At 60.0% G+C, this 230686-nt stretch carries 203 protein-coding genes, 2 tRNA genes and 1 pseudogene (2 of these 206 only partly in view); 77 read left to right on the forward strand and 129 right to left on the reverse strand.

What is annotated here, in order from left to right; translation table 11 throughout:
* Both ACV8MC_RS00800 and ACV8MC_RS00805 read right to left on the reverse strand, forming a co-directional pair.
* Positions 1-174: the start of an OmpA family protein gene (locus ACV8MC_RS00800; RefSeq protein ID WP_056783354.1), read on the reverse strand. Its footprint begins 549 nt before the window's first position; 174 of the gene's 723 nt are visible here — the first part of the coding sequence; its start codon is at positions 172-174; the stop codon falls past the left edge of the window.
* 90 nt (positions 175-264) lie between these two features.
* Positions 265-960 carry an OmpA family protein gene (locus tag ACV8MC_RS00805; RefSeq protein WP_041478049.1) on the reverse strand — a complete coding sequence of 232 codons (696 nt, stop codon included), beginning with the start codon at positions 958-960 and terminating at the stop codon, positions 265-267.
* Between the two features lie 199 nt (positions 961-1159).
* Here ACV8MC_RS00805 and ACV8MC_RS00810 point away from each other — a divergent pair, with 199 nt between their 5' ends.
* From ACV8MC_RS00810 to ACV8MC_RS00825, 4 genes are all read left to right on the forward strand, one after another.
* Complete coding sequence (locus ACV8MC_RS00810) at positions 1160-1657, forward strand: DUF6231 family protein (protein WP_056783350.1); 498 nt, start codon at positions 1160-1162, stop codon at positions 1655-1657.
* Between the two features lie 4 nt (positions 1658-1661).
* Positions 1662-2138 carry a YchJ family protein gene (locus ACV8MC_RS00815; RefSeq protein WP_457264163.1) on the forward strand — a complete coding sequence of 159 codons (477 nt, stop codon included), beginning with the start codon at positions 1662-1664 and terminating at the stop codon, positions 2136-2138.
* 103 nt (positions 2139-2241) lie between these two features.
* Positions 2242-2727, forward strand: a complete 486-nt coding sequence (locus ACV8MC_RS00820; protein WP_252883290.1) for an LEA type 2 family protein — start codon at positions 2242-2244, stop codon at positions 2725-2727.
* Between the two features lie 5 nt (positions 2728-2732).
* The gene (locus ACV8MC_RS00825) at positions 2733-2936 is read left to right on the forward strand and encodes an SEC-C metal-binding domain-containing protein (protein WP_003198420.1); all 204 of its coding nucleotides are present in this window, start codon (positions 2733-2735) and stop codon (positions 2934-2936) included.
* 200 nt (positions 2937-3136) lie between these two features.
* Here the strand turns inward: ACV8MC_RS00825 and ACV8MC_RS00830 are convergent, their stop codons facing one another.
* Positions 3137-3694 carry a cysteine hydrolase family protein gene (locus tag ACV8MC_RS00830; protein ID WP_457264166.1) on the reverse strand — a complete coding sequence of 186 codons (558 nt, stop codon included), beginning with the start codon at positions 3692-3694 and terminating at the stop codon, positions 3137-3139.
* Positions 3695-3895: 201 nt separating this feature from the next.
* On the opposite strand from ACV8MC_RS00830, the gene ACV8MC_RS00835 reads away from it, so the two are divergent.
* The 10 genes from ACV8MC_RS00835 (at position 3896) to pdeM (ending at position 17494) form a co-directional block, all read left to right on the forward strand.
* Positions 3896-6346: a penicillin acylase family protein gene (locus tag ACV8MC_RS00835; RefSeq protein WP_457264168.1), complete on the forward strand. Its 2451-nt coding sequence runs from the start codon at positions 3896-3898 to the stop codon at positions 6344-6346.
* 523 nt (positions 6347-6869) lie between these two features.
* Positions 6870-7904 carry a ligase-associated DNA damage response exonuclease gene (locus ACV8MC_RS00840; RefSeq protein ID WP_041478061.1) on the forward strand — a complete coding sequence of 345 codons (1035 nt, stop codon included), beginning with the start codon at positions 6870-6872 and terminating at the stop codon, positions 7902-7904.
* Complete coding sequence (locus tag ACV8MC_RS00845) at positions 7901-9589, forward strand: ATP-dependent DNA ligase (RefSeq protein WP_252877599.1); 1689 nt, start codon at positions 7901-7903, stop codon at positions 9587-9589. Before ACV8MC_RS00840 ends, ACV8MC_RS00845 begins: the two co-directional genes overlap by 4 nt.
* Positions 9590-9963: 374 nt before the next feature.
* A complete protein-coding gene (locus ACV8MC_RS00850; protein WP_041478063.1) occupies positions 9964-10746 on the forward strand; it encodes a transporter substrate-binding domain-containing protein in 783 nt (260 codons plus the stop codon).
* Between the two features lie 56 nt (positions 10747-10802).
* Entirely contained in the window at positions 10803-11531 is a 729-nt protein-coding gene (locus tag ACV8MC_RS00855) for an ABC transporter permease (RefSeq protein ID WP_016771383.1), read from the forward strand.
* Positions 11528-12238, forward strand: a complete 711-nt coding sequence (locus ACV8MC_RS00860) for an ABC transporter permease (RefSeq protein ID WP_130912856.1) — start codon at positions 11528-11530, stop codon at positions 12236-12238. The genes ACV8MC_RS00855 and ACV8MC_RS00860 overlap by 4 nt, the downstream gene beginning before the upstream one ends.
* A 27-nt stretch (positions 12239-12265) precedes the next feature.
* Entirely contained in the window at positions 12266-13384 is a 1119-nt protein-coding gene (locus ACV8MC_RS00865; RefSeq protein WP_457264172.1) for a succinylglutamate desuccinylase/aspartoacylase family protein, read from the forward strand.
* Between the two features lie 12 nt (positions 13385-13396).
* Positions 13397-14161: an ABC transporter ATP-binding protein gene (locus tag ACV8MC_RS00870; protein ID WP_056783337.1), complete on the forward strand. Its 765-nt coding sequence runs from the start codon at positions 13397-13399 to the stop codon at positions 14159-14161.
* A 193-nt stretch (positions 14162-14354) separates the two neighbouring features.
* Positions 14355-16844, forward strand: a complete 2490-nt coding sequence (locus tag ACV8MC_RS00875; protein WP_236168031.1) for a ligase-associated DNA damage response DEXH box helicase — start codon at positions 14355-14357, stop codon at positions 16842-16844.
* On the forward strand, positions 16841-17494 hold the full coding sequence (pdeM, locus tag ACV8MC_RS00880; protein ID WP_016771388.1) for a ligase-associated DNA damage response endonuclease PdeM: 654 nt from the start codon (positions 16841-16843) through the stop codon (positions 17492-17494). The genes ACV8MC_RS00875 and pdeM overlap by 4 nt, the downstream gene beginning before the upstream one ends.
* A gap of 44 nt (positions 17495-17538) precedes the next feature.
* Here the strand turns inward: pdeM and ACV8MC_RS00885 are convergent, their stop codons facing one another.
* Both ACV8MC_RS00885 and dcd read right to left on the reverse strand, forming a co-directional pair.
* Positions 17539-17748 (reverse strand): hypothetical protein, encoded by a 210-nt coding sequence (locus ACV8MC_RS00885; RefSeq protein ID WP_016771389.1) that lies wholly within the window; start codon positions 17746-17748, stop codon positions 17539-17541.
* 107 nt (positions 17749-17855) lie between these two features.
* The gene (gene dcd / locus ACV8MC_RS00890; protein ID WP_007940589.1) at positions 17856-18422 is read right to left on the reverse strand and encodes a dCTP deaminase; all 567 of its coding nucleotides are present in this window, start codon (positions 18420-18422) and stop codon (positions 17856-17858) included.
* Between the two features lie 355 nt (positions 18423-18777).
* On the opposite strand from dcd, the gene ACV8MC_RS00895 reads away from it, so the two are divergent.
* A complete protein-coding gene (locus ACV8MC_RS00895) occupies positions 18778-18987 on the forward strand; it encodes a cold-shock protein (protein WP_002554837.1) in 210 nt (69 codons plus the stop codon).
* Positions 18988-19106: 119 nt separating this feature from the next.
* Here the strand turns inward: ACV8MC_RS00895 and ACV8MC_RS00900 are convergent, their stop codons facing one another.
* Positions 19107-20114, reverse strand: coding sequence for a DUF481 domain-containing protein (locus ACV8MC_RS00900; protein ID WP_041478069.1), 1008 nt, complete (start codon positions 20112-20114; stop codon positions 19107-19109).
* A 165-nt stretch (positions 20115-20279) separates the two neighbouring features.
* On the opposite strand from ACV8MC_RS00900, the gene ACV8MC_RS00905 reads away from it, so the two are divergent.
* The 4 genes from ACV8MC_RS00905 to ACV8MC_RS00920 all read left to right on the forward strand — a co-directional run bounded on the left by ACV8MC_RS00905 (position 20280) and on the right by ACV8MC_RS00920 (position 25052).
* Positions 20280-20633 (forward strand): MGMT family protein, encoded by a 354-nt coding sequence (locus ACV8MC_RS00905; protein WP_095180530.1) that lies wholly within the window; start codon positions 20280-20282, stop codon positions 20631-20633.
* A gap of 43 nt (positions 20634-20676) precedes the next feature.
* Complete coding sequence (locus ACV8MC_RS00910; protein WP_076566230.1) at positions 20677-22236, forward strand: AmpG family muropeptide MFS transporter; 1560 nt, start codon at positions 20677-20679, stop codon at positions 22234-22236.
* A 129-nt stretch (positions 22237-22365) separates the two neighbouring features.
* Positions 22366-24081, forward strand: coding sequence for a proline--tRNA ligase (locus tag ACV8MC_RS00915; protein WP_041478071.1), 1716 nt, complete (start codon positions 22366-22368; stop codon positions 24079-24081).
* Between the two features lie 17 nt (positions 24082-24098).
* Positions 24099-25052, forward strand: a complete 954-nt coding sequence (locus tag ACV8MC_RS00920; RefSeq protein WP_056783330.1) for a hypothetical protein — start codon at positions 24099-24101, stop codon at positions 25050-25052.
* A gap of 126 nt (positions 25053-25178) precedes the next feature.
* Here the strand turns inward: ACV8MC_RS00920 and dinB are convergent, their stop codons facing one another.
* Entirely contained in the window at positions 25179-26240 is a 1062-nt protein-coding gene (gene dinB, locus ACV8MC_RS00925; protein ID WP_252877596.1) for a DNA polymerase IV, read from the reverse strand.
* A 279-nt stretch (positions 26241-26519) separates the two neighbouring features.
* Here dinB and ACV8MC_RS00930 point away from each other — a divergent pair.
* The 5 genes from ACV8MC_RS00930 (at position 26520) to ACV8MC_RS00950 (ending at position 32137) form a co-directional block, all read left to right on the forward strand.
* Positions 26520-26596 (forward strand) — tRNA-Met (locus tag ACV8MC_RS00930).
* A gap of 217 nt (positions 26597-26813) precedes the next feature.
* Positions 26814-26890: transfer RNA gene (locus ACV8MC_RS00935), tRNA-Met, on the forward strand.
* 279 nt (positions 26891-27169) lie between these two features.
* Positions 27170-29809, forward strand: a complete 2640-nt coding sequence (gene mprF, locus ACV8MC_RS00940) for a bifunctional lysylphosphatidylglycerol flippase/synthetase MprF (RefSeq protein WP_236168035.1) — start codon at positions 27170-27172, stop codon at positions 29807-29809.
* Positions 29809-31104 (forward strand): virulence factor family protein, encoded by a 1296-nt coding sequence (locus ACV8MC_RS00945; protein ID WP_353188725.1) that lies wholly within the window; start codon positions 29809-29811, stop codon positions 31102-31104. Before mprF ends, ACV8MC_RS00945 begins: the two co-directional genes overlap by 1 nt.
* Before the next feature lie 718 nt (positions 31105-31822).
* A complete protein-coding gene (locus tag ACV8MC_RS00950; protein ID WP_252877593.1) occupies positions 31823-32137 on the forward strand; it encodes a DUF3077 domain-containing protein in 315 nt (104 codons plus the stop codon).
* 198 nt (positions 32138-32335) lie between these two features.
* Here ACV8MC_RS00950 and ACV8MC_RS00955 read toward each other — a convergent pair whose 3' ends face one another.
* Positions 32336-34177, reverse strand: a complete 1842-nt coding sequence (locus tag ACV8MC_RS00955) for a potassium transporter Kup (RefSeq protein WP_370695135.1) — start codon at positions 34175-34177, stop codon at positions 32336-32338.
* 349 nt (positions 34178-34526) lie between these two features.
* Between ACV8MC_RS00955 and rimO the strand changes: the two genes are divergently transcribed.
* The 6 genes from rimO (at position 34527) to tsaA (ending at position 39995) form a co-directional block, all read left to right on the forward strand.
* Positions 34527-35864 (forward strand): 30S ribosomal protein S12 methylthiotransferase RimO, encoded by a 1338-nt coding sequence (gene rimO, locus ACV8MC_RS00960; RefSeq protein ID WP_024011887.1) that lies wholly within the window; start codon positions 34527-34529, stop codon positions 35862-35864.
* 435 nt (positions 35865-36299) lie between these two features.
* Positions 36300-36773 (forward strand): GNAT family N-acetyltransferase, encoded by a 474-nt coding sequence (locus tag ACV8MC_RS00965; RefSeq protein WP_095180524.1) that lies wholly within the window; start codon positions 36300-36302, stop codon positions 36771-36773.
* A 189-nt stretch (positions 36774-36962) separates the two neighbouring features.
* Complete coding sequence (locus ACV8MC_RS00970) at positions 36963-37673, forward strand: rRNA pseudouridine synthase (protein ID WP_056783317.1); 711 nt, start codon at positions 36963-36965, stop codon at positions 37671-37673.
* 70 nt (positions 37674-37743) lie between these two features.
* Positions 37744-38214 carry a YehS family protein gene (locus ACV8MC_RS00975; RefSeq protein ID WP_056783315.1) on the forward strand — a complete coding sequence of 157 codons (471 nt, stop codon included), beginning with the start codon at positions 37744-37746 and terminating at the stop codon, positions 38212-38214.
* Positions 38215-38343: 129 nt separating this feature from the next.
* Entirely contained in the window at positions 38344-39114 is a 771-nt protein-coding gene (locus ACV8MC_RS00980; RefSeq protein ID WP_457264180.1) for an SDR family oxidoreductase, read from the forward strand.
* Positions 39115-39296: 182 nt separating this feature from the next.
* Positions 39297-39995, forward strand: a complete 699-nt coding sequence (tsaA, locus tag ACV8MC_RS00985; protein WP_252877591.1) for a tRNA (N6-threonylcarbamoyladenosine(37)-N6)-methyltransferase TrmO — start codon at positions 39297-39299, stop codon at positions 39993-39995.
* 173 nt (positions 39996-40168) lie between these two features.
* Here the strand turns inward: tsaA and fpr are convergent, their stop codons facing one another.
* Positions 40169-40948 (reverse strand): ferredoxin-NADP reductase, encoded by a 780-nt coding sequence (gene fpr / locus ACV8MC_RS00990; RefSeq protein ID WP_007908723.1) that lies wholly within the window; start codon positions 40946-40948, stop codon positions 40169-40171.
* Positions 40949-41080: 132 nt separating this feature from the next.
* On the opposite strand from fpr, the gene ACV8MC_RS00995 reads away from it, so the two are divergent.
* Positions 41081-42007 carry a LysR family transcriptional regulator gene (locus ACV8MC_RS00995; RefSeq protein WP_024011881.1) on the forward strand — a complete coding sequence of 309 codons (927 nt, stop codon included), beginning with the start codon at positions 41081-41083 and terminating at the stop codon, positions 42005-42007.
* Here the strand turns inward: ACV8MC_RS00995 and ACV8MC_RS01000 are convergent.
* The 3 genes from ACV8MC_RS01000 to ACV8MC_RS01010 all read right to left on the reverse strand — a co-directional run bounded on the left by ACV8MC_RS01000 (position 42004) and on the right by ACV8MC_RS01010 (position 44061).
* Positions 42004-42366: a diacylglycerol kinase gene (locus tag ACV8MC_RS01000; RefSeq protein WP_003222276.1), complete on the reverse strand. Its 363-nt coding sequence runs from the start codon at positions 42364-42366 to the stop codon at positions 42004-42006. The two genes, ACV8MC_RS00995 and ACV8MC_RS01000, sit on opposite strands and share 4 nt — an antisense overlap.
* 74 nt (positions 42367-42440) lie before the next feature.
* A complete protein-coding gene (erdR, locus tag ACV8MC_RS01005; RefSeq protein WP_016771412.1) occupies positions 42441-43091 on the reverse strand; it encodes a response regulator transcription factor ErdR in 651 nt (216 codons plus the stop codon).
* Between the two features lie 223 nt (positions 43092-43314).
* A complete protein-coding gene (locus tag ACV8MC_RS01010) occupies positions 43315-44061 on the reverse strand; it encodes a tRNA-uridine aminocarboxypropyltransferase (RefSeq protein WP_024011879.1) in 747 nt (248 codons plus the stop codon).
* 189 nt (positions 44062-44250) lie between these two features.
* On the opposite strand from ACV8MC_RS01010, the gene ACV8MC_RS01015 reads away from it, so the two are divergent.
* Positions 44251-44676 (forward strand): PA3611 family quorum-sensing-regulated virulence factor, encoded by a 426-nt coding sequence (locus ACV8MC_RS01015; RefSeq protein ID WP_007908738.1) that lies wholly within the window; start codon positions 44251-44253, stop codon positions 44674-44676.
* On the opposite strand, the gene ACV8MC_RS01020 is transcribed toward ACV8MC_RS01015, so the two are convergent.
* A complete protein-coding gene (locus tag ACV8MC_RS01020) occupies positions 44677-44874 on the reverse strand; it encodes a hypothetical protein (protein WP_016770569.1) in 198 nt (65 codons plus the stop codon). It abuts the gene before it with no gap.
* Between the two features lie 341 nt (positions 44875-45215).
* Between ACV8MC_RS01020 and ACV8MC_RS01025 the strand changes: the two genes are divergently transcribed.
* On the forward strand, positions 45216-46331 hold the full coding sequence (locus ACV8MC_RS01025; RefSeq protein WP_457264185.1) for an LOG family protein: 1116 nt from the start codon (positions 45216-45218) through the stop codon (positions 46329-46331).
* 59 nt (positions 46332-46390) lie between these two features.
* Here the strand turns inward: ACV8MC_RS01025 and recX are convergent, their stop codons facing one another.
* From recX to ACV8MC_RS01150, 25 genes and pseudogenes are all read right to left on the reverse strand, one after another.
* The gene (gene recX / locus ACV8MC_RS01030) at positions 46391-46861 is read right to left on the reverse strand and encodes a recombination regulator RecX (protein ID WP_041478085.1); all 471 of its coding nucleotides are present in this window, start codon (positions 46859-46861) and stop codon (positions 46391-46393) included.
* Positions 46862-46869: 8 nt separating this feature from the next.
* Positions 46870-47928, reverse strand: a complete 1059-nt coding sequence (gene recA / locus ACV8MC_RS01035; RefSeq protein ID WP_024011876.1) for a recombinase RecA — start codon at positions 47926-47928, stop codon at positions 46870-46872.
* A gap of 83 nt (positions 47929-48011) precedes the next feature.
* Entirely contained in the window at positions 48012-48512 is a 501-nt protein-coding gene (locus ACV8MC_RS01040) for a CinA family protein (protein WP_041478216.1), read from the reverse strand.
* Positions 48513-48579: 67 nt separating this feature from the next.
* Positions 48580-49098 (reverse strand): lysis system i-spanin subunit Rz, encoded by a 519-nt coding sequence (locus ACV8MC_RS01045; RefSeq protein WP_457264188.1) that lies wholly within the window; start codon positions 49096-49098, stop codon positions 48580-48582.
* Complete coding sequence (locus ACV8MC_RS01050; protein WP_310214538.1) at positions 49077-49643, reverse strand: glycoside hydrolase family 19 protein; 567 nt, start codon at positions 49641-49643, stop codon at positions 49077-49079. The genes ACV8MC_RS01045 and ACV8MC_RS01050 overlap by 22 nt, the downstream gene beginning before the upstream one ends.
* Before the next feature lie 36 nt (positions 49644-49679).
* A complete protein-coding gene (locus ACV8MC_RS01055) occupies positions 49680-49898 on the reverse strand; it encodes a hypothetical protein (RefSeq protein WP_095180517.1) in 219 nt (72 codons plus the stop codon).
* A gap of 11 nt (positions 49899-49909) precedes the next feature.
* Positions 49910-51112 (reverse strand): carbohydrate-binding protein CenC, encoded by a 1203-nt coding sequence (locus tag ACV8MC_RS01060; RefSeq protein WP_457264190.1) that lies wholly within the window; start codon positions 51110-51112, stop codon positions 49910-49912.
* 17 nt (positions 51113-51129) lie between these two features.
* Positions 51130-51576: a phage tail assembly chaperone gene (locus ACV8MC_RS01065; RefSeq protein ID WP_095180515.1), complete on the reverse strand. Its 447-nt coding sequence runs from the start codon at positions 51574-51576 to the stop codon at positions 51130-51132.
* Positions 51577-52470 (reverse strand): gp53-like domain-containing protein, encoded by an 894-nt coding sequence (locus ACV8MC_RS01070; protein ID WP_095180514.1) that lies wholly within the window; start codon positions 52468-52470, stop codon positions 51577-51579.
* Between the two features lie 124 nt (positions 52471-52594).
* Positions 52595-53110: a phage tail protein gene (locus ACV8MC_RS01075; RefSeq protein ID WP_095180513.1), complete on the reverse strand. Its 516-nt coding sequence runs from the start codon at positions 53108-53110 to the stop codon at positions 52595-52597.
* Positions 53107-54258 carry a phage tail protein gene (locus ACV8MC_RS01080; RefSeq protein ID WP_406228387.1) on the reverse strand — a complete coding sequence of 384 codons (1152 nt, stop codon included), beginning with the start codon at positions 54256-54258 and terminating at the stop codon, positions 53107-53109. Before ACV8MC_RS01080 ends, ACV8MC_RS01075 begins: the two co-directional genes overlap by 4 nt.
* Positions 54259-54272: 14 nt before the next feature.
* Positions 54273-54872 carry a YmfQ family protein gene (locus ACV8MC_RS01085; RefSeq protein ID WP_457264194.1) on the reverse strand — a complete coding sequence of 200 codons (600 nt, stop codon included), beginning with the start codon at positions 54870-54872 and terminating at the stop codon, positions 54273-54275.
* Positions 54860-55906, reverse strand: coding sequence for a baseplate J/gp47 family protein (locus ACV8MC_RS01090; RefSeq protein WP_323167455.1), 1047 nt, complete (start codon positions 55904-55906; stop codon positions 54860-54862). Before ACV8MC_RS01090 ends, ACV8MC_RS01085 begins: the two co-directional genes overlap by 13 nt.
* Positions 55896-56294, reverse strand: coding sequence for a phage GP46 family protein (locus tag ACV8MC_RS01095; RefSeq protein WP_016771422.1), 399 nt, complete (start codon positions 56292-56294; stop codon positions 55896-55898). Before ACV8MC_RS01095 ends, ACV8MC_RS01090 begins: the two co-directional genes overlap by 11 nt.
* Entirely contained in the window at positions 56294-56803 is a 510-nt protein-coding gene (locus tag ACV8MC_RS01100; protein WP_056783277.1) for a phage baseplate assembly protein V, read from the reverse strand. The genes ACV8MC_RS01095 and ACV8MC_RS01100 overlap by 1 nt, the downstream gene beginning before the upstream one ends.
* A 151-nt stretch (positions 56804-56954) precedes the next feature.
* Positions 56955-58004: a phage baseplate assembly protein gene (locus ACV8MC_RS01105; protein ID WP_457264197.1), complete on the reverse strand. Its 1050-nt coding sequence runs from the start codon at positions 58002-58004 to the stop codon at positions 56955-56957.
* 3 nt (positions 58005-58007) lie between these two features.
* Positions 58008-59246: a DNA circularization N-terminal domain-containing protein gene (locus ACV8MC_RS01110; protein WP_122603271.1), complete on the reverse strand. Its 1239-nt coding sequence runs from the start codon at positions 59244-59246 to the stop codon at positions 58008-58010.
* Positions 59233-61132: pseudogene (locus ACV8MC_RS01115) on the reverse strand (phage tail protein). Before ACV8MC_RS01115 ends, ACV8MC_RS01110 begins: the two are co-directional and overlap by 14 nt.
* A 130-nt stretch (positions 61133-61262) precedes the next feature.
* Positions 61263-61559 carry a phage tail assembly protein gene (locus tag ACV8MC_RS01120; protein WP_024011858.1) on the reverse strand — a complete coding sequence of 99 codons (297 nt, stop codon included), beginning with the start codon at positions 61557-61559 and terminating at the stop codon, positions 61263-61265.
* On the reverse strand, positions 61556-61903 hold the full coding sequence (locus ACV8MC_RS01125) for a phage tail tube protein (RefSeq protein ID WP_007908779.1): 348 nt from the start codon (positions 61901-61903) through the stop codon (positions 61556-61558). The genes ACV8MC_RS01120 and ACV8MC_RS01125 overlap by 4 nt, the downstream gene beginning before the upstream one ends.
* Positions 61904-61970: 67 nt before the next feature.
* Positions 61971-63467: a phage tail sheath subtilisin-like domain-containing protein gene (locus ACV8MC_RS01130; protein WP_076566152.1), complete on the reverse strand. Its 1497-nt coding sequence runs from the start codon at positions 63465-63467 to the stop codon at positions 61971-61973.
* Positions 63467-63649: a DUF2635 domain-containing protein gene (locus ACV8MC_RS01135; protein WP_016771429.1), complete on the reverse strand. Its 183-nt coding sequence runs from the start codon at positions 63647-63649 to the stop codon at positions 63467-63469. Before ACV8MC_RS01135 ends, ACV8MC_RS01130 begins: the two co-directional genes overlap by 1 nt.
* Positions 63646-64230 (reverse strand): phage tail terminator protein, encoded by a 585-nt coding sequence (locus ACV8MC_RS01140; protein WP_457264200.1) that lies wholly within the window; start codon positions 64228-64230, stop codon positions 63646-63648. The genes ACV8MC_RS01135 and ACV8MC_RS01140 overlap by 4 nt, the downstream gene beginning before the upstream one ends.
* A gap of 152 nt (positions 64231-64382) precedes the next feature.
* On the reverse strand, positions 64383-64721 hold the full coding sequence (locus tag ACV8MC_RS01145; RefSeq protein WP_457264202.1) for a phage holin family protein: 339 nt from the start codon (positions 64719-64721) through the stop codon (positions 64383-64385).
* Positions 64722-65247: 526 nt separating this feature from the next.
* Positions 65248-65991 (reverse strand): LexA family transcriptional regulator, encoded by a 744-nt coding sequence (locus ACV8MC_RS01150; RefSeq protein WP_457265514.1) that lies wholly within the window; start codon positions 65989-65991, stop codon positions 65248-65250.
* A gap of 202 nt (positions 65992-66193) precedes the next feature.
* On the opposite strand from ACV8MC_RS01150, the gene mutS reads away from it, so the two are divergent.
* The gene (gene mutS / locus ACV8MC_RS01155; RefSeq protein WP_056783236.1) at positions 66194-68776 is read left to right on the forward strand and encodes a DNA mismatch repair protein MutS; all 2583 of its coding nucleotides are present in this window, start codon (positions 66194-66196) and stop codon (positions 68774-68776) included.
* A 163-nt stretch (positions 68777-68939) separates the two neighbouring features.
* Positions 68940-69263: a ferredoxin FdxA gene (gene fdxA / locus ACV8MC_RS01160; protein ID WP_056783233.1), complete on the forward strand. Its 324-nt coding sequence runs from the start codon at positions 68940-68942 to the stop codon at positions 69261-69263.
* 528 nt (positions 69264-69791) lie between these two features.
* On the opposite strand, the gene rpoS is transcribed toward fdxA, so the two are convergent.
* The 8 genes from rpoS to ACV8MC_RS01200 all read right to left on the reverse strand — a co-directional run bounded on the left by rpoS (position 69792) and on the right by ACV8MC_RS01200 (position 77016).
* A complete protein-coding gene (gene rpoS, locus ACV8MC_RS01165; RefSeq protein ID WP_016771451.1) occupies positions 69792-70799 on the reverse strand; it encodes an RNA polymerase sigma factor RpoS in 1008 nt (335 codons plus the stop codon).
* 106 nt (positions 70800-70905) lie between these two features.
* The gene (locus ACV8MC_RS01170) at positions 70906-71775 is read right to left on the reverse strand and encodes a peptidoglycan DD-metalloendopeptidase family protein (protein ID WP_041478115.1); all 870 of its coding nucleotides are present in this window, start codon (positions 71773-71775) and stop codon (positions 70906-70908) included.
* Positions 71776-71986: 211 nt separating this feature from the next.
* The gene (locus ACV8MC_RS01175; RefSeq protein WP_160768345.1) at positions 71987-72622 is read right to left on the reverse strand and encodes a protein-L-isoaspartate(D-aspartate) O-methyltransferase; all 636 of its coding nucleotides are present in this window, start codon (positions 72620-72622) and stop codon (positions 71987-71989) included.
* A gap of 38 nt (positions 72623-72660) precedes the next feature.
* Positions 72661-73410 (reverse strand): 5'/3'-nucleotidase SurE, encoded by a 750-nt coding sequence (gene surE, locus ACV8MC_RS01180; RefSeq protein WP_024011837.1) that lies wholly within the window; start codon positions 73408-73410, stop codon positions 72661-72663.
* A complete protein-coding gene (gene truD, locus ACV8MC_RS01185; protein WP_236168060.1) occupies positions 73398-74456 on the reverse strand; it encodes a tRNA pseudouridine(13) synthase TruD in 1059 nt (352 codons plus the stop codon). The genes surE and truD overlap by 13 nt, the downstream gene beginning before the upstream one ends.
* A complete protein-coding gene (gene ispF / locus ACV8MC_RS01190; protein WP_016771456.1) occupies positions 74453-74926 on the reverse strand; it encodes a 2-C-methyl-D-erythritol 2,4-cyclodiphosphate synthase in 474 nt (157 codons plus the stop codon). Before ispF ends, truD begins: the two co-directional genes overlap by 4 nt.
* Before the next feature lie 43 nt (positions 74927-74969).
* Entirely contained in the window at positions 74970-75815 is an 846-nt protein-coding gene (gene fghA / locus ACV8MC_RS01195; RefSeq protein WP_056783229.1) for an S-formylglutathione hydrolase, read from the reverse strand.
* 88 nt (positions 75816-75903) lie between these two features.
* Positions 75904-77016, reverse strand: a complete 1113-nt coding sequence (locus ACV8MC_RS01200) for an S-(hydroxymethyl)glutathione dehydrogenase/class III alcohol dehydrogenase (RefSeq protein WP_007908835.1) — start codon at positions 77014-77016, stop codon at positions 75904-75906.
* Between the two features lie 116 nt (positions 77017-77132).
* Here ACV8MC_RS01200 and ACV8MC_RS01205 point away from each other — a divergent pair, with 116 nt between their 5' ends.
* Complete coding sequence (locus ACV8MC_RS01205) at positions 77133-78029, forward strand: LysR substrate-binding domain-containing protein (RefSeq protein WP_056783227.1); 897 nt, start codon at positions 77133-77135, stop codon at positions 78027-78029.
* A gap of 132 nt (positions 78030-78161) precedes the next feature.
* On the opposite strand, the gene ispD is transcribed toward ACV8MC_RS01205, so the two are convergent.
* The 23 genes from ispD to rpsB all read right to left on the reverse strand — a co-directional run bounded on the left by ispD (position 78162) and on the right by rpsB (position 104279).
* Positions 78162-78869, reverse strand: coding sequence for a 2-C-methyl-D-erythritol 4-phosphate cytidylyltransferase (gene ispD / locus ACV8MC_RS01210; RefSeq protein ID WP_150636327.1), 708 nt, complete (start codon positions 78867-78869; stop codon positions 78162-78164).
* Positions 78866-79144, reverse strand: coding sequence for a cell division protein FtsB (gene ftsB / locus ACV8MC_RS01215; protein ID WP_016771460.1), 279 nt, complete (start codon positions 79142-79144; stop codon positions 78866-78868). Before ftsB ends, ispD begins: the two co-directional genes overlap by 4 nt.
* 169 nt (positions 79145-79313) lie before the next feature.
* Entirely contained in the window at positions 79314-80603 is a 1290-nt protein-coding gene (gene eno, locus ACV8MC_RS01220) for a phosphopyruvate hydratase (RefSeq protein ID WP_041478121.1), read from the reverse strand.
* Between the two features lie 155 nt (positions 80604-80758).
* Entirely contained in the window at positions 80759-81604 is an 846-nt protein-coding gene (kdsA, locus tag ACV8MC_RS01225) for a 3-deoxy-8-phosphooctulonate synthase (RefSeq protein ID WP_007954807.1), read from the reverse strand.
* A gap of 4 nt (positions 81605-81608) precedes the next feature.
* Positions 81609-83240 carry a CTP synthase gene (locus ACV8MC_RS01230; protein WP_016771462.1) on the reverse strand — a complete coding sequence of 544 codons (1632 nt, stop codon included), beginning with the start codon at positions 83238-83240 and terminating at the stop codon, positions 81609-81611.
* A 274-nt stretch (positions 83241-83514) separates the two neighbouring features.
* A complete protein-coding gene (tilS, locus tag ACV8MC_RS01235) occupies positions 83515-84843 on the reverse strand; it encodes a tRNA lysidine(34) synthetase TilS (protein ID WP_457264208.1) in 1329 nt (442 codons plus the stop codon).
* Between the two features lie 132 nt (positions 84844-84975).
* A complete protein-coding gene (locus ACV8MC_RS01240) occupies positions 84976-85923 on the reverse strand; it encodes an acetyl-CoA carboxylase carboxyltransferase subunit alpha (RefSeq protein ID WP_016771465.1) in 948 nt (315 codons plus the stop codon).
* Positions 85924-86062: 139 nt separating this feature from the next.
* Positions 86063-89584, reverse strand: coding sequence for a DNA polymerase III subunit alpha (gene dnaE / locus ACV8MC_RS01245; protein ID WP_122747625.1), 3522 nt, complete (start codon positions 89582-89584; stop codon positions 86063-86065).
* 76 nt (positions 89585-89660) lie between these two features.
* Entirely contained in the window at positions 89661-90287 is a 627-nt protein-coding gene (gene rnhB, locus ACV8MC_RS01250) for a ribonuclease HII (RefSeq protein WP_016771466.1), read from the reverse strand.
* A gap of 11 nt (positions 90288-90298) precedes the next feature.
* On the reverse strand, positions 90299-91429 hold the full coding sequence (gene lpxB, locus ACV8MC_RS01255; protein WP_457264210.1) for a lipid-A-disaccharide synthase: 1131 nt from the start codon (positions 91427-91429) through the stop codon (positions 90299-90301).
* Between the two features lie 2 nt (positions 91430-91431).
* The gene (gene lpxA / locus ACV8MC_RS01260; protein WP_457264212.1) at positions 91432-92208 is read right to left on the reverse strand and encodes an acyl-ACP--UDP-N-acetylglucosamine O-acyltransferase; all 777 of its coding nucleotides are present in this window, start codon (positions 92206-92208) and stop codon (positions 91432-91434) included.
* Positions 92205-92645 carry a 3-hydroxyacyl-ACP dehydratase FabZ gene (gene fabZ / locus ACV8MC_RS01265; RefSeq protein ID WP_016771469.1) on the reverse strand — a complete coding sequence of 147 codons (441 nt, stop codon included), beginning with the start codon at positions 92643-92645 and terminating at the stop codon, positions 92205-92207. Before fabZ ends, lpxA begins: the two co-directional genes overlap by 4 nt.
* A gap of 106 nt (positions 92646-92751) precedes the next feature.
* Positions 92752-93807, reverse strand: a complete 1056-nt coding sequence (gene lpxD, locus ACV8MC_RS01270) for a UDP-3-O-(3-hydroxymyristoyl)glucosamine N-acyltransferase (protein WP_457264214.1) — start codon at positions 93805-93807, stop codon at positions 92752-92754.
* A 3-nt stretch (positions 93808-93810) separates the two neighbouring features.
* Positions 93811-94314 (reverse strand): OmpH family outer membrane protein, encoded by a 504-nt coding sequence (locus tag ACV8MC_RS01275; RefSeq protein ID WP_003222140.1) that lies wholly within the window; start codon positions 94312-94314, stop codon positions 93811-93813.
* Positions 94315-94359: 45 nt separating this feature from the next.
* The gene (bamA, locus tag ACV8MC_RS01280; RefSeq protein ID WP_041478127.1) at positions 94360-96735 is read right to left on the reverse strand and encodes an outer membrane protein assembly factor BamA; all 2376 of its coding nucleotides are present in this window, start codon (positions 96733-96735) and stop codon (positions 94360-94362) included.
* A gap of 74 nt (positions 96736-96809) precedes the next feature.
* Positions 96810-98162 carry a sigma E protease regulator RseP gene (gene rseP / locus ACV8MC_RS01285; protein ID WP_457264216.1) on the reverse strand — a complete coding sequence of 451 codons (1353 nt, stop codon included), beginning with the start codon at positions 98160-98162 and terminating at the stop codon, positions 96810-96812.
* A gap of 54 nt (positions 98163-98216) precedes the next feature.
* The gene (gene ispC / locus ACV8MC_RS01290) at positions 98217-99407 is read right to left on the reverse strand and encodes a 1-deoxy-D-xylulose-5-phosphate reductoisomerase (RefSeq protein ID WP_217852627.1); all 1191 of its coding nucleotides are present in this window, start codon (positions 99405-99407) and stop codon (positions 98217-98219) included.
* Positions 99404-100210 carry a phosphatidate cytidylyltransferase gene (locus tag ACV8MC_RS01295; RefSeq protein WP_016771474.1) on the reverse strand — a complete coding sequence of 269 codons (807 nt, stop codon included), beginning with the start codon at positions 100208-100210 and terminating at the stop codon, positions 99404-99406. Before ACV8MC_RS01295 ends, ispC begins: the two co-directional genes overlap by 4 nt.
* Positions 100210-100965, reverse strand: coding sequence for a polyprenyl diphosphate synthase (gene uppS, locus ACV8MC_RS01300; protein WP_016771475.1), 756 nt, complete (start codon positions 100963-100965; stop codon positions 100210-100212). Before uppS ends, ACV8MC_RS01295 begins: the two co-directional genes overlap by 1 nt.
* Positions 100966-100979: 14 nt before the next feature.
* A complete protein-coding gene (gene frr, locus ACV8MC_RS01305) occupies positions 100980-101537 on the reverse strand; it encodes a ribosome recycling factor (protein WP_007954771.1) in 558 nt (185 codons plus the stop codon).
* On the reverse strand, positions 101534-102277 hold the full coding sequence (gene pyrH, locus ACV8MC_RS01310; protein ID WP_003222124.1) for a UMP kinase: 744 nt from the start codon (positions 102275-102277) through the stop codon (positions 101534-101536). The genes frr and pyrH overlap by 4 nt, the downstream gene beginning before the upstream one ends.
* A gap of 209 nt (positions 102278-102486) precedes the next feature.
* Positions 102487-103350, reverse strand: coding sequence for a translation elongation factor Ts (gene tsf, locus ACV8MC_RS01315; protein ID WP_041478130.1), 864 nt, complete (start codon positions 103348-103350; stop codon positions 102487-102489).
* A gap of 191 nt (positions 103351-103541) precedes the next feature.
* Positions 103542-104279, reverse strand: a complete 738-nt coding sequence (rpsB, locus tag ACV8MC_RS01320; RefSeq protein ID WP_003222119.1) for a 30S ribosomal protein S2 — start codon at positions 104277-104279, stop codon at positions 103542-103544.
* 373 nt (positions 104280-104652) lie between these two features.
* On the opposite strand from rpsB, the gene map reads away from it, so the two are divergent.
* The 3 genes from map (at position 104653) to dapC (ending at position 109599) form a co-directional block, all read left to right on the forward strand.
* Complete coding sequence (gene map / locus ACV8MC_RS01325; RefSeq protein ID WP_056783207.1) at positions 104653-105435, forward strand: type I methionyl aminopeptidase; 783 nt, start codon at positions 104653-104655, stop codon at positions 105433-105435.
* Positions 105436-105475: 40 nt separating this feature from the next.
* On the forward strand, positions 105476-108178 hold the full coding sequence (locus ACV8MC_RS01330) for a [protein-PII] uridylyltransferase (protein ID WP_056783205.1): 2703 nt from the start codon (positions 105476-105478) through the stop codon (positions 108176-108178).
* A 221-nt stretch (positions 108179-108399) separates the two neighbouring features.
* Positions 108400-109599, forward strand: coding sequence for a succinyldiaminopimelate transaminase (gene dapC, locus ACV8MC_RS01335; RefSeq protein WP_457264221.1), 1200 nt, complete (start codon positions 108400-108402; stop codon positions 109597-109599).
* Positions 109600-109644: 45 nt separating this feature from the next.
* Here the strand turns inward: dapC and ACV8MC_RS01340 are convergent, their stop codons facing one another.
* Complete coding sequence (locus ACV8MC_RS01340; protein WP_236168064.1) at positions 109645-111276, reverse strand: Na+/H+ antiporter; 1632 nt, start codon at positions 111274-111276, stop codon at positions 109645-109647.
* A 346-nt stretch (positions 111277-111622) separates the two neighbouring features.
* Between ACV8MC_RS01340 and ACV8MC_RS01345 the strand changes: the two genes are divergently transcribed.
* The 4 genes from ACV8MC_RS01345 (at position 111623) to ACV8MC_RS01360 (ending at position 114735) form a co-directional block, all read left to right on the forward strand.
* Positions 111623-111931 carry an arsenate reductase gene (locus ACV8MC_RS01345; protein ID WP_050977860.1) on the forward strand — a complete coding sequence of 103 codons (309 nt, stop codon included), beginning with the start codon at positions 111623-111625 and terminating at the stop codon, positions 111929-111931.
* 31 nt (positions 111932-111962) lie between these two features.
* Positions 111963-112997 (forward strand): 2,3,4,5-tetrahydropyridine-2,6-dicarboxylate N-succinyltransferase, encoded by a 1035-nt coding sequence (dapD, locus tag ACV8MC_RS01350; protein WP_003222105.1) that lies wholly within the window; start codon positions 111963-111965, stop codon positions 112995-112997.
* Between the two features lie 131 nt (positions 112998-113128).
* The gene (locus ACV8MC_RS01355; protein ID WP_252883251.1) at positions 113129-114334 is read left to right on the forward strand and encodes an aminotransferase class V-fold PLP-dependent enzyme; all 1206 of its coding nucleotides are present in this window, start codon (positions 113129-113131) and stop codon (positions 114332-114334) included.
* A complete protein-coding gene (locus tag ACV8MC_RS01360; protein ID WP_457264223.1) occupies positions 114331-114735 on the forward strand; it encodes a SufE family protein in 405 nt (134 codons plus the stop codon). Before ACV8MC_RS01355 ends, ACV8MC_RS01360 begins: the two co-directional genes overlap by 4 nt.
* A 116-nt stretch (positions 114736-114851) precedes the next feature.
* Here the strand turns inward: ACV8MC_RS01360 and tcdA are convergent, their stop codons facing one another.
* A complete protein-coding gene (tcdA, locus tag ACV8MC_RS01365) occupies positions 114852-115670 on the reverse strand; it encodes a tRNA cyclic N6-threonylcarbamoyladenosine(37) synthase TcdA (protein WP_457264225.1) in 819 nt (272 codons plus the stop codon).
* 214 nt (positions 115671-115884) lie between these two features.
* On the opposite strand from tcdA, the gene ACV8MC_RS01370 reads away from it, so the two are divergent.
* The 4 genes from ACV8MC_RS01370 to ACV8MC_RS01385 all read left to right on the forward strand — a co-directional run bounded on the left by ACV8MC_RS01370 (position 115885) and on the right by ACV8MC_RS01385 (position 121132).
* Positions 115885-118476, forward strand: coding sequence for a glycosyltransferase (locus tag ACV8MC_RS01370; RefSeq protein WP_457264226.1), 2592 nt, complete (start codon positions 115885-115887; stop codon positions 118474-118476).
* A 242-nt stretch (positions 118477-118718) separates the two neighbouring features.
* Positions 118719-119870, forward strand: a complete 1152-nt coding sequence (gene dapE, locus ACV8MC_RS01375; protein ID WP_076566099.1) for a succinyl-diaminopimelate desuccinylase — start codon at positions 118719-118721, stop codon at positions 119868-119870.
* On the forward strand, positions 119870-120679 hold the full coding sequence (locus tag ACV8MC_RS01380; protein ID WP_305382298.1) for a putative RNA methyltransferase: 810 nt from the start codon (positions 119870-119872) through the stop codon (positions 120677-120679). Before dapE ends, ACV8MC_RS01380 begins: the two co-directional genes overlap by 1 nt.
* Before the next feature lie 75 nt (positions 120680-120754).
* Positions 120755-121132, forward strand: coding sequence for a hypothetical protein (locus ACV8MC_RS01385; RefSeq protein WP_056783189.1), 378 nt, complete (start codon positions 120755-120757; stop codon positions 121130-121132).
* A 137-nt stretch (positions 121133-121269) separates the two neighbouring features.
* Here the strand turns inward: ACV8MC_RS01385 and ACV8MC_RS01390 are convergent, their stop codons facing one another.
* Positions 121270-121479 (reverse strand): cold-shock protein, encoded by a 210-nt coding sequence (locus tag ACV8MC_RS01390; protein WP_016771489.1) that lies wholly within the window; start codon positions 121477-121479, stop codon positions 121270-121272.
* A gap of 236 nt (positions 121480-121715) precedes the next feature.
* On the opposite strand from ACV8MC_RS01390, the gene plsB reads away from it, so the two are divergent.
* The 3 genes from plsB to ACV8MC_RS01405 all read left to right on the forward strand — a co-directional run bounded on the left by plsB (position 121716) and on the right by ACV8MC_RS01405 (position 125448).
* Positions 121716-124217, forward strand: a complete 2502-nt coding sequence (plsB, locus tag ACV8MC_RS01395) for a glycerol-3-phosphate 1-O-acyltransferase PlsB (protein ID WP_457264229.1) — start codon at positions 121716-121718, stop codon at positions 124215-124217.
* Positions 124218-124336: 119 nt separating this feature from the next.
* Positions 124337-124735 (forward strand): YbaY family lipoprotein, encoded by a 399-nt coding sequence (locus tag ACV8MC_RS01400; RefSeq protein ID WP_095180479.1) that lies wholly within the window; start codon positions 124337-124339, stop codon positions 124733-124735.
* 23 nt (positions 124736-124758) lie between these two features.
* Positions 124759-125448 (forward strand): DUF4197 domain-containing protein, encoded by a 690-nt coding sequence (locus tag ACV8MC_RS01405; RefSeq protein WP_236168071.1) that lies wholly within the window; start codon positions 124759-124761, stop codon positions 125446-125448.
* Here the strand turns inward: ACV8MC_RS01405 and ACV8MC_RS01410 are convergent.
* The 3 genes from ACV8MC_RS01410 to ACV8MC_RS01420 all read right to left on the reverse strand — a co-directional run bounded on the left by ACV8MC_RS01410 (position 125445) and on the right by ACV8MC_RS01420 (position 131562).
* Positions 125445-126836, reverse strand: coding sequence for a Fic family protein (locus ACV8MC_RS01410; protein ID WP_457264231.1), 1392 nt, complete (start codon positions 126834-126836; stop codon positions 125445-125447). The two genes, ACV8MC_RS01405 and ACV8MC_RS01410, sit on opposite strands and share 4 nt — an antisense overlap.
* Before the next feature lie 550 nt (positions 126837-127386).
* Complete coding sequence (locus ACV8MC_RS01415) at positions 127387-130455, reverse strand: efflux RND transporter permease subunit (RefSeq protein WP_041478146.1); 3069 nt, start codon at positions 130453-130455, stop codon at positions 127387-127389.
* Positions 130456-130461: 6 nt separating this feature from the next.
* Positions 130462-131562, reverse strand: coding sequence for an efflux RND transporter periplasmic adaptor subunit (locus ACV8MC_RS01420; RefSeq protein WP_457264234.1), 1101 nt, complete (start codon positions 131560-131562; stop codon positions 130462-130464).
* 94 nt (positions 131563-131656) lie between these two features.
* Here ACV8MC_RS01420 and ACV8MC_RS01425 point away from each other — a divergent pair, with 94 nt between their 5' ends.
* Positions 131657-132310: a TetR/AcrR family transcriptional regulator gene (locus tag ACV8MC_RS01425; RefSeq protein WP_252883247.1), complete on the forward strand. Its 654-nt coding sequence runs from the start codon at positions 131657-131659 to the stop codon at positions 132308-132310.
* Positions 132311-132387: 77 nt separating this feature from the next.
* On the opposite strand, the gene ACV8MC_RS01430 is transcribed toward ACV8MC_RS01425, so the two are convergent.
* Entirely contained in the window at positions 132388-133170 is a 783-nt protein-coding gene (locus ACV8MC_RS01430) for a class I SAM-dependent methyltransferase (protein WP_041478224.1), read from the reverse strand.
* 92 nt (positions 133171-133262) lie between these two features.
* On the opposite strand from ACV8MC_RS01430, the gene ACV8MC_RS01435 reads away from it, so the two are divergent.
* Complete coding sequence (locus ACV8MC_RS01435) at positions 133263-133883, forward strand: hypothetical protein (RefSeq protein ID WP_056783179.1); 621 nt, start codon at positions 133263-133265, stop codon at positions 133881-133883.
* A 3-nt stretch (positions 133884-133886) separates the two neighbouring features.
* Here ACV8MC_RS01435 and ACV8MC_RS01440 read toward each other — a convergent pair whose 3' ends face one another.
* The 7 genes from ACV8MC_RS01440 to ppc form a co-directional block, all read right to left on the reverse strand.
* On the reverse strand, positions 133887-134579 hold the full coding sequence (locus ACV8MC_RS01440) for an extensin-like domain-containing protein (protein ID WP_457264236.1): 693 nt from the start codon (positions 134577-134579) through the stop codon (positions 133887-133889).
* A 2-nt stretch (positions 134580-134581) separates the two neighbouring features.
* Positions 134582-135418: an isocitrate lyase/PEP mutase family protein gene (locus tag ACV8MC_RS01445; RefSeq protein ID WP_258707657.1), complete on the reverse strand. Its 837-nt coding sequence runs from the start codon at positions 135416-135418 to the stop codon at positions 134582-134584.
* A 30-nt stretch (positions 135419-135448) separates the two neighbouring features.
* Entirely contained in the window at positions 135449-136309 is an 861-nt protein-coding gene (locus tag ACV8MC_RS01450) for a DUF72 domain-containing protein (protein ID WP_041478155.1), read from the reverse strand.
* Positions 136309-136617, reverse strand: coding sequence for a hypothetical protein (locus ACV8MC_RS01455; RefSeq protein WP_024011752.1), 309 nt, complete (start codon positions 136615-136617; stop codon positions 136309-136311). Before ACV8MC_RS01455 ends, ACV8MC_RS01450 begins: the two co-directional genes overlap by 1 nt.
* 257 nt (positions 136618-136874) lie before the next feature.
* Positions 136875-137549 (reverse strand): tRNA (adenosine(37)-N6)-threonylcarbamoyltransferase complex dimerization subunit type 1 TsaB, encoded by a 675-nt coding sequence (gene tsaB, locus ACV8MC_RS01460; protein WP_256810825.1) that lies wholly within the window; start codon positions 137547-137549, stop codon positions 136875-136877.
* Between the two features lie 93 nt (positions 137550-137642).
* Positions 137643-138293, reverse strand: coding sequence for an adenylate kinase (gene adk / locus ACV8MC_RS01465; RefSeq protein WP_039762420.1), 651 nt, complete (start codon positions 138291-138293; stop codon positions 137643-137645).
* 300 nt (positions 138294-138593) lie between these two features.
* Positions 138594-141224, reverse strand: a complete 2631-nt coding sequence (gene ppc, locus ACV8MC_RS01470) for a phosphoenolpyruvate carboxylase (protein ID WP_315435754.1) — start codon at positions 141222-141224, stop codon at positions 138594-138596.
* Positions 141225-141437: 213 nt separating this feature from the next.
* On the opposite strand from ppc, the gene ACV8MC_RS01475 reads away from it, so the two are divergent.
* From ACV8MC_RS01475 to ACV8MC_RS01485, 3 genes are all read left to right on the forward strand, one after another.
* Complete coding sequence (locus ACV8MC_RS01475; protein ID WP_016771500.1) at positions 141438-141782, forward strand: hypothetical protein; 345 nt, start codon at positions 141438-141440, stop codon at positions 141780-141782.
* Between the two features lie 366 nt (positions 141783-142148).
* A complete protein-coding gene (locus tag ACV8MC_RS01480) occupies positions 142149-142553 on the forward strand; it encodes a DUF4398 domain-containing protein (RefSeq protein WP_024011747.1) in 405 nt (134 codons plus the stop codon).
* 55 nt (positions 142554-142608) lie between these two features.
* Entirely contained in the window at positions 142609-143397 is a 789-nt protein-coding gene (locus ACV8MC_RS01485) for an OmpA family protein (RefSeq protein WP_024011746.1), read from the forward strand.
* A gap of 235 nt (positions 143398-143632) precedes the next feature.
* Here the strand turns inward: ACV8MC_RS01485 and ACV8MC_RS01490 are convergent, their stop codons facing one another.
* The 13 genes from ACV8MC_RS01490 to ACV8MC_RS01550 all read right to left on the reverse strand — a co-directional run bounded on the left by ACV8MC_RS01490 (position 143633) and on the right by ACV8MC_RS01550 (position 158710).
* Complete coding sequence (locus ACV8MC_RS01490; RefSeq protein WP_122600872.1) at positions 143633-143962, reverse strand: hypothetical protein; 330 nt, start codon at positions 143960-143962, stop codon at positions 143633-143635.
* Positions 143959-144864 carry an alpha/beta hydrolase gene (locus ACV8MC_RS01495; protein ID WP_122699370.1) on the reverse strand — a complete coding sequence of 302 codons (906 nt, stop codon included), beginning with the start codon at positions 144862-144864 and terminating at the stop codon, positions 143959-143961. Before ACV8MC_RS01495 ends, ACV8MC_RS01490 begins: the two co-directional genes overlap by 4 nt.
* A gap of 163 nt (positions 144865-145027) precedes the next feature.
* A complete protein-coding gene (locus ACV8MC_RS01500) occupies positions 145028-146278 on the reverse strand; it encodes a flavohemoglobin expression-modulating QEGLA motif protein (RefSeq protein ID WP_166554750.1) in 1251 nt (416 codons plus the stop codon).
* Positions 146279-146473: 195 nt separating this feature from the next.
* Positions 146474-147187, reverse strand: a complete 714-nt coding sequence (locus ACV8MC_RS01505) for a TetR/AcrR family transcriptional regulator (RefSeq protein WP_056783159.1) — start codon at positions 147185-147187, stop codon at positions 146474-146476.
* Between the two features lie 105 nt (positions 147188-147292).
* Complete coding sequence (gene lysS / locus ACV8MC_RS01510; protein WP_076566067.1) at positions 147293-148795, reverse strand: lysine--tRNA ligase; 1503 nt, start codon at positions 148793-148795, stop codon at positions 147293-147295.
* Positions 148796-148874: 79 nt separating this feature from the next.
* A protein-coding gene (gene prfB / locus ACV8MC_RS01515) for a peptide chain release factor 2 (protein ID WP_099758102.1) occupies positions 148875-149970 on the reverse strand; the annotation gives its coding sequence in 2 pieces (ribosomal slippage) (positions 148875-149897 and positions 149899-149970; 1095 coding nt in all).
* A 306-nt stretch (positions 149971-150276) separates the two neighbouring features.
* Positions 150277-151278: a response regulator gene (locus ACV8MC_RS01520; protein ID WP_122699371.1), complete on the reverse strand. Its 1002-nt coding sequence runs from the start codon at positions 151276-151278 to the stop codon at positions 150277-150279.
* A gap of 48 nt (positions 151279-151326) precedes the next feature.
* The gene (gene cheB, locus ACV8MC_RS01525; protein WP_095180462.1) at positions 151327-152337 is read right to left on the reverse strand and encodes a chemotaxis response regulator protein-glutamate methylesterase; all 1011 of its coding nucleotides are present in this window, start codon (positions 152335-152337) and stop codon (positions 151327-151329) included.
* Complete coding sequence (locus ACV8MC_RS01530) at positions 152334-154604, reverse strand: response regulator (protein WP_457264244.1); 2271 nt, start codon at positions 154602-154604, stop codon at positions 152334-152336. Before ACV8MC_RS01530 ends, cheB begins: the two co-directional genes overlap by 4 nt.
* On the reverse strand, positions 154601-155284 hold the full coding sequence (locus ACV8MC_RS01535; RefSeq protein WP_457264246.1) for a chemotaxis protein CheW: 684 nt from the start codon (positions 155282-155284) through the stop codon (positions 154601-154603). Before ACV8MC_RS01535 ends, ACV8MC_RS01530 begins: the two co-directional genes overlap by 4 nt.
* The gene (locus ACV8MC_RS01540) at positions 155281-156555 is read right to left on the reverse strand and encodes a CheR family methyltransferase (RefSeq protein WP_457264248.1); all 1275 of its coding nucleotides are present in this window, start codon (positions 156553-156555) and stop codon (positions 155281-155283) included. Before ACV8MC_RS01540 ends, ACV8MC_RS01535 begins: the two co-directional genes overlap by 4 nt.
* Complete coding sequence (locus ACV8MC_RS01545; protein ID WP_457264250.1) at positions 156552-157088, reverse strand: chemotaxis protein CheW; 537 nt, start codon at positions 157086-157088, stop codon at positions 156552-156554. The genes ACV8MC_RS01540 and ACV8MC_RS01545 overlap by 4 nt, the downstream gene beginning before the upstream one ends.
* Positions 157088-158710 (reverse strand): methyl-accepting chemotaxis protein, encoded by a 1623-nt coding sequence (locus ACV8MC_RS01550; protein WP_071174505.1) that lies wholly within the window; start codon positions 158708-158710, stop codon positions 157088-157090. The genes ACV8MC_RS01545 and ACV8MC_RS01550 overlap by 1 nt, the downstream gene beginning before the upstream one ends.
* A 438-nt stretch (positions 158711-159148) precedes the next feature.
* On the opposite strand from ACV8MC_RS01550, the gene ACV8MC_RS01555 reads away from it, so the two are divergent.
* The 6 genes from ACV8MC_RS01555 to ACV8MC_RS01580 all read left to right on the forward strand — a co-directional run bounded on the left by ACV8MC_RS01555 (position 159149) and on the right by ACV8MC_RS01580 (position 168534).
* Positions 159149-159664 (forward strand): Hcp family type VI secretion system effector, encoded by a 516-nt coding sequence (locus ACV8MC_RS01555; protein WP_007949952.1) that lies wholly within the window; start codon positions 159149-159151, stop codon positions 159662-159664.
* Between the two features lie 134 nt (positions 159665-159798).
* Positions 159799-161841: a type VI secretion system tip protein TssI/VgrG gene (tssI, locus tag ACV8MC_RS01560; protein WP_457264253.1), complete on the forward strand. Its 2043-nt coding sequence runs from the start codon at positions 159799-159801 to the stop codon at positions 161839-161841.
* On the forward strand, positions 161831-162568 hold the full coding sequence (locus ACV8MC_RS01565; protein ID WP_056783139.1) for a DUF4123 domain-containing protein: 738 nt from the start codon (positions 161831-161833) through the stop codon (positions 162566-162568). The genes tssI and ACV8MC_RS01565 overlap by 11 nt, the downstream gene beginning before the upstream one ends.
* The gene (locus ACV8MC_RS01570) at positions 162568-167343 is read left to right on the forward strand and encodes an RHS repeat-associated core domain-containing protein (RefSeq protein WP_457264255.1); all 4776 of its coding nucleotides are present in this window, start codon (positions 162568-162570) and stop codon (positions 167341-167343) included. Before ACV8MC_RS01565 ends, ACV8MC_RS01570 begins: the two co-directional genes overlap by 1 nt.
* Positions 167340-167771 carry a HEAT repeat domain-containing protein gene (locus ACV8MC_RS01575; RefSeq protein ID WP_252887377.1) on the forward strand — a complete coding sequence of 144 codons (432 nt, stop codon included), beginning with the start codon at positions 167340-167342 and terminating at the stop codon, positions 167769-167771. Before ACV8MC_RS01570 ends, ACV8MC_RS01575 begins: the two co-directional genes overlap by 4 nt.
* Before the next feature lie 346 nt (positions 167772-168117).
* Entirely contained in the window at positions 168118-168534 is a 417-nt protein-coding gene (locus ACV8MC_RS01580) for a hypothetical protein (protein ID WP_457264258.1), read from the forward strand.
* A gap of 1413 nt (positions 168535-169947) precedes the next feature.
* On the opposite strand, the gene ACV8MC_RS01585 is transcribed toward ACV8MC_RS01580, so the two are convergent.
* On the reverse strand, positions 169948-170679 hold the full coding sequence (locus ACV8MC_RS01585; RefSeq protein WP_457264260.1) for a tellurite resistance TerB family protein: 732 nt from the start codon (positions 170677-170679) through the stop codon (positions 169948-169950).
* Between the two features lie 178 nt (positions 170680-170857).
* Entirely contained in the window at positions 170858-171043 is a 186-nt protein-coding gene (locus ACV8MC_RS01590) for a hypothetical protein (protein WP_041478186.1), read from the reverse strand.
* A gap of 403 nt (positions 171044-171446) precedes the next feature.
* Here ACV8MC_RS01590 and ACV8MC_RS01595 point away from each other — a divergent pair, with 403 nt between their 5' ends.
* Entirely contained in the window at positions 171447-173075 is a 1629-nt protein-coding gene (locus ACV8MC_RS01595; protein WP_457264262.1) for a glucan biosynthesis protein D, read from the forward strand.
* A gap of 178 nt (positions 173076-173253) precedes the next feature.
* Here the strand turns inward: ACV8MC_RS01595 and ACV8MC_RS01600 are convergent, their stop codons facing one another.
* The 3 genes from ACV8MC_RS01600 to ACV8MC_RS01610 form a co-directional block, all read right to left on the reverse strand.
* Positions 173254-174360 carry an NADH:flavin oxidoreductase/NADH oxidase gene (locus ACV8MC_RS01600; protein ID WP_039759093.1) on the reverse strand — a complete coding sequence of 369 codons (1107 nt, stop codon included), beginning with the start codon at positions 174358-174360 and terminating at the stop codon, positions 173254-173256.
* A 266-nt stretch (positions 174361-174626) separates the two neighbouring features.
* Positions 174627-176336 (reverse strand): single-stranded-DNA-specific exonuclease RecJ, encoded by a 1710-nt coding sequence (gene recJ / locus ACV8MC_RS01605; RefSeq protein ID WP_016771527.1) that lies wholly within the window; start codon positions 176334-176336, stop codon positions 174627-174629.
* Positions 176337-176390: 54 nt separating this feature from the next.
* Positions 176391-176933 (reverse strand): YaeQ family protein, encoded by a 543-nt coding sequence (locus ACV8MC_RS01610; RefSeq protein ID WP_007908961.1) that lies wholly within the window; start codon positions 176931-176933, stop codon positions 176391-176393.
* A gap of 146 nt (positions 176934-177079) precedes the next feature.
* Here ACV8MC_RS01610 and ACV8MC_RS01615 point away from each other — a divergent pair, with 146 nt between their 5' ends.
* Complete coding sequence (locus tag ACV8MC_RS01615; protein WP_041478190.1) at positions 177080-178279, forward strand: CaiB/BaiF CoA transferase family protein; 1200 nt, start codon at positions 177080-177082, stop codon at positions 178277-178279.
* Between the two features lie 220 nt (positions 178280-178499).
* On the opposite strand, the gene ACV8MC_RS01620 is transcribed toward ACV8MC_RS01615, so the two are convergent.
* The 7 genes from ACV8MC_RS01620 to xerD all read right to left on the reverse strand — a co-directional run bounded on the left by ACV8MC_RS01620 (position 178500) and on the right by xerD (position 185909).
* Positions 178500-178781, reverse strand: coding sequence for a DUF3509 domain-containing protein (locus ACV8MC_RS01620; protein ID WP_016771530.1), 282 nt, complete (start codon positions 178779-178781; stop codon positions 178500-178502).
* 162 nt (positions 178782-178943) lie between these two features.
* A complete protein-coding gene (locus tag ACV8MC_RS01625) occupies positions 178944-179351 on the reverse strand; it encodes a response regulator (RefSeq protein WP_041478191.1) in 408 nt (135 codons plus the stop codon).
* A gap of 117 nt (positions 179352-179468) precedes the next feature.
* Positions 179469-180842: a transporter substrate-binding domain-containing protein gene (locus tag ACV8MC_RS01630; RefSeq protein ID WP_056783127.1), complete on the reverse strand. Its 1374-nt coding sequence runs from the start codon at positions 180840-180842 to the stop codon at positions 179469-179471.
* A gap of 120 nt (positions 180843-180962) precedes the next feature.
* A complete protein-coding gene (thrC, locus tag ACV8MC_RS01635) occupies positions 180963-182372 on the reverse strand; it encodes a threonine synthase (protein ID WP_024011723.1) in 1410 nt (469 codons plus the stop codon).
* 106 nt (positions 182373-182478) lie between these two features.
* The gene (locus tag ACV8MC_RS01640; protein ID WP_024011722.1) at positions 182479-183783 is read right to left on the reverse strand and encodes a homoserine dehydrogenase; all 1305 of its coding nucleotides are present in this window, start codon (positions 183781-183783) and stop codon (positions 182479-182481) included.
* Positions 183784-183914: 131 nt separating this feature from the next.
* Positions 183915-184646: a bifunctional protein-disulfide isomerase/oxidoreductase DsbC gene (dsbC, locus tag ACV8MC_RS01645; RefSeq protein ID WP_016771534.1), complete on the reverse strand. Its 732-nt coding sequence runs from the start codon at positions 184644-184646 to the stop codon at positions 183915-183917.
* A 366-nt stretch (positions 184647-185012) separates the two neighbouring features.
* On the reverse strand, positions 185013-185909 hold the full coding sequence (xerD, locus tag ACV8MC_RS01650; RefSeq protein WP_150636241.1) for a site-specific tyrosine recombinase XerD: 897 nt from the start codon (positions 185907-185909) through the stop codon (positions 185013-185015).
* 108 nt (positions 185910-186017) lie between these two features.
* On the opposite strand from xerD, the gene ACV8MC_RS01655 reads away from it, so the two are divergent.
* Positions 186018-187826: a sodium:proton antiporter gene (locus ACV8MC_RS01655; protein ID WP_315435705.1), complete on the forward strand. Its 1809-nt coding sequence runs from the start codon at positions 186018-186020 to the stop codon at positions 187824-187826.
* A gap of 166 nt (positions 187827-187992) precedes the next feature.
* Here the strand turns inward: ACV8MC_RS01655 and rplS are convergent, their stop codons facing one another.
* The 5 genes from rplS to ffh form a co-directional block, all read right to left on the reverse strand.
* Positions 187993-188343, reverse strand: coding sequence for a 50S ribosomal protein L19 (rplS, locus tag ACV8MC_RS01660; protein WP_041478196.1), 351 nt, complete (start codon positions 188341-188343; stop codon positions 187993-187995).
* A gap of 45 nt (positions 188344-188388) precedes the next feature.
* Positions 188389-189099 carry a tRNA (guanosine(37)-N1)-methyltransferase TrmD gene (gene trmD, locus ACV8MC_RS01665; RefSeq protein ID WP_231507574.1) on the reverse strand — a complete coding sequence of 237 codons (711 nt, stop codon included), beginning with the start codon at positions 189097-189099 and terminating at the stop codon, positions 188389-188391.
* A gap of 44 nt (positions 189100-189143) precedes the next feature.
* Positions 189144-189680 (reverse strand): ribosome maturation factor RimM, encoded by a 537-nt coding sequence (gene rimM / locus ACV8MC_RS01670; protein ID WP_016771538.1) that lies wholly within the window; start codon positions 189678-189680, stop codon positions 189144-189146.
* A 5-nt stretch (positions 189681-189685) separates the two neighbouring features.
* Positions 189686-189937 (reverse strand): 30S ribosomal protein S16, encoded by a 252-nt coding sequence (gene rpsP / locus ACV8MC_RS01675; protein WP_003185073.1) that lies wholly within the window; start codon positions 189935-189937, stop codon positions 189686-189688.
* 261 nt (positions 189938-190198) lie between these two features.
* Positions 190199-191575 (reverse strand): signal recognition particle protein, encoded by a 1377-nt coding sequence (ffh, locus tag ACV8MC_RS01680; RefSeq protein ID WP_007967791.1) that lies wholly within the window; start codon positions 191573-191575, stop codon positions 190199-190201.
* Positions 191576-191785: 210 nt separating this feature from the next.
* Here ffh and ACV8MC_RS01685 point away from each other — a divergent pair, with 210 nt between their 5' ends.
* The 3 genes from ACV8MC_RS01685 to ACV8MC_RS01695 all read left to right on the forward strand — a co-directional run bounded on the left by ACV8MC_RS01685 (position 191786) and on the right by ACV8MC_RS01695 (position 195436).
* Positions 191786-192598 (forward strand): cytochrome C assembly family protein, encoded by an 813-nt coding sequence (locus tag ACV8MC_RS01685; RefSeq protein ID WP_016771539.1) that lies wholly within the window; start codon positions 191786-191788, stop codon positions 192596-192598.
* A 12-nt stretch (positions 192599-192610) separates the two neighbouring features.
* Positions 192611-193852 carry a CNNM domain-containing protein gene (locus tag ACV8MC_RS01690; RefSeq protein WP_457264268.1) on the forward strand — a complete coding sequence of 414 codons (1242 nt, stop codon included), beginning with the start codon at positions 192611-192613 and terminating at the stop codon, positions 193850-193852.
* 267 nt (positions 193853-194119) lie between these two features.
* A complete protein-coding gene (locus ACV8MC_RS01695) occupies positions 194120-195436 on the forward strand; it encodes an MFS transporter (RefSeq protein WP_041478199.1) in 1317 nt (438 codons plus the stop codon).
* Positions 195437-195534: 98 nt separating this feature from the next.
* On the opposite strand, the gene purT is transcribed toward ACV8MC_RS01695, so the two are convergent.
* The 5 genes from purT to ACV8MC_RS01720 all read right to left on the reverse strand — a co-directional run bounded on the left by purT (position 195535) and on the right by ACV8MC_RS01720 (position 198813).
* Positions 195535-196716 carry a formate-dependent phosphoribosylglycinamide formyltransferase gene (gene purT, locus ACV8MC_RS01700; protein WP_024011715.1) on the reverse strand — a complete coding sequence of 394 codons (1182 nt, stop codon included), beginning with the start codon at positions 196714-196716 and terminating at the stop codon, positions 195535-195537.
* A 100-nt stretch (positions 196717-196816) separates the two neighbouring features.
* Positions 196817-197284 carry a VUT family protein gene (locus ACV8MC_RS01705; RefSeq protein WP_016771544.1) on the reverse strand — a complete coding sequence of 156 codons (468 nt, stop codon included), beginning with the start codon at positions 197282-197284 and terminating at the stop codon, positions 196817-196819.
* A 154-nt stretch (positions 197285-197438) separates the two neighbouring features.
* Positions 197439-197654 (reverse strand): DUF1289 domain-containing protein, encoded by a 216-nt coding sequence (locus tag ACV8MC_RS01710; protein ID WP_039759143.1) that lies wholly within the window; start codon positions 197652-197654, stop codon positions 197439-197441.
* Positions 197651-198175, reverse strand: a complete 525-nt coding sequence (locus tag ACV8MC_RS01715; protein WP_016771546.1) for a gamma carbonic anhydrase family protein — start codon at positions 198173-198175, stop codon at positions 197651-197653. Before ACV8MC_RS01715 ends, ACV8MC_RS01710 begins: the two co-directional genes overlap by 4 nt.
* A 38-nt stretch (positions 198176-198213) precedes the next feature.
* The gene (locus ACV8MC_RS01720; RefSeq protein ID WP_016771547.1) at positions 198214-198813 is read right to left on the reverse strand and encodes a CoA pyrophosphatase; all 600 of its coding nucleotides are present in this window, start codon (positions 198811-198813) and stop codon (positions 198214-198216) included.
* Positions 198814-198960: 147 nt separating this feature from the next.
* On the opposite strand from ACV8MC_RS01720, the gene ACV8MC_RS01725 reads away from it, so the two are divergent.
* From ACV8MC_RS01725 to ACV8MC_RS01760, 8 genes are all read left to right on the forward strand, one after another.
* Positions 198961-199512, forward strand: coding sequence for an NUDIX hydrolase (locus ACV8MC_RS01725; protein ID WP_016771548.1), 552 nt, complete (start codon positions 198961-198963; stop codon positions 199510-199512).
* 76 nt (positions 199513-199588) lie between these two features.
* Complete coding sequence (locus ACV8MC_RS01730; RefSeq protein WP_016771549.1) at positions 199589-200104, forward strand: L,D-transpeptidase family protein; 516 nt, start codon at positions 199589-199591, stop codon at positions 200102-200104.
* 282 nt (positions 200105-200386) lie between these two features.
* Complete coding sequence (locus tag ACV8MC_RS01735) at positions 200387-201118, forward strand: GntR family transcriptional regulator (protein WP_056783114.1); 732 nt, start codon at positions 200387-200389, stop codon at positions 201116-201118.
* Between the two features lie 40 nt (positions 201119-201158).
* The gene (nagA, locus tag ACV8MC_RS01740; RefSeq protein ID WP_406228338.1) at positions 201159-202265 is read left to right on the forward strand and encodes an N-acetylglucosamine-6-phosphate deacetylase; all 1107 of its coding nucleotides are present in this window, start codon (positions 201159-201161) and stop codon (positions 202263-202265) included.
* Positions 202246-203268, forward strand: coding sequence for an SIS domain-containing protein (locus tag ACV8MC_RS01745; protein ID WP_150636229.1), 1023 nt, complete (start codon positions 202246-202248; stop codon positions 203266-203268). The genes nagA and ACV8MC_RS01745 overlap by 20 nt, the downstream gene beginning before the upstream one ends.
* A 152-nt stretch (positions 203269-203420) precedes the next feature.
* Positions 203421-205934: a phosphoenolpyruvate--protein phosphotransferase gene (ptsP, locus tag ACV8MC_RS01750; RefSeq protein WP_457264274.1), complete on the forward strand. Its 2514-nt coding sequence runs from the start codon at positions 203421-203423 to the stop codon at positions 205932-205934.
* Positions 205935-205957: 23 nt separating this feature from the next.
* Complete coding sequence (gene nagE / locus ACV8MC_RS01755) at positions 205958-207673, forward strand: N-acetylglucosamine-specific PTS transporter subunit IIBC (protein ID WP_457264275.1); 1716 nt, start codon at positions 205958-205960, stop codon at positions 207671-207673.
* Positions 207674-207802: 129 nt separating this feature from the next.
* Entirely contained in the window at positions 207803-213526 is a 5724-nt protein-coding gene (locus ACV8MC_RS01760; protein ID WP_457264277.1) for a membrane-targeted effector domain-containing toxin, read from the forward strand.
* A 57-nt stretch (positions 213527-213583) separates the two neighbouring features.
* On the opposite strand, the gene ACV8MC_RS01765 is transcribed toward ACV8MC_RS01760, so the two are convergent.
* The 3 genes from ACV8MC_RS01765 to purL form a co-directional block, all read right to left on the reverse strand.
* Positions 213584-213943 carry a DUF6124 family protein gene (locus ACV8MC_RS01765; protein WP_150636222.1) on the reverse strand — a complete coding sequence of 120 codons (360 nt, stop codon included), beginning with the start codon at positions 213941-213943 and terminating at the stop codon, positions 213584-213586.
* A gap of 935 nt (positions 213944-214878) precedes the next feature.
* The gene (locus tag ACV8MC_RS01770) at positions 214879-215190 is read right to left on the reverse strand and encodes a Nif3-like dinuclear metal center hexameric protein (protein WP_041479517.1); all 312 of its coding nucleotides are present in this window, start codon (positions 215188-215190) and stop codon (positions 214879-214881) included.
* A gap of 5 nt (positions 215191-215195) precedes the next feature.
* Positions 215196-219092 carry a phosphoribosylformylglycinamidine synthase gene (purL, locus tag ACV8MC_RS01775; RefSeq protein ID WP_457264279.1) on the reverse strand — a complete coding sequence of 1299 codons (3897 nt, stop codon included), beginning with the start codon at positions 219090-219092 and terminating at the stop codon, positions 215196-215198.
* Between the two features lie 285 nt (positions 219093-219377).
* Between purL and mltF the strand changes: the two genes are divergently transcribed.
* The gene (gene mltF / locus ACV8MC_RS01780) at positions 219378-220838 is read left to right on the forward strand and encodes a membrane-bound lytic murein transglycosylase MltF (RefSeq protein ID WP_081932530.1); all 1461 of its coding nucleotides are present in this window, start codon (positions 219378-219380) and stop codon (positions 220836-220838) included.
* 83 nt (positions 220839-220921) lie between these two features.
* Here the strand turns inward: mltF and pdxJ are convergent, their stop codons facing one another.
* The 8 genes from pdxJ to lptF all read right to left on the reverse strand — a co-directional run bounded on the left by pdxJ (position 220922) and on the right by lptF (position 229327).
* Positions 220922-221668, reverse strand: a complete 747-nt coding sequence (pdxJ, locus tag ACV8MC_RS01785; protein WP_095180437.1) for a pyridoxine 5'-phosphate synthase — start codon at positions 221666-221668, stop codon at positions 220922-220924.
* A 39-nt stretch (positions 221669-221707) separates the two neighbouring features.
* On the reverse strand, positions 221708-222397 hold the full coding sequence (gene recO, locus ACV8MC_RS01790; protein WP_016771561.1) for a DNA repair protein RecO: 690 nt from the start codon (positions 222395-222397) through the stop codon (positions 221708-221710).
* A 166-nt stretch (positions 222398-222563) separates the two neighbouring features.
* Entirely contained in the window at positions 222564-223466 is a 903-nt protein-coding gene (gene era / locus ACV8MC_RS01795) for a GTPase Era (RefSeq protein ID WP_016771562.1), read from the reverse strand.
* Positions 223459-224148 carry a ribonuclease III gene (gene rnc, locus ACV8MC_RS01800; protein WP_024011703.1) on the reverse strand — a complete coding sequence of 230 codons (690 nt, stop codon included), beginning with the start codon at positions 224146-224148 and terminating at the stop codon, positions 223459-223461. Before rnc ends, era begins: the two co-directional genes overlap by 8 nt.
* Before the next feature lie 169 nt (positions 224149-224317).
* Positions 224318-225172, reverse strand: coding sequence for a signal peptidase I (gene lepB, locus ACV8MC_RS01805; protein ID WP_056783094.1), 855 nt, complete (start codon positions 225170-225172; stop codon positions 224318-224320).
* A 9-nt stretch (positions 225173-225181) separates the two neighbouring features.
* Complete coding sequence (gene lepA / locus ACV8MC_RS01810) at positions 225182-226978, reverse strand: translation elongation factor 4 (protein ID WP_016771564.1); 1797 nt, start codon at positions 226976-226978, stop codon at positions 225182-225184.
* Between the two features lie 173 nt (positions 226979-227151).
* Positions 227152-228213, reverse strand: a complete 1062-nt coding sequence (gene lptG, locus ACV8MC_RS01815) for an LPS export ABC transporter permease LptG (RefSeq protein ID WP_073473630.1) — start codon at positions 228211-228213, stop codon at positions 227152-227154.
* Positions 228206-229327, reverse strand: a complete 1122-nt coding sequence (lptF, locus tag ACV8MC_RS01820) for an LPS export ABC transporter permease LptF (protein ID WP_016771566.1) — start codon at positions 229325-229327, stop codon at positions 228206-228208. Before lptF ends, lptG begins: the two co-directional genes overlap by 8 nt.
* A gap of 296 nt (positions 229328-229623) precedes the next feature.
* Between lptF and ACV8MC_RS01825 the strand changes: the two genes are divergently transcribed.
* Positions 229624-230686, forward strand: the 5' portion of a protein-coding gene (locus tag ACV8MC_RS01825) for a leucyl aminopeptidase (RefSeq protein WP_016771567.1). The gene runs 428 nt beyond the window's last position; the window shows 1063 of its 1491 coding nt (coding positions 1-1063); it begins with the start codon at positions 229624-229626; its stop codon lies beyond the right edge, outside the window.

Here is a 230686-nt window from a genome sequence, read left to right on the forward strand (position 1 = left end):
CCAGCCGGCGCTTTCAATGGCGCCAAGACCGCCGCCGACCAGACCGCCAAGCAGGCTGCAGATCGGCCACGTACGTTGATTGAGGGGGGCGGTGCCATCGCTGTGAGTGGCACAACCGGTGAGCAAGCTGCCAAGCAGCAGCACCGGCAAGACGGACCTTGAGAAAAGACGCATTTGTGAACGCTCCTGTGTACCGGCCCATACCGGTTACACAGGAGTAAAGACCCGCATCCGCGACTGCACAAGCCGCGGATGCGAGAGGGGCTAGCGGACGATTTTGATTTCGGTGCGACGGTTCTGTGCACGACCATCAGCCGACTTGTTGTCAGCCACAGGCTGGCTTTCACCAAGGCCCGACACCGAAACGAAGCTGGCACGTGGCACGCCCTGCTGGATCAGGTATTCCACCACCGAGTGCGCACGACGATCCGACAGTTTCTTGTTGTAGGCATCGCTGCCGACACTGTCGGTGTGACCGGTCACGGTCAGTTGCGCGGTAGAGGATTCCTGTTTCAGGCGATCGGCGACCTTGTCCAGCACTTGCTTGTCAGGGCCGGTCAGCGTGGCTTTGTCGAATTCGAAATGCACATCACGAATGACGATGGTTTCTTCCTTGACCACAACCGCTTCTTCGACCACTGGCGCAGGCGTCGGTGGCGGGCAACCGTCAGCATCGACCTGCACGCCTTTTGGCGTGCCCGGACACTTGTCGCGACTGTCCGGCACGCCATCACCGTCTTCATCGCCATCACCGTGCACCCAGCAATAGGCCGCCGCCATACCACCGACGATCAGTGCGCCGCCGCCCGCCCACGAGGCGCTCTCGGTCGCGCCGAGACCGGCACCGACGACACCACCGACCGCCGCACAGGTCGGCCAGTCGGTTTTCTGCAAACCTGCGCAACCAGTCAACACACTGGTTAGCAGAACCAAGGGTAATGCTGTCCGAACTATGCTCATCTAGTTTTCTCCTGAGGGATCGGCTTAAAACCGATTCAGGGAGTAAAGACCGGAGTTTTAATCTCCGCCAGCAATAGGCCACCGCTGTTTGCGACCGTGTTCACAGGGGTTTGCCACTTTCAGCGGAAACCGCCGCTACCGGGTGCTTTGCCGACGCAGTCTGGCAGGCTAGTCTTGGCGGTCTGACTGAGGAGCTTCGATGAACGTCGCCATTTCTTCGCGCACGCCACAACAGGCGTTGGCCGCTTTGCTGGATCGCTACGCCCCGGCCCGACTGCTGCTGATCGGCGCCAGCGAGTTTCCCGCCTTGAGCGCTTTCAAGGACGCGCATCCAGACACCGTGGTCGCCCATGCCGCGCCCGGCGCGTTGCCCGCCGAATTGGCTGCGCAACGCTTCGATCTGGCGCTGGTAGTCGATTGCCTGGAACATTTGCCCAAACGCGATGGCCTGAACCTGTTGGGCGGCATCCGCAATCTCAACGCCAGTCGCATCGCGGTGCTGGCGGATCTGGCCGCCAGTGGCTGGCAGGAAACCGATTTCTATTCGCTGGCACTGCAGGCCAGCGAGCGTTTTCAGCGCGACGCGCAGGTGCTGACCCTGTTCACCTACGATCTGCTTGACTACAAACAAGTCCCCGACTGGCTCAATTCACGCTTCTGGGCCAATCCGGAAAACTTCGGGAAATACTGGTGGTAATGCAATGAGTACACCCATTTGCCCTTGCGGCAGCGGCAATCTGCTGGATGCCTGCTGCGGCCCTTATCATGACGGCCACCCGGCGCCGTGTGCCGAAGCCTTGATGCGTTCGCGCTACAGCGCTTATGTGCTGGGGCTGATCGACTATCTGGTGGCGACCACCCTGCCCGCGCAACAGGCGGGGCTGAACCGACAATCGATCAGCGACTGGAGCGCGCAAAGCACCTGGCTTGGTCTTGAGGTGGAAAGCTCGGAAGTGTTCGGCGGCCAGCCGGAACACGCTTTTGTGACCTTCACCGCGCGCTGGCATGACAGCCAGGGCGAGCACAGCCATCGCGAGCGCTCATCCTTTGTACAAAACGCCGGGCGCTGGTACTTCATCGATCCCACGGTGCAGATGAAGCTGGGGCGCAATGACGGCTGCCCTTGCGGCAGCGGGCAGAAGTTCAAGAAGTGTTGTGCGGGTTATTTCGGCGCTTGAAAGCCAAGATCAAAAGATCGCAGCCTTCGGCAGCTCCTACACGGGATTAGCCGAAGACTGAAATCTTTTAAGGTCTAGACTGGGCACAAAGGGAGTCAATTTCATGCTCGGTCGTCGGCGCACATTACATTTCCTGCTGTTGATGCTGATCGTAAACCTCGGCGGCTGTGCCTCGTGGTTCAGCGATGACAGCGTCGAGCCTGCCGTGCATCTGGTGAAAGTCGAGGTGGTGCGGGCCAAACTGCTCGAACAGAAATTCATCCTGCACTTTCGCGTCGACAATCCCAACGACAGCGACCTGACCGTGCGCGGCCTTGAATACCGGATTCACCTGGCCGACATGCTGCTCACCGAAGGCGAGCATGAGCACTGGTTTACCGTGGGTCCCAAGCGCAGCGCTTACTTCAAAGTGCCGATCCGCACCAACCTGTGGCCGAAGATCAAACACGTGGTGAAACTGCTGAAAAATCCGAACCAGCAGATTCCCTATCAATTGCAGGGGGAAATGGAAACCGGTTTATTCATCGCCCACTACGTGCACCTTGAGCGCAATGGCGTGATAATCCCCGCCGATCTAACTCCGGAGTGACCTCGATGACCCAGCAACCCCATGTCCATGGCCCTGACTGCAACCACGATCATGACCACCATCATGATCACGACCATGGCCATGTCCACGGCCCGAACTGCGGCCACGCCCACCAGGAACCGGTGCGCAACGCCCTGAAAGACGTCGGCCGCAACGACCCTTGCCCATGCGGCAACGGCAAGAAATTCAAGAAGTGCCACGGCGCTTGATGTCACGGGCGAAGATCTTCTTCGCCTGACCTGCCGCCTTCGCGAGCAGGCTCGCTCCCACAGTTGATCTGCACTCAACACATTTTTGTGAACCTGCGCAGCCCTGTGGGAGCTGGCTTGCCAGCGATAGGGCGGCACATCCCTGCATTGATGTCGCCTGATTCACCGCAATCGCTGGCAAGCCAGCTCCCACAGGTCTATCAGTTGACTGTCAGAATCAGGGCAGCACTGACCACCGTCGCGTACTCCCCATGCAGATTGCCCAGCGACATCCCGTGCACCTCTTCAGCGGTACGCGGTTTGCCGAAATAATCGGCTTTGTCGAAGGTAAAGCACGCATCCTCTGCCACCCATGTGTCGAAACCCAGATTGCCCGCAGTGCGCGCCGTCGACTCAACAGAGTTATTGGTCGCCACACCAACGATGATCAGTTGCCCGATCCCGGCCTCACGCAACTGCGCCTCCAGCCCACTGGCACAAAACGCGTCCGGCACCTGTTTCTGGATCAGCCATTCCCCGCCCTGAGGGACAAAACGCTCTTGAAACTCGACTCCGTCCTGCTCCGGCCAGAACACCGAGTCAGGTGAGCGCGACAAATGCTGCACGTGAATCACCGGGCGCCCGCGCAGGCGCCACAGCGCCAATAACTCAAGCATTCGCTCTTCGGCCTGAGGATTATTCCGCCGCCCCAGACGCGGATGCAGAATGCCTTTCTGCTGGTCGATGATGATCAGCGCAGCGTTGCTTTGAAGCTCCATAGCGATCTTTCTCCTGACAGGTCTCGGGACTCATTCCGCAGTTCAACATCAGCGCTTTCCCACAAGCAACTGTCACAGCTTTGACCGATCAGCCGACAACAGCACAAATAACCGCTCGCCCCGCTTGCGCGGCCCTCGCGCCCTCACTAACGTAGCGGCTTTATTGCGCCCCCAGCCTTATACCTCCGCAGGAGCTTCGCCATGGCCTCGCCAGCCCTTACACATTTTCTTCCCCGGTTCGGCGTTGCCGCAGCAGTGGCCGGTGTTCTCGGCCTGTCCGGTTGCCAGACCTGGAACGCCCAGGACAGCCTGCCGCCGACCTCCGGCGTGCAACCACTCAAGGGCCTGGCGCAGAACGTGTCGGTGCGGCGCAATGCGATGGGCATGCCGTTGATCGAGAGCAACAGCTTCCATGACGCGCTGTTCAGCCTCGGCTATGTCCACGCCAGCGACCGCATCAACCAGATGGTCACCCTGCGCCTGTTGGCTCAGGGCCGGTTGGCGGAAATGTCCGGCGCGTCGATGCTCGATGCCGACCGCTACATGCGCGCGGTCAATCTGAAGAAGAGCGCCGGCGAGTTGTACAAGGCCTCGTCGCCACGGCTCAAGCGCTTCTTCGAAGTGTATGCACGGGGCGTCAACGCCTACCTGTTCCGCTACGCCGACAAGTTGCCGGGCGACCTCGCCGCCAGCGGTTACAAGCCCGAATACTGGAAACCGGAAGATTCGGCGCTGATTTTTACCCTGCTGAATTTCAGCCAGTCGGCCAACCTGCCGGAGGAAATCCAGTCACTGGTGCTCGCGCAAACCGTGACCACTGACAAACTCGCCTGGCTGAGCCCGTCGGCGCCTGATGAAAACCTGCCAGTGGCTGAAGCCGACAAGCTCCAAGGCCTCAAGCTCAATGGGCAGATTCCGGGGCTGACCGAACTGAGCAGCGCCAGCCAGCAACTGTCGTCGCTGAACCTGCTCGCCACACCGACTGCGAACAATTGGGCGATCGCCCCGCAACGCAGCCGCAGCGGCAAGAGCCTGCTGGCCAGCGATGCGCACGGGCCGCTGGCCGCACCGTCTCTGTGGAGTTTCGTGCAGATCCGCGCGCCGAAATATCAGGCCGCCGGCGTCACGGTTGCCGGTCTGCCGATGGTGCTCGGCGGCTTCAACGGCAAAGTGGCGTGGAGCATGACCAGCGTGCTCGGCGACAATCAGGACCTGTTCCTCGAGAAAATCCGCCGTCAGGGCAGCAGCCTCACTTATGAAGTCAACGGCAAATGGCAGCCGTTGGGCGTGCGCAACGAAACCTATTTCGTCAAAGGCCAGCGGCCGATTCGCGAAGCCGTGTACGAAACCCGCCACGGCGCGCTGCTCAACAGTGCCCAGGCAGCGGCGCAAGGCAACGGTTTCGGCCTCGCCTTGCAGACGCCAAGCTTCACTGACGACAAAACCCTGGATGCCTTCTTCGACCTGACCCGCGCGCAGAACGTCGAGCGCGCCTCAGACGCCAGCCGTGAAATCCGCGCCATTACCCTGAATCTGGTCTTTGCCGATGCAAGCAATATCGGCTGGCAAGTCACCGGGCGCTTCCCCAACCGTCGCGAAGGTGAAGGCCTGCTGCCCTCGCCGGGTTGGGACGGTCGCTACGACTGGGACGGTTACGCCGACCCGATGCTGCACCCCTACGATCAGGACCCGGCACAAGGCTGGCTCGGTACCGCCAACCAGCGTGTAATTCCCGACGGCTACGGCATGCAGTTGTCGAAATCCTGGGCGGCACCGGAGCGCGGCGAGCGCCTGGCGGAAATGGCCGGCAGCGGCAAGCACGACAGCCGCAGCGTGATCGCCATGCAGTACGACCAGACCACCACGTTCGCCGCCAAGCTGAAAAAAGTCTTCGAAGCACCGGGGATGAAGCAACCGCTGAAACAGGCGATCGACGCCCTGCCGGAAGCCGAACGCAGCAAGGCCCGCGAAGCCTTCACGCGCTTGATGGCGTTCGACGGCAAGCTCAGCCCGACCTCGGCGGATGCGGCGATTTATGAACTGTTTCTGCAGGAAAGCATGAAGCAGATCTTCCTCGATGAACTGGGTCCTGAGTCGAGCCCGGCGTGGAAGGCCTTTGTCGCCAATGGCGATCTGTCCTACGCGGCGCAGGCCGATCATCTCTTGGGGCGTGAGGACAGTCCGTTCTGGGATGACCTGCGCACGCCGCAGAAGGAAGACAAATCCGTGATTCTCGCCCGTAGCCTCGCTGCGGCGATTACTGCCGGTGACAGCCAGTTGGGCGGCGATCATCGCGCCTGGCAGTGGGGCAAATTGCACAGCTATGCGTGGAAAAACAGCAACGGCCAGACCGTGCGCGGACCACTGGCAGCCGGTGGCGATCACACCACGCTGAACAACTCGGCGTTTGCCTGGGGCCAGGACTTCGTTACCACGCGCGCGCCGTCGATGCGTTTTATCGTCGACTTCGGCCAGAGCGAGCCACTGATGGCGCAGAACGGTACGGGGCAGTCGGGCAATCCACTGAGTCCGAACTACCTGAACGGGATCGATGCATGGCTGAAAGGTCAGTACATCGGCCTGCCGATGCAGCCGCAGAACTTTGATCGGGTGTATGGCAAGGCCCGCTTGACCCTCACCCCCGGGAAATAGAGCAAGATCAACAGCCCCTCACCCTAGCCCTCTCCCTGAGGGAGAGGGGACTGATTGGGGGATGCTTGGGTCTTGCGCCGACCTGAAAGAGAGATGGTGAATCCAACATTGGATCAGGCTCAAGGCTGTGCCGGATCCATATTCAACTCGGCCCCCCAGGTCGATGTACCTCACCAGACACCTCGGTCGGCCCCTCTACAAAGCGAGGTGAATCCAACATTGGATCAGGTTCAAGGCTGTGCCGGATCCATATTCAACTCGGTCCCCCAGGTCGATGTACCTCACCAGACACCTCGGTCGGCCCCTCTACAAAGCGAGGTGAATCCAACATTGGATCAGGCTCAAGGCTGTGCCGGATCCATATTCAACTCGGTCCCCCAGGTCGATGTACCTCACCAGACACCTCGGTCGGCCCCCTCTCCCTCTGGGAGAGGGCTGGGGTGAGGGTAGCGCTTCAAAGCCGATCGAACTTCCAGCCTCACGCCCGCCTCATAGCTAACAAGCCCCCCATTCCGGTCACGACATGGATCTTGTTATTGCCCGACCTGAAGGTCTCTACTGCCCCGCCGGGGATTTCTATATCGATCCGTGGCGGCCGGTCGAGCGTTCGGTGATCACCCATGCCCATGGCGATCACGCGCGCACCGGTAATCAGCACTACCTGTCGAGCAGCGCCAGCGCCGGGATTCTGCGCGCGCGTCTGGGTCAGGATATCCAGTTGCAAACCCTTGATTACGGCCAACGCCTGACCCATCACGGCGTGACCCTGAGCTTTCACCCCGCCGGGCATGTCCTCGGTTCGGCGCAGGTGCGCCTGGAATACGGCGGCGAAGTCTGGGTCGCGTCGGGGGATTACAAGGTCGAGCCGGATGGCACGTGCGCCCCATTCGAACCGGTGCGCTGCCACACTTTCATCACCGAATCGACCTTCGGCCTGCCGATCTATCGGTGGCAGCCGCAGGCGCAGATCTTCGCCGAGATCAATCAGTGGTGGGCGGCCAATATCGCCGCCGGCAAGGCCAGCGTGCTGTTCTGCTACTCCTTCGGCAAGGCCCAACGCATCCTCCACGGCATCGACGAAACCCTCGGGCCGATCCTCAGCCACGGCGCGGTCGAACCGTTGAACCGTGTGTACCGCGATGCCGGTGTGTACCTGCCGCCGACGATCTATGCGGGCGACGTGAAAAAAAGCGATCCGATCATGCGCCAGGCTTTGGTCATTGCTCCGCCGTCGGCGGGCGGCAGCACGTGGATGCGCCGTTTTGGCGACTTCAGCGATGCCTTCGCCAGCGGCTGGATGCGCTTGCGCGGGACCCGGCGGCGGCGCGGCGTCGATCGCGGTTTCGTCCTCTCCGATCACGCCGACTGGCCCGGCCTGCTCTGGGCGATCAACCAGACCGGCGCGGAGCGGGTGATGGTCACTCATGGCTCGATCGGCGTGCTCGTACGTCATCTGCGCGAACAGGGTCTTGATGCACAAGGCTTCACCACTGAATACGGCGATGACGAAGACGACAACATCGCCACCGAACCCACCGTTGCCGAGACGTCCCCATGAAAGCGTTCGCCGAGTTATATGCCGAACTCGACGCCACCACGTCGAGCAACGCCAAGCTGGCGGCGATGCAGGTGTACTTCGCGCAGGCCGCGCCGGAAGATGCCGCATGGGCGGTGTATTTCCTCTCCGGTGGTCGGCCTCGTCAACTGGTCCCGGTGCGCATCCTCCGTGAGCTGGCGGTAGAAGTTTCAGGGTTGGAGCCGTGGCTGTTCGAAGAAAGCTATCAGGCCGTCGGCGATCTGGCCGAGACCATTTCTCTGGTGCTGCCGGAAAATTCCCACAGCTCCGAGGCCGGTCTAGCCGAATGGATCGAAGACAAGCTGCTGCCACTGCGCGGTGAAACCCCGGAATATCTGGCGCGCCAACTGCCGATGTTGTGGGCGCAACTGGATCGGCCGAGCCTGATGCTGTGCATCAAGCTGATCACCGGCAGTTTCCGCGTCGGCGTGTCGAAGTTGCTGGTCACCCGCGCCCTGGCGTCGATGGCCGGCCTCGACAGCAAACGCGTGGCCCAGCGCCTGGTCGGTTACACCGATCTGTCGAACCGGCCCAACGCCGCGAGTTACCTGAAACTGATCGCCCCGGAATCCGCCGACGAACATGCCCAGCGCGGCGGCCAGCCCTACCCGTTCTTTCTTGCCCACGCCTTGGCGCAACCGGTCGAGGAATTCGAAGCCCTGCTCGGCCCCGCCAGCGACTGGCAGGTGGAATGGAAGTGGGACGGTATCCGCGCGCAAGTAGTCAAGCGCGACGGCAAGCTGTGGGTGTGGTCGCGCGGCGAGGAATTGGTGACCGAGCGCTTCCCCGAGTTCGATGTGCTGGTCCACGGCTTGCCCGACGGGACGGTGATCGACGGCGAAATCGTCGTATGGAAGAGCACCCATCCGACCACCGAAGATGCCTTCGATCCGCAATCCGATGAGCCGCCGGCCGTGCAACCGTTCGCCCTGCTGCAACAACGCATCGGTCGCAAGACGCTCGACAAGAAAATTCTCGAAGAAGTGCCGGTGGTAGTGCTGGCCTACGACCTGCTGGAATGGCAGGGCGAGGACTGGCGCAACCAGCCGCAGGTCAAGCGACGGGCGCAACTCGAGGAAGTCATCGCGCGCTGCAACAGCCCGGTACTGCTGCCCTCCCCCGTATTGACCGGCGAAGACTGGCTCGACCTCGGCCGCCAGCGCGAAGCGTCACGCAAACTCGGCGTCGAAGGCATGATGCTCAAGGCGCGCGAATCGCTTTATGGCGTCGGCCGGACCAAGGACATGGGCGTGTGGTGGAAGTGGAAGGTCGACCCGTTCAGCGTCGACGCGGTACTGATTTATGCCCAGCGCGGACACGGTCGTCGCGCCAGTCTGTACAGCGATTACACCTTCGCGGTGTGGGACGGCCCGCCGGAATCCAGTCAACGCTCGCTGGTACCGTTCGCCAAGGCTTATTCGGGGCTGACCGATGAAGAGATGCGCCAGGTCGACAGCATCGTGCGCAAGACTACCGTGGAGAAATTCGGCCCGGTCAGCAGCGTCAAGCCGAGCCTGGTGTTCGAACTCGGCTTCGAAGGCATCGCCCTGTCGCGCCGGCACAAGAGCGGCATCGCCGTGCGTTTCCCGCGCATGCTCCGCTGGCGCAAGGACAAGACCGTCGAAGAAGCGGACAGCCTCGCTACCCTTCAAGATCTGTTGGCCTAACCCCTTTTCACTGATCGTTCCCACGCTCTGCGTGGGAACGCAGCCTGGGACGCTCTGCGTCCCCCTCAGAGCCGAACGCGGAGCGTCCGTTGATGCATTCCCACGCAGAAGCGTGGGAACGATCAGTCATCGGGGACAAACCCCTTGCCACAGTTTTTCCCTGCTCTGAGCTACGCGTTTGAACCGAAACAGTGCATGCAAACAGCAATGCCCGTTTCCGTGCATTCAACTACCCTTGCCTCTCTCCGCTCAACCTTTTAAAACACCTGTTCGGCACTCTGGTTCGGAAATTGCTACTTTCTATAGGTCGTAAGCGTTGCAGTAACAATAATTCTGCGCCACAAGCGCTCATATTGGTTCTTAGGGATTGAATAATGAAAAAAGCATTGCTGACCCTTTCTGCACTGGCGTTGTGCATGGCCGCCGGCTCCGCGCTGGCCAAGGAATACAAAGAGCTGCGCTTTGGCGTTGACCCTTCGTACGCACCGTTCGAGTCGAAAGCGGCCGATGGCAGCCTGGTCGGGTTCGATATCGATCTGGGCAACGCGATCTGCGCCGAACTGAAGGTCAAGTGCAAATGGGTCGAAAGCGATTTCGACGGCATGATTCCGGGCCTCAAGGCCAACAAGTTCGATGGCGTGATCTCGTCGATGACCGTGACTCCGGCGCGCGAGAAGGTCATCGACTTCTCCAGCGAACTGTTTTCCGGCCCGACCGCTTACGTGTTCAAGAAAGGCTCCGGCATCACCGCCGACGTCACTTCGCTCAAGGGCAAAACCGTCGGTTACGAGCAAGGCACTATTCAGGAAGCCTACGCCAAAGCCGTGCTGGACAAGGCTGGCGTGAAAACCCAGGCCTATCAGAACCAGGATCAGGTGTATTCCGACCTGACCTCCGGTCGTCTCGACGCCGGTATCCAGGACATGCTGCAAGCCGAACTGGGCTTTCTGAAGTCGCCAAAAGGCGCTGATTATGAAATCAGCCAGCCGGTCGACAGCGAATTGCTGCCAGCCAAAACCGCTGTCGGTATCAAGAAAGGTAACACTGAGCTGAAAGCACTTTTGGATAAAGGTATCAAAGCGTTACACGACGACGGCAAATACGCCGAGATTCAAAAGAAACACTTTGGTGACCTGAATCTGTACAGCGGCAAATAATGCCCCGGCGCCCATCCTCGATGGGCGCCTTTTCCATCCGCTCAGGTTGCTGATTTATGTTTGAAACCCTCCTGCAAAATCTGGGGCTGGCCTCGTTCAGTCTGCAGGGCTTCGGCCCGTTGCTGCTGCAAGGCACCTGGATGACCATCAAATTATCGGCGATGTCGCTGCTGGTGGCCGTGTTGCTCGGCCTGCTCGGCGCCAGTGCCAAACTGTCGAAAGTCAAACTGGTGCGCCTGCCCGCGCAGCTCTACACCACGCTGATTCGCGGCGTGCCGGATCTCGTGCTGATGCTGTTGATCTTCTACAGCCTGCAAACCTGGCTGACGTCGCTGACCGACTATATGGAATGGGAATATATTGAAATCGACCCGTTCAGCGCCGGCGTGCTGACGCTGGGCTTCATTTATGGCGCGTATTTCACCGAGACCTTCCGTGGCGCCATCCTCGCGGTGCCGCGTGGTCAGGTCGAAGCCGCCACCGCGTATGGCCTCAAACGTGGCCAGCGTTTTCGCTTCGTGGTGTTTCCGCAAATGATGCGCTTCGCGTTGCCGGGCATCGGTAACAACTGGATGGTCATGCTCAAGGCCACCGCGCTGGTGTCGATCATTGGCCTCGCCGATCTGGTCAAGGCAGCGCAGGACGCCGGTAAAAGCACTTATCAACTGTTCTACTTTCTGGTCCTTGCCGCATTGATCTATCTGCTGATCACCAGTGCTTCGAACTTCATCCTGCGCTGGCTCGAACGCCGCTACGCCGCCGGTGCCCGGGAGGCCGTACGATGATCGAACTTCTCCAGGAATATTGGCGCGCCTTCCTTTATACCGACGGCCAGAACATCACCGGGCTGGCGATGACGATGTGGCTGCTGACCGCGTCGATCTGCATCGGCTTCGTCGTCTCGATTCCGCTGTCGATTGCCCGCGTCTCGCCGCACTTCTACGTCCGTTGGCCGGTGCAGTTCTACACCTACCTGTTCCGGGGCACGCCGCTGTATATCCAGTTGCTGATCTGCTACACCGGCATCTACAGCCTCGCCGCCGTGCGCGAGCAGCCGATCCTCGACAGCTTCTTTCGCGACGCGATGAACTGCACGATCCTCGCCTTCGCTCTCAATACCTGCGCGTACACCACGGAGATTTTTGCCGGGGCGATTCGCAGCATGAACCATGGCGAAGTCGAAGCGGCCAAGGCTTATGGCCTGACCGGCTGGAAGCTGTATGCCTACGTGATCATGCCGTCGGCATTGCGCCGTTCGTTGCCCTACTACAGCAACGAAGTGATCCTGATGCTGCACTCGACCACCGTGGCGTTCACCGCGACCATTCCCGATATCCTGAAAGTCGCGCGGGATGCCAACTCGGCGACCTTCCTGACCTTCCAGTCATTCGGCATTGCCGCGCTGATCTACCTGACCATTACTTTTGCGCTGGTCGGTCTGTTCCGCCTCGCCGAACGCCGCTGGCTGGCCTTCCTCGGGCCGACTCACTAGCACCGGTTTGAAAATAAAGAGATAACAATGCGCCACCAGATCCATGACTTGCTGGCCCCGCTGCCGGGGACCGCACGGCAGATTCACAGCTTCCACTTCGGCCCACCGCAGGCCAAGGGCAAGGTTTACATCCAGGCGTCGCTGCACGCTGACGAACTGCCGGGCATGCTGGTCGCCTGGCACCTGAAACAGCGTCTGGCCGAACTGGAAGCTGCCGGCCGCCTGCGCAGCGAAATCGTCCTGGTGCCGGTGGCCAACCCGGTCGGCCTCGAACAAGTGCTGATGGACGTGCCGCTGGGCCGTTACGACCTGGAGAGCGGGCAGAACTTCAATCGCTGGTTCGTCGACCTCAGCGAAGAAATCGGCAACGCCATAGAAGGCCAACTCAACGACGACGCGCAGCACAACCTCGAACTGATCCGCGCCAGCCTGCGCAACGCCCTCGACCGTCAGAAGCCGACCACACAACTGCAATCCCAGCGTCTGACCCTGCAACGCCTGGCCTGCGATGCCGACATGGTGCTGGACTTGCACTGCGACTTCGAATCGGTGGTGCACCTGTACACCACGCCCGAAGCCTGGCCGCAGGTCGAGCCGCTGGCGCGCTATATCGAAGCCCAGGCCAGTCTGCTCGCTACCGATTCCGGCGGGCAATCGTTCGACGAGTGCTTCACCCTGCTCTGGTGGCAACTGCGCGAGCGCTTCGGTGAGCAGTTCGAGATTCCGCTGGGCAGCTTCTCGGTGACCGTCGAATTGCGCGGCCAGGGCGACGTCAATCACCCGCTGGCCAGCCGCGATTGTCAGGCGCTGATCGACTATCTGATCCAGTTCGATGCCATCGTCGGCGAGACCAAGCCGCAACCGCCACTGCCGTACCCTGCCACGCCGCTGGCCGGGGTCGAACCAGTGACCACACCAGTCGGCGGCCTGCTGGTGTACTGCGCCACGCCCGGCCAATACCTGGAAGCCGGCCAGCAGATCGCAGAAATCATCGACCCGGTCCACGACAAGGTCACCCCCATTCATTGCACCGCCGCCGGCCTGCTGTATGCGCGCTCGCTGCGGCGCATGGCCACTGCCGGCATGGTCATCGCCCACGTCGCGGGCGCCCAGGCCTATCGCAGCGGCTACCTACTTTCGCCTTGAGGATGCTCGTCCATGTACAAACTGACCGTTGAAGGCCTGCACAAAAGCTATGGCGATCATCAGGTGCTCAAAGGCGTTTCGCTCAAGGCCAAAACCGGCGACGTGATCAGCCTGATCGGCGCCAGCGGCTCGGGCAAAAGCACCTTTTTGCGCTGCATCAATTTCCTTGAACAACCCAATGACGGCGCCATGAGCCTTGATGGCCAGGCGATCCGCATGGTCACCGACCGCCACGGCATGCACGTTGCCGACGCCGATGAACTGCAACGCCTGCGCACGCGGCTGGCGATGGTGTTCCAGCATTTCAACCTGTGGAGCCACATGACCGTGCTGGAAAACATCACCATGGCCCCGCGCCGGGTGCTGGGTTGCAGCAAACAGGAAGCCGAGGATCGCGCCCGACGTTATCTGGACAAAGTCGGCTTGCCGGCGCGGGTCGCCGATCAATACCCGGCGTTTCTGTCCGGCGGCCAGCAACAACGCGTGGCGATCGCCCGGGCACTGGCGATGGAACCGGAAGTGATGCTGTTCGACGAACCGACCTCGGCACTCGACCCGGAACTGGTCGGCGAAGTGCTGAAAGTGATTCAGGGCCTGGCCGAGGAAGGCCGGACGATGATCATGGTCACCCACGAAATGAGTTTTGCGCGCAAGGTGTCGAATCAGGTGCTGTTTCTGCATCAGGGTCTGGTGGAAGAAGAAGGTGCGCCCGAAGAAGTGCTGGGCAACCCGAAAAGCGAACGCCTGAAGCAATTCCTGAGCGGCAATCTTAAATAAGGTTGGCACTCAACCCTTTGTGGGAGCGAGCCTGCTCGCGAAAGCGGTTTATCAGTCAACATCAATGTTGAAGGTGACATCGCATTCGCGAGCAGGCTCGCTCCCACGGGGGAATCCACCGACCGACAAAGTTAAACTTGTCCCCCCGCTTCGCTGTCTCTGAAACAACACCTCCAGAGCGCACGCAGCCGGCATGGCGAAATCCCCCGACTTTGCAAAAACCTGGTTCAGCGCCCGCGACTGGAAGCCGTTCGCCTTTCAGAAACAGGTGTGGGCGGCGGTGAAAAACGGCGAATCCGGGTTGCTCCACGCCAGCACCGGCGCCGGCAAAACTTATGCGGTATGGTTTGCTGCGCTCAACCGCTTCGCCCGCCTGCAACCGCCCGTGGCTACACCGCGCAAACGCAAAGCGCCGGCCGAACCGCTGACGGTGCTGTGGATCACGCCGATGCGCGCCCTCGCCGCCGATACCGCCCGCGCTTTACAAAGCCCGGTCGATGAATTGCAGATTCCGTGGAGCATCGGCCTGCGCACCGGCGATACCAGCAGCAGCGAACGCGCGCGTCAGGGCCGGCGTTTGCCAACGACGCTGATCACCACCCCGGAAAGCCTCACTCTGCTACTAGCCCGCGCCGATGCGCGCACCGCGTTGTCGAGCCTGCGCATGATCGTCGTGGATGAATGGCACGAATTGCTCGGCAACAAACGCGGCGTGCAATTGCAACTGGCCCTCGCCCGCCTGCGTCATTGGCAGCCGGAACTGATTGTCTGGGGGGTATCCGCCACCCTCGGTAATCAATCCCACGCCGAGCAAGTGCTGATCCCACAGGGCGGCGGCGTCAGTGTCCAAGGCAAAAGCGAAAAAACCCTGCAAGTCGACACCCTGCTGCCACCGGCCATCGAGCGTTTTCCCTGGGCCGGCCACATCGGTCTGAAGATGCTGCCGCAGGTGGTGGCCGAACTTGACGCCTGTGCCAGCAGCCTGGTGTTCACCAACACCCGTGCGCAATCGGAGATCTGGTATCAGGCGCTGCTGGAAGCGCGGCCGGACTGGGCCGGGTTGATCGCGCTGCACCACAGCTCACTGTCACGCGATACCCGCGACTGGGTCGAGCAGGCATTAAAGAATGGCCAGTTGAAAGCGGTGGTGTGCACCTCGAGCCTGGACTTGGGTGTGGATTTCCTCCCGGTCGAACGCGTACTGCAAATCGGCTCGGCGAAAGGCGTTGCGCGGTTGATGCAACGTGCCGGGCGCTCCGGCCACGCACCGGGGCGCACCTCGCGGGTGACGCTGGTGCCGACCCACAGCCTGGAACTGATCGAAGCGGTTGCCGCACGCGACGCCGTCGAACAGCGGCGCATCGAGCCGCGCCTGTCACCGCACAAGCCGCTGGATGTGCTGGTCCAGCATTTGGTCAGCATGGCCCTTGGCGGTGGCTTTATTCCTGAAGACTTGTACGAAGAAGTCCGTGGTGCCTGGGCCTATCGCGACCTGACAGCGGCAGACTGGGCCTGGGCGCTGGCGTTCGTACGCCATGGCGGGATGTCTCTTACAGCGTATCCGGATTACCGCCGGGTCGAGCCGGACGAACACGGCGTCTGGCGTGTGCCGGATGCGCGTCTGGCGCGGCGCCATCGCATGAGCATCGGCACCATCGTCAGCGACGCGAGCATCAACCTGAAATTCTGGAGCAAGGGCGGCGGCGGCAAACAGCTGGGCAGCGTCGAGGAAGGTTTTATCGCGCGCCTGAAACCAGGCGATGGTTTCCTCTTCGCCGGCCGCTTGCTGGAACTGGTGCGGGTGGAAAACATGACCGCCTACGTCAAACGCAGTACCGCGAAAAAGGCTGCCGTGCCGCGCTGGAATGGCGGACGCATGCCATTATCCAACGAACTGGCCGAAGCGGTGGTCACGCGCTTCAGCGCCGCTGCTCAAGGTCAATTCAACGGCCCGGAAATGCACGCGTTGCGGCCGCTGCTGGAGACGCAGATACGCTGGTCCGGCTTGCCCACCACGGAAAATCTGCTCGCCGAGGTGCTGAAATCCCGCGAAGGCTGGCATCTTTTTCTCTATCCGTTCGCCGGGCGACAAGTGCATCTGGGACTGGCGAGCCTGTTGGCATGGCGCGTCAGTCAGCGCCAGCCGGTGACCTTCTCGATTGCCGTGAATGATTACGGCCTGGAACTGCTCAGCGCCACGCCGGTGGATTGGGCCACGCATCTCGACGCTCACCTGTTCAACGCCGATGACTTGTTGCTGGACGTGCTCGCCAGTCTCAATGCCGGTGAACTGGCGTTGCGCCGCTTCCGCGAAATCGCGCGGATCGCCGGGCTGGTGTTCGCCGGGTATCCGGGCGCACCAAAAAGCACCCGCCAGGTGCAGGCGTCGAGTGGCTTGTTTTTCCAAGTGTTCAAACAATATGACGCCGACAACCTGCTGCTAGCCCAGGCTGGGGAAGAAGTCCTACGCGAAGAGCTGGATATTCGCCGTCTGGAACAGACACTGGAGCGCATCAATCAGATGAAACTGGACGTGCATCAGGTTAAACGTCCTACACCGTTGGGCTTTCCGCTGCTGGTGGAGCGGATGCGCGAGAGCATGAGTTCGGAAAAACTGGCTGACAGGATCAGAAGAATGGTTGGTGACCTGGAAAAAACCGCTGATAACGGGAAATCGTCGTGAGTGCGTACCCAGTGCGTTTGGCCGGTGAGGAGTTATGGCTGCTGCCGGAGAAAGCCCTGTACTGGCCAGCGCAGGAAGCATTGCTGATCGCCGATGTGCATTTCGGTAAAGCGGCGGCCTATCGCAGCCTCGGCCAGCCGGTGCCGCATGGCACGACAGCGAGCAACATCGAGGTAATCGACGCGTTGCTGGCGCGGTTGCCGTGTCGCCAGTTGATCTTCCTCGGGGATTTTCTGCATGGGCCTGGCTCACATGTCCCGACCACGCTGAATGCGCTGGCAGAGTGGCGCGCACGGCACGCTGACCTGCCGATGACGCTGATTCGCGGCAACCATGACAAACGCGCAGGCGACCCGCCGGCATCGTTGAATATCCGCGTGGTGCCAGAACCGCTGTTACTCGGGCCGTTTGCCTTGCAGCATGAGCCCGATGCGCATCCGGAACGGCACGTGCTCGCCGGCCACGTGCACCCGGTCTATCGGCTGCATGGCAAAGGTCGGCAGAGTCTGCGCCTGGCTTGTTTCAGACTCGGTGAGCGCATCAGCCTGATGCCGGCATTCGGTGCGTTTACCGGCGGCTATCAGGTCGAGCGCGACGACAGTTGCAAAGTCTTCGTGATCGGCGACAACGAAATATGGCCCGTCAGCTAGATCGCAAATCGATCAGACTGACGGGCCATATTCAGGACAGTGGGTCAGGCGACAGGCGCCGGAGGCGGCTCGTCCGGCAGCGTCGGTTCGCCTGGTTCGGTCGGTTGTTCGTTGGGAGTATCGGGATCGGGCTGGCCGGGCACGCCGCCGGACAGGCTCAAAGACGGATTCGCCAGTAACGACCAGGCCAGAACGCCTATCTGATTGGGCTCAAGCCTTGCCAGTTCAGCGCTGATTCGCGGGTCGATCTTCATAGGGCACTCCTCAGTGAAGGCCCGAATTTGTGTGTAACAAAAACGGGCAGTACACCCCATAGAGTGTCTGCCCGCCAAAGAATTCCCGACATCCGTCGGATGGTCGATCAGGTACGCGGCAAGGTTACGCCACGCTGGCCCTGATATTTGCCGCCACGATCCTTGTAGGAAACTTCACATTCTTCATCGGATTCGAGGAAGAGCATCTGCGCCACGCCTTCGTTGGCGTAGATTTTCGCCGGCAGGTTGGTGGTGTTGGAAAATTCCAGCGTCACATGACCTTCCCACTCAGGCTCGAGCGGAGTGACGTTGACGATGATGCCGCAGCGCGCGTAGGTGCTTTTACCCAGGCAGATGGTCAGCACGTTGCGCGGAATGCGGAAGTACTCGACGGTGCTGGCCAGGGCGAAGGAGTTCGGCGGAATGATGCAGACGTCGCTGTGGATGTCGACGAAGCTGCCGGCGTCGAAGTTCTTCGGGTCAACAATGGCCGAGTTGATGTTGGTGAACACCTTGAAGTGGTTGGTGCAACGTACGTCGTAGCCGTAGCTCGACACGCCGTAGGAAATAACCCGGCTGTCGTCGCTACCGCGCATCTGGCGCTCGACGAACGGTTCGATCATGCCGTGTTCCTGCGCCATGCGGCGAATCCACTTGTCCGATTTGATGCTCATGGCGGGTTTGTCCTGAATAGCGAGGTGGAAAAATTCTGTCCGGCATCTTACCGGGCGCGTCGTCTCGTTCAAAGTGCGCAACGCAATTCTCGGCGAACACCCCGTATTTACGCGATGTGGCGACGAACCGTCGCACCGCCGATCCCTAAAACACAGAATCCTTTGCAAGAAACATTGGCACGTTCCGGAAAAAGGGTTAAGGTGGCGTCACTGTGTTGCTTGTGTCACTGAGAATCTCTACACGATATGTTGAATTTCGATCCAACCATCTACAAGAATTTTTCCTGCTCTTTGCACTCAGTCTCGGCCAGGGTTCTTCCTGAGTCGCAGTTATCTTTGTTCAAGGAGTTACACCATGTCTAATCGCCAAACCGGTACCGTTAAGTGGTTCAACGATGAAAAAGGCTTCGGCTTCATCACTCCACAATCCGGTGACGACCTGTTCGTTCACTTCAAAGCTATCCAATCCGACGGCTTCAAAAGCCTGAAAGAAGGCCAACAGGTTTCTTTCATCGCTACCCGCGGTCAGAAAGGCATGCAAGCTGAAGAAGTACAAGTTATCTAACTTGTAGCTTCTTTAGAAAAGAGCCCCGCCCTTAAAAGCGGGGCTTTTTTGTGGGCGCCTGTTTTGCGCTGGCAAAAAAAATCGCGACCCTTGAGGTCGCGATTTTTTTGTTTCTGCCCTTACCAGGCGACGCCAAACCCTGCGGTATAACGGGTCTTGTTCAGATCCGCATCGTTGGTGCCACTGATGATGTCGCGCTCGGCCTTGAGGTTGAGGGAGGCCCAGTCGGTGACCTTGTAGCGCAGGCCCAGCTCGGCATCCAGTGCGTAATCGGCAACACCCGACAGCGGCTTGCCGACTTCGCCATTGGTGAAGAACTCGACCTTCTTGCCGATCAGGTAGCGGTTGTAGTCCCACTTCATCGCGACGGAGTAGAAGTTGTCCTTGCTGCCATCGCGGTATTCATAGTCGGTGCGGTTGAGCAACGAGCCCAGCGAGAACGCACCCAGCTCATCGTCCCAGAACTGGTAACCCGGACCGGTACCGACCACACGCTGACGCGCCAGCTCTTCGATGTGATCACGCTTGTAGTTGATGCGCCCTTGCCAGAACCACTGATCGGTAAGGAAGCGGTCGAGGGAATATTCGGCGCGCCAGTTGTTGGTGGTGGTTTCCGTATCCTGCACTTCGCGGTTGTACTCGCCCTCGCCGGTATGGCGCCAGCGACCATGGCGAGCCGAAGTCTTGAAGGCTACGTCGTAATCGTCGGTGTCCTTTTCGGCGCGCTGATAGTCCAGCGCCAGATCGACGTTACCCTTCCATACCAGGTCGGTGACGATCGGCTTGGGCTTGAGGATCTGCTGAATGCTCGCCAATTCGACAGTCTTCGGCGCCTCGCCGTTAGCCAGGGTGACCTTGCCATCGTCGGCCGCGGTGAGCGACTTCGACACTTCGCCGGCATAGGCGTCCTGCTTCACCAACAGGTGCTGATCGCTGTCGAGGGTCTTGACCTCTTTCCAGTCAATCGCCACTGCGCCGGCGTATTTGGTCTGGATCAACAGCTTGCCGCCGTCGAAAACCGTGATAGTGCCACTCAGCTTGTCGCCGTTTTTCAACCAGACGGTGTCGGCAAGCAGGGGCGTGGACGCGCTGAAAACAGCAAGGCACAACAGGGTTCTGGGGAACATAAGCAGATCGGGGGCTCAGAGTTGGCGAAAAGGGTCGGCATTATCCGTAGGATTTTGCCCATGACAAGGACTGACCGGACTATTTCAATTGAGTTCATTTCTCAACTGCGCCACGAGCGATTACCCTTGTCGCCATCATCACGCCAATGCTCAGGAGCCGCGTACGTGAAAGACCCGCTCGACAGCGTCGAAAACGATGCGCAAATCCGACGCACGGCACTCTACTCAACACTCGCGCAAGTGCCTGAAGGCAAAGTCGTCAGTTATGGCCAGTTGGCCGAACTTGCCGGGCTGGGCCGCGCCGCGCGCTGGGTTGGGCGGACTTTGAGCCAGTTGCCCGGCGACACCAGGCTGCCCTGGCACCGCGTAATCGGCGCCGGCGGGCGCATCAGCCTGCCGGTCGGCAGCCCCTCCGGTGATGAACAACGTGCGCGATTGCGCATGGAAGGCATCACCGTCCAGAACAATCGTGTGGATATTCGGCGCCATGGCTGGCGTCCGGTAGAGCACAGCGGTTAGAGTGCGCGCTTTGTTTTCGCAATTTTGAGGCAGACTTCAGCCCATGCCCCGTAAAACCTGGCGCGCCGCGCTCGCCGCCTATGCCAGTCCTTCGACGCTCGTGCTGTTGTTGCTCGGTTTTGCCGCCGGCCTGCCGTACATGCTGGTGTTCTCGACGCTCTCCGTATGGCTGCGTGAAGCAGGCGTGGCCCGTGAAACCATTGGCTATGCCAGCCTGATCGGCCTGGCGTACGCGTTCAAATGGGTCTGGTCGCCGCTGCTCGACCAATGGCGCCTGCCCTTGCTGGGCAAACTCGGCCGCCGCCGTTCCTGGCTGGTGCTCTCCCAGGCACTGGTGATTCTCGGGCTGATCGGCATGGGTTTCTGTGATCCGCAGAAGCATTTGTCCTGGCTGATCGCCATTGCTGTCGTGGTTGCCTTCGCCTCCGCCACGCAAGATATCGCGGTCGACGCCTATCGCCTGGAAATCGCCGATGACAGCCGCCAGGCCGCTCTCGCCGCCAGCTACATGTCCGGTTACCGCGTCGCCGCCCTGCTGGCCACCGCCGGCGCGCTGTTCTTCGCCGAAGGTTTCGGCTCCACCGGTTTCAACTATAAGCACGCAGCTTGGACCGGCACCTATGTGCTGTTCGGCGCATTGATGGTGCCCGCGCTGCTGACCACGCTGTTCATGCGTGAACCACCGGTGCCGCTGCGCACGCAGTTGCAGGCCGGGCGCTACACGTTCATGCATCAATTGATGTCGGTGTTCGTGCTGATCGTGCTGCTGGTTTCCGTACCGGCGATGTTCACCCAGCTATACAACACCGATTTCGCCGGCGTGCTGTTCGGTGACATGAGCCCGCTCGACCTGCTGCTTGAAGACCGCGCCTTTCTGCGCGCCATCCTCTACATATTGCTCACCGGTTTGTGTCTGTCGGCCATGGGCCGGCGCGGACTGGCTCCGGTACTGACGCCGATCAATGACTTCATCCTGCGTTATCGCTGGCAGGCGCTGTTGCTGCTGGGCCTGATCGCCACTTACCGGATGTCCGACACGGTAATGGGCGTGATGGCCAACGTGTTCTACATCGACCAGGGTTTCACCAAGGATCAGATCGCCAGTGTCAGCAAGATTTTCGGCCTGATCATGACCCTCGTCGGCGCCGGCATGGGTGGCCTGTTGATCGTGCGTTTCGGCATTCTGCCGATTCTGTTTATCGGTGGTGTGTCTTCGGCAGCGACCAACCTGCTGTTCGTCATGCTCGCGGACATGGGCCCGAACCTGCAGATGCTGGTGGTGACCATTTCCCTCGACAACTTCAGCTCGGGCCTGGCGACATCGGCGTTCGTTGCCTACCTGTCGAGCCTGACCAACCTGAAGTTTTCCGCTACGCAATATGCCCTGCTCAGCTCGATCATGTTGCTGCTGCCGCGCCTGATGGGCGGCTATTCCGGCGTGCTGGTCGAGAAGTTCGGTTATCACAGCTTCTTCCTCATTACCGCCCTGCTCGGCGTACCGACGCTGCTACTGATCGCGCTGCACTGGTTCCAGGAGCGCCGCCGCGAAGGACAAACACCGACGCCCGAGCCTGCACCGACGCCCGTCACCGAAGAATCGTAGGACGCTTCGCCAATGGCGGGAGGAATCCCGCCGCTGGCGCCTTCCGCCGGCCACACTTCTGTACGTCAGCAAAACTCGCCGGTACACTGCTCCGTCATTTCCAGTCATAGCAACCGACAACGGCCAACCATGCGCACCAGTCAATTTTTGCTCGCCACACAGAAAGAAACGCCTTCCGACGCGGTCGTGATCAGCCACCAGCTGATGCTGCGCGCCGGCATGATCCGCAAGCTTGCCTCGGGCCTGTACACCTGGCTGCCGATGGGCCTGCGAGTCATGCGCAAGGTCGAAGCCATCGTTCGCGAAGAGATGAACGCTGCCGGTTCTCTGGAAGTGTTGATGCCGAGCACCCAACCGGCCGAGCTGTGGCAGGAATCGGGGCGCTGGGAAGAATACGGCCCTGAGCTGCTGCGCATCAAAGACCGCCATGGTCGTGATTTCTGCGCGGGCCCGACCCACGAAGAAGTGATCACCGATCTGATGCGCAACGAGTTGAGCAGCTACAAACAGCTGCCAATCAACCTGTACCAGATCCAGACCAAATTCCGTGACGAAATCCGCCCACGCTTCGGTTTGATGCGCGGCCGCGAATTCATCATGAAGGACGCCTACTCCTTCCACGCTGATCAGGCGTCGCTGCAGGTCACCTACGACCGCATGCATGAAGCCTACTGCAACATCTTCACGCGTCTGGGCCTGAAATTCCGCCCGGTAGAAGCCGACAACGGTTCGATCGGTGGTGCCGGTTCCCACGAATTCCACGTGCTGGCCGAGTCCGGCGAAGACGATATCGTCTTCAGCAACGGCTCCGACTACGCGGCGAACATCGAAAAAGCCGAAGCGGTGCCACGGGAAACCTCGCGCCCTGCGCCAACCGAAGAGCTGCGTCTGGTCGACACACCGGACACGAAAACCATCGCCGCCCTGGTGGAAAAATTCAATCTGCCGATTGAAAAGACCATCAAGACCCTGATCGTCCATGCCGAAGAAGAAGGCAAGCTGATCGCGCTGGTGATTCGTGGCGACCACGAACTGAACGAAATCAAGGCTGCCAACCAGCCTGGCGTGGCCAGCCCGCTGGTGATGGCCTCCGATGCCGAACTGCGTGACGCGATTGGCGCCGGCGCCGGCTCGCTCGGCCCGCTGAACCTGCCGCTGCCGATCATCATCGACCGCTCGGTGGCGATGATGAGCGACTTCGGCATTGGCGCGAACATCGACGACAAGCACTATTTCGGCGTTAACTGGGAGCGTGATCTACCGGTTCCGACCGTTGCCGACCTGCGCAACGTCGTCGCCGGCGACCCAAGCCCGGACGGCAAAGGCACGCTGGAAATCAAGCGCGGCATCGAAGTCGGACACATCTTCCAGCTGGGCAACAAGTACAGCAAGGCGATGAAGTGCGAAGTGCTGGGCGAAAACGGCAAGCCGGTGACTCTGGAAATGGGTTGCTACGGCATTGGCGTTTCCCGCGTGGTCGCCGCTGCCATCGAGCAGAACAACGACGCCAACGGCATTATCTGGAGCGACACCCTGGCGCCATTCCAGATCGCGCTGGTACCGCTGCGCTATGAAACCGAACAGGTGCGCGAAGCCACCGACAAGCTCTATGCCGAACTGACGGCGGCCGGCTTCGAAGTGCTGCTGGACGATCGCGACAAGAAAACCAGCCCGGGCATCAAGTTCGCGGACATGGAGCTGATCGGCATTCCACACCGGATCGTGGTCAGCGACCGCGGCCTCGCCGAAGGCAACCTGGAATACAAGAGTCGTTCCGAAGCAGAGGCGCAAGCACTGCCGGTGGCCGATGTTGTGTCCTTCCTTCAGGCCCGTATCCGCCGCTGAAACCAGATAGAGACGTCATGTTCAAGCGAAACACCTTAGGCCTCGGTGGCGCCGCCCTGTGCGGCGCCCTGCTGGTCAGCGGCTGCGCCAATCACATGTCACAACGCAGCGAGCACGAAGAGCGGGTCGAGCGAAAGTTGCTCGATCACAGCCTGCAGATCGATGTCGGCGAGCCCAAGGTGCTCGAGCTGCCGCAGCGACGCGTGAAGATAAACGAGCAGAAGACTTTCGAAGTCACCGAGTTCGAGGTCACCCGTCGCTACGACCGCTACACGCCTTACCAACCCTGGCGCGAAGTCTACGAGATTCCGCTGGGCGCGGTGGCCGTGGTCGGTGGTGTCGGTGCCAACGTGGTCAACGTGTTTGCCCTCGGTAACCTGCCGGATAGCGTCACCCGGGATTGGCTGAGCTACGGTTTCGCCGGGCTCAACCCGTTCATGAACGTGCAGTCCAATGGTCGCGCGCAGCAAAACCTCGCGGGCATCGACGAAGTCCAGCGCGACAAGCGCACGGAGTATTCGAGCCTGCCGTGGAGCGAACGACCGGTGCAGGTCAAGGCCGGCAAGCAGACGTTCGACATGACCACTGATCGCAACGGTGTGCTGCGCTTGAATCTGCTCGATAGCCCTTTCGCCGAACATGACCTCAACCATGTCGGCCGCTTGCAGATCAGTGTCGAAGACGCCAAGGACGATGTGCATTCCGACTCGACCCTGATGCTCAGCGGCCACCTGCGCGGCAAGTTGATTGAGGCGCACGGGCTGATTTATGACGATCTGGAAGATGACGAGGTGAGCCAGTGGGTACACCGGGTCAAACGCCTGTCGGAGCTGGGTCTGGAAGAAGAAGCCAGTGAGCTGGAACAGAGCCTGATCGAACTGACGCGCAACGATCCGGAGTTGCAGGCTGAGTTTCTCAAGTCTTTGGCCAAGGATGCCGGGCGTTTAGTGGCTGATCCGGGACCGAATTAAAAGCTAAATGCATCGCGGGCAAGCCCGCTCCCACAGGGTTTATGGGTGTTCACACAATATGTGTTTCACCATCGATCAATGTGGGAGCGGGCTTGCCCGCGATGACTATCTGAATACGCCGCAAATCTACCGCTCAAACAACTCCATCTGCTCAAACCCGCCGCGCAAATCCTCCAGCCTCACTCCCACCCCCAACAGCCGCACCGGCTTGCCGCCGCGGTTGAACGCCTGCGTCAGCATCAACTGGTAACTGCCAAGGTCCCGCCCTGCCCCGGCCTGCTCCAGCGTGGTCTGGGTGAAATCATGAAATTTGACTTTGACGAACGGCTTGCCCGGTCGATAACTGCTGTCGATCCGCGCCATGCGGGTTTTCAGGGTATCGAGCAGCTCGGGCAATTTGTCCAGGCAGCTGCGCAAGTCCGGCAGATCAACGTCGTAGGTGTTTTCCACGCTGATCGACTGACGGCGGCTGTCGTTGTGCACCAGCCGGTCATCGATTCCACGGGCCAGATTCCACAAGCGCTCGCCGAAACTGCCGAATTCGCGCACCAGCGCCAGCCTGCCCCACTCGCGCAGATGCTGGCAGTCAACGATGCCGAGCTTGCCGAGCTTGTCGGCGGTGACCTTGCCGACGCCGTGCAGCTTGCTCACCGGCAGACCACTGACGAACTCCTCGACCTGATCCGGGGTGATCACGAACAAACCGTTGGGTTTTTTCCAGTCGCTGGCGATCTTCGCCAGAAATTTGTTTGGCGCAACGCCTGCGGAAACGGTGATGTGCAATTGGTTGGAGACCCGGCGGCGAATGTCTTGGGCGATGCGCGTGGCGCTGCCGCCGAAATGCGCGCTGTCGGACACATCCAGATAGGCCTCGTCCAGCGACAGCGGCTCGATCAGATCGGTGTAGTCGGCAAAGATCGTATGAATTTCTTTCGAAGCTTCGCGATAAGCGTCCATGCGCGGCTTGACGATGGTCAGGTCCGGACACAGCTTTAATGCATGCCCGGAAGCCATGGCCGAGCGCACACCATAGGCGCGCGCTTCATAGTTGCAGGTGGCGATCACCCCGCGTCGATCCGCTGAACCACCCACCGCCAGTGGCTTGCCGGCCAGACGCGGGTCATCGCGCATCTCGATGGCGGCATAGAAACAGTCACAGTCGACGTGGATGATTTTTCGCTGGGTCATGTCGGAAAAAGACAACGTGGCAAGCCGGAGCGGCAGTATCTCATTGGTACCTGTATATAGCACCAGTGGTTGAATGTTCTTTTCCGACCGTAGGAGATTTCCGATGAATTTATTTTTTCAATCAAAGATCCGCGCGCAATAGAGCTGAAAGCCTTGCGCCACTTGCCCTGCGCGCCGGCCTCCCGCCGCGAAAATACGCTAAGCGCTTGAACCTCAACAGATTTATCCGGATCTACGGTTGACACGCTCGCGAACCTCTGTAGAATGCCGCCACACAGACGCGGGATGGAGCAGTCTGGTAGCTCGTCGGGCTCATAACCCGAAGGTCGTCGGTTCAAATCCGGCTCCCGCAACCAAACATCAGAAAAGGCTACTCGAAAGAGTGGCCTTTTTTGTGCGCGTCTGTTTTGCAAACGCGCGCCCTGCTCAATCGCCAGCGAAACGGCAATTTGTTGCATTTCCGAAACTTACGCATTACCTGCGACCGTTCGCCGCGATTTCGCAGTTATTTGGCCCATTCCAGGATTAGCGGTTGACACCTCGTCGTTCGCCTGTAGAATGCCGCCACACAGACGCGGGATGGAGCAGTCTGGTAGCTCGTCGGGCTCATAACCCGAAGGTCGTCGGTTCAAATCCGGCTCCCGCAACCAAACATCAAAAAAGGCTACTCGAAAGAGTGGCCTTTTTTGTATCTGTTGAAAAAGTCCTTTCGCAACAATGATCTGTCACTGTGCAGTGAACCGCTGGGGATCATCAGAACCACTGACTTGCGACTATGCTTGAGTCGCAGACAGGGTTTCTGCAATCCAGGAACTGCCCTCGCCGATGCCCGACGAGAGGCGTAGTATTTTGTGATTATTTTTTTCTACAGGGATTGGTAACTTGGCTGGATACCTCCATCCTGTCGCGCACAATCCAAGAGGTGATTGATGCGCGCCAACTCGTCTGATCCACAAGACACCGTTACAGCAGAACAACCGATCAAACCCGAGCGTTTGCGCTGGCTGGATCGATTAAGCAAATACCGTCAGCCGATCGGTCTGGCCGTCACGTTGCTGCTGTTTGCCATTGCCCTGATTGCCTGCCGCCATCTGCTCGCCGAGCTCGATCTCTATGCGTTGCATGACTCGATTCTCGACGTGCCGAAACCGGCCCTGCTCGGCGCCATCGGTGCGACCGTGGTCGGTTTCATCATTCTGCTCGGCTATGAATGGTCGGCCAGCCGCTACGCTGGCGTGAAACTGCCGCCGCGCACGCTCGCGCTCGGCGGCTTCACCGCATTTGCGATTGGCAATGCGATCGGCCTGTCGCTGCTGTCCGGCGGCTCGGTTCGTTATCGTTTATATGCGCGACTGGGCGTCGGTGCGTCGGAAGTTGCGCACATGACGCTATTTGCCAGCCTCTCGCTGGGCTGCGCCTTGCCGCCACTGGCAGCGCTGGCCACCCTGAGCAACCTGCCCGCCGCCTCGCAAGCGCTGGGGCTGTCCGAAATCTTGCTGGGCTCGGTCGCCGCTGCCGTATTGATCCTTGGTACGGTGCTGGCGATCGGCATCTATCGTCGTCGCCTGCCGGAACAACCCTACCCCGACAATCTGCTGGTCCGTGCCGGGCGGCGCACCCTGCGCCTGCCGGGTCGGCGTCTGACCTTTCTGCAACTGGTGATCACCGCCCTCGATGTCGCGGCTGCCGCCACCGTTCTCTACTTGTTGCTGCCGGAAGCGCCGCCGTTTGCGCCGTTCCTGCTGGTGTATCTGCTGGCGCTGGCCGCCGGTGTACTCAGTCATGTACCGGGCGGTGTTGGCGTGTTCGAGGCGATTCTGCTCGCCGCGTTTGCCGACAAGCTCGGCGCCGCCCCGCTGGCAGCCGCACTGCTGCTGTATCGCCTGATCTACGTGGTGCTGCCGCTGCTGGTCGCCTGCGTATTACTGCTGATCAACGAAGGCCAGCGCCTGTTTCAATCCCAAACCATGCGCGCGGCGTCCGGTCTGGCCGCGCCGGTTCTGGCGGTGTTGGTGTTCCTGTCTGGCGTGGTGCTGCTGTTTTCCGGCGCGACCCCGGAAATCGACACGCGCCTGGAGCACATCGGTTTTCTGATCCCGCATCGCCTGGTCGACGCCTCGCACTTCGGCGCCAGCCTGATCGGCGTCCTCTGTCTGTTGCTCGCCCAAGGTCTGCGTCGACGCCTGTCGGCGGCGTGGATGCTGACCACCATTCTGCTGCTGGTTGGCGCCCTGCTCTCGCTGCTCAAAGGCTTCGACTGGGAAGAAGCCACGCTGATGACGTTGACGGCCGCGCTGCTCGGCGTGTTCCGCCGCTCCTTCTACCGTCCGAGCCGTTTGACCGAACTGCCGTTTTCGCCGCTGTATCTGGTCGCCAGCCTGTGCGTACTGGGCGCTTCGGCCTGGTTGCTGCTGTTTGCCTATCAGGACGTACCCTACAGCCATCAGCTGTGGTGGCAGTTCACCCTCGACGCTGACGCGCCGCGCGGTCTGCGCTCGCTGCTCGGTGCGGCGGTGTTGCTGGTGATCATCTCGCTGACCTGGCTGCTGCGCACGGCGCGCCCGGTGATTCATTTGCCGACGCCGGACGAACTGGATCGCGCGGCGAAAATCCTCATGGCCTCGTCGCAACCCGACGGCGGCCTCGCGCTGACCGGTGACAAGGCGTTGCTGTTTCACCCCAACGATGAGGCGTTCCTGATGTACGCCCGCCGTGGCCGCAGTCTGGTGGCGCTGTACGACCCGATCGGGCCGAGCCAGCAACGCGCGGAAATGATCTGGCAGTTCCGCGATCTCTGCGACATCCATCACACCCGCCCCGTGTTCTATCAGGTGCGCGCGGAGAATCTGCCGTACTACATGGACATCGGCCTGACAGCGATCAAGCTCGGCGAAGAAGCCAGGGTCGATCTGCAACGCTTCGACCTGGAAGCCAAGGGCAAGGAGATGAAGGATCTGCGCTACACCTGGAACCGTGGCACTCGCGATGGTCTGTCGCTGGAAATCCATGAGCCGGGCCAGGCGCCGATGGACGAGCTGAAAGTGATTTCCGATGCCTGGCTGACCGGCAAGAACGTGCGCGAGAAAGGCTTCTCCCTCGGCCGTTTCAGCGACGATTACCTGAAGCATTTCCGCATTGCGGTGATTCGCTTCGAAGGCCGCCCGGTGGCGTTCGCCAATCTGCTCGAGACCTACAGCCACGATCTGGCCAGTCTCGACCTGATGCGCGCGCACCCGGAAGCGCCGAAGCTGACCATGGAATTCATGATGGTCGGCCTGATTCAACACTATAAGAGTCACGGATACGCGCGCTTCAGCCTGGGCATGGTGCCGTTGTCGGGGCTGCAACCCCGGCGCGGCGCACCACTGACCCAGCGCCTGGGCTCGATGGTCTTCCGCCGTGGTGAGCAGCTGTACAACTTCCAAGGCTTGCGCCGTTTCAAAGACAAGTTCCAGCCTGACTGGGAACCCCGTTATATGGCCGTGCCCGCCGGACTCGATCCGCTCGTGGCACTGGCCGACACTGCCGCCCTGATCGCGGGCGGCTTGACTGGATTGGTGAAACGCTGATGATTCAACGCTCCCTGAAGTACATCCTGGCCGCCCTGCTGGTGCTGGCCGTGATTGCCGGCGGCGGTTACTGGTACCTCAAACGTCCGGCACCGGAACCGACCGTCGAACAACTGAAACCTGCCGATGGCACCGCCATGACCCGCGTGATCCCCGGCAACAAGCCGAAGGCTCAGGTGCTGGTGGCCGTCACCGACGACCAGAAGCTCTCCGAGAAACAACTGACCACCCTCAGCCGCAGCGCTTCGGCGCAGATCGTCCAGGTGATTCTGCCCAAGGACTGCCTGCTGCAAAGCCGCGCCCTGCAATCGGGCCTGCGTGAACTGAATGGCCCGGCCACTCTGGTCAGCGGCATCGGCCCAGGCGCTGTGCTGGCGTGGCGCTGGCTGGCGGAACAGAAAGACGACAAGGCCCAGGCCGTCTCCGTCGATCTGGCCCTGGAAAAACCCGGCTGCACTCACCTGCTGCCGAAATCCGCCGCCCACGGCCACTGGCTGGTGGCGTGGAACGACAACCCGGACGACGCCAGCGCGGGCTTCGTGCGCGATCAGCCGAACGCCGAAACCAGCATCAGCGACTACGACATCAACCTGCCGCAAGTGCTGAACAACGAACTGCGCAAAATCCTCGTCGGCGGCGACAAGGCCAACGGCGGCCTGGCGATCCCGGTCGTGGAAGTGCCGGCCGGTCAGGCCAACGACACCGTGACCCTGTTCCTCTCCGGCGACGGCGGCTGGCGCGACCTCGACCGCGACGTGGCGGGCGAAATGGCCAAGATCGGCTACCCGGTGGTCGGCATCGACACCCTGCGCTACTACTGGCAGCACAAGAGCCCGGAGCAAAGCGCACTCGACCTCACCGAACTGATGCAGCACTACCGGCAGAAATGGGGCACCAAACGCTTCATCCTCACCGGTTATTCGTTCGGCGCTGACGTCCTGCCGGCGATCTACAACCGCCTGCCAGAGAACGAACAGCAACGCGTCGACGCGATCATCCTGCTCGCCTTCGCCCGCACCGGCAGCTTCGAAATCGAAGTCGAAGGCTGGCTGGGCAACGCCGGCAAAGAAGCCGCGACCGGCCCGGAAATGGCCAAGCTGCCAGCGGCCAAGGTTGTGTGCATCTATGGCGAAGAAGAGACCGATGAAAGTGGCTGCACCGACAAGACTGCTGTCGGCGAAGCGGTGAAACTGCCCGGCGGGCATCACTTCGATGAGAACTATCCAGCGCTGGCCAAGCGTTTGGTGGACTTGATTCAGAAGCGCCAGAGCAAGGACTCGGTCGCCGAAGAGTGATCTGAAGCGCATCCACAAAAAGCCCCCGCAACTTCACGGTTGCGGGGGCTTTTTACATCCCAACAGCCACCAAAATCCCTGTGGGAGCGAGCCTGCTCGCGAAAGCGGTGGGTCAGTTTACAGATTCGGCGACTGACACTACGCCTTCGCGAGCAGGCTCGCTCCCACAGGGGAATTGCGCTGGATTCAGCGGTTTTGTGGCAAGGCTCGTAAATTTCTTGACTCTTCAGGAAACTAAAATCACCAAATGTCCACATTCCATAAAACGTGGACACCTGCTTAATTGGCATTATCGAATCGTCAACTCCACACTCATTCATCTACCGAACAAATACCCACAAAATCGCCAGCAACGTTTAGTTTCGTTTACTTCCGGTCTCGCAATATCAGATGACGCCCACAGACCTTGTAGGCAAACTCCGAAACTCTTGTTGGGCCGCTGTGCCGCTCTATTGCGCTGTTTTTCGACGGGATACTCTCCGGACGTCGCTGACCCATTCAGCGATCGGGCTTGGTAACCCGGTGGAATAAGGCGCAACAGCGCACCCGACACGACTCAGGCGAAATCCCGTCCGAGCCCCTGTGTTATGGCAGCTGTGTGTGGGACGCTTTCGAGCGTGCCGGTTTCCTTGGTTCCCCGGTTTACCAACCTGCGCACAGCTGCCACCCATTCGCTTGGTATCGGATGCGGCAGCTCTCGAAATCAAGGGAACTGACAATGAGCAATCCATCTGATCTTAAAACCATCGGCTTCACTCCTTTCCTCTACAACTCGGATCAAGCGTTCTTCAATGTCCGCTCCGGCGTCCCGATCATCAATGCCTTGTCCCAATCCTCCGACCTGCTGTCCCTTGCCAAATCCTTCGCAGAAGACGCCGCCTTCATCAGAGACACCGACCGCCATGCCTGGGCCGCGCATTACCTGACCGTGATGGGCAAAGCCTTGGTTGATGACGTGATCCAAGCGCTGATCCCACGACCTGCGCGGACGAAGACTGAATCTGAAGCTGATCTGTCTGAACGCACCTCTTGATTCAACCCAATACCCTGTGGGAGCGAGCCTGCTCGCGAATGCGGTGGTTCAGCCACCACATGCTTCGACTGACACTACGCCTTCGCGAGCAGGCTCGCTCCCACAGGGAATCAGCGGTGGTTTGAGGGATTGGGCACAGGCACAAAAAAGCCCCCGCCAACCACAAGGCTGACAGGGGCTTTTCAGTTGAGGTCAGGCTTACATCTCCACCTGCGTCCCCAACTCAATCACCCGGTTCAACGGCAAATTAAAGAACCGCAAATTGCCATTGGCATTCTTCAACATGAACGCAAACAACGCCTCACGCCAACGCGCCATGCCTTCCAGCTTCGAAGCAATCACCGTCTCGCGGCTGAGGAAGTAGGTGGTACGCATCGGACTGAAGTCCAGATCATCCAGATGACACAGCTTCAACGCCTGCGGCACGTCGGGCTCGTCGGTGAAGCCGAAGTGCAGGATCACCCGGAAGAAGCCTTCACCGTGCGCTTCCACTTCAAAACGCCGCGATGGCGGTACGCGCGGGATGTCTTCGTAGACCACCGTCAGCAACACCACTTGCTCATGCAACACCTGGTTATGCAGCAGGTTGTGCAACAAGGCATGGGGCACGGCGTCGGAGCGTGCGGTGAGGAACACCGCGGTGCCTTGCACCCGATGCGGCGGTTGCACGCGGATGCTGCTGATGAAGATCGGCAGCGGCAGCGCGCCTTCGTCGAGGCGTTCGACCAGCAGCTGTTTGCCGCGCTTCCAGGTGGTCATCAGCACGAACAGCGCGATACCGGCGATCACCGGGAAAGCGCCGCCCTGGACGATCTTCGGTACGTTGGCAGCGAAATACAGACCATCCACCAACAGGAAGCCGATCAACACCGGCACCGCAAGGATCGGTGGCCATTTCCACAGCAGCAGCATGACCGCCGACACCAGAATGGTGGTCATCAGCATAGTGCCGGTCACTGCGACGCCGTAGGCCGAGGCCAGTGCACCGGAGGATTCGAAGCCCAGCACCAACAGCACCACGCCGACCATCAGCGCCCAGTTCACCGCGCCGATGTAGATCTGGCCTTGTTCGTCGCTGGAGGTGTGCTGGATGTACATGCGCGGGATGTAACCGAGCTGGATCGCCTGACGGGTCAGGGAGAACGCGCCGGAAATCACCGCTTGCGAAGCGATCACCGTGGCCAGGGTCGACAGGCCGACCAGCGGAATCAGCGCCCAGCTCGGCGCCAGCAGATAGAACGGGTTGCGCGCGGCTTCCGGGTTTTCCAGCAGCAATGCGCCCTGGCCGAAGTAGTTGAGCACCAGGGCCGGCAGCACCAGCAGAAACCAGGCGCGGGCGATCGGCTTGCGACCGAAGTGGCCCATGTCGGCGTACAGCGCTTCCGCGCCGGTCAGCGCCAGCACTACCGCGCCGAGGATCGCTACGCCCATGCCTGGGTGCACGACGAAAAAATTCACCGCCCACATCGGGTTAAGCGCATGCAGCACTTCCGGCGTGTGGCTGATGCCGTACACACCGAGCGCGCCGAGGACGAGGAACCAGGTAACCATGATCGGCCCGAACAGAATACCGATCCGCGCGGTACCGTGGCGCTGGATCAGAAACAGCGCGACCAGCACCACCAGCGACAGCGGCACCACCCAGTGATCAATGCCGTCAAACGCCAGGCCAAGGCCTTCGATCGCCGACAGCACCGAAATGGCCGGGGTGATCATGCTGTCGCCATAGAACAGCGCTGCGCCGATCAGCCCGCACACCACCAACAGCGTGCGCAGGCGCTTGCGCCCCGCCGCTGCCCGCCGAGCCAGTGCGGTCAGGGCCATGATGCCGCCCTCGCCCTGGTTGTCGGCGCGCAGGACGAACATCATGTACTTGATCGAGACAACCCAGATCAGCGACCAGAAGATCAACGACAGAATGCCCAGCACACCGTCGTGATTGACCGGCACGCCGTAACCGCCGGAAAACACTTCCTTGAGGGTGTACAACGGGCTCGTGCCGATGTCGCCATAAACCACCCCGACCGCCGCGACCAGCATGCTCAGCGGTCTGCTTGCCGAACCCTCGGCGCCCGCCGCATGACTACTTGCCTGACCCATCCAACACTCCTGATCTCGATACCGGCTTCTTTGATGGAAGCACTATGCTTTGAGTTGCAGCATGCGCTGTTTTACCTGTTGTTACAGACCAATGATTGACTGCACGAAATCGGTAAAGCTCAACGGCGCGAAGCATAGCGCAGCACTCGTCGTATTTCCCCGTATAAAGCTGGTCAAGTGCGTTGCCCGCCGCTAGAATTGCGCACTTTTTGATCAGAGGCGCGCCCTAAGCGCCCATCCGTCGGCTTGCGCACCAAGCAAGCGACGTCACAAAACACCGAGGTTAGACATGTCCACCACTCCTGCGCCGGCCAATCCAAAGGTTGGCTTTGTATCTCTGGGTTGCCCGAAAGCACTGGTCGACTCCGAGCGCATCCTGACCCAGCTGCGCATGGAAGGCTATGACGTGGTGTCCACCTATCAGGACGCCGACGTCGTGGTGGTCAACACCTGCGGTTTCATCGATTCGGCCAAGGCCGAGTCGCTGGAAGTGATCGGCGAAGCGATCAAGGAAAACGGCAAGGTCATCGTTACCGGCTGCATGGGCGTGGAAGAAGGCAACATCCGCGACGTACACCCGAGCGTGCTGGCCGTGACCGGCCCGCAGCAGTACGAGCAAGTGGTCAACGCCGTGCACGAAGTGGTGCCGCCGCGTCAGGATCACAACCCGCTGATCGACCTGGTGCCGCCGCAAGGCATCAAACTGACCCCGCGCCACTACGCGTACCTGAAGATTTCCGAAGGCTGCAACCACAGCTGCTCGTTCTGCATCATCCCGTCGATGCGCGGCAAACTGGTCAGCCGTCCGGTCGGTGATGTGCTCGACGAGGCTCAGCGCCTGGTCAAATCCGGCGTCAAAGAGCTGCTGGTGATCTCGCAAGACACCAGCGCCTACGGCGTCGACGTGAAATACCGCACCGGCTTCTGGAACGGCGCGCCGGTGAAAACCCGCATGACCGAGCTTTGCGAAGCACTGAGCACGCTGGGCGTCTGGGTCCGCCTGCACTACGTTTACCCGTACCCGCACGTCGACGAGCTGATCCCGCTGATGGCCGCCGGCAAGATCCTGCCGTACCTGGATATCCCGTTCCAGCACGCCAGCCCGAAAGTACTGAAGTCGATGAAACGTCCGGCGTTCGAAGACAAGACCCTGGCGCGCATCAAGAACTGGCGCGAAATCTGCCCGGACCTGATCATCCGTTCGACCTTCATCGTCGGCTTCCCGGGCGAAACCGAAGAAGACTTCCAGTACCTGCTCAACTGGCTGACCGAAGCCCAGCTCGACCGCGTCGGCTGCTTCCAGTACTCGCCGGTGGATGGCGCACCGGCCAACGATCTGGATCTGGAAGTGGTCCCGGACGACGTCAAGCAAGACCGTTGGGAACGCTTCATGGCGCACCAGCAGGCGATCAGCTCGGCACGTCTGCAGATGCGCATTGGTCGTGAGATTGAAGTGCTGGTGGATGAGGTGGACGAGCAAGGCGCGGTCGGCCGTTGCTTCTTCGACGCCCCGGAAATCGATGGCAACGTGTTTATTGATAACGGCAGCAACCTGAAGCCGGGCGACAAGGTCTGGTGCAAGGTGACTGACGCTGACGAATATGATCTGTGGGCTGAGCAGATCTGATCTGAAGATCAAAAGCCCCTCACCCCAGCCCTCTCCCAGAGGGAGAGGGAGCTGACCGTGTTGTTCTTTCTAGGTACATCGACCTGAGCTATCCGGTCGAACTCAGGTTTGAAAAGCACGAAGTTCAGCTCCCTTCCCCCTCGCCCTCTCTGGGGGAGAAGGGACTGATCGAGGTGCTCTTCAGAATGACGGCGACTTGAAATATCGAGTCGAACTCAGGCTTTGAACAGCACGAAGATCAGCTCCCTTCCCCCTCGCCCCCTCTGGGGGAGAGGGTTGGGGTGAGGGGGAGAAATCTTGCTGGCGACAGAAATAGCCAGCCAGACACCGCAACAAATCCAAAAAGCCCCGCTCTTTTCCGAGATACGGGGCTTTTTTGCGGCTATCGTTTAGCGGGGGACGGACTCCCTTGAACCGCACAAGAGGCACACGCACATGCGTCAGCATTCGGTCATCCACACACCGAAAATCAGCGATTACGAAGAACTGACCCGGGTCTGGGAGGCCTCGGTCCGTGCAACTCATCGGTTCCTGCCGGACAGCTATATCGAGCTGCTGCGCAATCTGGTGCTCACCCGCTATCTCGACGCGGTAATGCTGATCTGCACCAAGGACCGCCAGCAGCGCATCACCGGGTTTGCCGGTGTCGCGGCGGGCAAGATTGAAATGCTGTTCATCGATCCCGACCATCGTGGTCAGGGACTGGGCAAGCAATTGCTCCGCTATGCGATCGAACGGCTCAATGCCGATGAACTCGACGTCAACGAACAGAATCCGCAAGCCTTGGGCTTTTACGAGAAACAGGGCTTCGAGGTGATCGGCCGCTCCGAGGTCGATGGCATGGGCCAGCCGTATCCGCTACTGCATATGCGCTTGCGGCAGTCCCAACAGCGCGCGAACCATGCCTGACACAACCTGGAACCCTGTGGGAGCTGGCTTGCCAGCGATGCAGACGCCGCGGTGTACGAGAAATACCGAGTTGATACCATCGCAGGCAAGCCAGCTCCCACAGGGAATACCAACACCCTGCAAATGGAACCGGGCTTAACCGCTTCCACACAGGTACAATGCCCACCCCTTTTTTGTTACGGCCCCGTCATGACTGACCCGATCCGCCTCTCCAAACGCCTCATCGAACTGGTCGGTTGCTCCCGCCGGGAGGCCGAGCTGTTCATCGAGGGCGGCTGGGTCACCGTGGACGGCGAAGTCATCGATGAGCCGCAATTCAAGGTCGGCGAGCAAAAGGTCGAGCTCGACAAGGACGCCAAGGCCACCGCGCCGGAGCCGGTGACCATCCTGCTTAACGCGCCCGCCGGCATGGATGTCGACAGCGCCATGCAATCGCTCAGCGCCGAAACCCTCAGCGAAGAGCATCGCTACGGCAAGCGTCCGTTGCGCGGGCATTTCCTGCGCCTGACCGCCAGCGCCGACCTGCAGCCCAAGGCCAGCGGCCTGCTGGTGTTCACCCAAGACTGGAAAATCCTGCGCAAACTCACCGCCGACGCGGCGAAGATCGAGCAGGAATACATCGTCGAAGTCGAAGGTGAGATGGCTGCCCACGGCCTCAACCGCCTGCAACATGGCCTGACGCACAAGGGCAAGGAGCTGCCGCCGGTCAAGGCCAGCTGGCAGAACGAAAACCGCCTGCGCTTCGCCATGAAAAACCCGCAGCCGGGAATCATCGCGCAGTTCTGCGAAGCGGTCGGCCTGAAGGTCATCGGCATCCGCCGCATCCGCATCGGCGGCGTGTCGATCGGCAAGGTCCCGGTTGGCCAATGGCGCTACCTGTCCGGCAAAGAGAAGTTCTAGAACTTCCACTGCCGCCACACATTCCGGCAGCGCCCGCGAGCGCTGCCCACAACGCATCAGGAATACCGACATGGTTCATAACGACGTACTGCGCAGCGTGCGCTACATGCTCGACATCAGCGACAAGAAAGTTGTCGAGATCATCAAACTGGGCGGCATGGACGTCACGCTCGCCGATGTCATCACCTGGCTCGACAAGAAAGAAGAAGACGAAGAAGGCTTCGTACGCTGCCCGGACGAAGTCATCGCGCACTTCCTCGACGGCCTGGTGATCTTCAAACGCGGCAAGGACGAAAGCCGTCCGCCGCAGCCGATCGAAGTGCCGGTGACCAACAACATCATCCTGAAAAAACTGCGTGTGGCCTTCGAACTGAAAGAAGACGACATGCACGCGATCCTCAAAGCCGCCGAGTTTCCGGTGTCCAAGCCCGAACTGAGCGCTCTGTTCCGCAAGGTCGGCCACACCAACTACCGTCCGTGCGGCGATCAGTTGCTGCGCAACTTCCTCAAGGGTCTGACCCTGCGCGTTCGCCCGGCCTGATGCCCTTCTGCGGTGGCGACTGATGGTCGCCACCGCAGCGCATGACCGTTCATTCCCTTCGAAAATAGTGGCTCCGTTTTTTGCGGCTGGCGACTAGGGTGTATTGACCCCTAGCCCTCAGGATTCGCCATGCACCCGTACTTTTCCCTGCAAGGCCGCACCGCTCTGGTGACCGGCGGCACCCGTGGTATCGGCAAAATGATCGCCAAGGCCTTTGTCGAGGCTGGCGCCCGAGTGTTCGTCTGCTCCCGCGACGCCGAAGCCTGTCATCAAACGGCGCAAGAACTCAGTGCCTTCGGCACTTGCCACGGCGTGGCGGCGAATCTGGCGACGGAAGAAGGAGTGCAGGAACTGGCCGCGCGCTTGGCCGAGCAGATCACGCATCTGGACATTCTGGTGAACAACGCCGGCACCACGTGGGGCGCGCCGCTGGAGAGTTATCCGGTCAAGGGCTGGGAAAAGGTCATGCAGCTCAACGTGACGTCGGTGTTCAGTTGCATCCAGCAGTTTCTGCCGTTGTTGCGCAAGGCTGGTTCGGCGGCGAATCCGGCGCGGATCATCAATATCGGTTCGGTGGCGGGGATTTCTTCGTTTGGCGAGCAGGCTTACGCCTATGGGCCGAGCAAGGCCGCTCTGCATCAGTTGTCGCGAATTCTGGCGCGAGAACTGGTGAGCCAGCACATCAACGTCAACGTGATTGCGCCGGGACGATTTCCGAGCAAGATGACCCAGCATATTGGTAATGATGAACATGCGTTGGCTGAGGATACGGCGCTGATTCCGATGAAGCGCTGGGGGCGTGAGGAAGAGATGGCGGCGCTGGCGATCAGCCTGGCGAGTACGGCGGGGGCTTATATGACCGGGAATATCATTCCTCTTGATGGTGGGTTCAGCCTCTGACATCGGCGGTGTGACTATCGCTGGCAAGCCAGCTCCCACAGGGTTCTTGGGTGTTTGAACAATCCGGGTTCACTCAAAAACCTGTGGGAGCTGGCTTGCCAGCGATGGCGTCCGCCCTGTCACCACCAGACTTGAAGCGAGCCGGGTTATCATGCCCGCCCTACCCGCTTCGATCCCAGACCATGACTTACAGCGTCTCCCCCATCGGCTTCGTGCGCTCCTGCTTCAAGGAGAAGTTCGCCATCCCCCGCCAGCCACAACTGGCCCCGGCCGCCCGTGGCGTGCTGGAACTGGTCGCGCCGTTCGACCAGGGTGACGCCGTGCAGGGGCTGGAGCAGGTCAGCCATGTGTGGCTGTTGTTTCTGTTCCACCAAGCCCTGGAAGACAAACCGCGACTGAAAGTGCGCCCGCCACGCCTGGGCGGCAACAAGTCGATGGGCGTGTTCGCCACCCGCGCCACGCACCGGCCGAACGGCATTGGCCAGTCGGTGGTGAAGCTGGACAGGGTCGAAGGTAATCGGCTGTTTATCTCCGGGATCGATCTTCTCGACGGCACACCGGTGCTGGATATCAAACCGTATGTGCCGTATGCCGACATCATCCCTGGGGCAACCAATGACATCGCCAGCGCGGCGCCGCAGTTGATCGACGTCCAGTGGGTGGAGTCAGCCTTGAAACAAGCGCACACCCACGCTCAGCGGCTTGAAGAGCCATTGGTTGAGTTGATCGAGCAGTGCCTGGCGCAGGATCCGCGTCCGGCGTATCAGACACCGGCGCCGGAACGTGAATATGGTGCGCAGTTCTGGGATCTGGACGTGCGCTGGCATTACCCGACGCCCGAACAGATCCGCGTGCTGGAAGTCATCCCGGCCAAGGCATAAAACCCGCAAACGAAAAAGCCCGCGCTGCCTTCTCAGGCAACGCGGGCTTTTACTGTCACACCCAAAAACCAACTGTGGGAGCGAGCCTGCTCGCGAAGGCGTCGTGTCAGTCAACATCAATCTTAATGACAGACTGCTTTCGCGAGCGGGCTCGCTCCCACAGGTATCGCAGGTTATTTTTCGACGAACGCACGCTCGATCAGGTAATCACCCGGCTCGCGCATCCGCGCCGAGATTTTCAGGCCGAAGCTGTCGAGCACTTCGCTGGTCTCGTCGAGCATGCTTGGGCTGCCGCAGATCATTGCGCGGTCGTCCTGCGGGTTGATGGGTGGCAGGCCGATATCGCTGAACAGCTTGCCGCTGCGCATCAGGTCGGTCAGGCGGCCCTGATTCTCGAACGGCTCGCGGGTCACGGTCGGGTAGTAGATCAACTTGTCACGCAGCGCCTCGCCGAAGAATTCGTTCTGTGGCAAATGCTCGGTGATAAATTCGCGGTAGGCGACTTCGTTGACGTAACGCACACCGTGAACCAGGATCACTTTCTCAAAGCGCTCGTAGGTTTCCGGGTCCTGAATGACGCTCATGAACGGCGCCAGACCGGTGCCGGTGCTCAGCAGGTACAGGTGCTTGCCCGGGTTCAGGTCATCAAGAACCAGCGTGCCGGTAGGCTTCTTCGAGATGATGATCTCGTCGCCTTCCTTCAAGTGCTGCAATTGGGAGGTCAGCGGACCGTCCTGCACCTTGATGCTGAAGAACTCGAGATGCTCTTCCCAGTTCGGGCTGGCGATCGAGTAAGCGCGCATAAGCGGGCGGCCATTGGGCTGTTGCAGGCCGATCATCACGAACTGACCGTTCTCGAAGCGCAGGCCCGGATCGCGGGTGCACTTGAAGCTGAACAGAGTGTCGTTCCAGTGATGAACACTGAGGACACGCTCGTGGTTCATGTTGCTCATGTACGTTTGACTCCTGGAGATTGGTCTGCGCGGCTCAATGAGGCTCAACGTGCGCAATTGCATCGCATTCTAATAGCGACGACAATATCTGTTAACTGGATTATTAAGATAAGGGTTATCGGTTATATCGATATGCGATTTACTCTCCGTCAACTGCAAGTCTTCGTCGCCGTCGCCCAGCAGGAAAGCGTATCCCGTGCTGCGGGTCTGCTCAACCTCTCGCAATCGGCGGCCAGCACTTCGATCACCGAGCTCGAGCGCCAGTCCAGCTGCCAGCTGTTCGACCGCGCCGGCAAACGCCTGAGCCTCAACGCCCTCGGCAAACAACTGTTGCCGCAAGCGGTGGCCCTGCTCGACCAGGCCAAGGAAATCGAAGACCTGCTTAATGGCAAATCCGGTTTCGGCTCGTTATCAGTGGGGGCGACGCTGACCATTGGCAACTATCTGGCCACCCTGCTGATCGGCAGCTTCATGCAGCGCCACCCGGAAAGTCAGGTCAAGCTGCACGTGCAGAACACTGCCAATATCGTGCAGCAGGTCGCCCACTACGAAATTGATCTGGGTCTAATCGAAGGCGATTGCAGCCACCCGGACATCGAAGTGCAGAGTTGGGTCGAGGATGAGCTGGTGGTGTTTTGCGCGCCGCAGCATCCGTTGGCCAAACGCGGCAGTGCGACAATGGAAGAGCTGACCCATGAGGCATGGATTCTGCGGGAACAGGGTTCCGGCACGCGGCTGACCTTCGACCAGGCCATGCGTCACCATCGCAGCGCGCTGAATATTCGTCTCGAGCTGGAACACACCGAAGCGATCAAACGTGCAGTGGAATCTGGCTTGGGGATTGGCTGCATTTCGCGGCTGGCGCTGCGCGATGCCTTCCGGCGCGGCAGTCTGGTGCCGGTGGAGACGCCGGATCTGGACCTGGCCCGGCAGTTCTATTTCATCTGGCACAAACAGAAGTACCAGACTTCAGCGATGCGCGAGTTTCTCGAGCTGTGCCGAGCATTCACCGCCGGGGTGCAGCGCAGCGACGAGATCGTTTTGCCGACGATTGCTTAAAGCAGAATCACTGCCCACACCAAAGCGATCATGCTCAGTGCGACAAATTGCGCGGCACTGCCCATGTCCTTGGCGTTTTTCGACAGCGGGTGCAATTCCAGCGAGATGCGGTCAATGGCCGCTTCCACCGCCGAATTCAGCAACTCGACAATCAGCGCCAGCAAACACACGGCAATCAACAGCGCCTGCTCGACCCGGCTGACATTGAGGAAGAATGTCAGCGGAATCAGCACCACGTTGAGCAGCACCAGTTGGCGGAATGCCGCTTCGCCAGTGAAGGCGGCGCGCAGGCCATCGAGCGAATAGCCGGACGCGTTGAGGATGCGTTTCAGGCCGGTCTGGCCCTTGAAAGGTGACATAAGAAAGAAACCAGCCAAAAAGGTGTGGGGAAGCTAGATCAACGAAAGTCAAAAAAGCGTGAAACCGCCAGCCATCACTGGCTCGGAATTGACTCAAGTTGTTGCAGCAGTAAAGCCGCTTGCGTGCGAGTGCGCACGTTCAATTTGCGAAAGATCGCCGTGACGTGGGCCTTGATGGTCGCTTCCGACACGCTCAGCTCATAAGCGATCTGCTTGTTCAGCAGACCTTCGCAGACCATGGTCAGCACGCGGAACTGTTGCGGCGTCAGGCTGGCGAGGCCATCACTGGCAGCTTTCGCCTCATCCGACACGCTGACTGCTTCGAACGCTTGCGGCGGCCAGAACACGTCGCCATCGAGCACCTTGCGCACCGCTTCCTGAATCACGCTCAGATCGCTGGATTTGGGAATGAAGCCACTGGCGCCGAACTCGCGGGATTTGACCATCACCGAAGCTTCTTCCTGGGCCGAGACCATCACCACCGGAATCTGCGGATACTGCCCGCGCAGCAGCACCAGCCCGGAAAAACCGTAGGCGCCGGGCATGTTCAGGTCCAGCAGGACCAGATCCCAGTCAGCCTTCTCGGTCAGGCGCGCTTCCAGTTCGGCAATGCTCGCCACCTCCACCAGTCGCACGTCCGGGCCAAGGCCCAGCGTGACCGCTTGGTGCAGGGCGCTGCGAAACAGGGGGTGATCATCGGCAATCAGGATGTCGTATGTGGCCATTTTTCAAATGATCCTGTTTTTGATGGCAGACGCGGTAGATTCCGGTCTGGCCAAAGCAACTCGAGACAACGCTTGGAAGCGATATCCACAGGGGCACGTTCGACGCCAATCAACAGCAAACACGGCGTCTCAAACCTTGGCCGCACCCTAATCGGCGCCAAGCATGCCCAGCGCAGCCGGGGTGGTCAAGCAAGATGGCCAGCGCTGTCGACAGTATGGGCCACTATCGGGCCAACTCCGGCTGCGGCTTTCGTATATAGGGCAGCAGCTCGGCATGGGCGGGCGTTGATTCATTCATGTCCAGTTGCTGCTTGGCACCGAGGTAATGCTGGCTGAACACATCGAAATAGGCGTCCAGCGCCGAGGCGGCATCGCTGTCACCGGCCAGCTCCAGGCACAACGCAGCGACTTCGGCGGTGCACAGGTGCTCGCTGCGGGTCGAACGGCGCAAGCGATAGCGCGAGAGTTTGTCGGGCAGCAGGCTGAGGATTGGCAAGCGGTCGAAATACGGACTCTTGCGAAAGATCTTGCGCGCCTCGGTCCAGGTCGCATCGAGCAAAATGAACAGCGGGCGCTTGCTGCTATCGACTGTCACCGTGTTGGTCACCCGCGACGGTTCGACATACTCACCCGGAAACACCAGGTACGGCTGCCATTGCGGATCGTTGAGCAGTGCAAGCATCTGCGGGTCGGGCTCGGTGCGTGACCAGATGAACGCATGGTTGTCGCGCACCACATCGGCAATCAGCCAACCGGTGTTGCTTGGCTTGAACACTTCCTTGCCGGTCATGATCAGGCACACGCCGGAACGGGTGTCGACGCTTGGCCGCCACGCGCACAGGCAATGACTGATGATGACCCGGCAATCGCGGCAACGCTCGGAGCGAAAGCCGCGCGCCTGAATCGGCTTGATGCCTTCGTCCTCGCGCTGATCGCGCAGGCGGGCCACGGCGTTGGGGGCATGGTTCATCGCAGGCAACACCGGCTGACAGGGAAACTCGACACGAAAAACACTCGGCAGGGCAATAAAGGCCGGCAGTTTACCAGAGCGTCGGCCACAAGCCTGTACCGTCCAGACCGGCTCCCCTATAATTCGCCGCCACTGAACGCACCGCCCCGTGACGGGTCGAACCACCAGTCACCGAATCAGGAGAGTTTCATGCTGCGCCTTATCGTTCCCACCGCTGCCATTCTGCTGGCGTCGTCCTTTACCGCTCAGGCTGCGTCCCTGAGTGAGCAGAATCTGAACCGAGAGCTGCGCAACGTCGCCGCCCAAAGCAGCGTCGGCACGCCACGGGCGATCAATGAAGACATTCTTGATCAAGGCTACACCGTCGAAGGCACGCAGCTGATCAACCATCTGAGCGTGCAAAAGAGCCACGCCGACAAGATGCGCGCCGATCCCAAGGCTGTGTATTTCCAGTTGGGCGCGTCGGTGTGCAACAACCCGTCGTACCGCAAGCTGATGGCCAAGGGCGCGATCATGCGTTACGACTTCACCGAAGTGAAAACCAACAAAGCGATCGGCTCGGCCAGTTACCAGGAATCCGATTGCCCGAAAGCCGCGCCAGCGAAGAAGAAGTAATCAGCGCGAAGCCTTGGCGCGCCGCTGCTCATCCTCGGCGCGCAATTCCGCCACTAGCGCCTGCAGATAGCGCGAGCGACGCTCGCCGCCGGCCAATCGTCGGCAGCACTCTTCTTCGAGACTCAATTGATGCGTCTCGGCCGACTCCTGCAACATTCGATACAACTGCGTATCGATCTCCAGAACCACTCTGACCATGCATCCCGCCTCCTTGCCACCCACGAATCCTTGAATTGCTTTGCCTTGCGCAAACGCAAGGTTGTCTTGCGACGTCTGTATTTGAGTAAATCAGAGTGATGGCCCTTTGCGATACGTTCAGACGAGCGGCGGGGCTTTGGCGCAAATCAGTAAGCGGTTGCCAGACAAAACGTTACAGCGCACTGTTCAAGTCAGCGCGAATGCGTGCGAGGGTCTAGATTGAGAGTATTCCCGATCATTCGTTAACGGCAGAAATGGAACTGCCGGCCCTGTGTGTTTTTGCAGTGCGACCCGGACGCTGGTTGTCCGGGCTACCCGCCCTGTACAGAAGGAGACGTTGAATGCCTTATCAACCGAACGACCTCTTGAGCCGTCATTTTCAGGAAAGCGGCGACCTCATCAGCCAGGTCGAAGCCCAACTCAGTCATATTTCCACCAACAGCCCGAACATCCCCATCTACCGTGACATGATCCTGACCGTGCTGCGCATGGCTCAGGAAGACCACAACCGCTGGAACGCCAAGATCACCCTGCAAGCCCTGCGTGAACTGGAGCAAGCATTTCGTGTACTCGAGCAATTCAAGGGGCGGCGCAAAGTTACCGTGTTCGGCTCGGCACGTACGCCAGTGGAGCATCCGCTGTATGCAATGGCCCGCGAACTCGGCGCAGCACTGACACGCGCAGAGATGATGGTCATCACCGGCGCCGGCGGCGGCATCATGGCCGCCGCCCACGAAGGAGCCGGTCGAGATCACAGCTTGGGTTTCAATATCACCCTGCCCTTCGAACAACATGCAAACCCTACTGTCGACGGCACCGACAATCTGTTGCCATTCCACTTTTTCTTCACCCGCAAACTGTTCTTCGTCAAAGAGGCCGATGCGCTGGTGCTGTGCCCGGGCGGGTTTGGCACCCTTGATGAAGCGCTGGAAGTGCTGACGCTGATTCAGACCGGCAAAAGCCCATTGGTGCCGGTGGTGTTGCTGGATGTTCCGGGCGGGACGTTCTGGCAAGGCGCGCTGGACTTCATCCGCAATCAGCTGGAAGAAAACCGCTACATCCTGCCGACCGATATGAAGCTGATGCGACTGGTCTACAGCGTTGAAGAAGCGGTGGAAGAGATCAATCAGTTCTACAGCAACTTCCACTCCAGCCGCTGGCTCAAGCGGCAATTTGTGATTCGCATGAACCACAAGCTCAGCGACCACGCACTGGCGCGGATGCAGGAGGAGTTTGCTGATCTGTGCCTGAGCGACCAGTTCCACCAACATGCCTACAGCGGCGAAGAACACGACGATGCGCAGTTCAGCCATCTGGCACGGCTGGCCTTTGCCTTCAATGGCCGTACCCATGGTCGTCTGAGGGAGTTGGTGGACTTTATCAATCTGCCGGAAAACTGGGCCGATTCAAAACCGCCCACTGCACAACGCTCACGCGAGCCTTTCAACGTAATTTGAAGGCAAAAAAAAGGCCCGCTATTTTCTAAAAAATAGCGGGCCTTTTTTGTTGAATCGGTCTAATCGTCCATCCCTCGACCGCTGAACAAGCGGTTGATCATCTCCATCGAGAACCCCCGATACGCCAGAAACCGGCCTTGCCTGGCCCGTTCTTTCGCATCAATCGGTAAATGTCCGGAGAACTTACGTTGCCACGTATCCTGAAGCTGCGCCTGCCAATTGATACCACTTTCGCGCAGGGCGATTTCGATATCGGTACGTTGCAAACCCCGCTGGCTGAGCTCCTCGCGAATTCGCAGGGGGCCATAGCCAGAACGGGCACGGTAGGAGACAAAACTTTCAAGGTAACGGGCTTCGGAAAGCAGACCCTCTTCCGTCAAACGGTCGAGGGCTGTTTCGATCAGCTCCGCCTCGGCGCCGCGCTGACGCAGCTTACGCGTCAACTCGACTCGACCATGCTCGCGACGTGCGAGCAGGTCCATGGCGGTTCGCCGCACCGCGACGAGGGTATCCAGTACGGCGGTGGTCATCGCTGGTATCAGAGATCAGCGTCGGCCAGGTCGTCTTCGGTCTCTTTGACCGCCGAGGCCTTGGAATCCGCGATCACCGCTGGCGACAGCAGCTTGTCACGCAGCTGCTTCTCGAGCTTCGCGGCGATTTCCGGGTTGTCCGCCAGGAACTTGGCCGAGTTGGCCTTGCCCTGACCGATCTTGGTGCCTTCGTAAGCGTACCAGGCGCCGGACTTCTCGACAAAACCGTGCAGCACACCCAGGTCGATCATCTCGCCGTTGAGGTAGATGCCTTTGCCGTAAAGAATCTGGAACTCGGCCTGACGGAACGGCGAAGCCACCTTGTTCTTCACAACCTTGACGCGGGTTTCGCTGCCGACCACTTCGTCGCCTTCCTTCACCGCACCGGTACGGCGGATGTCGAGACGAACCGAAGCGTAGAACTTCAACGCGTTACCACCGGTGGTGGTTTCCGGGCTGCCGAACATCACGCCGATTTTCATACGGATCTGGTTGATGAAAATGACCAGGCAGTTGGCGTTCTTGATGTTACCGGTGATTTTACGCAGCGCCTGAGACATCAGACGTGCTTGCAGGCCGACGTGCATGTCGCCCATTTCACCTTCGATTTCAGCCTTCGGTACCAGTGCCGCCACGGAGTCGACGATGATCACGTCAACGGCATTGGAGCGCACCAGCATGTCGGTGATTTCGAGGGCCTGTTCGCCGGTGTCCGGCTGGGAAACCAGCAGGTCGTCAACGTTGACGCCCAGCTTGCCGGCGTACTCTGGATCGAGGGCGTGCTCGGCGTCGACGAATGCGCAGGTCGCGCCGGCTTTTTGCGCCTGGGCGATCACGGACAAGGTCAGTGTGGTTTTACCGGAGGATTCAGGACCGTAGATTTCAACAATACGGCCTTTTGGCAGACCGCCGATGCCGAGTGCGATGTCCAGACCCAGAGAGCCAGTAGAGATGGCCGGGATCGCCTGACGGTCCTGATCGCCCATACGCATTACGGCACCCTTGCCGAATTGACGTTCGATCTGACCCAGGGCCGCAGCCAAGGCTTTCTTCTTGTTGTCGTCCATTAAAGTCCTCACGTAATCAATAAGGCCTGACGGCCAACACCTGTATAAGTAGCCAGTATTATTCCACAGCGTTCGAAGATCGCCTACCCCTGATTTTCGATTTCTCGTGCCGCTAGTCGCACAAGCCCCTCTAGCGCGGCCTTCACCGTTTGTCGGCGGACTTCATCACGACCGCCGGGGAAGTGCTGAACTTCAGTGTAAACCTCATCGCCCACACCCCAGGCCAGCCACACTGTGCCCACCGGTTTGTTCGGCGTGCCACCGTCGGGGCCGGCGACACCGCTGACCGCCACGGCAAAATGCGCCAGGCTGTGATGCTGCGCACCACGCACCATGGCCTCGACCACCTCGCGACTGACCGCCCCTACCGTCTCGAACAAATCGCCTGGCACATCCAGCTGCCGGGTTTTCTGCCGATTGGAGTACGTCACATAACCCGCTTCAAACCAGGCCGAACTGCCCGGAATCCGCGTAATCGCTTCGGCGATACCGCCACCGGTACAGGACTCGGCGGTAGTGACATGAGCATTGAGCACTTGCAGACGTCGGCCCAGTTCTGCGGCCAGTTGAGTGGTCTCTTTCACGGCGAGCTCCGAATCGTGTGGAATGCCTTCACCGTACACGAGCCGGCCATGCTTTCAATACACAAGATCATTCAAGATGTTCGGGCGCCAGCGCTCTGACATAGGCCTGACAGGCCTGCAACGCAATCAATCCACGGTCGCCGGTGTCGGTGATGGCGATAATTCGTTGAGCATGCGCCGGGTCAAGTCGGGCGCGTACGGTTGCAGGATCCACGCCGCCGGTGCCGGCGGCGGCTGGCACCGCACAGCCGTGGACAACGTCGCCGGCATCGAGAAGGACTGACAGCCGCACATCGGCAGTAGCAAGGCGATCGCGCAAGCGATCCTGATCACGTTGGGCATCGCTCAGCGCTCGATAATGGGTTTGCTCACTGGCCGCGAGCCGCTGCTCCAGTGCCAGGCGTCTATCCTGCTCGGCCTGTTGCGCGGTGGCGGCGGTCTGCGTCAGTTGATTGAGGGTTTCGGCGTTTAACCGCGCCTGCTCGGCCAATTGCCGCCCGTAGCGCCAGTCCTGAAACTGCCATGCCGCTGCAAACGCCCCGGTCACCAGCAGCAACAGACCCATCACGCGCCAGGAGCCGGACATAGCACCGCCCTCGCCCGTGCCCAGATCTCGAGTCGATCCTGCAAGCCATTCAACCCGCCGTTGATCCGGCGGGTGATGGTGTTGAACTGGTCCGCGTCGGCCAGTTCATTCAAGCCCTTCTGCCCCCAGAACCACGCCGCCGATTCGGCCGCCCATTGCGGTTGCTCGAGCAATTCGGGCAACGACAAAAGACGCTCATCGCCAAACAAGCCGAGACTGCACTGACGATAATTTGCCCGGCCGGTGATCTGAATCAGTCCACGCCCGCGATACTTTTGCCCGTCGCCGTCGGCTTCCGGAGTATTGCCCAGACGCAGCGCCAGCGTGCCGGTGTCGTATTTGCTCAGGTACTGGTTGTTGCCCAGTTCGCGCACGTAACGCAATTGGCCCGACTCGTGACCGACCTGTGCCAGAAAAGCCGCGATACGTTTTGGCGTATCGATGCGCTGCCTGGCCATCGCGGTGTTGAGTGGCGAAACAAAAACGCCCGCTTGGGAGCGGGCGTTGGGCATGATGTCGATAAGGTGTTTTTCAGTTAATTGCATGATGCTTGATCCTCCCTGGATGTTGCCCCGATTGAATCACGGCTGGCGGCTGATGCTTGCCAGCCATTTATTTGCCAGAGTTTTCAGGGTGCCGGTTGCACCAGTTTCAGCGAGTACCCCATCCGCCGGTAGCACCTGCCCGCCCGAGAGCTGCCACTGCTGGAACTCTAGCCAGTCGCGATTGTTGGAGTCCTGTGGAATAAATGCACAGTCAGCCAGGCGCAACACGCCGCAAGCGCTTAGTTGATAAGCCATGAGTGTCGCTCCTAGATTTCAGCGTCCGCTGTCCATTCCAGTTGTAAAGTCTGCCCCGGTGCGCTGCCGACTGGCGTGACAGTGGCAAAAGAAATACTACGATCCGTTACGCCTTGAAGTAGCGTGCCGGTGCAAGCTTTGCTGATCGTTTGATTCCAGACCTGATTACTGCTGTCTGCCGGGCTATAGGCAGTGACAGTCGGTTGAACCCTTTTCTGAACCAGAAAGCCGATCGTCATCCCGTATTGGCCGATATTTCCTGCCGGGACCTGAGTAAACGTCGAGATACACGTATTGGTGCCATTATTGGCTTTGACCGGCAACCCGGAAGCAAATGACTTTTCGTAATAGCGCTGACATAACGCCAGCTCCTGCGCTAAGGGATGAAGCTCAAAGGGAGTGGACACAGGCCCCTCCTCCAATTGGATCTGTGTCAGATCGACCGTTTGCAGAACGTTGAGAGGCAGATCGAACGCCAATGTCAGACAGTCGCCGCTGCCTTGCATTTTCCCCGCAATGGCGGGCACCTGAAACGTTGCGGTGTAGCGCGTCCACACTGTGTTCAGTTGAAACGTATCAATCAGTTTCCCAACGGCTGCCGATCCACCTACTCCGAATTGCTGCGCAATCGTTATTTGCAAAGGCCGCACGGCATCGGATCGAGCCCAAAACGTCAGCGTTGCCGTTTTTCCGGCGAGCGTTCTGACCGACTCTATATTCTGGGAGATTTTGTGAACGGTAGCTCCCGCCCCTGCGGACGTTTGCTGCCAGCGCAGGAAACAGGCCGGTTCATCAGAGACCTCGCCTTGCCCGAGCGCAAAATTTTGCCGCGTGATGCTCACTCCGGCGTTTCCGTTCCAGTCACAACGGAAACGATCAGCCACGTACCCGCCGACATTTGGCGCCTGATTGCTCGCACCACGCTGCCAGATTCTGAAATCGCCATTGATCAACAGATTCTTGCGATAGACCTGCACCGGAAACGCTTGCAGCGGATCAGGTCTGGACAACTCTCGAATGGCTTGAGCCAATTGATGGGTCTGATTTTCATCAGGTGTCAGGCCAGCAGCCGTGATTGCATTGAGTATTTCCTCGGTAACACTGTTCCCCCAACTCGCCGGGATCAGTGACCCCGGCGTCCCTGCAATCGGGTCTTCGTCGACAAACCTGCCGTTTTCCAGACCTGAGCCCGGAATGCTTTTCGGATAATCCATATCACGTCCCTAATGATTTAAAGCGCAGCAGGCAGCCAGCTCGGTGCCACCGGCCTATGCGCGCTGGACGGGAAGAATGAGCCTTGCGGCCACTCGCGCAACGCCCGTCGATAAGTTTGCAGTTCGGCATATTGTTCAGTGGTCAATGTTGTGCCGCCGCCGTCCTCCAGTTCATCACGGTCGCGTGCGACCAGGCCGTCAGTGGCGGCAAGCTGGGCGTTGCGCCAGGTGCGCTCGAAGCCTGCGGCCGCCTCTGCCGAAGGAGGCGGTGGATCGACCAGGACCGGATAACCGCTTTCAGCATGCACGCCAATAACTTTCGCGGTGACCGACAGTTGCTGCAGCAGCGAGATCCAATAGGCTTGGGGAATTTCGATGACATCGTCAGGAATGTCCGACGAATTGATACCCGGTACATACACGCCTCGCGTACCGGCGCTGAAAAGCACGTTGGTAGTATTCATTCAATAACCCTTGGCAAAATAAAACACGGTCCAGCCAGCGCCAGGCTGGTTGACCGCGTTGCGCACTTTCAAGCGAACGCCTTGCTTGGTGGCGGTGCCTCCGACAACAATCACGATGGCCGCTTCGCCACCGGCATGGTTGGCGACACATGAGAAAAAACCATTCGGGAAGGAAACCGGGAAATTGACCCACATTTCACCGTTGGCATCCGTAATGCCGGTCCCCCATTGATCTATGTTTCCACTGGCGTGCTTCTGATACCCGGGGTTAGCCGTCAACCCTGAAAACAGTGCGGCATATTTGAGACTCGCGGTGCCGTGGACTGCCCAGACTCCGTTTTCCCTGACGACGGTGGCGCTCTCACCACTGTTCATGACAATCGAGGTCAGTTCAGCTCCTTGCGGGCTTATTTTCGCAATGCCTGTACAGGCAATAGTGACCGGGGCGTTGCTACGGCAATGCAGCGTGAACGTTGCGCCATTGGGAACTGACTTGATGTCTGGCAAAGACACGGTATAGGCCGAGTTTCCGCCCAGGCCGATCGCCCATCCCACATCCGCAAGAGAAAGTTGCGCCGTGGCTGCGATGTCACGAGACCCTGCGTGATTGCCCAGTGCACGCTGCACGAACTCGGCCGTAGCCACTGAACGGCTGAAATCGAATTGCGCCGGGGTTTTGAAGAGCTGCGAGCTACGTAGCGCGTCGAGCATTTGTGTATTTGAAGTCTCGGTCGGTGTCATTCCAGCAGCCCGCACAACGCCGAGAATTTCCTGCGTCACGCCGTTGCCCCATCTCGCGGGAATCAACGAGCCGGGTGTGCCCGCGAGCGCGTCCTCATCAACAAACATGCCATTGACCAAGCCTGCGCTTGGCACACTGATTGGATAATCCATTGTCTTTTTCCTTAACGATGACTTCGATCCTTGCGGTCGCGCGGGGCGCCACAGGCCAAATGATGTACAAACTAAACAAGCCCATATCGCGTGGCGTCGGTGACGTAGAAGTGGACCTTGTTGCCTAGCTGGATATACCGTTGATCAGGGCACGAATCCCGATCAACGCATCGTCTGCGGCGCCACGCGCCAAATCGACCTTGCCCTTGCCCGCCTGTGCGCGAATCTGCGCCTTGGCCTTCAGGCGCAAAGTGCGCAGAGTGAGCAAATGGTCAGTCAACTGCTCCGCCTTACTCAGAATCTGCTCGGCGGCCTGTTTGGCGCTGCGGCCTTTGACAACCCACGCGGCGACCGACAGCGGCACTTCTTTTTTTGGGTAACCGGCGTCCTGATAAGCCTGCGCGTCGGCGGCGGCCTGGGCGTATTCCATGGCTTTGAGCGGGTCGCCGGCCAGCACCGAGCGGACGTTATCAGCAGCGGCGTCGATCATGCCGCAGAGGCGTTCGGCTTCCAGCAGTTCCAGTTCGGCGACCCTGCCCGTATTGAGCTGCCATGCTTCAGCGACCCACTCATGGGCAGGAGAAGGCTGTGCAGCACGCAAACCGTCCTCGAACTGATGCATTTCTTGAATGATGATCATCGGATCAACTCCCAGGAAAGATTGATATTCACCGCTGCTGTAAAGTTGATCGCAATACCGTTGGAGTAGTCGCTTGGAAGGATATTTTTAATACCCATGCTCAACAGCAATTCGTCACTTGTTCCGTTATCAGCACCGAAGGCGTGTTCGGCTTGATAGGTCTGCCACAGGGAACGCAACATGCTGTGGTCGAAGCTGGCGGTCAATGTCGAAACGGTTGTGTCATTCACCTCGTTGTTGGTAATAACCCGCACCGTCTCACCCGCATTGGCCCAGCCGTCCCAGTTGCTCGACGTGGCAACCTTCGGGTTGAGAAAACAGTAGTTGGCGCCCAGCCATCCGGGTGTAGCAAAATTCACAGCTGTGACTTGCGTCGGATGCGGCGTCGCGTTGCCCACCACCAGACGAGCGGCACGAGCATGCGGGTCAAGTGGCAGGTACACCACACCATTACCGCTGATTGTTTGCGTCCACGACAAGCGACTGCGGTTATAAATCGGCCGGACAATTGGTACCGAGCCGGGACCAGCCGTCACCACCCATGCCAGACAAAGATCCAGCGTCGTCGATTGGAAACCGCCTCCCGCCGCTCCATTGTTCGTGCCCTTCAAACCCTCCGGTGTAGCGTCATAAATCGTGCCGCGCTGCATGTAGAAGGTCAGCAGGCCCGCAACCACTTGCGCACGCAGAAAGTAACCAGAGTTGGGCAAAAGATCGGCACTGCTCCACGCTTGTGTCGTAAATGTGCGCGGACGACCCAACTGACCTGCCAGCACCTCTTGGCCCAGGCTGATCAGTACGCCGGGCAGAATAGATAACCGACCGCCACTGGTAGCAAACGCGGTCGGTGTGATTGGCAATCGCCCGTCCGCCGTAGCGACGGTGGCGGTTGGCAAGGCGCCAATCGGCAACGCCGAATCCAAATTCCAGCCCTTGGCCGAAACGCTCTGAATCGCCTGCAACAACTGATCGTATTTCTTCTCGTCAGGCGTCAGGTCCGCCGCCTTGATCACGTTGAGAATTTCCTGCGTAACTCCGTTACCCCAGTCCGCCGGGATCAACGATCCCGGCGTCCCCGTCATGGGGTTCTCATCCACAAATTTGCCATTCACCAGCCCGGCGCTGGGCACGCTATTCGGATAGTCCATCTGCTCATCCCTCCCTAGTCATAATTGATGTGCACCTTGGTATGCGCCGGCGCGCTGCGGTGGATCAGGCATTCCAGCGCCGAGCCCGGGTTGACGCCGAAGCGCTCGCCCCAGTAGCTCGCGCCGTAACGGCGGCCGAGCAGCAGGCGGCCGCCGGTGTTGAGCGTCCACATGAACTGCGCTTCCCAAGTGCCCCAATGCGCCGAACCAAACCGGGCGCGGCCCATGCGTGGGGCTTCGTGTTCGGTGATGCTGGCGTTGGGGTAACCCTGGCTTTTGGCGATGTCGAGGTAGTAGCCGACAGCCTGGCTGCCGACCGCGAGCAAGCGGCGGCGTACGGCGAGGCGGCGGTCGTCGAACAGTGGCGTGGCGCCCAGGCACGGGTCGGGCAGGTTCATCACCCGCTCCCAGTCCGGCACCAGTTCGCTGACGCCGGCCGGGTCCATTTCGTTGAGCAGATCGGCGGCGCGCGCATCCAGACGGGCCAGTTCGACGGCGACGCCTTGCAGCACTTCCTCAAGCTCGGGCACCCGCTCCGGATCCCATGCCGGGCCACTGGGCAGCAAGGCGCGCAACTGCGCCTGGTATTGCGCGTCGGTTCTTATGCCCCCCATACGCAGCCTCCGAAGGTGAGCAGTTCGCTCTGCCCGGCCGGCACGTCAGCGGCCGGAGCAGTGAGCGTGTGATCGTATTCGCCGCCGGCGCTGCTGATCGCTTCGCGGATATGGCTGATCAGCAGCGGCACACCGAGATCGGCCTCGCGGTTGTGCAGATCGCGCAACTGCGCTTCAACGGCGGCGCGCACGGCGGTGGTGTCCGGATTGACGCTCTTGAAGCGATACACCACCGGCACCTGAACCGGTCGCTGCACGTGCACTTCCGCGGTCACCGGACGCAGCGGTTCGATGTACTCCTGAACCTCCGCCAACTGCTCATCGTTCGGCACCGGTTGCGGGTCTTCATCACGCATGATGAACACCGTCACCGTGCCCGGCCCGAGCAGGCCGCCCCGGCACCACGCCCGCGTCACGCCCGGCACTTCCAGCGCCCAGGTTTCGTAGTCGCTGGCCGCGCCACCATGGGGAATCACGCGGTAGGAACGGATGACCCGCGAGCGCAGCGATTCGAGGCTTTCCCGCGCCACACCGCCGCTGAGGCCCGGCGCCAGCACCACGAAGCTGTTGCCGACAATCCCGGCAATCGGTTGCACCGGGGTCAGCGTCAAACCCGCATCAGCGTTGCCCAGACTGCCGGCCTCCAGCGCCGCAATCGTGGTGCTGTTGCTGCCATTGACCGTGGTGCGCGCGGTCGTGACTTTGTAGGTGCGGCCATCGTTCGCTTGCAGCAGAGTGTCGACGTCGAGCACCGCACCGGGAGTGGCGGTAAAACTGACGCTGCCGGTAGCCACCTGCGCGGCTTTGCGCGGCTGATTCAGGCGCAGCGCGGCGATGCGTTCCAGGGTTGACTCATCGGCTTTGTCGGGCAGGATCTGCTCGGCAATCCAGTCGAGATAACCGTACAAGCCATAAGCGGCGCCGCCGAGGGTGCGGGCGAGCACTTGCGCATCGGACTGGCGCAGCGAATCGCCGGCCAGGTCGCTTTGGGTGCGCTTGATCAGCACCGGCAGCGAAGGGGTTTCAAACGGCATAGATCACCTGCCAACTGTTATCGGGGTTGATGTCCAGACGTTCGCCGTCGGCCAGCGTGAGGACCGTGCGCAGGTTGAGGCGCTGGGCGTCGAGGCGTTCGCTGATGATGTCGATGGCGCTGCAGTGGCCGTCGTCGAGCAGCCATTGCAGGGCTTCGCGGGCATAAAATTCGGCGTCCATTTGCGTCTGCCGGGTCAGCTTGACCCGGCGCAGCAGCCACAGCCGCGAGCCGATGCGATCGTCGGCAACCGTGGGAAAACTGTCGCCCCACCAGCCGAAGCGTTCTTCATCATCGAGGGCGTCGTCATCAGCGGCGCGACGCCAGGTGAACAGACTGATGAGCACGGCGCGGGTCAGCGCGGCGTGGAGGTTCTGGCTGATGAACATCACTGGCCTCCTGCCGGCGCGCCGGTCTGACCGTTACCGGCCTGCACGCCAACATGCACGTGTTTGATCTGGCTGATGCCGCCAGCCAGTTGATCACCGGTGGAAACGATCTTGCCGGTCTGGTTTATCACCGGCGTGTCGAAGTTCACCGCGCTGCTGGCGCGGATGTTCAGCGTGGCGGTTTCGATGTCGATGATCCGCCCGCGCTTGAAATGAATTTTGTCGCCCTCGTCGGTGTAGATCGCCACTTCACCGGCAGCGAGCGCTTGCAGGCGATAGCGACGGTCGGCGATGACCAGGGCGATGGCGTGGGAACGGTCGCCGCCGATGAAGGTGACGACCCCTTCAGCGCCAGCCAACGGATGGCTGGTGAAACCGTAGGGTTCGAAGTGTTCGAGGTCGTCGTTGACTTCACCGGCGGTGAGGCGCATTTGCAGCGATTGCAGCTTGGTTGCCGAATTGGCGAGCACGACAGTGCCGCGCGCCAGCAGGCGTGTCAGTAGGCTCATGGGTTTCCTTAGACTTTGTCGACACAAACCCTGTGGGAGCGGGCTTGCCCGCGATGGCGGTGTGTCAGGGAAAAAATGTATTTGTTGTCACGACCGCTATCGCGGGCAAGCCCGCTCCCACAGGGGCCATTGTCGCCAGCAGGATCCTGCGTCAGGCCTGGGATTGCTTCGGGGGCGTCGGATCAGGATCAAAGGTATGCGGCGGCGCCACTTGCAAGGTGGTCACCGAACCCTGCGCCGACAACGAATAAGTGACCTTGGAAATCAGCATGTCGCCATCGAAATCCAGCACCGGGTCCTTGACCTTGACCAGCGTGTTATGGCGCCACAAATCGCCATTGCTCTGCCGCCAGCCCTGCACCTGATAGGTGGTGGTCTGCGCACGGCCCATGCGAGTCGCGCTTTCCCATTGGGCACGCTGCTGCGCCAACTCAAAGGTCAGTTGCGTGCCTTCATTGATCACCGTGGTGCGCCGCCGTTTGAAACTCAGATCGGCCGCGGTCGACTCGACTTCGCTGACCGCCGCGCCGCTTTTCGCATCCGAGCCTTTTTGCTGACCGATCACCCGGTACTCGGAGAACACCTGGCTGAAATCCATCGGCGCACTGGCCGACAGGACGTTCTTGCCCAGCTCCAGCGCATCGCTGGCGCGGCCGCCGCTGCCGGGTTTGGCCAGCACCAACTGGCCCAGCTCGTTGTCGGTGGAAAACACCCGCAGCAGCGAGAGCAATCGGTCGATCGACTGGAATGCCGTTTCACCCGGCACGATGGTGTGTTTGGTCAGGCGTGTGGTGTCGCTGATTTCATTGACGACCCACAGTCCATATTCGCTCGCCAGATCGCGGACGATAGTCAGCAAGGGTTGTTGCTGCCATTGGCTGGGCAGGTTACGGGCGGCGCAATCGACCAGATCCTGGGTTTTCGAACTGCCTTCGATGGTCAGGCTGATCTGCCGCCCGTCATAGCGGATCGGTGCCTTGAACACGTAACCGGTGAGCACCAGATCCTTGCCGATTTTCACCTCGCAGGGGTCGCCGGGTTTAATCGGTTTGCTCACCGCCTGCCCCGGCCATTGCCAGGTAATGTCGAGCTTGAAGGTGCGGAACTGACGCTCGAGATCGGCGGTGATTTCGACGCTTTTCCAGCCGCCGTATTCCATGCCGTTAACCGTCAGTGTGACGTGGTTATCCAACTCGTCCATGGTTCACTCCCTGGAGACTTTCACATCGCTTTGCGGGAGGTACAACGGATTGGTCACGCCGTTGCGCTGCACGACTTCGGTGACTCGCGTGGCGTCGCCAAACTGTTTGTACGCTATGACCAGTGCCGGAAGGCTTTCCTGAAAGGTTTTGCTGACCAGTCGCACGCCCGAGGACGCCACGGCTTTGAGGTGCGCAACCAAGGCATCCTGCACGTCACTGATGGCTTGATAGTGCTCAGGATCGGCCTTGTTTTTCGCCCCTTGCAGCGCCTCGACCAAATCCTTTTGCAGCGCCTGCAAATCATCCGTGGCCGGGACTTCCGGGCGGGTGACTTGCTGATGAGCCTGCTGAGCAACGGTGGGCGTCGACGGCAGTTGCAGCGCTCGGGTGGCCACTGGCATCGACGCGACCCACTGCGCCACTTTGACGATCAGCGTGTCCTGCACCAGATCGGCCATCGCTTGCGCTGCGGCATTGGTGTCCTTGCCGGTGGTGATCTTCGGCGCATCGGCCTTGCGAATCGCTTCGAGTTGCTGCGACACGTCGGCAATCACGCCACGGTAGCCTTCCTTGGCGAACGCTTTCAGTTCCTGGATATCGCCGAGCAAACCCTTGAATTCTGCCGCCACTTCCTTGGGCAGCTCCTTCACGGCCTTGACCAGTTCAGTGATCTGGCGGTACTGCTCGATCAAAGGTTTCAATTGCTCCTTGATCACTTCATAGACGCCGGTAAGGCTGTTGCGCAGGTTGGTGATGCCGATCCGCGCGGCCTTGATCAGCGTCATCGCTTGTTCGAAACGCGCCACCGCCGAACCCAGCAGCCCGTCGGCCTTGGCCAGCAGCACTTTCTGCGTGCTGACCGTAGCGGTCGGAAACGGCAGGGGTTGGTCGGGATAGAACTTCAATGCAAACGTCACCAGCCCACCGTCCTGGCGGGTGTGGGTCATGTCGCATTCGCCGACCTTGACTTGCAGGCGTCCAAGCCACGGATGCACCAGCTCGCCACGGCCCTGCTCCAGCGCCTTGAGCAGCTTGTCGCGTTGTTCCAGGCAATCAGGGCCGATGATGAACGCCGTCAGATCGTGGGTCTTGGCCTGCTGGCCGAGGTCCTCGAAAAACGGCAGATCGCGCTGCGGGTATTCATGCAACTGCCCTTTGCGACCGACCGGGGTTTTCGCCTGGTCGATCCAGAAACCGACACCGCGAAAGGATGCCGGCAATAAACGGTCACGCCAGTTCATTGGGAACCTCCCATCGACAGCGAGCGATAGCCGATGCGTGAAGACACGGCCAGGCCAGGTTGATTGGTTTGCGGTTGTTCGGTGCGCAGGCCGGCCGGCGCATTTTCGAAGCGCACGGTCAGACCGCCTTCGAGTTGCGTACGGTTGTTGGCGGCGCTTTGCTGGATCAGCGCGCTGGAGGTTTGTGGCAACGAACCGCTTTGCAGGGCGCCGTTGCCAGCAGGCGCCGGACTGGCAGCGAAGAACGCCGGTGCCAGTTCGCCTTTGCCTTCGGCATTGGTCTGGCGTTGTGCTTCAGTGAGAGTTTCAACTTTGCCGGTGACTTTGGCGATCAGTCCGGCGAAGCCACCGTCGAACAACTCCTTGATCGGCGCAATGACGGTTTGCAGCTTTTGCCACAACTCGCCGAACCACTCGGTGATCGGCCCCCAACTCTCGATGATCTGATCCAGCGGTTTCCATTCGAACAGGCTGTGCAGAAAGTCCACGACCGGCGCGGACAGCGCCAACACAACGCCCCAGAGCGCCGAAAAGACCTCACCGATCGGCTGCCAATACTGGGCAATCTGCTCCAGCGGTGACCACTCGAACAGGCTGGTGAAAAAGCCTCTGACTCGCTGCACAGACGTTTGCAGCGCCATCCAGATCGGTTCGAAGAACCCGACAACTCCACCCCAGGCGCTGGTGAGCATTTCCATCGGGAAAAAATCGAACAGTGCCCGCAAAGTATCCCGGGTGCTTTGCACAGCCGATTGCAGCGTCGTCAATATCGGCTGGAAATACGCAATAACGCCTCCCCAGGCGCTGGTGATCATCTGCATTGGCGAGAAGTCGAACAGCGACACGAGGAATTCTTTAGCCGGTAGCGCGACTTCTAGCAGGCCGCTGAACATCGGTTCGAAGAACCTCACGACACCACCCCACGCATCGGTAAGCATCTGCATCGGCGAGAAATCGAACAGGTTTCTGAGAAATGCCATCACCGGCACACTCAAGGCCTTGAGCAATTCCCAGATCGCCGAGAACAGGCCGGTCAGCGGCCCCCAGTTTTCAATGATCATCCCCGCAGGCGACCACGAGAAAACCGACTTGAAGAAGTCGATCACTGGCGCCGTCACGGCCATCACCTTGTCCCAGACTCCGGAGAAAAATGCCGTGACCGGTTCCCACAGCGCAGCCAGTGCCGCCAGCGGTCGCCAGTCGAGTACCGAGCGCAACGTCGCCATCGCACTCGCCCCGATGTTTTTCACGCCCTCCCACATCCCTTTGAAGAACGCGCTGATCGGCGTCCAGTTGGCCACGATCAAACCGGCCGCCACGGCAATGCCCATGGCGATCAGCATGATCGGGTTGGTCTTGAGCACCATGCTCATGACGTCCATCACCTGCGTCATACCGGTGACCGCGGTTTGCATAGCGGAGAAGGCAATTGCCCCCGCCGCCAGGCCTTCAACCAGTTTCGGGTTGTCGGCGAGCAGGCTGCCGACCTGCGTCAGCATCGGTTCCAGCCCGACCACCAAGGCCCCCACCGCCGGCACCAGCGCGGCGTCCACCGCCGCCGAAACCTTCTGCATCGACGCACTGAACACGTTCATGTTCTGCGTCGCTGCTGTCGGCGCGGCGGGCAGATCGACGGTTTTCGCCGTGTCGCTGACTTCGCTCAATTTGCCCTGGAACGCTGCGGCCGATTTGATGCCGTCTACAAACGGCGTGATCACGCTGCCGCCGTTGAACAGACCACTGATGTCCAGTTTGCCGAGGCCGGTCTGCTCGAGATTGTTTTTAAAACTCTCAACCTTCATGCGCAGGGCGCCCAGTTTGGGCGAGAGTTCATCGATGCCAGTGATCAGCACCGGTTTCGGGGTTTTCTTCTCTTCGTCTGCCATCACTGCACCTGCTGCATCGCATTGATCCGTTGCGCGTGCTCCAGCGATTCGCGGAGCACATCCAGTGGCCTGGCCATCATCTGTTCGGGGTCAACCTTCCAGAACCAGGCCAGGTCATAGGCGACGGCGATCAGGTCGGTGATGGCGCCGACGCCGCACTCATGAAAAAACTCGCAACGGCCCAGCTCAGCGCATTGAGGTCAGCCAGATCGAGCTGGTTGACCGACGACGGCGGAATGCCCGCGCACACGGCGATGTATTTGGCCGCCACGTCCATGTCGAGGCTGACTTCTTCGCTCTTGTCGATCTTGTACGGCAGCGCCTTGATCGCTCGCACTTCCTGCACCGTCGGACGACGCAGAACGAGTTCGGTCAGTGGCTCGCCGTGGGCTTCGATTGCTACTTGAAGCTTCACGGCGGCGCTCATTGCCAGGTCCCCTTGATGCCTTCGAATTTCAGTTCGATGGTGGCGTCGTCGCCCTTGGAAACTGGCTCCTCGACCAGATAGGCGCCGGCCAGCACGTAGACTTTGCCGTTGCTGAATTCGCAGGTGACGGTGATATCAGTGCCTTCGATCAGCTTCTTCAGCGGGAAGTCGGCGGTGTGCAGCGCGGTCACTTTGAACGACGGTGCGATGTCGGTTTCCTTGTAGAAACCGGGCACGACGGTTTCACGTTTGACGGCCATCAGCGGGGCTTCGCAGCCGCCATTGATGGTCAGTTGTGCGCCGTCGACCTTGACGTAGCAGGTGCCTGCAATCAGTTGACCCATGGTGTTTCTCCCTTCAAATAAAAAGCCCACGCGAGGTGGGCTGAATGCTTAGCGCCGACTGCGCGGATCAGGCCGCGTCGTCGTACTGCAGACGGAACTGGTTGAGCAGTGCGAACACGCGCAGGCCGTTGATGTAATCCGGCGGGAACAGCACGTTCACGCGGCTCGGGTCCTGCACGTCGCGTTCGACGATCAGGTGCTCGGCGAACAGCTCGGCGTTTTCCACGTGGCCTTCGAGTTCGAGCTTGGCGTACTGCGCGATCAGCTCGCCGCGAATGGTCGCAGGCGTGACGATCGGCTGACCGGCGCCGAAACGGGTACCGTCGGAGGCCAGTTTGTGGCGTCCGTATTTGCTGGTGATCACGCTTTGCAGACGACGCACGATGAACGCCGACTGGTGCATGGTTTCGCTGTCCAGATAGGAGTTGTCGGCCTGGCCGTAGGCGTTCTTCTGGTAGGTGGTGATCGAGCGCTGGATGCGCACGTAACCGCCTTCGTAGTACGCAGTAGCGATGCCGTAGTTGAGCAGCGACTGACGCTCGGTCAGGGTGAAGCGCTCGCTGGCCGGCGCCGGGTCAACACCCGGCAGGCTGCCGCTTTGCGTCGGACGGCTGGCATCGGCGGAGATGAACACCGCCGTGCGCGCAGCCAGTGCCGCCGCTTGTACCCAGAACGGTTGCGGTACGCCCGGCTCCAGCGCCTGGATGGTCATGTGCTGATCGTTGCGCGCCTGGCCGGCAGCGACCAGCGTACCGACCGTGCCGCGTTTGGCGCTGTAGACGTGACCAAACAATTGCTTGGCCCACGACCAGCGCCCGGTGCTGTCATCCATCACCGCTTGCCAGGTGTTGAGGGTGGCCAAGTCGGACCACGGCAAGGCGATGAATTCGAATGGCTCATCGCCTAGAGCCGCGACGGCGGCGATCTGATCCGGCACACCGGCGCCGCCGGTCATGGCGGTGATTGCGCTGGTCAGACCGGCCGGAGTTTCTTCGCCGTTGCTCTTGCCCAGGCGATTGAATTGCAGGCTGATGTCGTTGCCGCTGTCGCCGGTCCATTTGGCGGTCAGGGTGACCACGCCTTCGGCAGTGGCTGCGCTGACTGGCAGGTCGGCAGTGGCGTTGATTTTCTGCGCCAGTGCAGTGGCCGCTTGAGCGGCGGTGGCGCCATTGACCACGGTGGCCTGCACGCGCACGCCGCCGACGTACAGATTGAGCATGCCCGCTTGAGTTGCGGTGCCGGTCAGGGTCAACACACCTTTGGCGATAGCGCCTTCAGTGTTGTGCAGCGGCAGGCACCAGATCTCGCCGATCGGGTCGGCCTTGCGGAAAGTCTCGTACATCGAGGCGAGCATCGAGCCCTGGCCGCCGATGCTTTTCGCCAGCGCCACGCTGGAAACCAGCACCAGTTTGCCGACCTCAGTCGGGGCAACATTGTCGTTGACCTGGGCGACGATCAAACGACGCATGGCCGAAGTCGCGCTGTTGGCGGCCGAGTTGTCCATTTCGGCATAGAACAGCGGCACACGAATGTCCGCCGGGATGTTGCTGAATCCGATCGCCATTATTTGGCTCCCTGTGGTTTAGCCGCTTTTGCGGTTTTGAGTGTGATATCGCCGTCAGCCAGACGCCGGCGCCACCAGGCGCTATCCAGCACGTCACGGCCTGCAGCCGGCAACAGGTCGCCCGCCTCCGGGTCAGGTACGACACGGCCAGCGGCCGGCACTACGGTGATGCGGTTGCTCATGGGGTTACGTCTCCAGAGAAAGTCATTTCCACCCGGCCATCCGGACCCGGGCGTTGCAGGTTGGGGTCGGCCGGATCGATCGCATCGACCCGCACCGTCATCCCGGTAAAGGACGACAAAGCGTCCAGTTCGCGCTCGTGCCAACTCTCCGCAGGCTGACTTGGCAGATTGCGGCCGAGCTGGAACTCGGCATAAAAACGCAGCCGATAGAAGGCGCGGCTGCTGTTGATCGAGACCATCTCGCCGCCGTCGTAGACGATGGCGCTGTAGTCGGAATCGGGTTTGAACCCCACCAGCGCGCGCCACAGTTCGGCGCGCAGGTCGTGCAACCCATCCAGCGCTTTTGTCGCGTCGGTAGCGTCAAGCACCAGAACGATTTCGAAGCCGTCGCGGATTGGTTGGGTGGTGAGGTTTTGGGTGGTGCCAGGACTGGCCAGATCGGCCAGCAGCAGAACGTGCGCCGAGGGTGTCGGTAGATCGGGGTTGCCTTGCAGCAACGCCAGATCGACACCCACCGAAATGTGATTGGCAAGCCCAGGGCATTGCCCACGCAGTTGCGTGAGGATCGGGGTGATCTTCATGGGGGTGTTCCGAAGTAAGAGAAATTACAGTGAACGCCGCAGTCCCTGTGGGAGCGAGCCTGCTCGCGAAAGCGGTCGATCAGTCACATCGATGCTGAAGCTGACGTCCCTTTCGCGAGCAGGCTCGCTCGCATAGGGCTATGCGTAAAGAGTTAAGGCTGGTCGTGCGGCGGCACTTCGCAGACGCCGATACGCTTGGCCGCCCAGCGTTCGTAAAGGCCTATGGCGACATCAGCGCCGGCCATCGCCGTCAGGCAGCCAAACGCGCCAGCGGCCCAGATCGACATGCCGGCGGCATACAGCAGCATGATCGCTGACACGCCGCAGATCATGCAGGCGCCGGAACGCAGAGCCAGACGCCGCACAAGTGACCAGCCGCGGGCGCCCTCCTTGTCGGCGCGCCACATTTCGCCGGACACCCCGCCGACGACAGCGAGGAGGATGACCAGCCAGATCGGCATGTCCGCCAACGCTTGTTGCTCGTTTGTCATGTCACGCCTCCGTGGGTGATTGATGAGTGATGGGTTGGATTCAAACGGTTTCTCTTGAGGCAGGCATTCCAAAAAGCCCGGCGCTTGTACACCGGGCTTTTCAGTAATGCGCTCCTTCGCCTTCCTTCCAATCCTGTGTTCGAGAAGGAAGCTGACTTTTCGGCGCTACTGGCGCGGTACGAGTCCATTCAGATTGTTTTTCCGACCGCGGTCCCTGCCCGCCGGATAACTGCTTCTGGTGCTTTACGCTGCACACCTGGGTCAGTTGCCAACCCTCTGAACCGTTGAGGCCGGTTCATCGCTGCCTGTTCTTGCGGAACTAAAGAGCTTGTCTTGCCAGCCGCTTTGTCGAGCGGCTTGGTGGCAAGAATATGCACGGATGCATATACAGTCAATGCGTAAATGCATTTATTTATGCATTAAATTTGCGCATATGCATGAAATCCAAGCGGGCCAAGGGGTGGGGAGATTTCTGCAGGCGAAAAAAAACCTGCCGGGGGGCAGGTTTCAGTTGAATCGAAAGGGGCTAGCGGGCGTACATGCCCCACCAGAAGACGTGACCAAGGATAACGATCTGCTCTTCCTGGATTTCCTGGAAGCTGTAGTCCTCATCTGGATGCTCGTCTCGATTGAAGCTGCGCAGACGGATGCCGGTGGGCAGGCGATAGAGTTGCTTCACGCGCAATTGGCCGTTGTGATTGATCGCATACAGATCGCCATCAATGATGTCGCCGATGCCGCACTTGCCGGCGTTGACGCCGACGGTGGCGCCATCACGCAGAACCGGCAACATGCTGTTGCCGCGCACCGTCACGCATTTGGCCTGGTCGAACTGCACACCGTTGTGGCGCAGGCTGCGTTTGCCGAAGCGCAGGCTGGAGCGCTCGCTCTCTTCGATGACGAATCTTCCTGATCCAGCAGCCAATTCAACCTCACGTAGAAAGGGCACCGACACCTCGTCGTCATCGACAGGGGTGTCGTCGTCCCACAGGCTTATATCCTTGAGTTCCGCATGCACGTCAGCGCGCGTGCCGGCCGCCGTTGTTGCGACATCCGCGCGCCCGCGCAACTGATCGGTGCTGACGTTGAAATATTCAGCGATCTTCGAGATGTGTTTATCCGAAGGATCGACAATCTTCCCGCTGAGAATCCGCGAGAGCGTTGATTGAGGCACGCCGGTGCGACGGTGGAGCTCCGTGGGGGAGATCCCGTGCTGGTCGAGCAGTGCTCTTAAGACGGAGGAAACGTTGCGTTTTTGCATAACGCGCATAGTGCTTGAAGTTTTTCTTGAAGACAAATGCTGATTTGCATAAATCGTGCATAGATCAACTTTTCCCTGCCAATAAATGCTCACCCGACCGCAGCGCCTGCGTCGGGCAGACTGGCCATGGTAACCTTGCGCCCATCGCGGAAAAGCCCGGCCACTGCCCGCGCTTTGCCCTACATCTTTTAACGAGTTGCCCGACAATCCGATGAATAAAGCCGTCTCCGACCTGTCCTCCCACACTCCGATGATGCAGCAATACTGGCGCCTGAAGAATCAGCACCCGGACCAGCTGATGTTCTATCGCATGGGCGATTTCTACGAAATCTTCTACGAAGATGCGAAGAAAGCCGCCAAATTGCTGGACATCACCCTGACCGCGCGCGGGCAGTCGGCGGGCCAGGCGATTCCGATGTGTGGGATTCCCTACCATGCGGCGGAAGGTTACCTGGCGAAACTGGTCAAGCTCGGCGAATCGGTAGTGATTTGCGAGCAGGTCGGCGACCCGGCCACCAGCAAAGGCCCGGTGGAGCGCCAGGTCGTACGGATCATCACGCCGGGGACGGTCAGTGACGAGGCGCTGCTGGATGAACGCCGCGATAACCTGATCGCAGCGGTGTTGGGCGACGAGCGACTATTCGGTCTGGCGGTGCTGGACATCACCAGCGGCAACTTCACCGTGCTCGAGATCAAAGGCTGGGAAAACCTGCTCGCCGAACTGGAGCGGGTCAACCCGGTGGAATTGCTGATTCCGGATGACTGGCCGAAAGACCTGCCGGCGGAAAAACGCCGTGGCGTACGCCGTCGCGCGCCGTGGGATTTCGAGCGCGATTCGGCGCTGAAAAGTCTCTGCCAGCAGTTTTCCACCCAAGACCTGAAAGGCTTCGGCTGCGAGAACCTGACCCTGGCCATTGGCGCTGCCGGTTGCCTGTTGGCCTACGCCAAGGAAACCCAGCGCACTGCCCTGCCCCATTTGCGTAGCCTGCGTCACGAACGTCTCGATGACACCGTGGTGCTCGACGGCGCCAGCCGGCGCAATCTGGAACTCGACACCAATCTGGCCGGTGGCCGCGACAACACGCTGCAATCGGTGGTCGATCGCTGCCAGACCGCCATGGGCAGCCGTTTACTGACCCGCTGGCTGAACCGGCCGTTGCGCGACCTCACCGTGCTGCTGGCACGCCAGACTTCGATCCGCTGCCTGCTCGACGGCTATCGCTTCGAAAAGCTGCAACCGCAGCTCAAGGAAATCGGCGACATCGAGCGGATTCTGGCGCGTATCGGTCTGCGCAATGCACGACCACGTGACCTTGCGCGTCTGCGTGACGCTCTCGGTGCACTGCCCGAACTGCAAGTGGCGATGACCGATCTGGAAGCGCCGCACCTGCAGCATCTGGCGGCCACCACCAGCACCTATCCGGAACTGGCCGCATTGCTGGAAAAAGCCATCATCGACAATCCGCCAGCGGTGATCCGTGACGGCGGCGTGCTGAAAACCGGTTACGACAGCGAACTCGACGAACTGCAATCACTGAGCGAAAACGCCGGCCAGTTCCTCATCGATCTCGAAGCCCGGGAGAAAGCCCGTACTGGTCTGGCCAACCTCAAAGTCGGCTACAACCGTATCCACGGCTACTTCATCGAATTGCCGAGCAAGCAGGCTGAATCGGCGCCGGCCGACTATATCCGCCGGCAGACGCTCAAAGGCGCCGAGCGCTTCATCACGCCCGAGCTGAAAGAATTCGAAGACAAGGCACTGTCGGCCAAGAGTCGCGCGCTGGCCCGGGAAAAAATGCTTTACGAAGCGCTGCTCGAAGACTTGATCAGCCAGCTGCCACCGCTGCAGGACACCGCCGGCGCATTGGCCGAGCTGGATGTGCTGAGCAACCTTGCCGAGCGTGCGCTGAATCTTGACCTCAACTGCCCGCGTTTCGTCAGCGAGCCGTGCATGCGCATCACCCAGGGTCGTCACCCTGTGGTCGAGCAAGTGCTGACCACGCCGTTCGTGGCCAACGATCTGAGCCTGGACGACAATACGCGCATGCTGGTCATCACCGGTCCGAACATGGGCGGTAAATCCACTTACATGCGGCAAACCGCGTTGATCGTGTTGCTAGCGCATATTGGCAGTTTCGTGCCGGCCGCCAGTTGCGAGTTGTCGCTGGTCGACCGCATCTTCACCCGTATCGGCTCAAGCGATGATCTGGCCGGCGGTCGCTCGACCTTCATGGTCGAGATGAGCGAAACCGCCAACATCCTGCATAACGCCACCGAGCGCAGTCTGGTGCTGATGGACGAAGTCGGGCGCGGTACCAGCACCTTTGACGGTCTGTCGCTGGCATGGGCGGCGGCCGAGCGCTTGGCCCATCTGCGTGCCTATACGCTGTTCGCTACGCACTACTTCGAACTGACCGTGTTGCCGGAAGCCGAGCCGTTGGTGGCCAACGTCCACCTCAACGCGACCGAGCACAACGAACGGATCGTGTTCCTGCACCACGTTCTGCCCGGGCCTGCCAGCCAGAGCTATGGCTTGGCGGTGGCACAACTGGCCGGCGTGCCGAGCGAGGTGATTCTGCGAGCGCGCGAGCATCTGAGTCGCCTGGAAGACACTGCCCTGCCCCACGAGGCGCCGAAACCGGCGGCCAAGGGCAAGCCGTCGACACCGCAGCAAAGCGACATGTTCGCCTCACTGCCACATCCGGTGCTCGACGAATTGGCGAAAGTGGATCTGGACGACATGACGCCACGCCGTGCGCTGGAAATGCTCTATGCACTGAAGAACCGGATATAAGCACTGAAGAAGCGGATATAACGCAATTCGCTTCAAGCTGTTAGAATCTCGCGCGGTTCGGGATGCTGCTGGCTCATAGCCTGGTCAGCAGGTATCGCTCCCGAACCTGGCGACCCCAACCGTGAAGGGGCAACGCTGCCGCCGCCTGAGGAGAAAATTAGAAATGACCTTCGTCGTCACCGACAACTGCATCAAGTGCAAGTACACCGACTGCGTAGAAGTCTGTCCGGTGGACTGCTTTTACGAAGGCCCGAACTTCCTGGTGATTCACCCGGACGAGTGCATCGACTGCGCGCTGTGTGAACCAGAATGCCCGGCTGTGGCGATCTTCTCGGAAGACGAGATCCCAAGCGGCATGGAAAACTTCATCGAGCTCAATGCCGAGCTGGCGGATATCTGGCCGAACATCACCGAGAAAAAAGAATCGCTGCCGGATGCCGAAGAGTGGGATGGCCAGCCGAACAAGATCAAACACCTCGAACGCTGATCTACCCCGCGCTCGACTGAAAGGCCCCTTGCGGGCCTTTTTGCTTTTGCAGATTCTGCTTTTCTGCAGACGAAAAAAGGGGCGGTATGACCCGCCCACATTTTTTCCCTATTCCCTGTATTCCTTTTCATCGTCCTGATGAATCGCCTCCTGCGATGTCCGTTCCCCTCTTCCGTGAAGGGCGTGTCTGTCCGTCGACACAGTTGAGATATTAGAGAGTTTCTGGAGACGAGCAATTGGCCCTCGGCGTACGCGCGCTCTGTCACAAGGACATAACATTTACGAAATAATTAACAAAATCAAAAGGTTGCTCACTGTAAGTGAGCGCGATCGCCTTCCACCGAAGTGTAAAAATAACGAACACTTACGACACAGTAAGCAAAGGCTTACAGCGCGAGACTACAAATTCAGAAATTGACGACCGCTTGTCTGGTGGCTGCCGAAAGCCCGATTTGCTGCACGCGAAAAACAAAAAAGCCCCGACTGATTGAATCAGCCGGGGCTTTTTGCGGGCGGACGATCAGGCGCTTATTGAAACAGCGACTCGCTCGACAGGCCGTTCTTTTCAAGGATCTCGCGAAGGCGCTTGAGCCCTTCCACCTGAATCTGCCGTACCCGCTCGCGGGTCAGGCCGATCTCCAGGCCGACATCTTCCAGCGTGCTGCTTTCGTGACCACGCAGGCCGAAGCGGCGAATCACCACCTCGCGCTGCTTGTCGGTCAGCTCCGACAGCCATTGATCGATGCTCTGCGACAGATCATCGTCCTGCAGCAGTTCGCACGGATCGGTCGGACGATCGTCAGTGAGTGTGTCCAGCAGGGTTTTATCCGAATCCGGACCCAGCGAGACGTCGACCGAAGAAACCCTTTCGTTGAGGCCGAGCATGCGCTTGACCTCCCCCACCGGTTTTTCCAGCAGGTTGGCGATTTCTTCGGGTGAAGGTTCGTGGTCGAGTTTTTGCGTCAGCTCCCGTGCGGCCCGCAGGTACACGTTGAGCTCCTTGACCACGTGAATCGGCAGCCGGATGGTCCGGGTCTGATTCATGATCGCGCGTTCGATGGTCTGACGGATCCACCAGGTCGCGTAGGTCGAGAAGCGGAAGCCGCGCTCCGGATCGAACTTTTCCACCGCGCGGATCAGGCCGAGGTTGCCCTCTTCGATCAGATCCAGCAGCGACAGCCCCCGATTGACGTAACGCCGGGCGATCTTGACGACCAGCCGCAGGTTACTTTCGATCATGCGCTTGCGCCCGGCAGGATCGCCACTTTGCGACAAGCGCGCAAAATGAACTTCTTCTTCCGGGGAGAGCAGAGGGGAAAAGCCGATTTCGTTGAGATACAGCTGCGTGGCATCAAGTGCCCGAGTGTAGTCGATGTATTTATGTTGTTTGAGTGTGGCGGAGTGTCTGGATTTGGAACGAACGGAAGGTGGAGCAGCCCCTTCATCATTCAACATCGAATCCGAATCGATGCCGGTCTCCATAAGGAGAACCTCATCGTCGATGTCAAACTCCGGCACTTCTTTACTGAGAGCCATTGTTATAGTCCTTTGGTGAGTTCGACCCCAAGCTCAAGCGACGCCTTTATCCTTGGCAACGCTGGAGCCTGTCCCCTCTACGCGACGGAACAGGCTGGCCTTCAAATCAACGTCTTGGCAGGAACTGCAGCGGATCCACAGGTTTACCTTGGCGGCGAATCTCAAAATGCAGTTTCACCCGGTCTGTACCCGTTGACCCCATTTCGGCAATTGTCTGTCCGACCTTGACCTGCTGCCCCTCCCGAACCAACAGCCTGCGGTTATGTCCGTAAGCACTGACGTAGGTTTCGCTGTGTTTGATGATGACCAATTCGCCGTAGCCCCTTAAGCCACTCCCGGCGTATACGACCGTCCCATCAGACGCAGCTAAAACAGGCTGTCCCAAATCTCCGGCGATATCAATTCCTTTATTCAAACTACCGTTTGAAGAGAATTTTCCAATCAGAACGCCATTAGATGGCCATCCCCAGCCGGTCGGGGCCGGGCCTGCCGGAGGCAGTGGAGCGGGTGCAGGTTTGCTCGCGACGGACGGTACAACCCCTTTGGAACCGGTGGTTGTAGTGGTTGTGGTGCCATTCGCCTGGCGCCGGATTACCGTGGTTTTACTCGACGAAGAAGGCGAGGAACTGGAGTTGCTCACCACCGCTGTCGGCGTTGAACCGCTGCGCCCGTCGAAGCGAATTGTCTGACCCGGATGGATCGTATACGGCGTAGGAATATTGTTCCGTGCGGCGAGGGTTTTGTAGTCCCAGCCGTAACGAAAGGCGATCGAAAACAAGGTATCGCCGGGACGGACTACATACTGCCCGGTGGTAACGGTAGGACGTTGCGCCACCGCATTGTTGCGATCAACAACGCGCACGTTGCTCGATTTGGTGCTGGAGCAACCGACCAGCAAGGTGCTCAAGACAAGGCCAGTCACCAGGCGCTGAAAGCTCGTGTTACCCATACGCTGCGCAATGACTGTGAGACTCACCCGCCGCTCCCTTTGTGGTGGCTGAAAAATTCTGAATGCCGCATTGCGGCATGAGGTGTCGCAAGTATAACGGGCCGAACCGGCTTTACCTTTAATGAAGCGAAATCACCGGACGCACACGTTTGCCAGGGGCAAGTACGCTGCGTTTAAACTCTGGCTGCCGGTGTAAGACCGGCGCCGTTGAAAGGAATTCAGCCCTGTTTGCAAATGCTCAGGCCAGTGGCCCGTTGAGCAACGGCACGAAACGCACAGCGCCCAGAACGTGTCGGGAAAAGCCATGTTCCTCGCGCACGATCAGCATCAGTTGTTGCACTTCACCCGAGCCAACCGGAATTACCATGCGCCCACCGGGGGCCAGTTGATCGAGCAAAGCCTGCGGTACATCGGTGGCAACGGCGGTGACGATGATGCCGTTGTATGGGGCCAGCGCCGGCCAGCCCTCCCAGCCATCGCCCCAGCGAAACACCACGTTGCGCAGGTTCAACTCGACCAGACGCTCCTTGGCGCGGTCCTGCAGCACCTTGATGCGTTCGACCGAAAACACCCGTTCGACCAGCTGCGACAACACCGCCGTCTGGTAGCCGGAACCGGTGCCGATCTCCAACACCTTATCCAGCGGGCCGGCCTCCAGCAGCAGCTCGCTCATGCGCGCCACCATATAAGGCTGGGAAATGGTCTGGTTGTTGCCGATCGGCAGCGCGGTGTCTTCATAAGCGCGATGTGCCAGCGCCTCGTCGACAAACAGATGACGCGGCGTGCGGCGGATCACTTCCAGCACCTTGGCGTTCGACACGCCTTCTTCATATAGACGCTGGATCAGGCGCTCGCGCGTACGCTGTGAAGTCATGCCTATGCCGCTGCGCAGGCGGTCGTCGTGTTCGCGCATCAGCTCAGCCCTCCCAGCCAGCCATCCAGACTTCTGAAGGCATCATTGAAAGTGCGATCGAGCTGCAACGGCGTGATGGACACATAGCCCTGCATCACGGCATGAAAATCGGTGCCCGGGCCGCCGTCTTCAGCGTCGCCGGCAGCGGCAATCCAGTAACCGGCCTTGCCGCGCGGATCGACCACTTTCATCGGCGCCGCCGCGCGGGCGCGATGACCGAGGCGGGTCAACTGAATGCCACGGATGTGATCGATGGGCAGATTGGGGATGTTCACGTTGAGCACCGTGCGCGGTGGCAGATCCAGCCCGGCGTGGGCCTCGACCAGTTTGCGCGCAAAGTAGGCCGCAGTCGGCAGATTGTCCACCTGACGCGAGACCAGTGAGAAGGCAAACGATGGGCGCTCGAGAAATCGTCCTTCCAGCGCTGCCGCCACGGTTCCGGAATACAGCACGTCGTCACCAAGATTGGCGCCCAGATTAATGCCGGATACCACCATGTCCGCTTCGCGCTCAAGCAAGCCGTTAAGGCCCAGGTGAATGCAATCGGTCGGTGTGCCGTTGAGGCTGATAAAGCCGTTCGCCAGGTATTGCGGGTGCAGCGGACGGTCGAGCGTCAGCGAACTGCTGGCGCCGCTTTTGTCCTGCTCCGGGGCGATAACCACGCATTCGGTGTAATCCGCCAGCGCAGCATAAAGCGCGGCGAGACCGGGCGCGGTTACCCCATCGTCGTTAGAAATCAGAATACGCATGGGCTGTCCGTCTGCCCCACCGGCACCAGATCAACGAGCTCGCGCACCAATACGGTGGCAAAGCATCCGGCCGGGAGGACGAATTCCAGTTGCAGAATGTCAGGTTGGGGATAATGCCACGTCAACCCGCCAATGGGCAGCCGCAGGATGCGACGTTCATGGCTCATGCCGGCGTGGATCAACCAGTCGCGCAGATCCGCTTCGCGGGCGGCGATCGCCTGCTCCAGTTCATGGACTGCGCCAGCGGTGGGCGAGTCACCTTCGCCCCACTGCGGACCGGTCGGGTGCAGGTCGAGAATCGCCAGACGCGGGTCGCTGCATTCGGCTTCACCGGCCGGGAAAAAACTGCGGCTGTCGGTGAAGGCCAGCAGATCGCCAACCAGCGCGGTGTTCCAGGTGCCATCGGCGACGCGCGCCGCGAGCACCTGGTTGAACAGAAAGCTACGCGCCGTCGACAGCAACCGCGAACGCACATTGCGCTGTTCCGGCAAAGCCTTGCGCGCCGCCCACGCCCGGGCATCGACAACGTTGCCGCCGTCATGGCCGAAGCGCTGGGCGCCGAAATAATTGGGGATGCCTTGTTTGGCGATCAGTTGCAGCCGCTGTTCAATCGCATCTTTGTCGCCATTGAATTGCGTCAGGCGCAGGGTGAAGCCATTGGCCGAATGCGCACCGCGTTGCAGCTTGCGCTTGTGGCGCGTGGTCTTGAGGATCTTCAGCGTGTCGTTTTCCGCCGCCGACAAATCCGGATCAGCCTTGCCCGGCAACTGCACGCTGAACCACTGTCGGGTCAGGGCCTGACGGTCCTTCAGCCCGGCATAGCTGACGGTACGCAACGGCACGCCGGCTGCCTTGGCGATACGCCGCGCCGCTTCTTCGGTATTGAGGCCGCGCTTTTCCACCCAGATCCACAGGTGTTCGCCGTCACCGCTGAACGGAATATCCAGCACTTCATCGACCTGGAAATCTTCGGCGATGGCTTTCAGTACCGCTGTGCCGAGGGGTTCGCCATAGGCCCGTGGGCCGAGTAATTGCAGTTCATTCATGCGCGCAGCAACAAGGCAACGGAGTGCACGGCGATGCCTTCTTCGCGACCGACAAAGCCAAGCTTTTCGGTGGTGGTAGCTTTGACGTTCACTTGATCCAACTCAACTTGAAGATCCGCCGCGATCAGCGCGCGCATCGATTCGATATGCGGCGCCATTTTTGGCGCCTGGGCAACGATGGTGTTGTCGACGTTGCCGACTTTCCAGCCCTTGGCGTGAATCAGACTGACCACATGACGCAACAGCACACGGCTGTCGGCGCCCTTGAATTGCGGATCGGTGTCCGGGAAGTGTTTGCCGATATCACCCAGCGCCGCCGCGCCGAGCAAGGCATCGCTCAAGGCGTGCAGCAGGACGTCACCGTCGGAATGAGCGAGCAGCCCGAAGCTGTGTGCAATCTGCACGCCGCCCAGAGTAATGAAATCGCCTTCAGCGAAACGGTGCACATCGTAGCCGTGGCCAATACGCATAAAAAAACGCCCCGATTTTTGTCAGGGCGTGATTCTACCTGCATTAACCGCGCAGAGCGCGTGCGTGATGCTGCAAGTGGTCGTCAATGAAGCTTGAGATGAAGAAATAGCTGTGGTCGTAGCCCGGTTGCAGGCGCAGCTCCAGCGGATGCCCCGCTTGTTTTGCGGCGTGTTGCAGGGCTTCGGGTTTCAGCTGGGTGGCGAGGAAATCGTCACGATCACCTTGATCGACCAACAACGGCAACTTCTCCGTCGCCTCTGCGATCAGCACACAGGCGTCCCACTCCTTCCACTTCGAACGGTCTTCGCCCAAATAGTTGGAAAAGGCCTTCTGACCCCACGGGCAATCGATTGGATGGGTAATCGGCGAGAACGCCGACACTGACTGATAACGCCCGGGATTGCGCAGCGCGCAGACCAATGCGCCGTGGCCGCCCATGGAGTGACCGCTGATACTGCGTTTGTCGGAAGCGGGGAAATGCGCTTCGACCAGAGCAGGCAGTTCCTGCACGACATAGTCATGCATCTGATAGTGCCGCGCCCACGGTTCCTGCGTGGCGTTCAGATAAAACCCGGCGCCGAGACCGAAATCCCAAGCTTTGTCGGCATCATCCGGGACATCCGCGCCACGCGGACTGGTATCCGGGGCGACGATGATCAACCCGAGCTCGGCAGCCATGCGCATCGCACCGGCCTTCTGCATGAAGTTCTCATCGGTGCAGGTCAGGCCTGACAACCAGTACAACACCGGCAGCTTGCCGCCCTGCTCCGCTTGTGGCGGCAGGTACACGGCAAAGACCATGTCGCAATCAAGCACTTCGGAGCGATGGCGATAACGCTTGTGCCAGCCACCAAAACTCTTCTGACAGGAAATGTTTTCCAGATTCATAGCACTTCAGCCGCAAGATGCGAGCTTCAAGCTGCAAGAGGGAATTGCGCCTGCTTGCAGCTTGTGGCTTGTAGCTTGCCGCTGCTCCTTAGAAATGAATGACTGTGCGGATGCTCTTGCCTTCGTGCATCAGGTCGAACGCCTTGTTGATATCTTCCAGGCCCATGGTGTGGGTGATGAAGGTATCCAGCGGGATTTCGCCGCTCTGGGCCATGTCGACGTAGCTTGGCAATTCAGTACGGCCACGCACGCCGCCGAACGCCGAACCGCGCCAGACGCGACCGGTGACTAACTGGAACGGACGGGTAGCGATTTCCTGGCCGGCACCGGCGACACCGATGATGACCGACTCGCCCCAGCCTTTGTGGCAGCACTCAAGCGCAGCGCGCATCAGTTGCACATTGCCGATGCACTCGAAGGAGAAGTCGACGCCGCCATCGGTCATGTCGACGATTACTTCCTGGATCGGACGATCAAAGTCTTTCGGATTCACGCAATCGGTGGCACCGAGTTGTTTGGCGATTTCGAACTTGGCTGGATTGATGTCGATGGCGATGATCCGCGCAGCCTTGGCTTTCACCGCGCCGATCACGGCCGACAAGCCGATACCGCCGAGACCGAAGATGGCCACGGTGTCACCCGGCTTGACCTTGGCGGTGTTGAGCACGGCGCCGATACCGGTGGTGACGCCGCAACCGAGCAGGCAGACCTTTTCCAGCGGCGCGTCTTTGGAGATCTTCGCTACGGAAATTTCCGGCAGTACGGTGTACTCCGAAAACGTCGAAGTGCCCATGTAGTGGAAAATCGTTTCGCCCTTGTAGGAAAAGCGCGAAGTGCCATCCGGCATCAGGCCCTTGCCTTGGGTGGCGCGAATCGCCTGGCAGAGGTTGGTCTTGCCCGACTTGCAGAATTTGCACTGGCCGCATTCCGGGGTGTACAGCGGAATGACGTGATCGCCGACGGCGACCGAAGTCACGCCTTCGCCGATCGCTTCAACGATGGCGCCACCTTCATGGCCGAGGATCGACGGGAAGATGCCTTCCGGGTCTGCGCCGGACAAGGTGTAGGCATCGGTGTGGCAAACCCCGGAAGCGACGACGCGCAGCAATACTTCACCGGCCTTGGGCATGGCGACATCGACTTCTACGATTTCCAGCGGCTTCTTGGCCTCGAAGGCAACGGCGGCGCGCGACTTGATCATGCTGACTCTCCAGTGAACCCAATAAATAAAAAAGCAGACAGACAGTGTAGTTCAGCGCTTCCTGAGGAATAATCCGGACCAAAGCAAAACATTATTGCCATACAGGGATAATCCAAGTGTCGGAAAACCGCTGGGAAGGCATCGATGAGTTCGTTGCCGTCGCCGAATGCAATCAATTCACCGCCGCTGCCGAGCGTCTTGGGGTTTCTTCCTCACACATCAGTCGACAAATCGTACGGCTCGAAGAGCGTCTGCAGACGCGACTGCTCTACCGCAGCACCCGGCGAGTTACGTTGACCGAAGCCGGGCAGACTTTTCTGCAGCATTGCCAGCGCCTGCAGGACGGTCGCGAAGAAGCCTTGCGCGCGGTAGGTGATCTGACCAGCGAACCGAAAGGCATGCTGCGCATGACCTGCGCGGTGGCCTACGGCGAACGCTTTATCGTGCCGCTGGTGACTCGCTTCATGGGGCTGTACCCGCAGCTGCGTATCGATATAGAGCTGAGCAATCGCCAACTGGATCTGGTGCATGAAGGGCTGGACCTGGCGATCCGTCTGGGTCGGTTACAGGATTCGCGCTTGGTCGCGACACGTCTGGCACCACGGAGAATGTACCTGTGCGCATCGCCGTCCTACCTGGAACGGTACGGACGCCCACACAGTTTGTCGGAGTTGAGTCGACACAATTGCCTGATCGGCAGTTCGGATATATGGCAACTGGAACAGAACGGCAGGGAATTTTCCCAGCGGGTGCAAGGCAACTGGCGTTGCAATAGTGGGCAAGCGGTGCTGGATGCGGCGCTTCAGGGCGTCGGGTTGTGTCAGTTGCCGGACTATTACGTGCTCGAGCATCTGCACAGTGGCGCGCTGATTTCCTTGCTGGAGGCGCATCAGCCGCCGAATACGGCGGTGTGGGCGTTGTATCCGCAGCAGCGGCATCTGTCGCCGAAGGTGCGCAAGTTGGTGGATTATTTGAAGGTGGGACTGGCTGAAAGGCCGGAGTACAAACTTTGAGTTATTGGTTGCCTGTGCGACCGTTTTCGCGAGCAGGCTCGCTCCCACAATTGACCGAGTTCGACAGCTGAATGCATTCCCTCTGTGGGAGCGAGCCTGCTCGCGAAGGCAATGCCACAGCGACCCCAAATCTCAGCGGCGATTCGCCCAACGCTGGCGCAACCACTCCAGATCTTCCGGCCGGGTCACCTTGAGGTTATCCGCCCGCCCTTCGATCAGACGCGGTGCCAGACCGGCCCATTCCATCGCAGAAGCTTCATCGGTGATCACGGCATCCGCAACCAGGCTATCGGCCAACGCTCGATGCAACGCGCCGAGGCGAAACATCTGCGGCGTATACGCCTGCCAGATCACACTGCGGTCCACCGTTTCAACCACACGACCGTTTTTATCAATGCGTTTGAGCGTGTCGCGAGCGGGCACCGCCAACAGACCACCGACCGGGTCATCCGCGAGTTCGGCAAGCAACTTGTCGAGATCATCGCGACTCAGATTTGGCCGGGCCGCATCGTGCACCAGCACCCAATCGTCATCGTCGGCACCTTGCGCATGCAGATGCAGCAAGGCATTGAGCACCGAAGCAGAACGCTCCGCCCCGCCGCCGACCCGCTGAATGCGTGGATCGCTGACGCAAGCCAGATTCGGCCAATAGGGATCGTCAACAGCAAGACTGACCACCAGGCCCTTAAGGCTCGGGTGATCGAGGAAACAGCCGAGGCTGTGTTCGAGAATTGTGCGCCCGCCCAGTTGCAGATATTGCTTGGGACGGTCCGCGGCCATTCGGGCACCGACGCCCGCGGCAGGAATCACGGCCCAGAAGGCCGGCAGGGAATCGATCATTGGGCCAACTGGTAAAGGGTTTCGCCGTCCTTGACCATGCCCAGTTCGTGACGAGCCCGCTCTTCAACGGTCTCCATGCCTTTTTTCAATTCGCTGACTTCCGCGTCCATCACCCGGTTGCGCTCCAACAGGCCTTCGTTCTCGGCATGTTGTTCGGCGATCTGCTGTTTCAGTTCGGCGACCTGCGCCAGACTGCCATTGCCCACCCACAGGCGGTACTGCAGACCGGCCAGCAGCAAGAGCAAAACAAGAAACAACCAGTAAGGACTGCGCATCGAATATCAGGTATCCAGTGAAAAAAGACAGCCACGCATAATGTTGCAGCATCTGATAGCACGAAGCCTGGAAAGATCCAGGCTTGTGCTTAAGGCATCAGATTAGTGGCAAATCCATCGCTGTCACGACTTTTCCGACACAATCCGGTGTCCTTTGATCAGGTTGCGCTTAACCGCGGAACTCGGCACGGCCGTTGTACTTGGCCTTGCCGTTCAACTGCTCTTCGATACGCAGCAGTTGGTTGTACTTGGAAACGCGGTCGGAGCGGCACAGCGAACCGGTCTTGATCTGGCCAGCCGAGGTGCCCACAGCCAGGTCGGCAATGGTCGAATCTTCGGTTTCGCCGGAGCGGTGCGAGATCACGGCGGTGTAGCCAGCAGCCTTGGCCATCTGGATGGCTTCCAGGGTTTCGGTCAGGGTGCCGATCTGGTTGAACTTGATCAGGATCGAGTTGGCGATCTTTTTATCGATGCCTTCTTTCAGGATCTTGGTGTTGGTCACGAACAGGTCGTCGCCCACCAGCTGGGTCTTCTCGCCGATCTTGTCGGTGAGGATTTTCCAGCCGGCCCAGTCGGATTCGTCCAGACCGTCTTCGATGGAGATGATCGGATAACGCTCGGTCAGACCTTTGAGGTAGTCGGCGAAACCTTCAGCAGTGAACACCTGGCCTTCGCCGGACAGGTTGTACTTGCCGTCTTCGTAGAACTCGCTCGCGGCGCAGTCCAGCGCCAGGGTCACGTCGGTGCCCAGCTTGTAACCGGCATTGGCCACGGCTTCGGAGATCACTTTCAGTGCATCTTCGTTGGACGCCAGATTCGGCGCGAAACCGCCTTCGTCGCCAACGGCGGTGCTCAGGCCACGGGCCTTCAGCACAGCTTTCAAGTGATGGAAAATCTCGGTGCCCATGCGCAGACCTTCCGAGAAGGACTTGGCGCCGACTGGCTGAACCATGAATTCCTGGATGTCGACGTTGTTATCGGCGTGCTCGCCACCGTTGATGATGTTCATCATCGGGACCGGCATCGAGTACACACCCGGGGTGCCGTTGAGGTTGGCGATGTGTGCGTACAGCGGCAGATCCTGATCCTGCGCAGCAGCCTTGGCCGCAGCCAGGGATACGGCGAGGATGGCGTTGGCGCCCAGGGTCGCTTTGTTTTCGGTACCGTCGAGCTTGATCATCGCCTGATCCAGCGCTTTCTGGTCGCTCGGGTCGGTGCCCAGCAGCAGATCGCGGATCGGACCGTTGATGTTGGCTACCGCCTTGAGCACGCCCTTGCCCAGGTAACGGCTCTTGTCGCCATCACGCAGCTCGAGCGCTTCACGCGAGCCAGTGGATGCACCGGACGGCGCGCAGGCGCTGCCGATGATGCCGTTGTCGAGAAGCACGTCCGCTTCCACGGTGGGATTGCCACGGGAGTCGAGAACTTCACGACCTTTGATGTCGACGATTTTTGCCATTGTTGTAAACACTCCAAAGTTGACGAAAACGACGCAGCTAGAGGAAATCTTTATCGTCGGCAAGCGAAGTACAGCGGGCAGACTTGCAGACGACAACGCTCACGCCCGAGGGCATGAGCGACAAATCGTGCGGTACTTTACCGGAGAATCGAGCGTTACGCGGTTTCTACCGTCGGAAAACTCTTCACCAGTTCGTCCAGAGCCTTGAGCTGGGCCAGGAATGGCTCCAGTTTGTCCAGACGCAAGGCGCAAGGGCCGTCGCATTTGGCGTTGTCCGGATCCGGATGCGCTTCGAGGAACAGACCCGCCAGCGACTGGCTCATGCCGGCCTTGGCCAGATCGGTGACCTGCGCACGGCGACCGCCGGCGGAGTCGGAACGACCGCCAGGCATTTGCAGCGAGTGGGTCACGTCGAAGAACACCGGGTATTCAAACTGCTTCATGATGCCGAAGCCGAGCATGTCGACCACGAGGTTGTTGTAGCCGAAGCTCGAACCACGCTCGCAGAGGATCAACTGATCGTTACCGGCTTCCACGCACTTGTTCAGGATGTGTTTCATTTCCTGAGGCGCGAGGAACTGGGCTTTCTTGATGTTGATCACGGCATTGGTCTTGGCCATCGCGACAACCAGATCGGTCTGGCGCGACAGGAAGGCCGGCAGCTGAATGATGTCGCAGACTTCAGCGACGACCGCAGCCTGATCCGGCTCGTGGACGTCGGTGATGATCGGCACGCCGAACGCTTGCTTGATGTCCTGGAAGATGCGCATGCCCTCTTCCAGGCCAGGACCGCGATACGAGGTCACAGAAGAACGGTTGGCCTTGTCGAAGCTGGCCTTGAACACGTAAGGGATACCGAGTTTTTCGGTGACCTTCACGTACTCTTCGCAAACCTGCATGGCCATGTCACGGCTTTCCAGCACGTTCATGCCGCCGAACAGCACCATGGGTTTGTCGTTGGCAATCTCGATGTCGCCGACGCGGATGATCTTCTGTGCCATCGGGTTACGCCTTCTTCTGGTGTTGAGCCAACGCGGCTTTGACGAAACCGCTGAACAGCGGATGGCCGTCGCGTGGCGTCGAGGTGAACTCAGGGTGGAACTGGCAGGCGACGAACCATGGATGATCCGGCGCTTCAACCACTTCGACCAGCGCAGCATCGGCGGAGCGACCGGAAATCTTCAGGCCGGCTTCGATGATCTGCGGCAGCAGGTTGTTGTTCACTTCGTAACGGTGACGATGACGCTCGACAATCACGTCCTTGCCGTAGCAATCATGGACTTTGGAGCCCGGCTCAAGCAGGCAATCCTGTGCGCCGAGACGCATGGTGCCGCCCAGATCGGACGCTTCGGTACGTACTTCGACAGCGCCGGTGGCGTCTTCCCACTCGGTAATCAGACCGACCACCGGATGGCCGCTGGCACGATCGAACTCGGTGGAGTTGGCGTCTTTCCAGCCCAGCACGTTACGGGCGAACTCGATGACCGCCACTTGCATGCCCAGGCAGATGCCGAGGTACGGAACCTTGTTTTCGCGAGCGTACTGAACGGCAGTGATCTTGCCTTCCACGCCACGCAGACCGAAGCCGCCCGGCACCAGAATCGCGTCGACACCTTCGAGCAGCGCAGTGCCCTGGTTCTCGATGTCTTCGGAATCGATGTAGCGCAGGTTGACCTTGGTGCGGTTGCTGATGCCGGCATGACTCATCGCTTCGATCAGCGACTTGTACGCGTCGAGCAGTTCCATGTACTTGCCGACCATGGCGATGGTCACTTCGTGTTCCGGGTTCAGCTTGGCATCGACCACTGCGTCCCACTCGGACAGGTCGGCGCTGCCGCATTGCAAGCCGAAACGCTCAACGACGAAATCGTCCAGACCCTGCGAATGCAGGATGCCCGGGATCTTGTAGATGGTATCGGCGTCTTCCAGCGCGATTACCGCACGCTCTTCAACGTTGGTGAACTGCGCGATCTTGCGACGCGAGGACACATCGATCGGGTGATCGGAGCGGCACACCAGCACGTCTGGCTGCAGACCGATCGAACGCAGTTCCTTGACGGAGTGCTGGGTCGGTTTGGTCTTGGTTTCGCCAGCGGTGGCGATGTACGGAACCAGCGTCAGGTGCATCAGCATCGCGCGCTTGGCGCCGACTTCGAAACGCAACTGGCGGATGGCTTCGAGGAATGGTTGCGACTCGATGTCACCGACGGTGCCACCGATTTCGACCATCGCGACGTCAGCGTCACCGGCACCTTTGATGATGCGGCGCTTGATTTCGTCGGTGATGTGCGGGATCACCTGGATGGTTGCACCCAGGTAGTCGCCACGGCGCTCTTTGCGCAGCACGTGCTCGTAGACACGGCCGGTGGTGAAGTTGTTGTTCTGGGTCATGGTCGTGCGGATGAACCGCTCGTAGTGCCCCAGATCCAGGTCGGTCTCGGCGCCGTCGTGGGTGACGAATACTTCACCGTGCTGGAACGGACTCATGGTGCCTGGATCGACGTTGATGTACGGATCCAGCTTCAGCATGGTGACCTTAAGCCCCCGCGCCTCCAGGATAGCCGCCAATGAAGCCGAGGCAATGCCTTTCCCCAATGAAGAAACAACACCGCCCGTGACGAATATGTAGCGCGTCATGAAAAACCCTAGAAGTCTGCGTTAAAGCGGAACGAGCCGCCGGGGAAAGCGAAGGAAGGCCGAAGCCCCCGATCACCTGCATTAATCACAGTGCACCTTTCGAAAAAACCGCCGCGTTGTGACAGACCGGCAGATGAAACACCGGTACGTTGCTCGCTACACATTTTTTGGAATCGCCCAGCAAAGACTGCTTGGTAATCGGCAACTCCTGCAATTCAGGCGAATCCACAGAAGTTGTATCAAGAAGGGAGCGTAGTCTACCGGAATGCTCCTTTCAGCTCAAACCTTGATCTTCGTCTGTTGGCTGCCAGTGCAATGTCCAGCCTTCGTCCATCTGACCAGCAAGACCCGGCAGGTTCGCCACGGCGAGCAATTCTTCGCCACGAAACAGCAGCGGCAATCTGCCACGCACGAAGGCCGGGACCGCGCGCTCGTTGAGCAGACGCTTGAGATCACGACTGCCGCGTTCGGCCAGTTGCATGACCTCACCGCCTTGCCGATAGGCAATACGCAAAGGCCCGGCTGGAGCATGCCCGTGGAGCACGACGCGTCCGTTATCCGGCAAGCGTAGCGCTGAAGTCGGGGTCTGCCAGTCGGCGCCGATCACTGGCGCGCCCAACCAATTGCCGCTCAGCCACCAGACGCGACCGCCGCTGCGGTGCAGCTCTCCGTCGGCCAAACGCCAGATCGGAGAAGCGTCGGCGACGGCATTGCACAGTGTTGTCCAACCCGACCAATGGTCAGCATCTGGCAGCCGGGTCAATGGTTCGAGCCAGTGGCTGAGGGCATTTCGCTGGCGCGCGTCAGACAATGCCCTCAATGATGTCAGCTCCAGGGATGGCACACCCAGCCAAGCGAATTCATGGACCGTTTCGGCTTGTGCGAGATCGATCTGCGCCAGCTCATCGAGCAAGCCCTGCGCCTCACGCAGATGCGCAGCCGTGCGCGCCATGCTGGCCTGCGCTTGCGGCCAGCGTTCGGTGAGGACCGGCATGACTTGATGGCGCAGATAGTTGCGCGAAAACTGCCGGTCCTGGTTCGACGGGTCTTCGATCCAGCGCAACTGATGCGCCTGTGCATAACCTTCCAGCTCAGCACGGCTGACATCCAGCAACGGTCGAACCAGCGTGCCCTGCCCCACTGGGCGCCGCTGCGGCATCGCCCCGAGCCCGCGTACACCGGCACCGCGCAACAGCCGAAAAAGCAGCGTTTCCGCTTGGTCATCGCGGTGCTGGCCAGTCAGCAACACGTCATTGCTCTGCGTCAGCGAACTGAACGCGGCATAACGCGCATCCCGCGCCGCCCGCTCCAGGCTCGCCCCGCCCTTTACGGTCACCCGCTTCACTTGCAACGGCACGCCCAGCGCATTACAAACGGCCTGGCAATGTTGCGGCCATGCATCGGCCGCAGCCTGAAGGCCGTGGTGGATATGAATGGCGCTGAGCGCAGGGAGGGATTCGGTGTTCGCCAGAGTGGCGAGCAGATGCAGGAGGACGGTGGAATCGAGGCCACCGGAGAAGGCGATGCGCCAGTGAGCGGCGTGGCGCCAAGGCTCAAGATTCAGCAGAAGACGGGATGGCAAATCAATCGGGGACTGGCCCATATCTGCACCTTTGCCTAACCCTCTGTGGGAGCGAGCCTGCTCGCGAAAGCGATTTAACATTCAACAATTTCGTCGACTGTCATACCGGTTTCGCGAGCAGGCTCGCTCCCACAGGGATAATGCGCGTCTGACTTAGAGACCGTAGCTCATCAGGCGATCGTAACGGCGCTTGAGCAGCGCTTCGTTATCGAACTGCTTGAGCATTGCCAGTTGCGAGCTCAGTTCGGCGCGGATCGAAGCGGCGGCAGCAGCCGGGTCACGATGGGCGCCGCCCAGTGGCTCGCTGATCACTTTGTCGACGATACCCAGGCCTTTCAAACGCTCAGCGGTGATGCCCATTGCTTCAGCGGCATCCGGTGCTTTCTCGGCGGTCTTCCACAGGATCGATGCGCAACCTTCCGGCGAGATCACCGCGTAGGTCGAATATTGCAGCATGTTCAATTGATCGCAGACGCCGATGGCCAGTGCGCCGCCGGAACCACCTTCACCAATTACAGTGGCGATGATCGGAGTCTTCAGACGCGCCATCACACGCAGGTTCCAGGCAATCGCTTCGCTCTGGTTGCGCTCTTCAGCGTCGATGCCAGGATAAGCGCCCGGGGTATCGATGAAGGTCAGGATCGGCATCTTGAAGCGCTCGGCCATCTCCATCAGACGGCAGGCCTTGCGGTAGCCTTCCGGACGCGGCATACCGAAGTTGCGGCGAACTTTCTCACGCACTTCACGGCCCTTCTGGTGGCCGATGATCATCACCGGCTGGTCTTCCAGACGGGCGATACCGCCAACGATGGCAGCGTCGTCGGAGAAGTGACGGTCGCCGTGCAGCTCGTCGAACTCGGTGAAGATGTGCTCGATGTAATCGAGGGTGTAAGGGCGTTTCGGGTGACGCGCCAGGCGTGCGATCTGCCAGCTGGTCAGCTTGCCGAAGATGTCTTCGGTCAGCGTCTTGCTCTTGTCCTGCAGGCGGGAGATCTCATCGCCGATATTCAGCGAATTGTCATTACCGACCAAGCGCAACTCTTCGATCTTGGCTTGCAGGTCGGCGATCGGCTGTTCGAAATCTAGAAAATTCGGGTTCATAGGCGTCCGTCTTGGGTCGTGTCCCAAGTGAGCTTGGGCCGGCCGGTTGTCTATTCGCGCCCTACCTTAAGGGAGAGGCGCGCTGAGGTCGAGATTAAAAATTCAGGTTGTGGGCAAGCGCAATGATGGCACTTGCCGGTCAACGGTATTGGAGGAAGACGTTGTCTCGCCCGAACTGGTCACGCAGGGCTTGAATCAAGGTATCCGCCGGGTCGATCCGCCAGGTCTCGCCGAACTGCAGCAAGGTCTTCGCATCCGGGCTGGTGTACTCCATGGTCACCGGGCACGCGCCGCGATGACGCTTGAGCAGTTCGCCCAACCAGCGTAGCTGATCGCCTTTGAGATCCTGGGTGTGCAGCTTCAGGCGCAGGCTCTCGGCCAGATTGGTGCGCGCATCTTCCATGCTCATCACGCGCTTGACCCGCAGGCGCAGGCCGCCGGAGAAGTCGTCATTGCTGACCTCGCCTTCGACCACCACCATCGCGTCGGTCTGCAGCAGCGACTGCGCCGAATGGAACGCATCGGCAAACAGCGACGCTTCGATCCGTCCGGAGCGGTCGTCGAGGGTGATGAAGCCCATCTTGTCGCCCTTCTTGTTCTTCATCACCCGCAGGGCAATGATCATCCCCGCCACCGTCTGCGTATCGCGCGCCGGTTTCAGGTCGATGATGCGCTGACGGGCGAAGCGGCGGATTTCGCCTTCGTATTCGTCGATCGGGTGACCGGTCAGGTACAGGCCCAGGGTGTCTTTTTCACCCTTGAGGCGTTCCTTTAGGGTCAGTTCCTTGGCTTTGCGATGAGACGCGTAAACGTCGGCGTCTTCTTCGACGAACAAGCCGCCAAACAGGTCGGCGTGGCCACTGTCGTGGGTCCGCGCAGTCTGCTCGGCCGCCTTGATCGCCTCTTCCATCGCCGCCAGCAGTACCGCGCGGTTACGGTCGATGTTGGCTTGATAGGCCTTTTGTTCGTCGTGGAAATACGGGCCGAGGCGATCCAGCGCGCCGCTGCGAATCAAGCCATCAAGAGTTCGTTTGTTGATGCGCTTGAGGTCGACCCGCGCGCAGAAATCGAACAGATCCTTGAACGGACCGGCCTGACGCGCTTCGGTGATCGCTTCCACCGGGCCTTCACCGACGCCTTTGATCGCGCCGAGGCCGTAAACGATGCGGCCGTCGTCGTTCACCGTGAACTTGAACTCCGAAGTGTTCACGTCCGGCGCGTCGAGGCGCAGCTTCATCGTCCGCACTTCCTCGATCAAGGTCACGACCTTGTCGGTGTTGTGCATATCCGCCGAAAGTACCGCGGCCATGAACGGCGCCGGGTAGTGAGCTTTCAGCCAAGCGGTCTGGTACGACACCAGGCCGTAAGCGGCGGAGTGGGACTTGTTGAAGCCGTAACCGGCGAATTTCTCCACCAGGTCGAAAATGTTACCGGCAAGATCCGCGTCGATGCCGTTGGTCGCGCAACCCTCGATGAAGCCGCCGCGCTGCTTGGCCATTTCTTCGGGCTTTTTCTTACCCATCGCCCGACGCAGCATGTCCGCACCGCCGAGGGTGTAACCGGCCATGACCTGGGCAATCTGCATCACCTGTTCCTGATACAGGATGATGCCGTAAGTCGGCGCCAGTACCGGCTTGAGACCGTCGTACTGGTAGTCCGAGTGCGGATAGGCCAGTTCGGCGCGACCGTGCTTACGGTTGATGAAGTCGTCCACCATGCCCGATTGCAGCGGACCGGGACGGAACAGTGCAACGAGTGCGATCAAGTCTTCCAGGCAGTCGGGCTTGAGCTTTTTGATCAGCTCTTTCATGCCCCGGGATTCAAGCTGGAACACCGCCGTGGTTTCGGCTTTTTGCAGCAACTGGTAGGTCGGCTTGTCGTCGAGCGGGATAAAGGCGATATCCAGCGGCGGCTCGTTGACCTTGGCGCGGTCGCGGTTGATGGTTTTCAGCGCCCAGTCGATGATCGTCAGGGTACGCAGGCCGAGGAAGTCGAACTTCACCAGACCGGCGGCCTCAACGTCGTCCTTGTCGAACTGGGTCACCAGACCGTCACCGGCCTCGTCGCAATAGATCGGCGAGAAGTCGGTGAGTTTGGTCGGCGCGATCACCACACCACCGGCGTGCTTACCGACGTTACGCACCACGCCCTCAAGCTTGCGCGCCATCTCCCAGATTTCCGCTGCTTCTTCATCGACCTTGATGAAGTCGCGCAGGATTTCTTCCTGTTCGTAGGCTTTTTCCAGGGTCATGCCGACTTCGAACGGAATCATCTTCGACAGACGATCCGCCAGGCCATAGGACTTGCCCTGCACCCGCGCCACGTCACGGACCACAGCCTTGGCGGCCATGGAACCGAAGGTGATGATCTGGCTCACCGCGTTGCGGCCGTACTTTTCGGCCACGTAATCGATCACCCGGTCACGACCGTCCATGCAGAAGTCGACGTCGAAGTCGGGCATGGAAACCCGTTCCGGGTTGAGGAAACGTTCGAACAGCAGGTCATATTCCAGCGGGTCGAGGTCAGTGATCTTCTGTACGTAAGCCACCAGCGAACCGGCACCCGACCCACGGCCCGGACCTACCGGCACACCGTTGTTCTTGGCCCACTGGATAAAGTCCATCACGATCAGGAAGTAACCGGGGAAGCCCATCTGGATGATGATATCCAGCTCGAAATTCAAGCGGTCCACATAGACCTGGCGCTTGGCTTCGTAGTCTTCGGTGGTGTCCTTGGGCAGCAGCACCGCCAAGCGTTCTTCGAGCCCTTCGAAGGAGACCTTGCGGAAATATTCGTCGATGGTCATGCCATCGGGGATCGGGAAGTTGGGCAGGAAGTGTGTGCCCAGCTTGACTTCGATGTTGCAGCGCTTGGCGATCTCGACGGTGTTTTCGATGGCGTCGGGAATATCGCTGAACAGCTCGAGCATTTCCTCGGCGCTTTTCAGGTACTGCTGATCGCTGTAATTCTTCGAACGACGCGGGTCATCGAGGGCGCGGCCCTCACCGATGCACACGCGGGTTTCGTGGGCGGCGAAGTCTTCCTGCTTGATGAAGCGCACATCGTTGGTCGCCACCAGCGGCGCACCGAGCTTGTCGGCCAGCGCCACGGCGCCATGCAGCTGTTCTTCATCGTTGGGGCGGTTGGTGCGCTGGATTTCCAGATAGAAACGATCCGGGAACACCGCCATCCACTCGCGCGCCAGCGCTTCGGCTTCCGCCGGGTTGCCACCGATCATGGCCATGCCGATCTCGCCTTCTTTGGCGGCGGACAGCATGATCAAACCTTCGTTGGCCTCGGCCACCCACTCGCGCTCGACGATGACCATGCCGTTGCGCTGGCCTTCGATGAAGCCACGCGAGATCAGTTCGGTGAGATTGCGATAACCCTGAGCGTTCATCACCAGCAGGCTGAGGCGGCTCAGCGGTGCATCCGGGTCCTTGTTCGCCAGCCACAGGTCTGCGCCGCAGATCGGCTTGATGCCGGCGCCCATGGCGTTTTTATAGAACTTGACCAGGGAACACATGTTGTTCTGGTCGGTGACCGCGACCGCCGGCATGTTCATGGCGGTCAGCGCCTTGACCAGCGGCTTGATCCGCACCAGCCCGTCGACCAGGGAGTATTCAGTGTGCAGGCGTAGATGAACGAATGAAGCCGGCATAGTGATCCTGTCCAGTTACATAGAGACAACGAGGCCCGGATTGTACCGGGCCTCGAATAAAACATCAGCCTTGCGCCTAAACCTGCGTCAGGCTTTCCCGCGCCTCGTAAGCCAGGCGTACCGGGGCGAACGAGCGGCGGTGAATCGGCGTCGGGCCGAGCCGCGCCAGCGCTTCCAGATGAACGGGCGTCGGATAGCCTTTATGGCCACCGATGCCGTAGCCCGGGTAGATCAATTCGAATGCCGCCATTTCGCGGTCACGGCTGACCTTGGCCAGAATCGACGCCGCCGCGATGGCCGGTACCTTGCCGTCGCCCTGGATCACAGCCTCGGCACGCATCGGCAAATGCGGGCAGCGGTTGCCATCGATCATCGCCAGCTTCGGCTGAATATGCAGACCGGCGACCGCGCGCTGCATGGCCAGCATGGTTGCGTGGAGGATATTCAGATCGTCGATTTCTTCGACTTCGGCGCGGGCGATGCACCAGCTCAGGGCCTTTTCACAGATCTCGTCGTAGAGCTTTTCGCGCTTGGCTTCGGTGAGTTTTTTCGAATCGTCGAGGCCGAGGATCGGCCGGTTCGGATCGAGAATCACTGCCGCCGTCACCACCGCACCGCACAACGGACCACGACCGACTTCATCAACACCGGCGACCAGTTCTTCGACTTCGGCTACCAGAGTGAAATCCAGGCCCATTTGCATGCTTGTCTTGCTCATTGTGGTTTGCCGATCAGATCAAGGACGGCTTGCGCCGCCTGATTGGAAGCATCGCGCCGCAGCGTGCGGTGGATCTCGTCGAAGCCGCGGGTCTGTTCCTCGCCGCCATCGATCAAGGGCGACAGCGTCTGCGCCAAGGCCTCGACAGTCGCATCATCCTGCAACAACTCCGGCACCAGCAAGCGCTGAGCGAGCAAGTTGGGCAGCGACACGTACGGGCTCTTGACCATGCGTTTGAGAATCCAGAACGTCAACGGCGCCAACCGATAGGCCACCACCATCGGTCGCTTGTACAGTAGCGCTTCCAGGGTAGCAGTGCCGGAGGCGATCAACACGGCGTTGCACGCGGCCAGGGCCAGATGGGATTTACCGTCGAGCAATGTCACCGGCAAATCCCGGCCAGCGAGCAAGGCCTCAAGTTGCACCCGGCGTTCCGGGTTTGCACAAGGAATGACAAAGCGCACGCCCGCACGCATGGCGCGCAGACGTTCGGCAGTGTCGAGAAACAGCGCGCCGAGGCGACTGACTTCACCGCCACGGCTGCCCGGCATCAGCGCTACCAGCGGACCGTCGGGCAAACCCAGCTCGGCGCGGGCAGCGGCACGATCAGCTTGCAGCGGAATGGTATCGGCCAAGGTGTGACCGACGAAACGCACCGGCACGCCTTTCTCTTCGTAGAATTTCGCTTCGAACGGCAACAGGGTCAGCATCAGATCGCAGCCTTCGCGGATCTTCAGCACCCGTTTCTGCCGCCATGCCCACACTGACGGGCTGACGTAATGCACGGTCTTGATCCCGGCCTGACGCAGCTTGAGTTCAATATTGAGGTTGAAATCCGGCGCATCGATGCCGATGAACACGTCTGGCTTTGCGGCAATCAGTGTGGCAATCAGCTCTTTGCGGCGCTTGAGCAATTCACGCAGCCGACCGAGGACCTCCACCAGCCCCATGACCGACAAGCGCTCCATGGGAAAGTACGAGGTCAGGCCTTCGGCCTGCATCAGCGGACCGCCGACGCCGATGAACTCGACTGCCGGGTGCTGAGCCTTGAGCGCACGCATGAGGCCGGCGCCGAGAATGTCACCGGAAGCCTCACCCGCCACCAGCGCAATACGCAGATTGGCCATGATCAGCGGGTGATGCCGCGAGTCGATGCCTGGATCGAATCGCGGAACACGGCGACTTCAGGGAACTGCGCAGACGACTCGGCCAGTTCGGCCAACGCCTGCTCGACCGTCAGGCCCTGCCGATAGACCGTCTTGTAAGCACGACGCAAGGCGTGGATCGCGTCTTCGCTGAAACCGCGACGGCGCATGCCTTCGAAGTTCATGCTGCGCGCTTCGGCCGGGTTGCCGAATACGGTGACGTACGCCGGAACGTCCTTGCCGATCGCCGTGCCCATGCCGGAAAAGCTGTGGGCGCCGATGTGGCAGTACTGATGCACCAGGGTAAAACCGGAGAGGATCGCCCAGTCGTCAACGTGTACATGCCCGGCCAACGCAGTGTTGTTGACCAGAATGCAGTGATTGCCGATGACGCTGTCATGGCCGATGTGGGCATAGGCCATGATCAGGTTGTGATCACCCAGTGTGGTTTCCGAACGGTCCTGCACGGTGCCACGGTGAATGGTCACGCCTTCGCGGATAACGTTGTGGTCGCCGATCACCAGGCGGGTTTCCTCGCCTTTGTACTTCAGATCCGGGGTGTCTTCGCCTACCGAAGAAAACTGGTAGATGCGATTGTTTTTACCAATGCGGGTCGGCCCCTTGAGGATCACGTGCGGCCCGATCACGGTACCCTCGCCGATTTCCACACCTGCGCCGATGATCGACCACGGGCCGACCTCGACGCCGTCAGCCAGAACGGCGGACGGATCGATGATTGCGCGAGGGTCAATCAAACTCATACTTTCTGTTCCGCGCAGATGATTTCTGCCGAGCAAACCGGCTTGCCGTCCACCGAAGCCTGGCATTCGAACTTCCAGATCTTGCGCTTGCAGCTGATGAAGGTCGCTTCAAGGATCAACTGATCGCCCGGCTTGACTGGCTGGCGGAAGCGCAGCTTGTCGGAACCGACGAAGTAATACAGGGTGCCGTCGGCCGGTTTGACGTCGAGCATCTTGAAACCGAGGATCCCGGCAGCCTGAGCCATCGCTTCGATGATCAGCACGCCCGGCATGATTGGATGCGCAGGGAAGTGACCATTGAAGAACGGTTCATTGATGCTGACATTCTTGTAGGCGCGAATTCGCTTGCCTTCAGTGTCCAGTTCCACCACCCGGTCCACCAGCAGGAACGGGTAACGGTGAGGCAGGTATTCGCGAATCTCGTTGATGTCCATCATTTCAGGGGAAAGCCTATGTAAAGATTGGGAGCGCGACTGACGCGCACTCCTCTAGCAAATCAAGGAGGCAGTCCAGAGGCTGTGCACACTTGATATGGAAATGGTATCAGCCATCAGATGAAGCATTACCGTCAGGGGTCACTTCCCCAACGCGCTTTTCCAGCTGTTTCAACCGTCGCGCGATGTCATCGAGCTGACGGATTCGGGCCGCGCTTTTGCGCCATTCGGCCGCCGGTTGCATGGCTGTGCCGGAAGAATAGGCGCCCGGCTCGGTAATCGAGTGAGTCACCATGGTCATCCCGGTCAGGAAAACGTTGTCGCAAATATCAATGTGGCCGACCAGACCTACACCGCCAGCGAGCATGCAGTGCTTGCCGATCTTGGTGCTGCCGGAAATGCCGACGCACGCAGCCATGGCGGTGTGATCACCGACCTGGACGTTGTGCGCGATCTGAATCTGGTTGTCGAGCTTCACGCCATTGCCAATCACCGTATCGGCCAGAGCGCCGCGGTCGATGGCGGTGTTCACGCCAATCTCGACATCGTCGCCGATGGTCACGCCACCGATCTGGGCGATTTTCTGCCAGACACCTTTTTCGTTGGCGAAGCCGAAGCCCTCACCGCCGATCACTGCGCCGGACTGAATAACCACACGCTTGCCGATGCGCACATCGTGATAGAGCGTGACGCGCGGAGCCAGCCAGCCGCCTTCACCGATTTCGCTGCGCGCGCCGACTACGCAATGCGCGCCCAGCGTGACCTGTGCAGCGATGCGTGCACCGGCTTCGATCACCACGAACGGACCGATGCTGGCACTTGGATCAACCACTGCGTCCGCCGCGATCACCGCTGTCGGATGAATTCCCGTTGCGGCTCTTGGCTTAGGATCGAACAGATGCGAGATGCGTGCGTAGGCCAGGTAAGGATCCGGCACCACCAAGGCATTACCGGCGAAACCTTCGGCGTCGGCTTCCTTGAGCAGCAGTGCAGCTGCCTGAGAACCGGCCAGGTATTTGCGGTATTGGGGATTTGCCAGAAAGCTCAACTGAGCTGGGCCAGCCTCTTGCAAAGTGGCTAGCCCAGTAATTTGCGTCTCGGGGTCGCCACGCAGGGTGGCGCCGAGGTGCTCGGCCAACTGGCCGAGCCTGATAGTCACGGTCATGGGTTACTTCAGCTGATTCATGCGCTCGATAACCTGGCGCGTGATGTCGTACTGAGGTTTGACATCGATGACTGCGCCACGCTCGAACACGAGGTCAAAACCACCTTTCTTGATGACTTCTTCCACGGCACTGTCCAGTTTCGGCTTCAGCTGCTTGAGCATTTCGCGGTCGGCAACAGCTTTGGCTTCGTTCAGCTCCTTGGACTGGAACTGGAAGTCACGAGCCTTTTGCTTGAATTCCAGCTCCAGACGCTCACGCTCGCCCTGCTGCATTTTGTCGCCACCGGCCATCAGACGGTCCTGAATGCCTTTGGCGCTGCTTTCCAGGGTTTTCAGCTTGGTCAGTTGCGGACCGAACTTCTTCTCTGCATCCACCGCGTACTTCTTCGCCGCGTCGGATTCCAGCAGAGCCATCTGATAGTTCAGCACGGCAATTTTCATGTCGGCGAACGCCGGGCCTGCCACCAGTACGGAGGCCAGGAGAACCAATTGAGTCAACTTACGCACGATGCACTCCTACAAAATCCATTGTCGTTATCTTGGGTCAGACGCTTAGAACGTCTGGCCGAGGGAGAATTGGAACACTTGAGTTTCAGCGTCATCCGGTTTCTTGATCGGCATCGCCAGGGCGAAGCTCAACGGACCCAGTGCGGTGACCCAGGTCACGCCGACACCTACGGAACTGGCCATGTTGCTCAGGCTGATGTCGTTGCACTTGGTGTTGGACGAGGAACCATTGGCGTTCGTAGTGTCCTTGCACTGCGAGTCAAACACGTTACCGACATCCCAGAAGACCGAAGTACGCAGGGAACGCTGATCCTTGACGAATGGCAGCGGGAACAGAACTTCTACACCGCCCTGGATCAGGACGTTACCACCGAACGGCAGTGGATCCTGGTCCGGGTCAGCGATAGTGCCAGGGTTGTTACCACGGCTCGGCGTACTGCGCGGGCCGAGGGTGCTGTCCTTGAAGCCACGAACCGAGTTGAAACCACCGGCATAGTAGTTTTCATAGAACGGCAGACCATCGGTCGAACCGTAACCATCGCCATAACCGAGTTCGGAGTGCAGGCGCAGTGTGTAGTTTTCGGTGATCGGCTGGAACAGCTGACCACGGTAGTCAAGTTTGAAGAACGACAGGTCGCTGCCAGGAATGGTGGTTTCCAGGGTCAGGCTCTGGGAACGACCACGGGTCGGCAACACGCCTTTGTTCAGGGTCGACTCGGACCAACCGGCCGAGGCCTTGAAGTTCAGGTAGTTGTCGCCTTCCTTCTCGACGAAGTCGAAAATCTCGTCAACGGTATAGCGACCGGTGTTGATCTTGTCCTGCTGGGCAGACAGACCGAAGGTCAGACGCGATGTTTCGCTGATCGGGTAGCCGACGTTCACGCCCGCACCGAGGCTGTCTACCGCATAGCTGGAAATATCGGCATCGAGTTCATCGTAGTCGGTGGTGCGATAGAACGCGTTGTAACCCAGGCTCACGCCGTCGGCGGTCCAGTAGGGGTCAACGTAGCCGAAGTTGTAGCGGCTCTGGTATTCGCTGCGGGTCAGGCCGATGCTGACGCGGTTACCGGTACCCAAGAAGTTGTTCTGGGTGATCGAACCACCGAGGATCAGACCGGCGCTCTGGGCGAAACCAACGCTGGCGGTGATCGAACCGGAAGCCTGTTCTTCAACGGCGTAGTTCACATCAACCTGGTCGTCGACGCCAGGCACCGCCGGGGTTTCAACGTTGACTTCCTTGAAGAAGCCCAGGCGCTCCAGACGGGTCTTGGACTGGTCGATCAGGTAGGTCGAAGCCCAGCCACCTTCCATTTGACGCATTTCACGACGCAGCACTTCGTCCTCGGACTTGGTGTTGCCACGGAAATTGATGCGGTTTACGTAGGCACGCTTGCCCGGATCGACAGCGAAGAGGATGTCCACAGTGTGGTCATCATCGTGCGGCTGAGGCACGCCGTTGACGTTGGCGAATGTGTAGCCTTCGTTACCCAGACGACGGGTGATCAGCTCGGAGGTGGTGGTCATCAGCTTGCGCGAGAACACCTGGCCCTTCTGCACGAGCAACAGCGACTTGATCTGGTCTTCAGGGACTTTCAGGTCACCGCTGAGCTTGACGTCACGAACGGTGTACTTCTCGCCTTCGGTGACGTTGACAGTAATGTAGACGTGCTTCTTGTCCGGGGTAATCGATACCTGGGTCGAAGCGATGTCCATGTTGATATAGCCGCGGTCCAGATAGTAGGAACGCAGACGCTCCAGGTCACCGGAAAGTTTTTCGCGGGCATATTTGTCATCGTTCTTGAAGAACGACAGCCAGTTGGTGGTTTTCAGTTCGAACAGGTCGGTCAGGTCTTCCTCAGGGAAAACCGTGTTGCCTACCACGTTGATGTGCTGAATGGCGGCAACGGTACCTTCGTTGATCTTCACCTTCAGACCCACGCGGTTACGCGGCTGCGAAACCACTTCGGTGTCGACGGTTGCCGAGTAGCGACCCTGAGCGACGTACTGACGTTGCAGTTCGTTACGCACACCCTCGAGGGTGGCGCGCTGGAAGATTTCGCCTTCGGCCAGACCGGATTGCTTGAGACCCTTCATCAGGTCTTCAGTAGAGATGGCCTTGTTGCCTTCGATCTCGATACTGGCGACCGATGGACGCTCGACCACGGTGATGACCAGAACGTTGCCTTCGCGACCCAGCTGGATATCTTGAAAGAAACCGGTTTTGAACAACGCACGAGTGGATTCCACCAGGCGACGATCATCCGCCTGCTCGCCGACGTTCAACGGCAAGGCACCAAAGACGCTACCCGCGGAGACCCGCTGGAGGCCATTGACGCGAATATCAGAGATAGTGAAGGACTCGGCGTGAACTTCGGCGATCATCAATACGGTGAGAACCGCAGTTAGCAGCAGACGTTTCATGAAGTCCTTTCTTATTCCAACTGGCAATAAACAAACTGCCGCAAAATGCGGCAGATTCGCAATTCAGCGAAGCGTTACAGTCGACCCAGATCGTTGACCAGAGCAAGCAACATCACCCCGACCACCAAACTGATACCGATCTGTATCCCCCAACCTTGCACCCGATCCGACAAGGGGCGACCACGCACCCACTCGATCAGATAAAACAACAAATGCCCCCCATCCAGTACAGGAATGGGCAGCAAATTCAGAACGCCCAGGCTAATACTCAGATAAGCAAGGAAATTCAGGAAATCAGCGACGCCCGACTGGGCAGAAGCGCCCGCCACTTTAGCAATGGTTATCGGTCCACTCAAGTTTTTTACCGAGAGCTCGCCGAACAGCATTTTCTTCAGTGAATCCAGCGTCAGAATGCTCATGGTCCAAGTGCGACGGGCACCCTCGCCAATCGCGGCCAGCGGGCCATAGCTGACTTCGCGGATCATTTCCGGTGGCCAGTCGATGGCTTTGACGCCAGCGCCCAGATAACCGCTTGGCGATTTGCTTTCACCGCGCGCCGCCAGGGTCACAGGGACGTCGATTTGAGCATTGTCGCGCTCGATGCGCAGCATGATTTTGGTATCAGGACGCGTACGAACGGTATCAACCACCTGCTGCCAGTCACTCAGCGGTTGACCATCAAGAGCCAGCAAGCGATCGCCGGTTTTCAGCCCGGCGGCCTGGGCCGGACCTTTCGGGTCCAGCTCGGCAAGCACCGGTGGCAAGGCCGGACGCCAAGGACGAATGCCCAGCGAGCGGATCGGATCCAGCTCGTCGGCACCTTTTAGCCAGTTATCCAGTGCCAGCGTGCGCGGTGATTCTGCCGTCGAACCCTGCTCGCGCACCAGCAATTGAATCGCACCGCTTTCACCGAGACGACGCACCAGTTGCAAATTGACCGCAGCCCAACCGGACGTTGGCTCGCCATCGATCGAGACGATCTCCTGACCCGCGTTCAGACCCGCCTTGGCGGCAATGCTGCCAGACTCGACCGCGCCGATGACCGGACGCACCTGCTCGCTGCCGAGCATCGCCAGCACCCAGAAAAACACCAGCGCCAGCAGGAAGTTGGCAATCGGGCCGGCAGCAACAATGGCGATACGCTGACGTACCGATTTGCGATTGAACGACTGATCAAGTTGATCAACCGGCACTTCGCCTTCGCGCTCGTCGAGCATCTTGACGTAGCCGCCCAGCGGAATCGCGGCGACCACGAACTCAGTGCCCTGCTTGTCATGCCAGCGCAGCAGCGGCATGCCGAAGCCCACGGAAAAACGCAGAACCTTGACGCCACAGCGACGCGCGACCCAGAAATGGCCGAATTCGTGGAAGGTGACCAGCACACCCAGGGCGATCAGGGTGCCGGCAATCATATAGAGCGCGCTCATCTACTTTCTCCGCAATCCTGTTCAGTGTCGCGTGTCGCCGTTGTGTTGCAAAAACTATCGGCCGTGCCGACTCAACCATTGCTCGGCCAGCAATCGCGCTTTCGCGTCCGCCGTAAATACGGCATCCAGATCGTTCAGCGCCACCACCGGCTCCAGATTCAAGACTTCCTCGATGATACTCGCGATTTCCAGGTAGCGAACCCGTCCGTCGAGAAACGCTGCAACCGCCACTTCATTGGCCGCGTTAAGCATCGCCGGCGCGCTGTCGCCAGCTTCGGCCGCCTGACGGGCCAAACGCAGGCAGGGGAAACGGCTTTCATCGGGCGCTTCGAAATCCAGTCGTGCAATGGCGAACAGATCAAGTGGCGCTACGCCGGAATCGATACGCTCCGGCCAGGCCAGGGCATTGGCGATCGGGGTGCGCATGTCGGGGTTGCCCAATTGCGCCAGCACCGAGCCATCGACGTAATCCACCAGAGAATGGATCACGCTCTGCGGATGGATCACTACTTCGACCTGAGCCGGCCTGGCGTCGAACAACCAGCAGGCTTCGATCAGTTCCAGGCCCTTGTTCATCATGCTCGCTGAATCCACGGAGATCTTGCGCCCCATGGACCAGTTCGGATGTGCACACGCCTGCTCAGGCGAAACATTCGCCAGCTCGGACATCGGTGTCTGCCGGAAAGGCCCGCCAGAGGCTGTCAGCAAAATCCGCCGCACACCCACCGAGCTCAAGCCGCGGGCGAAATCCGCTGGCATGCATTGAAAAATCGCATTGTGTTCGCTGTCGATCGGCAGCAGTACCGAACCGCTTTTGCGCACGGCCTGCATGAACAGAGCGCCGGACATCACCAGCGCTTCTTTATTGGCCAGCAGAATCTTCTTGCCCGCCTCGACCGCCGCCAGTGTCGGACGCAGCCCGGCCGCACCGACGATGGCCGCCATTACTGCATCGACTTCGGGCGCGGAGGCAACCTGACACAGGCCCTCCTCGCCTACCAGGACGCGAGTCGGCAAACCGGCTGCACGCAAGTCATCCTGCAAACCGCGCGCTGCGGCCACTTCAGGCACCACGGCAAACTGCGGCACATGACGCACGCACAACGCGAACAACTCAGTGAGGCGCGTGAAACCACTCAATGCGAAAACCTGATAACGCTCAGGATGACGCGCAATCACATCAAGGGTGCTCAGACCGATCGAACCGGTCGCACCCAACACCGTAATCTGCTGGGGACGACTCACGGTGCGGCCATCCAGAGCAATACGGCGAACACCGGAATGGCTGCGGTCAGGCTGTCGATGCGATCCAGCACGCCACCATGCCCGGGCAGCAGATTACTGCTGTCCTTGATGCCGGATTGGCGCTTGAACATGCTTTCGGTAAGGTCACCGACCACGGAAATAAAGACGATCACTGCAGCGCCGATCAGGCCTTTGAGCAGCTCGGCTACGGTCCAGTCGCGCACCAGCCCGACGATCGCAGTGATCACCAGACTCAGCGCCAGACCACCGTACACGCCTTCCCAGCTCTTGCCCGGGCTGACCTGCGGCGCGAGCTTGCGCTTGCCGAACTTGCGCCCGGAAAAGTAAGCGCCGATGTCCGCGCCCCAGACCAACACCATCACCGCCATGATCAACCAGTTACCCAGCGGGTACTGCTTGATCTGCACCAGACCCTGCCACGCAGGCAGCAGGATCAGCAGACCAATCAGCAGTTTGGTTGCCGCAGTGGACCAGTGCGCGCTGGAGCGTGGATACGTCAGCACCAGATAAGTCGCAATCGCCCACCAGATCACCGATGCACCGAGCACCCAAGGCGCAAGGCCCGGTAGCACATACATGACGAACAGCATCAGGGCGACCACAGCGGCAAAGCCGACGCGGAACGATTGTGCGGTGAAGCCGGCCAGACGCGCCCATTCCCACGCACCGAGACTGACTACCAGACCGATGAACAGCGCGAAGCCTGCACCTTTGAGCAGGAAAAACCCGCACAAGGCGATCGGCAGCAGGATCAGTGCAGTGATGATTCGTTGTTTAAGCATTAAACCCGGGCTCCAGCTTCGACCTGTTCGCTCGTTTTACCGAAACGACGCTGGCGCGAAGCGAAATCGGCCAGCGCAGTGCGCATGGCGTCGTGTTTGAAGTCCGGCCAGAACAGGTCGGAGAAGTACAGCTCGGCGTAGGCCAGCTGCCACAGCAGGAAGTTGCTGATGCGATGCTCGCCACCGGTACGGATGCACAGGTCAGGCAACGGCAGATCGCCGGTGGCCAGACAAGTCTGCAGCAGATCCGGGGTAATGTCCTCCGGGCGCAAATGCCCGGCCTGGACTTCACGCGCCAGACGCTGCGCGGCCTGAGCGATATCCCACTGGCCGCCATAGTTGGCGGCGATCTGCAGGACAAAGCGGTTGGCACCGACCGTCATGGCCTCGGCCTCGCGCATCGCCGCCTGAAGCTCAGGGTGGAAGCGCGAGCGATCGCCAATGATGCGCAGGCTGATGTTGTTGTCGTTGAGACGCTTGGCCTCACGACGCAGAGCCTTGAAGAATAGATCCATCAAGGCACTGACTTCATCGGCCGGGCGCTGCCAGTTTTCACTGGAGAAGGCGAACAGGGTCAGGACTTCGACCTTGGCCTCAGCGCACACCTCGATCACCGCCCGCACAGCATCCACGCCCGCTTTATGCCCGGCGACACCCGGCATAAAGCGTTTTTTCGCCCAGCGATTATTGCCATCCATGATGATCGCGACATGGCGCGGCACCGCGGACGGCGCAGTCTGCTTGGTCTTGTCCATTTAAAGCTCGACCCTTATACGGCCATCAGGTCTTTTTCTTTCTCGTCCGTGGCCTTGGTGATCTGGGCCTCGGATTCTTTGGTCAGCTTGTCGATATCGGCGATGGCACGACGCTCTTCGTCTTCGCTGATTTCCTTGTCCTTGACCAGTTTTTTCAACTCGCCCAAGGCATCGCGACGGATGTTGCGCACGGCTACGCGCGCGTCTTCGGCTGCACTGCGGGCCTGCTTGGTGAAGCCTTTGCGCGTTTCTTCGGTAAGGGCAGGCATCGGGATCAACAGCAACTCGCCCAGGTTGGTCGGGTTGAGGTTCAGACCGGCGCTCTGGATTGCCTTGTCGACGGCAGCGAGCATGTTGCGCTCGAAGGCCACGACCTGCAGGGTGCGCGAATCTTTCACGGTGACGTTGGCAACGCCGCTCAGCGGAGTGTCAGTGCCGTAGTAAGGCACCATGACGCTGCCGAGGATGCTCGGGTGAGCCTTGCCGGTACGAATCTGGCCGAACGCGTGGTTCAGAGATTCCAGGGATTTCTGCATACGCGCTTGGGCGTCTTTCTTGATTTCGTTGATCATTGTTGGCCTTCCTCGATCAAAGTCCCTTCAGCGCCGCCGTGCACGATGTTCAGCAGGGCGCCGGGCTTGTTCATGTTGAATACGCGCAGCGGCATCTTGTGATCGCGGCACAGACAGATGGCAGTCAGATCCATTACGCCCAGCTTGCGATCCAGTACTTCATCATAAGTCAGATGATCGAACTTCTCGGCATGCGGGTCTTTGAATGGGTCTGCGGTGTACACGCCATCAACCTTGGTGGCCTTGAGCACAACGTCGGCGTCGATTTCGATTGCACGCAGGCAGGCTGCCGAATCCGTGGTGAAGAACGGATTGCCGGTACCGGCCGCGAAGATCACGACGTCTTTGGAGTTCAGGTGACGCATGGCTTTGCGGCGATCGTAGTGATCGGTCACACCGACCATGGAAATGGCCGACATGACGATGGCCGAGATATTGGCACGTTCCAGCGCATCGCGCATGGCCAGGGCGTTCATCACAGTGGCCAGCATGCCCATGTGGTCGCCCGTGACCCGATCCATCCCGGCCTTGCTCAGGGCTTCGCCACGGAACAGGTTGCCACCGCCGATGACCAAACCGACCTGCACGCCGATGCCGACCAGCTGGCCGACTTCCAGCGCCATGCGATCCAGTACCTTAGGATCGATCCCGAACTCTTCCGAGCCCATCAGGGCCTCGCCGCTAAGCTTGAGTAGAATGCGTTTATAGCGAGCCTGATAACCACTGCCCTGCTGAGCCATTGCGAATCTCTCCTGCGGCGTATTTAAAATTCTTTGCGAGCTGTTTACAGCTGGCGTTCACTCTAGCTTGGCGCTGCTGCAGCGCCATCGGAACATGGCTTTGTAAGTCAGTTCCGGGTGGAAACCAAATAAAAAATTGGTACCCCATCTGAAAAGAGGCTGCGCGCGTTAGCGGGCAGCCTCTTTCGGGCGACAGTTGAAAAACCGTCTTATTGCTTGGCGGCAGCCAGCTGGGCAGCAACTTCTTCAGCGAAGTTGTCGACCGGCTTCTCGATGCCTTCGCCTACTTTGAAGTAAGTGAAGGAAACGATTTCAGCGCCGGCTTTCTTGGCCAGCTCGCCAACCTTGACTTCAGGGTTCTTGACGAACGCCTGCTCGACCAGGCTCGCTTCTGCCAGGAACTTGCTGATACGGCCTTTGACCATGTTCTCAACAATGTTTTCTGGCTTGCCTTTGATCTTTTCTTCGTTCAGCTGCAGGAACACAGCTTTCTCACGCTCGATCGCTTCGTCGGAGACTTGCGAAGGCAGCAGGAACTCAGGGTTGCTTGCAGCAACGTGCATAGCGATGTCTTTGGCCAGCTCGACGTCACCGCCTTTCAGGACAACAGCAACACCGATCTTGTTACCGTGCAGGTAGGTGCCGACAACGTCACCTTCTACGCGTACCAGACGACGGATGTTGACGTTCTCGCCGACTTTGGCAACCAGCGCTTCACGAGCCGCTTCCTGAGCGGCGATCAGCGGAGCTGCGTCGGTCAGTTTTTCGTCGAAAGCTTTTTCTACGCTGGCAGCAACGAAGTTCTTGAAATCGTCTTGCAGGGCCAGGAAGTCGGTCTGCGAGTTGACTTCCAGCAGCACGGCTGCCTTGTCATTCGATTTGATGGCGATTGCGCCTTCAGCGGCAACGTTGCCAGCTTTTTTCGCAGCCTTGATGGCGCCCGAAGCACGCATGTCATCAATGGCTTTTTCGATGTCGCCGTCAGCCTTTTCCAGGGCTTTCTTGCAATCCATCATGCCTTCGCCGGTACGCTCGCGCAGTTCTTTGACCAACGCTGCAGTAATTGCTGCCATTTTCAAATTCCTCTTGGATAGGTTTTCAACCATTCCACCCGATCGAACGGGCGTTCAATTCTTCCCGAACCACCCATGTTGGCTGCCGCACATGACAAATACAGACGTGGGCGCCGACAAATGGTTTTCGAGGTGGCAAAAAGGGGGCCAAGCCCCCTTTTTGCTTACTGAGTCAACGCCAGGGGCGTCGATTACTCAGCTGCAGCCTGAGTTTCTTCAGCTGCGAATTCAACAGTACCGCCAGCAACGTTGTTGCGACCGCGGATAACTGCGTCAGCCATCGAACCCATGTACAGCTGGATAGCGCGGATGGCGTCATCGTTGCCTGGGATGATGTAGTCAACGCCTTCCGGGCTGCTGTTGGTATCGACAACGCCGATGACCGGGATGCCCAGCTTGTTGGCTTCGGTGATCGCGATGCGCTCGTGGTCAACGTCGATCACGAACAGTGCGTCTGGCAGACCGCCCATGTCCTTGATGCCGCCCAGCGAACGATCCAGCTTCTCAAGATCACGGGAGCGCATCAGCGCTTCTTTCTTGGTCAGCTTGGCGAAAGTACCGTCTTCGGCTTGAACTTCAAGGTCACGCAGACGCTTGATGGAAGCACGAATGGTCTTGAAGTTGGTCAGCATGCCGCCCAACCAGCGGTGATCGACGTACGGCGAACCGCAACGTGCTGCTTCTTCAGCAACGATCTTGCCAGCGGAACGCTTGGTGCCGACGAACAGAATCTTGTTTTTGCCCTGGGCCAGACGCTCTACGAAAGTCAGAGCTTCGTTGAACATTGGCAGGGTTTTTTCAAGGTTGATGATGTGAATCTTGTTACGCGCGCCGAAAATGTACTTGCCCATTTTCGGATTCCAGTAACGGGTTTGGTGACCGAAGTGCACACCGGCCTTCAGCATATCGCGCATGTTGACTTGGGACATGATAGTTCCTTGATAAGTCGGGTTTGGCCTCCACGTATCCCAATGACCAACCAGAGGCATAAAGCCCAAGGCACCCAGGTCATCGTGTCGACACGTGTGTGGATTTAAGCTTTTCGGGGCATCCCCGGAAAGCGGCGCATTTTATACCACAGGGTGCGCAGAAACGGAACCCGGAATCTGTATTCGCACCAGTGACATGGGCGCAGCCCCCTTGGAATCGGCTCGATGGGCACCATTGTATAGACACAAGCCAGACATGCAGGCGCGGATTTGCGCCTCCCGTCTGGTAGAATCGCGTTTTTCAGGGTCGCAAAATGTACGCTTGCCACCCAATTCGTATCCGTAAGCGCCGCCGAGCGCAGAGAGAGCCTGTATGACCGTCAACCTCAAAACCCCCGAGGACATCGCTGGCATGCGTGTCGCCGGCAAACTGGCCGCCGATGTGCTGGAAATGATTGCCGAACATGTCAAACCGGGCGTGACCACTGATCAGCTCAACCAGATTTGCCACGACTACATCGTCAATGTGCAGCAGGCCATCCCCGCCCCGCTCAACTACAAGGGCTACCCGAAGTCGATCTGCACTTCGATCAACCATGTGGTCTGCCACGGCATCCCGAACGACAAACCGCTGAAAAACGGCGACACCCTGAACATCGACGTCACGGTGATCAAAGACGGCTACCACGGCGATACCAGCCGCATGTTCCACGTCGGCGAAGTGCCGGTCTGGGCCGAGCGCCTGTCGCAGGTCACTCAGGAATGCATGTACAAGGCCATCGAGATCGTCAAACCCGGCTGCCGCCTCGGCGACATCGGTGAAGTGATCCAGAAGCACGCGGAAAAGAACGGTTTCTCGGTGGTGCGCGAGTTCTGCGGCCACGGCATCGGCAAGGTCTTCCACGAAGAGCCGCAGATCCTGCACTACGGTCGCGCCGGCACTGGCATGGAACTGAAGGCAGGCATGACCTTCACCATCGAGCCGATGATCAACCAGGGCAAGGCCGACACCAAGGTTCTCGGCGACGGCTGGACCGCGATTACCAAGGACCGCAAGCTCTCGGCACAGTGGGAACACACCCTGCTGGTCACCGACACCGGCTACGAGATCTTCACCTTGCGCAGCGATGACACCATCGCGCGCATCTCGGCCTGACACCCAGAACGCTCCCAGCCTATAGAAGGAAAGCCAATCGATGCCGCAGGTGGATCCCGAACTCTTCGACCGCGGCCAGTTCCAGGCTGAACTGGCCCTTAAAGCGAGTCCGATCGCGGCGTTCAAGAAGGCGATCCGCCAGGCTCGCGAGGTCCTTGACACGCGTTTTCGCAATGGCCGCGACATCCGCCGGCTGATCGAAGACCGCGCCTGGTTTGTCGACAATATCCTGCAAAAGGCCTGGGAGCAGTTCAACTGGAGCGAAGACGCCGACATCGCCCTTGTGGCAGTGGGCGGCTACGGTCGCGGCGAGCTGCATCCCTATTCCGACATTGATCTGCTGATCCTGCTCGACAGTGCCGACCACGAAGTTTTCCGCGATTCCATCGAGCGTTTTCTGACGCTGTTGTGGGACATCGGTCTGGAAGTCGGCCAGAGCGTGCGCTCGGTCGACGAATGCGCAGAAGAGGCCCGCGCCGATCTGACCGTCGTCACCAACCTGATGGAAAGCCGCACCATCTGCGGCCCCGAGCGTTTGCGCCAGCGCATGCTCGACGTCACCAGCACCGCGCACATGTGGCCGGCCAAGGAGTTCTTCCTGGCCAAGCGTGCCGAGCAAAAGGCCCGTCACCACAAATACAACGACACCGAATACAACCTCGAACCCAACGTCAAAGGATCGCCCGGCGGTCTGCGTGACATCCAGACGATCCTCTGGGTCGCCCGCAGACAGTACGGCACCCTGAACCTGCGCGCCCTCGCCGGCGAAGGTTTTCTGGTCGAAAGCGAAAATGCCCTGCTCGCCTCCTCCCAGGAATTTCTGTGGAAAGTGCGCTATGCCTTGCACATGCTCGCCGGCCGCTCCGAAGACCGCTTGCTGTTCGATCATCAACGCACCATTGCCGGCCTGCTCGGCTTTGAAGGAGACGACGCCAAACAGGCGGTCGAAAACTTCATGCAGCAGTACTTCCGCACCGTGATGAGCATCGCCCAACTGAGCGATCTGATCATCCAGCACTTCGAGGAAGTCATCCTCGCCCCGGAAGATGAAGCGCCGCCGCAACCGATCAATTCGCGATTCCAGCTGCATGACGGCTACATCGAGGCGCGCAATGACAATGTGTTCCGCCGCACGCCGTTCGCCATGCTGGAAATTTTCGTGCTGATGGCCCAACAGCCGGAAATCAAAGGCGTGCGCGCCGACACCATTCGTCTGCTGCGCGAACATCGTCATCTGATCGATGACAGCTTCCGTAACGATATCCGCAACACCAGCCTGTTCATCGAGCTGTTCAAATGCAAGATCGGTATCCACCGCAATCTGCGGCGGATGAACCGTTACGGCATTCTCGGCCGTTATCTGCCGGAGTTCGGTTTTATCGTCGGGCAGATGCAGCACGACCTGTTCCACATCTATACGGTCGATGCGCACACGCTGAACCTGATCAAGCACCTGCGCAAACTGCAGTACACCCAGGTCTCGGAGAAATTTCCGCTGGCCGCCAAGCTCATGGCCAAGCTGCCCAAACCTGAGCTGATCTACATGGCCGGTCTGTATCACGACATCGGCAAGGGCCGGCATGGCGATCACTCGGAGATTGGCGCGGTCGATGCCGAGGCGTTCTGCCAGCGCCATCAGTTGCCGGTGTGGGACAGCCGCCTGATCGTCTGGCTGGTGCAGAACCACCTGGTGATGTCCACCACTGCGCAGCGCAAGGATCTGTCCGACCCGCAGGTGATCCACGATTTCGCCCAGGCGGTCGGCGACGAAACACGCCTCGACTATCTCTATGTGCTGACCGTGGCCGACATCAACGCGACCAATCCGACGCTGTGGAATTCATGGCGCGCCAGCCTGTTGCGCCAGCTCTACACCGAGACCAAACGAGCCCTGCGCCGGGGTCTGGAAAATCCGGTGGATCGCGAAGAGCAGATCCGCCAGACGCAGAGCGCCGCGCTGGACATTCTGGTGCGCGGCGGCACCGACCCGGACGACGTCGAGCAGCTGTGGGCGCAATTGGGCGATGACTATTTCCTGCGCCACACCGCCGGCGACGTCGCCTGGCACAGCGATGCGATCCTGCAGCAACCGGTCGATGGCGGGCCTCTGGTGCTGATCAAGGAAACCACCCAGCGCGAGTTCGAAGGCGGCACGCAGATCTTCATTTATGCGCCGGACCAGCATGATTTCTTCGCCGTGACCGTGGCGGCGATGGACCAGCTCAACCTGAACATTCACGATGCCCGGGTCATCACCTCGAGCAGCCAGTTCACCCTCGACACCTACATCGTGCTCGACAACGAAGGCGAATCGATCGGCGACAACCCGGCGCGGATCAAGCAGATCCGCGAAGGCCTGACCGAAGCGCTGCGCAACCCGGACGACTACCCAACGATCATCCAGCGCCGTGTGCCGCGCCAGCTCAAACACTTCGCCTTCGCCCCGCAAGTAACGATCCACAACGACGCCCAACGTCCAGTGACCGTGCTGGAGCTGACCGCGCCTGACCGGCCGGGCCTGCTGGCGCGGGTCGGAGGGATTTTCCTCGAGTTCGACCTGTCGCTGCAGAACGCCAAGATTGCGACCCTGGGCGAGCGCGTGGAAGACGTGTTCTTCATCACCGACGCGCACAACCAGCCGCTGTCCGATCCGCTGCTGTGCAGCCGTCTGCAAGATGCGATCGTCGAACAACTGAGCGTCAATCAGGAACCGGATATCAAACTTTCGCGGATCAGTATCTGAATCACCCGTTTATCCCTGTGAATGCAGCTCATGCTTTCCTCCGGTACATACAATCCCCTGTGGCGAGGGGATCTATCCCCGTTCGGCTGCGAAGCAGTCGTAAAACCTGTGTATGCGGACATTCAGTTGAACCGCAGTGATGGTTTTGGGGCCGCTGCGCAGCCCAACGGGGATAAAGCCCCTCGCCACAGAAAGCTCTTGAGCATTTAAAAGAGGCCCCAATGAACAACGCTCTGAACCAGCTCCAGCCGTACCCGTTCGAAAAGCTCCGCGCCCTGCTCGGCAGCGTTACGCCGAACCCGGACAAACGCCCGATCGCCCTGTCGATCGGCGAGCCGAAACACCGTTCGCCGAGTTTTGTCGCCGAAGCGCTGGCAAACAGTCTGGATCAGATGGCGGTGTACCCGACTACCCTCGGCATTCCGGCCCTGCGCGAAGCCATCGCCGGCTGGTGCGAGCGTCGTTTTGGTGTGCCGAACGGCTGGATCGATCCGGCGCGCAACGTGCTGCCGGTCAACGGCACCCGTGAAGCGCTGTTCGCCTTTACCCAGACCGTGGTCAATCGTGGTGACGATGCGCTGGTGGTCAGCCCCAACCCGTTCTATCAGATCTACGAAGGCGCGGCGTTCCTCGCCGGGGCCAAGCCGCATTACCTGCCATGCCTGGATGAAAACGGCTTCAACCCGGACTTCGACGCCGTTTCGCCAGACATCTGGCAGCGCTGCCAGATCCTGTTCCTGTGCTCGCCGGGCAACCCGACCGGCGCGCTGATTCCGGTTGAGACCCTGAAGAAGCTGATCGCCCTGGCTGATCAATACGACTTCGTGATTGCCGCCGACGAGTGCTACAGCGAACTGTACTTCGACGAACAGACGCCGCCGCCGGGCCTGCTGAGTGCTTGCGTCGAACTCGGCCGGAATGACTTCAAGCGCTGCGTGGTCTTTCACAGCCTGTCCAAGCGCTCCAACCTGCCAGGCCTGCGTTCAGGCTTCGTTGCCGGCGATGCCGACATCCTCAAGGGTTTCCTGCTCTATCGCACTTACCACGGCTGTGCGATGCCAGTGCAAACCCAACTGGCCAGCGTTGCCGCGTGGAATGACGAAGTGCATGTGCGCGCCAACCGTGCGCTGTATCGCGAGAAGTTCGATGCGGTGCTGAACATCCTCAGCCCGGTGCTGGACGTACAGCGCCCGGACGGCAGCTTCTATCTGTGGCCGAATGTGCAGGGCGATGATGCGGCGTTCTGCCGCGATCTGTTCGAACAGGAACACGTGACCGTGGTGCCGGGCTCGTATCTGTCTCGCGATGTCGATGGCGTCAATCCTGGCGCCGGCCGTGTGCGTATGGCACTGGTTGCGCCGCTGGCGGAATGCGTCGAAGCCGCCGAACGGATTCGTGACTTCATCACCCGCCAGAAGTGATCTCGGAGCGCTTGCGGCAGCCCCCTGCTGCAAGCGCTCAAGCGGTTATTTGACCTGGCCCAGATTGGCCTCGCTCAAATCCAGTTCGCCGAGCACTTCTCGCAACACGTCATCACCGATCTGGTGCTGACGACTGAGGCTGTAGAGTTCCAGGCGTTGCGCGCGCAGCGCTTTCAAACGCAGGCGACGCTCAAGCAGATCCATCTGGAATGCCAGCGCCTGAGCCTCGGCAGAATCATTGAACACATCAAGTTGATGGCGATATTCGGACATGATCCGCGCCTTGAGCTCTGCCGCCAGCGCTGCTTGAGCGGCATCCTGTGGGACGACTTCTTCGGTTTCCAGCGAGTGAATCGCCGCTTCGGCCGTCTTGCGCCAGGCGTCGCGCACTTCCTGACGACGCTTGTCGTCGGGACTTTTGTCGATGCCGCGCAGCAGCAAGGGCAGCGCGATACAGGCCGAGACCAGCGACAGCAGAATCACCCCGGCAGCAATGAAAATCAGCAAGTCGCGTTCAGGAAAAGCCTCGGCGCCGATCAGCATCGGCACCGACATCACGCCTGCCAGCGTCACCGCCCCGCGCACACCGCCCACCGTCAGCAACCAGCATGAACGCGCCGTCGGCACTTGGGTCAGCTCGCCCTTGCCGCGCAGTCGGCGCAGCAACACCGACAAGCGCCAGATGCTTTGCACCCAGATGAACCGCAGCAGCACCAGCGCGACGAAAATCGCCAGCACATCGAGGCAGCGATAGAACAACGTTGGCCACAGCGTCGGCTCATGGCTGACCACGGCCTTGATGATGTCTGGCAATTGCAGGCCAAGCAGCAGGAAGATCAAGCCATTGAACGCAAATTCGAGCAGCGCCCAAACGCTGCGGTTGAGCAGCCGCGTGCTGGTCTGGCGCGGCAGCAGGTCGAGCCAGCTTTGCATCATCCCCGCCGCCACCGCCGAGAGAATCCCTGAAGCGCCCAAACGTTCGGCCAGTACATAAGCGGCGAACGGCAGCAGCAACATGAACACCACGTGAGTGGCCGGATCGTCCCAGCCCCGGGCGATCATCCACGCTCGCAGACGCCCGACCAGCCAGCTCAACGCTACACCCACAGCCAGGCCACCGAGGGCCACCGCGACGAAGGTCAGACTGGCATTGGTCAGCGAAAACACGCCCGTGATCGCTGCAGCGAGGGCGAATTTGAAGGTCACCAGGCCTGAGGCGTCATTCATCAGCGCCTCGCCCTGGAGGATGTGCATCAGCGGCGTGGGGAGACGGTTCTGCGAAATCGCTGAAACCGCCACGGCGTCCGTCGGTGACAAAACCGCGGCAAGGGCGAAGGCCACTGGCAGCGGAATAGTTGGCAACAGCCAATGAATGAAATAACCGGCACCGACCACGGTGAACAGAACAAGGCCGACGGCCAGGGTCAGGATCGGTCCACGCAATTGCCAAAAGGCGCGTTTGGGCATGCGCCAGCCATCGGAAAACAACAACGGCGGCAGGAACAGAAACAGGAACAATTCGGGATCGAGGGCGACGTGCAGGCCAAGCGTCGGCCAGGCGAGCAAGGCACCGGCAGCAATTTGCACCAGCGGCAACGGCAGCGGGATAACCCGCCCGACCAGTCGCGAGACGCTGACCAGCATCAGCAGGATCAGGACGGTGTAAGCAGTTTGCATAAAACGAAAATCTCAGGCGATCGACAGCGTTGAACTGCCATATTAGCGCCTTAGGCTGTGGCTGACCGTTGCACCTATGTCGCACGACCGGAACGCGACCCCCTTGTGGGAGCGAGCCTGCTCGCGAAAGCGGTCGTTCAGCACACAGAGATATTGATTGATGTGGCCTCTTCGCGAGCAGGCTCGCTCCCACAGGTTTTACAGCGTTACGACAACCGTGGCCGACGAAACCGTCCGGTCATGGCATAATCCGTCACCATTTTTTTCCAGCACCTGTAAAGGGGGCGATTCCTTGGCCGTTTCAAGTAAAACGTTGCACCTTTTCGGCATCAAAGCCTGCGACACCATGAAAAAGGCGCGCACCTGGCTCGATGAACACGCTGTCAGTTATGACTTTCACGATTACAAGACCGCCGGCATTGACCGTGAGCACCTGACCCAATGGTGCGACGAGCACGGCTGGCAAACCGTGCTGAACCGCGCCGGCACGACCTTTCGCAAACTCGACGACGAACGCAAAGCCGATCTCGACCAAGCGAAAGCCATCGAACTGATGCTCGCACAACCCTCGATGATCAAGCGCCCGGTGCTCGATCTCGGTGACCGAACCCTGATTGGCTTCAAGCCAGATATCTACGCGGCCGCTCTGAAGTAAGCAGCCCGTCACTCTTTGTAGAGGTATTCACATGTCCAATTCCCTGTTCAGCATCGCCTTTGGTGTCGGCACCCAGAACCGTCAAGGCGCATGGCTGGAAGTGTTCTACGCCCAGCCACTGCTCAATCCTTCGGCCGAACTGGTCGCGGCTGTTGCGCCGATCCTCGGTTACACCGAAGGCAACCAGGCCATCACCTTCACCACCGCCCAGGCTGCGCAACTGGCTGAAGCCGTGAAAGGCATCGACGCTGTGCAAGGCAAGCTTCTGACTCGCCTGGCTGAAAGCCACAAGCCGCTGGTCGCCACGCTGCTGGCCGAAGACGCGCAACTGACCTCCACGCCTGAGGCCTACCTCAAGCTGCATCTGCTCTCGCACCGTCTGGTCAAGCCGCACGGCGTCAGCCTCGCCGGTATCTTCCCGCTGCTGCCGAACGTGGCGTGGACCAGCCAGGGCGCGATCGACCTGAGCGAACTGGCGGAAATGCAACTCGAAGCACGTCTGCGCGGCGAGCTGCTGGAAGTGTTCTCCGTGGACAAGTTCCCGAAGATGACCGACTACGTGGTACCGGCCGGCGTGCGTATCGCTGATGCTGCACGTCTGCGTCTGGGCGCCTATGTCGGCGAAGGCACCACCGTCATGCACGAAGGTTTCATCAACTTCAACGCCGGCACCGAAGGCCCGGGCATGATCGAAGGCCGCGTTTCCGCTGGCGTATTCGTCGGCAAGGGTTCGGACCTGGGCGGCGGTTGCTCGACCATGGGTACCCTGTCGGGCGGCGGCAACATCGTGATCAAGGTCGGTGAAGGCTGCCTGATCGGCGCCAATGCCGGTATCGGCATTCCGCTGGGCGACCGCAACACTGTGGAATCGGGCCTGTACGTGACCGCCGGCACCAAGGTTGCGCTGCTGGACGAGCACAACAATCTGGTCAAGGTTGTGAAGGCGCGCGAGCTGGCTGGTCAGACTGACCTGCTGTTCCGTCGTAATTCGGAAACCGGTGCTGTGGAGTGCAAGACCCACAAATCGGCGATCGAACTGAACGAAGCGCTGCACGCTCACAACTAAGCAGCACATCGACCTCCTGTGGGAGCGAGCCTGCTCGCGAAGCTTCTGGCGTCCTCAAGGACGCTGTCGCGAGCAGGCTCGCTCCCACAAGGTTTGGCGTACACCCCGCCCAATTTCACAGGGCTGAACCCATGATGATCCCCTCCCCTTGGCGCGCCGATTTCCCGGCCATCGCCGCCCTGCAACGGCAAGACCAGACCTATCTGGACAACGCCGCCACCACGCAAAAACCCCAGGCCCTGCTCGACGCACTGACGCATTACTACGCCAACGGCGCGGCCAATGTGCATCGTGCGCAACACCTGCCCGGTGCTCACGCGACGCAAGCGTTCGAAGACAGTCGGCGCAAGGTTGGTCAATGGCTGAATGCCGGTGACAGCGGGCAGATAATTTTCACGCACGGCGCCACCAGTGCCTTGAATCTGCTGGCTTACGGTCTTGAACATTTGTTCGAGCCGGGCGATGAGATTGTCATCAGCGCTCTGGAGCATCACGCCAACCTGTTGCCGTGGCAGCAACTGGCGCAACGCGGCAACCTGAAACTGGTGATCCTGCCGCTGGATGCCGACGGCCTGATCGACCTCGCCGCTGCCGTGCATCTGATCGGCCCGCGCACGCGTTTGCTGGCAGTCAGTCAGCTGTCCAACGTCCTTGGTGCCTGGCAACCGCTGACCGCTTTGCTCGGCATGGCCAAGGCGCAGAACGCGCTGACGGTAGTCGATGGCGCGCAAGGCGTGGTGCACGGCCGGCATGATGTGCAGGCGCTGGGTTGCGACTTCTATGTGTTTTCCAGCCACAAACTCTACGGCCCTGAGGGACTGGGCGTGCTGTTCGGACGCAACGCTGCGCTGGAGCAATTGCAGCCATGGCAGTTCGGCGGCGAGATGGTGCTGGACGCCAACTATCAGGATTCGCGCTTCCGCCCGGCGCCGTTGGGGTTCGAGGCTGGCACACCGCCAATCGCCAGTGTCATCGGCCTCGGAGCGACCCTCGACTACTTGGCCGGTTTGGATCAGGACGCCGTATCTGCCCATGAAGCGGCACTGCACGACTATCTGTTGCGCGGCCTCGCCGCCCGCAATGGCATTCGCCTGCTCGGCAAGCCGCAACTGGCACTGGCCAGTTTTGTCGTCGAAGGCGTGCACAACGCTGATCTGGCGCATCTGCTCACCGAACAAGGCATCGCCGTGCGCGCCGGGCATCACTGCGCCATGCCGCTGATGAAAAGCTTCGAACTGGCTGGCGCGATTCGCGTGTCGCTGGCGCTGTATAACGACTCGGAAGATCTGGAGCGCTTTTTCGAGGCGCTGGACCAGGCGCTGGAGATGTTGCGATGAGCCTGCCGGTGGAAGCGACCGAAGCCCTGCAGACGTTTCACAATGCGGCGGGCTGGGAACAGCGCGCGCGACTGCTGATGCAGTTTGGCGATCGCTTGCCGGTGCTGGATGACGCGCAAAAGTGCGAGGCCAACCGGGTGCATGGCTGTGAGAGTCAGGTGTGGCTGGTCGGGGATTTGCGCGACGGGCACTGGCAGTTCAAGGCAAGCAGCGATGCGCGGATGATTCGCGGGTTGGTGGCGTTGCTGCTGTTGCGGGTCAATGGCTTGTCGGCGGCGGAGTTGCAGCAGGTGGATTTGCCGGAGTGGTTCAATCAGCTGGGACTGTCGCGGCAGTTGTCGCCTTCGCGCAGCAATGGCCTGAATGCGGTGCTCCAGCGGATGAATGAGCTGGCCGGTTAATCGCCATCGCTGGCAAGCCAGCTCCCACAGGGTTCGGTGGTGTTCATAGATGCACTGAACTTACCCAATACCTGTGGGAGCTGGCTTGCCAGCGATGAGGTCATCAGCCTCACCGTTCAAACCTGAGGTTTTATTCGGTCCGAAGGGCGCCGCACCCCCGCCACAATCTTGTCCACAGCCTTGGTCGCCGCGACCATGCCAAATGTCGCGGTAACCATCATCACCGCGCCAAACCCGCCGGCGCAGTCGAGCTTCACGCCGTCGCCGACAAAACTTTTCTGCAGACAAATGCTGCCGTCCGGTTTCGGGTAGCGCAGCTGTTCGGTGGAAAACACACACGGCACGCTGTAGTGACGGGTCACGGTGCGGGAGAAGCCGTAGTCCCGGCGCAACGTCGAACGGACTTTCGAGGCCAGCGGATCGTTGAAGGTGCGGTTCAAGTCGCAAACCTGAATCAGCGTCGGGTCGATCTGCCCGCCCGCGCCGCCGGTGGTAATGATCTGGATCTTGCGGCGTTTGCACCAGGCGATCAGCGCCGCTTTGGCGTTCACCGCATCGATGCAGTCGATCACGCAGTCGATGTTCGGCGTGATGTATTCGGCCATGGTGTCGCGGGTGACGAAATCGGCCACGGCGTGCACCGTGCAATCGGGGTTGATCCCGCGCAGGCGCTCGGCCATCACCTCGACCTTGGGTTTGCCGACAGTGCTGTCCAAGGCGTGCAACTGACGGTTGGCATTACTGACGCAGACGTCATCAAGGTCGAACAGCGAGATCTCGCCCACCCCGCAACGGGCCATGGCTTCCGCCGCCCAGGAACCGACGCCACCAACGCCGACGATCGCCACATGGGCGGCGCGCAAGCGTTCCAGGCCCTCGATGCCATACAACCGGGCGATGCCTGCAAACCGCGGATCTTCTGTACTCATGACCATTACCCCAAAAACCGGCGCGCATTATAGGGCTACGCAGCGACAAGTTTTAAGCTGCAAGCGACAAGTGTAAGAACTTAAGTCAGAGACGGCTGCCCAATGTCAGGCATTTTCCCGTCAGTTGTACGACTGGTTAACCGCCGGTGTAGGATGCGCGCCCCTCGGGCGTCTATCCGACCGATCCTTCGTTCCACAGCCTTTGGAACCCGAAACAGCTATGTCATCGCGTAAATTTGGACTCAACCTGGTGGTGGTGCTGGCCATCGCTGCCTTGTTCACCGGTTTCTGGGCGCTGGTCAATCGCCCGGTCACGGCGCCGAACTGGCCGCAGCAAATCTCCGGCTTCTCGTATTCGCCATTCCAGCAGGGGCAATTCCCACAGAAGGATCAGTATCCGTCTGACGATGAAATGCGCCGTGACCTGGAAATCATGAGCAAGCTGACCGACAACATCCGTATCTATTCGGTCGACGGTTCGCTGGGAGACATCCCGAAACTGGCGGAGGAATTCGGCCTGCGTGTCACCCTCGGCATCTGGATCAGCCCGGACCAGGAACGCAACGAACGGGAAATCACCAAAGCCATCGAACTGGCCAACACCTCGCGCAGCGTCGTACGCGTGGTGGTCGGCAACGAGGCGCTGTTTCGTGAAGAAATCACCCCGGAAGCCCTGATCGTTCTGCTGGATCGGGTGCGCGCTGCGGTCAAAGTACCGGTGACCACTTCCGAGCAATGGCACATCTGGGAGAAATACCCGCAACTGGCCAAACATGTCGATTTGATCGCCGCCCACGTCTTGCCCTACTGGGAATTCATTCCGGTGGACAAGGCCGGCCAGTTCGTCTTCGACCGCGCCCGCGATCTGAAAAAACTCTTTCCGAAAAAACCGCTGCTGCTGTCCGAGGTCGGCTGGCCGAGCAACGGTCGCATGCGCGGTGGCGCCGATGCATCGCCGGCAGATCAGGCAATTTATCTGCGCACGCTGGTCAACAAGCTCAATCGCCAAGGCTTCAACTACTTCGTGATCGAAGCGTTTGACCAACCGTGGAAGGCCAGCGATGAAGGTTCGGTCGGCGCCTACTGGGGCGTGTTCAACGCCGCGCGTCAGCAGAAATTCAATTTCGAAGGCCCGGTGGTGGCGATTCCACAATGGCGCGTATTGGCGATCGGCTCAGTGGTGCTGGCGCTGCTGTCGCTGACCCTGCTGATGATCGACGGCTCGGCCCTGCGCCAGCGCGGTCGTACGTTCCTGACCTTTATCGCGTTCCTCTGCGGCTCGGTGCTGGTGTACATCGGTTACGACTACAGCCAGCAATACAGCACGTGGTTCAGCCTCACGGTCGGATTTCTCCTCGCGCTCGGTGCGCTCGGGGTATTCATCGTCCTGCTCACCGAGGCCCATGAACTGGCCGAAGCGGTGTGGATTCACAAGCGCCGTCGGGAATTCCTGCCGGTGCTGGGAGATTCCGACTACCGACCGAAAGTGTCGATCCACGTGCCCTGCTACAACGAGCCGCCAGAGATGGTCAAACAGACCCTCGATGCCCTGGCCGCGCTCGATTATCCGGATTTCGAAGTCCTGATCATCGACAACAACACCAAGGATCCGGCGGTGTGGGAACCGGTGCGTGACTACTGCGCAACCCTCGGCCCGCGCTTCAAGTTCTTCCACGTTTCGCCGCTGGCCGGTTTCAAGGGCGGCGCGCTGAATTACCTGATCCCGCACACCGCCAAGGACGCCGAAGTCATTGCGGTGATCGACTCCGATTACTGCGTGCACCCGAACTGGCTCAAGCACATGGTGCCGCACTTCGCCGACCCGAAAATCGCCGTGGTGCAGTCTCCGCAGGATTATCGCGACCAGAACGAAAGCACCTTCAAGAAGCTCTGCTACGCCGAATACAAAGGCTTCTTCCATATCGGCATGGTCACCCGCAACGACCGTGACGCGATCATTCAGCACGGCACCATGACCATGACCCGCCGCTCGGTGCTGGAAGAATTGGGCTGGGCTGACTGGTGCATTTGTGAAGACGCCGAACTCGGTTTGCGCGTGTTCGAGAAAGGCCTGTCGGCGGCGTATTGCCACGACAGCTACGGCAAGGGCCTGATGCCGGATACCTTCATCGACTTCAAGAAACAGCGTTTCCGCTGGGCCTATGGCGCGATCCAGATCATCAAGCGCCACACCCGCAGCCTGCTGCGCGGCAAGGACACCGAACTGACCCGTGGTCAGCGCTATCACTTCCTCGCCGGTTGGCTGCCGTGGGTTGCCGATGGCATGAACATCTTCTTCACCGTTGGCGCGCTGTTGTGGTCGGCGGCGATGATCATCGTGCCGCAACGGGTCGATCCACCGTTGCTGATTTTCGCGATCCCGCCACTGGCGCTGTTCGTGTTCAAGGTCGGCAAGATCATCTTCCTCTACCGTCGCGCCGTCGGCGTGAATCTGAAAGATGCGTTCTGCGCGGCACTGGCCGGGCTGGCGTTGTCGCACACCATCGCCAAAGCGGTGCTGTACGGTTTCTTCACCAGCAGCATTCCGTTCTTCCGCACGCCGAAAAACGCCGACAACCACGGCTTCTGGGTGGCGATCAGCGAGGCTCGCGAGGAGCTGTTCATCATGCTGTTGCTGTGGGGCGCGGCGCTGGGGATTTTCCTGGTGCAGGGCATTCCGAGCAATGACATGCGCTTCTGGGTAACCATGCTACTGGTGCAGTCGCTGCCGTATCTGGCGGCGCTGATCATGGCGTTCCTGTCGTCGCTGCCCAAACCAGCGGCCAAGGCTGAGCCGGCACCGGTCGTCTAAATCCGCAACGCAGCACTAAACGGCGGCCAATGGTCGCCGTTTTGCTTTAAGATAACCGCCATTTTGCGGGGCTTGGCGTGATAACCGGTCTGACTGACCACCCCTGTCCCTTGTGGGAGCGAGCCTGCTCGCGAAGGCGTTGTAACATTCAACCTTTAAGGTGCCTGGTAGACCGCTTTCGCGAGCAGGCTCGCTCCCACATTAGAAGCCCAAGCTCACACCCCATGATCCCGGAGTTTTCCATGACGGCCCACGCCGACCTATCGCCGACCCTTCAACTGGCCATCGACCTGATCCGCCGTCCTTCCGTGACCCCGGTCGATGCCGACTGCCAGAAGCAGATGATGCAGCGCCTGGGCGATGCCGGTTTCACCCTGGAGCCGATGCGCATCGAAGATGTGGATAACTTCTGGGCCACTCACGGCAACAACGACGGTCCGGTGCTGTGCTTCGCCGGCCACACCGACGTGGTGCCGACCGGTCCGGTTACCGCATGGCAGATTGATCCGTTCAATGCCGTGATCGACGAACATGGCATGCTCTGCGGCCGTGGCGCAGCAGACATGAAAGGCAGCCTGGCGTCGATGACCGTCGCCGCTGAACGTTTCGTAGCCGACTATCCGAACCATAAAGGCAAGGTCGCTTTCCTGATCACCAGCGATGAAGAAGGCCCGGCGCATCACGGCACCAAGGCTGTGGTCGAACGTCTGGTCGCGCGCAACGAGCGTCTGGACTGGTGCATCGTTGGCGAGCCGTCGAGCACTACGCTGGTCGGCGATGTGGTGAAAAACGGCCGTCGCGGTTCCCTCGGCGCCAAGCTGACGGTCAAAGGCGTGCAGGGCCACGTGGCCTACCCGCATCTGGCGAAGAACCCTATCCACCTCGCCGCTCCGGCGCTGGCAGAGCTGGCCGCCGAGCACTGGGACCACGGTAACGACTTCTTCCCGCCGACCAGTTTCCAGATTTCCAACCTCAATTCCGGCACCGGCGCGACCAACGTGATTCCCGGTGATCTGGTGGCGGTGTTCAACTTCCGTTTTTCCACCGAATCAACCGTCGAAGGCCTGCAGAAACGCGTTGCCGATATTCTCGACAAGCACGATCTGGACTGGCACATCGACTGGGCGCTGTCCGGCCTGCCGTTCCTCACCGAACCGGGCGCGCTGCTCGATGCGGTATCGTCGAGCATCAAGGACATCACCGGTCGCGAGACCAAGGCGTCGACCAGCGGCGGCACCTCCGATGGCCGCTTCATCGCGACCATGGGCACGCAAGTGGTTGAACTTGGCCCGGTCAACGCGACCATTCACCAGGTCAACGAGCGCGTGCTGGCGGCGGATCTCGACGTGCTGACGGAAATTTATTACCAGACCCTGATCAAGTTGCTCGCCTGATGCTCGCGTGCCCGATCTGCAGTGAACCGCTCAACGCGGTAGAGAACGGCGTGGTCTGCCCCGCCGGGCATCGGTTCGACCGTGCGCGTCAGGGTTATCTGAACCTGTTGCCGGTGCAGCACAAGAACAGCCGCGACCCCGGCGACAATCAGGCCATGGTCGAGGCGCGGCGTGATTTCCTCAACGCCGGGCATTACGCGCCAGTGGCCAAACGTCTGGCTGAACTCGCGGCGAGTTATGCGCCGGCGCGCTGGGTCGATATCGGTTGCGGCGAGGGTTACTACACCGCGCAAATCGCCGAAGCTTTGCCGAACGCTGATGGCTACGCGCTGGACATCTCCCGCGAAGCGGTCAAACGCGCCTGCAAACGCAACCCGGCGATCACCTGGTTGATCGCCAGCATGGCCCGCGTGCCATTGGCTTCAGGCAGTTGCCAGTTTCTCGCCAGCGTCTTCAGTCCGTTGGATTGGGAGGAAGCCAAGCGTCTGCTCAGCGTCGGCGGCGGCCTGATGAAAGTCGGCCCGACCCGTGGCCATCTGATGGAATTGCGCGAACGCCTGTACGACGAAGTGCGCGAGTACACCGACGACAAGCACCTGGCCCTGGTGCCGGAAGGCATGGTTTTGGCGCACAGCGAAACCCTGGAATTCAAGCTGACCCTGGACAAGCCCGAGGACCGCGCCAACCTGTTGGCGATGACGCCTCACGGCTGGCGTGCCAGTGCCGAGCGTCGTGCGGCGGTGATCGAACAGGCCGAACCGTTCGAGACCACCGTGTCGATGCGCTACGATTATTTCGTTCTTCAATAACTTTTGGTCCCGGGCACAGGCCCGGGGCCGGCTAAATCCGCGAATGGATTTTTCAGACCCGCAGTGAGGACATCCATGCGCCAACCGGACATCGAGATTTACCTGAAAGACGCCGACGTCGACCACAAGGCCATCGCCGCCTGGCTCGGCCAAGCGCTTGGCCCGTGCAGCGACTGGGTGCAGAAAGGCCAGACGTACAAGTGCAAGGCCGGCAACGTGCCGGTGACCTGGCTGCCGAAAGCCGTGGGCAAGTGGAACAGCCTGTTCCTGGAAAGCGACCAGACCCCCTGGGACGACGACATCGCCTGCGCCCGCGCAGCCTTTGCCGCGCTGAACGTCGAAGTGCGTTGCGCACCGGGGACGTGGGTCGAAGAAGAAGGTGAAGAAACCGCCGATCGCTGGATTCGCATCAGCGAAGACGGAGAAGAAGAGATCACCTGGAAGACCGTGTAATCAGGTCAACGTAGAGCCCATGTGGGAGCGAGCCTGCTCGCGAATGCGCAGTGTCAGTCGATATGAATGGTGACTGATACACCGCATTCGCGAGCAGGCTCGCTCCCACAGTGGTTTTGGCGTTCTGGAGGTTTGTGTTACAGGCCTACAACATCCTCAGCCTGCAACCCCTTCTCGCCGGTGATCACCGCATACTCGACCTGTTGACCTTCGGTCAGCGAGCGGTGCCCTTCGCCGCGTATCGCGCGGTAGTGCACGAACACGTCCACGCCGTCGTCGCGCTGGATAAAGCCGTAGCCTTTGGCGTCGTTGAACCACTTCACGTTGCCGGTTTCGCGTGTTGCCATCTGTTCATACTCCTTTTTTATTATTGAACGGGCTTTTCGCAGGAAAGCCTTAGAGGAACGTCAGCCTGCGTCCGACGTCCATGACAGGGCACCGGCAACAGAGCGCCGAGTATATGACAGGTGCGGAAACTCTCAACAGGAGATTACTTCGGCGCTTTTTTGCCGATTTTCGCCTAATACGGCAAACTGTCCGCCCCGAGCGCCTGCTCGGTTTTATCCACTCACGCAGAAGCCGTATGACCCGTTCCCCGTTCCGCCGTCTTGTGTTTGGCACCCTGCGCCGCCTGTTGTATCTCTGGGTTCGCTCCGAGACCATCAATCAGTCGTCGTTCACTCTTAACCTCGACCGCAGTCGTCCGGTGTTCTACGTCCTGCAAAACCCTTCGCTGACCGATCTGGCGGTGGTTGACACCGAGTGCACCAAGGCCGGTCTGCCACGCCCGGTGCTGGCGGTGTCGGTGGGTTCACTCATCGAACCAGCGGCGTTTTTCTATTTGACGCCGGACCCGGACTGGCTCGGCCGCCAGGACAAACGCGGTGCGCCGCCAACTCTCACCCGCCTGGTCAGCGCGCTGACGCAGAACGCTGCCGAAGACGCGCAGATCATTCCGGTCAGCGTGTTCTGGGGCCAGTCGCCAGACAGCGAAAACAGCCCGTGGAAACTGTTGTTCGCCGACAGCTGGGCAGTCACCGGACGCCTGCGCCGGCTGCTGAGCATCATCGTCCTCGGGCGTAAAACCCGCGTGCAGTTTTCCGCGCCGATCCACCTGCGCGAACTGATCGATCACAACAAGGGCCACGAACGCACCGTGCGCATGGCCCAGCGCATCCTGCGCGTGCACTTCCGCAACTTGAAAGCCGCGGTGATCGGCCCGGACATTTCCCACCGGCGCAATCTGGTCAAAGGCCTGCTCAACCAGCCGCTGGTCAAACAGGCGATCCTCGACGAAGCCGAGCGCGAAAAAATCTCCCCGGAAAAAGCCAAGGCCCAGGCCCTGCGCTATGGCAACGAGATTGCTTCGGACTACACCTACACCGCGATCCGTTTTCTCGAAGTGGTGCTGAGCTGGTTCTGGAACAAGATCTACGACGGCATCAAGGTCAATCACATCGAAGGTGTGCAGAACGTCGCGCAGGGTCACGAAGTGATTTACGTGCCGTGCCATCGCAGCCACATCGATTACCTGCTGCTTTCCTATCTGCTGTTCCGCAACGGCCTGACCCCGCCGCACATCGCCGCCGGGATCAACCTGAACATGCCGGTGATCGGCAGCCTGCTGCGTCGCGGCGGTGCGTTCTTCATGCGCCGCACATTCAAGGGCAATCCGTTGTACACCTCGGTGTTCAACGAATACCTGCACACGCTGTTCACCAAAGGTTTCCCGGTGGAGTATTTCGTCGAGGGCGGGCGCTCGCGCACCGGGCGCATGCTGCAACCGAAAACCGGCATGCTCGCGATCACCCTGCGCAGTTTCCTGCGTTCGTCGCGGATGCCGATCGTGTTCGTGCCGGTGTACATCGGATACGAGCGCGTGCTCGAAGGCCGCACCTACCTCGGTGAGCTGCGCGGCGCGAGCAAAAAGAAAGAGTCGATCTTCGATATTTTCAAAGTGATCGGCGCGCTCAAGCAGCGCTTCGGTCAGGTCGCGGTCAACTTCGGCGAGCCGATCAAACTGGCGGAATTCCTTGACGCCGAGCAACCGGACTGGCGCCAGCAGGAACTCGGCCCGCAATTCAAACCGGCGTGGCTCAACGAAACCACCAACCGCCTCGGCGAGAAAGTCGCCCGGCACCTCAACGAAGCGGCGGCGATCAATCCAGTGAATCTGGTAGCGCTGGCCCTGCTGTCGACCACGCGTCTGGCCCTGGATGATCGAGCCATGGCGCGGGTGCTTGACTTGTATCTCGCGCTGCTGCGCAAAGTCCCTTATTCGTCGCACACCACCTTGCCGGAAGGCGACGGCCGTGCGCTGATCGAGCATGTGAAAGACATGGATCTGCTCGCCGAGCAGAACGATGCGCTGGGCAAGATTCTGTATCTGGACGAGCAGAACGCGGTCCTGATGACTTACTACCGCAACAACGTCCTGCACATCTTCGCTCTGCCGTCGTTGCTGGCGAGTTTCTTCCAGAGCACCTCGCGCATGAGCCGCGAGCAGATCCTGCGCTACACCCGCGCGCTGTATCCGTACCTGCAATCGGAATTGTTCATCCGCTGGAGCCTGGACGAACTCGACGCGGTGATCGATCAGTGGCTGGAAGCGTTCGTCGAGCAGGGCCTGCTACGTTTCGAGAAAGACCTGTACCTGCGCCCAGCACCGAGTTCGCGGCATTTCGTGCTGCTGACGCTGCTGTCGAAAAGCATCGCGCAGACCCTGCAGCGCTTCTACATGACCGTGTCCCTGCTGCTCAACAGCGGCCAGAACAGCATCAGCGCCGAAGAGCTGGAAGACCTCTGCACAGTGATGGCCCAGCGCCTGTCGATCCTCCATGGCCTGAATGCGCCGGAATTCTTCGACAAGAGTCTGTTCCGCCACTTCATCCAGACCCTGCTCGACCTCGACGTCCTGCGCCGCGACGAAGCCGGCAAGCTCAGCTACCACGAACTGCTCGGCGAGCTGGCCGAAGGCGCGGCCAAGCGCGTGCTGCCGGCGGAGATTCGCCTGTCGATCCGCCAGGTCGCGCTGCACCGCAGTGAAGATGCGGCGGATCAGATCACGCCACAGCCTGAGGCTTGAAGCCTTACCCCTGTGGGAGCGAGCCTGCTCGCGAAGACGGAGTGTCAGTCGCCATTTATTTTGACTGATCCAGCGCTTTCGCGAGCAGGCTCGCTCCCACATTGAAAGGAGATTCACCCATGAAAAAACTGTTGACCCTCGCTGCCGCCACCCTGCTCAGCGCCTGCCAATCAACCACACCCGCCGGCAAGGCCAGCCTCGACGGCGAAGTCTTCTACCTGCAACGCATCGCCCTGCCCCCGAGCGCGACCCTGAGCGTCAGCCTGCAAGACGTGTCGCTGGCCGATGCACCCGCCATCGTCCTCGCCGAACAGAACGGCCCGATCAAAGGCCAGGTGCCGCTGCCGTTTCATTTGAGCTACGATCCGGCGCAGGTCAAACCCGGCCATCGTTATTCGATCAGCGCACGCATTGAAGTCAACGGCGAGCTGATGTTCATCACCACCGAAAACCACGCCGTGCAACTCGACGGCAACGACCCGCAGCCGCTGAAAATCCGCGTCGACGCCGTTCGTTAATCCACTCGCCAAAGGAAGACGCCATGCGCCGCCCTACCCTTCGCTTCGCCGCCGCCTGCGCCGGCTTGCTGATCTCCGCCAACGCCCTGGCCCTGTCGCTCAGCGACCTGTCCCAGCAAGACGCCACCGGCGGCCTCAAGGACGCCCTGACCCAAGGCGCCCAGATCGCCGTGAAACAACTCGGCACCCCGGGCGGCTTCAGCAATAACCCCGAAGTGAAAATCGAACTGCCGGGCAAACTCGGCAAAGCCGCGAGCAAGATGAAAGCCTTCGGCATGGGGGCCCAGGTCGAAGAACTGGAAAACGCGATGAACAAAGCCGCCGAATCCGCCGTGACCCAGGCCCAGCCAATCCTCGTCGATGCAGTGAAGAAAATGAGCGTGGCCGACGCCAAAGGCATCCTCAGCGGCGGCAATGATTCGGCCACCCAATACCTGAACAAATCCAGCCGCGAACAGATCCGCGCGAAATTCCTGCCCATCGTCAAGCAAGCCACCGACAAGGTCGGCGTCGCGCAGAAGTACAACTCGTTCGCCGGTCAGGCTGCTGCGTTTGGCGTTGTCGATGCGAAGAGCGCCAACGTTGAAAACTACGTCACCGAGCAAGCGCTGAATGGCCTGTTCGAGATGATCGGCAAACAGGAAGAAACCATCCGCCAGAACCCGGCCGCTGCGGCGACGAGTCTGGCGAAGAAAGTGTTTGGTACGCTTTAAGTCGTTACAACATGGGGGCGATTCAATTCGCTCCCATGCTTGCCTCCACGTAAAGAACTACGTAAAAAAAACACCCACTCCCGCCCCATCTTCCTTCTCTCAAAAAGCTGCAATTGGTCCAGCTCTTCCAGAATCGACGCCGCCTCGCTACCCGAGCAGGAAAAATTTTCCGCGACATTGCTCGCCGTAAACTCCTTCGCCTCCCCGCTTTTAGCCACCTGATAAACCGCGCGCTGCCGTTCCGTCAGTTGAGCAATTACGCCAGAGCTCGTCAGCCAGCGCTGAAAGTCCTGAGTGTCTGCCAGACTCTTGCGGTACACAGATGTAAAACCGACCACGGCTCGCAAAACAACCGCGCATTGAAACTCGATGAAATAAGTCAGATCCAGCTCATCTGCCTCGGTGTGCAGGTAGGAGCGTCCGTATTTCACCGGTGCATTGCGCAGCAGCAGACTGATCGCAATGTAGCGAAACGCCGCGAACTCATGTTTGAACATGAACCAGTAAAACAAGGCTCTCGCGACCCGCCCGTTACCGTCGCGAAATGGATGTTCATAACCCATGGCGAAATGCAGCGTCACGGCCTTGGTCAGTGGATGCAGATAATTTTTGTCCAGAATCGAGGCAGCGGGCCGGTTGATCCAGGCGGACAGCCTCGCCAACCGCGCAACCAATCCTGCAGCAGGAGGTGGTCGGTGCACGGTGTTGCCTGAACCATCCTGAACAACCACCTCATCATTGGTCCGGAACAATCCTGGGGAATACTGCTCGTCATCGATCCCCTCCACACCCACTCGATGGATCTCTGCAATCAGCTCAATGCTCAGAGGTTCATAACGCTTTTCCCAAGCGAAATTCATCATTCGATAATTACCCATTACCATGCGCTCATCCGGCGTCCGCGGCTGGCGCTGATGCTTGAGCATGTCCTTGGCAACACGAGTAGTGGTCGCCGCGCCCTCCAACTGGCTACTGGCGATGGCTTCGTCTTCGATCAGGTCATTGAGCAGACAGGAGAAATGCGCCCGCTCGCCGATCTGACTGGTCATGTAATCCAGCGCGGCCGTACTGGCGTAACGATCCACCACAGCCAAGGTTTTCTGCGCCGACGGCGTTGGCACGTATTTGCCCCACTGCACCGGCTCGCCCAACGGCAACAAATGAATGTACTGGGCCGCCCGCGCCTTCTTCACCAACGCCCAACAAAGATTCGCGTCCAACCCAGCCGCCCAGCGATAGCGCAACGCCTCGAATGGCAGATAGCGCCCCTGATCATCGAGCGGCTTGAGCAGCGCCAGATAATCCGCAAGTCGTTGCTTGTGGGGAGAGCGGGCCAACAGGTCGAAAACAGGATCCGTTCTGCCAGCTAATGTCGGTGGTTTCTTCATCAGACAGACTCAAGGACTCGGAAAAGCAGAACCCGGAGTACAGCATTGGACGGCCAGCGCCTCAAGATCGGAGGACTCTGAAAAAGCTGTAGGAAGGCAGCGTGAATTGGCGATTCGAAATGAATTGGCTGTCAGACCGACTTCGCGAGCAAGCTCGCTCCCACAAAAGCAAAGCAGCGAAGCCGCCCCACTCAACAATGAGCGCAAGCTCGAGTGCTTTTGATCTTGATCCACCGGCGACGTCGGAAGGCTGAGTGGAGGGATTGATCCGGGCGTGGGAGCGCAGCGACCGTACGACGCAGTCGTACACAGCGAGTGTAGGTGCAGCGAAGCAAACCGGAGCCGCTGCGCCCGGATCAGTCCCGGAGCGAAGGAACCCGAGCCTGCGAGGGCCGAACGCAGGAGCAAGCCTTTTGGGTTACCTTTTTGGCGTTTGAAAAAGGTGACCCGCCGTAAGGGCGGAACCCTAAGCAGCCGTTACCGCAGCAACGGATATACACCCAAAACCCCCAAATCATGGTCGGCCCGAAGGCCGCCACGACACAAAAACTCAAGCCTCCTTACGCACCCGAAACCAGGCCGCATACAACGCCGGCAAAAACAACAGCGTCAGCGCCGTGGCCACAATCAGCCCGCCCATGATCGCCACCGCCATCGGCCCGAAAAACACACTGCGCGACAGCGGAATCATCGCCAGCACCGCCGCCAGCGCCGTCAACACAATCGGCCTGAAGCGCCGAACCGTAGCCTCGATAATCGCCTGCCAGGGCTTGAGCCCCGAAGCAATATCCTGCTCGATCTGATCCACCAGAATCACCGAATTGCGCATGATCATCCCGGACAACGCGATGGTCCCGAGCATCGCCACAAACCCGAACGGCTGCCTGAACACCATGAGAAACAACGTCACCCCGATCAGGCCCAGTGGCGCGGTGAGAAACACCATCGCCGTGCGCGAGAAACTGCGCAACTGCACCATCAGCAAGGTCAGCACCACGACAATGAACATCGGCACCCCGGCATTCACCGATTTCTGCCCGCGCTCGGAATCCTCCACCGTGCCGCCCACATCCAGCAGATAACCATCGGGTAATTCGGCGCGAATCGGGTCCAGCGTCGGCATGATCTGCTTGACCAGCGTCGCCGGCTGCTCCTTGCCGTAAATGTCGGCGCGCACGGTCACGTTCGGCAGCCGATTGCGGTGCCAGATGATGCCTTCCTCAAACCCGTATTCCAGCGTGGCAATCTGCGACAACGCCACACTGCGACCGTTATCCGTCGGCACCGCCAGGCTCGGCAACAACGACAACTCAGTGCGCTCATGCACGGTGCCGCGCAGCAGAATCTCGATCAATTCGTTGTCTTCGCGGTACTGGCTGACCGTCGAGCCGACCAGCGAACTCTGCAGGAATTTCGCCAGATTGGCCGTGCTCACACCGAGGGCGCGGGCGCGATCCTGGTCGATATTCAGGTAGACAACTTTGCTCGGCTCCTCCCAGTCCAGATGCACGTTGACCACGTGCGGATTCTCGCGAACCTTTGCCGCCACTTTGCGCGCCAACGCACGGACTTCTTCGATGTGTTCACCGGTAACGCGGAACTGCACCGGATAGCCAACCGGCGGGCCGTTTTCCAAACGGGTGACCCGCGAACGCAGGGCCGGGAACTGTTCGTTGAGGGTTTCGATCAACCAACTGCGCAGCGCTTCACGCTCTTCGATGGTTTTCGCCAACACCACGAACTGGGCAAAACTCGCCGCCGGCAGTTGCTGATCCAGCGGCAGGTAGAAACGCGGCGAGCCGGTGCCGACATAGGCCACGTAATTGTCGATGCCGGCGTGCTCCTTGAGCAGCGCTTCGAGGCGTTTGACTTCGCTGGTGGTATTGGCCAGCGAAACACCTTCGGCCAGTTTCAGATCGACCATCAACTCCAGCCGGTTCGAAGCCGGGAAGAACTGCTGCGGGACGAAACGGAACAACATTACCGAGGCGATAAACAGGCCCACGGTGAGCACGATCACCGTCTTGCGATGGGCCACGCACCACTCCACCAGACGCCGGACGCGCTGATAAAACGGCGTAGCATACGGATCAGGCTGACCATCGCCAGTACCGTGTTTCGCCGCATGAATTTTCGCCAGATCCGGCAGGAGTTTTTCCCCCAGATACGGCACGAACATGACCGCCGCGACCCATGAGGCGAGCAAGGCAATGGTCACCACCTGGAAAATCGAACGGGTGTATTCGCCGGTGCCGGACTGCGCAGTGGCAATCGGCAGGAAGCCGGCGGCGGTGATCAACGTGCCGGTGAGCATCGGGAATGCGGTGCTGGTCCAGGCATAACTCGCCGCGCGAATGCGGTCGAAACCCTGCTCCATTTTGATCGCCATCATTTCCACGGCAATGATCGCATCGTCCACCAGCAGACCCAGCGCCAGCACCAGCGCACCGAGGGAAATCTTGTGCAGGCCGATGCCGAGGTAATACATGCAGGCGAAGGTCATCGCCAGCACCAGCGGAATGGTCAGCGCGACGACCATGCCGGTGCGTACACCGAGAGAGAAGAAGCTCACCAGCAAGACGATCGCCAGTGCCTCGACCAACACTTGGACGAACTCGCCAACGCCGGTTTTTACCGCTGCCGGCTGATCGGACACCTTGCGCAACTGCATGCCGGCCGGGAGGTTTTTCTGGATCCGCGAGAACTCGCCCTCCAGCGCCTTGCCCAGCACCAGAATGTCGCCGCCGTCCTTCATCGCCACGGCCAGACCGATCGCATCGTCGCCCATGAAACGCATGCGCGGCGCCGGTGGGTCGCTGAAACCGCGACGCACATCGGCGATATCGGAGATACGGAACGTACGATCGGCGACGCGGATCGGAAAGTTCTTTATCTCATCGACTGTCTGAAAATTTCCCGAGACGCGTAGCTGCAAGCGCTCGCTGCCGGTTTCAAAGAACCCCGCCGTGGACACCGCGTTCTGTTCCTCCAGCGCCTGCTGCACTGCCGCCAGCGGCAAGCCGAGGGTGGCGAGTTTGACGTTGGACAGCTCGACCCAGATTTTCTCGTCCTGTAACCCAAGCAGTTCGACCTTGCCGACGTCCTTAACCCGCTGCAGCTGAATCTGGATGCGGTCGGCGTAATCCTTGAGCACGGCGTAGTCGAAACCGTCACCGGTCAACGCATAGATATTGCCGAAGGTGGTGCCGAACTCATCGTTGAAAAACGGCCCCTGAATTCCCGGCGGCAAGGTCTGGCGGATATCGCCGACCTTCTTGCGCAACTGATACCAGAGATCGGGGATTTGCTTGGAGTGCATCGAGTCGCGGGCGATGAAGGTCACCTGGGATTCACCGGGGCGGGAGAACGACATGATGCGTTCGTACTCGCCGGTTTCCATCAGTTTCTTTTCGATCCGTTCAGTGACCTGGCGCGAGACTTCTTGCGCGGTCGCACCGGGCCAGCGGGTCTGAATGACCATCGCCTTGAAAGTGAACGGCGGGTCTTCGCTCTGGCCGAGCTTGGTGTAGGACAACGCGCCGACAACGGCGAGCAAAAGCATCAGGAACAGCACGATCTGGCGATTACGCAACGCCCATTCGGAGAGGTTGAAGCGCATTGGGGCTTACTCCTTGTTCGCCAGATTGACCACACGGTTGGAGCGATCCACCGGCCGCACCTGCTGGCCGTCGAGGAGCACATGAACGCCGGCAGCCACTACCCAGTCGCTGGCATTGAGCCCCTCGAGCACCGCCACGCTTTTCTCGCCAAACGGACCGACCCGCACCGGGGTTTTCTTCAACGTGTTGTTGCCGTTGACCACCCAGACGTAGGTCGCGCCGTTTTCAGCGCTCAGCGCGGAAAGCGGTATCGACAGCGAGACACTGTCAGCCGATTGCACAAACACCCGGGCGCTCTGCCCCAGTTCAGCCGGCACTTTGCCGCTGGTGAACGAGATACGCGCGGCAAAAGTGCGCGAGCGCGGATCGGCGGACGGTGACAACTCGCGGATCTGCCCGGCGAAGCGTTGATTTTGCTGTGCCCACAATTCCACGGTAACCGGCTGACCAACCTTGAAGCGGCCGAAGCTTTGCTCCGGCAGGCTGATCAACACTTCGCGCTCACCATCGGTGGCGAGGGTGAACACGGTCTGCCCGGCAGCGACCACCTGACCGACTTCCACCGAACGCTTGGCCACCACGCCATCCTGTGGCGCACGCAGCACCGCGTAACTGGCCTGGTTGGTCGAAACGTTGAATTCAGCTTTGATTTGTTTAAGGCGGGCTTCGCCGGAGCGATATAGATTTTCGGCGTTGTCGTAGGCCGAGCGGCTGACCATCTGCCGATCCATCAGGGTTTTATAGCGATCCCGTTCGGCGCGGACCAGGTTCAGATTGGCCTCGGCGGCGGCGACCTGCGCGCGGGTGGCTTCCAGTTGCAGGCGCACATCCTGCGGATCGAGTTCGGCCAAGGGCTGATCGGCTTTGACGCGCTGGCCTTCGTCGACCAGTCGTCGGCTGACTTTGCCGCCGATGCGGAACGCCAGATCAGGCTCATAGCGGGCACGCACCTCGCCCGGATAACTTTCCATCGCCTGCGCCGAAGGCTCGGGCTGTACCACCATGGCCGGGCGTACGGTGACCTTGGTCACCTCTTCCTGACCGCACGCCGATAACAGGAACGCCAGACTGACTGGCACGGCAAAGGACAACGCATGGCGGTACATGGTGACGGACCTTTCGCGAATGAGGCTTGGAATATTTATACTGGCGGGTATGGTATTAATAGCAAACTCACCAGTCCAGTATTAAAAGCGAAGAATGTCGAACAATCTTTCAGCTCCAAACGGCCCGGGCCGCCCCAAGGATCTGGCCAAACGCCAAGCGATCCTGGATGCGGCGAAAACCCTGTTTCTCTGCCATGGCTACGCCAACACCAGCATGGACGCGGTTGCCAGCGAGGCCGGCGTGTCGAAGCTGACGGTCTACAGCCATTTCAACGACAAGGAGACGCTGTTCTCCGCCGCCGTCGTCGCGAAATGCGAGGAACAATTGCCGCCGCTGTTCTTCGAATTGCCGGACGGCATCGCGGTGGAAAATGTATTGCTGAACATTGCCCGGGGCTTTCACCAACTGATCAACAGCGATGAATCGGTGAACCTGCACCGTCTGATCATGGCGCTGGGCAGTCAGGATCCGAAGCTGTCGCTGATCTTCTTCGAGGCCGGCCCAGAGCGCGTGGTCAACGGCATGGAAGGTCTGCTGGCGAAAATCCATGCAACCGGCGCGCTGAGCATCGACCAGCCACGCAACGCCGCCGAGCACTTCTTCTGCCTGATCAAAGGGGCGGGGAATTTCCGTTTGTTGTATGGCTGCGGCGAGCCGCTGACCGGAGAGGAAGCGGAGCGGCATGTGCGGGAGGTGGTGGGGTTGTTTATGAGGGCCTATGGGGGAGGAGCAGCTGCGAGCTTCTAGCTACAAGCTGCAAGAAAAAGCAAAAGCAGTGACTTGGCTCTGGCTTGCAGCTTGCAGCTTGCAGCTTGCAGCTGCTTCTAAGGCTTCAGCGCTTTCTTCGGATAAATGTCATACCGGCTCGATTTGCCATCCAGCGCATGGCTCGGTTTCGGCCCTTCGATGCACGGCGCCTTGCGCGGGCGCTTGACCACCACCCGGTGCGTGGCCAAGGCCAGCGCCGCTTCAAGCAGGGCCGGTGCATCCGGATCATCACCGACCAGCGGGCGGAACAGGCGCATTTCCTTTTTCACCAGCGCGGTTTTCTCGCGATGCGGGAACATCGGGTCGAGATAGATCACCTGCGGCGGCTCCCCTTCCCAACTGCGCATCACTTCGATGGAGTTGCCCTTAAGCAATTTCATCCGCGCCACGATCGGCGCCACGTCGAAATCTTCCGCCGCCCGCGCCAAGCCGTCCTCAAGCAGTGCGCCGATCAGCGGCTGACGCTCGATCAGGCTCATTTCACAACCGAGACTGGCCAGTACAAATGCATCCTTGCCCAAGCCCGCCGTGGCATCCAGCACACGCGGGCGCACGCCTTGGGCGATGCCGACTGCCTTGGCAATCATCTGGCCGCTGCCGCCGCCATACAAACGACGATGCGCCGCGCCGCCTTCGACGAAGTCGACCCGCACCGGTCCAGGCGCATCCGGGCCAAGCTGCTGCAACTGCAAACCCTGCTCGCCGACCTGCAAGACGAACTCGCCGTCCGCCTCGCCGAGCGGCAGGCCGAGACGTTCGGCCCAGTGTGCGGCTTGTGCTTGAAACGTCGGGGCGAGGGCCTGGACATGGATGCGGCAGGCCGCGGGTGACTCGATCATGAAAAAACGCTCAAAAAAGTTAAGGATCGACAAAAACCGCCGATAAACCATTCAACGCGCATTTTGCCAGAGCTGAGCGTCAACCGAAAAAAATGTCAGGCATTCTTCCCACATCGATTGGCTACGTTTCGCCCCATGGCGACTTCAGCCGTCATAACACTCAAGCACTGAGCGGCGTCAGTCACCTGTGGCAGGATTTCTTTGCCCAGGCTCTGGCTGAACAGACGAGTGAAGTGGTGCCTGCCTGTGGCACGTTTCCACCGGTTGACCTGAACAGCCCGGAAGAACCGACCGTTGGCAGCGAGCTGCACGCGCACATCGTCAGCCAGCGTGAGTGCGACGTGGTTGAAACCCAGGTTCGCCCGCCGGAGCCACTGTTCCTGCCGATCGCCGAGTTCGAAATGGAGCTGCTGGACAAGCCGTTCCCACCGTTCCCGCCAGAAGAACTCAAAGCCCAGCAAGAGCAACAGGATTTCGACAGCAGCTGGGTACGCCCGATTGTGATCAACAATGGCCAGCCAGTGCCGGAGCCAGGCCCTGCGCCGCAGAAACGTCCGCTGTACCTGCCGATTGCCGAGTTCGATCTGGACTTGCTGCAGAAGCCTTACCCACCGTTCCCGCCGGAAGAAATCGTCGAGCAGCAGAAAGCTCTGGACTTCGATAATGGCTGGGCTCGCCCGATCGTCCTGCAGAACCTGCGCCTCGCCGCCTGATCCTCAGCGACACACGCTCCAGCGCCCGACATCGACATGAAAGTGATTGCGATGGGCGGCGTTGTAATCCGGGCTCAACACCACACTGAATGACTCGCAGGCGCCGTCGCGCACTTGGCGGAGAAACTCTGCGTCCTGGTTTTGCTTGGGCCAATCCCTGAGCACGCTGATCGTGCGTCCGCCAGCCAGACGGAAACCGGCAATGTCCAGCGCGTCGGCACTGGCATGTCGACTGAGGGCACCGCTCTCACGGCTGTAGACATTGCGGCAGGCAAAGCTGCCGAGGTGATCAACCCGCGCGATTTTCTGGCCGTAAACCGATTGCGCCGCCGGTTGCAGGGTGTGGTGTTCAAACATTGCGTAGGCCACCGCGAGCGGGCAACTGGCGATGAAACTGCTGCTCAGCGCCACTCCACCGCCCTGCACCCGCAGAGCACCGACCAGCGGACACTTGGCGCCGGGGCTGTCGGCCTGGGGGCTGACGCGCAGATCCGAGCTGCTCAATGCCTGTGCGCAAAGCTCGGGATCACTGCGCAGGCGCATGAGTTTGTAACCGGTCAGCCAGTTGGGCGCGGCTTTTATGTCCAATGGCGCCCACGGGTTCCACTGTGCCGGCACCTCCAGCCAGCCACGCCAGACACTTACCGCGCCACCAGCGATCGCGAGCAACACCCCCCAGAACAGCCAACGTCCCATGCTCAGTCCTTGCAGAGTTGATTGGCCTTGGCATACGGCATCGACTGTGACGTGAAGCCAAAGGTGCCGGATTGCTGGATTTCCTCAGCCGCGCGGAAGAACTCGCCGAACGCCGCCAGCGCCAGCGCCGACCCGGTGCTGATCCGCCGGACGCCCAGTTCCTCGAGCTGTTGCACGGTCAGTTTCAAACCGCCAGACATCAACACATTGACCGGTTTCGGCGCCACCGCTTGCACCACTGCGCGCACTTCTTCGGCGCTGCGCAAACCCGGTGCATAGAGCACGTCGGCACCCGCTTCGGCGAATGCCCGCAAGCGGCGAATGGTGTCGTCAAGATCGGGGTTGCCGTGCAGGTAATTTTCCGCGCGAGCCGTGAGGATGAAGGGAAATGGCAGCGTGCGCACCGCCGCGACAGCGGCTTCAATACGCGCCACGGCGTGTTCGAAGCAATAGATCGGCGCGTCCGGACGTCCCGTAGCGTCCTCGATCGACCCGCCCACCGCGCCCGCCTCGGCGGCGCGGAGAAGACTCTGCGCGGACTCCACCGGATCATCGGCAAAACCGTTTTCCAGATCCACCGCCACCGGCAGATCCGTAGCCGCGACAATCGCCCGGACATTGGCCAGGGTCTCGTCGAGACTCAACGCGCCATCAGGCTTGCCCTGGGAAAACGCGTAACCGGCGCTGGTGGTGGCCAAGGCCTGATAGCCAAGACCGGCGAGCATCTTCGCCGAGCCGGCATCCCACGGATTGGGGATGACGAAGATCCCCTGGCGATCATGCAGGGCCTTGAAGGCTTGGGCTTTGAGTCGTTGCTGTTGACTGACTTGGACGTTCATCGACGGCCTCCCGGACAGAAAAAACCCGCCTCAGAGCAAGCCAAGCTGCTCGGCGGCGGGTTCCCTGTATAGCTCAGGCAGAGCGGGCAAGCCAGGCAAACGTTGCATCAGTTGGGCGTGAAAACGCTGCGCCAGTTTCGCTGCCAACAGGTTGTCAGCGGTGTGCAGAAAGACGTAGGGCGTGCGCCCCTCTTCGATCCATTCAGCAATCTTCGCCACCCACGGCACGAGAAACGCATCGTTGGCCTCAAGCTCGGGATGGCCAATGAAGCGCACCTGCGGAAACTGCGTGAACGCCGCCGGACGGGTCGGCACTCGCGGCTTTTTCGACTGCGCGTGGATCACCGAGGACTCGGTCGACAAGCAACTGAACAGCGCGCGCGGGTCGAGACAGATGCGCTCGACACCGCGATCCAGCAACAGACGATTGAGCAGACGCTCGCTCTCGCCCTTGGCGAAGAACTGTTCATTGCGCACCTCGACCGCAAGCGGGCAATCCAGTGCATCGATAAACGCCGCGAGCTCCGGCAGACGCTGCGGCGTGAAGCTTTTCGACAGTTGCAGCCACAGCGGCGAAACACGTTCGCCTAACGGCTTGAGTAATTGCAGGAAGGTTTCGGCAGCGGTCAGTTGCTCGCGCAAGTCGCCGCTGTGGCTGATGTCGCCGGGGAATTTGGCAGTGAAGCGAAAGTGCGCCGGCATGATCTCGGCCCAGCGTTGCACAGTGGCTGGCGACGGGCTGGCGTAGAAGGTGGTGTTGCCTTCAACGGCGTTGAACACCTGGCAGTAGAGAGCGAGAAAGTCGGAGGTTTTTGCGTCTACCGGATACAGATACTCGCGCCAGGCATTTTCGCTCCAGGACGGGCAACCGAGGTAGTAAGGCAGATCCATCAGATATACAGATCGAGGCCCAGCACGTCTGCGTCCCAATCGACAAAACCGGCGGTGCTCAGGTAGCTGGCCAGGGCCATGGCTACGCTTTTCTTCATCGCGCGGTGGTAGATCATGTCTTGTTGACGGGCAGGCAGGTTGCTCAGGCGTTGCGCGGTGGCTTGGGCAGCACGGGCGGCCAACTGCTCTTCGCTCGGGAATTCCAGCTCGCCGTCGATGATGTCGACGGACTCATCCAGCGCCGCATTGCCTTTACGCGGCTTGCGCTTGATGGGATATGACTGAGTGGAAACGCCGTCTATACGCATAATGTCATGCTCGGTATCAATGATGGCAATTTAGCGGCACTTGACCGACTTAGCAAACCGCCGAGTGATAACTAGAACACATAAAGCGCAAAAGGTTTTAAGCGAGGGGGCAGAAACTGACGATTGGCGATATTTGTATGTGACCGCGAACCTGTGGGAGCGAGCCTGCTCGCGAAGGGTCCAGCACATTCAACACATGCATTGACTGACCAGAAGCCTTCGCGAGCAGGCTCGCTCCCACAGGAGAAAGTGTCGTATCAGCGGGCTTTGGGGGTGGCAACTTTATCGCGCAGGTAAACCGGCTGGGCGTCATCTGCCGGGATCGCCTCACCGCGCTGCCAGGCGTAACGCGCCAGGGTCAATAGGTCCTCGGCGTGGGGCAGCATGCCGGCGTCAGAGCCGCTCAGATTGACCGCAATGCGCTCGCCGTAACCCCAACCGGTACCGGCACCGAACCAATCGCCACTGGCATCAGTTGGCAACGCGGCGACTTCCGGTGGTAACACGGCTTCGGCGCCAACCAGACGCATCTCCCCCGCCGTTTCGCGGTAGCAGCCCCAATACACTTCATCCATCCGCGCATCGATCGCAGCCGCGACCTGGCTTACGCCATGCTCACGAAAAGCACGCTGGGCCAGCACGGCCAGGTTGGATACCGGCAACACCGGACGATCCAGAGCAAAGGCCAAACCCTGCACCACACCAATGGCAATGCGCACACCGGTAAACGCGCCCGGGCCACGGCCGAAGGCAATCGCGTCGACCGCTTGCAGCGTGGTGCCGGCATCGGCGAGCAATTGCTGAATCATCGGCAGCAGCTTCTGCGCATGCAGGCGCGGGATCACCTCGTAATGGCTCGTGACCTTGCCGTCATGCAGCAAGGCAACGGAGCAAGCTTCAGTCGCGGTGTCCAGGGCCAGCAAGGTGCTCATCGATGTTTCCAAAACAGGGGTGGGAAAAAGTGCGTCAGTATAAACAACAACGGCCCGCAAGCGGGCCGTGGATGATGCAGCCGATCAGACTTTTCAGCTCAGCGCGGCCAACACCTTGGCGGTGATCGCATCGACCGAACCTACGCCTGGAATGTGGCTGTACTTTGGCTTGCCGCCGTTCTTCGCGGAAAGGTTCTGGTAGAACTCCACCAGCGGTTTGGTCTGCGAGTGGTAGACCGACAGGCGATGACGCACGGTTTCTTCAGTGTCGTCCTTGCGCTGTACCAGCTCTTCGCCGGTGATGTCGTCCTTGCCAGCCAGTTTCGGCGGGTTGTAGACGATATGGTAAACGCGGCCACTGGCTTCGTGGACACGGCGACCGGCGATGCGCTGAACGATTTCTTCGTCTTCTACAGCGATCTCGACCACGGCATCCAGCTCGACACCGGCAGTGACCAGCGCTTCAGCCTGCGGAATGGTGCGCGGGAAGCCATCGAACAGGAAACCGTTGGCGCAATCAGGTTGAGCGATGCGGTCCTTGACCAGCGCGATGATCAGGTCATCCGACACCAGGCCGCCGGCATCCATGATGCTCTTGGCTTGCACGCCCAGTGGAGTGCCAGCCTTGACCGCAGCACGCAGCATGTCGCCGGTGGAGATTTGCGGAATGCCGAATTTCTCGGTGATGAACTTTGCCTGAGTACCTTTACCGGCCCCGGGAGCTCCCAGCAGAATGACGCGCATCGATGTGCTCCTCAATTTTTTATATAAAAGCTTTACAAAACAAAGGATTCGCTCGTAACCGGCGGATCCTGAAAATACGGGTCGTGGCCGCACAAACGGCCAAAGGCTGATCAAGATACACAGCAGGCTGCGCCCACACAAGACGCCAAAAGTCGGAGAAACCGACGCCCGCCGTGACCCCGCGACGCGATAACCCAAGTCGCAACCCCTACATTAACTGTCGCCTCGCGGCACTTTCCTACAGCAGGAGAAGCGGCATCCGCCCCTTGTCGCGAATGCCGCCTGAGGTGATCAGCAACCTTAGCCGGTATTGCGCAATCCGGCGGCAATCCCCGCCACAGACACCAGCAGCGCCTGTTCCACCGGGCTGCCCTGCTCGACATCCTGCTGCCGCGAACGCGCCAACAGTTCCGCCTGCAATAGATGCAGCGGGTCGAGGTAGGTGTTGCGCAAGCGGATGAATTCGAGGGTGTCCGGACTGTGCGCCAGCAGCTGCGACTGCCCGGTCAGACCGAGCACGACGGAGCATGCCTGCGACAATAGGTCGCGTAACTGCGCGCCCAACGGCAGCAGATCAGCTTCAACCAGACGCTCGTCGTAGGACTGCGCAATATCCGCATCAGCCTTGGCCAGAACCATTTCCAGCATATCGATACGGGTGCGGAAGAACGGCCATTGTTCGCGCATCTGCCCCAGCAACTCACCTTCGCCGCGCTCCAGCGCCTTGCTCAGCGCCGTCTCCCAACCCAGCCAGGCCGGCAACATCAATCGGGTTTGGGTCCAACCGAAAATCCACGGGATCGCCCGCAGGCTTTCGATACCGCCGGCGCGACGTTTGGCCGGGCGACTGCCCAGAGGCAAACGTCCCAATTCCTGCTCCGGGGTCGACTGCCGGAAATACTCGACGAATTGCGGATTTTCCCGCACCACCTGGCGGTAAGCGCTGACACCGTCCGCCGCCAGTTCGTCCATCAGATGGCGCCATTCCGGAGTCGGCGGCGGCGGTGGCAGCAAGGTCGCTTCGAGCACGGCGGCCAGATACAGATTGAGGTTTTGCTCAGCGATGTCCGGCAGGCCGAATTTGAAACGAATCATTTCTCCCTGCTCGGTGGTGCGGAAACGTCCCGCCACCGAACCCGGTGGTTGCGACAGAATCGCCGCGTGCGCCGGACCGCCGCCACGCCCCACGGTGCCGCCGCGACCGTGGAACAACAGCAGTTCGACTTGCTGTTCGCGGCAGATTTCCACCAGACGTTCCTGCGCGCGATATTGCGCCCACGCCGCAGCGGTGGTGCCGGCGTCCTTGGCCGAGTCGGAATAGCCGATCATCACTTCCTGCGGGCCATGCAAACGCGCGCGATAGCCCGGCAATAGCAGCAGACGTTCCATCACCGGTCCGGCGTTGTCGAGGTCGGCGAGGGTTTCGAACAGCGGCACCACGCGCATCGGCCGCAGTACGCCGGATTCCTTGAGCAGCAGTTGCACCGCAAGCACATCGGAAGCGGCGCCGGCCATGGAGATCACGTAGGAACCCAGCGACGCAGCGGGTGCGGCGGCGATTTCCTTGCAGGTGTTGAGCACTTCGGCGGTGTCGGCCGATGGTTTGAAATGCGCGGGCAGCAAAGGGCGACGGTTGCTCAATTCTTCGGTGAGGAAGTTGATGCGCTGTTCTTCGTCCCATTCCTCATAGCGGCCGAGGCCGAGGTAATCGGTGATTTCCGTCATCGCCGAGCTGTGCCGGGTCGAATCCTGACGCACATCGAGGCGCACCAGGAACAGGCCGAACGTCACCGCCCGACGCAGGCAATCGAGCAACGGCCCGTCGGCGATGACGCCCATGCCGCATTCGTGCAGCGAGTTGAAACACAACTGCAAAGGCTCGAGCAGATCGCGATTGTCGTGTAGCACATCGGCGGTTGCCGAGGTCGGCGCGGTCAACGCGGCATGCGCCCAGTTGCGTGTGGCGCGCAGGCGTTCGCGCAATTGCTTGAGCACCGCGCGATAGGGTTCGGCGCTGTCGCCGGCCTTGGCCTTCAGCGCATCGCTGGCCTGCTGCATCGACAGTTCGGCAGCGAGATGATCGACATCGCGCAGGTACAAATCAGCGGCCATCCAGCGCGCCAGCAGCAAGACTTCGCGAGTGACAGCGGCGGTGACATTGGGGTTGCCGTCACGGTCGCCGCCCATCCACGAAGCGAAGCGGATCGGCGCGGCTTCCAGCGGCAAGCGCAGACCCGTGGCGGCGAACAGCGCCTGATCGGCCTTGCGCATATGGTTGGGGATCGCCTGCCACAACGAATGCTCGATCACCGCGAAGCCCCACTTGGCTTCATCGACCGGCGTCGGGCGGGTGCGGCGGATTTCTTCGGTGTGCCAGGCTTCGGCGATCAGCCGTTGCAGTTTGCTCTGGATCTGCTCGCGCTCGGCGCTGGTCAGGTCGCGATGATCCTGAGCGGCCAGTTGCGCGGCGATCGCGTCGTACTTCTGGATCAACGTGCGTCGCGCCACTTCGGTCGGATGCGCGGTCAGCACCAGTTCGATTTCCAGCCGCGCCAGTTGCCGGGCCAGGGACTCGGCGCTGTGGCCTTCGCTGCGCAGGCGCGCGAGCAGTTCCGGCAACACCCTCGACTCGAACGGCGCCGGTTGCGACTCCTCGCGGCGATGGATCAGCTGGTACTGCTCGGCAATGTTCGCCAGGTTGAGAAACTGATTGAAGGCCCGCGCGACCGGAAGCAATTCGTCTTCACTCAATTGATTGAGGCTGGCGCTCAGTTCAGCGTCCATCGAGCCGCGCCGGTCGGCCTTGGCGCCTTTGCGAATCTGCTCGATCTTGTCGAGGAACGCCTCGCCGTACTGGTCTCGAATGGTGTTGCCCAACAGCTCTCCGAGCAGGTGAACATCTTCGCGCAAGCGTGCATCAATATCGGTCATCAGCAGTTCTCCAGCGGTAATCGGGGACAGCGCAGAAACGAATGCTTTGCCAGAGAGTGCCGCTCTGCGCCGCTTCTTACAAGCAGGCGACGAATTGACTTTAAACCTTGCCGGCGAAAGCTAGTCTCAACAGTAAGCCGTACGACGGCCCGCCGCCGGCGCTGCCGGACACTCACCCAGGCCTGCCATCAGCAGGCGCTAAATGAGGTCATCATGAAAATTCGTGAACTCGCCCAGCATTGGGAAGAAAACGCCAAAGGTCGCCTGACCGACACCGGCTACACGATTCATCTGGACGTCGAAGCCGCCGCAAGGCTGGCGGCGATTGCCGAAATGTACCCCAAGCGTCACCCCGAGGAACTGCTCGGCGAGCTGATCGGCGCCGCGCTTGAGGAGTTCGAAGCGAGCCTGCCGTATGTGAAGGGTTCAACAGTGGTGGCGACCGATGAGGAAGGCGATCCGTTGTATGAAGATGTCGGCCCGACGCCGCGTTTTCTGGCGTTATCGCGGCGGCATTTGCATGATTTGTCCTCGGCTGAGAACAAGCAGAAGCACTGATTCCTGACATCGAGAAAAATGTGGGAGCGGGCTTGCCCGCGATGGCGGCAGTTCAGTCAAAGATGTGCTGAGCACGATGGCCTCAGCGCTGGCAAGCCAGCTCCCACAGGGTGCGGATCATCCCTGATATCACTTTAAAACTCACCCGCGCGTACCGCTCCAAAGCCCCAAAGTTCCCGCCCCAGAGCGTTGTCCAAACGGTCAATTAAATTTTTGGCGATAGGCCATCTTTTCTGAACTTTTCAAAAATGCCGCCGGTCGGAACTGGTAACCACGCCTGGAACGAGCGTTTCAATTCGCGTCTACAAGCGATGCTTTCGCCTCCTCTGCCAGGATGGATTCAGTTGTATTTTCAGGAGATGCCTAATGGAGTTGAAGACCATGAAAACCCAAACCTCGTTTTCCCACCTGCGCGGTCTGAAACTGGCCGCTCTGGCCATCGGCACCAGCTTCGTACTGGCCGGTTGCGCCGGTAACCCACCGACCGAGCAGTACGCCGTGACCCAATCGGCCGTCAACAGCGCCGTCAGCGCTGGCGGTACCGAATTCGCTGCGGTGGAAATGAAGCAGGCTCAGGACAAACTGAAACAAGCTGAAATCGCCATGCACGACAAGAAGTATGACGAAGCCCGTCGCCTGTCCGAACAGGCTGAATGGGACGCTCGCGTCGCTGAACGCAAGGCTCAGGCCGCCAAGGCCGAACAGGCTGTGAAGGATTCCCAGAAAGGTGTTCAGGAACTGCGTCAGGAAAGCCAGCGCACTGTGCAGTAAGCGCGCATCCCGACCGCAAAGCTGAAACTCTTACCGATAGAAAGGACGAAAAATTATGCGTAAGCAACTGATGATTCCCGCTCTTCTGGCCGCAAGCGTTGCACTGGCTGCCTGCTCCACCCCGCCTAACCCGAACCTGGAACAGGCGCGCACCAACTACGCCGGCCTGCAGGCCAACCCACAGGCGAGCAAAGTCGCGGCACTGGAAACCAAAGACGCCAGCGATTACCTGGACAAGGCTGACAAGGCCTATCTGGACAAAGAAGACGCAGCCAAGGTTGACCAACTGGCTTACCTGACCAACCAGCGCGTGGAAGTGGCCAAGCAGACCATCGCTCTGCGCACCGCTGAAAACAACCTGAAAAACGCCGCAGCCCAACGTGCCCAGGCCCGTCTGGATGCCCGTGACCAGCAGATCAAACAGCTGCAGGACAGCCTCAACGCCAAGCAGACCGATCGCGGTACGCTGGTGACTTTCGGTGACGTGCTGTTCGCCACCAACAAGGCTGATCTGAAATCCAGCGGCTTGGTGAACATCAACAAACTGGCGCAATTCCTCCAGGAAAACCCGGATCGCAAAGTGATCGTCGAGGGTTACACCGACAGCACCGGCACCGCGAGCTACAACCAGTCGCTGTCCGAGCGTCGCGCGACTTCCGTGCAGATGGCCCTGATCAAGATGGGCGTCGACCCTTCGCGCATCGTCGCTCAGGGTTATGGCAAGGAATACCCGGTAGCGGATAACGGCAGCGTCTCGGGCCGTGCGATGAACCGTCGTGTGGAAGTGACCATCTCCAACGACAACCAGCCAGTAGCACCGCGTTCTTCGGTGAGCTCGAACTAAGCTCCACCCGGTAACGCAAAAGCCCCGCCTGAGTTGATCAGGCGGGGCTTTTTTGTGGGAGCAGACATCGTAGCCCCTCACCCCAGCCCTCTCCCAAGGGAGAGGGAGCCGATTTGTGTCGCTTTCAAAACTTGTGTTCGGCGCAATGGATCAGGTCGACTTAGCTTAAACAAACACCTCGGTCAGTCCCCTCTCCCTCTGGGAGAGGGTTAGGGTGAGGGCTGAACCTGCAGAATCACTCCTCCAGCTTCTGCGGGGTCTCTTCGCCCATACACCGCACGGCTTTTTTCTGCGCGTTGATCAACACCCCGGTCAGGCCTTTCTGTTCGGTATCGAACAGCACCAGCACGCCATCAATGCACTGCGCCACTTGCGGCGCAGGTGTCAGCGAGACTTTGTAGTCCTCGCCCGGCACGGTCTTGAGCATGGTGAATTCGTTTAGCAGCAACGCATCCTCCGGCTTGGCAAAGTGCAGGTAGCCGTAGTACCACAGCGCCCCGACGGTGCCGAGGATGCTGCAGATACCGGTGATGATCAGCGGGATGGCATTACGTTCTTCACTCATTGCGGGGTCTCATCTTCGGAATTCGGGGGCGGCGGATAGTTGGGGATTTCGCCGAGGCGGCGCAGGCCGTCGAAGTGTTCGGGATCATCAAGGTAGCGCAGCATGACCTGACGCCACACCGGGTCGCCGAAGGTTTGCACATGACCGCCACGGGTCAGCTGCAACACGCGCGGCGGCGGCGCCGCTTGATACAGGCGAATGCCGTTGGCCATCGGCACCAGCGGATCGTCGATGCTGTGGAAGATCAGCTTGGGCACGCCGGTCAGCTGCGCCATCGAGTTGATCGCGCTGTCGCCATCCGGCACCAGCCACGACAGCGGCACCTGCAACGGCCAGGTCAGCCACGAAGTGCTGAGGGCGAATTGGCCGACACTGCGATAACTGGCCGGCACGCCATCCAGCACCAGGGCCTTGAGTTGTTTTTGCCGTTCCGGGTGCTGCGCCAGCCAATGCACCGACATCGCGCCGCCGAGGCTCTGCCCGAGCAGCACCAGCGGCTTGCCTTTGACTTCGGGCGCGTTGTCGAGCCAGGCAAACGCGGCGTCGATGTCCTGATAGATCGCCGGCAGGCTCGGCTTGCCCTCGGACAAACCGTAACCGCGATAGTCGACCAGCAGTACCTGATAGCCATTCTTCGGCAACCACCAGCTGCCGCCCAGATGCATCGGCAGATTGCCGCCGTTGCCGTGCAGATGCAGGACCGTGCCTTTGACCTCGACGCCAGGTTTGGCCGGCAGCCACCAGGCGTTGAGCTTCAAGCCATCGGCGGTGATCAGAGTGACGGTGCGGTATTCGAGTTTGGCTTTGTCCGGGGTGAAGATCTGGCCCGGTTCAGGATAGAACAGCAGCGAACTGCAACCGCCGAGGGTCAAGAGCAGGCAAAGGATGCCGAGGATTCTCATCCGGTGAAACCTCGCAAGAAATGGGCGAACAATCGATTCAGAGAAAACCAATAACCCTGTGGGAGCTGGCTTGCCAGCGATGGCGGTGGGTCAGCTAACATCAATATTGACTGACAGAATGCAATCGCTGGCAAGCCAGCTCCCACAGGGGATTGTGTTTGGGTTAGAGGATATTGGAGTAATCCGCCTCAATCCGGTCCAGGCTCAAATGGTTGAGGAAGTTGGAGAAACACATCCACGCCGACAACGCATTCAAGTCACGGAACTGATCCGGTAGATATTTCGGCGGCACCACCAGCCCTTCATCCACCAGTTGCCGCAAGGTCCGCATGTCTTCCAGTGTGGTCTTGCCACAGAACAACAGCGGAATCTGCTCGAGCTTGCCCTTGCGCACGGCCAACTGAATGTAGTTGTAAACCATGATGAAGCCCTTGAGGTAGGACAAGTCTTTGGTGAATGGCAGACCGGTCGGCGTCGAGCCACGGAAAACCCGGCTGGCGTTGCCGTAGCTTTCGGCCATCTCGAAACCCTGCTCGCGGAAGAATTCGTAAATCTGCAAAAAGTCGGCGCCCTCCTCGACCATATGAATCGCACGGGTGCGGTTGGTCAGTTTGCGCAGGCGACTCGGGTAAGAAGCGAAGGTGATGATTTCCATCAGGATCGCCAGCCCTTCCTGGGTGACCGTTGACGAGGGCGGGCCTTTGGACAGGAAAGTGCAGATAGGCTGGTTCAAGCCATTGAGCGTAGTGCCGACGTGCACCAGACCTTCGTGGACTTCCAGTGCGCGCACGTCGCGGTCGTTGAACAGCGCATCCGTGCGGATCTTGATGTAGTCGGCGCCCGCCGCGGCGTCGGCGACGATGCCGTCGGACTCGAACACGCGAATGGTTTCTTCGGCCTCACCGAATACCTTGTTCAGTCGGGTTTGCAGCAGGTGCACCGCGTCTTTGGCGGTGAGGATTTTCGGTTCGTCCTTCAGATCGCCGCGTCCGTCGATGTTGTTCAGGTAGTCGGACATCATCAGGCCGAGGTCGGCCAATGTCGGGTCACCGGCGTGAAAGGCATCGGACGCCGCGCCGTACAGCTCCTGCGAGATCAGGCCGAAGTCCTCGGTGCCGCGCGCCTCGAGCATGCGCACCACCATGCGGTATTCCTTGCACATGCGCCGCATGATCTGCCCGACCGGGTTGAACTGGCCGAGCTGGCGGGTGATGTCGCGCTCGATGTTCTGAAATTCCAGTTTGACCTGGCTCGAATCGAACGACAGCGGGCGGTTGAGGTAGTAGTCGCGATCCACCGCCGGCATTTCCTTGCCTTTGGCCTTGAGAAAACCCTTGCGCACGTTGTCGTCCCACTTGACCGCATCGAGCACGCGGATCGGCGTCTGCGCCAGCACAATGCGATCGGACAACATGCGTATCGTCTGCTGGTAATCGTCCACCCGAAACTCCTGTAGAAAACGTGACGCTTTGAATGACTGGGCGCGGGCTCCCTGTAGGAGCTGCCGAAGGCTGCGATCTTTTGACCTTGGTCTTCTAAAAGCAGATCAAAAGATCGCAGCCTTCGGCAGCTCCTACAGGGGGATCGGCGTCAGACGGACGACATTGTGTTACACCGACGCCAATACAAGGTGCATATACCGCGTCAGAATCCCGAGCATGTCCTCTTCGGCCAATGGCTCGGCGTCGTTGAGCAGGCCCTGATATTCCATCCGTCCGATAATCGCCGTCAACACCTTGGCATCCTGCTGCGGTTCGCGCGAGCCCAGCACCTGGAACAACTGGCAGGTGCCCTGCAGCAAAATCTGCTGATGGGAGCGCACCAGAATGGCCAGACGCGGATTGAGCAGCGCTTCCTGACGGAACGCCTGCTCGGCCATCAGATGCTCGCGGCGGTTGATCAGTTGCCGGTGCACGTAATCGGCCATCAGCCGCGCGATGTCATCGGCCAGTTGCGAGCGCGACTCCGGGCTGCCGTCGGCGCTGACCACCATTTCGCGCAGCAGACCTTCGTTATTGATCCACAACTTGGCCATGTACGCCGCGCTGCGTTCAACGTATTGGGCGAAGGTATCGGTGAGCAGGTCATCGATGTCCTTGAAGTAATACGTGGTCGCCGACAGCGGCACGCCGGCCTCCGCCGCGACCGCACGATGGCGCACGGCACGCACGCCGTCGCGCACGACAATGCGCATCGCGGCGTCGAGAATGTCCTGGCGACGCTGCTCACTGCCCTGTCGGCTGGCCTTGCGGCCCTGGTACTGAACACTTTCAGCGACCGCAGTGGCGATACCCGCTGCACCTTCTTGAGCTATTGCACCCATCACGACAGCACTTCCTCTGCTATTTGCAAATTAACCAATTGATACATTTGTACCAGACAGGCAATAAAAAGCCGCCTGTTTTAGGCGGCTTTTCAACTGAAACGTTTACGCTTGCGGTCGCATGTGCGGGAACAGGATCACATCGCGGATCGACGGCGAGTTGGTCAGCAACATCACCAGGCGATCGATGCCGATACCTTCACCGGCGGTTGGCGGCATGCCGTACTCCAGCGCACGGACAAAGTCGGCGTCGTAGTGCATGGCTTCGTCGTCACCAGCGTCCTTGTCGGCCACCTGCGCCATGAAGCGCTCGGCCTGGTCTTCCGCGTCGTTCAACTCGGAGTAGGCGTTGGCGATTTCACGACCACCGATGAACAGCTCGAAGCGGTCGGTGACGTTCGGGTTCTCGTCGTTACGACGGGCCAGCGGCGACACTTCAAACGGGTACTGAGTGATGAAGTGCGGCTGCTCCAGCTTGTGCTCGACCAGCTCTTCGAAAATCATCACCTGCAGTTTGCCCAGACCTTCGAAGCCCAGCACCTTGGCGCCGGCCTTCTTGGCGATGGCGCGAGCCTTGTCGATGTCATTCAGATCATCGGCAGTCAGCTCAGGGTTGTACTTGAGGATCGAGTCGAACACCGACAGACGCACGAACGGCTCGCCGAAGTGGAACACCTTGTCGCCGTACGGCACGTCGGTGCTGCCCAGCACCAGCTGCGCCAGCTCGCGGAACAGTTCCTCGGTGAGGTCCATGTTGTCTTCGTAATCGGCGTACGCCTGATAGAACTCCAACATGGTGAATTCAGGGTTGTGACGAGTCGAAACGCCTTCGTTACGGAAGTTACGGTTGATCTCGAAGACTTTCTCGAAACCACCGACCACCAGACGCTTCAGATACAGCTCAGGAGCGATACGCAGGAACATTTCCATGTCCAGCGCGTTGTGGTGAGTTTCGAACGGCTTGGCTGCGGCGCCGCCGGGAATGGTCTGCAGCATCGGTGTTTCGACTTCGAGGAAGTCGCGCTTCATCAGGAAGCTGCGGATGTGCGCGATCACTTGCGAACGCACGCGGAAGGTCTGGCGCACGTCTTCGTTGACGATCAGGTCGACGTAACGCTGACGGTAGCGCTGTTCGGTGTCGGTCAGGCCGTGGTGCTTGTCCGGCAGCGGACGCAGCGACTTGGTCAGCAGACGCACGTTGGTCATTTCAACGTACAGGTCGCCCTTGCCGGAACGCGCCAGGGTGCCTTCGGCAGCAATGATGTCGCCCATGTCCCAGGTTTTCACCGCAGCCAGGGTTTCTTCGGACAGCGTCTTGCGGTTGACGTAGACCTGAATGCGTCCGGTCATGTCCTGGATCACCATGAACGAGCCACGGTTGAGCATGATGCGACCGGCAACCTTGACCGGGATTGCAGCCTCTGCCAGCTCTTCCTTGGTCTTGTCCGCGTACTGTTTCTGCAAGGCATCGCAGTAGTTTTCGCGGCGGAAGTCGTTCGGGAAGGCATTGCCCTTGGCGCGCTCGGCAGCAAGCTTTTCCTTGCGCAGGGCGATCAGGGAGTTTTCTTCCTGTTGCAGGGCTTGCGGGTCGAGTTGTAGGTCGCTCATGTCTTTAAGTATTCCATCAGGTTCGTTGCCCCCAGCCTTCGGCTGGGGATCGCGGGCGAGCCCGCTCCCACAGAGGGTGTTACAGGCCGGATTTCAGGCTCGCTTCCAGGTATTCGTCGATGTCGCCATCGAGCACCTTGTCGCAATCGCTGCGTTCGATGTTGGTACGCAGATCCTTGATCCGCGAGGCATCGAGCACGTAAGAGCGGATCTGGTGACCCCAGCCGATGTCCGACTTGGTGTCTTCCAGCGCCTGCGAGGCCGCATTGCGCTTCTGCATTTCCTGCTCGTACAACTTGGCCCGCAGCATTTTCATCGCGGTGTCCTTGTTGGCGTGCTGGGAACGTTCGTTCTGGCAGCTGACCACGGTGTTGGTCGGTACGTGGGTGATACGTACGGCCGAGTCGGTGGTGTTTACGTGCTGACCACCGGCACCGGAGGAACGATAGGTGTCGATCCGCAGGTCTGCCGGGTTGATTTCGATTTCCACCTTGTCGTCGATCTCTGGCGAGACGAAAACAGCGGAGAACGAGGTATGGCGACGGTTACCGGAGTCGAACGGGCTCTTGCGCACCAGACGGTGCACGCCGATCTCGGTACGCAGCCAGCCAAAGGCGTATTCGCCCTTGATGTGCACGGTCGCGCCCTTGATCCCGGCGACTTCACCGGCGGACAGTTCCATGATGGTTGCGTCGAAACCGCGTTTGTCAGCCCAGCGCAGGTACATGCGCAGCAGGATGTTGGCCCAGTCCTGCGCTTCGGTGCCGCCGGAACCGGCCTGGATGTCCAGGTAGGCGTTGTTCGGGTCCATTTCATGGCTGAACATGCGGCGGAATTCCAGCTTGGCCAGATTTTCCTCGAGACGGGCCAGCTCGGCGACGACATCGCCCACTGCGCCTTCGTCGTTCTCTTCGACGGCCATGTCCAGCAGGTCGCGGCAATCGGCCAGACCGCCGTTCAGTTCGTCGAGAGTGTCGACGATCTGCGCCAGCGCGGCACGCTCGCGGCCCAGCTCCTGGGCGTATTCAGGTTTGTTCCAGACACTCGGATCTTCAAGCTCGCGATTGACCTCGGTCAGACGCTCATGCTTTTGATCGTAGTCAAAGATACCCCCGAATAGTTTCGGAGCGCTCGGACAGGTCCTTGATGGTGTTCAGGATCGGGTTGATTTCCATGACGGGCAGCACTCGTTGGCGAACTTTTGAAAGCCGGCGAGTATAACGTAAACAGGCTGTCGCGGCAGCCCGTCTGGCGGTGAATGGGCCGAGATTGCTGCCCTCACCCTAGCCCTCTCCCGGAGGGAGAGGGGACCGATCGGGGGATATTTGAAACATACGCCGAATAGAATGGCTTCACCGAATCCGTGATCGCCAAGCCTGAAGATCCATAATCGCTGCGATCTCTCAGGTCGATGTCTGGCCCGAGACACCTCACCCCAGCCCTCTCCCTCCGGGAGAGGGCTGGGGTGAGGGCAACGGCCGTTACTCGATCCCGACCTGATTGCGCCCATTGTTCTTGGCCAGATACAAGCCGCGATCCGCCGCCGAAATCAGCAGCCGGCAATCACTGCCCGCCTGCGGCACCATGGTCGCCAGACCAATGCTGATGGTCAGACTGGAGCCCTCGGCCGGCGTGTTATGCGGAATTTTCAGCGCCGCCACGGTCTGGCGCAGTTTCTCGGCCAACAGCCGCGCGCCGCCCGGTGAAGTGTTCGGCAGCACCAGCACAAACTCCTCGCCGCCGTAACGCGCCGGCAGGTCCGATGGCCGCGAGCTGGCCTCGCGGATCGCCGTGGCGACCTTGCGCAAGGCTTCGTCGCCTTCAACGTGGCCAAAACTGTCGTTGTACGACTTGAAGTAATCGACGTCGATCATCAGCAATGACAGCTGCGTCTGATCACGTAGCGAACGGCGCCACTCCAGTTCCAGGTACTCGTCGAAGTGCCGGCGGTTGGACAGCCCGGTCAGGCCATCGGAGTTCATCAGCCGTTGCAGCACCAGATTGGTGTCGAGCAATTGCTGCTGGCTGACCCGCAACGCTCGGTACGCGGCGTCGCGTTGCAGCAATGTCATGTAGGACCGCGAGTGGTAGCGAATGCGCGCGACCAGTTCGATGGTATCCGGCAGTTTCACCAGATAGTCGTTGGCGCCAGCGGAGAACGCCGCGCTTTTGATCAGCGGGTCTTCCTTGGTCGAGAGAACGATGATCGGGATGTCCTTGGTCGCCGGATGATTGCGGTATTCGCGCACCAGGCTCAGGCCATCGAGGCCGGGCATCACCAGGTCCTGGAGGATCACCGTCGGCTTGATCCGCACCGCCTGGGCGATGGCCTGCTGCGGGTCGGAGCAGAAGTGGAAGTCGATGTTTTCCTGATTCGACAGCCCACGGCGCACCGCTTCGCCGATCATCGCCTGATCATCCACCAACAACACCATGGCGGCGTTCTCGTCGGTTTTAATGTCGTCGATCTGTAAATCATTCATGAGCGGTCACCTGAGTACTGCGGGGGCCTGGATTGCCGATCAACCTGTTCATTTGGGGAAAATCTCCAGCAATCGTGGCGCTATCTTTTCCAGCGGGCGGATTTCCACCGCGGCATCGATTGCCGCGGCAGCCTTGGGCATGCCGTACACCGCACTGCTGTGCTGATCCTGGGCGATGGTCAAATAGCCCTGCTGGCGCATGAGCTTAAGCCCTTGCGCGCCATCGCGCCCCATCCCGGTCAATAAAACCCCGACCGCGTCACCGTTCCAGTAACTGGCAACGCTCTCGAAAAACACGTCGATCGAGGGGCGATAGATCTCGTTGACCGGTTCGGCGGTGTAGGCCAGCGTGCCGTTTTTCAACAGGCGAATATGGTGATTGGTCCCGGCCAGCAGCACCGCGCCACTTTGCGGCGGCTCGCCTTCACGGGCCAGACGCACATCGAGGCCGCTGGCGCTGGCCAGCCATTCGGCCATGCCGGCGGCGAACACCTGATCGACATGCTGCACCAGCACGATCGCGGCGGAAAAATCCTTCGGCAGGCCTTTGAGCAACACTTCCAGCGCCGCCGGCCCACCCGCAGACGAACCGATCGCCACCAGCCGCTGACGTGACGGCGAACTGCGCGGTGAACTCGGCGCCGGGCGCGAGCGCGGCGCCTTGTCGCCGATCAGCCAGCCGATGTTGAGGATCTTGCGCAACAACGGCGCCGCCGCTTCCTGGGCATTGCCGGCGCCGATCGCCGGCGTGTCGACCACGTCCAGCGCGCCGTGGCCCATGGCCTCGAACACGCGGTGCACGTTCTGCTGGCGGTCGACGGTGACGATGACGATCGCGCATGGGGTCTCGGCCATGATCCGCCGCGTGGCTTCGACACCGTCCATGATCGGCATGATCAGGTCCATCAGAATCAGGTCTGGCGTGCACTCGGCGCAGCGTTGCACCGCCTCGGCGCCGTTGCTGGCGACCCAGATCACCTGATGCGCCGGCTCGAACGCCAGCGCTCGGCGCAGGGCCTCCACCGCCAGGGGCATATCGTTGACGATTGCGATCCTCATGCCCGCGCCCCCCCGATGAGCTCGACCACTGCATCGAGCAGGGCGTCGTCATGAAAACTGGCTTTGGCCAGATAATAGTCGGCGCCGGCGTCCAGTCCCCGGCGGCGGTCTTCTTCGCGATCCTTGTACGACACGACCATCACCGGCAGCGATTGCAGACGGTTGTCGCGGCGCAGCAGGGTGACCAGTTCGATGCCGTCCATGCGCGGCATGTCGATGTCGGTGATCAGCAGATCGAAGTTCTCCGAACGCAGCGCATTCCAGCCATCCATGCCGTCCACAGCCACCGCGACGTCATAGCCGCGATTGAGCAGCAGTTTGCGTTGCAGCTCGCGCACGGTCAGCGAATCGTCGACCACCAGCACCCGTTTGCGCGCCGCTTCGGCAGTTTGATTGCCGTGGCGGGCAATGCGCTCCAGACGCCCGGTGTTGAGCAGTTTGTCTACCGAACGCAGCATGTCTTCGACATCGACGATCAGCACCACCGAACCATCATCGAGCAAGGCCCCGGCGGAAATATCCTGAACCTTGCCCAGACGCTCGTCCAGCGGCAACACCACCAGCGTGCGCTCACCCACGAAGCGCTCGACAGCCACCCCATAAATCGCCTCGCGCTCGCGGATCACCACGACTTTCAGGGTAGCGCCATCGTTCTGACTGGCCGGGCGATTGAGCAACTGGCTGGCCGCAACCAGCCCGACATGCTGGCCTTCGTGCCAGAAATGCTGGCGTCCTTCGACCTGCACGATGTCTTCGGGGGCCAGATCGCACATGCGTTCGATGTGCGCCAAGGGGAATGCGTAAGCCTCTTCGCCGACTTCCACCACGAGGCTGCGTACCACCGAAAGCGTCAACGGCACCTCCAGATGGAAACGGCTGCCCTCGCCCGCCGTCTGCTCCAGCACCACGGCCCCACGCAATTGGCGGACCATATGCTGAACAGCGTCGAGGCCGACCCCGCGCCCGGACACTTCGGTAACCTTGTCGCGCAGGCTGAACCCCGGCAGAAACAGGAAGGTCAGCAGTTCTTCTTCGCTCAGTTGCGCTGCGGTTTCGGCTGGGGATAACTGCCGTTCGACGATGCTGCGGTGGACTTTCTCCAGATCGACGCCACCGCCGTCATCGCTGAGTTCCAGCACCAGCAAACCGGCTTGGTGGGAGGCGCGCAGACGAATCAGGCCTTCTTCGGGCTTGCCCTTGAGCAGGCGCTGCTCCGGGGATTCGATGCCGTGATCGACGGCGTTGCGCAGCAAATGAGTCAGCGGCGCTTCGAGCTTTTCCAGCACGTCGCGATCGACCTGAGTTTTCTCGCCTTCGATCTCCAGGCGCACTTGTTTGCCAAGACTGCGTCCGAGATCGCGAACCATGCGCGCCTGCCCGCTGAGCACGTCGGCAAACGGGCGCATGCGACAGGCCAGCGCGGTGTCGTAGAGCACTTGTGCACGCTGGCTGGCCTGCCAGGCGAATTCGTCGAGTTCGGCGTTTTTCTCGCTGAGCAATTGCTGCGACTCGGCGAGCAAACGTCGCGCATCTTCCAGCGACTCGAGCGCTTCCAGGCTCAGTGCATGCTCCTTCAGGTGCACATTGAGATTTTCCAGCGCGCGCAGGCCGTTGTTCTGCATGCGCTTGAGGCGCTGCATGGTCGCCAGATGCGGCTTGAGACGCTGGGTTTCCACCAGCGATTTGCTCGACAGATCGAGCAGGCTGTTCAGGCGTTCGGCAGTGACGCGCAAAACGCGCTCGCCGCCTTCGGTGGTGCGTTTGTTTTTACGCGGGGTCGGTTCGGCGGGCTCGTCGACAATCGGCGCCGACACTATCGGCACTGGCTCGATCTGCAACTCGGCCATTGGTGGCGTGGCAACCACAGCGGCTGGCGCCGAAGGATCGAGCAGACGCCCCATCAGCGTCACGTAGGCTTCAATGTCCGTGGGTTGCGGCGCATTGGCCGGCGTGGCGATGCGCATCAGCAGGTCGGTGCCCTGCAACAACGCGTCGATGTGTTCGGGACGCAGCAACAAACGCCCTTCCTGCGCGCTGACCAGGCAATCCTCCATGACGTGGGCGACGCTGACGCCGCTGTCGATGCCAACAATGCGCGCCGCACCTTTGAGCGAGTGCGCCGCACGCATGCACGACTCCAGCTGATCGGCCTGGGTCGGATTGCGCTCCAGCGCCAACAGCCCGGCGCTGAGCACTTGGGTCTGGGCTTCGGCTTCGAGACTGAACAGCTCGAGCAGAGAGGCGTCGCGCATTTGCTCGGGGGTCATGTCAGGCTCCGGGTCACGGCGGACAACAGCTGTTCTTCATCCAGCCAGCGCAGGCTGCGACCGCGATATTGCAGAACGCCACGGGTGTACTTGGCACTGTTCTGCGCACCGGACTGCGACGCGGCGTCGAGGATGCGCTCGTCGATGGCATGGATGCCGTCGACCTCGTCTACCGGCACCACCACCGGCCCGCCGTGCGCGGCGATGATCAGCATGCGCGGCATGACGCGTCCGCCGCTGGCCGGCGCGGCACTGCCGTCGAGGTCGAGCAACTCCACCAGCGACAAGCAAGCTACCAAGGCGCCACGGACATTGGCCACGCCGAGCAAGGCCCGTGAGCGCTGGTGCGGCAGCGAGTGAATCGCCTGCAACGGCGCGACTTCGACGAGGCTGCGCGTCGCAAGTCCGAGCCATTCCTCGCCGAGGCGGAACATCAGCAGCGAGCGGGTCTTGACGTCGGTTTCGACCTTGCTGACCACTGCTTCGCGCTGGTCCTGCTGCAACGAATAGCGGTCGAGCAGGCGTGTGGCGGCGGCGGAATATACCGAGCAGTTGCGGCAATGGATGTGCTCTTCCAGCAACGGGCAGGACTTGTCGCCATGAATGCCGATGCGGTTCCAGCAATCGTCGATGGCGCGGGCGTCTTCGTGGGTAACGTTCAAGGTGTCGGACGCGCTCATCGTTTACGCTCACTGTCGGCGGTGCGCCCGCTGCGGGCGGCGCGCTCCTGCAATCGTCGGGCACCCGCCGTATCGCCCTGAGCCTGCAGCAATACGGCCAGGTGCATCAGCGCTTCGGGGTGTTGCGGTTCGAGGTACAAGGCCTTGCGGTAATACCCCTGGGCTTCGAGGCTCAGGCCGGCGACATCGCTGAGCAGGCCGAGCCAATAGAACACCTGCGCCACGGGTTCATGGCTGCGCAGATAGTGTTCGCACGCGGCACGGGCCTCGGCGCTTTTGCCTTCGTTGGCCAGTGCAGCAATCTGCGCCAACAGCGTTGCGGCGTCCGGGTCGGCAGTTTTTTTCGTCACCGGCAAAGCCGTCACGGCAGCGAACGGCCGATTGCGCACTGGCGCTGGCGGCGGCGCGCTGCGCAGTGGTTGGCTGATCGGCACGGCGACCGGTTTGGGCGTCGGCAGCGGTTCGGGGTGCGGCTCGCTATGGCGGCTGAAAGCGAACGACTGCGGGATGCCGATCGAGCGCATGCCCAAGCGCCCGAGCAGACTGCCCTCCGCCGGGCCGATAAACAGCACGCCGTCGACGTGGGTCAGGCGCTTGAGCACTTCGAACACCTGCTTTTGCGTCGGCTGGTCGAAGTAGATCAGCAGGTTGCGGCAGAACACGAAATCGAAGGCCGGCTCGGTCGCCAACAGCGTCGGATCGAGCACATTGCCGACTTGCCAGCGCACTTGTTCGCGAACGTATTCGTTGACCCGGTGGCCGTCCTGCTCGGCAAAAAAATGTCGCTCGCGGTATTCCAGATCCTGACCGCGAAAGGAGTTCTTGCCATACACCGCACGCCGCGCCTTTTCCACCGAGAGCGGGCTGATGTCCATGCCGTCGACCTTGAATTGATGCGGCTGCAATCCGGCATCAAGCAAGGCCATGGCAATCGAGTAGGGTTCTTCGCCGGTCGAGCACGGCAGGCTCAGAATTCGCAGCGCGCGCATATTATTGAGTTCTTTAAGCCGACCTCGCGCCAGTTTGCCCAGCGTCGCGAAAGATTCCGGATAACGGAAAAACCACGTTTCCGGAACGATCACCGCTTCGATCAGCGCCTGCTGCTCGTCCCGCGAGCCTTGCAACAGCTGCCAATATTCGTCGGCGTGGGCGGCCTGGGACAGGGTCGTGCGCTGGCGCACGGCACGCTCGATGATCGCCGCGCCCACCGACGCGACATCAAGGCCGATGCGTTCCTTGAGGAAATCGAAAAAGCGCTGCTCACTGCTCATGACTGCGCCTCAAGCTGCGCCGGATCACGCGGCGGATCGGGGAACAGCAAGCTGCGCACGGCGTCATCGAGCAAGTCATTGACCCGCACCCATTGCAGCAATCCCTGCGCATCCTCGCGCACCGGACCGAGGTACGGCGCCTCACGGTTGTCGAGGCCGTAAGGCTGGAAATCTTGCGGATGACAGCGCAGCGTGTCGGTGGCCTGCTCGAGAATCAGCCCGAGCCATTGCGCTGCTTGCGATTGATCCGGCTGATAATTGACCAGCACCAGCCGCGTGCTGGTGCGCGCCTCGGCGGGCTGACCGAAAGTGAGCGCGCTGAGATCGATCACTGGCACCACCGCCCCGCGATAGGCGAACACCCCGGCCACCCACTGCGGCGCCCGGGCAATCGGTTTCAGCGGCAGGCGCGGCAGCACTTCGGCCACTTCCGTGGCGCGCAGGGCGTAGCGTTCGCTGCCGATGCGAAACAGCAGGAACAGCGCCGGCTTCGCCACTGGCGCACTGCCTCGTTTGGCGATGATTTCGCTCATCAGACTTTGAATCGCGAAACGCCGCTGCGCAGGCCGACGGCCACCTGACTCAGTTCGTCGATAGCGAAACTGGCCTGACGCAGCGACTCGACGGTCTGGCTGCTGGCATCGCCCAACTGCACCAGCGCATGGTTGATCTGCTCGGCGCCAGTGGCCTGGGCCTGCATCCCTTCGTTGACCATCAGCACGCGCGGCGCCAGCGCCTGCACCTGATGGATGATCTGCGACAGCTGCTCGCCGACCTGCTGCACTTCCGACATGCCGCGGCGCACTTCTTCGGAAAACTTGTCCATGCCCATCACCCCGGCCGACACCGCCGACTGGATCTCGCGGACCATCTGTTCGATGTCGTAGGTGGCCACGGCGGTCTGATCGGCCAGACGCCGGACTTCGGTGGCGACCACGGCAAAACCGCGACCGTACTCGCCGGCCTTCTCGGCTTCGATCGCTGCGTTGAGCGACAGCAGGTTGGTCTGGTCGGCCACCTTGACGATGGTCACCACCACCTGATTGATGTTGCCGGCCTTCTCGTTGAGGATCGCCAGTTTGGCGTTGACCAGATCCGCCGCGCCCATGACCGAGTGCATGGTGTCTTCCATGCGCGCCAGGCCTTGCTGGCCGGAGCCGGCGAGCACCGAGGCCTGATCGGCAGCGGTGGACACTTCGGTCATGGTGCGCACCAGATCCCGCGAAGTCGCGGCGATCTCACGGGAGGTTGCGCCGATTTCGGTGGTGGTCGCTGCGGTTTCGGTGGCGGTGGCCTGTTGCTGCTTGGAAGTGGCGGCGATCTCGGTCACCGAGGTGGTCACCTGCACCGAGGAGCGCTGGGCCTGGGACACCAGCGACGTCAGCTCGGTCATCATGTCGTTGAAGCCGGTTTCGACCGCGCCGAATTCGTCCTTGCGATCAAGGTTCAGGCGCGAACTCAGATCGCCGGTGCGCATGATGTCGAGGATGGTCACGATGCGGTTCATCGGCGCCATGATCGCGCGCATCAACAGCAGACCGCAGAGGCCGGCAACCAGTACCGCGACCAGCAGGGAAATGACCATGCTGACTTTGGCCGTTGCGACCGCATCGTCGATGTTGGCCATGGCGTTATCAGCGACGACTTTGTTTTCGCCAATAATGTCGTTGAGTTTCATACGCCCGGTGTACCACGCCGGGGTCAGTTTCTCGTTGAACAGCTTGATGGCATCGGCTTCCAGATTGCGCTTGTGCAGGTCCAGCACGGCATCCTGAATCTGGATGTAGGTGTCGTGGTACTTCTCGAACAAGGCGAATTCGGAGCGGTCTTCATCGGTGGCCATGGTCTTGCGATAGTTGGCCATCTGCTCTTGCAGACGCGCCTCGAACGCCTTGTAGTCCGCTGCGTCTTCGCTGGAAACGCCCTGGCCTTCCTTGAGGCCGAGCAGCTCCTGGGTCTGCAAATAACTGTCGACCCATGCACCACGAATCATCGAGCTGTAATAGACGCCGGGAATGGCATCGTCGCGCACGCTGTTTTCACTGGCCTCGATTTTCAACAACCGCGAGTAGGACAGCACCACCATCAACAGCATGATGGCGATAATCACCGCAAAGCTCGCCAAAATGCGTTGGCGCAACGTCCAGTTCTTCACAGTGAATCCTCGTGCCTGATCGAAATGCGGGGAGTATAGCCGAGGGCGGTGTTTCATTTATAAGACGCTTTCGCTGGCAGTACTGTCCTTGTGGGAGCGAGCCTGCTCGCGAAGGCAACACCGCGATCTCGGCAAATACCCAACTGCGCAAGAAGTTGCGCAGTTGGTCGTAATATTTCAGGGCCTGAATCCTCTGCAGCTCAAGCGGCGCAAGGCCTGCAGCCAAGTGCGCAAGAAGTTGCGCAGTACTGCGCAACTTCTTGCGCACTTTCTCCCGGTTATCCCGGTGAAAAACGCCGCGAATGGTCACCGACTACCGTGGCGTCCCCGCCATCCGGGCACCGCGCAAAACCTGGCACGCTCCTTGATAACTCTCAGCCACCCACCGGGCGATTTCGCCTCCGGGCACCCTAACTTTATCCGCAAGGAGAGCACCCCATGGCAACACCAGCGTACATGTCGGTTACCGGCGAAAAACAAGGCCTGATCACTGCCGGCGCTTTCACCGCCGACTCCGTTGGCAACACCTACCAGGAAGGCCACGAAGACCAGGTTATGGTTCAGGCTTTCACCCACGACGTGATCATCCCGCGTGACCCGCAATCCGGTCAGCCAACCGGTCAGCGCGTACACAAGCCAGTTGTGATCACCAAGGTCTACGACAAGGCTTCGCCACTGCTGCAAGCAGCTCTGACTTCCGGCGAGCGCATGAGCGAAATCGTTATCCAGTGGTACCGCACTTCGGCTCAAGGCACCCAAGAGCACTACTACACCACCAAACTGGAAGACGCGATCATCGTCGCCATCAACAACAAAATGCACAACTGCCAGGATCCAGGCAACGCGCACTTCACCCACCTGGAAGAAGTGCAGTTCACCTACCGTAAAATCACCTGGACCCACGAAGTATCCGGTACTTCGGGTTCCGATGACTGGCGTGCTCCAGTCGTTTAATTACGGCTGACCGTTACACGCATCGGCCAGCTCTGCTGGTCGATGTTGTTTACGCCCCTCCAGAATTTCGCGTACGTTGAGCCGCTTTTTTGCGGCCGTCGACGAGCGCCGCTGTACAGCACGAGGAACAAGGGATGTTCGCGCCGGCCAATGAAACCCACTTTGCCCTGACCATCGAAGGGCTTTCCGCCGACTTTCAGGTGTTTACCCTCACCGGCCGGGAAGCCATCAGCCAGCCTTTTGTCTTTGAGGTGGAGCTGGTCAGTGAGCAGCCGTCGCTGGACCTCGAAACCCTGCTGCACAAACCGGCCTTCCTGCAGCTGTCGCCTGACGGCAGCGGCATCCATGGCCAGATCTACCGCGCCGCGCAAGGTGACTCGGGCAAGCGCCTGACCCGTTATTCGGTGACGCTGCGTCCGCAACTGGCGTATCTGGCGCACCGCATCAACCAGCGCATCTTCCAGAACCTCAGCGTGCCGAAAATCATCGGCATGGTGCTGGAAGAGCACGGCATCCAGAGCAACGCCTACGAATTCAAGACCGGTTCGATCTATCCTGAACGCATCTACTGCGTGCAATACGACGAGTCGGATCTGCATTTCATCCAGCGCCTGTGCGAAGAAGAAGGCATTCACTTCCACTTCCAGCACAGCGCCAACGCGCACAAGCTCGTTTTCGGCGATGACCAGACGGTGTTTCCAAAACTCGCCCCCGTGCCCTATCAGCAAGACTCCGGCATGGTCGCCAGCAACCCGGTGATCAAGCGTTTCGACCTGCGCCTGGAAACCCGCACCAGCCGCACCACCCGCCGCGACTACGACTTCGAAAAACCGCGCCTGACCCTGGAAAGCGAAAACCGTGGCGACGCCCTGCCCGACCTTGAAGACTACGATTACCCGGGGCGCTTCATCGACCGCGAGCGCGGCAAACATTTGGCCAAACGCGCCCTCGAACGCCACCGCAGCGACTTCCAGCTCGCCGAAGGCAAGAGTGATCAGCCACTGCTGGTCAGCGGCCATTTCCTCGCCCTGACCGAACACCCGAAAGCCAAATGGAACGACCTCTGGCTGCTCACCGAAGTGCTGCATGAAGGCAAGCAGCCGCAGGTGCTCGAAGAGTCGGTGACCAGCGACACCACCGCGCTGAAAGACGATTTCCACCAGGGCTACCGCAACCGCTTCCAGGCCACGCCGTGGGACGTGCCCAATCGCCCGCCGCTACGCCACCCGAAACCGCGCATCCTCGGCAGCCAGAGCGCGGTGGTCACCGGCCCGAAAGGTGAAGAAATCCACTGCGACGAATACGGCCGGGTCAAAGTCCAATTCCACTGGGACCGCGAAGGCCAGGCCGACGACAAGACCAGTTGCTGGCTGCGCATCTCCAGCGCCTGGGCCGGCGCCCAGTACGGCGGCATCGCCATCCCGCGCATTGGCATGGAAGTGCTCGTCACGTTCCTTGAAGGCGACCCCGATCAGCCCTTGATCAGCGGCTGCCTGTACCACAAGGAAAACACCGTCCCCTATCCACTGCCGGCAAACAAGACCCGCAGCACCTTCAAGACCCTGAGTTCCATGGGTGGTGGCGGCTACAACGAACTGCGCATCGAAGACAAGAAAGGCCAGGAACAGATCTATCTGCACGCCCAGCGCGACTGGGACGAGAACATCGAGCACGACCAGAAAATCCGCGTCGGCAACGAACGCCACGACACCGTCGAACAGAACAGCTACAGCGAATTCAAGGCCGAAGAACACCACACCGTCTACGCCGACCGCAAAGTCGAAACCCGCGCCAACGACCACCTCACCGTCGGCGTGAATCAGCACATCAAGATCGGCACCGGCCAGTTCATCGACGCCGGCCAGGAAATCCACCTTAGCAGTGGCATGAAAGTGGTGATGGAAGCCGGTGCGGAGCTGACCCTGGTCGGCGGCGGCAGCTTCATCAAGATTGATGCTGGTGGCGTGACCATGAGCGGCCCGGTGATCAACATGAACTCCGGCGGCAGCCCGGGCGTTGGCACGGGCGCCGCGCCGTTGATGCCCGGCGTGTTGAAACAAGCGGATGCCGACAAGGCCGGCCAGGTCCTGACCCCGGCGCAAATCAATACACTCAAACGTAACGCGCCGTTCTGTGAAGAATGCGAAAAATGCAAGGCAGGTGCCTGTGCCATCTGAACGAATCACCCCCAAAGACTGGCTGGCGCAACAGCCGCTGCAAAGCGGCGAGCGCTTGTATCTGGTCGTCAGCGCGGCCAGCGATGCCGACGCCCTGAAAACCCTGTACCTCACCGAACCCACCGCCCAGCTCATCCCGATCTGGGGCGGCACGCCCTACTCCACCTGGCAACCGGTGATGCCCTACCTCACCGAACTCAAAGCCAACTCCGCCTTCCTGCCATGGATCGCCGAAACCGACGCCCTCGACTGGGGCTGGCTGGCGGTATCGCGTTCAGAACCGAACGAAGTGTTCGAGCATCTGCGCAGCCTGACGCAGGTGAAAATGCCGGATGGCACCGAGGTGTTTTTCCGGTTTTGGGATGGCCGGCATATTTATCCGATTCTGCGGGGGCTTGGGGAAAAGGCTGGAGAGGTGCTGCCGGTGTTTGAGCGGTATCTGATCAATGGGCAGGCGCTGGAAGTGGGCACGCGAGTTGTGCCGAAGGTCAAGGACTGGCCGTGGTGGGAGGTGCCGAAGGGGTTGTTGGAAGGGTTGAGCAAGGACAATCCGGCGACGCTGGTCAGCAACCTGATGCAGTGGCTGGAAGAAGACCGCCCGGACCTCTACACCGCATGGCCCGAGAACAATCTGAAGCTGAAAATCACCCGCTTCGTGCGCCGCCCGGATGCGCCGCAAAATCTTAAAGAAGCATTGATAAACCACCTGATTCTGGAGCAAGGCTGATGGATCGCGTTGCCTTTGTTGACAACCAACTGAACACCTTCAAGGACAGTCTGAAGCTGTATCAGGAACAAACAAAAACCTGGTACGCACAGGCTCTCGACAAGGGTAGCCGTGCCGCGGACATGCCGTCCTTGTTGGGCATGGAGCGTGTCATCAAGGCGGGCAACACCAGTAAAACGGTGAGCATGACCGACGGTAACTTCACCTCGAACGTGGCTCAATGTCCGCTCAAGGGTCCGTTGCTGATCGAGAGCAAATTCGAATCGGTTTACGACATTCCCGTCGGCGATATCGAAGTCGAAATCGTGGCCGTGGACGGTGGTGCTGTCAGCAAGGTCAAACTCGACGCCCAAGGCAAAGCCGCATGGACCGGCGGTGTGCCCGGCAAGTTCTACACGATTCGCGTCCATAACGAAGTGACCCCGGCGCAGATCGACGCCCTCTTCAGTTCTTACAGCGGCGTGACTGCGGACCTTGAAGGTTTCCTGCGCAAGGAATGGGCCGGCTTCAAACCGCAATGGTCGAATCTTTCGACCTCCGGCACAGCCATGGCCATCGGCAACGGCATTCTTGAAGGTGGCTGGGAGGCCATCAAGGGTGTGTGGGACGGCATCAGCCTTGTGCTCGATATCCTCCAGGATCCGAAGAAATTCGCCAAGGATCTCGGCGCTGGCGCAGACGAGCTGATCAAAGTCGCTAAAAGCTCGCCGGACATCATGAAAAAAGCCATGTTGCTGGCCAGTGATGAAGCGGCCTTGTTTTTGCTGGTGCGCAGCGCGGTGATCTGGCTGGCGGGCTTGCCGCCGATGAAAATGGCAGGCGATGTAGCGAAGATGACCACGGCAATTGTGGTTGGCATTGCGATCGACATCGTGATCGGCGTGGTACTGACCATCGCGGCAGAAGGTACCGGCGTCATCTACCTTGCGGCCCGACTGAAGAAGTACGGAGAGCTTGTCATCAAGGCTGTGATCGGCTTCGTGAAGTCGGTGTTCAAGATCATCAACGGCTTTATGGAGTATGTCGCCAAGTACACCGCAGTGGCGGCCCGAGGGGTGACCGCGAAGGTCAGGAACGGGATTTCCGAGTTGCGTTTTGATGGGAAGAAAAACGCCAGACTTGCTGACGGTAAAGTCGCTGATGACGTATCGAACCAGGCGACGAATCCCGCCGAAAAGAGCGCAGAACCTGCTGCAAAGACTTGCACTAACGGGTGCCCTGTTTCGATGGTCACTGGCGAAGAGTTATTGACGTTAACTGACGGCCAACTCGACGGCCTGCTGCCATTCGAATGGACCCGTCTCTATCGCACCAGCGCTGTGGAAATCGACTGCGGTCTCGGCTATGGCTGGAGCCACGCGCTCGCCCACCGCATCGAGATCAATGGCGATGAAGTCATCTGGACCGATCAGGAAAACCGCTCCACCGTTTTCCCACTTCCGAGCGAGCAGCGTCCCGCCATCACCAACAGCCTATCGCACGCGGCCATTTTTCTAGGTGACGATCCATCCGAGCTGATTCTCGCGCAGGCTGGCAAGCGACCATCGTTCTATCACTTCCGCTTCGACAGCAAAGGCGCGACCCTGATCGCCATCAGCGATAGCTATGGCAACCGCTTGCACGTTACTCGCGACATCCATGGGCGCATCAAACGTCTCGACAACGGTGCCGGCCGCGCCCTGCTTCTGCGCTACGACCGCAAGCACATCATCGCCGTCGATTATCAGCAGTTTCTGCCCGCCGATAATCTGGAAGACGTCTGGAATACCGTGCAGACGTTGGTCACCTATAGCTACGACGCGCAACATCGCCTGATCGAGGCGAAAAACGCGGCGGGCGAAGCCGAGCGTTATCGCTACAACGAGCAGCACGTCATTCTCGAGCGGCAATTGGCAGGCGGCGCGGCGTTCTATTGGGAATGGGAAAACGAAGGCAAACTGTCTCGCTGCACTCGTCACTGGGCCAACTTTTCGCAGATGGAAGCGCAGTACGTCTGGGACGACAAAGGCAGCGTCACCGTAACCAACGCCGATGGCAGCGAAGAGGTCTATACCCACGACGATCAGGCCCGATTGATCAGCAAGATCGATCCGGATGGTGCCGAGCATCTCAAGGCCTACAACGACAAAGGCCAATTGATCGCCGAAAAGGATCCGCTGGGCGCAGTCACTGAATATCGCTATGACGATAATGGTTTGATGACCGCGGTCATCCCGCCGGAAGACGAAGCCACCACTTACGAGTACATCAATGGTTTCGTCAGCGACGTTCGTCGCGGCAAAGCCAGTTGGAAGTATCAACGCAACCGACAAGGTGATGTCACTGCGCAGATTGACCCGGACGGCAATGCCAGCCATTACAGCTATGACCCGCAGGGTCGTCTGTTGGAAATCCGTCACCCGGACGGCAGCCGTCATCAACTCGGTTGGAACAATCTCGGTCAACTGCTTGAAGAACGTCTTCCCGACGGCGGTCAGCGCAAGTACCGTTACGATGCACTAGGCAGGCAGATCACTCGCCAGGAAGAGTCCGGCGCGATCACTCATTACCAATGGGATGCTGCCAATCGCCTTGCCCAAGTTACGCTGCCCGGCGGCGCCACTCGCGCATTCAGCTACAACGCCTACGGCAATGTCACTGCTGAACGTGACGAACTTGGCCGTATCACCCGCTATGAATATGCCGACAATCTTCACCTCGTCAGCCGCCGAATCAATCCCGACGGCAGCCAACTGCGCTACCGCTACGACAACTCGCGTCTGTTGCTCACTGAAATTGAAAACGAGCGCGGCGAGCACTATCACCTTGATTACTACGCCAACGGCCTGATTCAACAGGAAACCGGCTTCGATGGTCGTCGGACTGGCTACGAGTACGACCTCAACGGCCAACTGCTGAAGAAAACCGAGTTCGGCGACGACGGCAGCGAACTGGTCACCGAATATCAGCGTGATGCCGCAGGCCGGTTGCTTGTAAAAACGCTGCCCGACGGCGAAGAGATTCACTACAGCTACGACGCGCTTGGCCGCCTCGTTAACGTTGACGACGGCCACTGGCCGCTCGCCTACAAATACGACCTGCAAGACCGACTCATCGAGGAGCACCAAGGCTGGGGCACTCTGCGCTACGAATACGATAGCGTCGGCCAGCTCAAGCACTGCCGCTTGCCCGATGGCAGCAAACTCGATTACCGCCACCAGCCTGGCGGGCAACTCACCAGCATCGACCTCAACGGTTCTCGCCTGACCTCTCATCAGTTCAACGCTGGTCGAGAGCAACAGCGCCAACAAGGTCTGCTGCTTAGCCAATACCAATACGATGAACAGGGACGTCTGCAAGCGCACAGCGTTAGCCAACGGGACAAGCACCTGTTCCAGCGTCGCTACAACTACGACGCCAACGGCAACCTCGCCGGAATCGACGACAGCCGCAAAGGCAACCGCAGCTATCACTACGACCCGCTGGATCGCCTGATCAGCGTGCGCGGCGCCATGCCAGAGAGCTTCGCCCACGACCCGGCGGGCAACCTGCTCGGACAAAATGACCTGCCCGTTGCGAATCTCGCCAACGTTAAAGGCAATCGCCTGCTCATGCAAGGCGACCGCCACTACGATTACGACGCCTATGGCAACCTAGTCCGCGAGAGTCGAGGAACAGGCCAAAAACTTGTCACCGAATACCGCTACGACTGCCAGCACCGCCTGATCGGCGTCAGCCTGCCGGGTGGCAGCACTGCAACCTACAAATACGACGCCTTTGGCCGCCGCATTGAAAAGTCAGTCGACGGTCACACCACCGAGTTTCTGTGGCAAGGCGAACGCCTCATCGCTGAAAGCGCCGAGAACCGCTACCGCAGTTACATCTACGAACCGGGCACCTTCCGCCCGTTGGCAATGCTCGACGGCGAAGGCCCGCTAAAAGCGGCCCCGTTCTATTACCAACTCGACCACCTCGGCACCCCTCAAGAACTGACCGACTACAGCGGCGAAATCATGTGGTCGGCAAAATACCGCGCCTACGGCAACCTCGCGGCGCTGGATGTGAGCGAAATCGATAACCCGTTACGCTTCCAAGGTCAGTATTTCGACGCCGAGACAGGGTTACATTACAACCGCCACCGCTACTACAATCCGGGGACTGGACGGTTTTTGACGCCGGATCCGATCAAGCTTGCGGGTGGGTTGAATAGCTACCAGTACGTGACCAATCCTACGGGGTGGGTGGATCCTCTAGGATTGAATACATGTCCCGGAGCCGGAGATAAAGATTCATCAGGTAACCGAACTGACCAAGAAGAAAAAAAATCGAAAGTTGATGACGGCAGCCCCGAAGCGCCCTATACCGGACCGATCCCCAAGGCAATGCAGAACAAAATACTGTATGGCACACGGAGCCCCGGCCATAACAAACCAGTAGGCGGTCATTCGGCGCAGGTTATGAACTCTCCAAAATATCAGTACGATATTGTCAGCACTAACAAGGACGGAACTACCAGCGTTAAAAATTTTAAAATGATTTTAGAGCGTAAGGATGGAACCATCGGCTGGTCTGCAGCAAAGTCTCCAAATAGACATACATTTGCGCCGAAATCTTGGAGTGACGCGAAAATCTTGAGAGTTACTGATGAGGTAGCAGCAGAGCCAGGCAGAGTGTTACGGAACGATCCAGGCGCGGTAGTGACCGAACACACCAAAATCGTGGACGGAGTTCAATGGCAGGTTATTAAAGAAAACGATGTCATCACTTCTTCATACCCTACGGGAGCAACACCATGACGACTGGCAATGAAGAAAATCTATATAAAAAGCTCTGCTCATGGATAGGTGAATCTGAAGATTCACCATGGACTGAATACAGCACCGAGCTAGTTGCTAAAACGGTACTCATAGACTTCAGTGATAAGGACTGGGAAGTCCTAAAAAAAGCAATACTCAAAATGCCGGAATTTTGGCAACAAAGATGCGCCGTTTCACTTGGAGAAAATCGTACCACCCAAGCCATAGAAATTTTAAAGACTCTACTTTCAAAATCGGGATATAAAGACGTTAAAATTATTTCTATTTACGAGCTCGACTGGGCCGAAGTACCGATTGAAAAAAAATACTCTCACCATGTAAAGCAGATAATAGATACCACACCAAAAAGTGAAATAGAACCAGAAATATATAGTTTACTTGCGAAAGCAGAATCATCAGAAATATAATAGCTAAGCCCACCAAATCTTGTATAAGCGAACTTTTAAAATATTACCGACAAACGCCCAACGCCACTTACCAAAAAGGCGCCAATAAAGAACCAACAATTAATTAAGACAGCCTATAATCAATCGGCAATCAAAAAAGCAAAATGAATATCTACATTGACATTACAGATATTTTGGTGCAATCGATTACGACAATGCAGGCGGAATTATATCCTACATGAATATCCCTCCCACTGAAAACATAAAGGAAAAATTCCAAGTAGAAACCTTCAATTTTGTTCTCAACCTATTAGATTAGCCAATAACGTCTTCAATAGAAAGCCAAGACTTAAACTTTCTAGAAAACATGGACGAGGATGGCTTCCTAATAATCAAAAAAGCAGCCGTTACATTTGAAAAAATAAAAGGTCACGAAAAACTGGTAAGAGTCTTAGATCAAGGGAAAGACTACTTATTACATGAAATTTACAGACCCAAACTGGAAAATAAAGACAAGATCTATGACATTGGAGGTAGATCATTCTCATCACCTCAACTCCTAATCAATCTTGCGATTATTTCACCCCAAAAGATAACTCTTGACTTCTCCGCTTCCGATCATGTCTACATAGCAACATACCATAAACTTCGAAACGTGGCAGAAACTCTAAATTTACAGGCGAAACGCACGCAACCGCCAATTGAAGGAATATTCGAAGTGAATTACAGCAACATGCATACCATAAGCGTCTTTGATGCCGGCTATCGATTTTTCAAAACATAGGAAGTGTCGACACAAGATTTTCGATGCTTGCCCTTTCTCAGTGCAGCTTTTTTACAAATGAAACGCCGCGAGTCACCTGGCACATCTAATCTGCTCAGCGTACCACGCGCGCGTATACCAACAACTGACGATCGCGTAACTCCCGAATAGAGCGAACTCGGCAGTACTACCCGCTACGAATGCACCGACAACCTGGACGTGAACAGCAAAAATCACGACGAGCACAACTACTGGCCTGGAACAAATAATAGACATCGGATGGCATCTATTATTTAGCAAAAATGGCACTTTTAGAATTTCATTAATTGCAAATCAAGCTTGGAGAATTTCCAATATTCACCGACACCGCCAAAACTTGGAGCGGCCTTGAAAAAACTTTAGACCACACACTACATAAAGTTAAACAAATCTGATGCAGCCTTTACAAATCTGAAGTATACGGGGAAAGCAGTGGACCTGACATTGGCTAATACATAGGATGTGGCGGCGCCACTCTCTCAGCAAAAAAATGTTTAAGCAACACCCTAAGCTAAAGCAGTCTGCGTTCGATGCCGATGCCGATGCCGATGCCGATGCCGATGCCGATGCGATTGTTTTGGGAAAGGCCTCAGACTTGTAGTGCAAGGGGAGTTTTCTTTCGGGTAAAAAAATCTCGACAACCAAACCTATAACAGCGAAAGCAAAACCATGATATTTAAGTGCTCGGGCAACGCAGTCAATCCAAATACCGTATCTTATAGAAGCTTGGGATTCGGAGAGGCGGTTACGATCAAGACTCAGCCCTACATACTGCAAATCAAACCCGGCGACTTTCCAAGAAAGTTTGAAATTATTGCAGATACGTTTATTTCGGAATGCAGGATTGACGATACCGTGCAAGGCTATGCGGACATCCCCGAGCTTGCGACAGTTGATTACCCGACTTTCAATGAACTTCTGAACACCCATCCAAACCTAGCAGCAAGTTTGATCGAAGATCATCTTTACTTCGAACTCTTCTATCATCTTTTTCAAAACCCAACCAACCCACAATTGGTTATCAACAACATCAACAGCGTATATACAGAGAAAGATTCAATAATAATCACGGGAGACACATACCCATTCAAATACTTCTAGCAGAAGGAAACTTGCTCGACGGCAGGCCCGCCGACTCAGACCTCAATGGTCGACTGTTAAATAACACTGATCTGGCGACGACGTCAGTGCGCTAATCACCGATTGCTAGTGATCTATTTGCCAGCTCTATTACCCGGTCAGTGCCAAAAGTATGTACAGAGCCAGCGGCATGCGCAGTGTCCGCTATCGGGACAAAGATCGATTCAACGCCGTTACGGAAACTACTGAAACGCAGGAAGTCTAGCTAACGTAAAAGGGCAACCGCCTGCTGATGCCGGGCGATCGCCACTACGATTACACGCTATCCGCCCCCACCAACCGCACCTGCCTCTCCAACTCCACCTTCAACCCCGGCTCCAGCTTCAACTGCCGTGCCAGTTCATCCAGATAGCTCTTCTCCATAAAATTCTCCTCATCCACCAGCATCACACTGGCGATGTACATCTCCGCCGCCATTTCCGGCGTGCTTGCCGCGCGGGCGACGTCGGTGGGGTCGAGGGGTTTGTTGAGTTCGGCGTGGAGCCAGTGTTGCAGTTCCTGATCGTTGTCGAGCTTTGTGAATTCGCCTTCGATCAGTTCGCGCTCGCGTTCATCGATGTGGCCGTCGGCTTTGGCGGCGGCGACCAGGGCTTTGAGGATTGCCTGGCTGTGCTGCTCGACTTGCGCGGGTGGCAGGCGGTCGAGCGTTTGTGGTTCGCGTTGTGGTGCGCTGCCTTTTTGGGCGTTGTAGTTGCCGTAGGCCTTGTAGGCCAGTACGCCCAGCGCGGCGAGGCCGCCGTAGAGTGCGACTTTGCCGCCGACCTTGCGGACCTTTTTATTGCCGAGCAGCAGGCCCATCGCGCCCGCGGCCAATGCGCCGCCGCCCGCGCCTGAGAGCAGGCCGCCGAGGCCGCTGGAGCCAGACGAGCCACCGAGCAAACCGCCCAGTCCGCTGGCAGCCGACTTGTTGGAAGCGCCACCAGTCTTGTTCTGCAGCATTTCCTGCCCGGACTTGAGCAGTTGATCGAGCAATCCACGGGTGTTCATGTTCCGTCTCCAAACAAGGGTTATCCGGATCTAAGGCCCTCAGCCTAGTTCGAAAGTGCCCGACCCCGACCTGCGAGTGTGCTTCGAGATGTTGCTCGCCACTCAGAAGGGCATGTTTCGAGCGTTACGCAAATGAAAAAGGGGCAGGCTTCTCGGCCTGCCCCTTCTCCCCTCCCCCTTAGAATCGCGAAACACTCCGCATCGCATCCACCAGATAGCGCATGGCGATCCGGTCGCTTTCCGATAGTTCTCGATAACGCTCCACAAGTTTCAATTCTTCGGAATTGAGGCGGCGTCTTCTGCGCCCGCCGCCCAAGCAAGGGAAGATGCCCAACATTTCGGTGATGCTCTGTATTTTTGCCATGGACGATGTCCTTCTCTATTGAGTCAAGAAACTGCTGAACCTCACATCGCCCTGCCTCTTCGAGCAGCGTCGTGTGCCCCGCCGGCACGAAGGCTTGTATCCGGTCTTGCCCATAGAATAGGAATTAAATCGGCGTTGAAAAGCGTTTTTTAGAGTAATTAATCGAAAAAAGCAGATATGCCCTCTAAATCAGAGAGCCCTGTCAGAAAAATTACAGACATGTCTTGTTTCATTGCCAAGTGACGCAACGCAAACAAGCCTTTTTGCCCGACAATCGAACCGATTAAGCTAGCGGGCATCTGTTTATAGTCCGTTGCGTTTGGCCGAAGGCATGACCGAACCGTAATTTCCGATCCGACAGGTGCCAGGAACGGCGCTGGATTGCACACGACAGGTTGTATTTATGCACCGCAGGAATTTGCTCAAAGCGTCCATGGCCATTGCGGCCTATACCGGTCTTTCCGCGTCGGGCCTGTTGGCCGCCCGCGCTTGGGCAGCCAATGGCGGCGCCGCCGATGGCGAGGCTCAGGCCTTCGATTTCGAGTCGTTGAAGCGTCAGGCCAAGCAGCTCGCCGGCAGTGCCTATCAGGATACGAAACAGGTGTTGCCGCCAACCCTGGCGACCATGACTCCGCAGAACTTCAACGCGATCCGCTACGACGGCGAGCATTCCTTGTGGAAGGAAAACGAAGGTCAGCTGGACGTGCAGTTCTTCCACGTCGGCATGGGTTTCCGTCAGCCGGTGCGCATGTACAGCGTTGATCCGAAGACGCGCATGGCGCGCGAGGTGCATTTCCGTCCGGCGCTGTTCAATTACGAGAACACTTCGGTCGACACCCAGCAGCTCAAGGGCGACCTGGGTTTTGCCGGCTTCAAACTGTTCAAGGCGCCGGAGCTGGATCGGCATGACGTGGTGTCGTTTCTGGGCGCCAGCTATTTCCGTGCGGTCGATGCCACTGGCCAATATGGCCTTTCCGCGCGCGGCCTGGCCATCGACACTTACGCGAAGAAACGCGAAGAGTTTCCCGACTTCACCAAGTTCTGGTTCGAGACGCCTGACAAGAACGCCACGCGTTTTGTGGTCTACGCCCTGCTCGACTCGCCGAGCGCGACCGGCGCCTATCGCTTCGACATCGATTGCCAGGCCGAGCGCGTGGTCATGGAAATCGACGCGCACATCAACGCACGCACCGCCATCGAACAACTCGGCGTGGCGCCAATGACGAGCATGTTCAGCTGCGGCACCCACGAACGGCGCATGTGCGACACCATTCATCCGCAGATTCACGACTCCGATCGCCTGGCAATGTGGCGCGGCAATGGCGAGTGGATCTGCCGGCCGTTGAACAACCCGGCGACGCTGCAATTCAATGCATTTGCCGACAAGGACCCGAAGGGTTTCGGCCTGGTGCAGACCGACCACGAATTCGCCAACTATCAGGACACTGTCGACTGGTACAGCAAGCGCCCGAGCCTGTGGGTAGAACCTACAACCGCCTGGGGCGAAGGCTCTATCGATCTGCTGGAAATTCCTACGACCGGCGAGACGCTGGATAACATCGTCGCGTTCTGGACGCCGAAGAAACCCGTGGCTGCCGGTGATTCGCTGAACTACGGGTACAAGCTCTACTGGAGCGCCCTGCCACCGGTCGGCACGCCACTGGCGCGGGTGCACGCGACGCGTTCGGGCATGGGCGGCTTCACCGAGGGTTGGGCGCCGGGTGAACACTACCCGCCGGTCTGGGCGCGGCGCTTTGCCGTGGACTTCACCGGTGGCGGCCTCGAGCGCCTGCCACAGGGCACCGGAATCGAGCCAGTGATTACCTGTTCCAACGGCAAGGTGCAGGACTTCAGCGTGCTGGTGCTGGATGACATCAAGGGCTACCGGATTCTGTTCGATTGGTATCCGACCAATGACAGTGTCGAGCCAGTGGAACTGCGCCTGTTCATTCGCACCAATGACCGCACGTTGAGCGAGACCTGGCTGTACCAGTATTTCCCGCCGGCGCCGGACAAGCGTAAATACCCTTGAGGTTATAAGGCGGCTGTTCTGGCGTCATTCGCGAGCAGGCTCGCTCCCACAGGGGTCCGCATTCCTACTGTGGGAGCGAGCCTGCTCGCGAAGAGGCCCGCCTGACAACGCAAACTTGTGCCGAATAGAAAAAGCCCCGACCATCACCGGCTCGGGGCTTCTGCTTTCCAGCCTTCAATCAATCGCGCAAATCCGATTCATGAATCGGCTGATCCCGATGGGTCGCGCGCTGATACTGCGCCGGCCACACTGCTTTGCGCCCGCCCAGATCATCGTCGGCATGCAGCGGCCAGTACGGATCGCGCAGCAGTTCGCGCGCGAGGAAAATGATATCGGCCTGACAGGTACGCAGAATGTGCTCGGCCTGGGCCGGCTCGGTAATCATTCCGACAGTACCGGTGGCGATGCCTGACTCTTTGCGTACACGCTCGGCGAAGCGCGTCTGATATCCGGGTCCAACCGGGATTTCCGCGTTTGCAGCAGTCCCTCCTGAAGACACGTCAATGAGATCGGCGCCCAGCGTATGAAGGCGGCGCGCAAGCTCCACGGTCTCATCCGGGTTCCAGCCGTCTTCGACCCAGTCGGTCGCCGAGACGCGGACAAACACTGGCAATTCCTCCGGCCATACCGCCCTCACCGCTTCAGTGACTTGCAGCACCAGACGGATGCGATTCTCGAACGAACCACCGTACTGATCGCGGCGTTGATTGCTCAGCGGCGAGAGAAACTGATGCAGCAGATAACCGTGCGCCGCATGCACCTCGACCACGCTGAACCCGGCCGTCAGCGCGCGTTTGGCCGCGTCGACAAAGGCCTGGATCACTTCGGCGATCTGCCCCTCATCCAGTTGCTTCGGTTGTGTGTGCTGGGGATCGAAGGCAATCGGCGATGGCCCGACCGGGGTCCAGCCGCCGTCCTCGGGTTTGACACTGCCATGCTTGCCGATCCACGGCCGGTGGGTGCTGGCCTTGCGCCCGGCGTGGGCCAGTTGAATACCGGCGACCGCGCCCTGGGCGGTGATGAAGCGAGTGATGCGTTGCAGCGGTTCGATCTGTTCGTCGTTCCACAGTCCAAGGTCTTCGGCGGTGATGCGTCCGTCGGCGGTAACCGCCGTGGCTTCGGTAAAAACCAGACCGGCACCGCCCACCGCGCGGCTGCCCAGGTGCACCAGATGCCAGTCGTTGGCCAGGCCGTCGACGCTGGAGTACTGGCACATCGGCGACACGGCGATGCGGTTGGGCAGGGTCAGTTGGCGAAGAGTAAAGGGTTCAAGCAGCAGACTCATGGGGCACCTCTCGAATCAGTGGGCAGGCTCCAGGGTTCTGTTTGAAAAGTCGACGAGTGACAGAAAAAGGGTGCAGCACCCGCCCCCGCGGGCAAAAATTCGACAAGACGTCACAAGGCCAATCAAGCAGTGCTTAGAGCCTAGTCGACAACCGGGAATGACGGAGGGTTCAGAGTAATTCAGTGTGTGAAAGGATGCTTTCGCGAGCAGGCTCGCTCCCACAAGACTGCACCGTACCTGTGGGAGCGAGCCTGCTCGCGAATGGCTTAACGCGGTTCGATATGAGCAATCATCAGCTGCACAGTCTCGTTGCCACGAAACTCGTTAACGTCGAGCTTGTAAGCCAGTTCAACCCATTGAATCGTCGGGTTCGGCCACACATCGCGATCAATGCCAAACGCGATGCCATCGAGCTTCACCGAACCGCATTCGCTTTTCAGCACCACTTTCAAATGCCGTTCGCCGACCACGCGCTGCTCGACCAGTTGAAACACACCGTGAAACAGCGGCTCGGGAAAATGCTGCCCCCACGGCCCGGCGTGGCGCAAGGCGCGAGCCAGTTCGAGATGAAACTCTTCAACGGCCAGCGTGCCATCTGAAAGCATCCGCCCAGTGAGGTCTTCTTCGCGAAGTTGCCTACGCACTTCAGCGTCGAAAGCCTCGGCGAACAGCGGAAAATTCTCCTGCGGCAAGGTCAGACCAGCGGCCATCGCGTGGCCACCATATTTGGCGATCAGGTTCGGATGCTGCGCCGCGACCACACTCAGCGCATCGCGAATATGGAAGCCCTGCACCGAGCGACCGGAGCCCTTGAGCAGACCATCACCGGCATCGGCGAAGGCAATGGTCGGGCGGAAATAGCGCTCTTTCATGCGCGAGGCGAGGATGCCGATCACGCCCTGATGCCACTCCGGATCGAACAGGCACAGACCAAACGGCATCGACTCGACCGGCAGATCCTTGAGCTGCGCCAGCGCTTCACGCTGCATGCCCTGCTCGATGGATTTGCGATCCTGGTTCATGCCGTCCAGTTGCGCAGCCATTTCCCGCGCCAGATTGGCGTCGGCCGTAAGCAGGCATTCGATGCCCAGGCTCATGTCGTCCAGACGTCCGGCGGCGTTCAGGCGCGGGCCGACGATGAAACCCAGGTCGGTGGAAGTGATCCGCGCAGCCTCTCGCTTGGCGACTTCGAGAATCGCCTTGATCCCCGGCCGTGCCCGGCCGGCGCGAATCCGCTCCAGCCCTTGATGCACAAGAATGCGGTTGTTGGCATCCAGCGGCACCACGTCGGCGACGCTGCCCAGCGCCACCAGATCGAGCAGTTCGCCGATGTTCGGTTGTGGCTTGCTCTCGTACCAGCCGAGGCTGCGCAGACGCGCGCGCAACGCCATGAGTACGTAAAAGATCACCCCGACGCCGGCCAGCGCTTTGCTCGGAAATTCGCAGCCCGGCTGATTCGGATTGACCAGCGCATCAGCCTGCGGCAGTTCATCGCCGGGCAAGTGGTGGTCGGTGATCAACACCTTCAGTCCGGCGCGCTTGGCCGCCGCGACGCCTTCGACACTGGAAATACCATTGTCGACGGTGATCAATAATTGCGGTTCACGGGTCAGCGCGACTTCGACGATTTCCGGCGTCAGGCCGTAGCCGTATTCGAAGCGGTTCGGCACCAGGTAATCGACATGCGCCGCGCCCAACAGGCGCAGACCGAGCACACCGACAGTGCTGGCGGTGGCGCCGTCCGCATCGAAGTCGCCAACAATGAGAATGCGCTGACGCTGCTCCAGAGCCGTCACCAGCAGGTCGACCGCCGCATCGATGCCTTTGAGCTGCTGGAACGGGATCAAGCGCGCCAGACTCTTGTCCAGCTCCGCCTCCGACTGCACGCCCCGCGCCGCGTACAGGCGGGTCAGCAGTGGCGGCAGATCACCGAGGAAAGGCAGCGTGGCAGGCAATTGACGAGGTTCGATACGCATGGGGCGACGGAGGCTTCTCTTTGATTCGTGGGAAATATCAGCGGTGTCGCGACCTCAGCCGCGCTCACCTTGCAGCCATTGCAACTGGACTTCGTGCTGACCGCGATCGTCGGTGACGAAGATCGTGCCTTCGCTGATCATCACGTCCCACTTGATGACGCGCGGCATGTCCTTGGCCAGGGTCTCCAGCACTTCTTGCGGGACGGCGGCGATGTTGACGTTTTTCAGGTTCTTGATCGCCGGGATCACCTTGGTTTCCCACACACGCAGGCTGCCGTAGGCCAGCAGGCTGGTGCGTTCGGTGCGGCGCGAGCACCAGGTCAGGCGATCGGCATCCGGCTGGCCGACTTCGATCCAGTGCAGGACACGGTCGTCCAGGCTCTTTTCCCACAAGGCCGGTTCATCCACGTCTGACAGACCACGGCCGAACGACAGCTGCTCGTTGTACCAGAGCGCGTAGGCCAGCAGCCGCACAGTCATGCGTTCTTCGGTCTCCGAAGGATGACGGGCGATAGTCTGCTTGACGCTTTCGTAGACGCTGCGGTCGAGGTCGGTGAGGTTCAGTTCGAATTTGTAGGTAGTGGACGGCTGGGCCATGAACGGGCTTCTTGATACGAGGAAAGTCGGCAAGTCTAACCGATGCCACAGGCAATCATCGAATTGATGGCAATCAAGCTGCGGCGTCTGACAGTCGGCTATGTTAAAACCCTGTATCCGCTCAGCCTTGTCCTACAGGATTTCGCATGCCGTTCACCAGCAAACCGCTCTCGGGTCTGAAAGTCATTGAATTGGGTACGTTGATTGCCGGGCCGTTTGCCTCGCGCATTTGCGGCGAATTCGGCGCCGAAGTGATCAAGATCGAATCGCCGGACGGCGGCGATCCCCTGCGCAAATGGCGCAAGTTGTACGAAGGCACCTCGTTGTGGTGGTTTGTCCAGGCGCGCAACAAGAAGTCGCTGACCCTCAATCTGAAACACCCCGACGGTTTGGCGATCCTGAAACAACTGCTGGGCGAAGCCGACATCCTCATCGAGAATTTCCGCCCCGGCGTCCTGGAAAAACTCGGTCTGAGCTGGGAAACCCTGCACGCACTGAACCCGAAACTGGTGATGGTGCGCCTCTCCGGTTTCGGTCAGACCGGGCCGATGAAGGACCAGCCAGGTTTCGGTGCGGTCGGCGAATCCATGGGTGGCCTGCGGTACATCACCGGTTTCGAAGATCGGCCACCGGTGCGCACCGGGATTTCCATCGGTGATTCGATTGCCGCGCTGTGGGGCGTGATCGGTGCGTTGATGGCGCTGCGTCATCGCGAGGTCAACGGCGGGCTGGGCCAAGTGGTCGACGTTGCGCTGTATGAAGCTATCTTCGCGATGATGGAAAGCATGGTGCCGGAGTTCGACGTGTTCGGTTTCATCCGCGAGCGCAGCGGCAACATCATGCCGGGCATCACGCCCTCTTCGATCCACACCAGCGCCGACGGCAAGCATGTGCAAATCGGCGCCAATGGTGATGCAATCTTCAAACGCTTCATGCTCGTGATTGGCCGCGCAGATCTTGCCAACGACCCGGTGCTGGCCAGTAACGACGGGCGTGACAGTCGCCGGGACGAGTTGTATGGCGTGATTGATCGCTGGGTCAATTCCTTACCGCTGCAGACCGTTCTCGACTTGCTCAATCAGGCCGACGTACCGGTCAGCCGGATCTTCAGCGCCGAGGACATGTTCAACGATCCGCAATACCTGGCGCGGGAGATGTTCCTGCATGCCAAGCTGCCGGACGGCAAGGATTTCAAGATGCCCGGCATCGTGCCGAAGCTGTCGGAAACGCCGGGCTCGTCCGAATGGGTCGGACCGCAGCTTGGCGAACACAATGCGCAGGTGCTTGGCGATCTGGGCTACGACGCGGCGCAAATCGCTCGGCTGCGCGAAGACGGGGCCATTTGAGCAACGCTGGAGGTTTGGTTTTCGAGCAAAAAGCTGTGCACAGGGCAAACGCCGGGCAAAAGAAACCCCGAGAAGTGGGGAGACAACTCGGGGTTAAACGGGGTCTGCTTCGAGACCCGTAGCAGCAAGCGACAAGCACCGGAGCACAATGCTTGATCCTGCTGTTATGGGGTCTGACTGACAGGTATGCAGGAAGGTTCCCACAAAAAATATTTCATCTTTACAGGGCCGGACGCTTGTCCAGAGCTGCATTGCGCAACGCCGCAATGACGCAGGGTTCCAGCCGCCCTTCGGCGATCATCACGTCACGGTGCAGGCCGTCCACCACGTCGGTCAGCAAGCGCTTGTCGCTCAACTGGGCCTGATTGAATTCGCGTTCCACCACAATGGCGCCGCTGCTGTTCTTCAGCGTCACCAGACATTCACCATGGCTGCCGCGAGGGGTCAGCGTCACCTGATACGGGCTCAGAGCCTCACCGAGCAATAGACTGATACTTTCCATCTCGATCTCCACTCAATAGTCCGAAAACACAGTGCCTGGGGCGTGTTCACATTAAATGACCACCGGCCCGAGAAGAAAGTTCTGCCTGTCACGTTCCGACCTTGCAGGACCGTGTCTGACAGAGCATGCATGGCGAAGATGACAGAAAAATATTCGCCGGTATCAGGCCTCGATGAGTGCCTGCGCAGTGATCAGATAACTGTCCAGCAGACCTCGCATCAACACCGCCGAAACCGGTGTCTGCAGACGCCCCAGCAGGCGCAGGCGTTGTTGCCGAAGCACCGGCTCCAGGTCACTCAACAAACTCTGCGCGACCGAGCCCAGCAGAATCAGGGCACGCGCCTCATGGTGCGCCGCCAGGTGATGAATCAATGCCAACCCATCGCCACCTTTGAGCTGCGGATCGCAAATGGCGATATCGACCGCACCGCGATGCCCCAGTGAAGACAGGGCTGACGCCAGCGACGGCGCGGTCAATACGTCGTAGATGCCGATGGCATTGAGCATTTGATGCAATGCCATCAGCTGGAACGGGTTGGGTTCAAGAATCAGGACTTTAAGCGAGCGCATGGGCGACCTCTGGAGCGATCATCGCGGACTCTCACCGCAGGTGTCGTTCACTCTAGGGCAGGCGTCTTAAGCCTCCCATCAGAAAAGTAGCCGCGTCTTGCAGGACATTTCCCTTCTTTACTGCAGACAGCGGCACCCGCTCTCGGTCCGACGCTGGGTGATGTCGGTCCAGCCGCCCAACAAGCCGCGCAATTTGCCGTCGCCGCTGTAAAACGGCACGGTCCACTGATAAACCTCGCGAGGCCCGCCCTTGAACAGCAGTTGGCGTTTGCTGAAGCGCGACTTGCGGGTTTGCAACTGGGCGATGAATTCGTCGTGGAGCATCCGCGCGGTGGTTTCCGGAAACGCATCGACTTCGATCAGCAAGCGTCCCTGCATCTGGTCCTGGCGCACCGACAGCGCTTCCTCGTAACTGCGATTGCAGATGATCAAACGCCCGTGCAGATCACGGACAAACACCGGATCCGGCATCGAATCGATCAGGGCATGCTGAAAGGCCAGTTGATCGCCCAACTCCTTTTCCGCCGCGCAGCGCAGCTTGATCACGGCCGCCAGGCGCCGGTTCCACACCAGCGACAGCATTCCGAAAACGCCGATTCCCCCCATCGCCCAGCATGCCCACTCGACCAGGCGCTTCCACACGGAGGGCACGGGCGGCGGCGAAACGCCTGCCAGCCACTTGAGACGAATCGCCCGCAACTCCGCAGCAGGGAAAGCTTCCAGCGCCTTGTTAAGAATACTCAGTAGTTGCGGCATGCCTTTTCGTACAGCCAGATGATCGGCTTCCCACTTGCCCTCTACCAGAGCACCGACCTTGAGCATGCCCAACGGATAGAGCTGCGCGCCGATTTCGTTTTCGATGGTTGCGTAGGCTTCACCGCTCTCGACCAGCGCCCGCGCTTCGGCGTAGGTTTTCACCGAGCGTATTTCAATCGACGGATAATCGCGCCGAATCGCATCCTCCAGGGCATGACGGGCGGGCAGCACCAGAACGCGCTTCGCCAGTTGCTCGAAAGACTCCACCCTCGGGGCATTGGCATGTCCGACAAACACCCAGCCAGCCCCTCCGAAAGCATGACTGAAATCGAGAAACGCCTTGCGTTCATCGCTCATGGCCAACGTCGTACTGATGTCCGCGACCCCGCTTTGCAGGCGATCGAGCATATGGTCGGTAGAGAACGATTCCTGGTGCTCGAATTGCAGTCCGGTCATTGCGCTGACCCGCTTGAGCACATCGTTGTTCAGACCGCTCCACTGGCCGTGTTCGTCCTGAAACAGGTACAGCGGATATTGCACCGATGCCACCGTTACTCTGGGGTTGTCACGGATCCATTGCCGCTCGTGCGCATCCAGTTCGACAACCGGCACAGTGCCCGACGCATTGGCCTGATCGAGTGCCATCTGCGCTGCCACGCCGCTGTGCATCCATCCCAGCACCGCCAACAAAAACAACCAGCCCAGTGCCGGTTTCAAACCTCTGTAAAACAGCATTGCCATTTCCTTCGTGATCGACTCACCCGTCCTTCGTGGGTGAAAACCCGAGCAGTGTGGCAGCAGAAACAAAAAAGCCCGTCAGGAGACGGGCTTCAAAATGTGACAGCTTTTACTGGCTTAGAGTGGCTTGCCGCGGTTGCCATGCTGGCTGACAAAGGCTTGCACGGCTTTCAGGTCGTTTGGCAGAACCGTGCAACGCTCGTTTCGCTCAAACAAATCAGAAAGATGTGCAGGTAGTTCGAGCGCTTTTCCTACACCCGCTTTCTCCACTGCCTCAGGAAACTTGACCGGATGGGCAGTGCCCAGAATCACCATCGGGATATCCAGACTGCGACGGCATTCGCGCGCAGCTTTCACACCGATGGCAGTGTGCGGGTCGAGGACTTCACCGGTTTGCTCGTAGACGTCGGCGATGGTTTCGCAGGTCTGCGCATCGTCCACCGCCAGCGAATCGAACAGCTTGCGTGCTTCGGTCCAGCGTTCTTGTTCGACGCTGAAACTGCCGTCCTTTTTGAACGAGTCCATCAGGCCGGCAATCGCCGCACCGTTACGCCCGTGCAGGTCGAACAGCAGGCGCTCGAAGTTCGACGACACCATGATGTCCATCGACGGCGACAGCGTTGCGTGCAGGGTTTCCTTGACGTACTGGTTGCCGCTCATGAAGCGATGCAGGATGTCGTTGCGGTTGGTCGCCACGATCAACTGATTGATCGGCAGGCCCATGTTGCGCGCCAGGTAGCCGGCGAAGATGTCGCCGAAGTTGCCGGTCGGTACCGAGAACGACACCGAACGCGCCGGACCGCCCAACTGCAGGGACGCATGGAAGTAGTAAACGATCTGGGCCATGATCCGCGCCCAGTTGATCGAGTTCACCGCCACCAGACGCGTGCCTTTGAGGAAGCTCTGGTCGGCGAAGCTGTTCTTGACCATTTCCTGGCAGTCATCGAAGTTGCCTTCGATGGCGATGTTGTGGATGTTCTCGCCGAAGATTGTCGTCATCTGCCGACGCTGCACTTCAGACACTCGTTGGTGCGGATGCAGGATGAAGATATCGACGTTTTCGCAGTGCTTGCAGCCTTCGATGGCCGCAGAACCGGTATCACCAGAGGTGGCACCGACAATCACCACGCGCTCGCCGCGCTTTTCCAGCACGTAATCGAGCAGACGACCGAGCAGTTGCAGGGCGAAGTCCTTGAACGCCAGGGTCGGGCCATGGAACAGCTCCAGCACCCATTCATTACCGTTCAGCTGACGCAATGGCGCCACGGCGCTGTGCGCGAACACGCCGTAGGTTTCTTCGAGGATCTTCTTGAAATCGGCATCCGGGATGCTGCCGGTGACAAACGGGCGCATCACCCGGAAGGCCAGTTCGTGATAAGGCAGGCCAGCCCAGGAAGCGATCTCTTCCTGAGTGAAACGTGGCAGGTTTTCCGGGACGTACAGACCGCCATCGGTCGCCAGACCGGCCAGCAGGACCTCTTCGAAATTCAGGGCCGGGGCCTGGCCGCGAGTACTGATATATCGCATTTTTTTCAAACCTTCGGTTTGAGCTGCAAGCTGCAAGCTGCAAGTCGCAAGTAAAAGCCAGACTGCTTCTCTCTTGCCGCTTGCAGCTCGAAGCTTGCCGCTGCTTTTAGTTCAAATGTTCGACACGGATCCGTACAACCGGGCCGTCGACGCCAGCCAGTGCTTCCAGCGCGGTGATCGCATCGTTGATGCGCTGCTCGACCACGCGGTGGGTCAGCAGGATCATCGGCACCAGGCCGTCATGTTCTTCGACTTCCTTCTGCATGATCGATTCGATATTGATGCCGCGCTCCGACAGGATGCTCGCCACCTGAGCCAGTACGCCCGGGTGGTCCTTGGCGTGAATGCGCAGGTAGTAAGCGCTTTCGCAGGCTTCGATCGGCAGGATCGGATGCGCCGACAGCGAGTCCGGCTGGAAGGCCAGGTGCGGCACACGGTTTTCCGGGTCGGAAGTCATCGCGCGAACCACGTCGACCAGATCGGCGATCACCGACGAAGCGGTCGGCTCCATGCCAGCGCCGGCGCCATAGAACAGCGTCGAACCGGCCGCATCACCGTTGACCATGACGGCGTTCATCACGCCGTTGACGTTGGCGATCAGGCGATCGGCCGGAATCAGCGTCGGGTGCACGCGCAATTCGATGCCGGCGTCAGTGCTGCGCGCCACACCCAAGTGCTTGATGCGATAGCCCAGCGCTTCAGCGTAGTTGACGTCGGCAGTGGTCAGTTTGGTGATGCCTTCGGTGTACGCCTTGTCGAATTGCAGCGGAATACCGAAGGCGATAGACGCCAGAATGGTCAGCTTGTGCGCGGCATCGATGCCTTCGACGTCGAAGGTCGGATCGGCTTCGGCGTAACCCAGCGCTTGCGCTTCGGCGAGCACGTCTTCGAACGTACGACCTTTTTCGCGCATTTCGGTGAGGATGAAGTTGCCGGTGCCGTTGATGATCCCGGCAACCCAGTTGATGCGGTTGGCGGACAGGCCTTCGCGGATCGCCTTGATCACCGGAATGCCACCGGCCACCGCCGCTTCGAATGCCACGATCACGCCTTTCTCGCGTGCCTTGGCGAAAATCTCATTACCGTGAACGGCTATCAGCGCCTTGTTCGCGGTGACCACATGCTTGCCATTCTCGATGGCCTTGAGTACCAGCTCGCGGGCAACGGTGTAGCCGCCCATCAGCTCTATGACGATGTCGATCTCAGGGTTCGTGGCCACTTCGAAGACATCGTTGGTAATCGCAATACCGGTCGTCTGGAACTGAGGCTTTGGCGTGCGCGTGGCAATTTGCGCCACTTCGATTCCACGCCCGGCACGACGAGCAATTTCCTCGGCGTTGCGCTGAAGTACGTTGAAGGTACCGCCACCGACGGTCCCTAACCCACAGATGCCTACTTTGACCGGATTCACTGTGAACTCCCCATGAAACGGCCGACACAGGGTCGGCCGGAAAACAACCGCGTGCTCGCGGCTCTCTGTTGATGGCCCGGCGCTGCTGCTGCCGGACCACGATCGTCAACGGTTACCCGTGACGATGCGAATTACTTCGCGCCCAGTGCCAGTTTGGCGACTTGTGGCGCCGGCTGGTAGCCCGGAATGACCTGGCCGTCGGCCAAAACGATGGCCGGTGTACCGTTCACGCCGATCGACTGACCTAGCGCGAATTGCTTGGAAACCGGGTTATCGCACTTGGCGGCTTTGATTTCCTTGCCATCGACCATTTTGTCCATGGCGGCTTTCTTGTCTTTCGAGCACCAAACCGCTTGCAGCTGTTCGTCGCCAGGCGAATTCAGGCCCTGGCGCGGGAACGCCACGTAGCGCACTTCGATGCCGCGCTTGTTCAGCTCGGGCACTTCGGCATGCAGTTTGTGGCAGTACGGACAGGTGGTGTCGGTGAACACGGTGATGTGCGATTTGGTCTCGCCCACGGCCGGGTAGACCACGGTTTCGGCCACCGGGATGGCATTGATCAGTTTGGAAATGCCCAGGCGTTCGGTCTTCTCGGTCAGGTTGACCGGTTTGCCATTCGCGAGCTGGTACAGGTTGCCCTGCACGATGTACTGGCCATCGGCACTGGCGTACAGCACGCGGCTGCCTTTGAGTTTGACTTCGTACATGCCAGGCAACGGGCTGGCACTGATGCTTTCGACCGGAACCTCGAGTTCGAGTTTTTCCAGGCTTTGACGAATGGCTTTGTCAGCCGCGTCGTCGGCGACGGCAAAGGTGCTCACCAGCGCAATAGCGGCGGCGGCGAAAATCTGGGTCAGACGCATGAGTACTCCTGAGGGCGGGCCAATGAAACGATCAGAACGCCCGTGCGAAACACCGGGTCATAACCGTCCATCGTGCAAACCGGCAAAGCCTAACACATAAGGCCGCGAGGGCCGAATGCGCCTGTCGCCACACACTCATGTGCAACTGACACACCTTCATGCTTGTACAACTGACCCACAACCACATGTGGCTGACGCACATCATTGTGGCGAGGGGATTCATCCCCGCCGGGTTGCGAAGCAGCCCTAAACCATCCACCGCGATCTTTCAGTCAAAATCGAGCCAGCCGGGTTTGCGACTGCTGCGCAGCCGAACGGGGATAAATCCCCTCGCCACAGGTCAGTATTTCAACATTATGGGATGTGTCAGCCGCGTGGGTGGTGTTTGGCGTGAAGATCCTGCAATCGGGCGCGGGCGACATGGGTATAGATCTGCGTCGTAGAGAGGTCGCTGTGCCCGAGCAGCATCTGCACCACGCGCAAGTCCGCGCCATGGTTGAGCAGGTGCGTGGCAAATGCGTGGCGCAAGGTATGCGGCGACAGCGACTTGCTGATCCCGGCGACCTTGGCCTGATGCTTGATCCGATGCCAGAACGTCTGCCGGGTCATCTGCTCGCCGCGCTGGCTGGGGAACAGCACATCGCTGGGGCGGCCACCGAGTAATTCTTGACGGCCATCACGCATATAGCGCTCGACCCAGACAATCGCCTCCTCGCCCATCGGCACCAGACGCTCCTTGCTGCCCTTGCCCATCACCCGCAATACGCCCTGGCGCAGGTTGACCTGCTCCAGTGTCAGGCTGATCAGTTCGGTCACGCGCAGGCCACAGGCATACAGCACTTCCAGCATCGCGCGGTCACGCTGGCCGATGGCGTCACTCAGGTCCGGAGCCTTGAGCAGTGCTTCGACATCGGCTTCCGACAGCGATTTGGGCAACGGCCGGCCCAGTTGCGGCATGTCGACGCGCAACGTCGGGTCGACGCTGATCAGCTTTTCCCGCAGCAGATAGCGATAAAAGCCACGCACCCCGGAGAGAAATCTCGCGGTGGAGCGCGGCTTGTAGTTTTGCTCCAGCCGCCACGCCAGGTGATCGAGGATCAATTCGCGACCGGCATTGATCAGCTCGAGATTTTTCTCCTGCAACCAGCCGTTGAACAGCGCGAGGTCGCTGCGATAGGCGTCGCGGGTGTTGTCGGACAGGCCTTTCTCCAGCCATAAAGCGTCGAGGAATTGATCAATCAGCGGATGGTCGATGGCAGGCATGGGTGCTCGGGGCAGGCAGTTTTTAACACTGCGCGCAAATAGACAGTGAACGACGGGAATGGCCGCTAGTCTTTCATAGCCAGCCAGATCAAGGAACAGGGAGCATCAATGAACGAGCAGCAAATTCTCTTGGCATTTGGCGGGATCGGCGCGGCGGCGCTGGGTTGTCAGTGGCTGGCATGGCGCCTGAAGCTGCCGGCCATTCTGTTTCTGCTGCTGACCGGCATTCTGGCCGGCCCGGTGCTGGGTTGGCTCGACCCGCAGGAAATGTTCGGCCCGCTACTGATGCCACTGGTGTCGCTGGCAGTGGCGCTGATCCTGTTCGAAGGCAGCCTGACCCTGCATCTGTCGGAATGGAAAGAGATCGGCAGCGTCGTTCATCGACTGGTGACCCTCGGTGCGATTTCGACCTGGATCGTCATCGCGGTGGCCACGCACTTTCTGCTGGGCTTCGACTGGATGCTGGCGATTCTGTTTGGCAGCCTGACGCTGGTCACCGGTCCGACCGTAATCGTGCCGATGCTGCGGGTGGTGCGGCCAAAAGCCTCGATCGCCAACATCCTGCGCTGGGAAGGCATCGTCATCGATCCGATCGGCGCTCTGCTCGCCGTCGTGGTGTACAGCTTCATCATCGCCAGCGCTGAAGGGCATGGCCTCAAGCAAAGTCTTCTCACCTTCGGCGGGGTGATCCTCTGCGGCGCCGTGTTTGGTGTCGTCGGTGGCTGGCTGCTGGGGACGGTGATCCGGCGTCAGTGGCTGCCGGAATACTTGCATAACCTGGCCTCGCTGGCAGCGGTGCTGGCAATCTTCATCGGTGCCAACCAAGTGATGCATGAGTCCGGCCTGCTGGCGGTGACGCTGATGGGCATGTGGCTGGCCAACATGAAAGGCGTGGACGTGCGGCACATCTTGCACTTCAAGGAAAACCTCAGCGTGTTGCTGATTTCCGGACTGTTCATCCTGCTCGCGGCGCGCCTGGACCTGAACGCGTTGATCGGTCTGGGACCGCTGGTGTTGATTCTGCTGCTGGTGATCCAGTTGATCGCTCGCCCATTGAATGTTTTGCTCAGCACCGCCGGTTCCAGTCTCAGCTGGCGTGAACGGGCGTTGCTGTGCTGGATCGCGCCACGCGGGATCGTCGCAGCGGCTGTCTCGGCGATTTTCGCGATCCGCCTGGATGAATCCGGACATGAAGGCGCCCTGCTGCTGGTGCCGCTGACCTTTGCGGTGATCATCGGTACCGTGGTTTTGCAAAGCGCAACGGCGCGACCGCTGGCACGGCTGTTAAAGGTCGCCGAACCGGCGCCGAGCGGTTTTCTGATCGTTGGAGCCAATAGCCCGGCCCGCGCATTGGGCAAGTCGCTGCAGCAACTGGGCAGTCGCGTACTGCTGACCGATTCGAGCTGGGAGAATATCCGCGCGGCACGCATGGAAGGCTTGCCGACTTATTTCGGCAACCCGGCGTCGCAGCATGCTGACGCGCATCTGGACCTGGTGGGGTTGGGGCATTTGCTGGCGCTGTCACCGTCGGGCGAGCTGAACACATTGGCGGCGATGCGCTTTCGTCATGACTTCGGTCATCAGCGCCTGTTCGGTCTGGCCAGCGGCCATGAAAGCCGCCGCAGCGATAAACATCGGGCGAGCCTGGAACACCGGGGCAATCAGTTGGGCAGTGAGGCACTGACCTATTCGAAACTGGCCGGCCAGATGGGCCAGGGTGCCGAGCTGTACAGCACAACCCTGACGGATGGGTTTGGCTGGGATGATTACCGGGCGCTGCACGGCAATCGCGCAACGTTGCTGTTCATGCGTGATGACAGCGGCTGGGTGCATGTGGTGACGCCGGAAACGGCGCTGAAGCCTGGGGCTGGATGGACGGTGCTGGCGTTGATTCAACCAGAAGGTTCCAGCGCCTGACGGATCGATTCGCGAGCAGGCTCGCTCCCACTCTATTCCTGTGGGAGCGAGCCTGCTCGCGAAGGCCGCGACTGGGTCACGGACAGACTGAAGATCTTGGCAGCACAAATCCCGGGCAACAAAAAAGCAGCCCGTAGGCTGCTTTTTTCTGCATCGGAAGCTGGGCTTAAGCCAGTTTTTCCTTGATGCGGGCTGCTTTACCCGACAGGTCGCGCAGGTAGTACAGCTTGGCTTTACGTACGTCACCGCGACGTTTAACAGCCATGCTGTCGATCTGCGGGGAGTAGGTCTGGAAAGTACGTTCTACGCCAACACCGTTGGAGATTTTACGAACGGTGAACGCACTGTTCACGCCGCGGTTACGCTTGGCGATTACAACGCCTTCGAACGCTTGCAGACGGGAACGATCGCCTTCCTTCACTTTCACCTGAACGACAATAGTGTCGCCTGGGGCGAAGGTAGGGATTTCTTTGCTCATCTGCTCTGCTTCGAGTGCAAGGATGATTTTGTTGGTCATGCTGTGCTCCTAAGGTAAATCGTTCGATCTACCATCGATACGTTGTTAACTATCGTCCCGCTCGCGGATGTATTCCTCGAGCAGCTTCTTCTCTTCTCCAGAAAGCGAGCGGCTTTCCAGAAGATCGGCGCGTCGTTCATAGGTCCGACCAAGGGACTGCTGTAAACGCCAACGCCGGATATGCGCGTGATTGCCACTCAGCAACACGTCGGGAACACGCTGATCCGCATACACCTCCGGTCGGGTGTAGTGCGGGCAATCCAGCAGACCATCCGTAAAGGAATCTTCCTCAGCGGAATCCGCATGCCCTAAAGCTCCAGGCAGCAGTCGTGTAACCGCATCGATCAGGACCATGGCCGGCAGCTCGCCGCCAGACAGTACATAGTCGCCAATCGACCACTCTTCATCGACATGAGCCTCAATAAAGCGCTCGTCAATGCCTTCGTAGCGGCCGGCAATCAGGATCAATGCATCCGATTGTGCCAGCTCGCGTACCGCCGACTGAGTCAGTTGACGGCCTTGGGGGGACAGGTAAATCACCTTCGCCGCCTCCCCGGCTGCTGCCTTGGCCTGAGCCAGCGCATCTTCCAGGGGCTTGATCTTCATCACCATGCCCGGACCACCGCCAAACGGGCGATCGTCCACAGTGTGATGCCGATCCGTCGTGTAATCTCGCGGATTCCAACAGGTCAGCTGCAAGAGCCCCTGTTTGACCGCACGACTGGTGATGCCGTAATCGCCAATGGCGGAAAACATCTCGGGAAACAAACTGATCACTTCTACGCGCAAGTTAGCCACGTTCAGAAGTCCGCGTCCCAATCCACCTTCATCTCGCCCGCTTCCAGGTCGACGGCCAACACGCATTGCTCCGTATAGGGCAACAGGCGTTCGCGATCATCCAGGCTGCCAGCGCAAGGCTTGACGACCATTACATCATTGGCGCCGGTTTCCAGAAGATGATCGATTTTCCCGAGCAGTTGCCCGAGGGTGTCGATGACCTTCAGACCTTCCAGCTGGTACCAGTAGTACTCGCCTTCGGTCAATTCAGCGAACAGGTTGCGCGGCACGCAGATCTCATAACCGGCCAGAAGACGAGCTTCTTCACGATCATCGAGACCCTTGAGCTTGGCGACCAGGAACTTGTCGCTCCCGCGTCCACTGACCAGCTCGACCTGTTTGACATTGCCTTCGCGCTTGAGCGTCCAGGTTTTGTACTGCAACAGGTTTTCAGTCGGATCAGTAAAGGAATAAACCTTCACTTCGCCGCGAACGCCATGAACAGAATAAATTTTGCCAATAACGATCAAATCATCGGCAGGGGCTGGCGTCGCGTTCATATTGCTCAGGCCGCAGCCTTGGCAGATTCCTTCAACAACTGAGCAACGCGCTCAGAAGGTTGTGCACCAACGCTCAGCCAGTAGGCAACGCGCTCTTGGTTCACGGACAGACGGATTTCCTGACCACGGGCAACAGGGTTGAAGAAACCAACCTGTTCTTTGTGGGAGCCGTCACGCGGGTTACGCGAGTCGGTTACGGTCAGGTGGTAAAACGGGCGCTTTTTGGAGCCGCCAAGGGCAAGACGGATTGTTAGCATGTGAACATCGTTCCTGTAGTCGGTGCTGCAAATCTAAATGCACAGCGGGCATGGGTGCCCGAAAGGCCGCATATTCTAAGGAATATCCGGACTTTTGCAAATGACTTTTTCCGGCGCCCATGGCATGCCGTGCAGATTTGCATAGAGAGCCGTCGTTAAAAACGGCCAGTCAGCTCCCGCCGAGTGCGGGTTTGCTGTTGATCCTGCGTCCTTGCAGGGTCTGCGCCGGTGCGACGACCGGCGAAGTCTTGGTGTCCTGTCTCACATTTTCGGCATGCCACCGCCGGGCAACATACCGCCCATGCCGCGCATCATTTTCGCCATACCGCCCTTGGCGGTGAATTTCTTCATCATCTTCTGCATCTGCTTGTGCTGCTTGATCAAGCGACCGATGTCCTGCACCTGCGTGCCGGAACCCATGGCGATCCGGCGCTTGCGCGAACCGCTGATCAGCTCAGGGTCGCGGCGCTCGGCCGGGGTCATGGAATTGATGATGGCTTCCATCTGTTTGAATTGCTTTTCTGCGGCGTTCTGAGCATTGCCCATCTGCGACAGGTTGACGCCGCCGATGCTCGGCAGTTTGTCCATGAGGCCGCCGAGGCCGCCCATGTTCTTCATCTGTTGCAGCTGATCGCGGAAGTCTTCGAGGTCGAAGCCCTTGCCCTTTTTCAGCTTCTTGGCCAGTTTGTCGGCCTTGTCCTTGTCGAGGGTCGCTTCGGCCTGTTCGATCAGGCTGAGCACGTCGCCCATGCCGAGGATTCGCGAGGCGATACGCTCAGGATGGAACGGATCGAGCGCTTCGCTCTTCTCGCCCATACCGATGAACTTTATCGGCTTGCCGGTGATGGCGCGCACCGACAGCGCGGCACCGCCACGGGCGTCGCCGTCGACCTTGGTCAGGATTACGCCGGTCAGCGGCAGCGCATCGCCGAAGGCCTTGGCCGTGTTGGCGGCGTCCTGACCGGTCATGGCGTCGACCACGAACAGGGTTTCGACCGGGTTGATCGCGGCGTGCAGCGCCTTGATCTCGCCCATCATCTCTTCGTCGATGTGCAGACGACCGGCGGTGTCGACGATGACCACGTCGATGAATTTCAGTTTGGCTTCTTTAATAGCCGCATTGGCGATGTCGACCGGCTTCTGGCTCAGGTCGGACGGGAAGAACGTCACGCCGATGTCGTTGGCCAGGGTTTCCAGCTGCTTGATCGCGGCCGGACGGTAAATGTCCGCAGACACGACCATGACCGACTTCTTCTTGCGCTCTTTAAGGAAGCGCGCCAGCTTACCGGCAGTGGTGGTTTTACCCGCGCCCTGCAGACCGGCCATCAGAATCACGGCTGGCGGAACGGCACTCAGGTTGAGGTCTTCGTTGGCCGCGCCCATCAGGCTTTCGAGTTCGGCCTGGACGATCTTCACGAACGCCTGGCCCGGCGTCAGGCTGCGCGACACCTCGGTGCCAACAGCGCGCTCCTTGACCGAATTGACGAAGTCCTTGACCACCGGCAGTGCGACGTCAGCTTCGAGCAACGCCATGCGCACTTCACGCAGGGTGTCTTTGATATTGTCCTCGGTCAGCTTGGCCTTGCCGGTGACATGGCGCAGCGTCTGCGAGAGACGGTCGGTTAAGTTTTCAAACATTGCGCGATCCTTTCAGGCCCTGTACGAACCGGGATAATGGCGGCCCAGACCGGAATCAACATGTGCTCGGCGAGCCTGCGGCGTGGGCAGGTCGCGGATTATAGCGAAGACTGCGGCCGGCGGACACCTCGCTGTCAGCTTGCGGAGTCTTTCGTGCCGTGCCGGTTCTATGCCAAACTCAGCGCCTTTCGGGCTCGCCTAACAGGATTTATGCTCCCCTTGTCACCCAGTTTGCTGACCACCCTCGCCGCCGCCCTGCTCTATGCCGCTGCGACCGTCTATCAAAGCACTCGCCTGGCCACCGGCGCCAAGGCGAACAAGCGCCTGCTGGTCAGCCTCGGCGTCTTCGCCGTGCTCGCCCACGGCGCCAGCCTGCTTACTCATCTATTGACCCCGATCGGCCTCGGCCTGGACTTCTTCAGCGCGTCCAGCCTTATCGCCGCTGCGGTGATTGCCCTGACTCTGCTGGCCTGTTCGCGGATCCCGGTGGAAAACCTGCTGGTGCTCCTGTTCCCGCTCGGTGCGATCACGGTATTGCTGGCGCAGTTCGCGCCGACCGGCACAGTGCAGATCATCGACGAAGAGCCGGGCATTCTCGCGCACATTCTACTGTCGATCCTCGCCTACGGCATGTTCACCATCGCCGTGTTCCAGGCGTTGCTGCTGCTGGTTCAGGACCATCAGCTCAAGCACAAGCACCCGTCCGGGCTGATCAAGAACTTCCCGCCCCTGCAAACCATGGAAAGCCTGCTGTTCGGCTTTCTCTGGGCCGGCTGGACGCTGCTGTCGCTGTCGCTGATTTCCGGTTGGCTGTTCGTTGAGAATCTGTTCGCCCAGCATCTGGTGCACAAGACCCTGCTGGCCTGTCTGGCATGGATCGTCTTCAGCGTGCTGCTGTGGGGTCGCAACCGACTGGGCTGGCGCGGCCACAAGGCGATTCGCTGGACCCTCGCCGGTTTCTGCCTGCTGATGCTGGCGTACTTCGGCAGCAAACTGGTTCGTGAATACATACTGCACATCTGACGGGCGGCATAAATGGACGGTTTGCCCATAGGGCCGATGCTCGCGGTATTTGTCCTGCTGATCTTATGGTCAGGGCTGTTTACCGCCGTCGAAATCGCGCAGCAGCACCTGCTCGCGCAACGGATCGCCTCACGCGCCAGCGACAAGCCGCTGGCGAAGCTGAGCTTCCCGCTCGACAGCCTGATCCTCTGCAACACCCTGTGCCGCGCCCTGGCAGTGATCATCGCGACGCTGCTGGCGATTTTTCTCTGCGAAGAAAATGGCCCGTGGGCGGCCTGCCTGGGCGCCGGTGCCATCCTGCTGGTGTTCGCCGATTATTTCCCGCGCACGGTGGCCCGGCGCTATCCGGATGCCGTGCTGGCGTTCGGCAATGCCCTGCTGACCGTGCCGATGAAAATCGTCTACCCGTTCGCGTGGCTGTTCAGCCGGGTCAGCGCTTTGTTGATGACCCCGTTCACGCGCAAGGCTCAGGTGGTGCAACAGAGCGAGGACGAGTTGCCGGCCGATCACGATGATGATCCCGAACATCCGGTCCGCGCCCACCCGGTGTCGGGCATTCATGCGCTGGACAACATCACGGTCAACGACATTCTGGTGCCGCGCAGTGACGTCGACGGCATCAACCTCGACGATTCGATCGAAGAGATCATCGAGCAACTGCGCGAGAACAAGCGCACGCGTCTGCCGGTGTTTCACAGTGACATCAATCAGGTCGAAGCGGTGCTCAACACTCGCCAGATCGGCCATTTGCTGAGCAACGGTGGATTGACCCGCGAGGCACTGCTGGCCGCCAGCTACGAGCCCTACTTCGTCCCGGAAAGCACGCCGCTGCAACTGCAACTGCTGAACTTCCACAAGCAGCAACGCCGTCTCGGCATGGTCGTGGACGAGTACGGGGAAGTGCTGGGCATCGTCACCCTTGAAGACATTCTCGAAGAAATCGTCGGCGAATTCGAAAGCGAGCACAGCCTCGACAATCCGCACATTCATCCCCAGGCCGACGGTCGCATGGTGATCGATGGCGCCGCGTCGATCCGCGACCTGAACAAGTGCCTGGGCTGGCACCTGCCGAGCGACGGGCCGAAGACCCTGAACGGCCTGGTCACCGAAGCGCTGGAAACCATTCCGGAAAGCGCGGTGTGCCTGAAGATCGGGCGTTATCGACTGGAAATCCTCGAGACCGAGGAGAACCGGGTGAGCAAGGTGCTGATCTGGCTGACCTCATCGGTGCCTGCTCTGGTGCCTGCTCGATAGAAGATCAAAAGATCGCAGCCTTCGGCAGCTCCTACCCTGCGATCTTTTGCGCTTGTTTGATCGTTAGCCCCCTTCCTATAATCGAGGCGCTTACCCAAGCGCCGTCGATCCCTGTGCCTACCCGGCACTGCCCGGATCCTGACTGTTTCCGCTGCAAACCGACGACTGTTCCTACTCGAAACAGCGCTCGCGCCCTACCCCACATCCCTGGGTGTTCGACCATAATAATTCGCTCCACTGGAGCTCATGACTGTCAGGGATCACCGCATGACGACCCATACCGCTTACAGCGAAACCGCGCCTGCCCAGCCGACCAATTCCGCCACCCGCGTGGCCACGGCAAGCTTCATCGGCACCGCCATCGAGTTCTACGACTTCTACGTTTATGCCACTGCTGCGGCGCTGGTGATCGGTCCGGTGTTCTTTCCGCAGACCTCCGGCACGGCGCAGATGCTTTCGGCGTTTCTCACTTTCGGCATTGCCTTCCTCGCCCGACCACTGGGTTCGGCATTGTTTGGCCACTTCGGCGACCGTATCGGCCGTAAATCGACGCTGGTCGCCTCGCTGCTGTTGATGGGCGTGTGCACCACCTTGATTGGCGTGTTGCCGGGCTACGACAGCATTGGTGCCTGGGCGCCGATTCTGCTGTGCGTGCTGCGCTTCGGCCAGGGCCTGGGCCTTGGCGGCGAATGGGGCGGTGCGGCGCTGCTGGCCACGGAAAACGCGCCGAAGGGCAAACGCGCCTGGTTCGGCATGTTCCCGCAGCTCGGGCCATCGATTGGTTTTCTTGCAGCCAACGGCCTGTTCCTGACCCTGGCGATGACCCTGGATGATGAACAGTTCCGCAGCTGGGGGTGGCGCATTCCGTTTCTGCTCAGCGCGGCGCTGGTGATGGTCGGCCTGTATGTGCGCCTGAAATTGCATGAAACGCCAGTGTTCGCCAATGCGATCGCCCGTCAGGAGCGAGTGAAAGTGCCGCTGGTCGAGTTGTTCAGCCAATACTGGGCGCCGACCTTGCTCGGTGCGGCGGCGATGGTGGTGTGCTATGCGCTGTTCTATATCTCGACGGTGTTTTCCCTGAGCTACGGCGTGGCCACGCTGGGTTACAGCCGCGAAACGTTCCTCGGCCTGCTGTGCTTTGCCGTGTTGTTCATGGCCGCCGCGACGCCATTGTCAGCCTGGGCCAGCGACCGTTACGGGCGCAAACCGGTGCTGATCATCGGTGGCGTGCTGGCGATTCTGTCCGGATTCCTGATGGAGCCATTGCTGACGCAGGGCTCGACCTGGGGCGTGGCGCTGTTTCTGTGCATCGAGTTGTTTTTGATGGGCGTGACATTCGCACCGATGGGCGCGCTGTTGCCTGAGCTGTTTCCGACCCACGTGCGTTATACCGGCGCATCAGCGGCGTACAACCTGGGCGGCATCGTCGGGGCCTCGGCGGCGCCGTTCTTTGCGCAGAAACTGGTGGCGATGGGCGGGTTGAGCTATGTCGGCGGGTATGTGTCGGCGGCAGCGGTGTTGAGCCTGATCGCGGTGTTGTGTTTGAAGGAGACACGCAATAACGATCTGAATCAGGTTGCCTGACAGAAGATCAAGAGCTTCGCGAGCAGGCTCGCTCCCACAGGGAAATGCATTCCAAATGTGGGAGCGAGCCTGCTCGCGAATAGCTGCCGCGACCCGGTTTACAGCTCTACAACAACCGCCTGCGACGCACGGGTCGCCTTGGCGCGAGCAGCCTCGATCGACTCATCCCGCGCCAGCGCCACGCCCATGCGGCGCTGACCGTTCACTTCCGGCTTGCCGAACAGACGCAGCGCGGTATCCGGCTCGCTCAACGCAGCGCCCAGATTGGCGAATGCGGTCTGGGTCGACTGGCCTTCCACCAGAATCACTGCCGACGCCGACGGGCCAAACTGACGGATCAGCGGTACCGGCAGGCCGAGAATAGCGCGGGCGTGCAGAGCGAATTGCGACAGGTCCTGGGAAATCAGCGTCACCAGCCCGGTGTCATGCGGCCGTGGCGAGACTTCGCTGAACCACACCTGGTCGCCCTTGATGAACAGCTCGACGCCGAACAGACCACGACCTCCCAGCGCCTCAGTCACAGCTTTGGCAACGCGCTCGGATTCAGCCAGAGCAATCGGGCTCATGGCCTGCGGCTGCCAGGATTCCTGATAGTCGCCCTTCTCCTGACGGTGACCGACCGGTGCACAGAACGTGGTGCCGCCAATGTGGCGCACGGTCAGCAAGGTGATTTCGTAATCGAAATCGATGAAGCCTTCGATGATCACCCGACCTTTGCCGGCGCGACCGCCCTCTTGCGCGTAATCCCAGGCTTTTTGCACATCATCGGCGCTACGCAGCAGGCTCTGACCCTTGCCCGAGGAACTCATTACCGGCTTGACCACGCAGGGGAAACCCAGGTCCTGAACGGCTTTGCTGTAGTCCTCGAAGGTGTCGGCAAAGTGGTACGGCGAGGTCGGCAGGTCCAGCTCTTCGGCAGCCAGACGACGAATACCTTCGCGGTTCATGGTCAGTTGCGCCGCACGCGCGGTCGGAATCACGGTGAAGCCTTCGGCTTCCAGCTCGACCAGCGTGGCGGTGGCGATGGCTTCGATTTCCGGCACGATGAAGTGCGGCTTCTCGGCTTCGATGACTGCACGCAGGGCGGCGCCGTCGAGCATGTTGATCACGTGGCTGCGATGGGCGACTTGCATGGCCGGCGCGTTGGCGTAGCGGTCGACGGCAATCACTTCAACGCCCAGGCGCTGCAGTTCGATTACCACTTCCTTGCCCAACTCACCACAGCCACACAGCAATACGCGGGTCGCGGTTGGCGACAATGGAGTTCCGATACGGGTCATCTCAGGTCCTCAAAGGAAGCGGATCATCGAGGAAAGCCACGCAGGTGTGCTTTCCATGGGGAGAAAGCGCGGCATTTTACATGAACCCGAGGGTTTGGCTTCAGCTGGCGACAGCCTGTTTGCGATCACGCCAGGCCATGATCAGCCAGACGGCGGTGACGCCGGCGAACTTCGAGGCCAGCGCGGTGATGATCACCGGCGGCGTCAAGGCGTCGATCATGCCGAAAAAGATGAAGGTATCCAGCGGAATGCTCAGCGCCGAACTGATCCACAGACGATCGCGCAATGGCCGCTTGGTGATGCTGAACACCAGCCAGTCGATGCACTCGGAGACCGCGAACGCCGTGGCGCTGGCCAGCGCGATGGAAGGGTCGGAGGTAATGTAGGAAAGCACCAGCGCCGCCAGCATCGCCACGATCGCGCCATGACCGAAGCGCGTTTGCACCATGTCGCGCAGCACGAACACCAGCCCGCCCCAGGCCGACCAGATGATGTCCAGGTGCGGTGCGGTGGAAAAGGCGAAGTTGATCAGCACGACGCTGCTGATGTAGGCGATGAGGAAGATCATGGAGGCGGCCTGTCGATTTGGCGCACAGGTTACTTGAGCGCTGGTATTGCGCCAATAGGTGCGGTCACAGGCCCGACGTCTTCGCGAGCAGGCTCGCTCCCACAGTGGAACGCATTTTCAAGGTGGGAGCGAGCCTGCTCGCGAAAGCGGTGGTTCAGACGCCTGACTTCGCGGGAATCATCCAGACCAATCCACTCGCCTTCGCCCGTTCATGACACAACCCCAGCACCACGCGGCGCTCGTCATTGTTCATGCGGCCCCAGCGGGTGATCTCCGCGACCGTGCGCTGGCACCCGGTACAAACGTCATCTTCGTCCAGCGCGCAGATATTCACGCACGGCGAGGCGACTGGTCGTTCAACAGTCGTCATTGTTCCTGCTCGACCAGATCGCGGGCGTAACGCTGCGAGTTATGCACATAGTGCGCGGCGCTGGCTTCGAGCATCTTCTTTTGCGCCTCGGTCAGTTCACGCACGACCTTGCCCGGCGAGCCCATCACCAGCGAACCGTCGGGAATTTCCTTGCCTTCGCCGATCAGGGAATTGGCGCCGATGATGCAGTTCTTGCCGATCTTCGCGCCGTTGAGAATCACCGCGTTGATACCGATCAGGCTGTAATCGCCGACCGTGCAGCCGTGGAGCATGGCGTTGTGGCCGATGGTCACGCCGGTACCGATGGTCAGTGGATAGCCCATGTCGGTGTGCATCACCGTGCCGTCCTGCACATTGCTGTTCTTGCCGATGAGGATCAGTTCGTTGTCGCCGCGCAACACAGCGTTGAACCAGACGTTGGCGCCCTCTTCCAGGCGGACCTTGCCCACCAGTACGGCATTGGGCGCGACCCAGCTCTGCGGATGGGTTTCGACACGGGCGTCGCCCAGGCGGTATTTCATTTTGTTTTCCTCGGGCTCACGGCCGTTCGAACGACGGCTCAGGTATCGATAAAACTTTTCGGCGGTCGGTGCAGGCTGATTTTGGCGTCATAGAGCAGGTTGATCAACTCGACGATCATGATCGCCGTCAGGCCCCAGATCTTGTACTCGCCGAAGCGATAGCTCGGCACGTACCAGCTGCGGCCCTGATAGTCGATGCGATGGGTATGCTCACGCGGGTCCTTGCGGAAGAATTCCAGCGGTACGCTGAAGACGGCGGCGATCTCGGCATCGTTGGGCTGGTATTCGACAAAGTCGGGAATCACCCCGACATACGGCGTTACCTTGATGCCGTGCAGGGAAATCAGCGGACTCAGCGGGCCGATGACTTCGACCAGACCCGGCGGCAGGCCGATTTCTTCTTCGGCTTCGCGCAGCGCGGTGAAGATCAGGTCCGGGTCTTCCGGGTCGCGGCGTCCACCAGGGAAGGCGACCTCGCCGCCGTGGGTCGAAAGCCCGCTGGCACGCAGGGTCAGGACCAGTTCCGGTTCGTCACTGCGGGTGATCGGCACCAGCACGGCGGCTTCGGGAAAACGTGCGTCGGTCTCCAGCGTGCGCGGTGTGTGGTTGCTTACCCTATGCAGTAGCTCGTCCAGCATGAGTGTTCTCGATCGGTGCCTTGCTCCGCATCATGCACCAATCAAAGCGAGCGCCCAAGCCCCCGAAACCCGTCGTGTCGCGAAACGACAACTTGCCGACCGGCCCCGCTGCACGCCAAGATAGGCGCAGCATTCAGGAACCCGAGCATGAAATTTTGCAGCCACTGCGGTAACCCGGTCACCCAGCGCATTCCCGAAGGCGACTCGCGGCTGCGATTTGTCTGCGACAGCTGTCAGACCATTCACTACCAGAACCCCAATATCGTCGCCGGTTGCGTGCCGACCTGGGGGACGAAAGTGCTGCTCTGCCGCCGCGCCATCGAGCCGCGTCTCGGTTACTGGACGCTACCTGCCGGCTTCATGGAAAACGGCGAGACCATCGAGCAGGCCGCCATCCGTGAAACCGCCGAAGAAGCCTGCGCCCGGGTGCGCAACCTGAGCATTTACACGCTGATCGACGTGCCGCACATCAGCCAGGTGCATGTGTTCTTCCGCGCCGAACTGGCCGATCTGCAATACGCGGCCGGGCCGGAAAGCCTTGAAGTGCAGCTGTTCGAAGAAGCCGACATTCCCTGGGACGAGCTGGCTTTCCGCACGGTCGGGCGCACCTTAGAATGCTTCTTCGCTGATCGGCGCAGCGAGGTTTACCCGGTGCGTTCGGAGTCGATTCCGCCACTGGTGCAACCTGCGATCACTTGAGCTTCGCGGCACCCTGCCGATAACCACACCTGCATCTATCAATATGTGTCTGCGTCATTCTTGGGGAATCGTTTCAATGCGTTGGTTGCTTGCCCTGTTGTGCCTGTCGTTCGTCAGCGTTTCGCAAGCGTCATTCGTGACCACCGTGACGCCCTCGAACACTCCACTGATCGAAAAAGTCCTGGTACTCAAATCAGCCCATCAACTGCAGTTGATTGCCGACGGCAAGCCGCTGAAGACCTATCGCATTTCCTTGGGCAAGGGCGCGAAGAAAGGCCCGAAACTGATCGAGGGTGACAAACGCACACCCGAAGGTTTCTATTGGATCGACTGGCGCAAGACCAGCGAGAAATTCAACCTGTCGATGCACATTTCCTACCCGAACATCAGCGATGCCGCCCGCGCGCGTCGTGAAGGCGTCGAGCCTGGCGGCATGATCATGATCCACGGCACTCCGGACTCGGCAGACAACCCGGAGCAGTTGTTCCATACCCTCGACTGGACCGATGGCTGTATCGCCATGCGCAACGTCGATATGCGTGAAGTGTGGAATCTGGTACCGGACGGCACGATGATCGAGATTCGCCCGTAACCTCGACCGCTGGTCACCCGCAAAAAAATAATTCAAAAGATCGCAGCCTGCGACGGCGCCTACAGGGGTGATACCACTCTCAACTGTAGAAGCTGTCGCAGGCTGCGATCTTTTGCTTTTTATAGGCCATCACTAATACCACTTTAAACACTGCCCCCTGAAAACCGCCAATCCATTGGGTCAGATGCCAGTTCATCGCGTTGACATGGTATTCAAGTGGTATTAGCTTCCGTCGCACAAGCGAGCCACAACAATCCTATACTCGCGACGGAAACGACCTACATGAACGACCTCCAGCCCCTACGTCCCGACGATTCCCAGCCGACGCCGCTGTACTTGCAACTGGCGCGCAATCTGGAAGCGGCGATTCATGCCGGGCAGTGGAAGGCCGAACAGGCGATGCCGTCCGAGCGCAACCTCAGCGACCAGCTCGGCATCTCCCGGGTCACCGCACGCAAGGCTTTAGAGGTCTTGCTCGAGCAAGGCCTGATCCGCCGCCTGCAAGGCTCGGGCACGTTCATCACCCCACGCCTGGAACAACCACTGTCGCGTCTTTCCGGCTTCAGCGAAATGCTGCGCCTGAAAGGTTTCGTGCCGAGTTCGAAATGGCTGGAGCGGGAGATCACCCTGCCAACCCACGAAGAACTGATCCGCCTCAGTCTGTCGCCGAACGACAAGGTGGCGCGCATGAAGCGCCTGCGCAAAGCCGATGACACGGTCATGGCGATCGAGATGAGCACCCTGCCCGCGTCGATCATGCCCAGGCCGCAAGCGGTGGGCGATTCGCTTTACGAATACCTCGACGGCATCGGCAAACCGATCGTCCGCGCCCTGCAGCACATTCAGGCGATCAACGCCTCGGACGAATTCGCCGCACTGGTCGGCATCGCCCCCGGCACCGCCATGCTGCTGATGACCCGGGTCGGCTATCTGGAAGACAACACGCCGATCGAAGTCACCGACACCTATTGCCGCAACGACTACTACGACTTTGTTGCAGAGCTTCGTAGATAAAGAGCCGCGTCGCTGAGCGCGGCCCCAAGCGAGAACGAAAATGTCCGAAGACAACATCCTCACCGCCAGCGGCTGGGTTCGCGGCCGGCTGATTCACGAACACGGCAAGGTCGTGTCGATCGAAGGCGTGCCCTGCGATCCGGCCGCTAACGATCTGCCCTATCTGCTGCCGGGTTTCATCGACCTGCATGTGCATGGCGGCGGCGGCAAAGACATCATGGAAGGCGCAGAAGCCTTCGAAACCATCAGCAAAACCCACGTGCGTTTCGGCACCACCTCGCTGTTGGCCACCACCATGACCGCGCCGAGTGCGGAGATCTCAAATGTCCTGAAAGAGGTAGGACAATTCTGTGAACAGCGTCCGAAAGGCGCCGCGCGTGTTCTCGGAGTGCACCTTGAAGGCCCGTACATCAACCCGGGAAAACTCGGCGCTCAACCGAACTTCGCCCACACCGCGTTGATGGCAGAAGTCGAAGAATATCTGGCGCTGGCGCCGATCCGCGTCATCACCATTGCCCCGGAAATCGCCGGTCACGACGGGTTGATTCGCGAACTCAGCAGCCGTGGCATCCGCATGCAGATCGGCCACACCCTCGGCAGCTACGAGGAAGGCGTCGCCGCATTGGCTGCCGGTGCCAGCAGTTTCACCCACCTCTACAACGCCATGAGCCCGCTGCATCACCGCGAGCCGGGAATCGTCGGCGCGGCACTGGCGCACGCCAAATACGCCGAGCTGATTCCCGATCTGCTGCACGTGCACCCCGGCGCCATCCGCGTGGCCCTGCGTTCGATCCCGTGCCTGTATTGCGTCACCGATTCGACCGCCGCCGCCGGCATGCCCGACGGTGAATACAAGCTTGGCAGCCACACCGTGACCAAATGCCTGGGCGGCGTGCGTCTGCCCGACGGCACGCTGGCCGGCAGCACCCTGACCATGGATCAGGCCCTGCGCAATCTGGTGAAGATCGGTTTGCCGATCGCCGAAGCCTCGCAGCGTCTGTCGCAATTTCCCGCCGACTACCTCGGCATCACCGAACGCGGGCGCCTTGCCCCCGGCGCCTGGGCCGACTGCGTGCGGCTCGATCGCTCACTCACACTGACCGCCGTCATGGTCGAAGGAGAAGACATTGACTTCAAAAATGCTTGAAGAGGCGCTGTCCTCGTTCGAGGCCGTGCAAGCCCAGTTGCAACAACTCGACGCGCCGATGATCGAGATCGCCGGGCGCCTGCGCCGCCAGCCACCGCAAGTGGCGATGACCGTCGCCCGTGGCAGTTCCGACCACGCGGCGAGCTACTTCGCTTACCTGACCATGCAGCAACTGGGCGTGCCGGTGGCCTCGCTGCCGATGTCGGTGGTGACCATGCAGCAGGCGCCGCTGAAAGTCAGCGGTCAGGTCGCCTTTGCGTTTTCGCAGTCGGGGCAGAGCCCGGATCTGGTCAACAGCCTGCGCCTGTTGCGCAAACGTGGCGCGCTGAGCGTGTCGATGGTCAATGCCGCCGATTCGCCCCTGGAGGCAGCTTGTGAATTCAGCCTGCCGCTGCTTGCCGGGACTGAAAGCAGCGTCGCTGCGACCAAAAGCTTTATCGCCACCCTCAGCGCCAGCGCGCGTTTGATCGCGCACTGGAAAGAGGACAGCGAATTGCTGCAAGCCCACGATGCGCTGCCAGAAGGCCTGCGCGAAGCGGCTAAACAGGACTGGAGCTTGGCCATCGAAGCCCTGCGCGATTGCGAGCGCCTGATGGTGATCGGCCGTGGCGCCGGTTTCGCCATTGCTCAGGAGGCGGCGCTGAAGTTCAAGGAAACCTCGGCGATTCAGGCCGAAGCGTTCAGCAGCGCCGAAGTCCGTCATGGGCCGATGGCACTGATCGACGAACACTATCCGCTGCTGGTATTCGCCCCACGCGGCGCCGAGCAGGCCGGCCTGCTCAGCCTCGCGGCAGAGATGCGTCAACGCGGCGCCCGGGTCTTGCTCGCCGCGCCGGATGACGTCAGCGAACGCGACCTGACCCTGAGCCGCGCCGAACACCCGGCCCTCGACCCGATTCTGGCGATCCAGAGTTTCTACGTAATGGCCGCTGGCCTGGCCGTGGCGCGGGGCATGGACCCGGATCAGCCGCGCCATTTGAGCAAAGTGACCCGCACGCACTGATAGCCGTTGACGGATGTACTCCCTGTAGGAGCTGCCGAAGGCTGCGATCTTTTGTTTTTTTCACGTAGCGAAAAAACAAGATCAAAAGATCGCAGCCTTCGGCAGCTCCTACAGGGGGCATCGAACCGAGATTCAACTGATGAGACCCAGCCATGCCCGACAACAATAAAGAGCTGACCCTCAGCGCCCCGCTCAGCGGCCCGGTACTGACGCTCGCCAACGTCCCGGACGCGGTGTTCGCCAGTGGCGCGATGGGCGACGGCATCGCCATCGACCCGCTCAACGACACGCTGTATTCGCCCTGCGCCGGCGTGGTCATCCACGTCGCGCGCAGCAGCCATGCGGTGACCGTGCGCGCCGACAACGGTGCGGAAATCCTTTTGCATCTGGGTCTCGACACCGTTGAATTGAACGGTGAAGGTTTCGCCATGCTGGTCAAGGAAAGTGATCGCGTCAGCCTCGGTCAGCCGCTGCTGCGCTATGACCTGGACAAGGTCGGCCAGCACTGCAAAAGCCTGGTCAGCCTGTTGATCCTGACCAACAGCGCGGATTTTCAGGTGCGGCCGATCACCCTCAAAGCGGTGAAAGTCGGCGAGCCGTTGCTGCACATCATCGCGCGCAATGTTGTCGCGGCGAATGCCGATACAAGCGGTGGGCCTGAGGTTCGTGGCCAGGCGCGGGTCGCTCATCGCGGCGGCTTGCATGCGCGCCCGGCTGCGCTGATCCGCCAGACCGCCCAGGGTTTCAGCAGCCATTCACAGCTGCACTTCAACGGCAAATCGGCGCCGTGCAACAGTCTGATCGGTTTGATGGGTCTGGCCATTGGCGAGCAGGATGAGGTGCAGGTCAGTTGTCAGGGACCGGACGCCGATGCCGCATTGCAAGCTCTGCTCAGCGCATTGGCTACGGCGCTGCCGGACGATCTTCACGCGCAAGCGCCGGTCAGCACTGCGGCGCCGAAACGCCCTGCCGAGGCAGGTGTGTTGCACGGTGTTTGCGCGGCGCCGGGGCTGGTGGCCGGGCCGTTGTTTCGCTTGAACGCGATCACCTTGCCGGCGGATACGGGCCATCACGATCCGGTGCAACAGCAGCCGATTCTTGAAACGGCATTGAACGCGGTGCGCAGCGAAATCGCCGCCACCCTCGCCCAGGCGAAAAAGCACAGGAACGCCGACGAAGAAGCGATCTTCGCCGCACACATGGCGCTGCTCGAAGACCCGGCCCTGCTCGACGCCGCGCAGCAATTCATCGCGCAAGGCACCGCTGCGACGCACGCCTGGAGTCAGTCGATCGACACCCAGTGCGACATGCTCCAAGGCACCGGCAGTCCGCTGCTGGCCGAACGTGCCAACGATTTGCGCGACCTCAAGCAACGCGTCCTGCGCGCTCTGCTTGGCGAGGCCTGGGGATACCAGGTTCCGGCCGGCGCCATCGTTGCTGCCCATGAACTGACGCCGTCGGATCTGCTGCAACTCAGCGCGCAAGGCGTCGCCGGGTTGTGCATGGCCGAGGGCGGCGCGACTTCCCACGTAGCGATTCTGGCGCGCGGCAAAGGTCTGCCGTGCATCGTCGCTTTGGGCGCGCAATTGCTTGAGCAGCCGCAAGATCAAGCCGTGGTGCTCGACGCTGACGACGAGCGCCTCGAATTGACGCCAAACGCCGAGCGCCTGAGCGAAGTTCAACAGGCGCAGATCGAGCGCCGGCAGCGTCGCGACAGCCAACAGGCCAAAGCCCATTTACCCGCTGAAACGCGCAATGGCGTGCACATCGAAGTGGTCGCCAACGTCGCCTCAAGCAGCGAAGCGGCAGACGCATTTGCCAACGGTGCTGATGGTGTAGGCCTGTTGCGCACCGAGTTTCTCTTCGTCGATCGCCAGACGGCACCCGACGTCGAAGAACAGCGCAGCGCCTATCAAGCGGTGATTGATGCCATGGGCGACAAGTCGGTGATCATCCGCACCATCGACGTCGGTGGCGACAAGCAACTCGACTACCTGCCACTGCCCGCCGAGGCCAACCCGGTGCTCGGATTGCGCGGCATTCGTCTGGCGCAGGCGCGCCCGGAAATTCTCGATCAGCAACTGCGCGCGCTGTTGCAGGTCAAGCCGTTGCCGCGTTGCCGGATTCTGTTGCCGATGGTCACCGAGGTCGACGAGCTGCTGCACATCCGCCAGCGCGTCGATGCCTTGTGTCTTGAGCTGGGGATTACCGAGCGCCCGGAAATCGGCGTGATGATCGAAGTCCCCGCCGCCGCGCTGCAAGCCGAACAACTGGCCGAACACGCCGACTTCCTCTCGATCGGCACCAACGATCTGTCGCAATACACCCTGGCCATGGACCGCGACCACGCCGGGCTGGCGGCGCGGGTCGATGCCCTGCACCCGGCGTTGCTGCGCCTGATCGCCATGACCTGCGAGGGTGCGGCGGTACACAAGCGCTGGGTCGGCGTCTGCGGCGCCCTCGCCTCCGACCCGCTGGCGACGCCGGTGCTGATCGGCCTGGGCGTCACTGAACTGTCGGTGAGCCCGGTGCAGATCGGTGAAATCAAGGAACGCGTGCGTCAGCTGCATGAAGCCGAATGTCAGCGCCTGAGCCGCGACTTGCTCAAGCTGTCCAGCGCCGCCGCCGTTCGCCACGCCTGTCATCAACATTGGCCTCTGCGCTAACAAAAACAAAAAGGACAAACGCCATGTACCAACTCTTCATCGAAGGCCTGCAACGCCTGGGCCGCGCGCTGATGCTGCCGATCGCGATCCTGCCGATTGCCGGCCTGCTGCTGCGCCTGGGCGACACGGATCTGTTGAACATCGCGATCATTCACGATGCCGGGCAAGTGATCTTCGCCAACCTGGCGATGATCTTTGCCATCGGCATCGCCGTCGGTTTCGCCAAAGACAACAACGGCACCGCCGGCCTGGCCGGGGTGATCGGTTATCTGGTGATGATCTCCACGCTCAAGGTGCTCGATGCGAGCATCAACATGGGCATGCTCGCCGGGATCGTCAGCGGCCTGATGGCCGGTGCGCTGTACAACCGTTTCAAGGACATCAAGCTGCCGGAGTACCTGGCGTTCTTCGGTGGCCGGCGTTTCGTGCCGATTGTCACCGGTTTTGCAGCGGTGGGGCTGGGCGTGCTGTTCGGCTATATCTGGCCGCCGATCCAGCAGGGCATCAACGCGTTCGGCGCGCTGATGATGGAAAGCGGCAGCATCGGCGCCTTCGTCTTCGGCGTGTTCAACCGCCTGCTGATCGTCACTGGCCTGCACCACATCCTTAACAACATGGCGTGGTTCGTCTTCGGCAACTTCACCGACCCGACCACTGGGGCATTGGTGACCGGCGATCTGTCGCGTTATTTCGCCGGCGATCCGAAGGGTGGGCAGTTCATGACCGGCATGTTCCCGATGATGATCTTCGGCCTGCCCGCCGCGTGCCTGGCGATGTATCGCAACGCGTTGCCGGAGCGGCGCAAGGTGATGGGCGGGATCTTCCTGTCGATGGCGCTGACCTCGTTTCTGACCGGTGTGACCGAGCCGATCGAATTCGCCTTCATGTTTCTCGCGCCGTTGCTGTTCCTTCTGCACGCGCTGCTGACCGGGCTGTCGATGGCGATCACCAACGCCCTGAACATTCATCTGGGCTTCACCTTTTCCGGTGGTTTCATCGACATGATTCTCGGCTGGGGCAAGTCGACCAATGGTTGGCTGGTGGTGCCGGTCGGGCTGGCTTACGCGGTTATTTATTACCTGGTTTTCGACTTCTGTATCCGTCGTTTCAACCTGAAGACGCCGGGGCGCGAAGACGTCGCCAGCGCCGAAAAAGCCGTGCTCTCGGAAACCGAACGCGCCAGTGCGTATATCAAAGCCTTGGGCGGCGCCGAGAATCTGCTCACCGTCGGCGCCTGCACGACCCGACTGCGCCTTGAGATGGTCGATCGCAACAAGGCCTCGGATGCCGAGCTGAAAGCGCTGGGCGCGATGGCGGTGGTGCGCCCGGGCAAGGGCGGCAGCTTGCAGGTCGTGGTCGGGCCGTTGGCTGACAGCATTGCCGATGAGATTCGCTTGGCCATGCCTGCCCTGGGCCGTACAACTTTGGCAGAAACCGTAGTAGTTGCCGATGAGCCGACGACTGTCGCGCTTACCCGCAACGAGGCGCAGCAATGGCTGAATGCGCTGGGCGGTCGCGACAATGTGCTGCAACTCGATTGCATCGCCATGACCCGTATTCGCCTGCAACTGGCCGATGCCAAGGCGCCGTCCGAGGCGCAGCTCAAAGCGCTCGGCTGCCTGGGTGTCAGCCGGTTGGACGGTGGCGTCTGGCATTTGCTGGTGGGGGACAAGGCCGCGAGTTTGAGTGGCGCGATCGAGGCGTTGCTGAGTCGCGGGGAGATCCGCGCGCAGGTTTGATCTGCGCGGGTGGCGGGAGGGCTGGAGCGGGCGCCGAAAATACGGCACGCGCACGATACATGAATACCACCCTCCTCCACGCCCTGCTCGCCATGCTGGCCCTTCATCCCCAGCATGGAAATCGTGCCCATGAGCACCCCCAACGCACCCACACCCGATGAGCTCAAAAACGATCTCAACCAGATCGGTCGTCTTCTCTTCAACACCGAAACCCCGCTGTTGCCCGAGCACGAACCGAGCACCGAGCAGGCTCATCTCAAACGCCTCGAAGAGCAGCTGAAAACCTATCGCGACGGCTACCTGCAACGCAGCCGCGCGCTCTATCAGGCGCTGGCAACCAGCGACCTGCAGAGCGAGGCAGGCAAGCAACTGATCGCCACGCTGAAGGTGCGCCTCAACACGCAACTGATCAACATGGATCTGCGTGACGAGATCAACGGCAAAGCGGCAAAAACCTTCCTCAAATACGACGCCGGCTTCACTGCGCTTGAGTACGAAGCGCAACAGGCCGTCACCGATCGCCTGCTGCACCCACAGGCCGGCGAGCTGATGCAGAAACTGGCCCTCGGCCCGCTGTTGCGTCCGGCGATGTATGCGTTGCAGTTCACTTATCAGCAAACCACTGTCGAGCTGGCCGGGGCCTTTGTTGTGACGCAAAAAGACACCCCGAAAGTCAGCGATCTGTTGACCGACCAGAGCGCGGGCTTCGTCGTGTTGTTCACACCGGCCAGGGGCCTGGAGCTGTTCAGTTCCCTGGCTGATCTCGACGCCCATCTGCTCAAGACCATGCAGCACAGCATCAGCCGTGGCGAGTTGATGCAGCTGCTGCCCAGCCGCTACCACGATGTCGGTACAGCGGGAACCTGGCCATTGCAGTTGGCACCCATCGACAGCAAACCGCTGTTCGAACACATCTACGATGCCTTGATCGAAAAGCGCACCCTGGATATCGAACATGCATTGAGTTTCGCCGCCAATCCGCAGCAGGATGCCGCTGTACTGATCGCCGAGCTGGAGCGCGCCATCGGCGCTGCGCTGCCGGAACTCACCCCGCGCCTGGCACTACAGGCACAAACCCTGTTCGAGCGGCATTTGCGCAACAGCGCCCCGGACTGGTACCGCAGCGCCGACGCCGCCAAGCGGGCCGAGCTGGCGTTGCACCTGGGCAACTACAATCAGGCTCGGCAAAACCTGCTTGACCTGATGGGTCCGGCGGTCAGCCTGATGGCCGTGGCCCGCCACCAATGGCTGGAACGGCTGAGTGATGATCTGCAAATCGACGACCTGGAACCGGACAAGCTGCAGATCATTACGGATCGGCAGGTCCCCGGATTCGGCGCTTATGTGCACAAGAGCAATTTGCTCGAGCTGACCTTGCGCGGCCCGCACACCGGCGATGAGTTACCAGGCTCGGCGTTTCTCAGCCACACCCGGCTGACTTACAACGACCTGCCGTTATCCGACGAGTACGCGGACGTAACGCCCGCCTGGGTGATCAAGCAGGCACTGGAGCTGGAACCGCGCGTCGACTTCGCACGCTTGCAAACGCAGATGCAGGCGAGATCCGCGATCAAACCTGCGATCGAGCAGATGCTCGATCAGCGCATCGTCGCGCTCGCCCATGCCGCAGCGCTGCAAGGGCACCTGCTCGACGGCGATCTGCAAATGCTCCAGCGCCTGCGTAACGGCAGCGATCCACAGCTGCGCGCCGCCACCCTGTCTTTGCACGGCGCCCAGCTGCAGGATCTTTGGGTGCTGCGTCAGACCGACGAATCCGGTGCGATCCGCCGCCTGCTGCTCTGCACACCGCAGGCGCCCCGTGAACGCCAGTTCGAGGCGTTCGACAGCGAGCGCCAATTGCAGACCCATCTCTTGGGTTGGGCCAAGCAGAATGACGCCGCCGAAAGCATGGCCGGCTATCTGATCAGCCGCGCGCCGATGCGCTTTCGTTCGACCCTGCGCAAGGTGTTGTCGGGGCTGAGCCTGAAGCCGGAAGCAGCAGAGCACCAGAAAGTCGCCTTCGACCACCTGGGCAACCATCTCGATTGCCTCAAAGCGATGGCTGAACACATGCTCGCCACACGCATCGACGACTACGATTTCAGCACCCCGGTGTGGTATCGCTCGACCACTGCGGCCAATCGCCGAAAACTCTCGACCCTGAGCGACGACGCTGAGGGCGCTTTGCGCGCGTTCAATCAGCATCCGCTGTCGGGCGGACGTTTTCAGGCGTTTGACGATTTCGTGCATGCGCAAGCGAAGATCAGCCTGAACCGCTTGCTCAAACGCCCTGCCAATGACGTCGATCCGGACACCGTCTGGGCCTATTCGCCAAAGTCGATCGTGCCCTCATGGACGCCGAAACCGCTGACCTATACCCGGCTGTATCGCGACGGCTATGCCGACGGCGTCGGTTTTCTCGACCAGAAATTCTCACGCTCGGCGCGCTTCAAAGGTCCGCCAGGCGTCGATATCAGTAGCCTGACCGCGCAGAACGTAGCCCGCTCGGTCACGGGGGTCTGGATCGGCAAACGCTATACCGACAAAGTCAAAAACGAGCTGCAGGATTCGAAAAGCGAAGGCTACGCGTTCCGACGCAACGCGACGCTGGCCATCACTCAGCGCCAGATGCAAAGCGCCGCGCTGGAATGCCAGCTGCAAGGACATATCGCCAGCAGCGACCTGCAATGGCTGCAGCAAAGCATCAGCAGCCTGGATCAAACGTCGGGGCAGACCCGGACGAAATACCCGATCCACCGGTTGATGATCGACGGCGAATGGGTGATCGATGCCTGGTTGTTCAGCCATGGCGGCGATCCGGTCCTGCTGTATACGCCGGACGCACCGGACGGCGTGCGTTTTCGCGAAGCGCGCCTGTTCAATTACCTGCTGCTGCAGTCCGGCATGATCGAGTACCTGACCCAGCGGGTGGGTGTCAGTGCCCAGACCCGAGTGCGCACGTACCTGGAAAACATCCGCAAGAAACTGCCCAAAGATCTCAACAGAACCAGCCCCAGCCCCGCCCGTTATGACTCGATGCGCCCGGCCGACGCCGTCAGCGACCTGCGTACCGCGCTCTACGACATGAAGTTGCAACGGCGGATCGACAACGTCCATGCCACGACCACCAGTCGCGCCGAAATGATCGCCGGCCTGATCTGGACGAGCGTCGAATGGGTCGCTGCCATCGCCACCGCGCCGTTCCCGCTGTTGAGCCTGAGCACCGGCCTGTTGCTGGCCTTCAAGGACGCGATGCTCGCCCTGCATGCCTATCGTCAGGGTAATAACAACGAAGCGTTCCGGCACTTGCTCGGTTATCTGTTAAACAGTGCTGGCGCGGTGCTGACGGATCTGCGTCCGGCGCTGCGTTCACTCAAACCCGTCCGGCGCCCGTTGCGTCGGGCTGTCACCACCGTTGGCGACGAGCAAGAGGATCTTCTGCCATTGATCGATCAAATGGCGACCGAACCGGTCCGGGACGATATGCATGCCGTCGTTTTCAGAGGGCAGTCGTATTACGCCAGCACGACTCCGGACGCACTCGGCCGTTATTTGCTCTACCGCCCGGATCCGAATGGCTCCGGACTGCTTTCGACCGGCATTCTGACCGTGCGCAACTCCGACGGAGTGATGGTGCGCAGCGGCCTGTCCGGCGGTGCACCAAAATACGAAGCCGTGCCCGAGACACCCGGCCCGCATAAGGACTATGGAGTCGCGATCAAGTACCGGGATCTCGTTGAAGAGTTGCTGGACCCGCAATCGCGACGACGAATGCTCCAGGAGGGCGAGCATTACATGGGCTTCTCACCCCAGGTCATCCTGGTCAACGTGGTCGACAAAATGGCCAGCATGCGCCAAGCCTATCTGCAACAGGTGGAAAAACTCACCACGGACGCCACGCGCCATTTTGCCCAACTCGCACCGCTGCCCGCTCGCGCCGAAGTGCCGGCGGTTGCCGCCAACACCTCATTCGCACAGTTGATTGCCAGCGATGCATTCGCCGCAAAGAATCTGGTCATCGGTGCACAGCCGGGCTCTATCGCCAGCAAACAGGCACTGATCGAAAATCTCGACGTGCTTTTGGAGAACGGCTACAAGCACCTCTTCCTCGAATACCTGCCGGGAGACGTATTTCATCTCAAACTGGAAAAATTCAACAAGGGAGAATCCTGGCGCCATATCAAGAAACATCTGAAAGCGCTCGATAAAGCCATGGGCCATGAGCCAGACGCGCCTTTCTCTTACCTGGCGCTGGTGCGCAAGGCACGGGAAAAAGGCATGAGCATTCATGCGCTGGACGGCTCGACCAGTTATCAACTCGAAGGGATCATGGTGATGTCCAGGCTCTCGCCTTTGACCCCGCGAAACAACCGCATCAGAAACTTTTATTCGCACAAGGCGCTTGCCACCGATATGGCCGAGATCGGCGAAGAGCGCTGGATTGCCCTGACCGAGCAGTCGCGCATGACCACGTTCGACAACACCCCGGGCCTGGCCGACCTCCACGAGGCCGTTGCCGTGCGTATTGAAGACATCGACTTGTACCAACCCGCACGCATAAGCAGGGACGCGCCCGGTGCCATCGCGGGAGACGCGACAGCGCAAGGTGATTACCTCCTACAGATGCCGAGTGCCTACAAGGCACCTCTACCTGTCTCCAAGCCGCCCGCCGCAGCTAGCGCCGTTGAACATTTCAGCGAGTTCGATATTGCTTCGCCACTGCGCGACGATATTGCTGAAATGTTGCATAAGCCCTACTCCATGGATTCCCATTACACCCCGACAGTAGCCAGTGAAAGAACGGCCTACGAGGCTTTCCTTGCCCAACGCAAACGTCTGGAAAAAACCGCCAGGGACGCTTTTACCGACTACGTCCCACCCGATGCGCCGATCCTGCCGGTGCTCGCCTCCGACTGCACATTCGAAGCTTTTTTACGGCAATTGACCGACGGACGTCTGAATCTGCTGATCGGCGAAGCCCACGTCGATGTAGCGAGCAAAGCGCTGCTGAAAAAGCACATGAAAGCCCTTAAGCAAGCCGGTTATGACACGTTGTACGTCGAGCACCTGCTCACCGACCTGCACCAGGCCGATCTCGACACTTTTCTGCGTACCCAGCGCATGCCCGACAGGCTCAAGGCTTATCTGCATCGTCAGGATCAAGGGCAGATGCCGAATTACACAGGGAACGATACGTACACGGCGGTCTGTCAGGCGGCGGCCAAATACAACATTCGCATCAGAGCCCTAGATTGCACGGCGTCCTATCACCTCAAGGGCGTGTATGACGAACACGTCTCGCGAAACGAGATGTTCAGCTATTTTGCAACCCAAGTGATCGAGGCTGATCAATTGGCCAACGGGCCGCATAAATGGGTGGCCTTCATCGGCAGTGCGCATACCAATTACAACCTCGGTGTGCCAGGTCTGGCCGATACACTGTCCGCCGTCAGCCTGCACGTGCGCGACACAGCCCCTGAACTGGCCCGGGATATTCACCGTGGGTCGTGGGAATTTGTCAGCGGCAAGCACGAGGCCAACGTCAGGGCTTTGAGCAGCGATTTTGTGATGGAGGTGGCCGTCCCCGGAACGAAAAAGCCTGCTGCGACGCCTTCTGTCAGTCGCAGCAAACTGACCGAACCCGGAAACTTCCTTATAGAAAATGCAGACACCCGCAACGCCAGCGTGGTGCATAAATCCAGGTCCGGCGAGATCGTTGAGACGCCGATTCAGATCAATGACAAGGGTCTGTTCTTCGTTGATCGCTGGGAGAAAAAAGATCAGACCTTCACCTACCTGCGCACGTTGATCGACATGCTCGTCACAGACGTGAAGCTGACACAGGTGACGTGAAGCCCGGGCGATTGCACGTTGTGGAAAACCACTGGGCTTGACGGCCCAGTGGTTTTTTCATGCCTGAGGATCCACCCGATCCAGCGCACGGTTCACCGCCAGCTCAGCGAGCATGATGATCTGCTGAATCGCCAACGCCGTATTGCGCTGCGGTCGCCCCAACTGATCGGCGAAATCACTGGCCAGGGTGTTGGCTGAAGCGAGGGATTCACAGGCATGGGCGAGCAGGGTTTCGGTATCGATTTCCGGCTGGATGAGGAACATGGTGCTGGGCGGGTGCGCCTTGCCAGGTTGCGGGCACAGGTAAAAATCCAGAGCCCGCTTGATCGCTTCGCGGTTTTTCGCGAGGTCGTCGGCGCGGATGGTTTGTTCGAGGGGGGTGGGTTCGTATGGTGGATCGGGAACGATTTTATCCACAATGCTTCTCCTGCTGATGCTGATGGACAGCCATCGATCGCCGGATCTCACGCGGCGAATAGGTGGCAGCTATGTGCGAGGTGAGATCCACCGGAGCAGGCAACCGGCCAGACCGAAGTCTGCCCGCACACAGCCGCCATAAAGCAGGCAGCAGATTGAGCTGGCGCCAATTATCGTGGTGCTGGCGCCAGTTGCAAGCTATCCGGGGATCTCACTCCCGATCGCTGATTCGCAGCGACGGGAAAAGACTAGAGATCGCACGTCCGACGGACAACCTGAAAACCTTGTGGGAAGGTTCTGCGAACTCAGACACTGCTTTAAACACACTCCAGATCGCCACCCTCACCCTAGCCCTCTCCCAGAGGGAGAGGGGACTGACCGAGTTGTTCAGGCGAGGTACGCCGACGTGAAAGTCCGAGTTGAACTCAGGATTTGCAAACCACACAAAATCGGCCCCCTCTCCCTCGGGAGAGGGCTGGGGTGAGGGGCAGCAACAACACAAATCAAAAGCCGGACACACACGCTTTTCACCACTCAATAGGCCGAGTGTCAGCTCGCCTGCTCTTGATCTTGATCCACCGGCGACGTCGGAAGGCTGAGTGGAGGGATTGATCCGGGCGTGGGAGCGTAGCGACCGTCTGGCGCAGCCAGACACAGCGGAAGGAGGTGCAGCGAAGCAAACCGGAGCCGCTGCGCCCGGATCAGTCCCGAAACGAAGGAACCCGAGCCTGCGAGGGCCGAACGCAGGAGCAAGCGTTTTTTTGCTTACTTTTTTTAGGCGTTTGTAAAAAAAGTGAGTCGCCGTAAGGGCGAAACCGCCAGCCGCCACACCCGAAGCAACGGATATTCACCCAAATCAAAACAAAACCAAGGTCAACAAAAAACCCGCAGACAATCACTCATCTGCGGGTCTCCCGTTCCAGCAGCAAAGAAGATCAGAAATCCTCCAGCCGCCACACCTCATAAGCCGGCGTCTCATACGGATGACTGAGTTTCAACGCCGCCACAACAGCCACAATCAACTCATCCGCAACGACAAGCTCAACCTTCCATTCCTCAACCCGCTCAACCTGCCCCGCCTGACCGACAAACGGCTGACTGCCGTCCAACGGTCGAAACTGACCAGAGCCAAGCACCTGCCACGCACAGTGGTCATAGTCACCGATCCGCCCACCACCGGCAGCGAACACAGCCCCTTTGACCACCTCGACATGACTGTCAGGAACAAAAAACGCCAGCTTGTACACAGGCCTTAGTTCACCCAGACGCGCGCATTACGGAACATGCGCATCCAAGGAGCATCCTCGGTCCAGTCTTCCGAACGCCACGAGTTCTGCACCGCGCGGAACACACGCTCCGGGTGCGGCATCATGATCGTCACGCGACCGTCACGGCTGGTCAGACCGGTGATCCCGCGCGGCGAGCCGTTCGGGTTGGCCGGGTAGGCTTCGGTGACCTTGCCGTGGTTGTCGACAAAACGCATCGCCACGCAACCGGACAGATCGGCTTCCAGCAGTGCTTCTTCGCTGGCGAACTCGGCATGACCTTCACCGTGGGCGATAGCGATCGGCATGCGCGAACCGGCCATGCCCTGCAGGAAGATCGAGTTCGATTCCTGGATCTGCACCATCGCCACCCGCGCTTCGAACTGCTCGGAGCGGTTGCGCACGAAGTGCGGCCAGAACTCGCTGCCCGGGATCAGCTCGTGCAGGTTGGACATCATCTGGCAACCGTTGCACACGCCCAGCGTGAAGCTGTCGTTACGCTCGAAGAAGCCCTGGAACGCATCGCGGGCGCGGCTGTTGAACAGCGCCGACTTGGCCCAGCCTTCACCGGCGCCGAGCACGTCGCCGTAGGAGAAACCGCCGCAGGCCACCAGGCCTTTGAACTCGTTGAGGTCGACACGACCGGCGAGGATATCGCTCATGTGCACGTCGATCGCGCTGAAACCGGCGCGGTCGAATGCGGCGGCCATTTCCACCTGACCGTTGACGCCCTGCTCACGCAGCACGGCAACCTGTGGGCGAATGCCTTTCTTGATGTAAGGCGCGGCGATGTCCTGATTGACGTCGTAGCTGAGCTTGACGCTCAGGCCCGGGTTGTCTTCTTCCAGCAGCGCGTCGAATTCCTGCTCGGCGCAGTCGGCGTTGTCGCGCAGACGCTGGATCTGGTAGCTGGTTTCGGCCCACTGACGTTGCAGCAGACGACGCTGGCCTTCGAACACGGTGTCACCGTTGAAGGTGATGTTGATCTGGCCATTGTTGATCGGCTGACCGATCACCGACACGCAGTCGCCCAGACCGGCGGCGCTGAACTGCGCGAGGATGTCCGGGGTGGCGTCCTGGCGAACCTGGATCACTGCGCCGAGTTCTTCGTTGAACAGGATCGCGGCGATTTCCGAAGCGGATTCGGCAACGCTGTCCAGGTTCAGGCTCAGACCGCAGTGGCCGGCGAAGGCCATTTCCACCACGGAGGTCAGCAGACCACCGTCGGAACGGTCGTGGTAGGCCAGCAGGTGACCGTCGGCATTGAGGCCCTGGATCACTGCGAAGAAGGCTTTCAGGTCTTCAGCGTCATCGACGTCCGGCGCATGCTTGCCGAGTTTGCCGTGGACCTGCGCGAGGATCGATGCACCCATGCGGTTCTGGCCGCGACCGAGGTCGATCAGGATCAGGTCGGTGGTGCCCTTGTCCATGCGCAGTTCCGGGGTCAGGGTCTGACGAATGTCAGCCACTGGCGCGAAACCGGTCACGATCAGCGACATCGGCGAAGTGACGGTCTTGTCTTCGCCGTTGTCATTCCAGCGCGTGGCCATGGACATCGAGTCCTTGCCCACCGGAATGGTGATGCCCAGCTCAGGGCACAGCTCCATGCCGACCGCTTTCACGGTGTCATACAAACGCGCGTCTTCGCCCGGGTGACCGGCCGCCGACATCCAGTTCGCCGACAGTTTGATGTCGGAGAGCTTGTTGATGCGCGAGGCGGCAATGTTGGTGATGGTTTCGCCGATGGCCATGCGGCCCGATGCCGGCGCGTCCAGCAGAGCCAGCGGAGTACGCTCGCCCATCGCCATGGCTTCACCGGTGTAGACGTCGAAACTGGTGGCGGTGACGGCAACGTCGGCCACCGGCACTTGCCATGGGCCGACCATCTGGTCACGGGCGACGAGGCCAGTGATGGTGCGGTCGCCGATGGTGATCAGGAAGCTTTTGCTGGCCACGGCCGGATGATGCAGAACGCGTTCGATGGACTCGCTGATGTCGAGGTTCGACGGATCGAAGTCATCGCCCAGCTCGGCTTCGCGAACCACCGAACGGTGCATGCGCGGCGCCTTGCCCAGCAACACTTCCAGCGGCATGTCCACCGGGTTGTTGCCGAAGTGGCTATCCGTGACAGTAAGCTGCGGTTCGGCAGTGGCTTCCCCGACCACGGCAAACGGGCAACGCTCGCGTTCGCAGATCGCCTGGAAGCGCTCGAAGTCTTCCGGGCCGACTGCCAGCACGTAACGTTCCTGGGATTCGTTGGACCAGATTTCGTGCGGGGCCATACCCGGCTCGTCGTTTGGAATGTTGCGCAGTTCGAAACGGCCACCGCGATCGCCGTCGTTGACCAGTTCCGGGAAGGCGTTGGACAGACCGCCCGCGCCAACGTCATGGATGAAGCTGATCGGGTTCTTGTCGCCGAGCTGCCAGCAACGGTCGATGACTTCCTGGCAGCGACGCTCCATTTCAGGGTTTTCACGCTGCACGGAAGCAAAATCCAGATCCGCCGAGCTGGTGCCGGTGGCCATCGACGAAGCCGCGCCGCCACCGAGACCGATCAACATCGCCGGGCCGCCGAGCACGATCAGCTTGGAGCCGACCAGAATCTCGCCTTTCTTGACGTGTTCTTCACGGATGTTGCCCATGCCGCCAGCGAGCATGATCGGCTTGTGGTAACCACGCACTTCGTCACCGTGTGGAGTGGTGATCGACTGTTCGAAGGTACGGAAGTAGCCGGTCAGCGCCGGACGGCCGAATTCGTTGTTGAACGCAGCGCCGCCGAGCGGGCCTTCGATCATGATGTCCAGCGCGGTGACGATGCGCTCAGGCTTGCCGTACGGCACTTCCCACGGCTGTTCGAAGCCCGGGATCTGCAGGTTCGATACGGTGAAACCGGTGAGGCCGGCCTTGGGCTTGGCGCCGCGACCGGTTGCACCTTCGTCACGGATCTCGCCACCGGAACCGGTGGATGCGCCCGGGAACGGGGCAATCGCGGTCGGGTGGTTATGGGTTTCAACCTTCATCAGGATGTGCACCGGCTCCTGCACCGCGCCGTACTGGCGGGTTTCAGGGTTCGGGAAGAAGCGGCCGGCAACGTTGCCGACAATCACCGAAGCGTTGTCCTTGTAAGCGGACAGCACGCCTTCGCTGTGCATCTGATAGGTGTTCTTGATCATGCCGAACAGGCTTTTTTCCTGGCTCTGGCCGTCAATGTCCCAACTGGCGTTGAAGATCTTGTGGCGGCAGTGCTCGGAGTTGGCCTGGGCAAACATCATCAGTTCGATGTCGTGCGGGTTGCGCTTCAGACCGTTGAAGGCGTTGACCAGATAGTCGATCTCGTCTTCGGCCAGGGCCAGGCCCAGCTCGGTGTTGGCCTTTTCCAGCGCGGCGCGGCCGCCACCGAGGATGTCGATGGCGGTCAGCGGCTTCGGCTCGGCGTGGCTGAACAGTCCGGCGGCCTGCTCGAGGTTGGCCAGCACGATCTGGGTCATGCGGTCATGCAGCGCGTCCGAAATCAGCTGGGCTTCGGCTTCGCTGAACTGCCCTGCAACATAGAAGGCGATACCGCGTTCCAGGCGCTGGATCTTGCTCAGGCCGCAGTTGCGGGCGATGTCGCTGGCCTTGCTCGACCACGGCGAGATGGTGCCGAAACGCGGCAACACCAGAAACAGACGACCGGTCGGCTCTTGAACCGGAACACTTGGGCCGTACTTCAGAAGGCGCGCTAGCACCTGCTGTTCGTCGCCGGTCAGGACGCCGGTGACTTCGGCGAAGTGAGCGAATTCAGCATACAGGCCACTGACAGCTGGAACCTTCTGGCTCAGTTGCTCAAGGAGTTTGCTGTGGCGAAAGGCAGAAAGGGCAGGAGCGCCGCGCAGGATCAACATCTTCGGGACAGCCTCGGGAAGGGGTGTGCTTTGAGGCCGTGCATTCTAGCCTAAACCGACCTCAACATCACCCGAAACGCTACGCACGGTTGCACTCGGGTAGCAATCTGTGTTTCTGCCTTCGGGGTCAGGTAAATCGAGCGTTTCAGCATGGCTTATTTTTACTGTAACAAAATGCCCTGAAGGCCCGTATTCAAGGGATTTCGCTCGGATTTGTGATCGCTAGCAGACTAGTCCTACGCTGTCGAGATATGGCGCTCGTGGCCGTTTGCGTATACTGCGCAGATGTTTTTCCCAACGGCTTTGCGTCCGCGATACGCCAAATGGCTGATCGCAACCGGACTCTTCCTGATGCTCGGTGGCTGTGTTGATAAACCCAACACACTCGAGCGCGTAAAGGAGGATGGTGTGCTGCGCGTGGTTACCCGCAACAGCCCCGCCACCTACTTTCAGGATCGCAGCGGTGAAACCGGCTTCGAATACGAGCTGGTGAAGCGCTTCGCCGACGATTTGGGCGTCGAGCTGAAGATCGAGACGGCCGACAATCTCGATGACCTGTTCAACCAGGTCGGCAAGCCGAACGGCCCGGTACTCGCGGCCGCCGGTCTGGTCAGCAGCGATGAACGCAAGAAGCAGGTGCGGTTCTCCCACTCCTACCTCGAAGTCACCCCGCAGATCATCTACCGCAACGGCCAGTCGCGCCCTACAGATCCGGCGGATCTGGTCGGCAAGAAGATCACCGTGCTCAAGGGCAGCACCCACGCCGAACAACTGGCCGCGCTGAAACAGAAATATCCCGGCATCGAATACGAAGAATCCGACGCCGTTGAAGTGGTCGATCTGCTGCGCATGGTCGATGAAGGCCAGATTGACCTGACCCTGGTCGACTCCAACGAAGTGGCGATGAATCAGGTGTACTTCACCAACATCCGCGTGGCCTTCGACCTCGGCGACGCGCGCAGCCAGAGCTGGGCGGTGGGCCCGGGCGAAGACAACAGCCTGCTCAATGAAATCAACGCCTATCTGGACAAGGTGCAGAAAAACGGCACCCTGCAACGCCTGAAGGACCGCTACTACGGCCACGTTGATGTGCTTGGCTACATGGGCGCCACCACCTTCGCCCAGCACTTGCAGCAGCGCCTGCCGAAATACGAACAGCACTTCAAGAACTACGCGAAGAAAGAGAAAGTCGACTGGCGCCTGCTGGCCGCCATCGGTTATCAGGAATCCCTGTGGCAGCCGACGGTGACCTCGAAAACCGGCGTGCGCGGTCTGATGATGCTGACCCAGAACACCGCGCAGGCGATGGGCGTGTCGAACCGCCTCGATCCCAAGCAGAGCATTATGGGCGGTGCCAAGTACCTGGCTTATATGAAAGATCAGCTCGACGATTCGATCCAGGAACCGGATCGCACCTGGTTCGCCCTGGCGGCGTACAACGTCGGCAGCGGTCATCTGGATGACGCGCGCAAACTGGCGGCGAAGGAAGGCTTGAATCCGGACAAGTGGCTGGACGTGAAAAAGATCCTGCCGCGCCTCTCGCAGAAGCAGTGGTACAGCAAGACCCGCTACGGTTACGCCCGCGGTGGCGAACCGGTGCACTTCGTGGCGAACATCCGTCGCTACTACGACATCCTGACTTGGGTGACCCAGCCGCAGCTTGAGGGCGATCAGGTGGCCGAGGGCAACCTGCATGTGCCGGCGATCGACAAGTCGAAACCGGCGCAAGAGCCCGCCCCTCTTTAAAGCAAAAGATCGCAGCCTTCGGCAGCTCCTACAGGGTTATGTGTACACCTGTAGGAGCTGCCGAAGGCTGCAATCTTTTGATCTTAGCCCTTGAGAGCAGCAGCCAGAATCAGCGCTTTCATTTCCGATACGGCGGACTTGAAGCCCACGAACAACGCATGCGCCACCAGCGCGTGGCCGATGTTCAGTTCGTTGATGCCTTTGATCGCCGCCACGGCCTCGACGTTGTGGTAATGCAGGCCGTGCCCGGCATTGACGATCAGGCCCTGCGCCAGTCCAAACGCCACGCCATCAGCGACGCGTTTGAGCTCTTCTGCCACTTCAGTCGGGGTTTCGGCATCGGCGTAACGCCCGGTGTGCAGCTCGATGGCCGGTGCACCGATGCGCTTGGAGGCGGCGATCTGGCGCTCGTCGGCGTCGATGAACAGCGACACTTCGCTGCCGATCTTCGACAAACGCTCGACCGCAGCCCTGATGCGCTCCTCCTGCCCCGCTACATCCAGACCGCCTTCGGTGGTCAGCTCCTGACGGGTTTCCGGGACCAGGCAGATATGCGCCGGGCGAATGCGCTCGGCGAACGCCATCATTTCTTCGGTGACACCCATTTCGAAGTTCATGCGGGTTTGCAGCACATCCTTGAGCAGCAACACGTCGCGCTCCTGGATGTGACGGCGATCTTCGCGCAGGTGCACGGTGATGCCATCGGCGCCCGCCTCTTCTGCATCCAGCGCCGCTTTGACCGGATCCGGGTAGCGCGTGCCACGGGCCTGACGCAAGGTGGCGACGTGGTCGATGTTCACGCCGAGAAGAATGCGATTGCTGCTGGTCACGGATGCGCTCCTGAATTGAAAGGTTCGGCGCACAGCATATCAGGGCTTGCGAAACAGCTCGCGACTGACAAGCGGACGCCCGCCCAAATGCACCGCCAGCGCCTGGCGCATCAGACGCTTGGCCGCCGACAGCGCACCGGGCGCCGACCAGTCGGCTTCGGCCATGGCCAGCAGCTCGGTACCGTTGAACAGGCCTGGCTGCAGCAGATACACCCTTTCGAGACCGGCATCGACTTGCAGGCGATAGAGACCGTCAGGCGCGACAGGCTCGCCGTGCATATCGGTGTTCATGGAGAAGCCGTAGCCGAGATCATCCAGCAGACGCCATTCAAAGGAGCGCAACAATGGCTCCAGCGGTCGACCTTCGGCCAGCGCCAGCAAGGTCGCGGCGTAATGATCAAATACTGCAGGATGCGGATCCTCGGCAGGCAACAGCCGAATCAACAGCTCGTTGAGATAGAGGCCGCTGAACAGCGCCTCGCCGTTGAGCCACGCAGAGGTGCCAGAACTCTCCATGCGCCCGACATTCTTCAGCTCGCCCTTGCCACGAAACTCGACCTCCAGCGCCACGAACGGCCGCGCCAGCGTCCCGGCCTTGCCCCGCGCACTGCGCAACACCGCCCGCAGCCGACCTTGCGGCGTGAGGAAATCGACCAGTGCGCTGGTTTCGCGATAGGCGCGCGAATGCAGGACATAGGCGGGTTGGGCGGGAGGCGGGTTTTGCGACATTGAGTTCTCGATGAAGAAACGCGGTTTTACATACAACCCAAAACCACTGTGGGAGCGAGCCTGCTCGCGAAAGCGGAGTGACAGTCAACATCAATGCTGAGTGTTACATCCTCTTCGCGAGCAGGCTCGCTCCCACAGTGAGTAGCGGTGTTTTCGAGATCGCTTCTTACAGATCGCCATAACCCAGCGAACGCAGCGCGCGCTCGTCATCGGACCAGCCGCCCTTCACCTTGACCCACAGGTTGAGCATGATCTTGGAGTCGAACAGCAGCTCCATGTCCTTGCGCGCTTCGGTGCCAATGCGCTTGATGCGCTCGCCCTTGTCGCCAATGATGATTTTCTTCTGGCCGTCACGCTCGACGAGAATCAGCGCGTGGATGTGCAGGGTCTTGCCCTGCTGCTTGAATTCTTCGATTTCGACGGTGATCTGGTACGGCAGCTCGGCACCCATCTGGCGCATGATTTTCTCGCGCACCAGTTCGGCGGCAAGGAAACGGCTGCTGCGGTCGGTGATCTGGTCTTCCGGGAAGAAGTGATCATTCTCCGGCAAGTGATCGGCGATGACCTTTTCCAGCGCTTCGAGATTGTGCCCGTGCTGCGCGGAAATCGGGATGATCTGGGCGTTTGGCAGCTGTTCCTGCAACCAGCTCAGGTGCGGCATCAGCTCGGCTTTGTCTTCGATGCGATCGGTCTTGTTCAGCGCGACGATCAGCGGGCCGGTCACGTATTGCACACGCTCGAGCACCATCTGGTCTTCGTCGGTCCACTTGGTGCGGTCGACAACGAAGATCACCACGTCAACGTCTTTCAACGCCGCCGAAGCGGTTTTGTTCATGTAACGGTTCAGGGCCTTTTCGCCACCCTTGTGCATGCCCGGGGTGTCGACGTAGATCGCCTGCACGTCGCCCTCGGTCTTGATGCCGAGCATGTTGTGGCGAGTAGTCTGCGGCTTGCGCGAGGTGATCGCGAGCTTCTGCCCGAGGATGTGGTTGAGCAGCGTCGACTTGCCGACGTTGGGACGGCCGACGATGGCAACGTAGCCACAGCGAGTTGCGTTTGTATCAGTCATTGCCATTCTCCACGCCCAGGGCAATCAGTGCTGCGGCGGCCGCTACCTGTTCGGCAATACGACGGCTCACACCCTGACCTCGGCTTTTTTCATTCAATAAGACCACTTCGCACTCGACGAAGAAGGTACGGCAGTGCGGTTCGCCCTGAATATCCACCACTTCGTAGCGTGGCAGTTCGCAACCGCGCGATTGCAGGTGTTCCTGCAAGCGGGTTTTCGGATCCTTGTTGGTGTCGACCAGCGTCAGGCCTTCGAATTCGCCGGCCAGCCACGCCAGTACGCGCTCGCGGGCGACGTCCATGCCGGCATCGAGGTAGATCGCACCGATCAGAGCTTCGAGGGCATCGGCGAGAATCGATTCACGGCGGAAACCACCGCTCTTCAGTTCCCCCGAACCCAGGCGCAGATAATCGCCGAGGTCGAAACCGCGAGCCAGTACGGCCAGCGTCTCACCTTTTACCAGCCGCGCGCGCAAACGCGACAACTGGCCTTCGCGGGCCAGCGGGAAGCGATCGAACAGCGCCTCGCCAGCGACGAAGTTGAGGATGGCATCACCGAGGAATTCCAGACGCTCGTTGTTGCGCCCGGCAAAACTGCGGTGCGTGAGGGCCAGCAGCATCAGCTCCTGGTCCTTGAAGGTGTAGCCGAGCTGGCGCTCGAGACGGCTTAGAGAAACGCTCACGGTTTACCCACGCTGAGTTCGTGGCTGGTTTCCACTGCCATCGCCGGGGTACGGCGCAGGCCTGGGACAATTAACGCTGTGTTCAAAAAATAGATCCTGGCGATTGCGAAGCCGATTGTGCCGGCTCCAGAAATGCATTCGGCGCTGTGGTCAACAGCGCCGTGTTTGATTACTTGATCAGGCCGACCCGCGAGAAATTCGGCAGGTGGCTGAGTTTCGGCTCTGGCCAGCTCATCCAGACCGCGAAGGCCTTGCCGACAATATTCTTGTCGGGAACCATGCCCAGCAGATCCTTGGGAATGTTCGGATCATCCCAGTAGCGGCTGTCGTTCGAATTGTCGCGGTTGTCGCCCATCATGAAGTAGTGCCCGGCAGGCACTGTCCACGAACGGTCCGGAGTGGCGCGGTAGCGGCTCATTTCCTTGCGGATCAGGTGCTCGGCTGCGCCGAGTTTTTCCTGATAGAGCTCCGCGCTGCCCAGCGAACCTGCTTCGGCGCCGGCCATCTTCTCGGCGATCGACTCACCGTTGACGAACAGACGCTTGTCGGCGGTGTAACGCACCGTGTCACCCGGCAGGCCCACCACACGCTTGATGTAGTTGACGTTCGGGTCGCTCGGGTAGCGGAACACCATCACATCGCCGCGCTGCGGGTCACCGACTTCGATGATCTTCTTGTCGATCACCGGCAGACGGATGCCGTAGGAAAACTTGTTCACCAGAATGAAGTCGCCGACGTCCAGGGTCGGTTTCATCGAGCCGGACGGAATCTGGAACGGCTCCACCAGGAACGAACGCAGCACCAGCACGATGAACAGCACCGGAAAGAACGACTTGCCGTATTCGACCAGCAGCGGCTCTTTGTTCAGCTTCTCGACCACCACAGGCTCGGGTTGGCTGACACTGCCTTGATAAGAGGCAATGGCAGCCCGCCGACGCGGTGCCAGGAACAGCAGATCAATCAACGCCAACAGGCCGCAGACGAACACGGCGATGACCAGCAACAGCGGGAAATTTAGCGACATAGGACCTGATTATTCCAACCTGAGCACGGCGAGGAAGGCTTCCTGTGGAATTTCCACGTTGCCGACCTGTTTCATGCGTTTCTTACCGGCCTTCTGCTTCTCGAGCAGCTTCTTCTTACGACTGACGTCACCGCCGTAGCATTTGGCCAATACGTTCTTTCTGAGCGCCTTGACGGTTGTCCGGGCCACGATCTGACCACCGATGGCGGCCTGAATCGCCACGTCGAACATCTGACGAGGAATCAGTTCTTTCATCTTCTCGGTCAACTGGCGACCTTTGAAGTGCGAATTGTCACGGTGCACGATCAATGCCAGGGCATCGACCTTGTCGCCGTTGATCAGCACGTCCAGTTTCACCAGATTAGCCGATTGGTAACGATCGAAATGGTAGTCCAGCGAAGCATAGCCGCGGCTGGTGGATTTGAGACGGTCGAAGAAGTCCAGGACCACTTCGTTCATCGGCAGGTCGTAGGTGACTTGCACCTGATTGCCGAGGAACAGCATGTCGACCTGAACACCGCGTTTCTCGATGCACAGGGTGATGACGTTGCCCAAATGTTCCTGCGGCACGAGAATATTGGCGCGCACGATTGGCTCGCGCATGTCCTCGATCGCCGACACATCCGGAAGCTTCGACGGGTTGTCGACGTAAATCGTTTCACCGGTTTTCAACACCAGTTCGAAAATTACTGTCGGCGCGGTGGTGATCAGGTCCAGGTCGTATTCGCGCTCGAGGCGCTCCTGAATGATCTCCATGTGCAGCATGCCGAGGAAGCCGCAACGGAAGCCGAAGCCCAGGGCGTCGGAGCTTTCCGGGGTGTACTGCAGCGACGAGTCGTTAAGGGTCAGCTTCTGCAGCGCTTCGCGGAAATCCTCGAAGTCGTCGGAACTGACCGGGAACAGACCGGCGTAAACCTGTGGCTGAATGCGTTTGAAGCCCGGCAGCACCGGCACATCAGGGGTGGAGCTCAGGGTCAGGGTGTCACCGACCGGTGCACCGTGAATGTCCTTGATGCTGGCGATGATGAAGCCCACTTCGCCGGCCTTCAGATCAACGGTGGCGGTGTGTTTCGGGTTGAACACGCCGACGCTGTCGACCAGGTGCACCTTGCCGGTGGACTTGACCAGAATCTTGTCGCCCTTCTTCACACGGCCGTGGCGCACGCGTACCAGGGAAACAACGCCCAGGTAGTTGTCGAACCAGGAGTCGATGATCAACGCTTGCAGCGGATCTTCGATGTTGCCGGTCGGCGCAGGAATGGTGTGCACCAGACGCTCGAGCACTTCGTCGACACCCAGGCCGGTCTTGGCGCTGCAGGTGACGGCGTCGGTAGCGTCGATGCCGATGATCTTCTCGATCTCGTCCTTGACGCGATCCGGCTCGGCCTGGGGCAGGTCGATCTTGTTCAGTACCGGCATGACCTCCAGGCCCTGCTCGATGGCGGTGTAGCAGTTGGCCACGGACTGGGCTTCGACGCCCTGCCCCGCATCGACCACCAGCAAGGCACCTTCGCACGCAGCCAGGGAACGGCTGACTTCGTAGGTGAAGTCGACGTGGCCCGGGGTGTCAATGAAGTTCAGCTGGTAGGTGATGCCGTCTTTGGCTTTGTAATAGAGGGTAACGCTGTGGGCCTTGATGGTGATCCCGCGTTCACGCTCAAGATCCATGGAATCCAGTACCTGGGCTTCCATTTCACGCTCGGCCAGGCCGCCGCACATCTGGATGAAACGGTCAGCCAGCGTCGACTTGCCATGGTCAATGTGGGCGATGATGGAGAAATTGCGGATATGACTCAAATCACTCACGGATCAACACTCAAAAAGGCTGCAGGCTTGGCCCGCCGAAAAATAGCCGGGAATTGTACCTGATACACGGCGCAAGCGTCACGTTCGCCTGTCACCCGGATCGCATGCAAAAACGCCCCGGTCTGGCGACCGAGGCGTTTTCAGGGTTCAAGCGCTGAATGAAAGCTTGTTCATCAGCCCGCGCGCCTGAGCAGCCAGACACCTGCCAGCGCACACACGCCGGCCGGCACCAGCACCGCAAACAACGGCGAGAATCCGAACACCAGACTCGATGGCCCCAGCAGATCCTGGACGATGCGGAAGGTGAAGCCCACCAGCACGCCGGTGAAAACACGCTGACCGAGGGTCACCGAACGCAGCGGGCCGAAGATGAACGAGATCGCCATCAGCACCAGCGCGGCGGTCACCAGCGGCTGCAACACCTTGACCCAAAATGCCAGCCAGTAACGGCCATTGCTCAGGCCCTGCTCGGCCAGATAGTGGATGTAGCCCCACAGACCGCTGATCGACAGCGATTCCGGCGCCATGACCACGGTGCTGAGCAGCTGCGGGCTCAACGCCACGTCCCACTCCTCGCTCGGGGCATTGACGACCTCAGTGCTGCGCTCGTGGAACAGCGTGGTGGCAACGTCGGTGAGCTGCCACTTGGTGCCGTCAAACTCAGCCTTTTTGGCGAAGCTGGAGCTGAGCAGATGGCGCTCCTTGTCGAAGTGATAGCGCGTCACGCCGTACAACAGACCGTTCGGCTGAACCGCGTTGATGTGGATAAATTCTTCACCCTGACGGTGCCACATACCGTGCTTGGCGCTTTGCGCATCGCCACTGCCCTGGGCCAGCGAGCGATTGGCCTGGGCCATGCTTTCGGTGGCCGGGGCGACGTATTCGCCAATCAGCACGCCGGCGAGCATCAGCACCAGCATCGGCTTCATCACAGCCCAGACAATGCGGCCGATCGACACGCCAGCAGCGCGCATGACCGTCAGCTCACTGCTGCTGGCCAGACTGCCGAGACCGATGAGGCAGCCGATCAATGCGGCCATCGGCAACATTTCATACAGCCGGCGCGGTGCGGTCAGCAATACAAAACCGAGCACGTCGACCAGGGTGTAGGTGTCGCTGACGTCGCCCATTTCATCGATGAAGGCAAACAGCGTCGCCAGGCCGAGGATGATCGCCAGCACGGCGATGATCGCCATGAATACGCTGCTGCCGATGTAGCGGTCGAGTTTAACCACGGGCCACCTCCAGCGCGGCGCTGCGACGGCTGGCCAGCTTCAGGCGCAGCGGCTCCCAATAAAGCAGGCCGAGGCCGATCACCAGGAAGATCGCGTGCACCCACCACAGGCCGAGGGCCGGCGGGATCTTGCCTTTTTCAAGGGCGCCGCGAGCGGCAATCAGGATGGTCAGGTAAGCCATATAAAGAAGAATCGCCGGCAGCAGCTTCAGGAAACGCCCCTGACGCGGATTCACCCGCGACAGCGGCACCGCCATCAGGGTCACGATGAACACCAGCAGTGGCAGGGACATGCGCCATTGCAGCTCGGTTTTCGAACGAATGTCGTCGCTGCCCCACAGGGACGACGTCGGCATCGCATCGCGATCGGTGACTTCTTCGCTGACGTCCGGCTTGGGCAGCAGCACGCCGTAGGTTTCGTAATGGATGGCGCGGTAATCGGCCTGCCCGGGGCTGCCGTCATAACGATAGCCGTTGTCGAGAATCAGGTAGCGATTGCCATCGGGGCGGATTTCCTGACGGCCCGACTCGGCCACCAGTACGGAAATCCCGCGGTCCTTCTTATCGGCACCGAGGTTCTTCTGCGAGATGAACACGCTGCCGAGATTGACGCGATCGTCGCTCAGGGTTTCGGTGTAGGTCACCCGAGTGCCATCACGCAGGGCCTGGAAGCGGCCCGGCTCGAGGGTATCGAACTCGGTCAGCGCGTCCTGCTTGTTCAGCAGCAGCTGAAACTGGTTGGCGCCCTGCGGAGCCAGGCCGAGGCTCAGCCACGCGACCACCAGTGCCACCAGCGTCGCCGGAAACAGGGTCATGCGAAACAGCTTCTGCTGGCTCATGCCAGTGGCCGAGAGCACGGTCATTTCGCTTTCAAGGTACAGGCGACCGTAGGCCAGCAGGATCCCGAGGAACAGGCCCAGCGGCAGAATCAGTTGCAGGAAACCCGGCAGACGAAAGCCCATGATCAGGAACAGCGAGCCCGGATCGAGCTGACCGGCCGCAGCCTGCGCCAGGTATTTGATGAAGCGACCGCTCATGATGATGACCAGCAGCACGGCACTTACGGCGCTGAGGGTCAACAGGACTTCGCGGGACAGATAACGGAAGACGATCAAACCAGACACTCCAGGGTTGTCAGGCTAAGGCGGCCAAACAAGCAAACACATCGACCGGCCCGCCATGCAGAGCGGTCGAAAAAAGATGCGGCATTATCCTGTGATTGGGTGCGCCTGTCACTGCGCACACTCATCCATCTCTGTAATCCTTTGCTGAGGGTTGTCAGGCGCGGGGAGCGAGGTTCAAACTGCGGCCCTTGTCGCAGGCTTTGGCCTGCGCCTCTTCTATCTATAAGCAGGCGACTGCGAACAGCGTCGAACGCCTGCGTGTTGACCATTCATTCAGGGATCCGGACATGGAACTGGTTGTAAAAAGCGTTAGCCCAGAAACGTTGAAAACCGCCACCCTGGTGGTTGCCGTCGGCGAAGGCCGCAAACTCGGTGTCGCCGCCAGACTGGTCGACGAGTCGAGCGGTGGTGCCATCAGCGCCGTGCTCAAGCGTGGCGACCTGGCCGGCAAGGTCGGTCAAAGCCTGCTGCTGCACAGCCTGCCGAACCTGAAAGCCGAGCGCGTGTTGCTGGTCGGCGTGGGCAAGGACGAGGAACTGGGCGACCGTCCGTTCCGCAAAATCGTTGCCGGCATCCTCAACACCCTCAAAGGCCTGGGCGGCGGCGATGCCGTACTGGCGCTGGATGAAGTCATCGTCAAAGGTCGCGACAGCTACGGCAAGACTCGCCTGCTGGCAGAAACCCTGGTCGATGGCGGCTACACCTTCGACCAGTTCAAGAGCCAGAAAGCCGAACCTCGCGCGCTGAAGAAAATCACCCTGCTGACCATCAAGGCTGCGCAAGCCGAAGTGCAGCGCGCCGTGAACCACGCCACCGCCATCGCCAACGGCATGGCCTTCACCCGCGATCTGGGCAACCTGCCACCGAACATCTGCCACCCGACCTTCATGGGCGAACAAGCCAAGAACCTGGGCAAAGAGTTCAAGGATCTGAAAGTCGAAGTACTCGACGAGAAGAAGATCAAATCCCTCGGCATGGGCTCGTTCTACGCCGTGGGCCAGGGCAGCGCCCAGCCGCCGCGCCTGATCGTCATGCAATACAACGGCGGCAAGAAATCCGAGAAGCCATACGCGCTGGTCGGCAAGGGCATCACCTTCGACACCGGCGGCATCAGCCTGAAGCCGGGCGCCGGCATGGACGAGATGAAGTACGACATGGGCGGCGCTGCCTCCGTGTTCGGCACATTGCGCGCCGTGCTTGAGCTGAAACTGCCGATCAATCTGGTGTGCATCCTCGCCTGCGCCGAGAACATGCCGAGCGGCAACGCGTCGCGCCCGGGCGATATCGTCACCACCATGAGCGGCCAGACCGTGGAAATCCTCAACACCGACGCCGAAGGCCGTCTGGTGC

This window comes from Pseudomonas sp. PK-RTE-24 (assembly GCF_054052265.1).

Excerpts from the sequence above, each read along its gene's own strand:
- ACV8MC_RS00805 (WP_041478049.1), bottom strand. The coding sequence starts at position 960 with ATGAGCATAGTTCGGACAGCATTACCCTTGGTTCTGCTAACCAGTGTG.
- ACV8MC_RS00810 (WP_056783350.1), top strand. The coding sequence starts at position 1,160 with ATGAACGTCGCCATTTCTTCGCGCACGCCACAACAGGCGTTGGCCGCT.
- ACV8MC_RS00815 (WP_457264163.1), top strand. The coding sequence starts at position 1,662 with ATGAGTACACCCATTTGCCCTTGCGGCAGCGGCAATCTGCTGGATGCC.
- ACV8MC_RS00820 (WP_252883290.1), top strand. The coding sequence starts at position 2,242 with ATGCTCGGTCGTCGGCGCACATTACATTTCCTGCTGTTGATGCTGATC.
- ACV8MC_RS00825 (WP_003198420.1), top strand. The coding sequence starts at position 2,733 with ATGACCCAGCAACCCCATGTCCATGGCCCTGACTGCAACCACGATCAT.
- ACV8MC_RS00830 (WP_457264166.1), bottom strand. The coding sequence starts at position 3,694 with ATGGAGCTTCAAAGCAACGCTGCGCTGATCATCATCGACCAGCAGAAA.
- ACV8MC_RS00835 (WP_457264168.1), top strand. The coding sequence starts at position 3,896 with ATGGCCTCGCCAGCCCTTACACATTTTCTTCCCCGGTTCGGCGTTGCC.
- ACV8MC_RS00840 (WP_041478061.1), top strand. The coding sequence starts at position 6,870 with ATGGATCTTGTTATTGCCCGACCTGAAGGTCTCTACTGCCCCGCCGGG.
- ACV8MC_RS00845 (WP_252877599.1), top strand. The coding sequence starts at position 7,901 with ATGAAAGCGTTCGCCGAGTTATATGCCGAACTCGACGCCACCACGTCG.
- ACV8MC_RS00850 (WP_041478063.1), top strand. The coding sequence starts at position 9,964 with ATGAAAAAAGCATTGCTGACCCTTTCTGCACTGGCGTTGTGCATGGCC.
- ACV8MC_RS00855 (WP_016771383.1), top strand. The coding sequence starts at position 10,803 with ATGTTTGAAACCCTCCTGCAAAATCTGGGGCTGGCCTCGTTCAGTCTG.
- ACV8MC_RS00860 (WP_130912856.1), top strand. The coding sequence starts at position 11,528 with ATGATCGAACTTCTCCAGGAATATTGGCGCGCCTTCCTTTATACCGAC.
- ACV8MC_RS00865 (WP_457264172.1), top strand. The coding sequence starts at position 12,266 with ATGCGCCACCAGATCCATGACTTGCTGGCCCCGCTGCCGGGGACCGCA.
- ACV8MC_RS00870 (WP_056783337.1), top strand. The coding sequence starts at position 13,397 with ATGTACAAACTGACCGTTGAAGGCCTGCACAAAAGCTATGGCGATCAT.
- ACV8MC_RS00875 (WP_236168031.1), top strand. The coding sequence starts at position 14,355 with ATGGCGAAATCCCCCGACTTTGCAAAAACCTGGTTCAGCGCCCGCGAC.
- ACV8MC_RS00885 (WP_016771389.1), bottom strand. The coding sequence starts at position 17,748 with ATGAAGATCGACCCGCGAATCAGCGCTGAACTGGCAAGGCTTGAGCCC.
- dcd (WP_007940589.1), bottom strand. The coding sequence starts at position 18,422 with ATGAGCATCAAATCGGACAAGTGGATTCGCCGCATGGCGCAGGAACAC.
- ACV8MC_RS00895 (WP_002554837.1), top strand. The coding sequence starts at position 18,778 with ATGTCTAATCGCCAAACCGGTACCGTTAAGTGGTTCAACGATGAAAAA.
- ACV8MC_RS00900 (WP_041478069.1), bottom strand. The coding sequence starts at position 20,114 with ATGTTCCCCAGAACCCTGTTGTGCCTTGCTGTTTTCAGCGCGTCCACG.
- ACV8MC_RS00910 (WP_076566230.1), top strand. The coding sequence starts at position 20,677 with ATGCCCCGTAAAACCTGGCGCGCCGCGCTCGCCGCCTATGCCAGTCCT.
- ACV8MC_RS00915 (WP_041478071.1), top strand. The coding sequence starts at position 22,366 with ATGCGCACCAGTCAATTTTTGCTCGCCACACAGAAAGAAACGCCTTCC.
- ACV8MC_RS00920 (WP_056783330.1), top strand. The coding sequence starts at position 24,099 with ATGTTCAAGCGAAACACCTTAGGCCTCGGTGGCGCCGCCCTGTGCGGC.
- dinB (WP_252877596.1), bottom strand. The coding sequence starts at position 26,240 with ATGACCCAGCGAAAAATCATCCACGTCGACTGTGACTGTTTCTATGCC.
- mprF (WP_236168035.1), top strand. The coding sequence starts at position 27,170 with ATGCGCGCCAACTCGTCTGATCCACAAGACACCGTTACAGCAGAACAA.
- ACV8MC_RS00945 (WP_353188725.1), top strand. The coding sequence starts at position 29,809 with ATGATTCAACGCTCCCTGAAGTACATCCTGGCCGCCCTGCTGGTGCTG.
- ACV8MC_RS00950 (WP_252877593.1), top strand. The coding sequence starts at position 31,823 with ATGAGCAATCCATCTGATCTTAAAACCATCGGCTTCACTCCTTTCCTC.
- ACV8MC_RS00955 (WP_370695135.1), bottom strand. The coding sequence starts at position 34,177 with ATGCTGGTCGCGGCGGTCGGGGTGGTTTATGGCGACATCGGCACGAGC.
- rimO (WP_024011887.1), top strand. The coding sequence starts at position 34,527 with ATGTCCACCACTCCTGCGCCGGCCAATCCAAAGGTTGGCTTTGTATCT.
- ACV8MC_RS00965 (WP_095180524.1), top strand. The coding sequence starts at position 36,300 with ATGCGTCAGCATTCGGTCATCCACACACCGAAAATCAGCGATTACGAA.
- ACV8MC_RS00970 (WP_056783317.1), top strand. The coding sequence starts at position 36,963 with ATGACTGACCCGATCCGCCTCTCCAAACGCCTCATCGAACTGGTCGGT.
- ACV8MC_RS00975 (WP_056783315.1), top strand. The coding sequence starts at position 37,744 with ATGGTTCATAACGACGTACTGCGCAGCGTGCGCTACATGCTCGACATC.
- ACV8MC_RS00980 (WP_457264180.1), top strand. The coding sequence starts at position 38,344 with ATGCACCCGTACTTTTCCCTGCAAGGCCGCACCGCTCTGGTGACCGGC.
- tsaA (WP_252877591.1), top strand. The coding sequence starts at position 39,297 with ATGACTTACAGCGTCTCCCCCATCGGCTTCGTGCGCTCCTGCTTCAAG.
- fpr (WP_007908723.1), bottom strand. The coding sequence starts at position 40,948 with ATGAGCAACATGAACCACGAGCGTGTCCTCAGTGTTCATCACTGGAAC.
- ACV8MC_RS00995 (WP_024011881.1), top strand. The coding sequence starts at position 41,081 with ATGCGATTTACTCTCCGTCAACTGCAAGTCTTCGTCGCCGTCGCCCAG.
- ACV8MC_RS01000 (WP_003222276.1), bottom strand. The coding sequence starts at position 42,366 with ATGTCACCTTTCAAGGGCCAGACCGGCCTGAAACGCATCCTCAACGCG.
- erdR (WP_016771412.1), bottom strand. The coding sequence starts at position 43,091 with ATGGCCACATACGACATCCTGATTGCCGATGATCACCCCCTGTTTCGC.
- ACV8MC_RS01010 (WP_024011879.1), bottom strand. The coding sequence starts at position 44,061 with ATGAACCATGCCCCCAACGCCGTGGCCCGCCTGCGCGATCAGCGCGAG.
- ACV8MC_RS01015 (WP_007908738.1), top strand. The coding sequence starts at position 44,251 with ATGCTGCGCCTTATCGTTCCCACCGCTGCCATTCTGCTGGCGTCGTCC.
- ACV8MC_RS01020 (WP_016770569.1), bottom strand. The coding sequence starts at position 44,874 with ATGGTCAGAGTGGTTCTGGAGATCGATACGCAGTTGTATCGAATGTTG.
- ACV8MC_RS01025 (WP_457264185.1), top strand. The coding sequence starts at position 45,216 with ATGCCTTATCAACCGAACGACCTCTTGAGCCGTCATTTTCAGGAAAGC.
- recX (WP_041478085.1), bottom strand. The coding sequence starts at position 46,861 with ATGACCACCGCCGTACTGGATACCCTCGTCGCGGTGCGGCGAACCGCC.
- recA (WP_024011876.1), bottom strand. The coding sequence starts at position 47,928 with ATGGACGACAACAAGAAGAAAGCCTTGGCTGCGGCCCTGGGTCAGATC.
- ACV8MC_RS01045 (WP_457264188.1), bottom strand. The coding sequence starts at position 49,098 with ATGTCCGGCTCCTGGCGCGTGATGGGTCTGTTGCTGCTGGTGACCGGG.
- ACV8MC_RS01050 (WP_310214538.1), bottom strand. The coding sequence starts at position 49,643 with ATGCAATTAACTGAAAAACACCTTATCGACATCATGCCCAACGCCCGC.
- ACV8MC_RS01055 (WP_095180517.1), bottom strand. The coding sequence starts at position 49,898 with ATGGCTTATCAACTAAGCGCTTGCGGCGTGTTGCGCCTGGCTGACTGT.
- ACV8MC_RS01060 (WP_457264190.1), bottom strand. The coding sequence starts at position 51,112 with ATGGATTATCCGAAAAGCATTCCGGGCTCAGGTCTGGAAAACGGCAGG.
- ACV8MC_RS01065 (WP_095180515.1), bottom strand. The coding sequence starts at position 51,576 with ATGAATACTACCAACGTGCTTTTCAGCGCCGGTACGCGAGGCGTGTAT.
- ACV8MC_RS01070 (WP_095180514.1), bottom strand. The coding sequence starts at position 52,470 with ATGGATTATCCAATCAGTGTGCCAAGCGCAGGCTTGGTCAATGGCATG.
- ACV8MC_RS01075 (WP_095180513.1), bottom strand. The coding sequence starts at position 53,110 with ATGATCATCATTCAAGAAATGCATCAGTTCGAGGACGGTTTGCGTGCT.
- ACV8MC_RS01080 (WP_406228387.1), bottom strand. The coding sequence starts at position 54,258 with ATGGACTATCCGAATAGCGTGCCCAGCGCCGGGCTGGTGAATGGCAAA.
- ACV8MC_RS01085 (WP_457264194.1), bottom strand. The coding sequence starts at position 54,872 with ATGGGGGGCATAAGAACCGACGCGCAATACCAGGCGCAGTTGCGCGCC.
- ACV8MC_RS01090 (WP_323167455.1), bottom strand. The coding sequence starts at position 55,906 with ATGCCGTTTGAAACCCCTTCGCTGCCGGTGCTGATCAAGCGCACCCAA.
- ACV8MC_RS01095 (WP_016771422.1), bottom strand. The coding sequence starts at position 56,294 with ATGTTCATCAGCCAGAACCTCCACGCCGCGCTGACCCGCGCCGTGCTC.
- ACV8MC_RS01100 (WP_056783277.1), bottom strand. The coding sequence starts at position 56,803 with ATGAGCCTACTGACACGCCTGCTGGCGCGCGGCACTGTCGTGCTCGCC.
- ACV8MC_RS01105 (WP_457264197.1), bottom strand. The coding sequence starts at position 58,004 with ATGGACGAGTTGGATAACCACGTCACACTGACGGTTAACGGCATGGAA.
- ACV8MC_RS01110 (WP_122603271.1), bottom strand. The coding sequence starts at position 59,246 with ATGAACTGGCGTGACCGTTTATTGCCGGCATCCTTTCGCGGTGTCGGT.
- ACV8MC_RS01120 (WP_024011858.1), bottom strand. The coding sequence starts at position 61,559 with ATGAGCGCCGCCGTGAAGCTTCAAGTAGCAATCGAAGCCCACGGCGAG.
- ACV8MC_RS01125 (WP_007908779.1), bottom strand. The coding sequence starts at position 61,903 with ATGGGTCAACTGATTGCAGGCACCTGCTACGTCAAGGTCGACGGCGCA.
- ACV8MC_RS01130 (WP_076566152.1), bottom strand. The coding sequence starts at position 63,467 with ATGGCGATCGGATTCAGCAACATCCCGGCGGACATTCGTGTGCCGCTG.
- ACV8MC_RS01135 (WP_016771429.1), bottom strand. The coding sequence starts at position 63,649 with ATGAGCAACCGCATCACCGTAGTGCCGGCCGCTGGCCGTGTCGTACCT.
- ACV8MC_RS01140 (WP_457264200.1), bottom strand. The coding sequence starts at position 64,230 with ATGAAGATCACCCCGATCCTCACGCAACTGCGTGGGCAATGCCCTGGG.
- ACV8MC_RS01145 (WP_457264202.1), bottom strand. The coding sequence starts at position 64,721 with ATGACAAACGAGCAACAAGCGTTGGCGGACATGCCGATCTGGCTGGTC.
- ACV8MC_RS01150 (WP_457265514.1), bottom strand. The coding sequence starts at position 65,991 with ATGCGCGTTATGCAAAAACGCAACGTTTCCTCCGTCTTAAGAGCACTG.
- mutS (WP_056783236.1), top strand. The coding sequence starts at position 66,194 with ATGAATAAAGCCGTCTCCGACCTGTCCTCCCACACTCCGATGATGCAG.
- fdxA (WP_056783233.1), top strand. The coding sequence starts at position 68,940 with ATGACCTTCGTCGTCACCGACAACTGCATCAAGTGCAAGTACACCGAC.
- rpoS (WP_016771451.1), bottom strand. The coding sequence starts at position 70,799 with ATGGCTCTCAGTAAAGAAGTGCCGGAGTTTGACATCGACGATGAGGTT.
- ACV8MC_RS01175 (WP_160768345.1), bottom strand. The coding sequence starts at position 72,622 with ATGACTTCACAGCGTACGCGCGAGCGCCTGATCCAGCGTCTATATGAA.
- surE (WP_024011837.1), bottom strand. The coding sequence starts at position 73,410 with ATGCGTATTCTGATTTCTAACGACGATGGGGTAACCGCGCCCGGTCTC.
- truD (WP_236168060.1), bottom strand. The coding sequence starts at position 74,456 with ATGAATGAACTGCAATTACTCGGCCCACGGGCCTATGGCGAACCCCTC.
- ispF (WP_016771456.1), bottom strand. The coding sequence starts at position 74,926 with ATGCGTATTGGCCACGGCTACGATGTGCACCGTTTCGCTGAAGGCGAT.
- fghA (WP_056783229.1), bottom strand. The coding sequence starts at position 75,815 with ATGAATCTGGAAAACATTTCCTGTCAGAAGAGTTTTGGTGGCTGGCAC.
- ACV8MC_RS01200 (WP_007908835.1), bottom strand. The coding sequence starts at position 77,016 with ATGATCAAGTCGCGCGCCGCCGTTGCCTTCGAGGCCAAGAAGCCGCTG.
- ispD (WP_150636327.1), bottom strand. The coding sequence starts at position 78,869 with ATGATCGATTCCCTGCCGGCCTTCTGGGCCGTGATTCCTGCCGCGGGC.
- ftsB (WP_016771460.1), bottom strand. The coding sequence starts at position 79,144 with ATGCGCAGTCCTTACTGGTTGTTTCTTGTTTTGCTCTTGCTGCTGGCC.
- eno (WP_041478121.1), bottom strand. The coding sequence starts at position 80,603 with ATGGCAAAAATCGTCGACATCAAAGGTCGTGAAGTTCTCGACTCCCGT.
- kdsA (WP_007954807.1), bottom strand. The coding sequence starts at position 81,604 with ATGGCACAGAAGATCATCCGCGTCGGCGACATCGAGATTGCCAACGAC.
- ACV8MC_RS01230 (WP_016771462.1), bottom strand. The coding sequence starts at position 83,240 with ATGACGCGCTACATATTCGTCACGGGCGGTGTTGTTTCTTCATTGGGG.
- tilS (WP_457264208.1), bottom strand. The coding sequence starts at position 84,843 with ATGGGCCAGTCCCCGATTGATTTGCCATCCCGTCTTCTGCTGAATCTT.
- ACV8MC_RS01240 (WP_016771465.1), bottom strand. The coding sequence starts at position 85,923 with ATGAACCCGAATTTTCTAGATTTCGAACAGCCGATCGCCGACCTGCAA.
- dnaE (WP_122747625.1), bottom strand. The coding sequence starts at position 89,584 with ATGCCGGCTTCATTCGTTCATCTACGCCTGCACACTGAATACTCCCTG.
- rnhB (WP_016771466.1), bottom strand. The coding sequence starts at position 90,287 with ATGCAAATGGGCCTGGATTTCACTCTGGTAGCCGAAGTCGAAGAACTG.
- lpxB (WP_457264210.1), bottom strand. The coding sequence starts at position 91,429 with ATGGCCAATCTGCGTATTGCGCTGGTGGCGGGTGAGGCTTCCGGTGAC.
- lpxA (WP_457264212.1), bottom strand. The coding sequence starts at position 92,208 with ATGAGTTTGATTGACCCTCGCGCAATCATCGATCCGTCCGCCGTTCTG.
- fabZ (WP_016771469.1), bottom strand. The coding sequence starts at position 92,645 with ATGATGGACATCAACGAGATTCGCGAATACCTGCCTCACCGTTACCCG.
- lpxD (WP_457264214.1), bottom strand. The coding sequence starts at position 93,807 with ATGACCGTGACTATCAGGCTCGGCCAGTTGGCCGAGCACCTCGGCGCC.
- bamA (WP_041478127.1), bottom strand. The coding sequence starts at position 96,735 with ATGAAACGTCTGCTGCTAACTGCGGTTCTCACCGTATTGATGATCGCC.
- rseP (WP_457264216.1), bottom strand. The coding sequence starts at position 98,162 with ATGAGCGCGCTCTATATGATTGCCGGCACCCTGATCGCCCTGGGTGTG.
- ACV8MC_RS01295 (WP_016771474.1), bottom strand. The coding sequence starts at position 100,210 with ATGCTTAAACAACGAATCATCACTGCACTGATCCTGCTGCCGATCGCC.
- uppS (WP_016771475.1), bottom strand. The coding sequence starts at position 100,965 with ATGGACAAGACCAAGCAGACTGCGCCGTCCGCGGTGCCGCGCCATGTC.
- frr (WP_007954771.1), bottom strand. The coding sequence starts at position 101,537 with ATGATCAACGAAATCAAGAAAGACGCCCAAGCGCGTATGCAGAAATCC.
- pyrH (WP_003222124.1), bottom strand. The coding sequence starts at position 102,277 with ATGGCTCAGCAGGGCAGTGGTTATCAGGCTCGCTATAAACGCATTCTA.
- tsf (WP_041478130.1), bottom strand. The coding sequence starts at position 103,350 with ATGGCAGCAATTACTGCAGCGTTGGTCAAAGAACTGCGCGAGCGTACC.
- rpsB (WP_003222119.1), bottom strand. The coding sequence starts at position 104,279 with ATGTCCCAAGTCAACATGCGCGATATGCTGAAGGCCGGTGTGCACTTC.
- map (WP_056783207.1), top strand. The coding sequence starts at position 104,653 with ATGACCGTCAACCTCAAAACCCCCGAGGACATCGCTGGCATGCGTGTC.
- ACV8MC_RS01330 (WP_056783205.1), top strand. The coding sequence starts at position 105,476 with ATGCCGCAGGTGGATCCCGAACTCTTCGACCGCGGCCAGTTCCAGGCT.
- dapC (WP_457264221.1), top strand. The coding sequence starts at position 108,400 with ATGAACAACGCTCTGAACCAGCTCCAGCCGTACCCGTTCGAAAAGCTC.
- ACV8MC_RS01340 (WP_236168064.1), bottom strand. The coding sequence starts at position 111,276 with ATGCAAACTGCTTACACCGTCCTGATCCTGCTGATGCTGGTCAGCGTC.
- ACV8MC_RS01345 (WP_050977860.1), top strand. The coding sequence starts at position 111,623 with ATGAAAAAGGCGCGCACCTGGCTCGATGAACACGCTGTCAGTTATGAC.
- dapD (WP_003222105.1), top strand. The coding sequence starts at position 111,963 with ATGTCCAATTCCCTGTTCAGCATCGCCTTTGGTGTCGGCACCCAGAAC.
- ACV8MC_RS01355 (WP_252883251.1), top strand. The coding sequence starts at position 113,129 with ATGATGATCCCCTCCCCTTGGCGCGCCGATTTCCCGGCCATCGCCGCC.
- ACV8MC_RS01360 (WP_457264223.1), top strand. The coding sequence starts at position 114,331 with ATGAGCCTGCCGGTGGAAGCGACCGAAGCCCTGCAGACGTTTCACAAT.
- tcdA (WP_457264225.1), bottom strand. The coding sequence starts at position 115,670 with ATGGTCATGAGTACAGAAGATCCGCGGTTTGCAGGCATCGCCCGGTTG.
- ACV8MC_RS01370 (WP_457264226.1), top strand. The coding sequence starts at position 115,885 with ATGTCATCGCGTAAATTTGGACTCAACCTGGTGGTGGTGCTGGCCATC.
- dapE (WP_076566099.1), top strand. The coding sequence starts at position 118,719 with ATGACGGCCCACGCCGACCTATCGCCGACCCTTCAACTGGCCATCGAC.
- ACV8MC_RS01380 (WP_305382298.1), top strand. The coding sequence starts at position 119,870 with ATGCTCGCGTGCCCGATCTGCAGTGAACCGCTCAACGCGGTAGAGAAC.
- ACV8MC_RS01385 (WP_056783189.1), top strand. The coding sequence starts at position 120,755 with ATGCGCCAACCGGACATCGAGATTTACCTGAAAGACGCCGACGTCGAC.
- ACV8MC_RS01390 (WP_016771489.1), bottom strand. The coding sequence starts at position 121,479 with ATGGCAACACGCGAAACCGGCAACGTGAAGTGGTTCAACGACGCCAAA.
- plsB (WP_457264229.1), top strand. The coding sequence starts at position 121,716 with ATGACCCGTTCCCCGTTCCGCCGTCTTGTGTTTGGCACCCTGCGCCGC.
- ACV8MC_RS01400 (WP_095180479.1), top strand. The coding sequence starts at position 124,337 with ATGAAAAAACTGTTGACCCTCGCTGCCGCCACCCTGCTCAGCGCCTGC.
- ACV8MC_RS01405 (WP_236168071.1), top strand. The coding sequence starts at position 124,759 with ATGCGCCGCCCTACCCTTCGCTTCGCCGCCGCCTGCGCCGGCTTGCTG.
- ACV8MC_RS01410 (WP_457264231.1), bottom strand. The coding sequence starts at position 126,836 with ATGAAGAAACCACCGACATTAGCTGGCAGAACGGATCCTGTTTTCGAC.
- ACV8MC_RS01415 (WP_041478146.1), bottom strand. The coding sequence starts at position 130,455 with ATGCGCTTCAACCTCTCCGAATGGGCGTTGCGTAATCGCCAGATCGTG.
- ACV8MC_RS01420 (WP_457264234.1), bottom strand. The coding sequence starts at position 131,562 with ATGTACCGCCATGCGTTGTCCTTTGCCGTGCCAGTCAGTCTGGCGTTC.
- ACV8MC_RS01425 (WP_252883247.1), top strand. The coding sequence starts at position 131,657 with ATGTCGAACAATCTTTCAGCTCCAAACGGCCCGGGCCGCCCCAAGGAT.
- ACV8MC_RS01430 (WP_041478224.1), bottom strand. The coding sequence starts at position 133,170 with ATGATCGAGTCACCCGCGGCCTGCCGCATCCATGTCCAGGCCCTCGCC.
- ACV8MC_RS01435 (WP_056783179.1), top strand. The coding sequence starts at position 133,263 with ATGTCAGGCATTCTTCCCACATCGATTGGCTACGTTTCGCCCCATGGC.
- ACV8MC_RS01440 (WP_457264236.1), bottom strand. The coding sequence starts at position 134,579 with ATGGGACGTTGGCTGTTCTGGGGGGTGTTGCTCGCGATCGCTGGTGGC.
- ACV8MC_RS01445 (WP_258707657.1), bottom strand. The coding sequence starts at position 135,418 with ATGAACGTCCAAGTCAGTCAACAGCAACGACTCAAAGCCCAAGCCTTC.
- ACV8MC_RS01450 (WP_041478155.1), bottom strand. The coding sequence starts at position 136,309 with ATGGATCTGCCTTACTACCTCGGTTGCCCGTCCTGGAGCGAAAATGCC.
- ACV8MC_RS01455 (WP_024011752.1), bottom strand. The coding sequence starts at position 136,617 with ATGCGTATAGACGGCGTTTCCACTCAGTCATATCCCATCAAGCGCAAG.
- tsaB (WP_256810825.1), bottom strand. The coding sequence starts at position 137,549 with ATGAGCACCTTGCTGGCCCTGGACACCGCGACTGAAGCTTGCTCCGTT.
- adk (WP_039762420.1), bottom strand. The coding sequence starts at position 138,293 with ATGCGCGTCATTCTGCTGGGAGCTCCCGGGGCCGGTAAAGGTACTCAG.
- ppc (WP_315435754.1), bottom strand. The coding sequence starts at position 141,224 with ATGACCGATATTGATGCACGCTTGCGCGAAGATGTTCACCTGCTCGGA.
- ACV8MC_RS01475 (WP_016771500.1), top strand. The coding sequence starts at position 141,438 with ATGAAAATTCGTGAACTCGCCCAGCATTGGGAAGAAAACGCCAAAGGT.
- ACV8MC_RS01480 (WP_024011747.1), top strand. The coding sequence starts at position 142,149 with ATGGAGTTGAAGACCATGAAAACCCAAACCTCGTTTTCCCACCTGCGC.
- ACV8MC_RS01485 (WP_024011746.1), top strand. The coding sequence starts at position 142,609 with ATGCGTAAGCAACTGATGATTCCCGCTCTTCTGGCCGCAAGCGTTGCA.
- ACV8MC_RS01490 (WP_122600872.1), bottom strand. The coding sequence starts at position 143,962 with ATGAGTGAAGAACGTAATGCCATCCCGCTGATCATCACCGGTATCTGC.
- ACV8MC_RS01495 (WP_122699370.1), bottom strand. The coding sequence starts at position 144,864 with ATGAGAATCCTCGGCATCCTTTGCCTGCTCTTGACCCTCGGCGGTTGC.
- ACV8MC_RS01500 (WP_166554750.1), bottom strand. The coding sequence starts at position 146,278 with ATGTTGTCCGATCGCATTGTGCTGGCGCAGACGCCGATCCGCGTGCTC.
- ACV8MC_RS01505 (WP_056783159.1), bottom strand. The coding sequence starts at position 147,187 with ATGGGTGCAATAGCTCAAGAAGGTGCAGCGGGTATCGCCACTGCGGTC.
- lysS (WP_076566067.1), bottom strand. The coding sequence starts at position 148,795 with ATGAGCGACCTACAACTCGACCCGCAAGCCCTGCAACAGGAAGAAAAC.
- ACV8MC_RS01520 (WP_122699371.1), bottom strand. The coding sequence starts at position 151,278 with ATGAATGATTTACAGATCGACGACATTAAAACCGACGAGAACGCCGCC.
- cheB (WP_095180462.1), bottom strand. The coding sequence starts at position 152,337 with ATGAGGATCGCAATCGTCAACGATATGCCCCTGGCGGTGGAGGCCCTG.
- ACV8MC_RS01530 (WP_457264244.1), bottom strand. The coding sequence starts at position 154,604 with ATGACCCCCGAGCAAATGCGCGACGCCTCTCTGCTCGAGCTGTTCAGT.
- ACV8MC_RS01535 (WP_457264246.1), bottom strand. The coding sequence starts at position 155,284 with ATGAGCGCGTCCGACACCTTGAACGTTACCCACGAAGACGCCCGCGCC.
- ACV8MC_RS01540 (WP_457264248.1), bottom strand. The coding sequence starts at position 156,555 with ATGAGCAGTGAGCAGCGCTTTTTCGATTTCCTCAAGGAACGCATCGGC.
- ACV8MC_RS01545 (WP_457264250.1), bottom strand. The coding sequence starts at position 157,088 with ATGAGCGAAATCATCGCCAAACGAGGCAGTGCGCCAGTGGCGAAGCCG.
- ACV8MC_RS01555 (WP_007949952.1), top strand. The coding sequence starts at position 159,149 with ATGGCAACACCAGCGTACATGTCGGTTACCGGCGAAAAACAAGGCCTG.
- tssI (WP_457264253.1), top strand. The coding sequence starts at position 159,799 with ATGTTCGCGCCGGCCAATGAAACCCACTTTGCCCTGACCATCGAAGGG.
- ACV8MC_RS01570 (WP_457264255.1), top strand. The coding sequence starts at position 162,568 with ATGGATCGCGTTGCCTTTGTTGACAACCAACTGAACACCTTCAAGGAC.
- ACV8MC_RS01575 (WP_252887377.1), top strand. The coding sequence starts at position 167,340 with ATGACGACTGGCAATGAAGAAAATCTATATAAAAAGCTCTGCTCATGG.
- ACV8MC_RS01580 (WP_457264258.1), top strand. The coding sequence starts at position 168,118 with ATGGACGAGGATGGCTTCCTAATAATCAAAAAAGCAGCCGTTACATTT.
- ACV8MC_RS01585 (WP_457264260.1), bottom strand. The coding sequence starts at position 170,679 with ATGAACACCCGTGGATTGCTCGATCAACTGCTCAAGTCCGGGCAGGAA.
- ACV8MC_RS01590 (WP_041478186.1), bottom strand. The coding sequence starts at position 171,043 with ATGGCAAAAATACAGAGCATCACCGAAATGTTGGGCATCTTCCCTTGC.
- ACV8MC_RS01595 (WP_457264262.1), top strand. The coding sequence starts at position 171,447 with ATGCACCGCAGGAATTTGCTCAAAGCGTCCATGGCCATTGCGGCCTAT.
- ACV8MC_RS01600 (WP_039759093.1), bottom strand. The coding sequence starts at position 174,360 with ATGAGTCTGCTGCTTGAACCCTTTACTCTTCGCCAACTGACCCTGCCC.
- recJ (WP_016771527.1), bottom strand. The coding sequence starts at position 176,336 with ATGCGTATCGAACCTCGTCAATTGCCTGCCACGCTGCCTTTCCTCGGT.
- ACV8MC_RS01610 (WP_007908961.1), bottom strand. The coding sequence starts at position 176,933 with ATGGCCCAGCCGTCCACTACCTACAAATTCGAACTGAACCTCACCGAC.
- ACV8MC_RS01615 (WP_041478190.1), top strand. The coding sequence starts at position 177,080 with ATGCCGTTCACCAGCAAACCGCTCTCGGGTCTGAAAGTCATTGAATTG.
- ACV8MC_RS01620 (WP_016771530.1), bottom strand. The coding sequence starts at position 178,781 with ATGGAAAGTATCAGTCTATTGCTCGGTGAGGCTCTGAGCCCGTATCAG.
- ACV8MC_RS01625 (WP_041478191.1), bottom strand. The coding sequence starts at position 179,351 with ATGCGCTCGCTTAAAGTCCTGATTCTTGAACCCAACCCGTTCCAGCTG.
- ACV8MC_RS01630 (WP_056783127.1), bottom strand. The coding sequence starts at position 180,842 with ATGCTGTTTTACAGAGGTTTGAAACCGGCACTGGGCTGGTTGTTTTTG.
- thrC (WP_024011723.1), bottom strand. The coding sequence starts at position 182,372 with ATGCGATATATCAGTACTCGCGGCCAGGCCCCGGCCCTGAATTTCGAA.
- dsbC (WP_016771534.1), bottom strand. The coding sequence starts at position 184,646 with ATGCGTCTGACCCAGATTTTCGCCGCCGCCGCTATTGCGCTGGTGAGC.
- xerD (WP_150636241.1), bottom strand. The coding sequence starts at position 185,909 with ATGCCTGCCATCGACCATCCGCTGATTGATCAATTCCTCGACGCTTTA.
- ACV8MC_RS01655 (WP_315435705.1), top strand. The coding sequence starts at position 186,018 with ATGAACGAGCAGCAAATTCTCTTGGCATTTGGCGGGATCGGCGCGGCG.
- rplS (WP_041478196.1), bottom strand. The coding sequence starts at position 188,343 with ATGACCAACAAAATCATCCTTGCACTCGAAGCAGAGCAGATGAGCAAA.
- trmD (WP_231507574.1), bottom strand. The coding sequence starts at position 189,099 with ATGTTTTCCGCCATTGGCGATTACGGCATCACCAGTCGTGCGGTCAAA.
- rimM (WP_016771538.1), bottom strand. The coding sequence starts at position 189,680 with ATGAACGCGACGCCAGCCCCTGCCGATGATTTGATCGTTATTGGCAAA.
- rpsP (WP_003185073.1), bottom strand. The coding sequence starts at position 189,937 with ATGCTAACAATCCGTCTTGCCCTTGGCGGCTCCAAAAAGCGCCCGTTT.
- ffh (WP_007967791.1), bottom strand. The coding sequence starts at position 191,575 with ATGTTTGAAAACTTAACCGACCGTCTCTCGCAGACGCTGCGCCATGTC.
- ACV8MC_RS01685 (WP_016771539.1), top strand. The coding sequence starts at position 191,786 with ATGCTCCCCTTGTCACCCAGTTTGCTGACCACCCTCGCCGCCGCCCTG.
- ACV8MC_RS01690 (WP_457264268.1), top strand. The coding sequence starts at position 192,611 with ATGGACGGTTTGCCCATAGGGCCGATGCTCGCGGTATTTGTCCTGCTG.
- ACV8MC_RS01695 (WP_041478199.1), top strand. The coding sequence starts at position 194,120 with ATGACGACCCATACCGCTTACAGCGAAACCGCGCCTGCCCAGCCGACC.
- purT (WP_024011715.1), bottom strand. The coding sequence starts at position 196,716 with ATGACCCGTATCGGAACTCCATTGTCGCCAACCGCGACCCGCGTATTG.
- ACV8MC_RS01705 (WP_016771544.1), bottom strand. The coding sequence starts at position 197,284 with ATGATCTTCCTCATCGCCTACATCAGCAGCGTCGTGCTGATCAACTTC.
- ACV8MC_RS01710 (WP_039759143.1), bottom strand. The coding sequence starts at position 197,654 with ATGACGACTGTTGAACGACCAGTCGCCTCGCCGTGCGTGAATATCTGC.
- ACV8MC_RS01715 (WP_016771546.1), bottom strand. The coding sequence starts at position 198,175 with ATGAAATACCGCCTGGGCGACGCCCGTGTCGAAACCCATCCGCAGAGC.
- ACV8MC_RS01720 (WP_016771547.1), bottom strand. The coding sequence starts at position 198,813 with ATGCTGGACGAGCTACTGCATAGGGTAAGCAACCACACACCGCGCACG.
- ACV8MC_RS01725 (WP_016771548.1), top strand. The coding sequence starts at position 198,961 with ATGAAATTTTGCAGCCACTGCGGTAACCCGGTCACCCAGCGCATTCCC.
- ACV8MC_RS01730 (WP_016771549.1), top strand. The coding sequence starts at position 199,589 with ATGCGTTGGTTGCTTGCCCTGTTGTGCCTGTCGTTCGTCAGCGTTTCG.
- ACV8MC_RS01735 (WP_056783114.1), top strand. The coding sequence starts at position 200,387 with ATGAACGACCTCCAGCCCCTACGTCCCGACGATTCCCAGCCGACGCCG.
- nagA (WP_406228338.1), top strand. The coding sequence starts at position 201,159 with ATGTCCGAAGACAACATCCTCACCGCCAGCGGCTGGGTTCGCGGCCGG.
- ptsP (WP_457264274.1), top strand. The coding sequence starts at position 203,421 with ATGCCCGACAACAATAAAGAGCTGACCCTCAGCGCCCCGCTCAGCGGC.
- nagE (WP_457264275.1), top strand. The coding sequence starts at position 205,958 with ATGTACCAACTCTTCATCGAAGGCCTGCAACGCCTGGGCCGCGCGCTG.
- ACV8MC_RS01760 (WP_457264277.1), top strand. The coding sequence starts at position 207,803 with ATGAGCACCCCCAACGCACCCACACCCGATGAGCTCAAAAACGATCTC.
- purL (WP_457264279.1), bottom strand. The coding sequence starts at position 219,092 with ATGTTGATCCTGCGCGGCGCTCCTGCCCTTTCTGCCTTTCGCCACAGC.
- mltF (WP_081932530.1), top strand. The coding sequence starts at position 219,378 with ATGTTTTTCCCAACGGCTTTGCGTCCGCGATACGCCAAATGGCTGATC.
- recO (WP_016771561.1), bottom strand. The coding sequence starts at position 222,397 with ATGTCGCAAAACCCGCCTCCCGCCCAACCCGCCTATGTCCTGCATTCG.
- era (WP_016771562.1), bottom strand. The coding sequence starts at position 223,466 with ATGACTGATACAAACGCAACTCGCTGTGGCTACGTTGCCATCGTCGGC.
- lepB (WP_056783094.1), bottom strand. The coding sequence starts at position 225,172 with ATGTCGCTAAATTTCCCGCTGTTGCTGGTCATCGCCGTGTTCGTCTGC.